This is a genomic window from Massilia sp. 01N417 (assembly GCF_056399645.1).
This window is the reverse complement of sequence record NZ_JBFTRS010000005.1, coordinates 1-226877: the sequence shown is the minus strand read 5'-3', so window position 1 is coordinate 226877 and position 226877 is coordinate 1. Positions and strand designations below refer to the sequence as shown.

The following is a 226877-nucleotide window of genomic DNA, read 5'->3' as shown; positions in this document are numbered from 1 at the left end:
GTGGGTCAGGCGGTCCAGCGCCGTCACGGTCGCTTTCAGGACCTTGGCCGGATGCAGGATGATTTCGTCCGGCTCGGGAATCTCGATGCCGCAGTCGCCGTTCACGACGCTGGTGCAGGCCAGCACGGTCTGCCCCGCTTCGGCGCCGTCGATGCGGCCGTCGACCACCTTGCAGCGACAGGTACCGCAACGGCCGGCGGTGCAGCTATAGGAAATCGGTACACCGTTCTCGCGCAGTGCCGCCAGCAGGTTGGTTCCCGGGGCGACGTCGATCGTCTGGTCGAGCGGCTGGATGTGCAGCTTCATGCGGTCTCCAAAAACTTATATCTCGTTCTTGGGTTTGATTATAGGAATGCCAGTAAAATAAAAATACAAAATCCCATGAATGCGCAAAATAGATTTGGTGAATATCGCATGCTCAATCTCCATGATGTCGATCTCAACCTGCTGGTGGTGTTCCAGCAGCTCTACAAGGAAAGGCGGGTATCGGTGGTGGCCGAGAACCTCGGCCTGACGCAGCCTGCGGTCAGCAACGCGCTGAGCCGGCTGCGCAAGATGATGGGAGACGAGCTATTCCTGCGGACCGCGCGCGGCATGGAGCCGACGCCCTATGCGGTGCAGCTGGCCGAGCCGATCGATTTCGCCCTGACGACGATCCGCGACACCTTGGAGCGCCAGCTGGAATTCGATCCCATGGCCAGCGTGCGCAAGTTCACGATCGCGATGACGGACCTGGGCGAGATCCACTTCCTGCCGCGCCTGATGCGCAAGCTGGCCGAGATCGCGCCCGGCGTGACCATCAGCACGGTGCGCAATGCCGCCGTCAACCTGAGCGACGAACTGGAATCGGGCCGGGTCGACATCGCGATCGGCCTGCTGCCGCAGCTGAAGGCGGGCTTCTTCACCCGCCACCTGTTCCGCCAGCGCTACGTGTGCATCTTCAGGGAGGGGCATGCGCTGGACAAGGACGCGCTGACCCTGCAGGATTTCGAGGAAGCCCAGCACATCGTCGTGGTGGCCGGCGGGACCGGCCACGCGATCGTCGACGAAGTGATCGAGAAGCGCGGCGTGAAGCGCAACGTGCGCCTGAGCGTGCCGCACTTCGTCGCGCTGGGCCACATTTTGTCGAATACCGACCTGATCGCCACCGTGCCCGAGCGTTACGTCCGCGAGGGGATGGCGCCTTTCAAGCTACGCTACCTGCCGCATCCGGTGCCCTTCCCCAACTTCGACGTCAACCTGTTCTGGCATGCGAAGTATCACAAGGAACCGGGGAACCAGTGGCTGCGGGGGGTGATTGCGGAGCTGTCGGTGGACCAGGGGGTGGCGCCAGTCTAGGTTGACTGTGCGTGCTCAAGTTCGCCCGCCGAGTTCAACTACGTCTAATCTGCAGCGCTATTCGACAATTCTTCCCTGTGCTCATTTTCTCATTTTCGGTTTAAGCAAATCTTTACAAGTTGCCATGTCATGCCGCGAGGCCAGACACGCCGTGTATTCGTCTTTGGAAGGTATTTTTGCAGGAGTAAGTACCTGGTAATTTTTTGCGAGACACCAAACTGCGTCTTTTCCGGATTCGCGGCAGAGCCTATACTCTTCTGAGCATTGTTTCAGCTTGTTACGATTCGGATCACGAAAACAGGGAATCCATTCCGCGTCCGCAAGCTCACCGCTGTTCGCATTCAGTGTATTAAAGTTAGGAATTTGATCGCAGCTAAGTGCCGGAGCTGTGCAAGACAAAACTCCGGCAATTAGCATTAGATGTAAATTATAAAAAACCATTGCACCGCGTAATATTTCCATTACGGAACGCCGACAAAAGTATTAGCCCTACGCCCAGCAACCAAATCGTGGATGGAATCGGAACTGCATTTGGTTCGATACCTGGGTCTGCCAGCCGCGTTGAGGTTACATTCATATATCTGTTAGGATCGAACGCGGATGAAAATATCAAATCTGATAGATCGCCTCCCGTTGAGTATCCATTTTCGAAAGTAAACGTTACAAGTGCTGAACGTAGCTCATCGGCTGTAGCTCCGAAACCGTCGATGTTACTGAAGAGATCCATGTCTAAACCGAACGAAAACGAGTCGCCTGAGGTGAATGAGTCGTTGGCGAAATTCAATGTTAAAACCGAGCTACCATCGGTCAAACCAGTGGTAGAGATGTCGCCAGCAGTTACGCCGTTTAAGCTTCCAAAAGCGAACGGTGAACCAGCAACTCCAGGGTCAGCATTCGTTACATCGAAAAAAGCATTAGCAGGCCTCAAGTCTATTGTCAGTGAACTCAATCCAAGATCTGTCGCAGATCCCTTGGCAAAATTTACATGAAAAAAATCGCTGCTCTGAAACGGTGTAGCACCAATCATATCAACCGTTACCTCGGGGAACTGCGCAAAGAAGCGGTCCAATTGCAGCCCGTCTGGAGCAACGTCTCCTATCGTAGTCGGAATAGTGCGTAGGTTGCCCGGAGCCATGAGATATCGATCCGAGTCCAAAAGCAGAGAAGGGGTATGATAGATTCCCGCGTTATGACCAATTTCATGTGCAAAAGTATCGATCGCAGCATTGGATGCAGAAATAACTAAACCATCACCGTTCTGCACTCCTCGCCCCCTTAATAGGGGATTGTCAGAAATAGAGTTCACGAACCACACGTCGTAACCTAAATTTGATCGACCGTTTCCGCTGGGAGAGAAAATTAGCTTCTGAGCTTCCGCGTCTGTAGGATTTAATAATTTTGTACTGTTGATCTGGGTCACTGAACCATAAGAAAAAGTATATCCTGCTTGCGCCCATATTTTATCGGTAAAAGACTTGTTCAGGTTGACCGCCGCACAATTTTTCCCGTTGTCATCGCAAACCTGAATAATATTCAAATTGATCGGCGCAGCTAAGCATGAAGCAAACGACGTGGTTAGAGCAACCGTAACTAAGATACGTTTCATATAGCACCTCAGAAATTGGAATGCGTAAAAGAAACAGCACCAAGTGATCGCGCTTGTTACCAGCAAGCTAGAATAAGTCACTGGCCAAAAGAATGACCTGCGTTAATTTAGGTCTCCCTACGAGCACTGCTTCGCGATCAACCTATCTGTCCAATCGTTCACTGCTCACTAATTTGTCCGATAGGCCAGGAACATTTGACATGCAAGGCTCATGCCACTAAAGTGCGCCTCGTAGAATCAACAACTTAGAAGTTTGATCAACTGAGAATGTAAAAAAGATCGACTTAAAGTAATTCAATTAGTCTCGACGAACTAGATGCCGTCGTCATTCTCATGTACTACGAAGGATAAGATCGAGCCAAAGGGCAAATAGTTAAGCAGCAGAAAGCCGACGGCATTTCGGCGACCGACCTCAGCCAAAACTCTCATGCATATTAGAATTTAAACTTGCATGAAAGCAACTGCGAGAGAATGCCACTGCAGTAGCGAAAGAAGGCCAACTATCGCATGCCATAGCCGCTGCAGCACCGGCAACTAGACATCGTCAAGCTTGAACATACTGGTGGCTTCGAGGTCCAGCACCGTCTCCCGGTCGCTATTCCGCATCACCCACTGCCAGCGCAGGATCCCCAGCTCCGGCCGAGAAGCCGAGCGCCGCGCCTCGATCACGGTCACCTCCAGCATCAGCCGGTCGCCGGGCCGCACCGGATGCGGCCAGCGCAGATAGCTCAGCCCGGGCGAAGCGAAGGACTCGGAACCGGCCAGCAGTTCGCGCGACACCAGGCGCATCGCCAGGCCGCAGGTATGCCAGCCGCTGGCGATCAAGCCGCCGAAGGGGCCATGGGCCGCAGCCTCGGGGTCGGTATGGAACCACTGGTCGTCGAAGCTGGACGCGAAGTCCACGACCTCGCTGCTGTCCAGGGTGACGGGGCCGAGGACGAAGCGGCCGGCGGCGGCGAGTTCGGCGAATTTCACTTCGTCTCCCCGCCGAACAGCGGCGCGCGTTTTTCCTTGATGGCGGCCACGCCCTCGCGCGCGTCGGCGCCGGCGAAGCCCATGAATTCCGCCGCCAGCGAAGCCTCGAAGGCCGGCCAGGCCGCCTGCAGCCAGCCGTTCAAGGCGCGCTTGGTGCCGGCCAGGGCCGAGGCGCTGCCCGCCGCCAGCTTGCGCGCGATCGCGAGGGCTTCTTCGTCGACCAGTTCCGGCTCGGTCGCGCGGCTGACCAGGCCGATCCGCTCGGCTTCCTCGCCGCTCAGGGTCTCGCACAGCAGCAGGTAGTACTTGGCCTTCGCCAGGCCGCACAGCAGGGGCCAGATCAGCACCGCATGGTCGCCGGCGGCGACGCCCAGCTTGGTGTGCCCGTCGATCAGCTTGGCCTTGCGCGAGGCGACCGAGATATCGGCCAGCAGCGCCACCGCCAGCCCGGCGCCGACCGCCGCGCCGCCGATCGCCGAGACGATGGGCTTGCCGCATTCGATCATGCCGCGCACCAGCTCGCGCGCCTCCTGCATCACGCGCGCGCGCACCGCTTCCGATGCCAGCATCTCTTCCACCATCGCCAGCTCGCCGCCGGCGCAGAAGCCCTTGCCTTCGCTGCGCACCAGGATGGCCTTCACGGCCGGATCGGCGTCGAGCCCGGCCCAGATGGTGGCCAGGGCCGCGTGGCCGGTGGCGTCCACGACCGGCATCGCGCCTTCGGGGCCGAAGACGAGGTGGGCGACGCCGTCGGGGTCGAGCGTGACGCGGAAGTTGCGGGTGCCGGTGTCCCGGTTCATGCGGGGATCCTTTGGGTCCAGTAGCGCTGCCGCAGCAGGGGGCTCACCCGGTAGCGCTCGCTGCGATAGGCCTCGAACAGATGGTCGAGCAGGGTCACGACGTGATCGGCGCCAAGGCGCTCCAACCATTCGAAGGGTCCGGCCGGGTAGTTGGTGCCCAGCTTCATGGCCAGGTCGGCGGAGGCGGCGTCGCAGACGCCTTGCCAGACCGCGTCCGCGCCCTCGTTGACCAGCATGGCGATGGTGCGCGCCACCAGCAGGCCGGGCACGTCGCGCATGGCGATCGCCTGCCAGCCGCAGGCGCCCAGCACGCGGGCGACGTCGGCGCGCGCCGCCGGTCCGACGCCTGGGGCGAAGGCCAGCGCCAGCGCGCCCTCGCCTTCTCCCGGCATCCAGTCGATCACGCCGGTCTGCCGCTCGCCGCGCTCGGCCGCCACCCGGGCGGCGCTGCGGCCGTCGGTGAGGTGCATGGCGAGGCCGCCGATGCGCAGGCCGTTCCAGCCGCAGTCCGGCGTACGCGCGAAGGCGAGGCCGGCCCGGTCCAGCCGCGCCGCCAGGCTCTCCACCTGGCCGCCCCTGCCCGCCAGCGCCACCGACGGCGCCGGCTGCGCCGGGGCGGCGGTCTCGCGAGGCGCGTGCGGGGCATGATCCGGTACGCCATCGTAGAAGCCCTTGCCGGTCTTGCGTCCCAGCCGCCCGCCATCGACCAGCGCCTTCTGCACCAGCGAAGGCACATAGCGCCGGTCGCCGTAGTTGGCGTCGAATACCGACAGCGTCACCGCGTAATTGATGTCGTGGCCGATCAGATCCATCAGCTCGCAGGGCCCCATCCGGAAGCCGGCGCCGCGGGCCAGCAGGTCGATCTCGGCCGGCGTGGCCGCATGTTCCTGCAGCAGTGCCAGCGCCTCCGCATAGTAGGGACGCGCGATGCGGTTGACGATGAAGCCGGGCGTGGACTTCGCGTGCACCGGTATCTTGCCCCAGCGCCGGGCGGTCTCGAACACGGTGGCGGCCACGCCGGCGGCGGTTTCCGCGCCGGAGACGACTTCCACCAGTTTCATGGCCGGTACGGGATTGAAGAAATGCATGCCGACCAGGCGCGTGGGATGGCGCATGCCGTTGGCGAGCGCGGTGATCGACAGCGAAGAGGTGTTCGTGGCGAGGATGGCGTCCGGAGCGACCCGCTGCTCCAGCTCCCGCAACAGCGCCTGTTTCGCGCCCAGGTCTTCGGCAATCGCTTCGATCACCAGTACGGCGCCATCCAGTTCGGCGCTGGTGCTGACCGGCACGATGCGCGCCAGCAGCATCGTGCGTTCGGCTTCGGTCATGCGGCCCTTCGCCACCTGGCCAGCAAGGGAGGCGCCGATCCGCGCCACCGCCTCGGCCGCGGCGCCGGCGCGCAGGTCCAGCAGGCGCACCGGGTGGCCGGCGCTTGCCGCCACCTGGGCGATGCCGGCGCCCATGGTGCCGGCGCCGATCACGCCGACCGCGCCGCTTGCCGGCGTCGCCTCAATAGGTCTCGACATGGAAGCGCCCTTCGTTGACCATGCGCGCCTGCAGGCCCGGCCAATCCATGCCGGCCACCGTGCAGACCTCGCCCAGGGCTTCCAGCACCCCGGTCTCCATGCCCTTCAGGCCGCAGATGTAGAGATAGGTGTCGCCGGCCAGCAGGTCGGCCACCGCAGGGCCGGCGGCGCGGATCTTGTCCTGCACATAGGCTTTCGGCTGGTCCGGCAGGCGCGAGAAGGCCAGGTGCATGTCGATGAAGTCGGCCGGCAGTTTCAGCAGCGGGCCGAAATACGGCAGCTCGGCCGGATTGCGCGCGCCGAAGAACAGCATCAGCTTGCCGTCGTGCGGCTTGCCGGCCGCGACCATGCGGCGGCGGTGCTCGGTCATCGCCCGCATCGGCGCGGAGCCGGTGCCGGTGCAGATCATCAGCACGTTGGAGCCCGCATGGTTCGGCATCAGGTAGTTGACGCCGAAGGGACCGGCCACCTGCACCGTGGCGCCCTTCGGCAGGTCGCACAGGTAGTTGGAGGCGACGCCGCGCACCGGCTGCCCGGCATGGTCTTCGACCACCCGCTTCACCGTCAGCGCCAGGTTGTTGTAGCCGTCACGCTCGCCGCCGCGCGGGCTGGCTACCGAATACATGCGCATGTAGTGCGGCTTGCCGTTCTCGTCGAGGCCGGGCGGGATGATGCCGATCGACTGGCCCTCGAGGACGGGAAAAGCCTGGGTGCCGAAGTCGAGCACGATGTGGTGCACGTCGCTGGCCGCGTCCGGCGCCGTCAGCCGGTAGTTGCCGGCCACCGTGGCCTGTACCGGGTTCTTCGCCGTGTACAGGTGGGCATAGGGATGGGCGGCCGACCACGGCGGCATCGGCGACGACACCGACAGCGCCGCATTGGTCTGCACCGTGTCGCCCTCGGCTTCGATTGATGCGGCCACCTCCTCGAGCGCGGCCTCGGGATGCTCCTGCTGCGGCGGCAGCTCGTCCCAGCCGAACTGCTCGCTCAGCGGATAGACGGCGCCGCGCGGCACCATGTGCCAGTGGTCGATCGCGCCGGTCGGGCATGGCGAGACGCAGTTGCCGCAATGGTTGCAGATGTCGGCATCGACCACGTAGTTGCGGCTGTCGTGGGTGATGGCGTCGACCGGACAGGTCTCTTCGCAGGTATTGCAGCGAATGCAGACCTCGGGGTCGATCAGGTGCTGGCGCACCAGGAAGATCGGTTCTGGAGCATTCATGGCGGCGGCTTGGTTCACTTAGTTGAAACGCACGTACTCGAAGTCGATCGGCTGCTTGTTGATGCCGACCGGCGGCGGCGCGATCCAGTTGGCCATCTTGCCCGGCTCGATCACGCGGCCCATCAGCGAGGCCACATAGGCGCGGTCTTCCTCGCTCGGCAGCCAGTTGCGTTCGTTGGCGGCCCATTCCACTTCCGACAGCAGGCGCCCGTCCGGCGACACGCGATGGCCGGCAAAGCCGCCGATGTGGCGGTTGAAGGCCTTGTTCGGCGCGCTCAGGCGGAACGGCAGGCCGGCCTTCTCGATGATGCGGTTCCAGCGGCCGATGCCGGCGATCGAATCGCGGATGAAGTCGTCGCGCAGCACTTCGTTGAGGGAATTCAGCATCGGGACCTCGCGTTCCGCCAGCGCGCCGTTCGCCACTTCGAGGATGCGGTACTGCCGGTTCTTCAGCAGGTGGTCGTCGTCGCGCTTGGTCTCTTCGTAGCGGCCCTTCAGGCCCGAGCTGTAGAAGGTGGCTGCGTTCGAGGACTGGTCGGCGCCAAACAGGTCGACCGTCACGCTGAAGTGGAAGTTCAGGTAACGCTGGATGGTCTGCAGGTCGATCACGCCCAGTGCGCGCACCTGCTCCGGGTCTTCCACGCCGTGCTGGCGCATCAGGTCCACGGTGCGCTGGATCACGCGGGCGACGCCGGATTCACCGACGAACATGTGGTGGGCCTCTTCCGTCAGCATGAAGCGGCAGGTGCGCGACAGCGGATCGAAGCCGGATTCGGCCAGCGCGTTCAGCTGGAACTTGCCGTCGCGGTCGGTGAAGTAGGTGAACATGTAGAAGGCCAGCCAGTCCGGGGTCTCCTCGTTGAAGGCTTCGAGGATGCGCGGGTTGTCCTGGTCGCCGGAGTTGCGCTGCAGGAGGGCTTCGGCTTCCTCGCGGCCGTCGCGGCCGAAATACTTGTGCAGCAGGTAGACCATGGCCCACAGGTGGCGGCCCTCTTCCACGTTAATCTGGAACAGGTTGCGCATGTCGTACTGCGAGGGCGCGGTCAGGCCCAGGTGGCGCTGCTGCTCGACCGAGGCCGGCTCGGTGTCGCCCTGGGTGACGATGATGCGGCGCAGGTTGGCGCGGTGCTCGCCCGGCACGTCCTGCCAGGCGGCGCGGCCCTTCTCTTCGCCGAAGTTGATCTTGCGGTCGTTCTCGGCCTGGGCCAGGAAGATGCCCCAGCGGTAGTCCGGCATCTTGACGTGGCCGAAATGGGCCCAGCCGTCCGGCGTGGTGCTGACCGCGGTGCGCAGGTAGACGTCCATATTGGTCGAGCCGTCCGGGCCCATGTCGTTCCACCACTGCAGGTAGTTGGGTTGCCAGTGTTCGAGCGCGCGCTGCAGCGTCTTGTCTTCGGAGAGGTTGACGTTGTTCGGGATCTTGTCGTTGTAGTTAATCGAGCTCACGGTGGTTTCCTTGATAGTGTGGAGAACTGCGTCAGACGCGCTTGAAATCGAACTGGGCCTTGTTGCCCGTGCCGTAGACCTTGAGGGCGCCCAGCTCGCCGACGGCGTTGGGACGGATGAAGATCCAGTTCTGCCACGCGCTCAGGCGCCCGAACACGCGGGTCTCCATGGTCTCGCGGCCGTTGAAGCGCAGGTTGGCTTCCATGCCGGTCAGGGCATCCGGCGACATGCTGGCGCGCTCTTCCAGCGCCAGGCGGGTCTCGTCCGGCCAGTCGATATCGTCGGTGTCGAAGGTCACCAGGCCGAGTGCCGCGGCCTCGCCGGCATCCAGCAGGCGGCCGGCGGTGGCGCGCACGGCGTCGATGGCGGCCGCATCTTCATAGAAACGGCGGGCGACGCGCGATTGCGCCGTGACCATCGGCAGGCGGCCGAAATTCATCTCGCTGACGGCGATCTTCGGCGCGCGTTCGGGATCGTCGGGCAGCGCCAGCATGTAGATGCGGTCGGCCGCCAGCGCCAGCTCCAGCAGCGAGCCGGCAAAGCAGGAGCCTTCCTCGATGAAGGCGAACAGGGAACGCGAGGACACGTCCAGGCGGGCGAAGGTGCGGCGCATCAGGCCGACCGTCTCGCGCACCAGCCAGTGGCCGGCATGCGCGGCCAGGGTGGCGTCGATCGACAGCACCGTCCGGGCGTCGCCGGCGGTCTTGAGGATCCAGGTGCCGACCTCCAGTTCATTGGTGCGCAGGTGCAGGATGGCGTCGTCGAGTTCGCGCGCCATGCGCAGCGGCCACCAGTTGACACCCGCGGCCTCGATGCCGGCGGCATCCTGGGGCTGGGCGGCCTGGGGCGCGCGCACCGTCAAGGTGGCGTTGCGGGCCGCGCGGTCGATTTTGATGCTCACGTAGGCGTAGTCGATCGTGTCCGGGCCGGCCGTCTTCTCGAGCGGGACCAGCTTGACGCCGGTGGCCTGGGCCGGACGCAGGCTGCCCTCGGCCAGCGCCAGCGCGCGGCGGCGCACGGTGTCGGCGAACTGCGCCGGCTTGGCCACTTCGTCGACCAGCTTCCAGTCCTTGGCCTTCTGGCCGCGCACGCCTTCCGAGGTGGTGCAGAAGATGTCGGCCAGGTCGTGCCTCACCTTGCGCTTGTCGGTCAGGCGGGTCAGGCCGCCGGTACCGGGCAGCACGCCGAGCAGCGGCACTTCCGGCAGGCTCACCGAGGACGAGCGGTCGTCCACCAGGATGATCTCGTCGCAGGCCGCCGCCAGTTCGTAGCCCCCGCCCGCGCAGGCGCCGTTCACGGCCGCCACGAACTTCAGGCCGTCGTGGCGGCTGGAGTCTTCGAGGCCGTTGCGGGTCTCGTTGGTGAATTTGCAGAAGTTGACCTTCCAGGGGTGGCTCGATTTGCCGAGCATGAAGATGTTGGCGCCCGAGCAGAAGATGCGGTCGCGGCCGCTCGTCACCACCACCGTGCGCACCGTCGGGTGTTCGAAGCGGATCCGCTGCACCGCGTCGTGCAATTCGATGTCGACCCCGAGGTCATAGGAATTGAGCTTGAGTTTATAGCCTTCCTTCAGGCCGCCGTCCTCGTCGATGAGCATGGTCAGCGTGGCGATCTCGCCATCGACTGCCAGGCTCCAGTGCTTGTAGCGGTCCGGCGAGGTTGAGTAATCGATCTGCGGTGCGGTGCTCATGAGATGGGTCCCCTGGTGAAATATGGTGCATTCATCTTCCGTTGAAAGCACTATATTGCAGCTAGATTGAGGCGTCAAGAAAAAAACTGCATCCGGAAGCGCAAAAAAAAGCGCCGGCATCGTGCCGGCGCTCCTGTCGGGGAGAGAACCGCTCTACAGGGCCACGTTGTCGCGCAGCTGCTCCAGCAGCCCCACGTAGGCGGTCTCCAGGGTCATGTCGCTGGTGTCGAAGCTGAAGTCGGCCTTGGAATAGAAGGCGGCGCGGCTCTCGAGGATGCTTTTGAGGTCCTCCATGGCTTCGCGGTTGCCGCTCATCGGCCGGGTGTCGCCCTGGGCCAGCACGCGCGCCATGTGGTCCTTCGGCGCCGCCTGCACCCACACCGTATAGCAGTGCGACAGCAGCAGCTTGTAGGTGGCCGGATCGGACACGATGCCGCCCGGGGTGGCGATCACGGCGCGCGGGTGGCGCTGGATGATGTCTTCGAGGGCGCGGCGCTCGTAGCGGCGGTAGGCGCTGGGGCCGTACAGCGCATGGATCTCGGCGATGCCGCAGCCGGCCAGCACCTCGACTTCGCGCCCCAGTTCCACGAAGGGCACCATCCAGTAATCGGCCAGCATGCGGCCCAGGCTGGACTTGCCCGCCCCGCGCAGGCCGATCAGGGCGATCCGCTGGCGGCGCACCGTTTCGCTGGTGGGCGCATCGAACAGGCCGGCCAGCGCGGCGCGCGCCCTGGCCAGCTCCTCGTCGGAACGGCCACGCAGGATCTCGCGGATCATCAGCCATTCGGGCGAAGTGGCGGTCTCGTCGCCGATCATTTCGGCCAGCGTGCAATTGAGGACAGAGGTGATCTGGCGCAGGAACTGGATCGAGGCATTGCCGACGCCCGACTCGACGTTCGCCAGGTGGCGCTCGGAGACGTCGGCCAGCCGGGCCAGCGCCTTGCGCGTGAGGCCGCGGCGCGAACGCAGGGCGCGCACCCGCTCGCCGAGCGCGATCAGGAATGGGTCTTTTTCTTCTTGGGATAAACCGTCTGTGCTGAGCTGCGGTGCTGTCATTCTGAATTCCATCGAAAGTACTGCCCCTTCGGGACCATGCGCCATTATCTCACCACTGCATACGGCAAGACGGCACATGAAATATAACTCAAACAAGGCTTGACTCATGCAACATAATACACCTACACTCTTTTCGAACGCACTATAAATCCGATCTTTCCCGCATGATCAGCAACATCAGCTCAGGGGTCTTGAATGGACGTTTCCGCTTTCCAGCAATTGATCGCCCGGGTGACCGAGGAAATCGACGGTATCCCACTCGGTTCCGCACTCGAATCCCATCTCAACGCCCAGCACGGCGCCGGCAGCGAGCTCTATGAAAAGATCGTCGACGCCTGCATGACCGGCGTGCGCGAAGGCTGGCTGTGCAATCGCGAAGGCGGCGGCATCCGCTACGGCCGCGTGCTGAAGGCGACGCCGGCCACCCACGGTTTCAGCGTCGACGTGGTCGACATGCAGGACATCGCCGGTCCGCATCACCTGCATCCGCACGGCGAGATCGACCTGATCATGCCGCTTACCCCGGACGCCTGCTTCGACGGCCGCCCCGCCGGCTGGTGCGTGTACGAAGCCGGCAGCGCCCACGCACCGACGGTCACGCAGGGCCGCGCCCTGGTCCTCTACCTGCTGCCGCAGGGCGCGATCGAATTCACGCCCGCCACTGCCACTGCTTAAAAACACGATATGACGATCTTCCTGCACAACTACCTGGGCGGCGTACGCCAGGATGCGGCCGACGCCGTCCACCTGCTGCGCGATCCGGTCACCGGCGAAGCGCTGGCCGCTACCGGCGGCCGCGCCGAAGGACTCGAACAGGGCTTCGCCTTCGCCCGCGACAGCGGACGCGCGGCGCTGCAGGCGATGAGCTACGGCCAGCGCGCCGCCATGCTGGGTGAGGTGCTCAAGGTGCTGCAGGCGAACCGCGACGAGTATTATGCGATCGCCCAGGCCAATTCCGGCACCACCCAGGCCGATTCGGCGGTCGACATCGAAGGCGCGGCCTTCACCCTGAACTACTACGCCAAGCTGGGCGCCTCGCTGGGCGAAGCCCGCCTGCTGCTCGACGGCTCGGCCGCCGCCCTCGCCCGCGACGGCTCCTTCCAGTCCCAGCACATCCTCGCGCCCGTGCGCGGCCTGGCCCTGTTCATCAATGCTTTCAACTTCCCGGCCTGGGGCCTGTGGGAAAAGGCGGCGCCGGCCCTGCTGTCCGGCGTGCCGGTGGTGATCAAGCCGGCCACCGTCACCGCCTGGCTGACCCAGCGCATGGTGGCCGACGTGATCGAGGCCGGCGTGCTGCCGCCGGGCGCGCTGTCGATCGTGTGCGGCTCATCGAGCGGCCTGCTGGACGCCCTCGAGCCCTTCGACGTGCTGTCCTTCACGGGCTCCGCCGACACCGCCGCCAAAATCCGTTCCCACGCCGGCGTGGTGCGCCACTCGATACGCCTGAACATCGAGGCCGACAGCCTGAATTCCTCCATCCTGGCCGAGAGCGCCCAGCCAGGCTCGCCCGCGTTCGAACTCTACGTCAAGGAACTGGTGCGCGAGATGACGACCAAGAGCGGCCAGCGCTGCACCGCGATCCGCCGCGCCCTGGTGCCGGCCCGCCTGTTCGACGCCGTGGCCGAGGCGGTGGGCGCGCGCCTGGCCCAGGTCAGCGTCGGCAATCCGCGCCATCCCGAGGTGAGGATGGGTTCCCTGGTCAGCCGCGAGCAGTTCGACAGCGTCCAGGACGGCATCGCCACCCTGGCCGGCGAGGCGCGGGTGCTGCACGACGGCCGCAAGCAGGCCCTGGTCGACGCCGATCCGGCGGTGGCCGCCTGCGTGGCCCCGACCCTGCTCGGCCTGGCGGACGGCGATGCGGCGCGGCTGGTGCACGAACACGAAGTCTTCGGCCCGGTCTCGACCCTGCTGGGCTACCGCGATGCCGCGCATGCGCTGGCGCTCAGCCACCGCGGCCTGGGCTCGCTGGTGACTTCCGTATTCGGCGACGACGAATCCTGGCTGGCCGCCGCCGCCCCGCTGCTGGCGGCTTCCCACGGCCGGGTGCACCTGGTGACGCCGGACGTGGGCAAGAGCCAGACCGGCCACGGCAACGTGATGCCGGCCTCGATCCACGGCGGCCCCGGCCGCGCCGGCGGCGGCGAGGAACTGGGCGGCTTGCGCGGCCTGGCCTTCTACCACCGCCGCAGCGCCGTGCAGGGTTCGCCCGCGGCCCTGGCGCTCATGACGCGCGAGGCGGTCCAGCTTCGACTCGACTAGGCAGAGCACACATAAAAACGGGACGCGCGGACGGCGCGATCCCGGCAAAGGAGACATGATGAACCATCACAGCATCACCTTGCCGCAGCAGTTCAACTTCGCCAGCCACATCCTGGCCCTCAACGCGGAGCGCGCCGGCAAGACCGCCTTCATCGACGACCGCGGCAGCCTCAGTTATGGAGAACTCGACCGCCGCGTAAGGAGCTTCGCAGCGGCCCTGCTGGCGCGCGGCATCCAGCCGGAGCAGCGCGTGCTGCTGGTGATGCAGGACACGGTGGACCTGCCGGTGGCCCTGCTGGGCGCCATGTTCGCCGGCGTGATCCCGGTGCCGGTGAACACCCTGCTGCCGGCCGCCGACTACGCGTATATGATCGATCACAGCCGCGCCAAGGCCATCGTCGCCAGCGCGGCCCTGCTGCCCTGCGTGCGCGAAGGCCTCGCCGCGGCCCGCGGCAAGCCGGAGCTGATCGCCGCCGGCGAGGTCGTCGACGCCTCCCTGCCGCACATGGACGCCCTGCTCGACACCGCCCCGCTGGCGGCCGACGCCCACGCCGACACCTGCGCCGACGACTTCGCCTTCTGGCTGTACTCGTCCGGTTCGACCGGCCGCCCGAAAGGCGCGGTGCATTCGCACGCCAACCTGTTCTGGACCGCGGAGCTGTACGCCAAGCCCATCCTCGGCATCACCAGCGAGGACATCGTCTTTTCCGCCGCCAAGCTGTTCTTCGCCTATGGCCTCGGCAACGCCCTGACCTTCCCGCTCAGCGTCGGCGCCACCGTGGTGCTGATGGCGGAGCGCCCGACCCCGCAGGCCGTGTTCGCGCGCCTGACCCGCCACCGCGCGACCATCTTCGGCGGCGTGCCGACCCTTTACGTGGCGATGCTGGCCTCGGCCGAGCTGCCGCCGCGCGAGCAGGTGGCGCTGCGGGTCTGCGCCTCGGCCGGCGAAGCGCTGCCGCGCGAAGTCGGCCAGGCCTTCCGCGACCACTTCGGCTGCGACATCCTGGATGGCCTGGGCTCGACCGAGATGCTGCACATCTTCGTCTCGAACCGCGCCGGCGACGTCCGCTACGGCAGCTCCGGCTTCCCGGTGCCCGGCTACGAGGTCGAGCTGCGCGGCGACGACGAGCGCCCGGTGGCGCCGGGCGAGATCGGCGACCTCTACGTGCGCGGTCCCAGCGCCGCCCTGCTCTACTGGTCGAACCGCGAAAAGAGCCGCGCCACCTTCCAGGGCGAATGGCTGAAAAGCGGCGACAAGTACATCATGGACACCGACGGCCGCCTGGTGTATGCGGGCCGCAGCGACGACATGCTGAAGGTCAGCGGCCAGTACGTGTCGCCGATCGAGGTCGAGGCCGCGCTCACGGCCCACCCGGCGGTGCTCGAGTGCGCCGTGGTCGGCAAGCAGGATGCCGACGGCCTGACCAAGACCGCCGCCTACGTCGTGCTGGGCAAGGACCGCCAGCCCGACGAGCTGCTGGCCGACGAGCTGAAGGCCTTCGTCAAGGGCAGGCTGGCGCCGCACAAGTATCCGCGCGAGCTGGTGTTCGTGGCCGACCTGCCGAAAACGGCGACCGGCAAGATCCAGCGCTTCCGCCTGCGCAACGCGGTCTGAGGCAGCCATGTCCGCTTTCGCCAGGCTGGACCTGGACGGCATGCCGCTGAGCCTCGAATACCGGTGGGTCGGCGTGGCCGAATCGACGCACCCGACGGTCGTGTTCCTGCACGAGGGCCTGGGCTCGATCGCGCTGTGGAAGGATTTTCCCGAGCGCTTCTGCCATGCCGGCGGCCTGCGCGGCCTGGTCTACTCGCGCAATGGCTACGGCCGCTCGACGCCGCGCCCGCACGAGGAGCGCTGGCCGGTCGACTTCATGCACCGCCAGGCCTGGCGGGTGCTGCCCGCGCTGCTGGCCGGACTCGGCATCGAACGCCCATGGCTGATCGGCCACAGCGACGGCGGCTCGATCGCCCTGCTGCACGCGGCGCGCTTCCCGGTCAGCGGCCTGGTGGTGGCCGCGCCCCACATCATGGTCGAGGAGCTGTCGGTGGCATCCATCGCCGAGGCCCGCACCGCCTACCTGCAGGGCGGCCTGCGCGAGCGCCTGGCGCGCTACCACGACGACATCGACTCGGCCTTCTGGGGCTGGAACGACATCTGGCTGGACCCGGCCTTCCGCGCCTGGGACATCCGCGAACACCTGGCTGCCATCGACGCGCCCATCCTTGCGGTCCAGGGCGAGGACGACGAATACGGCACGCTGGAACAGATCCACGGCATCGCGAGACTGGCGCCGCAGACGCGCCTGCTCGTGCTGCCGGATTGCGGTCACTCGCCTCATCGTGACCAACCCGGGAAGCTCATCGACGAAGCCACCCGGTTCATGATCGGCACCGCCTGATCGCCCCATAACAACGAGGAGACACTTCATGCACCTTCCAGCCACTCTGCGCACCACCGCCGCCGCGGTCGCCCTGTTCGCCGCCGGTCTTGCCGGCGCCCAGAACAATGCCCCGATCAAGGTCGGCTTCATGCTGCCGGCCACCGGCACCTACGCCAATCTCGGCACCATGATCGAGAACGGATTCAAGCTGCACGTCGCCGAACAGGGCGGCAAGCTGGGAGGCCGCGAAGTCCAGTACTTCAAGGTCGACGACGAGTCGGATCCGGCCAAGGCCAGCGACAACGTCAACAAGCTGATCAAGCGCGACAAGGTCGACGTGCTGGTCGGCACCGTGCACTCGGGCGTGGCGGCGACGATGGCCAAGGCGGCCAAGGAAAGCAAGACCATCCTGATCGTGCCGAACGCCGGCGCCGACGTGATCACCGGGCCGATGTGCGGTCCGAACATCTTCCGCACCTCCTTCAGCAACTGGCAGCCGGCTTTCGCGATGGGCAAGGTGGCGGCCGAGCGCGGGCACAAGAAGGTCGTCACCGTCACCTGGAACTACGCGGCCGGCCAGGAATCCGTGAAGGGCTTCACCGAAGCCTTCGAAAAAGGCGGCGGCAAGGTGACCGGCAACCTGACCCTGCCCTTCCCGAACGTCGAGTTCCAGGCCCTGCTGACCCAGATCGCCGCCGACAAGCCGGACGCCGTCTATGTGTTCTTCGCCGGCGGCGGCGCCGTGAAATTCGTGAAGGACTACGTGGCCGCGGGCCTGAACAAGACCATTCCGCTGTACGGCGCCGGCTTCCTGACCGACGGCACCCTCGAAGCCCAGGGCGCCGCCGCCCAGGGCCTGTACACCACCCTGCACTATGCGGACAAGCTGAACACGCCGCGCGACAACGCCTTCCGCGCCGCCTTCAGCAAGGCCTATAACCTCGACGCCGACGTCTACGCTGTGCAGGGCTACGACGCCGCCCAGCTGCTGGCGACGGGCCTGAAGAGCGTCGGCGGCGACATCGACGGCAAGCGCGATGCCCTGCTGAAGGCCATGCACACCGCCACGATCGACAGCCCGCGCGGCAAGTTCACGCTGTCGGCGGCCAACAACCCGGTCCAGGACATCTACCTGCGCCAGGTGGTCGGCGGCGACAACGTGGTCAAGGGCGTGGCCATCAAGGCCTTGGCCGATCCGGCGCGCGGCTGCCGTCCGTTCTGATGGATTTCCCGACCTTCCTGGTCCAGTGCCTGAACGCGATCCAGTACGGCTTGCTGCTGTTCCTGGTCGCGAGCGGGCTGACCCTGATCTTCGGCATCATGGGCGTGATCAATCTCGCCCATGGCAGCTTCTACATGATCGGGGCCTACCTGGCCTACCTGCTGGCGCCGATGTTCGGCGACCATTTCATCACCATGCTGGTGGCGGGCATGCTGATGGCGGCCGTCTTCGGCTTCGTGCTCGAATGGGTCTTCTTCAGCTTCCTGTACGGGCGCGACCACCTGCAGCAGGTGCTGATGACCTATGCGCTCATCCTCGTGTTCGAAGAGCTGCGCAGCATCCTGGTCGGCAACGAGGTGCACGGGGTGCAGGCGCCATCCTGGCTGGCCGGCGGCATCTCGCTGGGCGGCATGATGACGTATCCGGCCTATAACCTGTTCGCCTCGGCGGCCTGCCTGGTGGTCGCCTTCGCGCTGTACTGGGTGGTCAACCGCACGCGCCTGGGCATGATGGTGCGCGCCGGCGCCAGCAACCGCGACATGACCCGCGGCCTGGGCATCAATATCCGCCTGCTGTACCGCGCGGTGTTCGCCGGCGGCGTGGCGCTGGCGGCCCTGGCCGGCATGATCGCCGCGCCCGCCGCCTCGGTCTACCCGGGCATGGGCGGCGGCGTGCTGATCATGTGCTTCGTGGTGGTGGTCATCGGCGGCATCGGCTCGATTTCCGGCGCCCTGCTGGCGGCGCTGCTGGTCGGCTTCGTCGACACCTTCGGCAAGGTCTTCTTCGCGCAACTGTCGGGCATCGGCGTCTACGTGCTGATGGCGGTCATCCTGGTCTGGCGCCCCCAGGGCTTGAGAAACAAAGGATTTTGAGATGCATTCTTCCGTCCCCCTCGCCGCAGCAACCGGCGTCCCGCGTGGACGCTGGGGCGGCGACTGGCTGGCACCGGCCGCGGTCGCCGTCGTCCTGGCCTTCGCGCCGCTGGTGCTCGAGACCTATTACCAGGAACTGGTGATGAAGATCGTCATCTACGCGATCTTCGCCCTCAGCCTCGAACTGCTGGCCGGGACCACCGGCCTGGTCAGCCTCGGCCACGCGGCCTTCTTCGGCATCGGCGCCTACGCCACCGCGCTGGCCGCGCCCCAGTACGAGGCCGGCTCGCCGCTGCTGCTGCTCGGGCTGTCGATGCTGGCGGCGGGCGCGTATGCGCTGCTGGTCGGCGCGCTCAGCCTGCGCACGCGCGAAGTGTATTTCATCATGGTGACCCTGGCCTTCGCCCAGATGGCCTACTTCGTGTTCCACGACACCCCGATCGGCGGCGGCAGCGACGGCATGTACCTGATGATGCGCCCGGTGCTGAAGGTGGGCGACACCGTGCTGGCCGACTTCGAGCAGCCGCTCCACCTCTACTTCGCCGCCCTCGGCCTGCTGGTGCTGTGCTACGCCTTGCTGGCGCTGGTGCTGCGCTCGCGCTTCGGCCATGCGCTGGCGGGCATCCGCATCAACGAGCAGCGCATGCGCGCGGCCGGCTTCCAGACCTACCGCTACAAGCTGGCCGCCTTCGTGCTGGCGGGCGCACTGGCCGGCATGGCGGGTTTCCTCTACGTTTCGAAGAATGGCGTGGTCAACCCGGAACTGCTGTCCTGGCATGAATCCGGCGCGGTGCTGATGATGATCATCCTCGGCGGCCTGGGCTCGCTGCGCGGAGCCGTGATCGGCGCGGCGGCCTTCGTGCTGCTCAAGGAATTCTATTCGTCGGAAGCGCTGCTCGGCCCGGCCATCGCCGGACGCTGGCAGCTGACGCTGGGCCTGACCATGATCGCCTTCGTCGCCCTGCTGCCGAAGGGCCTGATCGGCATCGGCCGGCGCTTTTCCTTCAAGCGGAGCCGCCCATGAATGACCAGCCACCCCTGATGCAGGCCAGCGGCCTGACGCGCCGCTTCGGCGGCCTGGTCGCCGTCGACGGCGTCTCGATCGACCTGCACCGCGGCCAGGTACACGCGGTGATCGGCACCAACGGCGCCGGCAAGTCGACCCTGATCAACCTGCTGTCCGGCGAAATCCCGCTGTCCTCCGGCCAGATCCGCCTGGACGGCAAGGACATCACCGGACTGTCGCAGCCGCGCCGCGCGCGCTCGGGCGTGGGCCGCAGCTACCAGCGCACCACGATCTTCCCGGCCCTGTCGGTGCTGGAGAACTGCCGGCTCGCGGCCCAGGCTGCGCACCAGAAGCCCTGGCGCCTGTGGCAGGGCGCCCAATCCTGCCGCGCCAGCCTCGAGGCGGCGCGCGCCGCGCTGGATGCCACCGGCCTGGCCGACGCCCTCCACCTGAACGCCGGCAGCATGAGCCATGGGAAGAAGCGCCAGCTCGAAATCGCCATGTGCCTGGCCACCGCGCCCCAGGTGCTGCTGCTCGACGAGCCGCTGGCCGGCATGGGCGCCGAGGAGAGCGAACGCATGCTGGCCATGCTGGAGGGCCTGCGCCCCGGCCACGCCATCCTGCTGGTCGAGCACGACATGGATGCCGTGTTCCGCGTGGCCGACCGCATCACGGTGATGGTCAACGGCGCCGTGATCGCCAGCGGCACGCCCGCCGACGTGCGCTCCAGCCCCGAGGTGCAGCGGGCCTACCTGGGCGACGCCCATGCCTGAACCATCCACGCCCCCGACGACACGAGGTTTACCTTGCTCCAGATTCGCGCACTGAACACCTATTATGGCGACAGCCACATCCTGCAGGGGGTCGATCTCGAGATCGCGCCGGGCACCGCGGTCGGCCTGCTCGGCCGCAACGGCATGGGCAAGACCACACTGATCCGCTCGCTGATGGGCTATGTGCCGGCGGCTTCCGGCACGGTGAGCTGGGGCGGGCGCGAAGTCACCGGCCATGCGCCCGAGCGCATGGCGCGGCTCGGCATCGGCTACGTGCCCGAAGGGCGCGGCATCTTCCCCAACCTGTCGGTGCGCGAGAACCTGGTGATGACGGCGCGCCGCGGCCCGGGCGGGCGCAATGACTGGACCTACGAGCGCGTGCTGGACACCTTCCCGCGCCTGGCCGAACGCCTCGGCCACGGCGGCCACCAGCTGTCCGGCGGCGAGCAGCAGATGCTGTCGATCGGCCGCGCGCTGATGACGAATCCGGACCTGATGATCCTAGACGAGGCGACCGAGGGCCTGGCCCCGCTGATCGTGGCCGAGATCTGGCGCGTGATCGCGGAGATCGGCAAGACCGGCATCGCCACCTTGATCGTCGACCGCAACTACCATGCGGTGCTGTCGCATACCGATTCCGCGGTGGTGCTGGAAAAGGGCCAGGTGGTGGCGCGCGGCAGTTCGGCCGGGCTGCTGGCGGCACCGGAGACGCTGGCGCGCTACCTCGGGGTGTGACCCCGGCGGGATGGCGCAAGGCTTGTCCGCAAGGCCGGCGGTATGCGACACTGAAGCATGAAAGTCGATCTGAACCTGTTGCGCCTGCTGCTCGCGGTGCACGACACCGGCAGCGTCACCGCCGCCGCCGCCCAGCTGAACCTGAGCCAGCCGACCGCCAGCGCCGCCCTTGCCCGCCTGCGCCATTCCTTCGGCGATCCGCTGTTCATCCGCCATGGCGGCATCATGATGCCGACCCCGCGCGCCTCCAGCCTGATCGGCAAGACGCGCGAGATGCTCGACCTGGTCGACTCCGAAATCCTGCGCAGCCCCGAATTCGATCCGGCCCAGGCCACCGACGAACTGGTGTTCTGCCTGAGCGCGATCGGCGAAACCGTGTTTCTGCCCAAGCTCTTCCACTACCTGAAGCAGGCGGCGCCGAGGGCGCGCATCCGCTCCCTGACCCTGCCGCCGGGCCGGCTCGAGGAAGCGCTGCTGTCCGGCGATGTGGACCTGATACTCGGCTACTACCCCGACATCAAGGAAAGCGCGATCTACCAGCAGCGCCTGTTCTCGCACGACCTGGCCTGCATGGTAAGGGCGGGCCACCCGATCGCGGGCCCGCGTATGACGCTGGAGGAATTCACCCAGGCCGAGCACGCCTTTGTGAAGGACGGCAGCCGCAGCCAGGAAATGTTCGAGGCGGAGCTGGGTGCGCGCCGCATCGAACGCAAGATTGTGCTGCGTACCTCGCACTACATGAGCATCCATGCGATCATCGCCGGCTCGGATCTGGTCGTGGTGCTGCCGCGGCCGGTGGCCAACGCCTTCGCCCGCCAGCAGGACGTCAGGATCCTGATGCCGCCGGTGGAGATCCCGAAGTACGACCTCAAGATGTACTGGCACCAGCGCTACCACAAGGACCCGAAGACCACCTGGCTGCGCGGCGTCGTCACCCAGCTGTTCAACGACGAGGCGGACGGCGGAGCGCGGGCCGCCTGAACGGCCGCGCGCCCCGCCATTCAGAAGATGTGGCGAATCCCGGTCATGAAGCCGTTCTGGCGCATGCCGGCGCCCACGGTGCCGCCGGCATCGAGGGCGATCGCCGCCGTTCCGCTGTTGTCCATGCTGCCGACCGCCGCATACACGGCGCTGCGGCGCGACAGGGAGTAGACCAGGCGCGCGACCAGCATGGTGCTGTCGTTCGGGCTGTCCTTCTGGTCGCGCCGGGCGCCCTGGACGTCGAGCTGGAGGGCCGCCGACAGGGGGCTGCTGAAGCCCAGGTAGTAGAGGTTCGAATCGACGTCGCCGCCGGCGGCGTGGGTCGAACGCACCATCACGCCGCCGCCGACCTTGGTCGCGCCCAGCATCACGTAGCCGTTGCCCATCAGGCGGCGGTCATGGTAGCGGGAAGCGTTCAGGCCGAAAGCGGCACCCGGGCCGCCGTTCATGCGGTCGTAAGCGACATTGAAACCATAGCGGGCCCGTTCCAGCCCCGCCAGCGCCGTCACCTGGCGGCAGGCGCGGGCGTCGCCGGCCACCTCGCCGCCGCAGGACGTGGCCGCCGGACCGCCGCTGGTGGCGGCATCGCGGCCGGTGCTCCAGGTCGCACCCAGCACCACGCCGTCGATATTCCCCAGGTAGCCGATCGCGTTGTCGCTGCGCGCATTCGGGATGTAGAGGTCGATGCTGCTGATCGAGAACAGGTTCGGCCCCAGCACATCACTCTTCTGGGTGGCGTAGAAGGTCATGTTCTGCTGGCGCCCCAGCATGAAGGTGCCGTAGGGCGTCTGCAGGCCGACCCAGGCCTGGCGGCCGAACAGGCGCCCGCCCTGGCTGGGCTGGCCGGTATCGACCTGGATCCCGTCTTCGAGGGCAAACACCGCCTTCAAGCCATTGCCCAGGTCTTCACTGCCGCGGAAGCCCAGCCGCGACGGCAGGCTGCCGGTCAAGCCCGGCATCTTGGTCATGTTGGCGCCGGCCGCATTCACGTTGGTGGTGTAGGCCAGGGCGCTGTCGACGATGCCGTAGACCGTCACCGAGGTCTGGGCCATGGCCGCCGTGCACAGCAGCGGCGAGACGGCCAGTGTCAGGAATACTCGTTTCAATTCTTGTCTCCTTGCGATCTCGAGGGTCAATGCGCGTCGACCACGACGGGCTGCACCGGCGCCCCGCCGCGGTGCAGCGAATTCACGACGAACAGGGCGATGGCGCCGAAGGCCATCGGGATGGCGATCACCTGGAACAGCGGAACCGCGTCGCCCAGCGCCATCATCAGCGCGCCGCCGATCATCGAACCGACGATCGAGCCGATGCGTCCCACCGCCAGTGCCCAAGCGATGCCGGTGGCGCGCGCCGTGGTCGGATACAGGCCGGCGACGAAGGCGTTCATGCCCGTCTGCGCGCCCACCACGCCGAAGCCGATCCAGAAGGCCATGAAGGCCAGCCAGCCCTGGTCGTGGATGACGTGGCCGAGGCAGCTCAGGGCAATGCCGGCCAGGAAGTAGGAACCGGCCAGCACGGCGCAGGGATTGAAACGGTCCATCAGACGCGCCAGCACCACGGCGCCGATCGTGCCGCCGAGCGGCACCATGGCGCCGATGCGGGCCGCCGACGGGATCGAATAGCCGGCATCCTTCATGATGGTCGGCAGCCAGCTGGACAGCAGGTAGAACACGAACAGCGAGCAGAAATAGGCCACCCAGATCAGCAGGGTGCGCGCCGCGAAGCCGCCGCTGAACAGCTGCGAAACCGGGGACTTCTGCTTGGCGCCGACGTCGCCGGCGACGATGGTGTGACCGCGCCAGCGCTTGTCGCCGACGATTTTTTCGACGACCTGGTGCAGGGCCTCGGCACGTTCCGGACGGCTGGCCAGGTAGCGTACCGATTCCGGCAGCAGGCGCCACAGGAAGGGCACCAGCACCAGCGGCGCCACGCCGCCGGCGACCAGCACGCCGCGCCAGCCGTAGCTGGCAATGATCTGCGCCGACAGTTCGCCGCCCAGCGCGAAGCCGGCGGTGAAGCCGCAGAAGCTCAGGCTCACCAGGAATACGCGCTGCTTCTGCGGCGAGAATTCCGAAGTCAGCGCGATACAGATCGGCATCGCCCCGCCCAGGCCGATGCCGATCAGGAAGCGCATCACGGTCAGCATGCCGATCGAGCCGGAAAACGCCGACACCAGGGTGCCGGTGCCGAATACCAGCATCGACATCAGGATGGCGGCCTTGCGGCCGATGCGGTCGGCGATCGGCCCCATCAGGAAGGCGCCGATCATCAGGCCAAACAGGCCGGCGCCGAAGGCCGGCGCCAGCTGCGGCGGCGTGAGCCCCCATTCCTGCTTCAGCGCCGGAGCGATGTAGCCGATCGACGCGGTATCGAAGCCGTCGATGGCGACCACGATGAAGCACAGCACCAGGACCGCGATCTGGTAGCCCGACAGCTTCGTGCCGCCGATGATGTCGTCGATTGTTACGGTGTTCTTGTTTTGCATGTCCGTCTCCTCCATTCGTTGTATTTTTCGGATCAGCGGTTCGCCAGGTCCAGGGCGACATCGACGATCATGTCCTCCTGTCCGCCCACCATCCGCCGTTTGCCCAGCTCCACCAGGATGTCCACGGTCTTGACGCCGTATTTTGCGGAGGCCGTCTCTGCATGCCGCAGGAAGCTCGAGTACACGCCGGCATAGCCGAGCGCCAGCGTCTCGCGGTCGACCCGCACCGGGCGGTCCTGCAGCGGCCGCACGATGTCGTCGGCCGCATCCATCAGCGCGTACAGGTCGCAGCCATGGTTCCAGCCCATGCGCTCGGCCGCCGCGACGAAGACTTCGAGCGGCGCATTGCCCGCCCCCGCGCCCATGCCGGCCAGGCTGGCGTCGACGCGGTCGCAGCCCTCCTCCACCGCGACGATGCTGTTGGCGACGCCGAGGCTGAGGTTGTGGTGGGCGTGCATGCCGGTTTCGGTCTCGGGACGCAGCACGTCCTTCAGGGCGCGGAAGCGGTCGCGCACGTCGTTCATGGTCAGTGCGCCGCCCGAGTCGACCACGTAGATGCAGGTCGCGCCATAGCTTTCCATCAGCCTGGCCTGCTCGGCCAGCCCGGCCGGCGTGGTCATGTGGCTCATCATCAGGAAGCCGACCGTGTCCATGCCGAGCGCACGCGCATATTCGATGTGCTGGCGCGAGATGTTGGCCTCGGTGCAGTGGGTCGCCACCCGCACCACGCGGGCGCCGGCGTGGTAGGCGTTCTTCAGGTCGTGGGTGGTGCCGATGCCGGGCAGCAGCAGGGTCGCGATCTTCGCGTGCCTGACCGTGTCGGCCACCGCCTCGATCCATTCGAGGTCGCTGTGGGCACCGAAGCCGTAGTTGAAGCTCGATCCCTGCAGGCCGTCGCCGTGGGCGACTTCGATGCTGTCGACGCGGGCAGCGTCCAGCGCGGCGGCGATGCGGCGCGCCTGCTCGACCGAGTACTGGTGGCGCACGGCGTGGCTGCCGTCGCGCAGGGTGACGTCGGAGATGTAGATTTTCTTGGATGCGGTCATGTCAGTTCTCCAGGGCCAGCGCGTTCAGCGCGTGCTCGGCGAAACGCTCGGCGCAGGCCAGGGCCGCGCTGGTCATGATGTCGAGGTTGCCGGCATAGGCAGGCAGGTAGTGGGCCGCGCCCTCGACTTCGAGGAACACGGAGGTCTTCAGGCCGCTCATCCTGCCGACGCCGGGGATGTTCAGCGGCTGCTCGGGAGAGATCAGGTCGAACTGGACCTTTTGCTTCAGGCGGTAGCCGGGCACGTATTTTTGCACCTCGGCCACCATCTTCGCGATCGAGGCTTCGATGGCGGCCTGGTCGGCCACCTCGGACAGGCAGAACACCGAATCGCGCATCATGATCGGCGGCTCGGCGGGATTCAGCACGATGATGGCCTTGCCGCGGGCGGCACCGCCGACGCTCTCGATGGCGCGCGAGGTGGTTTCGGTGAACTCGTCGATGTTGGCACGGGTGCCGGGGCCGGCCGAGCGGCTCGAGATCGAGGCGACGATCTCGCCGTAATGGACCGTGGCCACGCGCGAGACCGCGGCGACGATCGGGATGGTCGCCTGGCCGCCGCAGGTCACCATGTTGACGTTGGCGCTCTCGAGGTGGTCTTCGAGGTTCACCACCGGTACCAGGTAGGGACCGATGGCGGCCGGAGTCAGGTCGATCACCTTGATTCCGTGCGGCCGCAGCCGCGCATCGTGCTTCGGATGGTCGGCCGCGCTGGTGGCGTCGAACACCACCTTGATGTCGCCGAAGCCCGGCAGCGCCAGCAGACCGTCGATGCCTTCGTGGGTGGTCGGCACGCCCAGCCGGGCGGCGCGCGCCAGGCCGTCGGAGGCCGGATCGATGCCGACCATCGCGCCCATCTCCAGGTGCCGGCTGTTACGCATCACCTTGATCATCAGGTCGGTGCCGATATTCCCGGAACCGATGATCGCGACCTTCATTCTTTCCTTGTTCATTGCGTCTTTCCTTTGCTTGTCAGCGCCCGAGCGCCTTCGCGCTCTTGCCGCCGATGCCCCAGTGGGTCTTCGGCATCTCGTTCAGCAGTACGCGCACGCTGTCGCGCGGCGCTCCCAGGCTCTGCACCGTGGCGTCCGTCAGCGCCGCGATCAGCGCCTCCTTCTGCTCGTCGCTGCGGCCTTCCATCAAATTCACCTGGATGATGGGCATGATCAGGTGAACTCCATGCTCACCGAACCGAGCCACTGGAAGTCGACCGACACGCGGTCGCCCTTCTCCACGGCCACCGCCTCGGTGGCGCCGCCGGTCATGATCAGCACGCCGGCCGGGATCTCGCGGCCGCGCGCGCCCAGCATGTTCGCCAACATCGCGACGCTGGCGGCCGGATGGCCCAGCACCGCCGCGCCGGAGGCCACGGTCGCCACCGCGCCGTTCTTGCGCAGGACGATGCCGAGGTTGCGCAAGTCCAGCCCGGCCACCTGGCGGTAGGTATCGCCGACCACGTAGCGCGCCGCCGAAGTGTTGTCGGCAATGACGCTCTTGAGGTCGAACTTGAAGTTCTCATAGCGCGAGTCGATCACCTCGACGGTGCCGACCACGTAGTCGGTGGCGGCCAGCACCTCGCCGACGTGGCAGCCCGGTCCCTTCAGGGGACGCTTCAGCACGAAGCCGATCTCGGCCTCGACCTTCGGGTGGATCAGCGATGCGGTATCGATTCCGGCGCCGGTCCGGTAGGCGTGCAGGCCGTTGAGGAAGCCGTAGATCGGCTCCTTGACGCCCATCTGCTTGATCTTGGCCGGCGAGGTCAGGCCCATCTTGAGACCGCAAATGGGCGTGCCGCGCGCTTCCTTGCGGGCGCGGATGGCGTCCTGGATGGCATAGGCGTCTTCCCAGTCCATGTCCGGGTAGCGATCGGTGATCTTGCCGACGGCGCGGGCATTGAGCTCGGCGTCTTCGAGGTGTTCGGCCAGCGCCGCGATGGTGGATTGATCCAGTTGCATGGTGATTTCCCGAGTCAGATGAAACGAACCGTGGCCGAGCCGATGCCGCCCAGGCTCATGCGCAGGCTGTCGCCCGCCTGCACCGGCAGCATGGCGGCCAGGGAGCCGGACAAGATGACTTCGCCCGCCTTCAGCGACATGCCCAGTTCACCCAGGGTGTTGGCCAGCCAGGCCACGGCCGTGAGCGGATTGCCCAGCGCCGCGGCGCCGGCGCCGGTGGCGGCGATCTCGCCGTTCTTCTCGAGCGTCATGCCGACCGTCCTGAGGTCGATGCTGCGTGGGTCGACTGCCGTGTCGCCCAGCACGAACACGCCGGACGAAGCGTTGTCGGCCACCGTGTCCTCGATGCGGATCTGCCAATCGCGGATGCGTGAATCGACGATCTCGAAACAGGGCAGCACGTAGTCGGTGGCGCTCAGCACATCGGCCTCGGTCACGCCCGGGCCGCCCAGGTCGCGGCCGAGCACGAAGGCGATCTCGCCCTCGGCCTTCGGCGCGATCAGGCTGGACGCCTCGATGGCGTCGCCGTCGTTGTAGACCATGCCGGACGTCAGGTGGCCGAAGTCGGGCTGGCCGACCTTCAGCATGTCCATCACGACCTTGCTGGTCACGCCGATCTTCTTGCCGATGACGCGCTCGCCGGCCTGCAGGCGGCGCGCGATCATGTGCAGCTGGATCTGGTAGGCGTCCTGGATGGTCAGGCCTTCGACGCGCGCCGTCAGCGGCTCGACCGCCTTGCGTTCGACCAGCGCCCGGTACAGCTCGTTGCCGTACTGTTCAAGGTCGCCGCGGTTCATCTTGTTCACAGTGTTCATCCTTCCCTCACAGTTTGACGCAGACGTTTTTCAGCTCGGTGTAGAACTCGAGCGAGTGGATGCCGCCCTCGCGGCCGATGCCGGAATGCCTGGATCCGCCGAAAGCCGTGCGCAGGTCGCGCAGGAACCAGGAATTGATCCAGCAGATGCCGACCTTGAGGGCTTTGCCCATGCGGTGGGCGGTGCCGAGATCGCCGGTCCACACGGTGGCGGCCAGGCCGTAGCGGGTGTCGTTCGCCAGCGCAATCGCTTCTTCCTCGGTGTCGAAGGGCGCGATGTGGCAGCAGGGGCCGAAGATCTCTTCCTTGATCACCGCCGAGGATTCCGGCAGGCCGGTCCAGATGGTCGGCTCGACCCAGGCGCCGTCCTGCAGCGCGGCGCCGACGTCGGGTACGCCGCCGCCCGTGACGACGGTGGCGCCTTCCTCGGCCGCCTTGCGGTAGTAGGACAGCACCTTGCGGCGGTGTTCCTGCGAAACCAGGGGGCCGAAGTTCGTGCCTTCGGCCAGCGGGTGGCCCAGCGTGAAGCCCTCGGCCTTTTCCTTCAGGGCGGCGACGAATTGGTCGAAGATCGGGCGCTGCACGTAGACGCGCTCGGTGCCGAGGCAGACCTGGCCGGCGTTGTCGAAGGCCGAACGGGCGATGCCGGCGACGGCCTTGTCGAAGTCGGCGTCGGCGAACACGATGCCGGGGTTCTTGCCGCCCAATTCCATCGACACCGCGCGCATGCCCCTGGCGGCGGCGGCCATGATGGCTTCGCCGGTGCCGGTTTCGCCGGTGAAGGTGATCGCATCGACGCCCTGGTGGCGGGTCAGGAATTCGCCGGCCGAGTCCTTGCCGAAGCCGTGCACCACGTTGTACACGCCGGGCGGCACGCCGACCTCGTTCATCACTTCGGCCAGCAGGGTCGCGGTGGCCGGCGTCTCTTCGGACGGCTTGACGATCACCGCGTTGCCGCAGGCCAGGGCCGGGCCGACCTTCCAGGTCATCAGCAGCAGCGGCAGATTCCACGGGCAGATCACGGCGATCACGCCCTTCGGGCCACGCACGCCATAGTTCAGCGCCTGGCCGCCGTCCGGCGTGACCATGTCGAAGCTTTCGGTGGGCACGTTCTTGACCACGTCGGCGAAGATCTTGAAGTTGGCCGCGCCGCGCGGGATGTCGAGGTGGCTGGCCAGGTGCCAGGGCTTGCCGGTGTCGGCGACTTCCGCCGCCACGAACTCGTCGAAGCGGGCCATGATGCGGTCCGCCACCGCGTGCATCAGCTCGGCGCGCTTCGCCAGGGGCATCTTGCCCCAGGGACCTTCCATGGCCGCGCGCGCAGCCTGCACGGCGGCGTCGACCTCAAGCTGGCCGGCTTCGCTGACGCTGCCGATCAGGCTGTTGTCGGCCGGGTTGCGGTTCTCGAAGCAGCGCTCGCTCTGCACCCATTTCCCGTTGATGAAGTTCGGGAACATGTCTCGATCGGTCCTGTTCATGCGTTTTCCATTGGTGATTGATTGAATGAGGATTCGTGGTCGCCTGCCGTCAGGTAGTCCCACATGCGTTCGAAGATCCGGCCGGCGTCGGTGGCGCGCAGCGCCGCTTCGCGCTCGTCGAGCACCGCGCCCTGCGGCGCCAGCCCGGCGCTGCGCACCTGCAGCTCGACCCGGGCCGCGTCTTCCAGATACCAGGTCAGCACCAGTGCCTTCTCGAGCGTCGGCGCGGCGACCACGGCGCCGTTGCCGCGCATGACAACCGCATTGCCCTGCCCCAGTTCGCGCGCCACGCCGGCGGCCTGCTCTTCGGTGCGGATCAGCTGCGGGTCGTCCCACAGCGGCACCGGCGCCGGGAAGTAGGCGCCCATGCCATGCCGGCGCTGCGGCGTGCAGCGCGCGGTCGACAGCGACATCACGGTCGGCGGCATGCTGCGGATGACGGCGCCCAGCTCGGGACGGTTGCGGTAGATGTGCTGGTGGATGCGCACCTCGCCCAACACGCCCGCGGGCAGCGGGCCGTCCACCGGCACCACCACGCCGTCGTCGTGCTGCGTGATCAGCGCCATCGGCTTCGGCGCGCACACCAGGAAGTGGGCGGCGTCGAGCCGCAGGCTGCAGTGGCCATAGGCGTGCACCAGGTTGGCCCGCGCCAGTGCACGCGCGGCGATCCGCAGCCGGCGCTGCTGCCCGACGGTGGCGATGACTTCGGCGCCCATCATTTGAACTCCGGGATATCGGGTTTGGCGCCCCACTGGCAGAAGGAATCGCTGCGGAAGGGGAACTGGCGCGGCTGGTAGCTCGCCTCATCTTCCTTGCCGATCAGGCGCACGCCGGTCGAGTATTCGTAGGTCATGCCGTCCGGGCCTTCGAAGTAGAGAAACATGGCGCCGGAGGTCGGGTGCCGTCCCGGGCCGAAGCGGATCGGGATCCCGTGCTCTTGCAGCAGGTACCAGGCGCGCATCAGGTCGTCGATGCTCTCGACCTGGTGGTTGATGTGCTGGATGCCGGCGAAGGTCGAGGGGAACAGCGCGATCTTGTGGTGGACCTCGTCGATCCGCAGCAGCGGCGCGTCGCCGATCCAGTCGCTGACCTTTGCGCTGGCGAGTCCGGTCCAGAAGGCTTCGTCGCGCTTCGGATCGGTGGTGCGCAGGCCGACGTGGCTGAAGCCCGTGATGCCGGCGTCGCGGGTCGGGAAATACCGCCGGCCGTTGTGGTGCGGCGCCAGCACCAGTTCGATATTGTTGCCGCTCGGGTCCCTGAACTTCAGGAAGCCGCGCACGCGCCGCGCCTCGCATTCGGTGGCGCTGCCGAGGTGGACCTCGAAGCGCCGGCTCTCCAGGGTCGCGGCGGCGGCATCGAAGGCGGCGCTGTCGGCGACTTCGAAGGCGGTGGTGTGGTCGCGCGGGTCGCCCTCGAAGTAGCAGAGCGTGTGGTCGCGGCTGTCGGAGCGAAAATACACCGCCTTCGGCTCGCGTGCCGCGACCTGCAGCCCAAGGATGGTGGTGGCGTACTTTTCGGCGCTGGCCAGGTCTTGCGTGCCAAGCCGGACATAGCGGATGTCGTGCAGGTTGATCATGTCCCTTCCTTTGCAATCGGCTGTGCGAGCCGGCCGCGGTGCGGCGGGGAGGAGACGTGACGGCCCCCGGCGGTCCTGTTGCCAGGCCCACCATGGCGTCAATCCTGACGACGATGATCGATTGTTGTCTCCACCGGCCGCGCCGCCCGTCCTGCGCTGTGGCGGACGGTGCTGGTTCGCGAACTCTTGTTGAATGAGAATGTACGCAAGGCGCGCCTATTCCCATAGCAAATGTTTTCTATAGCCGGTATGTGATTTTTTTATACAGTATGGGCAGGGCCGAACAGCGACGCCAGCAACTGCCGCAGCCAGCGGTTCGACACATCCGCGTGATAGCGCTCGTGCCAGTGCTGCTTGACCTGGTAGCTGGGCAGCTCGACCGGCACCGGCAGCAGGCGCACCGCCTCGGTGCTCGCCAGTTCGGCCGCGTAGCGCTGCGGAACGATGGCCAGCAGCTCGGTCTGGGCCACGATCCGCGCCACGCCGAGGAAGCTGGGCAGGTTCAGCACCACGTTGCGCTCGATGCCCTCGCGCGCCAGCATGCGGTCGACGATGGCGTGGCCGGTGCCCGAGGTACGTACCCGCAGGTGGGCTTCGCTGCGCAGCGCTTCCAGGCTGAGGGTGTCGCCCACGCGCGGATGATCGTGCGCGACCAGGCACACGAAGTGCTGGTCGAATAGCTTCTGCTGGTAGAAGCCGGCCTCCAGGTGGGGCATGAAGCCGACTGCCAGGTCGACCGCACCGCTGGCCAGGTCGGCCGGACTGTCCGGCGAGATCTTCGAGATCTCGAGATGGATGCCGGGCCCGGTCTCGCGCAGGTGGTTCAGGAGGCGCGGCAGCAGCACGATCTCGCTGATGTCCGTCATGCAGATGCGGAACTCGCGCTTGCTGGCGGCCGGGTCGAACACCGGCTGGTCGGCCAGCGCGTGCTGCAGGGCCTGGAGCGAGCGGCGCACGTCCTCGATGGCGTTCTGGGCGCGCGGGGTCGGCACCATGCCGCGCGCGGTGCGGGTGAAGAGCTGGTCGTTGAAATGGCCGCGCAGCTTGCCCAGGCCGAGGCTGACCGTGGATTGCGGCAGGCCGAGGTTGTCGGCGGCGCGGGTCACGTTGCCGGTCTTGTAGATCTCGTCGAAGATCAGCAGCAGTTCGAGGTCGAAGCGCTTCATCCATCCACCATTATTTAAAATCCTGATTTAATGAATCATAAACGATCCGTTTCCGAGATAGTGCTGTTTCGTCACACTGGCTCCATTCAGAAAACGCATGGAGACCATCATGACTTCTTCTAACTCCGTCATCGTCGCCGGCGCCGGCATCGGCGGCATCGCAGCGGCGCTGGCCCTCGCGCGCCAGGGCATCCCGGTCACGGTGCTGGAGCAGGCCGCCACCCTCGGCGAGATCGGCGCCGGCCTGCAGCTCGGCCCGAACGCCTTCGCCGCCCTCGACGCCCTGGGCGTCGGCCAGCATGTACGCGAACGCGCCGTGTTCACCGACCGCCTGGTGATGATGGACGCGGTCGATTGCGGCAAGGTCGCGGAGGTCGAGGTCGGCGACGCCTTCCGCGCCCGCTTCGGCAATCCCTATGCCGTGATCCACCGCGCCGACATCCACACCGCCATCCTCGAACACGTACGCACCACGCCCGGCATCGAGCTGATCACTTCCTGCCACGTCGACGCCGTCGAGCAGGACGAGAGCCGCGTCACCGTGCAGTGCAAGGATGGCCGCCGCTTCGTCGCCGATTGGCTGATCGGCTGCGACGGCGTGAAGTCGGTGGTGCGCGAGGCGGTGATCGGCGACCAGGCCCGCGTGTCGGGCCACGTGGTCTACCGCGCCGTGGTGCCGGTGGACCAGATGCCCGAGGAGCTGCGCTGGAACGCCCCGGTGGTCTGGGCCGGCCCCAACTGCCACCTGGTGCACTACCCGCTGCGCGGCGGCCACCAGTACAACCTGGTCGTCACCTTCCACAGCCGCGAGCAGGAAACCTGGGGCGTGAGCGACGGCAGCAAGGAGGAAGTGCTGTCCTACTTCACCGGCATCGACGAGCTGCCGCGCCGCCTGCTGCACACGCCCTCCAGCTGGCGCCGCTGGAGCACCGCCGACCGCGACCCGGTCGACAACTGGACCAAGGGGCGCATCACGCTGCTGGGCGACGCCGCCCACCCGATGATGCAGTACCTGGCCCAGGGCGCCTGCATGGCCCTGGAAGACGCCGTGACCCTGGGCGAAGCGGTGCGCCGCTGCCGCCACGACATGCAAGCCGCCTTCGCCCTGTACCAGAAGTCGCGCATCACCCGCACCGCCCGCGTGGTGCTGTCGGTGCGCGAGATGGGCCGCCTGTACCACGCCAGCGGCGTCGAGCGCCTGGTGCGCAACCAGCTGTGGAAGGGCCGCAGCGCATCCGGCTTCCACGACGCCCTCGCCTGGCTGTACGACTGGAAGCTGGACAACTGCCTGGCCGAGACCTGATCCCTATCATCCGCTGGCGCTGGCGCCGGCTGCCGTCAGCGCGGCGCCCGCTCCCTGACAATGCCGCGGTAGACCAGGAAGGTGGCGACCAGGCTGATCGCGCCGGCGAGCGCCATCCAGTAGCCGGGTGCCGCCTTGTCGCCGGTGGCTTCGATCAGCCAGGTCGACACCAGCGGCGTCAGGCCGCCGAACAGCGCCGTCGCCAGGCTGTAGGCCAGCGAAAAGCCGGTGGTGCGCACCTGGACCGGGATGATCTCGGTGAGCGCGGCAATGGTGGCGCCGTTATAGCTGCCGTACAGGAAGGACAGCCACAGCTCGACCATCACCATGTTGCCGAAGCTCGGATGGGCGATCAGCCAGGACAGCGCCGGATAGGCCGTCAGCGCCGCCAGCGCCGAGCAGACCGCCATCACCGGCCAGCGGCCGATACGGTCCGAGAGCGCGCCCATGACCGGCAGCCAGATGAAGTTCGACAGGCCGACGCACAGGGTCACCAGCAGGCTGTCCGCGGTGCTCAGGTGGAGCACGCTCTTGCCGAAGGTCGGCGTGTACACGGTGATCAGGTAGAAGGCGACGGTCGTCATCACCACCAGCATGGTGCCGGCGGCGACCAGCGGCCAGTTCCAGGCGATGGTGCGCATCATCTGGCGGAAGGTCGGGTGCGACTTTTGCGCCAGGTAGGCTTCGGTCTCCTGCAGCGAGCGGCGGATATAGAAGACCACCGGGATGATCGAGCAGCCGATGAAGAAGGGAATGCGCCAGCCCCAGTCGGCGATGACGTCCTTCGGCATGGCGTTGTTGAGGCCATAGCCCAGCGCGGCGGCGAAGATCACGGCCACCTGCTGGCTGGCCGACTGCCAGCTGACGTAGAAGCCCTTGTTGCCGGGCGTCGCCATCTCGGACAGGTAGACCGACACGCCGCCCAGTTCCACGCCCGCCGAGAAGCCCTGCAGCAGGCGGCCGATCAGCACCAGCAGCGGCGCCAGCAGGCCAATCGTGGCATAGCCGGGCACGAAGGCGATCAGCGCCGTGCCGGATGCCATGATCCCCAGCGTCAGCACCAGTCCCTTGCGGCGGCCGATGCGGTCGATATAGCTGCCCAGGACGATGGCGCCCAGCGGACGCATGAAGAAGCCGGCGCCGAAGGTGGCGAAGGTCATCATCAGCGCGGCGTAATCGCTGGTGCTCGGGAAGAAGGCCTTGGCGATCTGGTGCGCGTAGAAGCCGAACAGGAAGAAATCATACATTTCGATGAAGTTCCCGCTCGTGACCCGGATGACGGCGCCCAGCCTGGACGGGGCGCGCGCCGGCGGGGACACGGCCGGCGCCGCATGGTTCGCGTTGACGGTGGATTCGATGGACATGATGAGCTCCGCAGAAGATTGATCAGTGGGCCGCGGCGGCCGGTTCCAGCCCGGTCGCCTCGATGGCGCCGGCGTTCGACGGCGCGGCGAGGAAACGCAGCAGGGTCCGGGCGGCGTCCGGATGGCGGCTGCCGCGCACCACGGCGCCGGAGAACTCCGTCTTCAGCTGCACGTCCTGCGGCAGCAGGCCGACGATGTCGATGCCCTGCACGGGCTTCAGTTCGCTGCGCTGCTGGCAGCCGAAATCGGCCTCGCCGTGGGCGATGATCTCGCCGACCGGGGTCGCCGGAATCTGGGCCGCCCTGCCCTCCATCTGCTTGCGGATGCCGAGCTTGTCCAGCAACTGGCGCCGGATGTATTCGCCGCTCGCGCTGTCCGAATAGGCCACGCGCGGCGCGGCCAGGAAGGCGGCGCGCAGGCCGTCGACGGTGCCGATGTCCGGCCTGGCGGCGCCGTGTCGGACCGCGCAGGCGATCGGCGAATTGGCGAGGACCACTTTGCTGCCCGGTTCGAGGCGGCCTTCGGCCATCAGCTTGTCGAGGGCGTCGCCGACCATGATGACGACGTCGATCGGCTCGCCGCGCTCCAGCCGCGCCGGGATCGCGTTCTTCGTCGCGCCCATCGAAGGCCCCCATGCCGAGACCAGGTGGTCGCCGCTGGCGCGCTCGTAAGGCGCGGCCAGGTCCTTGTAGGCCTGGGCGAAACCGCCCGAGCTGACGACGTGGAGATCGGTGGCGTGGGCGGCATGGGTGGAAGCGGTGGCCAGTGCAAGCGCGGCCAGCGCCGTCATCGCGGTGTTTTTCAGGTGGTGTGAACGCATGGCGGTCTCCTTGTATCGGTTAGAACTTCTGCATGAGGCCCAGCGTCAGGCCGGTGCCGTGGCGGTCGTTGGGACGGGAAGCGGTCAGGCCCGCGGCGTCGCCGCGCCAGACCGTGTAATCGGCTTCGAGGTAGGCGGTGGTGCGCGGCGCCAGCGTCTCTTCGACGAACAGGAAGCCGCGATCGAAGCCGTCGTCGGGCAGGCCGGTGGCTTCGCGCCGCACCGCGTACCAGGCGGTGGTCACGAGCAGGCTCTGTCCCAGGGCGCGGCTCAGGCCCGCGGACAGCACGCGCTGGTGCACGCTTTTATCCGTTCCCGTCACGGCCACGTTGCGCGCGGCGTTGGCCTTGAACTGCCAGGCGCCCTGCTTGAGCGCCGCGCCGATGGTCCAGGCGTCGAGCGGCATGCCTTCGCGGCTGCGGAATTGCGTGGTGGCCCCGGAGACCACCCAGTCCGGGCGCTGGTAGGCCAGGGCCACGCCGTGGCTGGAAGATGCCGCCGCGTCGCCCGGCACCTCGCCGAAGGAATAGGCGGCGCGCGCCTGCCAGGGGCCGAGATTGCCGGTGTACTTGACCGTGTTGTCGAGGCGGTAGAAGTTGTCCGCGTAGCCGCTGGGACCATACTGGCGCCCGAAGGCGTGGGTACCGAAGGCGGTATTGCTCAGGCCCGCGATGTTGATGTTCGGGTTGAAGGAAGCGTCGCGCTTGCCGAGCGGATCGACGGGGATGAGCGCATCGGACAGGAGGTTGGTCTGGCGTCCCAGTGCCAGCGTGCCGTAGGGGGAATCGAGGCCGGCCCAGGCCAGGCGGTCGAACATGCGGTCGCTCTTGGCCGAGGTGCCGGTATCGGCATTGATGCCGCCTTCGAGCCGGAACAGGGCCTTCCAGCCGCCGCCCAGCGATTCCTGACCCTTGAAGCCCCAGCGGCTGGTGTTGTCGACGCCGCTGCCGACGGCGGTCGTCGTGCCCGGCGTGGCGGGCGTGTTCCTGGCGCTCAGGCCGCTGGTGGCGCGCAGGCCGAGGTCGGCGATGCCGTACAGCTCGACGCTGCTCTGGGCCAGGCAGGGGCCGCTCGACACGAGCAGGGCCGTCAGGATGCATGAATGACGCACGTTGTCTCCGTATGAAATGCCTTCTTGGCGAGGCGATTGCTTATTGCGCCAATCATGCTTCATACGGGTTCATTTGATAATTGCAATTTTCCCGCGTATTCTTGCGCCATGCGCATCAATTACGACCTTCACGACTTGCAGGCCTTCGTCGCCGTGGCCGAACGCGGCAGCTTCCGCCAGGCTGCGGACGATCTCTTCCTCTCGCAATCGGCGCTCAGCCGCCGCATCGACAAGCTGGAGGAAAGCCTGGGCGTGAAGCTGTTCGAGCGCACCACCCGCCGCGTGCGCCTGACCAATGTGGGCCAGACCTTCCTGGTGAACGTGCGCACCGCGCTCGACGGCCTCGAGGACGCGGTGCTGGGCGTCGCCGACCTCGCGGCCCACCGCACCGGCACCGTCACCCTCGCCTGCGTGCCGACCGCCGTCTGGCATTTCCTGCCGGAGGTGCTGAAGCGCTTCAGCGCGCGCTTCCCGCGCATCCGCGTGCGCGTGCATGACGAAAGCGCGCAGGACGTGCTGAACCTGGTGCTGAACGGCGAAGCCGACTTCGGCATCAACTTCGCCGGTGCCGAAAATCCGGAGATCGTGTTCGACCCGATCTACGTGGAGAGCTATGTGCTGGCGATGCGGCGCGACCATCCGCTGGCGAAGCGCAAGGTGCTGAGCTGGAAGGAGACGGTCGACGAACGCTATATCTCGGTCGCCAAGTCCAGCGGCAACCGCAGCGTGATCGACGCCGCGCTGGCCGGCGTGGAAAAGCATCCCCTCATCTTTTGCGAGGTCAACCACGTGTCCGGCGTGCTGGCGCTGGTCGAGGCGGGCATGGGCGTGGCCGCGGTGCCCGGCCTGTCCGTGCTGCCGGGGCGGCCCGATGGCATTGTCGGCGTGCCGCTGGCGAATCCGGAAATCAAGCGCACGCTGGGCCTGATCAGCAAGCGCAACCACAGCATGGCGCCGGCGGCGCGCACCCTGTTCGAGATGCTGTCCGAAGCGCTGCTGAAGCGCCCGGCCGCGCGTTGATTCAGCCCGCCGCCAGCGGCGCCGAAGCGGCCAGCGGATCGAGGGTGGAACCGTCCGCCGCCCGCACATCGACCACCTCCACCGTGTACTCGCCGGGCGCGAGGTCGACCGCGAGGGCGACCGCCGCCGGACGCCGCGGATGGACCTGCACCGCCCGTACCGCCGCCGCCGGATGGATCCGGTAGTTGTGCGGATTGCCGGCGCTGTGCGGATGCACCGCATCGCTGAAGGAGATGTTCAGCTGCCCGCCGGCGGCGTCGTAGCTGGCTGACACCACTTGCAGGCCGCCCGGTGTCGGCCCGCCGACGCAGCGCGGCAGCTCCTCGCCCTCGACGGCGGCGCGCATCGCCTCCAGCAGGCATTCCAGTGACTCGACGTCGGCCGACCGGTCCTGCTTGCCGATCAGCGCCGCGATCAACTCGCCCAATTGGCGCGTCCCCGCCTGCATGGTCTCGCGCCACGCATTGCCGCCCTGGAGCGCGCTGCCGGCGACCATGGCGATGCCCTCGTACAGTGCGCGCCCGGTTCCCGGCGGCTTATCGAACGGCCGCGAGCCGCCCTGGTCCGCCAGGCAGGCGGCGCCGAAGGCCAGCGCCACCGCCATCGCGCCGTCGTACAGGGCTTCCAGGCGCAGCAAGCCGCCGCCGATGACGACGGTCTTCTGGCCGTACTCGGTGAACGCGAACACGTTCGGACGCTGGCTGGTCCAATCGACGTGGAAGCGGATGCCGGGACAGAAGGTCGCGTAAAGACGCGAGTAGTAGGCCGCCATCCAGCGGTTGGTGGCGTCCGACATCGGCCGCGCCGGCACGTCCGGCTCGAGCAGCCGGGCCTCCTGCCTGGGCGTGAACAGCGTCGCCGCGCGCGGCGGGATGACGGTGGCCGACTCGATGTCGGGCACGAACTCCGGATGCACGACCGGACCGGCGTCGAGGTCGACGGCGGCGCCGAAAGCCGAGCGGCAGACCGTCGCGTGGCGGGATCGGTAGGCCGCGGTGCCGACCGCCGGATGGTCGGCGCCGGCCGCCAGGTGAGGCTGCATCGAGTCGGCATGCTGGTAGCGCTGGAGCGCGAAGTCGCCGCAGACGACGCCGTTGACGATGATGCAGTGCTTGTCCAGGCTGCCGCGGAATTCGCCGTAGTCCGGCACCTCGGTCGCGATATGGTGCACGGCGCCGAAATAGCTGCCGCTGTGGATGCGCGCGACCGGCACCGCCCGCCCTTGCGGATCGACCAGGCAGTCGGTCCCCGGCACCAGCTGGTCGGCTCGCTTCAGGATGCCGCCGCCGGCCAGCAGGAACAGCTGGTTGGGCGACGCCACCATGGCCTGGCGGCGCTCGCCCGGCTGCCGGCCGCCGTACTCGATGTAGAACATCACGTTGCCGACGCCGGTGGTGTTCGGCGGCGAGCCGGCGCTGAACTGCACTTCGCGCGCTAACCATTCCCATTCCACGCCATGCCGGACGGCGGTCAGCACCTGGTTGCCGATCGCGATCTCGTCCATCGGCCGGTTGCCGCCCGGGACCGCGACCAGTGCGGTGGACGCGAAGTAAGGCCAGCCGCCCTCGGCGGATTTCAGGCTCCAGGCCTGGCGCTGGCGCTTGCGCTCGTCCCCGCTGTGCGGCGGGCGATCGGTGGTCGATGTCATGCTGTTTCCCCTTGCTTGATTGACGGCGGACGAACTGTAGGGGAATTGCCGTGCAGATACCTTCCGGTTTCCTTCCGGATGTTAAGCTTTTGATTTCAAAGGATAAAAAGACACGGGCCGCGACGATGCGCGGCCCGTATTTCATGCCGGATAGCCCGAAGGCCCGTGCATCACGGCGGGACCGGGGTGTTGTCTTCCTGCGGATCGAAGCGGACCACGGCGCCCGTCAGGGTGTTCGTGTACACGATGAAGAACTTGAAGGTCTCGGCGACGGGCAGCTGCGGGAACAGCGTCATCACCGACTGCCCGGCCGGGCCGGGGATGGTTTCCAGGGCCGGTGCGCCGGCCGGATTCGGCTCGACGCCGGTGATCGTCCAGCCGTTCAGGCTGGACTGGTAATCCAGCAGGAACAGGGTATTGGTCGCGCGCGTCTGATCCAGGTGGCACCTGGGCGTGGCGGTGCGGGTGACGCCGTCGACCGGCGACCAGTAGCTGTACCTGACCTGGGCGTCGTCCGCGCCGCGGCCGCAGATCGCGATCGTGACGCTGCGTTGTGGTGTAGCCGTCTTCATGACTTCCCTTTCGTTTTGCTTTGTAAAGACAGGAATTGCAGATAGTCGCGGTCGGCGAAGCCGAAGCCCTTCAGGCGCCCTGCCGCCTGCCCGGCGGGACCGTCCTCACCGAGGCAGTAGTTGGCCCTGACCCAGGGCTCGAGCACATAGTAGTCGCGCGAGGACGGCACGTCCGGTCCCAGCATGTCGACGACGCCACGGCAGGCCGTGCGCGCCGCGGCACGATCGCCCGCGGCATGATCGACGTCGGCCGACACCAGCAAGGCCCGGATCAGGGCCTGCCCCAGGGTCTTGTTGGCCTTGTTGGCGGCGTGGAGTTCACGCAGCCGCGCCACCGCGGCCTGGACTTCTTCGCGTGCGGGCCCGGCCCGGCCGTCCTGCAGCAGCAGTTCCGCCAGCCAGGCCTGGGTCAGGCTCGCCGTGCGCGCCCAGGTGACGTTTTTCGGATCCCTGGCCGCCAGGCCGGCCATGCGGGCATGCAGGTCCCGCATCCCGGCGAGGGCGCTGCCTTCGGTGCGCGCCAGGATGACCAGCTCCTGCAGTTCCAGACCCATGGCTTCGGCCTGCCAGCCGAGGTTCTTCTCGTCCGCTTTGGCAAGGCCGGCCATCAGCATGCGCGCGGCCCGGTAGTCCTGCAGCGCCGTCGCGTCCTGGCCCCGTGCCAGGCGGTTGGCGGCCCGGTGCTGGAGTGCCCAGGCCTCGCTCCTGGCCCACAGCGCCTCGCCCGGTGCCATTGCCCGCAGCCGCTGGACGATCGCCATCTCCTCTTCGTACAGCGCGCCGGCGGCATCCAGTTCGCCCAGCGCCTGCCTCGCGGCGCCCAGCCATGAAACGCTTCCCGCCAGTTCCTTCAGCAGCGGCCGGTCGTTCGGCTGGCGCTCGAGCACGCGGCGCTTGAGGGCGATCGACTGTTCGAATTCACGCGCCGCGGTCTGGGGATAGCCTCGCGACACGGCCAGCGAGCCGAGGTTGTTGTGGGCATAGGACTGCTCCATCCACCACGTCACATTGCCGGGCTCGAGGCGATTCAGGTCGTCGCTGAACCTGAGGTAATCCCGCCAGTGCGCGTCCGCCTTGCCGAAGTCGCTACCGTCCTTCGCCAGCTGCCCAAGCCAATACGCATTCACACCCAGGTTCTTGAGCACCTCGACGTTCGCCGGCGCGCGGGCATGCTGTTCCATGAGAATGCGCTGGCCGGCATCCAGCGCCTGCACCGCGCCCTTGGAGTCGCCGCGCGCGCGGCGCACTTCGGCGATCACCTGCAGCGCCTGCGCGCGCTGCGCCAGCGCGGTCATGCTCGATTCCTGTTCGCCCTTGGCGCCGAGGTAGTCGAGGGCCTTGGTGCTGACGCCGTCGAGCAGGTCGAGGCGGCCGAGGGGACGCAGCTTGTCGGCGAAATCGCCCAGCATATAGCCCATCAGGCCTTCGGCCTCGAGGCGGCGCTGCTCGGCCAGCTTGCGCGAGGCGGTGGCGCTGATGCCCAGCGCCAGCGCCAGCAGCGCGAGCACGACGATGCTGCCCATGGCAATCCGGCGCAGGCGCTCGCCGCTGCGCGCGCGGTGCAGCGACAGGCGGATCAGCTGCGCCTGGTCTTCGCTCAGGGCGAACTGGCCGGAGTCCTGCAGCGCCCGCGCCGCTTCCAGCTGTTTACCGCGCGGCAGCAGCAGCTCGGCGCTGCGCCCTTCGCGCACCCAGCGCGCGGTCTGGTTGGCCAGGCGCGCATGCTCCAGCAAGGCGCTCTTGTGGACGTCGATCCATTCGCGCATGCGCGGCCAGCGCCGCAGGATGGCTTCGTGGGCGATGCCGAACCCGGGCACCTCGCCCAGCAGCTCGCTGACGAACAGGCGCGATTCGACCAGGGCGTCGACCACCCGGCGCTCGGCCTCGCCGCGCAGCGCCGACCACGGCGCCCGGCGGCTGGTCACGGTCTCCTCGTTGGCGGCGATGACCACCACCAGCGACATGACGCGCTCCAGCGCGGCCTTCTGCGCCTCGTCGAAGCGGGCGACGACCTGCTCGGCGCGCTGCGCGATCGCACCTTCGACGCCACCCAGCTGGCGGAAGGCGTCGAAACCCAGCTCGCCGCTGTCGYTGCGCAGGGCATACAGCTCCTGCAGGCAGTATTGCAGCAGCGGCAAGGCATCCGGGCTGGCGGCGGCGCTTTCGCACAGCACGTCGTCCAGGCGCGCCTGGCTCTGCGGATCGGTGCCGAAGGAGAGCCCGGCGGCGGCCACCGGCAGGCGGATGATCTGGGCGATCTCGGCGAAAGTCGGCGGCGCCAGGTCGAAGTGGGCGCCATGCGGCTTCCCGTCCATCAGCAAAGGATGGCGGGCGATGTGCGGATAAAAATCGTTGCGGCAGCCGATCACCAGCAGGGCCGCGCCGCTGCGGGCCAGGGCTTCGATGGTGCCCAGCAGCGCGTCGCGTTCCGCGTCGGTACAGCGGCCCGGTGCGAACAGGGCCTCGGCATGGTCGATGAAGATGCCGAAGCGCAGCTGGCCGTAGTCTCCCTGCCCCGCGGCCAGGGCTTCCGTCATCTGGCGCAGCACGCCTTCACGGTCCTGTTCGAGGCGCGCCGCGAGGGACACCGCGCTGTCGCCGGGGAAGACGCCGTCAGCGCCGGCCTGCAGGTCGAGCATGGCACCGGCCAGGGAAACCAGCAGGCTTTGCTCGCCCTGCTCGGCGAGATCGAAGACGGTGGTGGACAGCAGGGCCGGTTCGCCGCCGCGCAGCGCCGGCGCCAGCGCCGGGAACAGGCCGGCGCGGACCAGCGAGGACTTGCCGGAGCCGCTGGGCCCGAGCACCAGCTGCAGCGCCAGCCCCGTCCCGATCTGGGCGTCCACCGACTTCAGCAGCCGGCGGATCGCCTCGTCGCGTCCGAAGAAGACCTGGGCATGCGCTTCATTGAAGGCGGCCAGCCCGCGGAACGGGGTCCGGTCCGCCCACCTGCCGGCCGTGCCCTGCCCCGACTTGCCGAAGCTGACCTGGGCCAGGGTGCGGTAGCCGCGCTTGCGCACGGTTTCGATGTAGCTGGGCGCGCTGGCGGTATCGCCGAGCAGGCGCCGCAGCTGGGCGAGGATCTTGTGGACGGGATTGTCGCCGTAGACGTCGGTGCGCCAGCATTGCGTCAGCAGCTCGTCGGCGCTGACGATCCGGCCGGCCGCCTTGCACAGGACCACGAGCACTTCCATGGCCCGCGGCTCCATCTGCCTGCGTTCCCCCGATTGGTGAATGCTGTTGGTCGAGGGGTCGACCAGCCATTCGCCAAATAGAAATTGCTGTGATTCCATTACGGGGGGATAGATGCCGAAAAGAAAATAGTGATTTCAAGCATCATATCATCCCAACATGCAAAATGGGAAAGCCTCGCCGCGCCATTTCACACCCGGCTATAATGGCGGCTGGGTGATCGTACCGCTCGGTACGACAGGATTCGCGCTGGTCGGGCCGCCACGCGGTTGAATCGCGCCCATATGAATAGCTTCCTCTCGAACACCTTCAAGGAATTTGCCGCATCCGGAAAAGCTGGCGGCACCGTCCTCATTCTCTGCACCCTGGTCTCCCTCCTGCTTGCGAACTCGCCGCTGGGCGGGCAATACCTGCATTTCTGGCACCAGCCCTTCGCCGGCCTGACGGTGGAAAACTGGGTCAACGACGCCCTGATGGCGGTGTTCTTCCTGCTGATCGGGCTCGAGCTGGAACGCGAACTGTACAACGGCGAACTGTCCGACCCGAAGAACGCCCTGCTCCCGATCGTGGCGGCGGCCGGCGGGATCGTCGTCCCGGCCCTCGTCCATTTCGGCCTGAACCACGGCACGCCGACCCAGGCGGGACTGGGCATCCCGATGGCCACCGACATCGCCTTCGCCCTCGGCGTGCTGGCCTTGCTGGGCAGCCGGGTGCCGGCCTCGCTGAAGATCTTCCTCACCGCCCTGGCGGTCATGGACGACCTCGGGGCCATCATCGTGATCGCCCTCTTCTATACGGCGGAGGTCTCGATCGGCTGGCTGGCCGCGGCGCTGGCGGTGTTCGTCCTGCTGGTGCTGCTGAACCGGATGGGGCGCGTGATGGCCCTGGCGCCCTATCTGCTGGGCGGCGTCCTGATGTGGTTCTTCATGCTGAAGTCCGGCGTGCACGCGACCATCGCCGGCGTGCTGCTGGCCTTCGCGATTCCGTATTCCGCCAGGCTGGAACAGCTGCTGCACAAGCCGGTGGCCTTCCTGATCCTGCCGGTCTTCGCGCTGGCGAATACCGGCGTCGTGATCGGCGCGGACTGGGCGCAGGCGCTGCTGACGTCCAACAGCCTGGGCATCGTGCTCGGCCTGGGCGCCGGGAAACCGGTCGGGATCGTGCTGGCGACTTTCGCCGCCGTCGCGCTCGGCCTGTGCCGCCTGCCATCAAGCCTGGCCTGGCGCCACGTGCTCGGCGCCGGCCTGCTCGGCGGGATCGGCTTCACCATGTCGATCTTCATCACCAACCTCGCCTTCGCGGGCGAGGCCGGCCTCGTCAACGGGTCGAAGATGGCGATCCTGGTCGCCTCGCTGGTAGCCGGCGTGGCCGGCTTTACATGGTTAAGGCTGGCCGGGGGAGCGGCCGATGACCCAGGGACGCCGCGTGCAGCTTGAACACGCCCACGGCATCCGACAGCTGATGCGCCTGCTCTTCCAGGCTCGCCGCCGCGGCGGCGGCCTCCTCGACCAGCGCGGCGTTCTGCTGGGTGGATTGATCCATCTCGACGATGGCAATGTTGACCTGCTCGATGCCGGCGCTCTGCTCCGCGCTGGCGGCGGCAAATTCGTTCATCAGCGCCGCGACCTTGTTCACCGAGCCGACGATGTCGCTCATCGTGCTGCCGGCCTGGTCGACCAGGCGGCCGCCGGCGTCGACCTTGGCGACCGAATCCTCGATCAGCGCCTTGATCTCCTTGGCCGCGCCGGCCGAGCGCTGCGCCAGGTTGCGCACCTCGGCCGCCACCACGGCGAAGCCGCGGCCCTGTTCGCCGGCCCGCGCCGCCTCCACCGCGGCGTTGAGCGCGAGGATATTGGTCTGGAAGGCGATGCTGTCGATCACGCCGATAATCTCGGCGATCTTGCCCGAGCTTTGCTTGATCGCTCCCATGGTCGAGACGACCTCGGTGACCACCTCGCCGCCACGGCTGGCATGGTCGGCGGCCGACACGACGAACTGCCTTGCCTGGCGCGCGTTGTCGGCATTGGTCTTGACGATCGAGGTCAATTCTTCCATCGACGAGGCGGTTTCTTCCAGGCTGCCGGCCTGCGCTTCGGTACGCGAGGACAGGTTCAGGTTGCCGGCGGCGATCTGCGCCGAAGCGGTGGCGATGGTGTCGGTGCTCGAACGGACCGCGCTCACGGTGTGGGTAAGGCTGGCCACCATGGTCTTGAGCGCCTCCATCAGGCGTCCGGTTTCATCGCCGCGCGTGACCTCGATCCGCATCGTCAGATCGCCCTGGGCGACGGTTTCGGCGAGCGCCACCGCTTCGCCGATCGGCCGGGTGACCGACTTCGTGATCAGGTAGCCGGCAAGGGCCGAGACGACGGTCGCCAGGGCCAGCAGCGCCAGCAGGAGAACGGTGGCGTCGTGCGAGGCTTCGGCGGCCTCCTCGCCCAGCCGGTCGACGCGCTCGGTTTCGTGCTTGAGCAGGGCGTCGAGACGGCCAAAGTAGGCGTTTTGCAGCGGCACCACGGTGGCGAACAGGAAGTCGACGGCGGCCGCGCGATCGCCCTTGTTGAACTGCTCGACGGCTTGTGCGCGCTTGGCGGTGAAGGCCGCGTAAGCACTGCCCTGGTCGCCGAGCAGCTTCCTTTCCTCGTCCGAGCTCATCAGCTGACCGAGATTGGCGGCGGCTTCGCTGCCGATGCGGTCGGCATCGAGCACGGCCTCGAAGAACTTGGCCGATTGCGCCGGGTCGGTCGCCAGCATGGCGTTGCGCAAGGCTTGCGCGCCGCGGTTGGCGTAGCTGCGCATGACGTTGGTCTGCTCCACCGCCACATAGCGCTGCTTGACGATCTGGTCGGTGAGCGCGCTGGTGTGACGGATGCGGTTAATGCCGATCAGCGACATCAGCAACATGATGGCGATCGTGATGCTGAAGCCGATCGCCAGGCGCGAACCGATACGGAAATTCGAAAGCATAGGGTCTTTCTCGAGAAGAGAGGCTGGGCGCTTTTATGCTAGCTCAAAATTTCCCGACGGAAATCAGCAATGGCGCGGTTCGGGACAAAATGCAACACTTGCCCCGCCATCGATGCGCGCGGATTTGTCATGATGCTCACATTTTTGCATCGCGCGTATCATGTTGTCATGGCGTCGACTTCCATGAGAGGCCCAATGAACAGTTTGCTGGTCTTCGATTACGAAACGACAGGCCTGGATCCGAGCCGCGACCGGCCGATGCAGTTCGCCTGCGTGCGCACGGATATGGAACTGAACCTCATCGGCAAGCCGATGACCTTGTACTGCAAGCCTTATCCTGACCTCCTGCCCGACCCCGATGCCTGCGTCATCACCGGCATCACGCCGCAGCTGTGCGAGGAAGCGGGTCTCCCGGAACTGCAGTTCGTTGCGGAAGTCCGGCGCCAGATGACGATGCCGGGCACGATTTCATTCGGCTACAACTCGATCGCCTTCGACGACGAGATCACGCGCTTCATGTTCTGGCGAAACCTGATCGATCCCTATGCCCGCGAATGGAAGGATGGCTGCGGCCGATGGGACCTGATCGGGCTGGTGCGCGCCGTCCACGCCCTGCGCCCCGGGACGCTGGCGTGGCCGCGCGACGGCCAGGGCAATCCCTCGTTCAAGCTGGCCAGCCTCAGCAAGGCGAACGGCCTGCCGCACGGACTGGCGCACGATGCCCTGTCGGACGTGGGCGCCACCATCTCGCTCGCACGGCTGATCAGGCAGCGGCAGCCGGCGCTGTACGCGCATTGCTTCGCGATGCGCGACAAGGCCCTGGCGCTACACGAAATGGACCCGGAACAGCAGGCGCCCTTCCTCCATATCGGACGCGGATCGCCGGAGACGGCCGGGATCCGGATCATGATGCCGGTCGCCGCCCACCCCACCAACAGGAACGAAGTGATCGCCTGGGACCTGGCCGCGGATCCGCGCCAGCTGCTCGACATCGATGCCGAGACCCTGCGCAGGCGCCTGTTCACCAGGCCGGAAGACCAGCCCGAAGGCTTCAGCCGGATGCCCATCCACTGCATCGCCGCGAACAAGTCGCCGATCGTGTTCCGGAAGCTGGACGTCCTGCCGCCGGAGCGGGCGGCCGAACTGGGCCTCGACCTCGATGCGGCGCTCGCGAACGTCGCCGACATGCGGGACGTGCTGCGGGCGGTCGACCTGCCCCGGCTGCTGCAGGCGGCGTTTACCCGGCCGTCCTTCGACGGCGATCCCGAGGAGGCCCTGTACGCGGGCTTCATCGGCAACGACCGCCGCACCCTCGACCAGCTGTTGACCCTGGACCCGGCCAACCTGGCGTCGGTCAGGCCGGAATTCAGCGATCCCAGGCTGACCGCCCTCTTCCTGCGCTACAAGGCGCGCCACTATCCCGGATTCCTGTCCCAGCGGGAGCAGGACAAGTGGGAAGAGCACCGCTTCGACAAGCTGATCTCGGGCTATCCCGGCAGCCGCACGGTCTCCATGGTGCGCGCCGCGGTCGCCGATTGCCGGCGCAGGCTGGGCCAGTCGGCGGATCCCCTCGATGCCGCGAAATATGACATCCTCGACCAGGTGCTGGCGTATGCGAACGGGCTGGCGGCCGAGATCGATCCTTTCGATACCGCCGGGCCGGCCGAGCTTCCGCCCCCTGCTCCGCCGGTGCCCGCCGCGCCTGCCCCGTCCGCGACGCCGGTCCAGCCCGACCTGTTCGGCGGCGCGGATGTGACGCCGTCCACGGGCCGGACCAGAAGACGCCGATAGGCGGATGGCGGCGGCTACGGTCAATTCGGTCGGGCATTGCGCAAGCGGGCAAGGTCCTGGCTGGCGGCGTAGGCCGATGCGAGTTTTTCGGTCAGCCGCCGGACGTCGAAGCGGCCCGCGTAGCGGCTGCCCTCCCGCAGCTGGTAGCGGATGGTGAGGCGGCCCTGGTCGTCAGCCTCGAGCAGGTAATGGTCGGCCAGCCCTTCGGGTGCAGACGGCGGCGGCATGCCGATGCGCTCCATGAACCCCGTCAGCTCGCCCGTCGCCCGTACGCGCACGGAGAAGGCTTTCGCGCGCACCATGGGATCGTCGGGATCGAGTCCGGCAAGGGCAAGCGCTTGCGCGCGCACTGCCGCGCCGAGGCGCAGCGTCAGTTCGTCGTGGGCGTGCGCCGGCAGTCCGGTGGCGTATCGGACCGCGCCGGGGCCTGCGTTGCCTGGTAGTGCGATGGTGTCGAATAGTGCGGCGACATCTTCGTCCTTCAAGACTTCGCGATAGCCTGGATGGAGCGCAAATATGCCAGGCTCGGCGTCGGGGTCGTCGGCCAGGCAACGCTCGCGCAGTGCCTGGTAGGCGGGGTCGGCTTCGAGTGCCGGGCCGGGAAAGCGCAGCTCCCGTTCGAGTCGCTGGCCATCGTAGTCCGCGATGCGCGCGGCGCGGAACTCTTCGCGGAGCGACTCGGGGGTGGGCCAGCGCTTGTGGTAGGCGGCGAAGACGTTGCAGATGCCGAGGTAGTAGGCCAGGTCGCGCAGGGTGTCCGGCTGGACGAAGGGCAGGTCCAGCTGCGATGTTGAGGCGGCGGCTTTGCTACGCTTTTTTTGAGGGCTCATGGCTGCGCGTCTTCGAGGCTTGATGGAATATTACAGGTCATCTTCTCGATTGAGCACGCGGCACAGCTGCGCGGGCTTCTCGCCTGTTCTACCGCGGAAAACAAAAAAGCGACCTTGCGGTCGCTTTTTCGTTTGAATCTCTGGCGGAGGCGGTGGGATTCGCCTACATCCCGCAGGCCGCCCGCGCGCAAGCATGCGCGCGGCTTCGAATCCCACCCGCAGGGCGCGCAGGCGCCCTGCTCGCCTGTTCTGCCGCGGAAAACAAAAAAGCGACCTTGCGGTCGCTTTTTTGTTTGAATCTCTGGCGGAGGCGGTGGGATTCGCCTACATCCCGCAGGCCGCCCACGCGCAAGCATGCGCGCGGCTTCGAATCCCACCCGCAGGGCGCGCAGGCGCCCTGCTCGCCTGTTCTACCGCGGAAAACAAAAAAGCGACCTTGCGGTCGCTTTTTTGTTTGAATCTCTGGCGGAGGCGGTGGGATTCGAACCCACGATACAGGTTTAAGCCCGTATGCTTCCTTAGCAGGGAAGTGCCTTCGGCCACTCGGCCACGCCTCCAGTCAGCTCTTAACAGTGTTGCTCGTTGTCGCTGAGTGCACGCATATTAATGGCCACACTTCATTTGGTCAAGGAAGCACGGCCAATTTTTTTGAAAAAGTTAAGCTTTCTCCAAGTCAAAAGCTTTATGCAGGGCGCGTACGGCCAGCTCCATATATTTTTCGTCGATCAGGACCGAAATCTTGATCTCGGAGGTCGAGATCATCATGATGTTGATGCCCTCTTCCGCCAGGGTGCGGAACATCTGCGAGGCGACGCCGACGTGGCTGCGCATGCCGACGCCGACCGCCGAGACCTTCGATACCTTCGCATCGCCCACCAGGCGGGTGAAGCCGAGTTCTTCCTTGTTCGCTTCGAGGACGCCCAGGGCGCGCTGGTAGTCGTTGCGCGAGACCGTGAAGGTGAAGTCCGTTTTACCGTCTACCGACACGTTCTGTATGATCATGTCGACCTCGATGTTCGCGTCCGAGACGGGGCCGAGGATGTGGTAAGCGACGCCCGGCTTGTCCGGAACGCCCAGGACGGTGATTTTGGCTTCATCGCGGTGGAAGGCGATGCCGGAGATGACGGCTTGTTCCATGTTGTTTTCTTCCTCAAACGAAATCAGGGTGCCCGAGTTGGCTTCTTCCTCGAGCGGCATCAGGGGATCGGTCAGCGACGACAGCACGCGGGTCGGGACGCGGTAGTTGCCTGCGAATTCCACGGAGCGGGTCTGCAGCACTTTCGAGCCCAGCGAGGCCAGTTCCAGCATTTCCTCGAAGGTGATCTTGTGCAGGCGGCGCGCCTCGTCGACCACGCGCGGGTCGGTGGTGTAGACGCCATCGACGTCGGTATAGATCAGGCACTCGTCGGCCTTCATCGCGGCCGCGATCGCCACCGCCGAGGTGTCCGAGCCGCCGCGGCCCAGGGTCGAGATATTGCCTTCGTCGTCCACACCCTGGAAGCCGGTGATGATCACGATCTTGCCGGCCTCGAGGTCGCCGCGCACGCGCGAGTCGTCGATCGACTGGATGCGCGCCTTGGTAAAGGCGGAGTCGGTCTTGATACCCACCTGCCAGCCAGTGTAGGAGACCGCATCCTTGCCGCGTGCCAGCAGCGCCATCGCCAGCAGGCCGACGGACACCTGCTCGCCGGTCGAGGCGATCATGTCCAGCTCGCGCGGATCCGGCTGCGCCATGATCTCTTTTGCCAGGCCAATCAGGCGATTGGTTTCGCCCGACATGGCGGAAGGGACGACGACGATCTGGTGGCCGGCGTCGTGCCATTTGGCGACGCGCGCAGCGACGTTCTTGATGCGGTCCGTCGATCCCATCGACGTGCCGCCGTATTTGTGGACTATTAAAGCCATGACAGTGGGGATTTCCGCTTGTAAAAGATAGAAGGGGTCTTCAACTCTACATGCTGCGGTGCAGAATCACAATACGTGGTAATGCGAAATCTATACCTAATTGGAATAAGGTAATGCAGAAAGTGCATATTAGCGCTTTCCGCCCACCTTTACAGGGCTTGCCAGCGCAGGGCGATGCGCCCTTCCCCTTGTTTGACGTGTCGGCAATCCATTCCCAGGCCGGCGGCGAACAGCAGGTCGAAACCGGCGCAGACGATCGGCAGGCGCGAACGTTCCCATACCGGCACATTGGCCGCCTGGAACAGCTGTTTCAGGCCGCGGGTCGGACGGTTCGGCGCCAGCTTCAGGCGCTCGCCGCCCTTGCGGAAGTCGATTTCCAGCGGGCGGCCGCGCAGCCAGTCCGCCTCCAGCCCGCTATCGGCCACATCGAAATGCAGCACCCCGCCGTAGTCCGGGAAGGCGATGCTGGGCTCGCCGTTCCAGCGGAAGGCCTGGGCATGTTTGACGATGATGCCTTCGTCGTCGGGGTCGCGCAGGCCGGCCAGGTCCTTCTGCTTCGGCACCAGGTAGAGGCGGTCGCGGTAGCGGCGTGCATCGACTTCCGGATGCGAGACCAGCGGTTGCGCATCCTCGCGCGCCGACAGCAGTTGCGCCACCATCTGCTCCAGCCAGGCGGTCGAGGGCATGCCCAGGTGGCGTACCGAGAACCAGTGGCGCAGCAGGTTGTTGACGCGGTCGCGGCTGAAGTTGCGCAGGCGTGCCAGGTCGAGGCCCTCGTCCACCAGGCAGGCTGCCAGATCCTGTTCGGCCAGCTCGTCCAGCAGGCGCTGGGCCGAAGACGCATGGGCGCCGCTGCGCGCGATGCGGCGCTGGAAGCCCGGGAAGGCCTGGGCCAGCACCGGCATCACCTGGTGGCGCAGCGCGTTGCGGGCGTAGCGGGGATCGCTGTTGGATTCATCCTCGACCCAGGCGATCTGCTGCGCCGCGGCGAACGCTTCCAGTTCGGCGCGCGCCACCGCCAGCAGCGGACGCGCCATCACCAGCCGCTCGTCGCCGAGCAGGGTCGGTGCGCGGTTGGATGCATCCATGCCGGACAGGCCGGCCGGACCGGAGCCGCGCATCAGTTGCAGCAGCACGGTCTCGGCCTGGTCGTCGAGGTGGTGGGCGGTCAGCAGCAGGTCGACGCCATGGGCGCGGCACATCTCGCCCAGCGCCGCGTAGCGCTGCTTGCGGGCCGCCGCCTCGACGCCGCTCTTGCCCTTCTCCACCGTGACGTCCCGATGGTCGAAGGTCACGCCCAGCGCGGCCGCCGCATCCGCGCAATGCGCGCGCCAGGCATCGGCATTCGGGCTCAGGCCGTGGTGGACGTGGAAGGCGAACAGCGGCAGGCCGGCGGCACTGGCGGCCTGGTGCGCCAGATGCAGCAGGACCATGGAATCGAGGCCGCCGCTGAGGGCGACCGCGATGGAGGACGGGGAATGTTCTGCGCGCAGGCTGTCGACCGCCTGCGCAAAGGACGCCGCGGCAAGGGCGGCCGGACCGGCGTCGTCGTCCGGTCCGTTCTTACGGGAACTCACTCTTCGCGCGGCAGGGTTTCCTTGAATTTACCGTAAGCCATCAGCTTCGCGTGACGGGCTTCCAGCAGATCCTTGGTCTTCATGCCCTGGAACTGGCGCAGGGTGTCGGCCAGCGCGCGCTTCAGGCCCTGGGCCATGGCGGCCGGGTCGCGGTGGGCGCCGCCCAGCGGTTCGCTGACGATCTTGTCGATCAGGCCGATGGCCTTCAGGCGGTGGGCGGTCAGGCCGAGGGCGTCGGCGGCGTCGGCCGCGCGCTCCGAGGTCTTCCACAGGATCGAGGCGCAGCCTTCCGGCGAGATCACCGAGTAGGTCGCGTACTGCAGCATCAGCACGGCGTCGCCGACGGCGATCGCCAGCGCGCCGCCCGAACCGCCTTCGCCGATGATGGTGGCGATCAGCGGCACTTTCAGTTCGGCCATGACGTACAGGTTATGGCCGATCGCTTCGGACTGGCCGCGCTCTTCGGCGTCGATGCCCGGGAAAGCGCCCGGCGTGTCGACGAAAGTGAAGATCGGCAGGTTGAACTTCTCGGCCAGCTTCATCAGGCGCATCGCCTTGCGATAGCCTTCCGGACGCGGCATGCCGAAGTTGCGCATCGCGCGTTCCTTGGTGTCGCGGCCCTTCTGGTGGCCGATCACCATGCAGGCCTGGCCGTTGAAACGGGCCAGGCCGCCGATGATGGACTGGTCGTCCGCGAAGGTACGGTCGCCGTGCAGCTCATGGAAATCGGTGAAGATCGCGTTCACGTAGTCCATCGTATACGGACGTTGCGGGTGGCGCGCGATCTGGGAAACCTGCCATGGCGTCAGCTTGGCGTAGATGTCTTTCGTCAGTTGCTGGCTCTTCTTGGCCAGGCGGTCGATCTCTTCCGAGATGTCGACAGCCGAATCGTCCTGCACGAAGCGCAGCTCTTCAATTTTGGAATCGAGCTCGGCGATCGGCTGTTCAAAACTGAGGAAAGTTGTTTTACTCATTGTACCTCCGGGTTGTTCGTGGCCGCGACCGGGATCGACCGGTCCTGCGGCGGCAAGGGCGCTATTCTAACCGGAAATTATCCGGAAATCGGGTCCAAACTGCGCCATAAATACCAAGTGGCAACGGTCCGCCAGGGTTCCCAGTTGGCCGCCACTTCGCGCGCATCGCTGCGCGATACGGGTTCGCCCGAAAAATAATTCTGGCTGATGCCCTGGATCAGGCCGGCGTCGTCGAGCGGGAGGACGTTCGGCCTGAGCAGATTAAATATCAAAAACATCTCCGCTGTCCAGCGGGTGATGCCGCGGATGCGGACCAGCTCGGCGATCACCGCCTCGTCATCCATCTGCGACCACAGGTCGGCATGGACCCGCTTGGCCTTGAAGTGGTCGGCCAGGTCGAGGATGTATTCGGTCTTGCGTTTCGAGAGTCCGCAAGCGGACAATTGCTCCGCGCCGGCCTTGATCACCTGGGCGGGCGTCATCTTCGGACACAGTTCGCGCAGCTTGAGCCAGGCGCCTTCCGCGGCCTTGACCGTGACCTGCTGGCCGACGATCGAGCGGGCCAGGGTCGTGAACGGGTCCGGATGGCCGCGCAGGTGCATGTCGCCGAACTGCGGGATCAGCTTGTTCATGATGCGGTCCCGCTGCATGAGCTCGGCCTTCGCCTCCGCCCAGTAAGGCGGGACGTCGGGCAATGTCGGGGCCGAGCCCATGAGGTCCTTGGAAAGTGCCATGCCGGATCGTGCCGCTCAGGCGCGGCGCCAGTTGGTCGTGCCGTCGGGCTTGTCTTCGAGCACGATGCCGGCGGCCGTCAGCTGGGCGCGGATGGCGTCGGCCTCGGCGAAGTTGCGCGCCTTCTTGGCGGCGGCGCGGCGCGCGATGGCGTCATCGATCGCGGCCTCGTCCATGCCTCCTTCGCCCGGGGTACCGGCGCGCAGGAATTCCTGGGGCGAGCGCTCGAGCAGGCCCAGCACGCCAGCCAGGGCCTTCAGCTGGCGCGCATCCTTGACGGATTTGCTGCGATTCACTTCGGACGCCAGGTCGAACAGCTCGGCCACCGCCAGCGGGGTGTTGAAATCGTCGTCCATCGCTTCGCGGAAACGGAGCGCATGCGCCTCTTCCCAGTCGACTTCGGCCTTCTCGCCGCCAAGGTCCACGTCCGCCAGGGCCGTGTACAGGCGGGTCAGCGCGCTCCTGGCATCGTCGATGTGGACGTCCGAGTAATTCAGCGGGCTGCGGTAGTGGGCGCGCAGGATGAAGAAGCGGATCACTTCGGCATCGTATTTCTTCAGCACGTCGCGAATCGTGAAGAAATTGCCCAGCGACTTGGACATCTTTTCGTTATCGACGCGCACGAAGCCGTTGTGGACCCAGTAATTTGCCATCGGCGGGCCGAAAGCGCCTTCCGACTGGGCGATCTCGTTCTCGTGGTGGGGGAATTGCAGGTCGGCGCCGCCGCCGTGGATGTCGAAGTGCTCGCCCAGCAGCGCGCAGGACATGGCCGAGCACTCGATGTGCCAGCCCGGGCGGCCGACGCCCCATTTCGAATCCCACTTGGCTTCCGCCGGCTCGGATTCCTTGCCGGCCTTCCACAGCACGAAGTCGAGCGGATCGCGCTTGCCGGTATTGACGTCGACGCGCTCGCCGGCGCGCAGGTCGTCCAGCGACTTGCCGGACAGCTTGCCGTAGCCGGAGAATTCGCGCACGGCGTAGTTGACGTCGCCGTCCTCGCCCTGGTAGGCCAGGCCTTTTTCTTCCAGCTTCTCGATGATGGACAGCATGTGCGGCACGTGCTCGGTGGCACGCGGCGCGAAGTCCGGCTGCAGGATGCCGAGGGCGGCGGTGTCCTCGTCCATCGCCTTGATGAAGCGGGTGGTCAGCTGGGACATGGTTTCGCCGTTGTCGACGGCACGCTTGATGATCTTGTCGTCGATGTCGGTGATGTTGCGGACATACTTGACCTCGTAGCCCGAGGCCTTGAACCAGCGGTAGATCACGTCGAACGCCATCATCATCCGGGCGTGACCGACGTGGCAGTAATCGTAGACCGTCATCCCGCACACGTACATGCTGATCTTGCCGGGTTGCTTGGGAACGAATACCTGCTTGTCACGCGCGAGCGTGTTGTAAATCTTTAGTTGGCTCATCGGATGGTGTTCTGGATGGTTGGAGCTTGACGCTCGGACGCACGGCTGCGGGGCAGCGTGCCGGGATGTAACCCTGTCGCGACCGTCAGGACTTGATTCCGCTGTAACTTTGATAAAATCAACAGTCCATCGCAAAGTATAGCATTGATAAAATCCTGACTGGCCGCATATGCCTCAGGTTTATTTTTCTGCAAAAGTCTTGACATCACTTTGCGTTTGCCCACAGAGAGGAAGCCACGATGCACATCACGAAACCGTCCCCTACCCGCCTGCTGGCCCGCGTGGCGGCCGCCGCTGCCGGCGCCCTGCTGCTGTCGACGGCGGCCTGGGCAGCCGATCCGCAGGTCTCGCTGAAAACCACGATGGGCGAGATCGTGCTGGAGCTGAACCCGGAAAAAGCGCCGAAGACGGTCGACAACTTCCTCAAGTACGTCAAGGCGGGATTCTACAAGGACCTGATCTTCCACCGCGTGATCGACGGCTTCATGATCCAGACCGGCGGCATGGACGCCAAGCTGAACGGCCGCAAGACCCGTCCACCGATCAAGAACGAATCGGACAACGGCTTGTCGAACGCTGCCTATACCGTCGCGATGGCGCGCGAATCGAACCCGGACACCGCCACCTCGCAGTTCTTCATCAACGTGGTCGACAACCCCGGCCTCGACTATCCGAACATGAACGGCTCCGGCTATACGGTGTTCGGCAAGGTCGTCAAGGGACAGGAGGTGGTCGACAAGATCAAGGGCGTGCTGGTCGACGACGTGCGCGGCATGGAGAACGTGCCGGTGACACCGGTCGTGATCAAGTCCGCGACCATCCTCAAAGCGCAGTAAAATACGGAACTCTTAACAATAAGGCACAGGACAAACCATGACCACCGTACTCATGACCACCAACAAGGGCAACATCAAGATCGAACTCGACGACGCCAAGGCGCCGAAGACCGTTGCCAACTTCGTTGAATACGTCAACCAGGGTCACTTCACCAACACGATCTTCCACCGCGTGATCAAGGACTTCATGATCCAGGGCGGCGGTTTCGAGCCGAACATGAGCCAGAAGCCGGCCGACAAGACCGTCGAGAACGAAGCCAAGAACGGCCTGAAGAACGACAAGTACACCATCGCGATGGCGCGCACCATGGCCCCGCACTCGGCCTCGGCCCAGTTCTTCATCAACACCAAGAACAACGACTTCCTGAACTACCCGGGCCAGGACGGCTGGGGCTATGCCGTGTTCGGCAAGGTCGTCGAAGGCCAGGACGTGGTCGACCAGATCAACACCGTCAAGACCGGCCGCTCGGGCATGCACTCGGACGTGCCGACCGAAGCGGTGATCATCGAAAAAGCCGAAGTCGTCTAATCCAGTAGTTTAAGCAGTTTATTCAAGCAAGGCGCGTGGGACCCGTCCACCGTTAATCCGATGAACAGTCCCGCGCGCACGCTTGCGCTTTTCATTTCCGACCTGCACCTGCAGGAATCGCATCCGCACACGGCCGAAGCCTTTTTCCGCTTCCTGGCCGAGCACGCCTCCCACGCCGAATCGCTTTACCTGCTCGGCGACATTTTCGAATACTGGGCCGGCGACGACGACATCGCCACGCCCTTCCACCAGCGCGTCGCCGACGCCCTGCGCGCCCTGTCCAACGCCGGCGTGGCGATTTACTGGATGGCCGGCAACCGCGACTTCCTGGTCGGCCGGGACTTCGCCCGCGCCGCCGGCCTGAGCCTGCTGGCCGAACCCCACGTGGCCAGCTTCAAGGGCATGAAAGTTGCCCTGGTCCACGGCGACGCCGAGTGCACCGGCGACCTCAAGTACATGGCCTTCCGCGCCCAGGTACGCGACCCGGCCTGGCAGCAGCAGTTCCTGGCCATGCCGCTGGCGCAGCGCAAGGCCATCATCGCCGGCCTACGCGAAGGCAGCCGCCAAGCCCATGGCGAGAAATCCTACGAGACCATGGACGTCACGCCGGATGCGGTGGCGGCCCTGCACGAAGCCACCGGCGCCGACATCATCATCCACGGCCATACCCACCGCCCCGCCCTGCATGCCGACCCGGCGACCGGCCGGCGCCGCTACGTGCTGCCCGACTGGGAAGTGGATGCCGAACCGGCGCGCGGCGGCTGGATCGCGATCGATGCGGACGGCCGCATCACCCGTTACGGCCTCGACGGCCAGCCGATCTGACACCTGCCTGACAAAAATCCCAGCTTGCATCGAGGGCAACAGTATTCGTACACTGGGCCTTTCGGACTAACTCCTGCCGCGTGCCCGCGCAGCGCGCTACCTCCCCTGAACGAGAACGTTCAACAACTGTGTTGACAGGGTGCGAACTGGTGTTATACTTCACTACAACACCACTTCAATACATCACCGAAGTAGTGCCCCATCAACGAGGAGGCAGACATGGATGTCCAGGCTGCATCGCAAGAACAAGGAGCCGGCAATGACAATCGGCTGGAATGACAATGCGCCGATTTATCGGCAATTGAAGGACCGGGTGATCGGGATGATGCTCGACGGCGTGCTCAAGGCCGGCGATCCGCTGCCCTCGGTACGGCAGATCGCCGCCGAGTACCAGCTGAACCCGATCACGGTCTCGAAGGCTTACCAGGAACTGGTCGACGATAACTTAGTAGAAAAAAGAAGGGGGATCGGCATGTATGTCACTGAAGGCGCCAGCGAAAAACTGCTGGCAAGCGAAAGGGAGCGCTTCCTGCGCGAGGAATGGCCGGCGATGCTGGAGCGCATCCGCCTGCTCGGCCTGGACGTCGACCAGCTGCTCAGCAGCGAGCACGGAGGCCAGGCATGAACGCCGTCCTCTCCGCCCGCGGCCTGTCCAAGCGCTACGGCAAGCGCGTCGCCGTCGACGGCATCGACTTCGAGATCCCCGCCGGCCGCATCGTCGGCCTGATCGGCCCGAACGGTTCGGGCAAGACCACCACCCTCAAGGCCGCCCTCGGCCTGATCCCCTTCGACGGCGAGCTGTCGGTGCTGGGCTTCGACCCGCGCACCCAGCGCGACGACCTGATGCAGGACGTCTGCTTCATCGCCGACGTCGCCATCCTGCCGCGCTGGATGCGCGTAAAGGATGCGATCGACTTCGTGCAGGGCGTACACCCGCGCTTCAACCGCGCCAAGGCCGAGCGCTACATCGCCGCGACCTCGCTGAAGCCGACGATGAAGGTCAAGGAGATGTCGAAGGGCATGATCGTGCAGCTGCACCTGGCCCTGGTGATGGCGATCGAGGCCAAGCTGCTGGTACTGGACGAGCCGACCCTGGGCCTGGACATCCTCTACCGCAAGCAGTTCTACCAGAACCTGCTGGAAGACTATTTTGACGAGCACAAGACCATCGTCATCACCACCCACCAGGTCGAGGAGGTCGAGCACATCCTGACCGACCTGATGTTCATCCGCGAAGGCAAGATCGTGCTGGCCGCCTCGATGGAAGAGATCGGCGAGCGTTACGTCGAGGTGATGGTCTCGCACGACAAGATCAGCGCCGCCAACGCCCTCTCGCCGATCGACCGCCGCACCGTGTTCGGCAAGGCCGTGATGCTGTTCGATTCGGCCGCGCCGGGCAGCGCCTCGCGCCAGCAGCTCGCCGCCCTCGGCGAAACCCGCAATCCCAGCGTCGCCGACCTGTTCGTCGCGACCATGAAAGGAAGCTACGCATGAACACCATGACCATGAAATGGCTGCTCCGCCGCGAGTTCTGGGAGCACAAGGGCTCGATGTTCTGGGCGCCCGCGATCGTCTCCGCGCTGCTGGTGCTGCTGGTCGGCGGCACCATGATCTACGGGATGGCCGTGCACGGCGCGCCCGGCATCGTCCACGTCAACGGCCAGGCCGTGAGCAGCGGCGCCTTCGCCGCGGCGATGCCGGCCGAGTCGCGCGCAATGGTGGCGAAAGTCGCGAGCGGCATGTACATCGCCGCCGGTTCGCCGCTGTTCCTGATCCTGACCTTCGTCGTGTTCTTCTACTGCCTGGGCGCGCTGTACGACGAGCGCCGCGACCGCAGCATCCTGTTCTGGAAATCGCTGCCGGTATCGGACGCCATGACGGTGCTGTCGAAGGCCGTCACCGCGCTGTGCGTGGCGCCGGTGATCTCGATCGCCTTCGCCGTGGTCGCCTCGCTGGCCCTGCTGCTGGTCGGCTGCGTCGCCATGGCGATCGGCGGCGTCCACCTGGGCGGCACCATCCTGACCCAGCCGGACCTCTACCTGCAGCCGCTGCGCCTGGCCGCCCTGCTGCCGGTCTACGTGGTGTGGGCGCTGCCGACCATCGGCTGGTTGCTGCTGGTGTCGTGCTGGGCCAGGACCAAGCCCTTCCTGTGGGCGGTCGGCGTGCCGCTGATCACCCTGCTGCTGGTGAAGTGGATCAGCTACACGCTGGAGAACTTCTCGGGCTCGCCGCTGAACATCATGCCGCTGGCCCAGGAAATCGTCGCCCGCCTGCTGACCGGCATCGTGCCCGGCATCTGGTTCAGCTTCACCGGCGGCATCCCGCCCGGCATGCACCAGAACGCCCAGGGTCCGGACGTGCAGGTCCTGTTCGAAGCCTCGTGGATGACCCTCGCCACCGCCCAGGCCTGGATCGGCGCGCTGTGCGGCGCCGCCATGATCTTCGCTGCGATCCGCCTGCGCCGCTGGCGCGACGAGGGCTGAGGCGATGCTGCGCCCTGCCATCTTCCTGCTGCCCGCCGTGCTGGGCTGCGCCGCCGTCCCCGCCGGGGCGGCGGAACCCGAGAAGGACGACACGCGCACCGTCCACGTCAACGCCATCAGGAACCCCGAGCTGCACAGCTATCGCGCGGTGGTGGCCGGACTGGACAAGTTCGACGAGCTGCATGCGCTGGCGCCGGATGTGCCGCAGCTGCGCTTCCAGGTTGAAGCGCGCAGCGGCAAGGCGCTGGGCGACGAGCCGCTGGTGGCGCGCATCGCCGCCGACGAGTTCTCGATTCCGCTGAGCCTCGACCAGGACCTGCGCTTTACGGTGCCGCGCAACGAGGCGGCCTACGACGCCAAGGCCGAGATGGTCCTCAACCGCAAGAAGCGCCAGGCCCGTTTCCAGACCTATGTGCGCAGCCCGGGGCTGGCCGACAACCGCTACCGGATGGGCGACGTCCGCCTCGATTGCCAGGTCAAGATCGCGATTGCCAAGGAAGAGATCCCGTTCTGGGTCAATGGCCTGATCAACGGCTTCCTGCTGACCACCGACTGGTGCTCGTGGTTCAAGGGCGAGACGCCGAAGGGCGGCGACCGGACCTGGTCGCACGATGCGTCGGCAAAGCTGAGCGCGGCCACCCTGCGCGACGGCGAGCGCAGCATGGCGCTGAAGACCGAGGGCAAGCGCTTCAAGCTGCCGATCGGCGATACCAGCTGGAGCAATGACGCGATCGTCGAGCTGGAATTCGCGCCGCCGGCCGCGAAGGATACGGCGCCGTAAGGTCCGGACTTATTCGAACTGCTGGCGGAAGGCAGCGAACTGCGCCTTGAGTTCGTCGATCTCGCTGCGCAGCGCGGCCACTTCCTGCTCCAGCGGGCCGATACGGCCGCCGGACGCCGCACCCGATCCAGCGGAAGCGCCGCCCGCATCCGCGCGCGCGACGTCGATCTCGCCGCCCAGCAGCTGGCCGTAGCGCGGCTCCTTGGTGCCGGGCGCACGCTCCAGGCGCACCACCAGGGGCGGGTATTTATCGATCAGGAACTGCAGCGCGCTCTCGGCCTCGGCCACCGACTTGAACTCGTGCAGGCGGCCGCTGCGGGTGCGGATCTCGCCGGCGGTCTGCAGGCCGCGCAGCATCAGCACGGTCAGCACCGCCACCTTGTCCTGCTCCAGCGACCACTTGATGCGCATGCGGTGTTCGTACTTGATCACGCGCGCGCCGGCCTGGGACATGCTGCCCACCAGCTTGCGCTGCATGAGGCGCTGCAGGGTGTCGTGGACCACGTCCTCGGACAGCTGCATGACCGGATCGCGGCTGGACAGCTGGTTACAGCCGTTCATCACCGCGTTCAGCGACATCGGGTAGTTGTCCGGCGTGAGCGCTTCTTTCTCGGCAAGCACGGCCAGTACGCGGATTTCGTTGGGATCCAGATCCGATGCGGGGTCGAAGCTGCCGGGGATATCGCTGTTTTCGCTCATCTGCTCATCTGCTCATTCGAGTAGTTTCAGTTACTCATTCGACCAGGCGATTCAACTGCGCCTGGTCGAGCTTGTCGTTTTCTGCGATGCCGGCGCAGGAGATGCCGGCCGCCTTGATGGTCGAGCACAGGCGCTCGATCTGTTCGTCCTGCTGGGCCACGTGGTTGATCAGGTTGCGCAGGGCCTTCGACAGCGGATCGTCGCCGTTCGGCGTGACGCCGTAGGCCGCGAACATCTGCGCGCTCCTTGCCTGGTCTTCCTTGCGCACGATGTGGGCCGGGTTGCCGACCGCAGTGGCGCCGCCGGGCACCGGCTTGACCACCACCGCGTTCGAACCGATCTTCGCGTACTCGCCGACCGTGAAAGCGCCCAGCACCTGGGCGCCGGCGCCGACGATCACGCCGCTCTCGAGCGTCGGATGGCGCTTGGTGCCGGCCACCAGGGTGGTGCCGCCGAGCGTGACCCCTTGGTAGATGGTGCAGTCGTCGCCGACCACGGCGGTTTCGCCGATCACCACGCCGAAGCCGTGGTCGATGAAGACCCGGCGACCGATGGTGGCGCCGGGGTGGATCTCGATACCGGTAATGATGCGGGCGATGTAGGAGATGAAACGGCCCAGCCATTTCAGGCCGGCCTGCCAGCAGGCATGCGCCCAGCCATGCATGACGACCGCATGCAGGCCGGGGTAGCAGGTGAGCACCTCCCAGCCGTTGCGGGCGGCCGGGTCACGTTCGATGATGCTCTGGATATCTTCGCGCAGCTTGGAAAAAAACATAGGCCGAATGGTAGCTTATTCAGCCGGTATTTGCTTATGCCGCCGATGATTTGCCGTCGTTCCTGGCATTGCCCGGCACGACGAGTGTTCTTATTGCTTCGGCTCCAGCGCCAGGCGCTGGCGGCGTGCCTCGTACAGGCAGACGCCCGAGGCGACCGAGACGTTCAGGCTCTCGACCGAGCCGAACATCGGGATGCTGACCAGCATGTCGCAGGTTTCGCGCGTCAGGCGGCGCATGCCCTCGCCTTCCGACCCCATGACCAGCGCGGTCGGGCCGGTGAAGTCGCCTTCGTACAGGCCCTTGTCGGCGTCGTCCGAGGTGCCGATCAGCCAGATGCCGCGGTCCTTCAGGTCGCGCATGGTGCGCGCCAGGTTGGTCACGGTGATGTAAGGCACGGTTTCGGCCGCGCCGCTGGCGACCTTGGCCGCGGTGGCATTCAGGCCGACCGAACGGTCCTTCGGCGCGATCACGGCATGCGCGCCGACGCCGTCGGCCACGCGCAGGCAGGCGCCCAGGTTGTGCGGATCGGTGATGCCGTCCAGGATCAGCAGCAGCGGCGGACCGTCCACCGCATCCAGCAGCTCGTCCAGGTTGCGCGCCAGCGAGAGCTGGCTGGCGAAGGCGATCACGCCCTGGTGGCGGCGGGTGCCGACGATCTTGTCGAGGCGCTCTGCATCGACCGGCATCACGCGCACGCCGTGCTGCTTGGCGTGGGCGATCAGGTCGGTCATGCGGCGATCGTTGCGGCCGGCGTCGACAAAGATCTCTTCCACCGATTGGGCTTCGTGGCGCAGCCGCGAAGTGACCGCGTGGAAGCCGAAAATCATTTTATTTTTCATTGATGCTTACTTCTTTTTACTGGTTTTGGACGTGGCCCTGGGGGCCTTGGCGGCGCTCTTGCGGGGAGCGCTCTGTTTTGCTGCGGCCTTCGTTGCGGCCGGCTTCGTTGCCGGCTTCGCAGCCGGCTTGTCGGCCGCTTTCTTCGGCGCGCGCTTGGCGTTCCGGCGCGTCGGCGGCACGAAGACGATGTCGTCCTCGCTCTCGTCGCTGGCGCTGAAATCCGGCGGCACCGGCGGATCGCCTTTCATGCCGTGCACCTGCTGCGGCGAGGCCGGCACGGCGCCGGCGGCGTTCGCGGCCTGCCTTGCCTTGCGGCGGCGCGGCGGCTTCGGCTCCATCGCGTCGAGCGCGGCGCTGCGGGCCCGCTCCAGCGGCGCCGGCGTGCCTTTCTCGGCCTTGGTTTCGGCCAGCACCAGGTCGATCTTGCGCGCTTCGAGGTCGACGCGCGCCACCTGCACGGTCACCTGGCCGGTCAGCGCGTACACCTGGCCGCTGTTCTTGCCGCGCAGCTCGTGGCGGGCTTCGTCGTACTCGAAATAATCCTGGCCCAGGCCGGTCACGTGGACCAGGCCCTCGACGAACAGCTCGTCGAGCTGGACGAAGATGCCGAACGGGGTCACGCCCGAGATCACGCCGGTGAATTCCTCGCCCAGGCGGTCCTTCATGTAGTAGCACTTGAGCCAGTTCTCGACGTCGCGCGAGGCTTCGTCGGCGCGGCGCTCGTTGGCCGAACAGTGCACGCCCAGCGCGTCCCAGACCGTCAGGTCCTTCGGATCCTTCTGCGTGCCGGCGGCCTTGTCCTTGGCCTGCTGCTTGCGGGTCGCGTTCGACACCGTGGTGTTCAGCCTGGACAGGTCGATATTCGTGGGCTCGTACTTCTTGCCCAGCAGGACAGCCTTGATCGCGCGGTGGGTCAGCAGGTCGGGATAGCGGCGGATCGGGCTGGTGAAGTGAGCGTAGTGCTCATAGGCCAGGCCGAAGTGGCCGACGTTGTCCGGGCTGTAGACCGCCTGCTGCATCGAGCGCAGCAGCATGGTCTGCAGCAGGGTCGCGTCCGGACGCTCCTTGATCTTCTGCATCAGTTCGGCATAGTCGCGGGCTTCCGGCTTGTTGCCGCCGCCCAGGTTCAGGCCGACCTGCTTCAGGAAGGTGCGCAGCTGGTTCAGCTTTTCCTCGGTCGGCACCGCGTGGATACGGAAGGTGCTCGGCTGGTCGTGGCGGATCAGGAAGTCGGCCGCGCAGACGTTCGCCGCCAGCATGCATTCCTCGATCAGGCGGTGCGCGTCGTTGCGGGTGCGCGGGATGATCTTTTCGATCTTGCCCATCGCATTGCAGACGATATAGGTCTCGGTGGTCTCGAAGTCGATCGCGCCGCGGGACTGGCGGGCCTGCAGCAGCGAACGGAATGCTTCGTTCAGGTTCAGCAGGTGCGGCACGATGCCGGGACGGCGCCCTGCTTCCGGACCGCTGGTATTGCCGAGGATGGCGGCCACTTCGTTATAGGTCAGGCGCGCCGCCGAGTGCATCACGGCCGGATAGAACTGGTAGGCCGTGACTTCGCCGGCGGCGGTGACGACCATGTCGCACACGAGGCAGAGGCGGTCGACGGCCGGGTTCAGCGAGCACAGGCCGTTCGACAGCTTCTCCGGCAGCATCGGGATCACGCGGCGCGGGAAGTAGACCGAGGTCGAGCGCTCGATCGCGTCGCCGTCGAGACCGTCGCCCGGCCTCACGTAGTGGCTGACGTCGGCGATCGCCACCAGCAGGCGGTAGCCTTTGGCGCGGCCGATCTTGACCGGTTCGCAGTAGACCGCATCGTCGAAGTCGCGCGCGTCTTCGCCGTCGATGGTCACCAGCGGCACGTCGCGCAGGTCGACACGGTCGGCCAGGTCGCTGTCGCGCACTTCGTTCGGCAGCTTGTTGGCCTGCTTCAGCGCGGCCGGCGAGAACACGTGCGGCACGCCGAATTTGCGGACCGCGATCTCGATCTCCATGCCTGGGTCGTCGAGCTCGCCGAGCACCTCGACCACCTTGCCGATCGGCTGGCGGAAGCGCGAAGGCTGCTCGAGCAGTTCGACGCTGACCACCTGACCCGATTTCGCCTTGCCCGGCGAGCCCTCCACCAGAATATCCTGGGAGATGCGCTTGTCTTCGGGGGCGACGATCCATACGCCGTTTTCCTGCAGCAGGCGGCCGATGATGTGGGTATTCGCGCGCTCGGTGACTTCGACGATCGTGCCTTCGGGACGGCCGCGGCGGTCGGTGCCGACCACGCGCGCCAGCACCTTGTCGCCGTGCAGGACCTTCTGCATTTCCTTATCGGGCAGGAAGAGGTCGTCGCCGGGTTCGTCGGGAATCACGAAGCCGAAGCCGTCGCGGTGGGCGCTGACGCGGCCCGAGATGAAGCTCGAATGGTCCGTCAGTGCGAACTGGCCGGCGGGATTCGAGCGGATCTGGCCGTCGCGCTCCATCGCATTCAAGCGGCGCGTGAGTACGCCTTCCGCTTCGGGATCGACTTGCAGGGCACGTGCCAGCGCGCCGCTGTCGAGCGGCCCCTTGGCATCGCGGAAAACGCCGAGAATCTCCTCGCGGCTTGGAATGGTATAGGTTGGGTGCTTCAAATCGTCTTCTATTCTTGTTGAGCCTGTGGCGCGCCGGTGCATTGCAAGCGGCGCAATATTGGTTGGATTGACACCTTGACAGGCGTAGTGTAACGGAGGACCGGGGTATTCGCCTAACGCCGCCCTTCCAAGCGTGCTGCGGGATCCTGCCGAGGGGACTTTGACTTTTGCCATTCATCCGCTATACTTTCGCTCTCTTCGCAAACGGCACAGCCAAAAGCGAGGATGCTGCGAAGGATGCGGCCGGCGCAAAAACCAAACGAAAGTTGGTCTAGCGCAAATCGGCAAAGCCTGATATCGTAGCGGAATTCGACGGCAACGTCGAGCGATGATTGCAAGACCCGGCCCACGTGGCGGAATTGGTAGACGCGCATGGTTCAGGTCCATGTGCCGCGAGGTGTGGGGGTTCGAGTCCCTCCGTGGGCACCAAAGCCGGTCTTGCAGGATTCATGGTGGTTGATATGCCCACGTGGCGGAATTGGTAGACGCGCATGGTTCAGGTCCATGTGCCGCGAGGTGTGGGGGTTCGAGTCCCTCCGTGGGCACCAAAAGCTACCTTGTTGTAGGCTGTACTGTTGTACCGGTTGTTTGTTATGCCCACGTGGCGGAATTGGTAGACGCGCATGGTTCAGGTCCATGTGCCGCGAGGTGTGGGGGTTCGAGTCCCTCCGTGGGCACCAAATGCTACCGTCGTTGTTCGTTGTACCCTGTTGTTTGATATGCCCACGTGGCGGAATTGGTAGACGCGCATGGTTCAGGTCCATGTGCCGCGAGGTGTGGGGGTTCGAGTCCCTCCGTGGGCACCAAATGCTACCGGCTTGTAAAAGCCTCCGGCTCATCGCAAGATGATCCCCGGCGCAAAACGCCGCAATCTTTGCAAAAGGATTGCGGCGTTTTGCGTTTCTGCGTTCTGCGCATCCGCGGCCGCTCAGTGGGTCGCCAGGTCGTCCAGGATCGGGCAGTCCGAGCGCTGGTCGCCGTGGCAGGAATGGGCCAGCGTCTCGAGGGTGCGCTTCATGGCCTGCAGTTCCTCGATCTTGCGATTCAGTTCGGCGATGTGCTGCTGGGCCAGGACGCGCACGTCGGCGCTGGCGCGTCCCTGGTCGCGCCACAGGGCGAGCAGGTCGGCGATCTTCTCCAGCGGGAAGCCGAGTTCGCGTCCGCGGTGGATGAACTGCAGCATGCGGACTTCCTGCTCGCCGTAGACGCGGTAGCCGGAGGCCGTGCGCTTTGCCGCCGGCAGCAGGCCGATCGATTCATAATGACGGATCATCTTGGCCGATACGCCCGATGCCTGCGCCGCTTCGCCGATATTCAACATCTCGCCTCCTTCCATGTTTGCCACAGAATACACCTTCCCATCGTGGGAAGGTCAAGCCCCGCTTCCATGCTTGACTTGGGGCGCCGGGCAGGTCAAGCTCGGCATATGTCGAAGACGCTTCTTATTACCCTGCTTGGCCTGGCCCTGGCCAGCCCCGCCGTCCTGAACGCCGCGCCCGCGCCCTGGTACCAGTGGCGCAGCAAGAGTACCGGCGCCCTGGCCTGTTCGCAGACACCGCTCGGCCCGGGCTGGGAGAAATTCGCCGGGCCCTACCGCGACGCACGTTGCGAAATACGCAAGACCGAGAAATAATGTAAAAAGCAAAACATTGAGTACGCCGCAGGAAAACCAACCGAGGAGATACCGATGTTCACAAACCCAGAACAATTCGCCAACGCCACCAAGACCCTGTTCGACCTGCAGGTGCAGACCTTCAATGCCCTGGCCAGCAAGGCCGTGCAGGGCGTCGAACAGGTGGTGGCGCTGAACATGGCCACCGCCAAGAATTCGATGGACAACGCGCTGGCCGCCAGCCGCCAGATGAGCCAGGCGAACGATCCGAAGGCGGCGATCGACAGCCTGCAGGCGCGCCTGCAGCCGGGCGTGCAGGATGCCCAGGCCTACGGCGAACAGCTGCGCCAGATCGTCGCCGACATCCAGAACGACTTCCAGCAGGCCGCCGACACCCATCTGGTCGAAGCGAAGAATACCCTGTCGGCGCTGATCTACGACGTCACCCAGAACGTCAAGCCGGGCCAGGAAAACGCGGTCGAGATCATCAAGGCGGCGATCGACAACGCCTTCCAGGGCTATGAACAGGTGACCATGTCGACCCGCGAAGCCATGCGCCGGGTCGAGGAGCAGGTTGCGCGCGCCACCTCGCAACTGGCCGCCGCCTCCGGCCAGGCGCCGAAGACCTGAGTCCCGCCTTTCGCGCCGTCAGCCCTTCGGCTGCGGCGCGACGCCCAGCATCTCCTCGATGTGGGCGAACGAGGCATCGTCCTTCACCACCGACCGCAGCCACACGTGCAGGGGCTGTTCGCCCCAGTGCGCGGCCTTGTCCGCCAGATAGGCGACAGGGCTGTGCGGCTCGGTGCGTCGGAAGAACTCGGCGACCTCGCGCAATTGGGCCAGGGCCTGGGCGCGCGATTGCAGCGGCCCGCCCGCGACTTCCACGCCGGCCATCGGCGCCGGTAACGCGACTGCGCCCGCGGCCGGCGCAGCGGATGCCGCCCGGCTGGCCGCGGACGGCGCCGCCCCACCCTCCTTCGCCATCGGCTTCACGAACAGCATCACGCTTTGCAGGCCGGACTTGGCGGCGCTGAAGCTCGGCCCGTCCACGCCCAGGCGCGCATCGACGCTGTGCTCGATCCGCTCGAGTACACCGGCGCAGTGCTCGCAGTCGCGCAGCAGGGCTTCGTAGAAGGCGGGGCTGGTGCGCGCTTTTGCGGTCTCCAGCCTGGCCAGTTCGTCGCCGCCGTGCATGCGAGCGACGTCGAAATCGCGCAGCGCATGGCCGGGCTGGCCGCCCTGGCCTTCCGTCAGCGGGATCTCGCGCAGCAGCGGTGCGACGCGCGCTGCCACCCAGGCCAGGTTGCCGATGCGCCGCTCGTGGCCGTCCTCGTCCGGCAGCGGATACAGGCCGTCCCAGTAGCGGTCGCACAGGGCCGCGATCAGGACCAGGCTGTCGGCCAGGCCGCCCAGGCCGCTGGTGCGGGCCTCGGCCTCGGCAAGCCAGACCGCCAGTTGCAGGTCCTTGCTGCGCCGTTCGATCAGCTGGGCGCACTGCTTCGCCACGAACTTCCAGTCGGCCTCCTTGAGGTCCATGACCCAGGCGCCCTGCTCGATCGACGGGTCGTCGGCCTGGCGCGCACGCACGATGTCGTCGATCTCGCGCGAAAAGGCCAGGTCCTCGCCGCAGGGCCGGCCTTCGCTCACCGGCGCCAGCAGCTTTTCCATGTTCAGCATGCTTCCCTCCTCAAGCCGGTTCGACGGCGTACTTGATCTTGCCGCCCCTGGTGGCGCCGACCTTGATCGCCCTGACCCCGCCGCCGGCCGCCATCGCCGCCAGCACGTTGTCGGCGATCTCCGGCAGCAGCGTGCCGTTCAGGATGGTGTCGACGTTGCGCGCGCCCGAATCGACCTCGGTGCAGCGCGCCAGCACGGCGGCCACCAGCGCGTCGTCGTACTGGAAGCTGGCGTTGTGGTTGGCGGCTACCCGCGCCTTGATGCGCTCCAGCTTGAGGTGGATGATGCCGGCCAGGACCTCGCCGTCGATCGGATAGAACGGCACCACCGTCAAGCGCCCGAGGAAGGCCGGCTTGAAGTGCTTCATCAGGGCGGGCCGGATCAGTTCCGACAACTGCGCCGGCGTCGGGCGCTCCGCCGCCGGCTTGTTCAGGCAGGCCTGCATGATCTGCGCGGAGGCCGCGTTCGAGGTCAGGATGATGATGGTGTTGCGGAAGTCGATCTGGCGCCCTTCGGCATCGTCCAGCACGCCCTTGTCGAAGACCTGGAAGAACAGTTCGAGCACGTCGCCGTGGGCCTTCTCCACTTCGTCGAGCAGCACCACGCTGTAGGGATTGCGGCGCACCGCCTCGGTCAGCACCCCGCCCTCGCCATAGCCGACATAGCCCGGCGGCGAGCCCTTCAGGCCGGACACGCTGTGCGCTTCCTGGTATTCGCTCATATTGATGCTGACCAGCTTGCGCTCGCCGCCATACAGCAGGTCGGCCAGGGCCAGTGCGGTCTCGGTCTTGCCGACGCCCGAGCTGCCGACGAACAGGAACACGCCCTTCGGCTTGTTCGGGTCTTCGAGGTTGGCGCGCGCGGTGCGCACGCGCTGGGCGACGATGCCGCTGGCGTGACCCTGGCCGAGGATGCGCTCGTCCAGCATGCCCTGCAGGTTCATCACGGTGCGGATCTCGTCCTTCACCATGCGGCCCAGCGGGATGCCGGTCCAGCCGGCGACGATGCCGGCCACCGTGTGGCCATCCACCTGCAGCGGCACCAGCGGCGTCTCGCCCTGCAGGGTGCGCAGCTGCTTGACCAGCGCCTGCAGCGCCGGGCTGTCGCTGGACTGCCCGGCTTCCAGGCGCGCGCGCATGGCGTGGATGTCGGCCGACAATGCCTGCTCGCGGTCCCACTGGCTGCGCAGGCGTTCCTGCTCCTTCAGGCCGGCCTCGCGTTCGGCGCGCAGTTCCTTCAGCAGGGCCGCGTGATCGGCGCCGCCGCTTTCCTCGCGCACCAGCGCTTTGACGCGGGCATCCAGGCGCTCGACGCCGCGGGTCGCTTCCTCCAGCGCCGCCGGCGTCGCCTTCTGGCCGAGAGCCACCTTGGCGCAGGCGGTATCGAGTACGCTGATCGCCTTGTCCGGCAGCTGGCGACCGCTGATGTAGCGGTGCGACAGCCGTACCGCTTCGCGGATCGCCTCGTCGAAGATGCGCACGCCGAAGTGGCGCTCCATCAACGGCGCCATCGCGCGCAGCATGGCGCAGGCGGTGTCTTCGTCCGGCTCCTCGACCTTCACCACCTGGAAGCGGCGCGCCAGTGCGGCGTCCTTCTCGAAATACTTCTTGTACTCGCTCCAGGTGGTGGCGGCGATGGTGCGCAGTTCGCCGCGCGCCAGCGCGGGTTTGAGCAGGTTGGCCGCGTCGTTCTGGCCGGCCGCGCCGCCCGCCCCGATCATGGTGTGGGCCTCGTCGATGAACAGGATGACCGGATGCAGGCTTTTGCCGACCTCCTCGATCACGTTCTTCAGGCGGTTCTCGAATTCGCCCTTGACGCTGGCGCCGGCCTGCAGCAGGCCCATGTCGAGGGTGTGGATCTCCACGCCGCGCAGCACGTCGGGCACCTCGCCTTCGGCGATGCGCAGGGCCAGGCCTTCGACCACGGCGGTCTTGCCGACGCCGGCCTCGCCGGTCAGGATCGGGTTGTTCTGGCGCCGCCGCATCAGGATGTCGATCACTTGCCGGATCTCGGCATCGCGCCCGATCACCGGATCGACCTTGCCGTCGCGCGCACGCGCCGTCAGGCAGGTCGTGTACTGGTCGAGCGCCGGCGTGCGGCCCGGCGCACCCGATTGCAATTCGCCGACCGGATCGCCGCCGCCCGCGGCCTGCGGGGCCGGCGCCTGGAACAGCGCCGGCGCCTCGCAGGAAGCGCGCGTGAGCTCGTCGAAATCATGCTTCAGGCGGTCCAGCGGGAACGCCATGAAGCAGCCGGACGCACGCTGCGCGAGCTGGGCCAGGCCCGGTTCGGCCAGCAGCGCCAGCAGCAGGTGGCCGCTGCGGATGCGCTGTTCCTGGCCGGGCGCCGGCTGGCCCAGCGAGGCGATCAGCCAGGCGTGTTCGAACAGGACCGGCAGATGACGCGAGAACACCGGCGTGCGGCCGCTGCCGCCGGGCAGGCGCTCGACTTCCTTGCGCAGGTCGGTTTCCAGGGCCGTCAGGCTGATGCCGGCGGCGCGCGCGGCCACCACGAAGTCGCTGGCCGGCTGCTCCAGCAAGGCCAGGAACAGGTGCTCGATGTCGACCTCGTACTGGCCGAAGCCGACGCAGATGCCGGCCGCACGCGTGGCCGCCGCCCGGGTGGTGTCGTTCAGCTTGCCGATCAGGGTCTTCAGATTGATGTCCATCGTCTTTTCCTTTCGTTCGCGATTTCGTAGCGCAGGCTCGAAGGCTGGAGTACGGCGTTGAAGTTGACGGGCTCGATGCCGTCCGCCACCTGCAGCGTGGCGTGGATGACGAAGTTGAGGCGGTTCACGCCGCCGGCGTCGCGCTCGAGCGTGGCGCTGACGTTCTTCAGGCGCGGCTCGTGGCGTTCGATCGCGTCCTTCAGGCTGGCGCAGATGGCGGCACGGTCCTCGCTGCTGGACAGGCAGAAGCCGGCAAAGTCGACCAGGCCGTAATTCAGGATCGAGGAACGGGTCTCGGGGAAGGCGTCGAAACGCCCCGGCGGGAAGCCGAGGCGGGTGTTGAGCAGGGCTTCGATGTCGCGCGCCAGGCTGTCCTTGAGCTGTTCGATGCCGAGGCGGGACGCGCCGCCGGCATCGGGCATCAGGCGGTCCAGCAGGCCGGGGACGAAGGCGGTCATGACTCCTCCAAAAAAGACCGCGGCACGAGGCCGCGGCAAGCGCGCTGGCAACGGAGCGCGGCAATCACGTGGGTGTCAGGCCACCTTGTTCGAGGACAGGTCCCAGCCGCCGGAGGTATTGCCGCCGGCGCCGCCGCCGATCTTCTGCTGGGTGTACTTCCACTTCACCTTCGAGAACTTCAGGCCGACGTTCTCGTGCATGAAATCGCCTTCCGACACGCCCGGCTGGATCGAGCCGATCAACACGTTCTCGAGTTCGATCTCGAAGTACTTGACCCGTTCGCCCTGGCCGTCCGCGCGCATGAACTCGATCTTGGCCTTGGGGATGGTCTTGCCGGACGAGCAGGTCTGCAGCAGCACCGGCGAGGCCAGGTCGGCAAGCTTGGTGATCGCGATCTCGGAATGCTCGCAGCGCTCGGCGGTGTGGCCGCCGCCGGTCGACGAGGTCGCCGATTTCGGCTGGATCACGCCCCAGTTCACCGATTTGCACTCGATCCAGTCCTTGTGCTTGTCGTCCGCCGATTCGCCCTTGATGCCGTCAATTTGCAGGTACACGTCAATTGCCATCTTTTACTCCATTTTCTGGTTGGTGGATGAATCAGGATTTGGTCGATTGCGGTAACTCCGCGACCAGTCGGAGCGAAACGGACAGCTCGTCGAGCTGGAAATGGGGACGCAGGAAGGACACCGCGCGGTAGACGCCCGGCCGGCCCGGCACCTCCGCCACCTGCACGCTGGCTTCGCGCAGCGGGAACTGGGCCTTCTGCTCCTGGCTGGCGTTATCGTCCAGCAGCACGTACTGGGTCAGCCAGCGGTTCAGGTAATCCTCGACGTTGGAGGCGGCCGCGAAGCTGCCGATCTTGTCTCGCATCATGGCCTTCATGTAGTGGGCGATGCGCGAGACCGCGAAGATGTACTGCAGCTGCGAGGACAGCAGCGCGTTGGCGTTGGCGGCGTCGTTGGCGTACTTGCGCGGTTTCTGGGCCGACTGGGCGCCGAAGAAGGCAGCGTAGGAAGTGTTCTTGCAGTGGACCAGCGAGATGAAGCCGAGGTCCGACAGCTCCTTTTCGCGGCGGTCGGTGATCGCCAGCTCGGTCGGGCACTTCAGCGCGACCTCGCCCTCGTCGGTCTTGAAGGTATGGGTCGGCAGGTTCTCGACCAGGCCGCCGCCCTCGACGCCGCGGATCGCCGCGCACCAGCCAAAGTCCTCGAAGGCCTTGGTCAGCTTGGTGGCGAAGGCGTAGGCGGCGTTACACCACAGGTATTTCTGGTGGTCGCTGCCGTCCACGTCCTCGACGAAGTTGAAGCCTTCGGTGGCCATGCCGTCCATCGGGTTGTACGGCAGGCGGCCGAGGAAGCGCGGCAGGGTCAGGCCGACGTAGCGCGAATCCTCGGACTCGCGGAAGGCCTTCCACTTCGCGTATTCGACGGTGTCGAAGATCTTGGCCAGGTCGCGCGGCCTGCCGAGATCGCCGAAGCTCTCGATGCCGAACAGTTCCGGCGCGCTGGAGGTGATGAAGGGCGCGTGGCTGGCCGCGGCCACGTGCGACATCTGCTCCAGGAAGTAGATGTCTTCGGGCTGGCGGCTGATCTCGAAATCGCCGATCAGGGCGCCGTAGGGCGCGCCGCCGAAGGTGCCGAATTCCTCTTCGTAGATCTTCTTGAACAGGCTGCTCTGGTCGAACTCCAGGGCCGACTGGAAGTCCTTCACCAGTTCGCGCTTGGTCGCGTTCAGCATGCGGATCTGCAGGTTGGTACTGGTCGAGGTGTTTCGGACCAGGTAGTTCAGGCCGGTCCAGCTGCGCTCGAGCTTCTGGAACTCGGGCGCGTGCATGATGGCGGACAGCTGGCTCGAGATCATGCGGTCCAGCTCCGCCAGGCGGGCGTCGATGGTCGCCGACAGGTTGCTGGAGATGACCATGGTGCCCTCCATTACCTGGGTCACCAGTTCCGAGATGATGTCGCGCGCGCGTTCGTGCTCGCTGCTGGACTTCGCCACCCGGCTCTGCTCGACGATCTGGTCGAGCAGGCCGGTGTCCAGTTCGAGTGCGCCGGCTGCCTCGGCGCCGGCCGCCGTTTCCAGGATCGCTGCCATTATTTCTCCTCCCTGGTCTTGCGCAGGCTGTCCAGCTTTTCGGTGTTGGTCAGCACGTCGTTCAGGATGTCTTCCAGCTTGTCGTTCCCGGCCAGCTTGTTGCGCAGGTCGGCCAGCTTGCTGCGCGCGTCCAGCAGGCCCTTGAGCGGCGCCACCTGCTGCACCACCGACTCCGGCCGGAAATCGGCCATCTCGCGGAATTGCAGGCTGACCGCGAACTCGCCGCCTTCCGGCGACAGGTGGTTCTCGACGCGGAAGTTGGCGACCGGGGCGACCGCGTTCAGCACTTCATCGAAGTTGTCGGCGTCGACGTTGACGAAGTTGCGGTCCTTCAGGCGCTTCTTGGCCGCGTCCGGGTCGCTGCCGAAGTCGCCCAGCACGCCGACCACGAAGGGCAACTCCTTGTTCTCGATGGCGTCGCCGATCTCGACGTCGTAGGTCATCTGCACGCGCGGCGCGCGCACTTTCTGCAGGCGTTTCTGCACGCTTTCGTTCTTGGGCATGTGGGCTCCAGGCAGGTGAAGGATGTGCGGGCGGGCGGCTACTTGAGCGCGCCGAACGGGTCGTTGCTGGCGGGGCGCGGCGAGGACGGGGACGCGATCACCTTCCTGCCCGGCGCATCCTTGGGCCGCGCCGCGGCGGGACGGCCGCCGTTCGCCACCAGCACTTCCTCGCCCAGGCTGGTGCGCAGCAGCTTGGCCAGTTCCTGGGCCTCGGTGCGCACGTTGCCGCTCAGGTTGTTCTTCTGGCTCAGGTCGGCCAACGCCTTGCTGGTCACGCGCAGGCCGCTGACGGCGACGATGCTGTTGGCCAGGGTGTCGTCCGGATCGCGTTCCAGCGCTTCCAGGGCGTTGACGATGGCTTCGCCGTAGTCGGTGCTGTCGAAGCGCATCTGGGCCATCCTGACCCACGGCGTCTTGTCCGTCGGGAAGGCGCTGCCGGCGCTCTTCAGCAATGCATAGGCCTTGTCGTTCTGGCCGGCCATCACGGCGGCATCGACTTCGGCCATCGCGGCCGTCATGGTCGGCGCCGCTTTCGGGGTGCTGGCTACCTGGCCGGTGCCGGCGCAAGCGGACAGGATCGCAACACAGACTAGACTCGGCATCAAGCGTTGGAACTTCATCTGGCTCTCCCTAGGTGAAATCAAGCGCCATTATTGGCGCGAGGTTTCGTCAAAGAATTGCGTGACGTCAACTCCAGCTTTCCCGGCCCTTGCGCCTGGTCGAAGCTACGCTTGCGCCCGCTCAGCGCATGCGGATGGCGTTCCCGTTAAATGTCGCTGTCGGTCCATTTACCAAAGGCAAGCTCACGCCATGGCTCCTGTTCGCATCCCTTCTTCTGCCTCTGGATTGCTCGCTTGCCTGCTGTTGGCAGGCTGCGCCGGCGGCCCCGGGCCGCTGCCGGCCGGCCTGCTCGAAACGGCCGGCCTTCGCAAGCCGCCGCCCCTGCCCGAGGCCCAGCTCCCGCCGCGCAAGGTGGCGCTGCGGCTGCATGCCGCCAAACGCCTGAACCTCGACCCGCGCGGCCAGCCGCTGGCCCTGTTGGTGCGGATCTACAAGCTGCGCCAGCGCACTGCCTTCGATCAGGCGCCCTATTCCGCCTTCCTGTCACCGCAGGCCGAGCGCGAGGCCCTGGGCGCCGACCTGCTCGACGTGCGCGAACTGACCCTGGTGCCGGGCCAGCAGCTCGAGCTCGACGACAAGCTGGCGCGCGAGGCCGGCTGGCTCGGCGTGGTGGCGCTCTTCCATTCGCCGCAACCGCAGGGCTGGCGCCTGGCCTTCGCTGCGGCCGAGGCGGAACAGGGCGGCGTGACGATCGGCCTGCATGCCTGCGCGATGAGCGCCAGCGCGGCCGGCGCGGCCAAGCCCTTGCAGCTTGTCCGATGTCAATGAAGTCTGTGTGGTTTCCCCCAAGCTAGAGATTTGTGACATACCCGCAGGAGGCATCCGTGAAACTACCGTCGAAGGTCTTGTGGGGCGAGGGGCTGTTCCTGCGCCCCCAGCATTTCCAGCAGCAGGACCGCTACCACGAAGCGCGCCTAAACGACACCGCCAACGCCCTGCATCCCTACTGCTGGGGCGTACGCAAGCTGGTGATCGACCTCGATGCACTCAAGGCCGACACCCTGCGCATCACCGAGCTGTCGCTGATCTTCCCCGACGGCGAAATCCTGCACGCGCCCGACCGCGACGCCCTGCCGCCCCAGGTGCGCCTTGGCGAATTGGCGGGGTCGAACCAGACCCTTGCCTTCCACGCCGCCCTGCCGGCCCTGAAGGACCACGGCGAAAACTGCGCGGCGCGCGGCGAATCGCGCGCCGATACCCGCTTCGGCCAGCACGAACACGACACCTTCGACCTGTTCACCGACGCCGCCAGCGCGCCGGTCGCCTACCTGAGCCGCAGCCTGCGCGTGGTGTCGGAGCTGGAGCCGCTCGAAGCCTACGAGACCATCCCGCTGGTGCGCCTTCGCCGCCTCGCCACCGGCGGCTTCGAGATCGACCATGCCTTCGTGCCGCCCAGCCTGTCGATCGAAGGCGCGCCCGGGCTGCACGGCATGCTGACGCGCCTGATGGAGAAATTGCTGGCCAAGGTGAATGCGCTGTACGGCCACTATCGCGAGCCGAGCAAGAACGTGGTCGAACTGCGCGGCGGCGATGTCGCCTCGTTCTGGCTGCTGCACACGGTGAGCAGCGGCTATGCCTCGCTGACCCACTTCCTGGCGCACCGCGACCTGCATCCCGAACGCCTGTTCCAGGAGCTGCTGACCCTGGCCGGTGGCCTGATGACCTTCTCGCGCAGCAGCAGGCTGGAAGACCTGCCGGCCTATGTGCACCAGGATCCGGGACCGGCCTTCGCGCGCCTGGACGCCGTCCTGCGCGAGCTGCTGGATACCGTGATCTCGTCGAAGTACTTCTCGATCGCGCTGAGCAACGAGCGCCCGTCCTACCACCTGGGCGCCCTCGACTCCGGCAAGATCAACGCCCAGACCACCTTGTTCCTGGGTGTGGCGGCCGACATGGCGGCCCTGCAGCTGGTCGAGATCGTACCGCTGCGCTTCAAGATCGGCGCGCCGGAAGACGTCGACAAGCTGGTGCTGTCGGCCATGCCCGGCGTGCGCCTGGTGCATGCGCCGCAGGTGCCGAGCGCGCTGCCGGTGCGTCCCGACACCTGCTACTTCGTGCTGGAAAACCGCGGCGTGCTGTACAAGAGCATGCTCAAAGCCCAGGCGATCTCGATCTATGTGCCGAACGGGATCCGCGACCTCAAACTCGAACTCATCGGAATCGCAGCATGAGCCAACACGTCGAACGGCGCGCCGCGCCATCCCAGGCCGGCGGCCGCAATGCCGCCGGCAGCACCCCGACCTCCCTGGTCGACCTCATGTACGAGGGCTTCTACGCCCTGTTCCTGCTGAAGAACGGCTGCGGCCCGCACGACAAGACCGCCTTCGCCGACCACATGACGCGCTTCCTCGGCGACGTCGACCGCAACGCCAAGGCGCTCGGCGTGCCGGCCGACGACGTCACCGCGGCCAAGTATGCCTTCTGCGCGGCGGTCGACGAGATCATCCTGCGCTCCGACTACGAGATCCGCGAAGCCTGGGAGACCCGCCCTCTGCAGCTGCGCCTGTTCGGCGACCAGCTCGCCGGCGAACACTTCTTCCAGCGCCTCGAGGACCTGCGCGCCAAGGGCGCCGTCCACCTGCAGGCGCTGGAGGTCTTCCACGTCTGCCTGCTGCTCGGCTTCGAAGGACGCTTCGCGCTGGATGGCCGCGACAAGCTGAACTACCTGACCGCCCGCCTGGGCGACGAGATCGCCCGCATGCGCGGAAAAAGCCGCGGCTTCGCCCCGCACGCCGAGCGCCCCGACCAGATCGTCCACAAGCTGGGCAGCGATTTGTCGCTGTGGGCCCTGTCGATGGTGTTCGCGCTGGTGACGCTGGGCGGCTACCTCGGCTTCCGCACGGCGCTGGCGCACGAGACCGACCAGGCGCTGGCCAGCTACAACGACCTGGTGAAGCTGCCGCCAAGGTCGGCGAATGTGACGATCACCTTGCCCTGAAATTCTGAAATTCGGGGTCAGAGCACATTTTCGATCAATTGATCTACAAGCAAACTGCGGCAATGCGCGCCCTCAGATAGCGCTCTGTTACGCGAGCGCTTTCTCGGGAGCTATTGCCAGGAAAAGTGCTCTGACCCCGAATTTGAGTTCGGGATTACTGCGCGACCTTGAACTCGATCCGCCGGTTGCGGGCCCGTCCCTCGGGCGTGCGGTTGTCCGCCACCGGCCGGTCCGGGCCTTCGCCGGATACCGAGACCATCTCCGGATTCACGCCGCGGCCGGCCACGTAAGCCTTCACCGCTTCGGCGCGGGCCTGGCTGAGGGAGAGGTTGCCGGCGCGCGAGCCGGCGTTGTCGGTGTGGCCGATCACCTCGACCTTCTTGTCCTTCAGGCGCAGCAGGGCCACGCTCATCTGGTCGAGGATGTTCTTGCCGCTGTCGGTCAGCGCCGCCTTGCCCGACTCAAATTCGATGATGCGGTCGGCCAGGGCAGCGTCCAGCATGCCCTGCTCCGACACCGCCACCCGCAGGCCGTTGTTGACGGTGTAGCCGGGATCGAGGTTCAGCGCCAGCTCGCTGGCGATCTGCTGCTTCTGCGCCTCGCTGGCGACGTCGCCGCGCAGGCTGACGCTGGTGCCGTCGATCTGCAGCTGGCCGCGCGTGACCAGCTTCAGGTTCGGGCCGATCAGGCGGGCGACGTGCTCGTCCCAGTTCGGCGGCGCCGCGACCCGGCCCACCGCCAGCTGGTCGACCACGCGCTCGGCGCCGTAGACGGCACGCAGGCGCGCCAGCAGCGCGGCCTTGCTGGTATCGTCGGCGACCATGCCGGATACCACGATCGGCGCAGCGGCGGCAGCAGAGGCAGCGGTGCCATCGGCGAGGACAGGCGCCGCGGCCAGGCCGGCGGCGGCAATCAGCAATGTCGGTAAGAGCTTCACGTGGCGGCTCCGATGAACGTCTTGAGGAACAGTTCGCGCGCCAGGCGCAGCGGCAGCATCGGCTGCTCGAGGTAGCTGGCCAGCGCGCGCACGTCGATGTCGATGCCCAGTTGCTCGTCGATCCAGCCGTTGTCGGTCAGCTGGACCTGCTGCTCGCGGCCGGCGAGCGGATCGATGATGCCGTGCAGGGTCTCGGCGGCGGCGCCACCGAAGCCGATCACCAGCGCCGGCCGCTCGGCCACCGTGGTGACGAACAGCACCAGGTCGAAGGCGGTGCGGCGAATGAAGGGCGTCACCAGCTCCAGCCAGAAGGCCGCGATCCGGTAGCGGGCCTCGAGGCGCGAAGGCAGCGGCAGCACCAGGCATTTTTGCAGGGCCGCCGGCCGGCTGTGCATGACCGGCTGCAGCAGCAGGCCGAGGCCGAGGATCAGGCGGCTGGCGCCGAGTTCCAGCTCCCCGGACAGCGAACTGACCGTCGCCGTGGCCAGGAAGTCGGTCAGCTGCGCCTCGTATTCGCCGAGGCCGACCGCGGCATCGGCGATCGCATGCAGGTGCGGGCCGGGGTCCCCGCTGCCGACCACCCGCGGCGCCATCGATCCCAGGAAGTCCCACAGCGGCCCGAAGGCCAGCGGGCAGCGCGCGACGAAGGCGGCCGGATCGGGCACCTCGACGGTGCGCATGGTCAGAAAGGGAAAGCGGCGCCCGGAGCGGTCGTGGCTGGCCACCAGGTGGCCGGCGATCGCGTGACGCCGGCTCGGCCCGACGAAAGCGAAGCTGACCGGCGGCGAAGCGTCGTAGTACAGCTTCCAGCGCGCGTCGTCGGGCAGGCGGGTCATGACCTGGGCCAGCCAGTCGTCGAGCATGCCCAGCACCGGCTGGTCGTCGGCGACCTTGACAAAGTCGCTGCGCGCCGGGATCTTGCCGAAGTAGCCGATCCGCGCCGAAGCCGCCGTGCGCGTCATTGCGCCGCTCCGGCCAGTTGCGGAGCACCCGCCGCGGCGGTGGCGGCGGCCCGGCCGACCACGCTTTCGGGCAGGCGCAGGCCGTTGAAGCCGCGGCTGGCCTGGGCGTCGCCGCTGCTGGCGGGGCTGCTGACCAACTTGAGCGTGACTCCCACCGTCGTATTGCCAGAGGTCCAGCGCAGCTCGCCCACGCCGCGCTCCAGCTTCTTCGTGACGGCAGCGGCCATCAGCTTGTTCAGACCTTGCTCGCCCGGCTCGTTGAATAGTTCGACCGTACGCCCATCGAAGGTCACGGCGGTGACCCTGGCCCCGCTCGCCCCCTGCGGCCCCGGATGCACCATATTCACCCAGGCCGGCGGCGTGTTCCGATAGCGCAGCTGTTGCCCGTCGATCTCGATGGTGTACTCGGTCACGCCCGGCGCCGTCATCGGCAGCAACTGGAACACGGTCTGCGGACCGCCGCCGGTGGCCACGCCGTTGGCGGACAGCGGCGCCACCCAGCCGGGAAAGCCGCTCACCACCTGCGGCGCGAGGGTCACGCCGATGTCGGCCCAGGTGCGGCTGGAGAGAACGTCGCCGCGCCGCACCACCAGCGGCCCCATGGTCGTGGCCACGAACTTGGCCACCGCGCCTTCGGGCCCGAACACCTGGCCGATCTCGCCCGCCCCGGCCTGCATCTGGGCGCCCGGCGAGAACGGGGATTTGCCGGCCAGGTTCTTCTGGAAGGGTTCGAGGACCTGGGCCTGCCAGGTCTTGTTGATCTCGGATTCGGACGGCAGCACGATCATCGCGAAGGTCTGCACCAGCGGCCGCACCAGCAGCGGACGCAGCATCTGCTTTTGCGCATCCGTCATCCCGGTCAGCATCTGCTCGTCGACGTACTTGAGGGCGTCGGCCAGTTCGGAGCCGTTGCCTTCCAGGGTCTGCTGCATCAGCTGCTTGGCGCCGGGACCGGGATCGCCCTGGTTCTTCAGCTGGTTCAGGCGCGAGCGCAGCTTCGACAGCGCGTCCAGGTAGCCGGTCATCAGCGACGCGTCCTTCTCCTTCACGCCGACCAGGCGGGCGACGCCGGCGAACTCGCGCCCGACCGCTCCGGCGGCAGGCGTCGCACCGACCTGCAGCGGGCCGGCAGCGTCGGCCAGCTGGCGCGCCTCGCTCGGCGCCTGGCGCAGGATCACCTCACGGAACCAGGCCGCCAGGCCGCGTTTGAGCTTGGCCTGGTTGACGCGCGCCTGGTTGGGATCGTCCCAGGAGGTCTCGTCGTAGACCGTCTTGAGGACCTTGGCCAGCGGCGAGGTCTGCGGATCGCCGAGGCGATTCATGGCCTGCACGCTGGCCTCGAAGCCATTCAGGTCGGCGATCGTCACGCCCTGCACGAACTTGCTCCACTCGCGCGCATAGTCGGCCTTGTACAGGTCGATCAGGGTCTTCTGGATCTGCTCCGGGCTGCCTTCCAGCGTGAGGTCGTCCTTGGCGACGCTCTTGAGCACCCAGTCGGTGCTCTGCAGCTCGCGATTGGACGCTTCGCGGATCGCGCCGATCACGAATTTTTCCCAGGCGTCGCGGGTAAAGGCGCCGGGTACCGCATGGCTGCCGACCACCAGCGCCTGGTCCTGCTCGCCGACGATGCGCGCCACCGTCACCGCCGGGAACCTCGTCGCGGCGCGGGTGCGGATGTCGGCGTAGACGCGCTCGCGCGCCGGGGAGCCGCGCACCACGCGGCGCAGGTTCTCGCGCGCGCTGTCCAGCAGGCTGAGCTTGGGCGTGATCTGCGGCCAGGCCGGGTCGCCGATATGCGAAAGGTGGAAGGTCATCAGGCGCTCGGCGCTGCGGATCATCTGCTCCTTCGGCATGGCGCCGCGGTTGGCTTGCAGCCACACGCGCCAGTAGCGGGTCAACTGGTCGTTCAGGTGGCCGGGCTCGGCGCGGCTTTTGTCAAGCAGCATCAGGTAGGTCTTCAAGGCGTTGTAGGCATCGCCGACATTGGTGGCCGAGACGTCCTGGTAGGGCTGGCCGGGTTTCGCCGCGGGCGCCGCCTGCGCGTTCGGATCGAGCTGGGAAGCGTTGGCATTCATCTCGGCCAGCAGCGACTCCAGCGCCCCGGCCACCGGCTGCACCATCACTTCGCGCACGCCGGCAAAGTATTCGTCGCGCAGCTTGCGTTCCAGGGTCGCGCCCTGGAACAGGCCGAAGGACAGCGCCCAGGGCTGGTCCTCGCGGTATTTTTCCAGCTGCTCGATGCGGTCCTGCAGGATGTCCAGCGCCTCCAGGCGCGACTGCAGGTCGCCGCGGCGGGCCTGCAGCTTGCCGACCTTGTCGAGATCGGCCTGGACATTGGCCACCAGCTGTCGGTTGCCCATGTACGACCAGCTCCAGCCGCCCAGCGCGCAGCCCAGCAGCACGGTGGCGGCGAAGAAGGCCGCGTATTTCAGGCGCGCGGAGGCCGGGCTGGTATAGCGCTTGACCAGGTCCTTGTCGGCGAAGATCACCTTGCGGAACAGCTCGAGCAGGAAGAAGCCCGACTGCTCCTCCTGCTGCGCGCCCTTCTGCTCGCCGGGCTTCAGTTGCAGGTCGAAACGGCTGGCGACGCGGCGCGAAGACAGGTTCTCGACCACACCCTCCTGCAGCGCGCTGGTGAAGTAGAAACCGCGCATCACCGGCTTGAACTGCCAGGTGTTCTCTTCGAACAGGGTGGCGAGGAAGGCGCGCAGGTGGGGCTTGAGCGAGGCGAATTCGAGCGGGAAGGTGAAGACGCCGGGGCGCATGGCGGCGCTGCGGTTGCCGGCCATGGTGGCCAGGCTCATTTCCTTCAGGCCGTCGTACAGCTCGTCGAAGTGCGCATCGAAGAAGGCCAGCACGTCCTGCGGCGTGGCGCGCCGGTTGTAGCGCTGGGTCGCGCCCCATGCGCGGTCGCGCTCGGCGCGGTCGGCCTCGTGGAAGAAGTCGCCGAAACCGGCGATCAGGTCGGCCTTGGTGAACACCACGTAGACAGGCGCGTGCACGCCCAGGTGCTCGGTCAATTCCTGGACCCGCGTGCGCAGGCTCTTGGCCAGCTCGATCGAGGCTTCGGACGAACCGCCGGCCAGCTCGGCGACGCTGACGGCGATGATGATGCCGTTGATCGGCGCGCGCCGGCGGTGACGCCGCAACAGGTCGAGGAAGCTGAACCACTCGGCGCGGTCGGCTTCGTAGACGGAATAGCGGCCGGCGGTATCGAGCAGGATGCCGTCGGTGGTGAAGAACCAGTCGCAGTTGCGGGTGCCGCCCACGCCCTGCACCGCCTTGCTGCCGGGGATGGGGAAGGTCAGGCCGGAATGCTTGATGGCGCTGCTCTTGCCCGCCGCCGGGTTCCCGATGATCATGTACCAGGGCAGCTCGTAGAGGGCCTGGGCGCCGCGCGTCAGACCCAGCTTCGAGGTCTTGATGGTGTTGATCGCCTCCAGCATGCCCTTGCGCAGCACCTGGGCATCGTCGCGCCGGGGCTTGTCGCCCTCCGCGACGATGGCCTCGCTCAGGCGGGCGGCGGCGCGCTTGCGCAGCCAGCTGCGCACCAGCCACCAGATGCCCCAGGCGGCCAGCAGGAGCAGGCCGGCCAGCACGGCCCAGATGGCCGCCACTTCGAGGGATTCCGCGCCGAGCAGGAGGAAACCGGCGAGCGCTGCGATGCCGATCACGGCCATTACGCGGCGGTTGGTAAGAAACTGCCAGAGTCGGGCCATAGTGGGTTCGGTTCAGAGTTTGAAAGAATGCCACAGGGAATGTTGGCACTATTTCCGCGCCGATCTTTGAGTTGAAACAATGGCGCGAGAGCCCGTGTCCTCAGCGCCGCATCACCCCGCGCAGGCGTAGCTCGGTATGGCCGAGGTCCATCATGGCCCAGCGCCCGCCCCAGGTCAGGCCCAGGGATTCCGCCACTTCCCCGTACAGCTGGTAGCCGCGCATCGCCCACGGATCCTTTTCCGAGATCACCAGCTTGCCGTCGCGCCAGAACGCGCAATCGGCGGCCAGGCCGTACTGGTGCCAGCTCTGGAAGGCGCGCGCATTCGTCACCGTCGACCCCATCTTCGCCAGCATGTCCTGGCGCGCCGGGCTGCGGTAGCCCTCCAGCAGCGCCATCTCGTAGCCATGTTTTTCCTTCATGATGCGGAAGGCCAGCAGCAGGCGCTGGCTAAAGTCGGGATGCAGCAGGCCCCAGTTGCGGCTGGCGTCGACCAGCATCGGGCGCAGCAGTTCGACTTCGCGGGTGGTGAAGGCGACCGGCGGCAGCGCAGCCGGCGGCACCAGCTGCTCGCCCTTGAGGAGGGCCGCGACCTGGGCATCGACCACGGTATCCAGCGGCTCGTAGCCCGGCAGCATGTCGGGCCGCCGCATCAGCAAGGCCACCAAAGGCGGCACCAGCACCAGCGGAACGCCCACGGCGACGAAGGCGCGGTGCTTGCGGATCCAGCCACGCACGTCACGCCAGCGCCAGCGCAGGCCCGGCCCGGCGCCGCGCAGGCGGGCAGCGCCCTCCTCCCGCCAACTGCGGCCGCGCAGCTGCAGGCGGCGCTGCAGGCCGCCCAGCAACTGGAGCACGGCGGCGCGGCCGGACGGGAAACAGGCCAGCCAGATGAGGCTGCAAGCCAGACAAAAATACAAAAGGGCGAGGAAGATCAGCATCCGCTACTCCAGTTTGTTTCTAATTGTCATTGGTGTCCAATCTTAGGAGGTACACGGTGCGCCCTACAGATGAAGATCAATCCGGCTCGCGGCGTCCGAACCTGATGTCCTCGACGCGGCGCTCGGCGAACGAGATCAATATCCTCGCCATGCTCGACCGCCACGAGTCCGCCGGACCGGCGCAGCGCATGCTGCGCGGCCTGCGGCGCATGCCGGCCCTGTTCTGGTACGGGACCGCCGGCGTGCTGGTGGTCGGCCTGGTCGGCACGCTGGCCTGGCTGGCAGGGGACGGCGGCGCATCCTCCCCTGCCGCTGCCGCGCTGGCCGGCGCCGCCGAACCCGCTGCGCGGATCCTGCCGGCGGCCGGTGCGAGCATCGTCGAGCTCGCGCCCCCGCCCGTGCCCGCGTCCGCGGCCGAAGCGCCGGCCCCGGCCCCGGTCCCGGCACGTACGCTGCCGCCGCAGCAGCATGCGGGACGCATCGCCCCGCGCGACGCCCAGCGCGACCCGCCACGTTTGACCGGGCATGCTGCCGCCGCCAAACCGGCGCCGCGGGCCGTAGCGGCCAGGGCGCCTGCCCACGCGGAGACGCGCCGCGGCCGCCAGGCAGCGTCCGCGAAGCCGGCCCAGGACGCGCTCGATACCGACGTCGCCCTGATCTCGGCCATCATCCAGCACGCCAGCAAGCGCCAGGAAGCCGAGGACGCCGCCAGCAAGCCTTGACAAAATGGTACGCCGCAGTAAAAAAGCCACACAATGGCTGGGTAAAGTCATGCCGCGTCGCTATACTGTACAAAGCTACAGTATGGTGCGACATGAACAGGGTTCTGGAAAACGAGTTTTATTATCTGGATAATTTCCAGCGCGTCCTCGACTGGATCGCCCAGCGCTACGCCGATCTGCTCGACGACGGCGAGCAAGCCTTCATCCAGGCCTTCACCCAACTGCCCCGCCCGTCCCAGGCCCTGTTCGTGCGCATGGTGATGCGCAAGGGCAGCCTGTTCCGCGCCTCGAAGATGAACTATCCGGAAATCGGCTGTCCGCTCGCGGCCGCCGAGGCGCTGCTGCCGACCGGCTGGATCGCTACCGACCCGGTGCTGGACATCGCCGAGCTGTTCGAGCTGCTGGTCAAGCCCGAGATCGTCGAGGCCTTCGGCCTGACGGCGCCGCTGAAGGCCGCGCGCAAGGACGAGCAGCTGGAAGCGCTGCGCGACGGGCACGCCGAGGCGCGCCCCTTCTCGCAGTGGTATCCCGGTTCCGGGGACACCGTGTTTTCGATCGCCGTGAAGCCGCTGTGCGACCGCCTGCGCCTGCTCTTCTTCGGCAACCTGCACCAGGACTGGACCGAATTCGTGCTGTCCGACCTCGGCCTGTTCCGCTACGAGCAGGTCGAGTTCTCGGCAGCCTCGCGCGGCTTCCGTTCGCGCCGGGACATCGAACACTACCTGCAGCTGCACGCCTGCCGCGAACGCTTCGAGACGCTGGAGCCGGGCTCCCCGGAACTGCGCGAGCTGGTCAAGGAAGTGCCGCGCCACAGCTTCGGCAACGACTGGCTGGACAGCCGCCGCGAAAAACTTCTGTACCGCCTCGGCCAGCAACTCGAGAAGGACAAGGACTGGGAAGCCGCCCACGCCGTGTATGCCGGCTGCCGCTTCCCCGGCGCCCGTTCGCGCGCCATGCGGGTGCTGGAGAAGGACGAGAAGTTCGACCAGGCTTATGCCCTGTTCTGCCAGGCGAACGAGGCGCCGGAAAGCGAAGCCGAGCGCCAGCACCTGCTGCGCATCGGCCCGCGCCTGGCGCGCAAGCTCGGCCACGTCACGCCGAAGGCGCGGCGCAGCACCAGGGCCGCGCGGCTGGACCTGAACCTGCCCGTCCCGGGTGGAGAGTGGCGGGTCGAAGGCGTGGTGCTGGGCCACCTGCACCGCGAGGAAGCGCCGGTCTACTACGTCGAAAACACGCTGGCGAATACCCTGTTCGGCCTCTTGTGCTGGCCGGCTGTGTTCGCGGCGATTCCCGGGGCCTTCTTCCACCCCTTCCACCGCGGTCCGGCCGACCTGTACAGCCCCGACTTCCACCAGCGCCGCGCGCGCGAGTTCGAGGCCTGCCTGGCGCGCCTGGACGACGGCAGCCACGTCGACGCCATCCTCGCCACCTGGGAAGACAAGGCCGGCATCCAGTCGCCCTTCGTGGCCTGGGACTGGCTCGACCGCGGGATCATCGAACTGGCGCTGCGCTGCATCCCGGCCGCCCACCTGAAGCTGTGGTTCCGCCGCATCCTGCAGGACGTGAAGGACAACCGCACCGGCTTCCCCGACCTGATCCAGTTCTGGCCGGATGAAGGCCGCTACGACATGATCGAGGTGAAGGGTCCGGGCGACCGCCTGCAGGACAACCAGCTGCGCTGGATCGACTACTGCGCCGAACACGGCATGCCGGTCACGGTGTGCTACCTGCAGTGGCAGGAGGCGGCTTGAGCGGTGCCGCGAACGGCTACACGGTGGCGGTGCGGGCACTGTGCGAGTTCACCGCCAAGCAGGGCGACCTCGACCTGCGCTTCACACCGTCGCCGACCGCCCTCGAAGGCATCGCCGGCCACGCCGTGGTGGCCTCGCGCCGCGGCGAGCATTACCGCGCCGAAGTCAGCCTGGAAGGCGACTACGGCCTGCTGCACGTGCGCGGCCGCGCCGACGGCTACGACCCCGAGCAGAACCTGATCGAGGAAGTGAAGACCTTCCGCGGCCGCTTCGACAGCATCCCCGACAACCACCGCCACCTGCACTGGGCCCAGCTGCGCATCTACGGCCACCTGATGTGCGGGCAGCTCGGCATGGAGGCGGTGAACCTGGCCCTGGTCTACTTCGACATCGGCAACCAGCAGGAGACCGTGCTGCGCGAGACCCGTACGCGCGCCGAGCTGAAAGCCATCTTCGACGACCATTGCGGCCGCTTCATCGCCTGGGCCGAACAGGAGATGCGCCACCGCGAAGGACGCAACGCGGCCCTCGCGGCCATGCGCTTCCCGCACGCGGATTTCCGCCCGGGCCAGCGCCAGCTTGCCGAAGCCGTGTTCCGCGCCAACGCCGGCAAGCGCTGCCTGCTGGCCCAGGCCCCGACCGGCATCGGCAAGACCCTCGGCACCATGTTCCCGGCCCTGAAGGCGGCGCCGAAGGAGAATATCGACAAGCTGGTCTTCCTGGCCGCGAAGACGCCGGGACGCCGCCTGGCGCTGGACGCCGCGGCGACCCTGACAGCCGGCGGCACGTTTCCCTTGCGGGTGCTGGAACTGACCGCGCGCGACAAGGCCTGCGAGCATCCCGACAAAGCCTGCCACGGCGAATCCTGCCCGCTGGCGCGCGGCTTCTACGACCGCCTCCCGGGCGCGCGCGCGGCATGCCTGGACGCGCCGCTGCTCGACCGCGACAGCCTGCGCGCGATCGGCCTCGAACACGAGGTCTGCCCCTACTACCTGGGCAGCGAGATGGCGCGCTGGAGCGACATGATCGTCGGCGACTACAACTACTGGTTCGACGGCGGCGCCATGCTGTACGCGCTGGCGCTGGAGCGCGGCTGGCGGGTCAGCGTGCTGGCCGACGAGGCCCACAACCTGGTCTCGCGTGCGCGCGGCATGTACAGCGCCTCGCTGGCACGCGCCAGCCTGCGCGCGGCCCGCGCGGTGGCCCCGCCGGCCGTGCAGAAGCCGCTGGAAAAGGTCGGGCGTGCCTGGACCGAAGCCGGAAAATCCGCGCCCCTTCCCTACCAGGTATTGGAGGCGATCCCGCAAAAGCTGCTCGACGGCCTGCAGAGCGCCACCAGTGCCATCACCGAGCACGTGGCCGCCTTCCCCGAGGCGCTCGATCCGGCGCTGCAGGAGTTCTACTTCGGCGCCCTGCAGTTCCTGCGCCTGGCGGAATCCTTCGGCGACCACTCCATGTTCGACCTCACGCGCGCGGACGAAAGGGACACCGTGCTCGCCATCCGCAACCTGGTGCCGGCGCCCTTCCTGAAGCCGCGCTTCGAACTGGCCCATTCGACCACCCTGTTCTCGGCCACCCTGAGTCCCTGGCATTATTTCGCCGACCTGCTCGGCATGCCCGAGGACACGGCCTGGATCGACGTCGATTCGCCCTTCGTCGCCAGCCAGCTGAAGGTCGAGGTGGCGCGCGGCATCTCGACGCGCTACCAGCATCGCAAGGCCTCCCTCGCGCCGATCGCCGACCTGATGGCGCAGCAGTACGCCCAAAAGCCCGGTAACTACCTGGCCTTCTTCAGCAGCTTCGACTACCTCGAACAGGCCGCCGACATGCTGGCCCGGCGCCATCCGGAGATCCCGGCCTGGCAGCAGTCGCGCCGCATGAGCGAGCTGGAACGCACTGCGTTTCTGGACCGTTTTACCTCCGAAAGCAGAGGCATCGGTTTTGCGGTGCTGGGCGGGGCTTTCGGCGAAGGCATCGACCTGCCGGGCGCGCGCCTGATCGGCGCCTTCGTCGCCACCCTCGGCCTGCCGCAGGTGAATCCGGTCAACGAGCAGCTGCGCGAACGCCTGCAGGCGATGTTCGGCGCCGGCTACGACTACGCCTATCTCTATCCCGGCCTGCAGAAGGTGGTGCAGGCGGCCGGCCGCGTGATCCGCACCGAGCAGGACCAGGGCACGGTCTGGCTGATCGACGACCGCTTCGCGCGGCCCGAGGTGCTCGAGCTGCTGCCGCGCTGGTGGCACGTCCACACCACGAACTAACGCATCAACTCCCTGAGTTTTTGATAGCCGCTGCGGCTGACCGGGATCCGCGCCCCGCCGCGCAGCACCGCGCAATGACTATCCCTGCCCACCGCATCGATGCGTTCGATGGCGGCCAGGCTGACGATGTAGGAACGGTGCACGCGCAGGAAGGCGCCGGGGTCGAGCTGCTCTTCGAGCTCCGACAGGCGCTGGCTCTTCAGCCAGGGCTTGCCGCCGGCGACCACCTGCACGTAGTCGTCCTGGGCCTCGATATAGTCGATGCTGGCGGCCGGGATCACCTGCACGCGGGCGCCGTCGCGGATCAGGATGCGTTCCAACGGCACGCGGCGCTGCGCCGCCTCGGAAGCGGCGACGACGGCTTCGCGCGCCGCGGCGCCGGCCCGCGGGCTGCCGAGGCGTTCGCGCGCATGCGCCAGCGCCTGCCCGAGGCGCTCGCGTGTAAAAGGCTTGAGCAGGTAGTCGAGCGCATGCACCTCGAAGGCGCGCAGGGCGAACTGGTCGTAGGCGGTGACGAACACGTACTGGCTCTTCGCGCCCGCCAGCTCGACCACTTCGAAGCCGTCCAGCTTGGGCATCTGGATGTCGAGGAAGACCAGGTCCGGCGCCAGTTCGGCGATCGCCTTGACGGCCTCGAAACCGTTGGCGCATTCGCCGACGATCTCGAGGTCCGCTTCCGTCTCCAGGTACTCGCGCAGCACCGCCCGCGCCAGCAGCTCGTCGTCCACGATGATCACCCGCATGCTTCTATGCCTCCTGTTCCACGTTCGCCACGTCGGCCGGTTCGGCCGGCAGCGCCAGCTCGACCCTGAATGTATTCCCTTCCCTGCCCCAATGCACGCTGGCTTCGATGCCATAGGCCGCCGCCAGGCGCCGCCGCACGTTCTCCAGGCCGGTGCCGGTGCCCGTGTCGATTCCTTTCCTGCAGGGCGAGTCCGGATCGACGTCGTTCTCGACGACGATGCGCAACAGCGAGCCGGCGCGCACCGCCCCGATACGCACCAGGCCGGGGTCGATCATCTGGCCGATGCCGTGCTTGACCGCGTTCTCCACCAGCGGTTGCAGCAGCATCGGCGGCACCAGGCAGGCCTCGGCCTCGGGGCTCACCTCGGCCTCGAAGCGCAGGCGCTCGCCGAAGCGCACCTGCTCGATCGCCAGGAAGTCTCGCACCAGCGCCAGCTCCCTGTCCAGCGCCACCTTGCGGTCGGCGTGCAGGCCCAGGCTGAGGCGGAAGAAAGCGGCCAGGCGCAAGGTCATCGCGCGCGCCGCGGCGGGGTCGATCGAGGTCAGCGCGCTGATCGAATTCAGGCTGTTGAACAGGAAGTGGGGATCGACCTGGGTACGCAGCATGCGCAGCTCGGCGTCCTGGGCCGTCAAGCGGATTTGCAGCTCGCGGGTCTCGAGCTGGCGCACGCGTTCGGCTTCGATCAGCAGGTAGTTGACGGCGGCCGCCAGCCCGTACAGGATCACGCCCAGCGCGAACATGGTCGCCAGGCGCGCGGCATCCAGTTCGATCGCCATCCCCGCCGGCGCCAGCGCGCGCATCAGCGCCGACCAGGCCGAGCCGATCGCGCACCACAACAGGGCCGCGCAGCTTGCCGTGGCGCCGATGCCGCCGACGATCGCAGCCGGGTGCTTCTGCCTGATCGGGTAGGCGCGGCACACGTAGTAGGCCGAGAACGCGGTGGCGTTCGCATACACGATTGCCATCGGCACCGCGAACATCAGGCTGGCGCCCCACCCCGCCCCGCCGGCGGCCAGCAAGGCGCTGGTCGCCAGGCCCAGCATCAGCCAGGCCAGCAGGTAGAGCAGCGCCGCATACCAGCGCGAGATCACCCCGTGCATGCCGCGTGCGCCTTCAGTTACGGACCTCGACGCCGCCCATGATGGCGTAGCCGGTCACCACCAGGCGCTTGCTGTTGTCGGGCGGACGCGCGGTCTTTTCCGTGAAGCCGCCCATCACCGGCGTGCCGTGCAGGATCACCGTCCAGTCCGGCGGAACCTTGATCGTGATCCCGCCCCAGACCGCGAAGACGTTGATCACGGCTTCGGTGACGAGGGTCGCTTCGCGCAGGTCGAGCTCGCAGCCGCCCATGATCGCGGTGATCTCGCCGCCGCGGAAGTCCGGCGCGCTGACGCGGCGTTCGAAGCCGCCGAGGATGGCGGTGATGTCGACCACGTTGTCGCTCCTGGCGTCGTCCTTGGTGTAGGGCGTGGTATTGATGTGCACGACGCGGCCGCCGCCAAGCGTGCGGTAGACGATCAATCCGCCCATGGCGATCATCACCAGCGGCCAGAAGGTGCGCCAGCTGATGAACTCGTAGCCGAGGCGGTTGCCCAGCATCGCCACGCCGATCGCGACCAGGACGATGCCGGTCACGCGTCCGCTGCGCGGTCCGTCGCTGCACAGGGCCACCAGGCCCGAGGCGATGAAGGCCAGCGGCCAGAAGAAGATCACGTGGCGCAGGTAAATGATGTTCAGGTTATCGAGCAGGAACAGCACGCCGAAGGCCGCGACCAGCAGGCCGATCACGACCTGGGCCGAGACGCGCGAGCCGGAGCGGGTGGTTTCATTGGCCATGGCGGTCTCCCTGCTTCTCGAGGCAGCCGTGGCGGCCGCGGTCCGGATTGGCGCCGAAGCGGCGCTCGGCGATCGGCTTCACGGCCATGCCGATGCCGCCGACGATGATGAACAGCGGCCAGCTGTTGAACCAGTTCAGTCCGAACAGTCCTTCGAACACGGCGAACAGCCACAGGCCGATGAAGACGGTCCACAGGCCGTTGACGAATTCGCGCGCGCTCGGATAGCCGATGGTCTGGTTGATGCCGACCACGACCAGCAGCAGCGGCGCGTAATGCCACAGGTGGTCGATCTCGTAGATGTCGAACTGGTCGAGCAGGAAGGCCACGCCGAGGCCGATCAGCAGCAGGCCCCACAAGACCTGGCGCCGCAGTTGATAGGATGCTTCGCTGTTCATATGTCCTCCAGGTTGGAATGAGGACAAGATAACCGGGACGGCGCGGACAGCGGAAGGGCTTTTCGGCGAATGGCGGGGAAACGGCGGCGAACGGCGAAAAAAAACCCGCCGCGTTGCCGGGGCGGGCATGGCGACGGAGCGCCGGCTTCAGCGTTCCGTCACGGTGTGGGCGAAGCCATGACCATGGTCGGCTGGCCCTTCTGCTGGTTGCGGTACTTGGCCCTGGCGATGGCCTGCTTGATCGCTTCGCGGGCGATATTGGTCTTGCGGATCTCCGCACGTTCCTTCTTGCCGCGGTGCTGGGCCACGTGCTTGCTGCCGATTTTCTTGGTCATGCTGTTCTCCTGTGATGTTTCATGAACGGGACGAGCCCATCTTGTCGTCGTCGCGCGCGTCCATCAGCATGCCCCAGCCGAGCTGGCGCCGGATCTCTTCCGGCGTCGGCGGCGGTGCGCTTTCCTTCGTGCGGCGCTCTAGGTACTCGCGCACGAGGTGCTTCGGTGGATGGCTCATCGTTGGCGTTGACATGGGCTACCTCGCTCCCGGTTGGCGTGGAATCTGGTGCCGATCCTCGAGGCGACCGGCTGACCTGTTGAGGTGGTTGGAGTCCTGCGGAAGATCGCTGGCGTCCTCACTCAACGCCTTCATCTTATCGAAACGGCCGCGCCTTCACCGTTAGGTGACGCACACTGTGCATGGGGCGTACTCCTACACGAAAAAAAGGGGAGCCGGAGCTCCCCTTTTCCACTGCGTTGAAACCCCGGACCTTAGAACTTGTACTTCAGGTTCAGGTAGTACTGGCGGCCGATCACGTCAAGCTTGCTCTGCTCCTGGTCGCTGTAGCGATAGTAGGCGCGGCGCACGTTCGTCAGGTTGGTCGCGTCGAAGGTAAGGGTCAGGTTCGGCATGATGTTGTAGCTGGCGTTGAAGGCCAGCGTGGTGACCGGCGCCGCCATGGTCGGGGCGGTCGGCATCAGGATGCCGGCCACGGTCGACAGGCCCTGGCTGTTCGCGGTCGGCGCCGGCGCGGTGCTGCCGCTGACGTACTCGCTGCGGTAGTTCGCCACCAGGCGCAGCGACACCTTGTCGTTCTCGTAGTAGCCGCCCAGGTTGGCTGCCCACTCCGAAGCGCCGACCATCGGCCGGCCGTCGTCGACCTTGGTCTTCGCGCGGCTGACGTTGCTGGTGAAGCCGAAGCCCGTGCTGCCGAACGGCTGCTCGTAGGACAGCTCGATGCCCTTGATGCGGGCGCCCTGCTGCGACGAGGTGTTGACCGCATAGGTCTTGAGCGACTGCGAAGCCGAATCCCACAGGTCGATCGTCGTGCCGCCGCTGGTGCCGGTCTTGGCGTAGCCGTCGATGCGCGAATAGAACACGTTGGCCGCCACCAGCGAGCGGTTGGCGAAGTACCAGGCCCAGGACAGGTCCAGGTTGTCGGCGGTGAGCGGCTTCAGGTCCGGGTTCGGACCGGTGACGCGGCAGCCCTGGGCATCGCAGCCCGGGGTGCCGAAGCCGGCGCCGACGATATTGTAGTTCTGGCGCCCGATGGTGCGGCTGGCGCCGAAGCGCACCAGCATGTCCTTGGTGACCTCGTAGCGCACGTTCAGGCTCGGCAGCCAGTTGTTGAAGCGGCGGTCGCTCTTGGTGAAGTAGTAGGTATTGCCGGCCAGCGGATCGAACTTGGTCGCAGCCGAGGTCTGGTCGTCATAGTAGGGCTGCAGGTCGCCCGCGGTGCTGATCACGCCTGGATAGGCCGCGCACGGGATGGCCGGCTGGTTCGGCGCCGCGCGCTGGCAGGCACCGGCCGGGATCGGGGTCGGAATATCCGCATTCACGCGGGTCTGCACGAAACGCAGGCCGAGGTTGCCCGACCACTTGTCATGCTCGTAGTTGGCCTGCGCGTAGATCGCGGTCTGGCGCTCGCGCACATGCAGCTCGGAGGCGATGCGGCGCTCGAACTGGTCGCTGGTCTCCTTGGTGTTGGTGGCAAAATACGCCTTCAGGACCTCGGGGCTGAAGGTATAGCCGGTGTTGTCCCAGCCGGCCGGGCCGTTCAGGTCGGCGCCGAAATCCGAAGGCCAGGGAATGGTGCTGGTCGGCGCGCCGTTTTTCAGGTCCGGGGTGTGGAACGCGGGATAGCGGCGCTCGCTGTCGCGGTGGTGGTCGGAGAAACGCACGCCGCCTTCGATCGACTGGATCCAGCCCTTCTCGAGACGGTATTCGCCGTCCAGTTGGGCGCTGTGCTCCCTGTCGACCGACTTCAGGCCGGAGATGGTGCGCACCACCAGTTCGTCCGGCTTGATGCCGGTGCCATAGTATTTGACGTAGGGCGCGTTGTAGACCGAACCCAGCGAATACGAGACACCGGTGCCGAAGCTGGCATAGGTCAGGCCCTGGTCGGCCTCGGTCTTACCGACGCCGCGCGTGGTCGACAGCAGGCCTTTCAGCGTCAGGTCCTGGTTGACGCGCCATTTGCCGTCCAGGTCGAGGAAGGAGACGGTGGCGTTGGCGCCGTCGCGGTAGAAGCCTTCGTTGTTGCCGATGTACTGGGGCGTGGTGCCGTCCGGGAACACGATGTCGGCGCTCTTCAGCACGCGCAGGGTGTCGCCGTACATGGTGGTCTCGTTGACGATGACCGGGTTGCGGATCGAGGCGAACACCTGCTGGCCGTTCGAGTTCGTGTTCGCCGCGGCAGCACCGGTGGCGCCGTCTTTCAGCGATGCCTTACCCAGCAACATGCTGTAGATGGCGCCGGCCTTCAGGCGGCCGTAGTTGTTGGTGTCCATCGACGAATGGAAACCGGTCATGGTGACGTCGATGTCCTGGTTCGGCTTGAACTGCAACGACACCATGCCGCCCTTGCGGTCGCGCACGCCTTCCACGAATTCGCTCGCCATCGAGCCAGGCATGCGCACGCCGTTCAGGTCGGCGGCCTTATAGCCGCTGCCGGCCAGCGACTCGTCGGTGATGCCCTTCATGGTGCTGGTATTGATCGTGTCATAGCCGCTGCTGGTGCCGTAGGCCAGGCGGGAGACCGAATCGCGGCGGATGTAGCGCTTGTTGGCGAAGCCCTGCACGAAGAAGCCGAAGGTGTTCGCATCGTTCTTCCAGTTGACCAGCGCGTCCAGGTCGGGAGCGGTCTTGCCGGGCAGGGTCACGTAGGAAGCGCCGACGCTGGCCACACCCGAGATCTTCTCCTTGGCGGACAGCGGCTTGCGGGTGGTGACGTTGATGGTGCCGGCCAGGCCGCCGTCGACGATGTCGGCCACCGACGTCTTGTACACCTGTGCCTGGTTGATGACCGTGGACGGCAGCAGCGACAGGCTGGTCGAGCGGCTGGCGGAGGGCTGGTCGCCGACGTACCAGTCGGCGCCCGCGATCGCATGGCCGTTAAACAGGATCATGGTCATGTCCGGGTTGGTGCCGCGCAGCGCCACCTTCTCCGCTTCGTCGTAGTCGGTACGCACCGCCACGCCGGCTAGTCGCTGCAGCGAGTCGGCCAGGTTCTTGTCCGGCATCTTGCCGACGTCTTCCGCCGTGATGACCTCGACGTTCGCCACCGAATTCTTTTTCACATTCAGCGATTTCGCCATCGAGGCACGGATACCGGTCACCTCGACGGTCTGGATGGTCGACGTACCGGCGGCATCCTGGGCCAGCGCGGGCAGCGCGGCAAGACCCAGCGATACCGCTACGGCGGCCGCGAGCGGCTTCTGTTTCAACATTCTCACTCTCCTGAATAGTTTTCCTAGGGCAGGTGTATCCCTGCCGCGCGCACAGTATTGACGAGGGAGAAACTTTTGAATAATGATTAGTGTTGGAGAATCCATAACCCTAAGGAATGATTGGTGCCGATTAAGAACAGCGGGTTATACTTGCCCGCATAATTTTCATTTCGCAAACACACGCCCTCCACGGTAGCGTGGCGCTTTGCATCCGCTACCGGAGACTCCATGCGTTACGCCTGCCTGCTGTTCGCCGCCGCCCTCGCCGGCTGCGCCACCCCGTCCGCGCCGCCCTCGACCGCGGCGAAATCCGCCACGCTCCAGCCGCAGGCCACGGCGCCGATCGAGACCATCCTGCAGAAGCAGCTCTACCAGATGAGCCCGGTCGAAGCGGGCCGCTATGTGGCCTGGGTGCACCAGGCCGAGCCCGACCTGCGCAAGCGCATCGCGGCGATCGGCCGCAAGAACATCGGCCAGCCCTACGACCTGAACCTGCTCGGCGAATTCCCGTTTGAGGTGCACGACAACCTGCCGATGTTCAGCCTCGATCACAGCGACTGTGTGGTGTTCGCGGAACACACTTACGCGATGGCGCTGTCGCAGTCGTGGGAAGAATTTTTCTGGATGCTGCAGCGGATCCGCTACCGCGACGGCGTGATCGGGGTTGCCACGCGCAACCACTACACCGAGATGGACTGGAACGTGGCCAACCGCTGGCTGGTCACCGATATCAGCGCCGAGCTGGCCGGCCCCGCCGGACCGGCGTATTCGATGACGGTCGACCGTGCGCGCTTCCTGAAGACCCGCCACCATACCGAGCGCAATATCCCGGTCGAGACCAGCCGCCAGGCCTATGTGGCGAAAGACCAGGTGGCGGCCATCGCCGGCCAGCTGCAGGAAGGCGATTTCGTGAACGTGATCTCGACCCGCAACGGCGAGTACTGGGCGTCCCACGTCGGCCTGGTGGTACTCGGACCGAACGGCGAGCGCCACTTCCTGCACTCCTCCGCACCGCAGGTGCGCGAAGAGACCTTCGAGTCCTTCATCGCCCGCGCCGCGGCGCGCGAGGAACGCAACCGCAAGGAAGGCAAGAACGGCCAGGTGCTGGCCGGCTTCAAGTTCCTGCGCCTGAACGACAACATCGTGGTGCCGCCGATGGCGCCGCAGCCGCGGCCCGGCTCGGGCGCCTGATCCATCGCCCGCCGCCGCGGGCCGCTCATCCCCTTCACGGGCCGCTTCATGCGGCCCGTTATCTTTTCCGCTTCCGCATTTCCTTCGTATTTGTGCAATTGAGAAATTAATTTAATCGAAGAATTAATTCCCCATTTCCACAATAACGGGTAAAGATTTAATTCCCTTATGCCGGTTGAGCATGGTCAAACCCATCAATCTTTGTGAACCGGATAATAAACTTACTCGGCAATAAGCAATCTAAACAACGGCATATTTTATTCTTTCCTAAATCATTTCCGCGCAATAAGAAATTAAATCCAAAATACAGCGCCTTTTTAGCCTGGCGATATCCCCGAGAAAAAGATAACCCGCAACCACGCAGCCTTTCCGAGATCATGCCCAAGCTAAATCAAGGCCTTGCCAGCCAGTTTTGCGCCCGGATGGTGTCCCTGCACCGCAGGACGAAAATCGCCATGATGGTCAGCGCCGACCTGATCGCGCTGCCATTCTGCTTTCTGGTCGCAATGCTGTTACGCGGCGGCGATCTGAAACTCGCCTCCCATTTCGGCCCGGCTTCCTATGTATTGGTTGCCGTGGTGACGATTGCGGCATTTTCCGTCTCCGATCTTTATCGCGCCGTTATTCGCTTTATTGATCAGCGTCTATTGAGCGTTACGGGACTCGCACTCGCGATCGCCATTTTATGCGCCTATATCGTGATGTTCGCGATTAACGAGGAACGCTTTCCGCGCAGCGCATTGGCGATTTACTGGTTTATCGTGTTTTCCTATGTCGTCGCATCCCGGGTCGGCATGCGCAATTTCCTGCGCAAGCTGGATGCCCGCCAGCGCTGCGCCGCCGAAGTGGTCGCCATCTACGGCGCCAGCGAAGCGGGCGCCCGCCTGGCCCAGGCCATGCGCGGCAGCGACGAATACCGCCCGGTCTGCTTCTTCGACGACAAGCATGCGCTGAGCGAGCGCAACGTCGCCGGCCTGCGCGTCTTCCATACGGACCGCCTGGCCGAGATCGTGCAGACGATGGCGATCCGCTCGATCGTGCTGGCCCTGCCCTCGGTATCGCCGGAGCGCCTGCGCGACATCATGCAGCGCCTGGCCCAGGCCGGCGTCAGCACCAAGATCCTGAGCCGCCTGGTCGACCTTGCCGACGACAAGGTCAGCCCGCGCGAGACCATCCGCGAGCTGAAGTTCGAAGACCTGCTCGGCCGGCCGCCGGTGCCGCCGCGCGTCGACCTCTTCGCCCGCTGCGTGCGCGGCAAGACCGTGCTCGTGACCGGCGCCGGCGGCTCCATCGGCAGCGAGCTGTGCCGCCAGATCGTGACCATCGCGCCGAGCCGCCTGCACCTGCTGGACCACTCCGAGTTCGCGCTCTACACGATCCGCCAGGAGCTGGCCACCCGCTTTCCCGACATCCCCATCGAGGCCCACCTCGGCTCGGTGTGCAATGCCGACCTGGTCGAGCGCGTCCTGCGCGACGGCAAGGTCGACACCATCTACCACGCCGCCGCCTACAAGCACGTGCCCCTGGTCGAGACCAATATCGTCGAGGGCCTCCGCAACAACGTGGTCGGCGCCCAGGTGATCGCTTCCCAGGCCGCCCGGCAGCGGATCGAGACCTGCGTGCTGATTTCCAGCGACAAGGCGGTGCGCCCGACCAACATCATGGGCGCCAGCAAGCGCATCGCCGAACTCATCTTCCAGGCCGCGGCGGCCCGCCACGGCGCCCACACCACCTTCTGCATGGTCCGCTTCGGCAACGTGCTCGGCTCGTCCGGCTCGGTGATCCCGCTGTTCCAGCGCCAGATCGCACGCGGCGGCCCGCTGACCATCACCCACCCGGAAGTCTCGCGCTACTTCATGCTGATTCCCGAGGCGGCGCAGCTGGTGATCCAGGCCGGCGCGATGGCCAAGGGCGGCGACGTGTTCGTGCTCGACATGGGCGAACCGGTGCGCATCGTCGACCTGGCGCGCACCATGATCGCCCTGCACGGCCTGACCGAGAAGAGCGCCCAGAACCCGGCCGGCGACATCGAGATCCGCTACGTCGGCCTGTTCCCGGGCGAGAAGCTGCACGAGGAGCTGCTGACCGACGGCGTGGTCTTCCCCAGCGACCACCCGCGCATCATGCGCATGAAGGAAAACGCCCTCCACCCCAGCGTGCTCGAGACCTTCATCACCTGCCTGATGATGGCCTGCGAGACCCACGAACGCGCCATGATCGAGTCGATGGTCAAGGCCATCGTCACCGAATACACGCCGCAACTGGCCCCGGCCGCGCCGGCGCCCGCCCCCGTGCCCGCCGCACCGCGCCTGGGCCTGATCCGAAAATTCGTGCCGTTCCGTATTTAATTCAACATTTGGCGAGGACACTCATGCGTGATGAAAGCAAACCGGCATATCTCGAACAGCTGACCGGGCGGCTGGGCAAGCGCGCGGCCGTGATCGGCGTCATCGGACTCGGCTACGTCGGGCTGCCGCTGGCACTGCGTTATTCCGAGGCGGGCTTCCGCGTCCTCGGCATCGACATCGACGGCGCCAAGATCGAACGCCTGAACCGCGGGGAAAGCTATATCAACCACATCAAGCCGGCTGCCATCGCCCGCGCCCGCGAAAACGGCTTCCAGGCCACCACCGACTTCACCCGCGCCGGCGAGCCCGACGCCCTCATCATCTGCGTGCCGACCCCGCTGAACGCCTACCGCGAACCGGACCTGTCCTTCGTACTCGACACCGCCGACGCCCTGCTGCCCTTCATGCGGCCCGGCCAGGTACTGTCGCTGGAAAGCACCACCTACCCCGGCACCACCGACGAGGAACTCAAGCCGCGTCTGGAATCGCGCGGCTTCACGGTCGGGCGCGACGTCTTCCTGGTGTTCTCGCCGGAGCGCGAAGACCCGGGCAATCCGGACTTCCACACCCGCACCATCCCCAAGGTCTGCGGCGGCGTCACCCCGGCCTGCCTGGAGGCCGGCATCGCCCTCTACGGCCCGGCGATCGACAGGGTGGTGCCGGTCAGCTCGACCCGCGCCGCCGAACTCACCAAGCTGCTGGAGAACATCCACCGCGCCGTCAACATCGGCCTGGTCAACGAGATGAAGATCATCGCTGACCGCATGGACATCGACATCCACGAGGTGATCCGGGCAGCCGCCACCAAGCCCTTCGGCTTCACGCCCTACTACCCGGGGCCGGGGCTGGGCGGCCACTGCATTCCGATCGACCCCTTCTACCTGACCTGGAAGGCGCGCGAGTACGGCCTGCACACCCGCTTCATCGAACTGGCAGGGGAAATCAACAGCGACATGCCGCACTGGGTGGTCGGCAAGGTGACCGACGCCCTGAACCGGCGCGGCAAATCGGTGATGGGCAGCCGCGTGCTGGTGCTGGGCATCGCCTACAAGAAGGACGTCGAGGACATGCGCGAGTCGCCCTCGGTCGAGCTGATGGAGATCCTGCGCGAGAAAGGCGCCGCTGTCGACTATTCCGACCCGCACGTGCCGGTCTTTCCGCGCATGCGCGAGCACTGGTTCGATCTCAGGAGCGTCGAGCTGAGCCCGCCTTCCATCGCCTCCTACGACGTCGTCCTGCTGGCGACCGCCCACAGCGGCTTCGACTATGAACTGGTCCGGCAGTACGCCGCCCTGATCGTCGACACCCGCGGTGTCTATCCGGCCCTGCCGAACGTCGTGAAAGCCTGAGGAGCCGCCACCATGCGCCACTACCCTGCGCCCATACTGGACCGCAAGATCCGCTTCGCCCTGATCGGCTGCGGCCGCATCGCCAACAACCACTTCGAGGCCCTGCGCAAGCACCAGGACCGGGCCGAGCTGGTCGGCGTCTGCGACGTCGATCCGCGCGCGCTCGACCGCGCGGTCGGGGCCACCGGCGCCGAGGGCTATGCCAGCCTGGAGGCGATGCTGCGCCAGGCCGACGCCGACATCGTCGTGGTCACCACCCCGTCCGGCCTGCATCCCGAACAGGCCATCCAGATCGCCGCCGGCCGCCGTCACGTGATGACCGAAAAGCCGATGGCGACCCGCTGGGAGGACGGCAAGCGCATGGTGGCCGCAGCCGACGCCGCCGGCGTGCGGCTGTTCGTGGTCAAGCAGAACCGCCGCAACGCCACCCTGCAGTTGCTCAAGCGCGCGGTGGACAAGAAGCGCTTCGGCCGCATCTACATGGTCAACCTGAACGTGTTCTGGACCCGCCCGGAAGCGTATTACCGCAGCGCGAAATGGCGCGGCACCTGGGAATTCGACGGCGGCGCCTTCATGAACCAGGCCAGCCACTACGTCGACCTGATCGACTGGATCGTCGGCCCGGTCGAGAGCCTGCAAGCCTATACCGCCACCCTGGCGCGCGACATCGAGGTCGAGGACACCGGCGTGATCAGCCTGCGCTGGCGCAACGGCGCCCTCGGTTCGATGAACGTGACCATGCTGACCTATCCGCGCAATATGGAAGGCTCGATCACCGTGCTGGGCGAACACGGCACCGTGCGCATCGGCGGCGTGGCGGTCAACGAGATCCAGCAGTGGGAATTCGCCACGCCCGATCCCGACGACGGAAAGGTGGGCGACGCCAGCTACCAGACCAGCTCGGTGTACGGCTTCGGCCACCCGCTCTACTACGACAACGTGATCAAGGTGCTGCGCGGCGAAGCCGAGCCCGAGACCGACGGCCGCGAAGGCCTGAAGTCGCTCGAAGTGCTGGTCGCGGCCTATATGTCGGCGCGCGACGGCAAGCGCGTCGCCCTGCCGCTGGAGTACTGAATGAGCGCCACCGTCCACCCCAGCGCCATCGTCGACGCCGGCGCCGTGCTCGGCGATGCCACCCGGGTCTGGCACTTCGCCCACGTGTGCGCGGGCGCCCGCGTCGGCGCCGGCTGCTCGCTCGGCCAGAACGTCTTCGTCGGCGACGACGTCGTCATCGGCAACCACGTCAAGGTCCAGAACAATGTTTCCGTCTACGACGCCGTGACCCTCGAGGACGAGGTGTTCTGCGGCCCGAGCATGGTGTTCACCAATGTCTACAACCCGCGCGCAGCGGTGGTGCGCAAGCACGAATACCGCCGCACACTGGTCAGGCGCGGCGCCACCATCGGCGCCAACGCCACCATCGTCTGCGGTGTGACGATCGGCGAACACGCCTTCATCGCTGCCGGCGCGGTGGTGAACCGCGACGTCCCCGCATTCGCGCTGATGACCGGCGTGCCGGCGCGCCAGACCGGCTGGATGAGCCGCTTCGGCGAGCGCCTGCCGCTGCCGCTGACAGGCAGCGGCGACGCCCGCTGCTCCCACACCGGCGATGTCTACGTGCTGAAAGACGGCGTCTGCGCCCTGCTCCCGGCGGCGCCTGCCCATCTGCCCCATCCCTGACCCACCGAAGCGAACAGAACATGGAATTCATCGACCTCAAGTCCCAATACCAACGCGGACGCGCGCAGATCGACGAACGCATCCAGGCGGTCCTCGACCACGGGCAATACATCATGGGGCCGGAAGTGGCCGAGCTGGAGGCCAGGCTGGCCGACTATACGGGCGCGCGCCACTGCATCACGGTGGCGTCCGGTACCGAGGCCCTGGTCATCTCCCTGATGGCCCTCGGCATCGGCCCCGGAGACGAGGTCATTACGACGCCCTTTTCCTTCATCGCCACCGCCGAGGCGATCGTGCTGGTCGGCGCCACGCCGATATTCGTCGACATCGACCGCGCCACCTGCAACATCGCGGCGAGCCTGATCGAGCCCGCCATCACCGCGCGCACCCGGGCGATCATGCCGGTGTCGCTGTACGGCCAGCCGGCCGACATGGACGAGATCAATGCCGTCGCACGGCGCCACGGGCTGGCGGTGATCGAAGACGCGGCCCAGAGCTTTGGCGCGACCTACCGCAACCGGAAGAGCTGCAACCTGTCGACGATCGCCTGCACCAGCTTCTTCCCGAGCAAACCGCTCGGCTGTTACGGCGACGGCGGCGCCCTCTTCACCAGCGACGATGCGCTTGCCGCCGCGGCGCGCGAAATCCGCGTGCATGGCCAGTCGCGCCGCTATGTGCATACGCGGGTCGGGGTCGGCGGCCGCATGGACACCCTGCAGTGCGCGGTCGTGCTGGCCAAGCTCGATCACTTCGAGTGGGAACTGGTCGAGCGCGCCAAAGTGGCGGCGCGCTACAACGCCCTGCTTTCGGGCCGCCTGGGCCTGGTGGGCTGCAACCCCAACCGCAGCAGCGTGTTCGCGCAATATACGGTGGTGCTCGAGGAACGCGAGCGGGTCCAGGCGGCGCTGCAGGCGGCGGGCATCCCGACCGCGGTCCACTATCCGGTGCCGATCCACGTGCAGCCGGCCTACGGCCACCTGGCCGGCGCCGACAGCTGCCCGGTCGCACTCGAGATGGCGAACAAGGTGATGAGCCTGCCCTTCGGGCCGTATATGCCGGCCGCGGACACCGAGCGCGTGGCCGCCACCCTGCTGGCCGCCGCCGGCGTGACGCTCCCGGACGCCGCATCATGCGCTTAGCCACCGTCCCCCGCGCGGCCGGCGCACGCGGCCGGGTCGCCCATCTGACCTCGGTCCACCCGCGCCACGACACGCGCATCTTCATGAAGCAGTGCCGGACTCTGGCGGCGCGCGGCTACGACGTGACCCTAGTGGTGGCCGACGGCAAGGGCGACGAGCGCAAGGACGGCGTCGCGATCGCCGACGTCGGCCGGCTGCCGGGCCGTATCAAGCGCATCCTGCGCAGCACCCGCCGCGTATTCCTGAAGGCGGCCGCACTGGATGCGCAGATCTACCACCTGCACGACCCGGAGCTGATCCCGGTCGGGCTGAGCCTGAAGCGCATGGGCAAGAAGGTCATCTTCGACTCGCACGAAGACGTCCCGCAGCAACTGCTGGACAAGCCCTATCTCAACCCGGCGGCGCTGCGCCTGCTGTCCAGGGTGTTCGCCGCCTACGAGCGCTACGCCTGCGCCAGGCTCGACGGCATCGTCGGCGCGACGCCCTTCATCCGCGACAAGTTCCTGCGCATGAACCCGCATTCCATCGACGTCAGCAATTTTCCGCTTGCGGGCGAGCTGGACGCCCCGGCCGGCTGGAGCGGCAAGCGGGACGAGGTCTGCTTCGTCGGCGGCGTCGACACCATCCGCGGCGCGCGTGAAATCGTGCGCGCATGCGCGCTGCTGCGCTCGCCGACGCGCCTGAACCTGGCGGGGCAATTCGCCGAGGCCGCGCTGGAAGCGAGCGTCAAGGCCGAACCGGGCTGGCAGCGGGTCAACGAACTGGGCTTCCTCGACCGCGCGGGCGTGCGCGCGGTGCTGGGACGTTCGGTTGCCGGGCTGGTGACATCCCACCCGATCGGCAATTTCCTTTACGGGCAGCCGATCAAGATGTTCGAGTATATGGCCGCGGGTATTCCCGTCATTGCATCGAATATTCCTTCCTGGCGCAGCATCGTCGAGGGAAATCAATGCGGCATTTGCGTCGATCCTTTCGATCCTGCCGCAATTGCTGCCGCAATTGATTATCTGGTGGCAAATCGCGATCTCGCCGAACGTATGGGAGAAAACGGAAAAAAGGCGGTGCGCGAGAAATTCAATTGGGACGCCGAAGCGGAAAAATTGACGGCCTTTTACGGCGAAATCCTGCGCGGCGTTCCCGTTGCGGACACTCAAGGCTGCACCAATACTTTGCCTTCATGCTAACAACATTTGAATTACAGGCCCGGGCGATAAGGATAAGCGCCGCTTAATTCCGCGGTGTGCCTGGTAATAAACTTATTGGCTCACATACGTCCCATCATGAAAATTACCGTGGTTGGAACTGGCTATGTCGGTTTGGTGACTGGCGCCTGCCTGGCCGAAGTCGGCAATCAGGTTTATTGTCTCGATATCGATCAGAAAAAGATCGACATGCTGAATGCCTCGCGCATTCCGATTTACGAACCGGGACTCGAAAATATCGTCCGGCGCAATATGGCGGCAGGCCGGCTGCAATTCGGAAGCGATATTGCCGCCGCGGTCGCTTTCGGCGATATCCAGTTCATCGCGGTCGGCACGCCGCCGGACGAAGACGGCTCGGCGGACCTGCAGCACGTGCTGGCCGCGGCGCGCAACATCGGCGCCCACATGGACGGCTACAAGGTGATCGTCAACAAATCGACGGTCCCGGTCGGCACCGCCGCGAAGGTCAGGAAGGCGGTCTGCCAGGAACTCCGCAAGCGCGAGCTCGACGTCGCCTTCGGCGTCGTATCGAATCCGGAGTTTCTCAAGGAAGGCACGGCGATCGGGGACTTCATGCGCCCGGACCGCATCGTCATCGGCGTCGACGACGAACATGCGGCCAGGACCATGCGCCAGTTGTACCAGCCCTTCCAGCGCAACCACGAGCGCATGATCGTGATGGACGTCCAGGCCGCCGAACTGACCAAGTACGCGGCGAACGCCATGCTGGCGACCCGCATCTCGTTCATGAACGAACTGGCGAACCTGGCCGAAAAACTCGACGTCGACATCGAACAGGTGCGCCTGGGGATGGGCTCGGACCCGCGCATCGGCCACCATTTCCTCTACCCCGGCTGCGGCTACGGCGGCTCCTGCTTCCCGAAGGATGTGCGCGCATTGCGCAGGACGGCGGCCGAGCACGACAGTCCGATGCTGGTCATCGATGCCGTCCAGGCCGCCAACGCCGCGCAAAAGCGTCTGCTGGTCGACAAGGTCCGCGCCCATTTCGGCCGCAGCCTGGCCGGCATGAACCTGGCGATGTGGGGACTGTCGTTCAAGCCGAATACCGACGATATGCGCGAAGCGCCCAGCATCGCCGTCATCAATGGCTTGCTGGCGGAGGGCGCGAATATCCAGGCATTCGATCCGATCGCGATCGACGAGGCGCGCAAGGTCTTTCCGCATTCGTCCGGCGTCCAGTTCGGCAGCAATATGTACGACGTGCTGGAAGGCGCCGATGCCCTCCTCATCGTCACCGAATGGAAGGAATTCCGCAGTCCCGATTTCGACCTGATGAAGCACAAGCTGAAAGCGCCGGTGGTCTTCGATGGACGCAATCTCTACGAGTCCGCCTGGCTGCTCGACAATGGATTCGACTACTACTCGGTCGGCCGTCCCCACGTCGCCGGTGCGTCCTCCGGCAACGCGTCGTCGACTTCGGGAGCCATGTGATGATCAACGTCGGAATACTCGGTTGCGGACGCATCGCCAAACGCCATATCGAATTGCTCGGCAACGGCAAGGTGGCGAATCTGCGCCTCGGCGCCGTCTGCGACATCGTGCCCGAACGCGCCGGGCTCTATGGCCAGCAGTTCGACGTGCCGGCCTACCGGCACATGGACGAACTCCTGAACGCCCCCGGCATCGACGTCGTCGCGGTGCTCACGCCCAGCGGCATGCATGCCCCGCATGCGATCGCCGCTGCCCGCGCCGGCAAGCATGTGGTCGTCGAAAAGCCGATGGCCCTGCGCCTGGACGACGCCGACGCCATGATCCACGCCTGCGACGATGCCGGCGTCAAGCTCTTCGTCGTCAAGCAGAACCGCTTCAACCTGCCCGTCGTCAAACTCAGGGAAGCGCTCGACGCCGGCCGCTTCGGCCGCCTGATCCTCGGCACCGTGCGGGTGCGCTGGTGCCGCGAGCAGGCCTATTACGATCACGACGCATGGCGCGGGACCTGGGAATTCGATGGCGGCGTGCTGACCAACCAGGCCAGCCACCACATCGACCTGCTGGAATGGATGATGGGCGACGTCGATGCCGTCCATGCGCGCTCGGCGACGGCGCTGGCCCACATCGAGACCGAGGACACGGCCGTCGCGACGCTCAAGTTCTGCAACGGCTCGCTGGGCATCATCGAAGCGACCACCGCCGCCCGGCCGCGCGACCTCGAAGGCTCGCTGTCGGTGCTTGGCGAACATGGCTCGGTCGAGATCGCCGGCTTCTCGGTCAACAAGATCCGCTCCTGGCAATTCGCCCGGCCGACCCTGGAAGATGCCGACGTCGTCGAGAACTTTTCGGTCAATCCGCCGAACGTGTATGGCTTCGGCCACCAGGCCTATTACGAACACGTGGCCGCCTGCCTGCTCGACGGCAGTCCGGCGCTGGTCGACGGCCTGGTCGGACGGCGCAGCCTGGAACTGATCAGCGCGCTCTACGAGTCGATCGAAACCGGCCGCGAAGTGCAGCTGCGTTTCCGTCCCAAGCGCTGCCGCCTCGGAGAAGTCGCATGAAGCCGGTCGATACGGCCGCCGCAGCGGGGACGCATGCGCCCACCCTGCTGCAGGCCGGCGTCCGGGACGTGTCCTTCGGCAACGGCGTCAAGGTCGTCGCCCCCGTCAACCTCTACGAATGCGAGATCGGCGACGGCTGCTTCATCGGCCCCTTCGTCGAGATCCAGTCGAATGTCCACATCGGCGCGCGCACCAGGGTGCAGTCGCATGCCTTCATCTGCTCCCTGGTGAGCATCGGCGAAGACTGCTTCATCGGCCACGGCGTCATGTTCATCAACGACACCTTCGCCGGCGGCGGACCGGCCGGCGGGAAACAGGACTTGTGGCGCGCCACCAGGATCGGCCGCGCGGTGTCGATCGGCTCGAACGCCACCATCATGCCGGTACGGATCTGCGACGGTGCCGTCATCGGTGCCGGTGCGGTCGTCACCAGGGACATCCTGGAACCCGGCATCTACGCCGGCAATCCGGCGCGCCGGATCCGCGCCCTCGCGGCGCCCGCAGCATCGCATCATCCTTCCAACCACTGACCTGCCGACACTATGCCTACCGTTCCCATCGCCGATCTGTATGCGCAGTACCTGTCGATCAAGGATGACATCGACGCGGCCATCGCCACCGTGATTGCCGAATCGGCCTTCATCCGCGGCCCGCACGTCGAACGTTTCGAACGCGAGTTCGCCAGCCTGCTCGACATCCCGCACTGCGTCTCCTGCGCCAACGGCACCGACGCGCTGTACATCGCCCTGCATGCGCTCGGGGTCGAGCCTGGCATGGAAGTCATCACTTCGGCGCATTCCTGGATTTCGACCTCGGAGTCGATCACCCAGGCCGGCGGCACGGTGGTGTTCTGCGACACCGACAGCGACACCTTCACGATCGATCCGGCCCAAATCGAAGCGAAGATCACGCCGCGCACCGTCGGCATCATCCCGGTACATCTGTATGGGCAGCCGGCCGACATGGACGCGATCATGGCGATCGCGCGCAAGCATGGCCTGTGGGTCATCGAGGACTGCGCCCAGGCCCACCTGGCCAGGTACAAAGGCCGACCCGTCGGCACCTTCGGCAACGCCGCGACCTTCTCCTTCTACCCTGGGAAGAACCTCGGCGCGATGGGCGATGCCGGCGCCATCGTGACCGCCGACGCCCGGCTCGCCGAGCGGATGGCGATGTATGCGCGGCACGGCGGCCTGTTCAAGGGCGACCACCAGATGGAAGGGATCAACAGCCGCCTCGACGGCCTGCAGGCCGCGATTCTCTCGGTCAAACTGCCCCATCTTCCCGCCTGGACACGCGCGCGCCAGCAATGGGCCGCGGCCTATGCCGAAACGCTCGGCGAGGTCGAGGGGCTGGGCTTGCCGACAGTGGCCGAGGGACGCGAACACGTCTATCACCTCTACGTCGTGCGCCATCCGGAGCGTGCCGCCCTGGCCACCCACCTGCATGAAGCGGATATACAAACCGTGGTGAATTATCCGCTTGCGCTGCCCTTCCTGCCCGCGTATCGCCGTTTCAGGCATGCGAGCCACGAGTTCCCGAATGCCCATGCCAACCAGTCGACCATCCTGTCGCTGCCGCTCTATCCCGAAATGCGCTACGAACAGCAGCAGCACGTCGTCGACACCATCAAGCGCTTCAGCCCAAGCCATGCATGAACAAGCTCATCCCGGCCAGTGCGCCGGTCCGGAAAAAGCCCGTGCCAACCGCAGCGGCCTGACGACCATGAAGAAGATCTTCGGCAGAATCTACAGCGATTACATGATGCCGTCGCGTCTGGAGCACCACGAGAAAATCCTGGTGGCGGCGTCGAATGCCGGCTATACCCATACCTCCTTGCGCGACTTCTTCGAGTCGATGAAAGCCGGCGCAACGCCGTCCGACAATGTCATCTTGCACCGGCACGACATCGATACCGATGTGCGTACCGCGCGCCGGCTGTTCCAGATCGAAAAGAAGTACAAGGTCAAGTCGAGCTACTATTTCAGGCTGTGCACCCTCGACGTCGACTTGATGAACGAGATCGAGGAATATGGCAGCGAGGCGAGTTACCACTACGAGGAACTCGCGACCTTCGCAAAGAAGCACAATATCAAGGACCCGGCCGTATTGCACGAACGGCTTCCGGAAATCCGCGATGATTTTCTCAAGAACTTCCAGCTGCTGGAACGCCGGCTTGGCCGCAAGATGGTCACGGTCGCCAGCCACGGCGACTTTGCCAACCGCCGCCTGAAACTGTCGAACACGGAAATCCTCCGCTGCCCGATGCTGCGCAATGCCTGCGGCATCGAATGCGAAGCCTACGACGAGGAGCTGCTCGGGCACTTCGGCGTCTACATTTCGGACCGCCCGCCGCCGCAGTACTACTACCCGATCTCGCCGCTCGACGCGATCCGCAACCATAGCCGGGTCTATCTGCTGACCCATCCCCGGCAATTCGACACCAACTGGAAGGAAAACACCAAGAGCAACCTCGTGCGCTTTTACGAGGGCCTGACCTGGTGAACGCCTGCCGTCCGGACCTGAACATCTTGAGCATTGGTGATCCATGACCTCCAGAAAAATCCTGACCATCATCGGAGCGCGTCCGCAATTCATCAAGGCCAGCGCCGTATCGGCCGCCATCGCCGAGTGCTCCCGGCTGCGCGAAATCGTGGTCCACACAGGGCAGCATTTCGACGCCAATATGTCCGATGTGTTCTTTCCCGAACTCGGCATGAACAAGCCCGCTTATCAGCTCGCGATCAATGGCTGCGGCCACGGCGAAATGACCGGACGCATGCTGATCGAGATCGAGAAGCTGATGCTGGCGGAACGGCCGGACGCGGTGCTGGTGTATGGCGACACCAACTCGACGCTGGCAGGCGCGCTGGCAGCCGCCAAGCTGCACGTCCCGGTGGCCCACGTCGAAGCTGGATTACGGTCTTTCAACATGAAGATGCCCGAGGAGGTCAACCGGATACTGACCGACCGGGTCTCGGAATGGCTGTTCACGCCGACAGGGGCCGCCGACCGGCATTTGTTGCACGAAGGCGTTGCGGCGTCGCGGATACACCAGGTCGGCGATGTCATGTTCGATGTCGCCCTGCGCCATGGCGCCCGGGCCGACGCCTCCAGCGGGCAGCTACGCAGTCTCGCCCCCATGCTGGCGTCGCGCCCATACTGCCTGGTCACGGCCCACCGCGCCGAGAACACCGACGCGCCGGACCGCCTGGGCGTCATCGTCGAGGCCCTCGCAGCCTTTGCCGACCATGTGTCCGTGATCTGGCCGCTGCACCCGCGTACCCGCGCCGTACTTGCCAGACAGGGAATGCTGGACCGGCTGGCCGGCTCGGTGACCCTGCTCGATCCTCTGGGCTACCTGGACATGGTCTACCTCGAGAAGCGGGCCGCCCTGATTGCGACCGACTCGGGCGGCATCCAGAAAGAAGCCTTCTTCCATCAGGTGCCCTGCGTCACCCTGCGCGACCAGACCGAATGGACGGAACTGCTGGAGGGCGGATGGAATCGCCTCGCGCCGCCGACCGACGCGGCAACGGTACTCGCCGCCTTGAAGGCGGGCCTCGGCAGCCGCGGCGATGACATGACGCCTTACGGCCGCGGCGACGCCGCCGCGCGCATCGTCGAACGGCTCGTCGCGGACCTGGATTGAGCGAGGCCAGCCATCATGGAATCACTCGCCCGCCACTTCGCCACCGCCGTCGAGATCATCCGGCTGCCGGTCGCCGCGCTGAACTTTCATTCGCGGATCGATCCGGCCGGCATCCAGGAGGCCTATCGCTACTTCACCAAGCCCCACCCCAGGTACCGCATCATCCAGAACAAGAGCGTGGGCGCGGCGCTCGTCGACCTGCGCGCCAGCGCGAACCGCGACGCCTACCTGGAACAGATCAAGGGCAAGAACCGCGGCGCCTACCATGCGAAGCGCGCGCGCTCGCGCGGCTATGTCCTCCGCGAGATCGAACGCAACAGCCACGTCGACGAGATCCATGCCATCAATACCTCGGTGGACCTCCGCCAGGGCCGCCCGATGGAGCAGCACTATCTGCAGAAAGTGGCGCGCTTCGAAAAGCTGCCCTACTTCAGGTATTTCGGCGTGTTCGATGCCAGGGGCACGCTCATGGCTTATGCCAACCTCGGCATCTACGGCGATTTCTGCGCCTTTTCCCACGTCATCGGCCATCGCAACAACGATGGCGCCATGCATTTGATGGTGGCCGACATCGTTTGCGGGCTGATCGAGGAAGGCACCCTGAATTACGTCATGTATGACACCTTCTTCGGCGCTCAGCCTGGTTTGCGCCAGTTCAAGCTGTCGCTCGGATTCAAACCCTACCGTGCCAGGTACCGCCTGAAATGACACAGGAATTATTTTTCATGGCCTTTTGCTACCTGTCGCGAAATTCTCCCGACCTCTACGTCTGGCAGCGCATCGCAATGGTGGTCTCATGAGCGCCTTGCGGCCCGATTTCTGGCGTAACGTCGTTACCGTGCTGACCGGGGCAACGGGCGCACAAGTCCTGCCCCTGCTTGCAGCACCTCTTCTCACGCGCATGTGCACACCGGCCGACATGGGTGCTTTCAGTATCTGGCTCAGCGTGATCACGGTGGCCGCGATCGGCGCCACCTTGCGCATCGATGTCACCATGGTCCTCGAGCGCGACCCGGCACAGCAACGGGTCTGCTTCGAAGTGGTGGCCTATTCCGCAGGCATGCTGGCGCTGGTGCTCACGCTGCTCGCGGTCCTGGTGCGCGCCCTCGGCCTGCCGGCCCTGCAGGACATCACCTGGTTCGAACTGCTCACCATCGGCGTCGGCACCTGGCTTACCGCCTATATCCAGACCACCTATGCCTACGCGACCTCGCACAACGAGTTCGGCAAGGCGGCAAAGGCCAGGATGGTGGGCGCCGGCACCATTGCCGCGACCCAGTTGGTCTTGCTCGCACTGGGGTTGGGTGCGGCGGCGCTGCCCGGAGGCCAGCTGATCGGTCTGGCAACCGGGCTGTGGGTGGCGCGGGCGCTGCTGTCGCCACCTTTCGCACGGGTCGGGCTGAAGCTCGACACCGGACAACGCAAGTATCTCGTGAAGCACCAGGCCTTCTGGCGCTTTTCCCTGCCATCGAGCCTGCTCAACGCGCTCGTGGGTCAGCTGCCGCTGTTCATCATCGGATTCAAGCACGGCGCGCTGGCGGCAGGCCTGTTTGCGCTCACCCAGCGCGTGGTCGCCGCGCCGATTTCCCTGCTCGCGGCCTCGGTGCTCGAAGTATTCAAGCGCCAGTCCGTGCAGGACTTCCAGACCGTCGGCAATTGCGAGGAAGCCTACCTCGCGACCTTCAAGGCCCTGGCCCTGCTGGCCCTGGGGCCCTCGCTGGTCCTGTTCCTGTTTGCGCCCGAGCTGTTTGCCATCGTCTTCGGCCAGGCCTGGCGACCGGCGGGAGAACTGGCGCGCATCCTGGCCCCACTGTGCTTCCTGAACTTCATTGCCAGCCCGCTCAGCTATGTCTTCTTCGTCGCCGGCAAGCAGAAGGTGGAACTGGTCTGGCAGGTGGCGCTGTTTCTGATGACGGCCACGGTGTTCGTGGTGGCGCCCTCGCTGCACCAGAGTGTGCTCTGGTATGTGATCGGTTATTCGCTGCTCTACCTGGTCTACCTGTACATGTCCTACCAGTGCTCCCAGAACCGGACGGCGGTCGCATGACGACATTTCCCATTCCCGGATCCCGCCTGGAACGCGTCACGCTGACCGCGGCCTTCCTGGCGCTGTTTCCCGGTTTCTTCTTCTATCACTTCCTGCTGGGGACAGGACAGATACACGCATTTCTTGGCGGGTATTTCGCTCCCGTTTCGCTGGCCTTTGCATTTCCCATTACGGTGTTCTACATCAGGCAGCTTCGCCAGAACGGCAGCCGACTCCTGCCCAACGAGCTGTACTACGGCGGCTTCCTGGCCTTTCTCTGCGTCGTGGCCATCGTCAACGGCGCGAATGGCAAGAACCCGGTCATCGTCATCGCCCATCTGCTGGGGGCGCTCTACATGGCGAATACCTTCATCATGTTCAAGATGATCGATTTCGCGCACCCGGAAGTCCGTTATCCTTCCTTATTGTGCCTGATGGGGATGTCCGTCATCATCTTCTCGTATTCCGTCGACGGCGTGTTCCGCATGGATGCGATGGGCCTTGCCCTGGATCCCAGCGCCCTGTCGACCTATCAGGGACTGGCGCGCTCCTACCTGGTCAATTGCCTGTGCGTCGTGGCATATACCCGCAGCCTGCCATTGCGCGCCTTTCTCTATGTCGTCGGTGCCATTTCCCTGTTTCTCAACACGGCACGCAGCGAATTCGTCGCGCTGCTGTTCGCCATCCCCTTCATCGAGTTTTATTTCGCCCGGCATAAAACCGTGTTTGCGATCGTGCTCGCATTGATTGCGTCGCTGATCACCATGAACCTGGACCATTTGCTGTCGATGATGCCGGATAACCGGATCATGGAATTGCTCGACCTGTCGCACTCCACTTCGGCGATCGCGCGACGTCACCTGGCCGAACTGGCGATGCGCACCATTTCCACTTATCCCATATTCGGCGATTACGCGAGTTACGCCCCCGGACATTATGCGCACAACATCATGTCGGCCTGGGTCGATCTCGGCTTATTCGGCTTCATTTACCTGGTCGCCTTGCTGGCTTTCCCAACCGTCTCGATGCTTGTCAGGGGATATTTTTCGAGGGAGGATAGCGGCGACCTCGTACTGGGCTTTTCGATGGCATGCGCCACTATCTTATTGCTCATCAAATCGCATTTTTTCACGGACATGCTCATCGGCGGGATGCTCGGCGCCTATTCGCGATACCGACTCAAAGGGAGGTATCCAAAAGGACGTAGCACCGAATCCGGGCCCTCCGCGCCAGCCCCGCTGCACGAGGCGGTGGCGCACCGATCGGGTTGAAGCCTTGTACAAGTCCATCGGCATGAGCGTACTGATTGCCGCCGGCGGGTTTGCCTGCGCGGGCAGGATCATGCCGGAATCCAGACCCGCCGAAACCATGCTGTATGTGGCGACGACGGGCGCCGACTCGAATCCGGGCAGCGAAGAAGAGCCCCTGCGCACCATCCAGCACGCCGCCAGCCTGGCCAGGCCAGGCACTTCCGTGCACGTCGCCGCCGGCACCTATCACGAAAACGTCGCGACCAGGGTACACGGCACCCCGGCTGCGCGTATCCGCTTCCTGTCGGATACCAAGTGGGGGGCGCAGGTCGTCGGCGGCGGCACCGAAAGCGTGTGGACCAACCAGGCCGACTACACGGACATCGTCGGCTTCGATATTTCCGGCACCGGCCGCCTCGGCATCCTCAACCTCGCCTCGCACACGCTCATACAGGGCAACCACGTGCACGACCTGGGCGTGTCGGGGGGCTGCACCGGCGCTGGCGGCGCCGGCATCCATAACGCCAACTACCGCGCCTCGGACAGCGAGATCATCGGCAACGTGGTCCATGATATCGGGGTGCCGGGTGCGTGCATCGGCATCCACGGCATCTATGTGACGAATCTGCGCAGCAGGATCGTCAACAATATCGTGTACCGCGCGTCGTCCTGGGGCATCCATTTGTGGCATGCCGCCGGCCATGTAACGATCGCAAACAATACCGTCTTCGAGAATGGTTCCGCGGAGATGGGCGGCGGCATCGTGGTCGGCGTCGGCGACAGCCCGGGCGGCAAGATCCTGACCGACACCAAGGTCGTCAACAACATCGTCTACAACAATCCCGCCAAAGGCATCGCCCAGTTCTGCTATCCGGGCCAGAACTGCATCGGCCACGGCAACGAGGTGGCCAACAACCTCGTGTACGGCAGCACCGCGGCGGTGCTCATGAAGGTAGGCAAGGCAATCGGCACCATCATGGAAGACCCGCAGTTCGTCGATTACCGGGCCAGGGGCGGCGGAGACTATCGACTGAAACCTAGCTCGCCAGCCCGCAGGAAAGGGCTCGAGAGCTTCGCCCCATCCACCGATATCGAACATGTCACCCGTCCACGCGGGGCGGCTCCCGATATCGGCGCCTACGAAAGCCGCTAGCAATCCATCCGCCGGGCGCCAGCCCTTCTCCCTCGTTCCTCTCTCCCAAGAACATTTCTTGGGAATTTGATACGCCGCGGAATTTTTTCCGCAAATCCATTGAACTTAGGAAGTTTCCGTCGCTCAAAGCTTACTCATTTGGGCGTCATCGAGGAACACGGAAACAGCTTTTGCCAATTTGATACTTCAAGAAAATTTTTCCGCGAATCCATTGAACTAAAGAATTTTCCGCCGCTCAAAGCTTACTCTTCCACACATTGTTGTTAGGATTTTTTAGATGAAAAACGTCATTACCTCTGCTTCGAACGCCCGTATCCACGCCCTGCTGTGCTGCAGCGCCACCGTCCTGCTGAGCGCAGGCGTCGCGCAAACCGCTGCTGCCGCAGTCGTCTCGTCGAATACCAACCAAGCGCTCGTCGCACCGGCCGACGCCACCAGCCAGCTGGCCGCTTCCTACGCGGTCACGGCTGCCGCAGCCACTTCGATCTACAACCTGTACGTTGCACCGACCGGTTCCGACTCGAACCCGGGCACCGCAGCAAAGCCGTTCAAGACCATCCAGCGCGCCGCCAACATGGCCAAGCCGTCGACCACCGTCCACGTCGCTCCGGGCACCTACCGCGAAAACGTCACGACCAAGGTGCATGGCACCTCGAGCGCGCGCATCCGTTACGTGTCCGACACCAAGTGGGGTGCCAAGATCATCGGCAGCGGCACCCAGGGCATGTGGACCAACAACGCCAACTACACCGATATCGTCGGCTTCGACATCAGCGGTCCAGGCCGCCTGGGCATCCTGAACCAGGGCTCCTATACCCTGGTACAGGGTAACCACGTGCACAACCTGACCATCTCCGGCGGCTGCACCGGCGCCGGCGGTGCCGGCATCATGAATGCGGTCTACACCGCTTCGGACGGCGACATCATCGGCAACGTCGTGCACGATATCGGCGTTCCGGGCTCGTGCAATGCAGTGCATGGCATCTATCACGCCAACCTGCGCGGCCACATCTACAACAATATCGTCTACCGCAGCTCGGCCTGGGGCATCCACCTGTGGCACGCGGCCGACAAGGTTGTCGTCGCCAACAACACGTCCTTCGCCAACGGCGCCGGCAGCATGGGTGGCGGCATCGTCGAAGGCACCGGCGACGCTCCGGGCGGCAAGATCCTGACCAATACCCTGGTCATCAACAATATCGTCTACAAGAACCCGGCCAACGGCATCCTGCAGTACTGCGCTTCGGGCCAGAACTGCATCGGCAGCGGCAACGTCGTCGCCAACAATGTGGTGTACGGCAACGGCGGTAAAGGCGTCTCGATGAAGGTCGGCAGCGCGACCGGCACCATCTCGGCCGATCCGCAATTCGTCAGCTACCAGGCCAGCGGCACCGCAGGCAACTACCGCCTGAAGAGCAGCTCGCCGGCAGTCAACAAAGGTACGGCGAACTCGGCCCCGACCACCGACATCGACGGCATCGCCCGTCCGCGCGGCGGCGCGTTCGATATCGGCGCCTACGAAAGCTTCTAAGCCTTCAGCGGAACAGCCTGGACCAAGTCCAGGCCTCGCCCAACCCACGCGGAGCCCTGCTTCGCGTGGGTTTTTTATTTGTGGTGCTTCAAAGCGCGGGCTTACTAAGTTGATATCGTCCATGCATAGCATCGGCAGGCACGAACCGAATCGACTGGCTCAGCGTGAACATTCTACTAATCAATCATTACGCAGGCTCGCTGCGGCATGGCATGGAGTACCGGCCCTATTACCTGGCGCGCGAATGGCGGCGGCTGGGGCACCGGGTCCGGATCCTCGCATCGGCCCGCTCCCATGTGCGGACCCACGATCCCGATCTGCAGGGACGATCGCGGCTCGACGAAGTCATCGACGACATCGAATACACCTGGTTCGATACGCCGGCCTACACCGGCAACGGCGTCGGCCGCGCCCTCAACATGGCCGCCTTCGTCACGCGCCTGTACCGTGAAGGACGCGCGCTGGCACGCGAGTTCCGCCCCGATGCCGTTATCGCCTCCAGCACCTATCCACTCGACATCTGGCCCGCGCACAGGATCGCCCGCCTGGCTGGCGCGCGCCTGCTGTTCGAAGTGCACGACCTGTGGCCGCTGTCGCCGATGGAGCTGGGCGGCTATTCGAACCGCCACCCCTTCATCATGCTGCTGCAGGCGGCAGAGAACTACGCCTGCCGCCATGCCGACGCCGTGGTCTCGATCCTGCCCAAAGTGCGCGAGCACCTGGAGGCGCACGGCATGGCGCCGCACAAGCTGCATCTCATCCCCAACGGCACCGACCCGGCCGAGTGGCTGCGCGAACCCCAGCCCCTGCCGGCGGCGGCCGAGGACACGCTGGCGGAGCTGCGCCGGCGCGGCCAATTCATCGTCGGTTTTGCCGGAAGCCACGGCGTTGCCAATGCACTCGAAACCCTGCTCGGCGCGGCCGCCCTGGTGCGCGACGATCCCGTCACCTTCGTACTGGCCGGCGCCGGCCCTGAAAAGGAAAGACTGCGGCAACGCGCCCGCGACGAAGGCCTCGACAAGGTCCGTTTCCTCGACCCGGTCGCCAAGCAATACGTGCCCGCGCTGCTCGCTTCCTTCGACCTGGCCTACATCGGCCTGCAACGCCAGCCCTTGTTCCGCTTCGGCGTCGCACCCAACAAACTGATCGACTACATGATGGCCGCCCGGCCGATCCTCTACGCGATCGAGGCAGGCAACGACCTCGTGGCGGAGGCAGGCTGCGGCATCTCCGTCACGGCCGAAGACGCGGCTTCCGTGGTGGAGGGCATCCGCACCATGCGCGCGATGGATCCGGAGCGGCGCAAGGCCATGGGGCTCCAGGGCCGCAGGTTCGTCCTCGAGAACCTCACCTACCCGGTACTGGGACAACGCTTCCTGCAAGCCTGCGCCTGAACTTCCAGTCTGACTTTTCACACTGAGGACAATATGATCGAACCGACCGTGGCACCCACCGACGTCTCCCCTTTTCTCCCCTTCGCATTACCGGACATCGGTGAAGAAGAAATTACCGAAGTGGTGGCCTGCCTGCGTTCCGGCTGGGTGACGACCGGCCCCAAGACCCGCCAGTTCGAACAGGACTTCGCCGCCTACCTGGACGCCGGCGTCGAGACGGTGTCGGTCAATTCGGCCACCGCCGGCCTGCACCTGGCGCTCGAAGCGCTCGGCATCGGCCCGGGCGACGAAGTGATCCTGCCGACCATGACCTTCACCGCCACCGCCGAAGTCGTGCGTTACCTGGGCGCGCAGCCGGTGCTCGTCGACGTCGAACCGGACACCCTGAACCTGGGTGCCGCGGCGATCGACGCCGCGATCACGCCGCGCACCAAGGCTGTCATCGTCGTGCACTATGCCGGCCTGGCCTGCGACATGGACCCGATCCTCGCGCTCGCGGCGGCACACGGCCTGCGCGTGATCGAAGACGCCGCGCATGCCCTGCCCACGCTCTACAAAGGCCGCCTGATCGGCACCCTGGACAGCGACGTCACGGTCTTCAGCTTCTATGCCAACAAGACCATGACGACGGGCGAAGGCGGCATGGTGGTCACGCGCGACGCCGCGCTCGCGGCACGGGTAAGGATGATGCGCATCCACGGCATCAAGCAGGACGCCTTCGCTCGTTACACCTCGACCACGCCGGCCTGGTTCTACGAAGTCGTTGCTGCCGGGTTTAAGTACAACCTGACCGATATCGCCGCGGCCATCGGCGTCCAGCAGTTGCGCAAGCTCGACCACTTCCTGCTGCGCCGCCGGCAGCTCGCGCGCGGCTACGCCGAGGGGCTGGCCGGCTTGCCCCTCCAGCTGCCACCGGATGCGCCGCCGGGCTCGAGCCATGCCTGGCATCTCTATCCGGTACGGCTGACCGGGGCCGCGCCGCTGGACCGCGACGAGCTGATCGCCGCACTGTCCCGGCAGCGGATCGGTACCAGCGTGCATTTCATTCCCCTGCATCGCCATCCCTACTGGAGCGAAACCTGCCGCCTGTCGCCGGCCCAGTTTCCCGTCGCCGAAGCGAGCTATCACGCCATGCTGACGCTGCCCTTGTACACAAAGATGAGCGATGCCGACCAGGCCCGCGTCATCGCGGCCGTGCGCGCGACCTTGTCATGATCAAGCGCCTGTTCGACATCCTTGCCTCCCTGGCCGGCCTGGCCCTGCTGGCGCCGCTGTTCGTGCTGATCGCCCTGGCCATCAAGATCGACTCGGCGGGACCGGTGTTCTTCCGGCAGCAGCGCGTCGGCCGATGGGGCAAGCCCTTCAGGATATTCAAGTTCCGCACCATGAGCGCGCAGAGCGAGGAGGCGCGCCAGCTGACCGTCGGCGACGACTGCCGCATCACCAGGGTCGGCCACTTCCTGCGCCACTACAAGATCGACGAGTTGCCGCAGCTCATCAATGTCATTTACGGAACGATGAGCCTGGTGGGGCCACGGCCCGAAGTGCCGCGCTACGTGGCCTGCTATCCCCCGGATGCGCGCAGGATCGTCCTGTCGGTGGCGCCGGGAATCACCGACTGGGCCTCGATCCTCTACCGCGACGAGAACCGGATACTGGGCCAGGCAAGCGATCCCGAAAAAGCCTACGTCGACACCATCCTTCCCATCAAGCTCCGCTACTACATGCGTTATGTCCAGGAGCGCAGCTTCTGGACCGACCTGCAGATCATCTGCAAGACGCTGGTCGCCATCGTGCACTGACGAGGACAGAGCATGTTCTGGCGCGAACTCGTGCATATCGGTGACGTTCCGCTGACACTGGCGGCGGCGGCGGCCGTGACGGTGTGGCTGCTGCTTGCCCGCGCCTGGCGCCCGGCACTCCTGTGGAGCCTGCTGTTCGCGCTCGGGATCGGCCTGGTCGCCACGACCAAGGTGGCCTTCCTGGCTTGGGGCGCCCCGCTCCCGGGCACCAGCTTCAAGGCCGTCAGCGGCCATGCCGCCGGCGTCACCGCGGTGCTGCCGACCCTCATGTTCCTGCTGCTGCAGCGCGCGCCGCGTCTTCAGGGAGCCGGTGTGGCAGCCGGACTGACGGCCGGTGCGCTGATGGGCGTGCTCCTGGTCGTGCAGGGCTATCACGGCGTGGCCGAGGTGATCGCCGGCTGGGCCATTGGTGCCGCCGTCAGCCTGGGCGGGATCTGGCTGCTGCGCCCGATGCCGCGTCCTCCCGGCTACACATTGTGGTGCACAGGGGCGGTATTCGCAGCGACCGTGTATGCCATGCATTCCTTCCCGTTTGGTTACGTCATGCATCGCGTCGCGCTCGCCGTGTCGGGCAATCCCACGACTTTTCCATTCACGCAGCCCGCCAAAGAATGCAGGATTCGACCGAAGAAGGAGGCATCATGTCTACCAAAGAAATGCGTGGTTCCGCGCTCCCGCGACTGGCATTCCAGCGAAAGAGCCAGTTAGGGGACGATTACTGGCACTCCGTCCTGATATCGCTGCTGCGCGGCGCCGCCGCAATCATCGTGGCCGCCGCCCATGTTCGCGCGGCCATGTACCCGGGCCTTCGCACGATCTCCGATCCCCCGCTGTGGTTTCAGGGGTTTGCGTTCATTACCGGCTTCGCTCACCAGGCGGTGCTGGTATTTTTCATCATCAGCGGTTGGCTGGTGGGGGGCAGCCTGCTCAACAAACTCGACAAGCCCGGCGCCTTCACGGACTATGCGATCGACCGCATGACGCGCCTGTGGACCGTGCTGATCCCGACCTTCATCCTGACACTGCTGTTCGCCGCCGCCATCGGCGCCGTCGATACGGGCAGGATCGATTACGCCGTCACCAACGAGTACTCGGCGCTCGTATTTTTCGGCAACCTGGTCGGCTTGCAGCGTGTCTTCCTGCCCGATTTCGGCGGTAACTTCCCTCTGTGGAGCCTGGCGAACGAAACCTGGTATTACGTGCTGTTTCCGCTGCTGGCGCTGCTGTTTGCCGCGCGCACCTACATGGCACGGTTGGCGGCCACCGCCGCCGTGCTGCTGATCGTCGCCATGCTGCCTTTCTCCATCACCGCATACTTCCTGATCTGGCTGCTCGGGGTTGCCTTTTCGCGCGTCCGGATCGAGTCCGGCCCCGCCCTGCGCCTCGTCTGGCTGGTGCTGCTGCTCGCGGTGGCCGGGTATTTCCGCCTTACCGGCACGCTCGACGCCTTCACGACGGATACCCTGTGGCAGGACCTGGCCTGCAGCCTGATGTTCCTGGTCTTCCTGTCAAGCTTGCAGTTCCGCGCCGCGCCGAGCTCGAAACTCGTGCGCCCGCTCGCGAATGGCGGACGCTTCTTTGCCGATTTCTCCTTCAGCCTGTATGTGCTGCACGTGCCGCTGATCGCCCTGCTGGCGCACTGGCTGGCGACGTCTTTCGGCCTGCGCCGGCTGTCCCCCTACCTGCCCATGCACTTCGCGATCTGCATCGGCATCGTCGCGACCTGCCTGGTGTCGGCCTACCTGTCATACCGGCTGTTCGAATCGCAGACCTATCGCATCCGGCGCCTCGTCAAGCAATGGGTGACGAGCGCCCGGCGCTCCAGCCAGTATCGCACCGGCTGAATACCAAGCGCCATCACGCCCGGGCGCCGCGATCGATACGAGCTGTCTTCGCATCGATCGCGGCACTGGCTTATTCGGATGAGTTTTTGGACAGGAAGGCGCGGCCTCGAGCGAGGCCGGCGGCGGGTGGATTTCCTGCGCGGGATTCAGGTGCCCAGCTGACCGATAGGGCCTGCCAGGAACTGCATGTGGTAGCCGCCGATCCCATGGGTCATATTGTTGAACAGGACCCCTTGCGGCGACAAACCCGCATGGTTCAGCCGCTTCACCGATTCGGTGACCTCGGCGTTGGTCGTGACACTCGCCCGCGCCAGCAGGAAGATCGCGCCGGCGCGGTTGCCGATCACGAGCGCATCCGCGGCCTGCAGCAGCGGCGGCGTGTCGATCAGCACCAGATCGTAGTTGGCGCTGACGGTGTCGATCAGGTTGCCCAGGTTGACTTGCTGCAGGAAGTCCGAGCAGTTCTGCGGCACAGCCCCGGTCGGGATGAAGTCCAGGTTTTCGATCACGTCGTGATGGATGACCTCCTCCACCGGGGCGGCCCCATTGATCGCCTTGGACAGCCCCTGGTCGCGGCTGACCCCGAAATAGCGGTGCAGCTGGCCGCTGCGGAAGTCGGCATCGATCAGCAGGACGCGCTTGCCGCTGCCCGCCATCACAGCGGCGAAATTCGCGGTGACGAAGGTTTTCCCGATGCCGCGCGTCGGCCCGACGAACATCACGATATTGTTTCTGAAATGGGGCATCGAGAACTGCAGCGTCGCCCGGAAGCCGCGCAGGCTCTCGACGGCCGGATCTTCGGCAATGATGGTCGCCAGCAGCGGCAGCACGCCACCGTCGCCCTTCGCCTTGCGCATCAGCTTGTCCTGGTTGCTGCTGTGCGGGATGGTGGCGTAGACCACACGCGCGCGCAGCAGGCGTTCGATCTTCTGCGGATCGTCGATTCCGCCCATCATGGCCTTGCGCGTGAAGGCGACCAGGCTGCCGAGGAAGAGCCCCGTCACCACGGCCAGCGCCACGATGAGCGGACGGTTCGGCTTGATCGGCTTTTCGGGCGCGATCGGCGCGTCCACCATGCGCACGTTGCTGACCCGTCCGACCGAGATCAGGCGCAGCTGCTGGGCCGTGTTCGACAGTGCCGTGTAGAGATCGGTGCTGACCTTGATGTCGCGCGTCAGCCGCGCCTCGTCCTGCTCCAGCACGGGCATGGCCTTGATGCGGGCATTGACTTCCTCGATCTCGGCGTCGACTTCCTTGCGCTGGCGGTTGATGGCCGCCACGACGGGATGGTCTTCGGTGAAGCGCGACAGCATTTCGGTCTTCTTCTGGATCAACTCGATCCGTCGTGCGCGTGCGGCCGCGGCTTGCGCCAGGCTCATGCGGGCCTCTTCCTGCAGGTCCACCGTGCCGTGCACGTTGCGGAACTGGTTGTAGCGGTCCTCGGCCTGCTCGAGCTGGCGCTTGATGATCGGCAGCTGCTGGTTCAGGAAGGCCAGGGACTTTTCCGCTTCCTCGGTCTTGCGCGCCAGGTTCTGGCGCATGTATTCGCGGCCGATCTCGCTCAGCACGCTGTGGGTACGGCGTGCGTTTTCGCCCTGCAGCTTGACCTCGATGATGCCGGACTGCTTGCCCTCCTCGGTGATCACCAGCGTGTTCTGGATGGCCTCGATCATCGCCAGGCGCGACATGCGGCGCAGCTCGAAGCGGGCGCCGGGATTGGCGGCCATGCGGTCGACCTTCAGCTCGATCACGCCCTCGGGCGTCGGCACCCGGTAGCGCAGCCCGACATTGCCGTCGAAGACGATGCGCTGGCCACCGCCGGAAAAGCGAAAGCGCTGGTTGCCCAGCGCCGTCAGGGTGAACTCGCGCCCGAGCCAGACATCCGGTACCTCGAACAGCGACACCTCGGCCTTCTCGGCGCCCCAGACGTAGCCGCCATAGCCGAACAGCCCGGGTTCCGACAAGCCGCCGCCTTTCTGGTTGGCGAACCAGAAGCCCGCGATCGGGAAGTATTTCGGGCGGACATCAATGTACAGCTGGAGGTTGTCGACCGCGCGCGACACCACCATGCGCGAACGCAGCAGCTCCATCTCGGCGATCGCCGCCTTCTTGGTCTCGAACAGCGACGAGGCTTCGCTCAGGATGTTCTTGGATGCGTTCGGGCTCTCCTCCTCCACGTGGATCATCATATTGGTCTCGAACACCGGCTTGGCGACCAGTGCGTACAGCACCGCCCCGAGGGTGATGACGGCGGTGATCCCGCCGATCAGCCCGCGGTTCTCGTACAGCGTGCGCAAATAGCTCTTGAGATCGATGGAGGATTCATCATGCGGCCCCTCGACCGCGCGCGGGTCGAAAGGCACCCCGACGATCGGCGGACGAGGGGCGGCATGGGTCAGGGCGTGCTGCTCGCTTGCATTACTCATGATCGTGCTCCATGCATTGACGGGCTGCCGGATCAGGGGCGGTTGGTCGCGCTCACGGCGGAAGTCAGCGCGCCGGGGATCAGCAGGCTGAGGTTGCGGTTCCAGTTGGCCAGCGGCGTGGCGGCCACGTAGACGATGTCCTTCGGCTGCAGCTCGAAGGATTCGGCCATCGCCAGCGAGCCGGCCACGCGGGCGTCGAGCTGGAACACGCGCGTGCGTTCGGGCGTCTTGCGGACCACGTAGACCTGGCGCGCGTCGCCGCTCAGCGGGCTGATGCCGCCGCTCTCGCCGAGCGCTTCGTTGAGGGTGAGGCGGCCGTCGTGCATCGTCAGCGCCTTCGGGGTCAGGACTTCGCCGGAGACGAAGACCTTGCTCTCGTCGCGCGAATGCACGCGCACGACGTCGCCCGGGGCCAGCATCACGCTGCCGGGATTGATGCCTTTCTGTACCAGGTCGCGCAGGTTGATCCGGTAGCGCTGCTCGCCGCGCTCCAGCACGATGCGGCTCTGGTCGGCGCTGGGCAGCAGGCCGCCGGAACGGTTGATCGCCTCGACCAGGGTCATCGGAATATCGTTGATGGCCTGCAGGCCCGGCGACTTGACTTCGCCATCGATGTACACGCGCTTGCTGCGGAAGGACTGGACCCGCAGCGTGACGTTCGGATTGGCGAGGTATTTCGCCAGCCTGGCGGTCAAGAGTGCGCGCGCCTGTTCCTCGGTCAGCCCCTCGACGCCGACCATGCCGATCAGCGGATACTGGATGCGGCCCTGGTGATCGACGACGAAGCCCGGCGGCGAGGAATTGGCGCCGCTGGCATCGGGCAGGATGTTGCCGGGGTTCATGGCATTGCCGGCCAGCTCGGGGTGGTCCCATACCACGATGGAGAGCACGTCCCCGCTGCCGATGGCATACGGCGGCGGATTGGGCACCAGGAGCTTCTCGAGGTCGGCATTGGCTTCCTCCCGATGCTGCTGGCGCTCGGTGGCGATCAGCTTTTCGGTGATCATTTCCGTCGGTGGCGCGGGCTCGTCCGTACCGGCCTGCTCCTGCGAGCGGAAATGGATGGTGGGTGCACAGCCCGCAAGGACAAGAACGAAAGCGAGAACAAAGGCGGACGCCAGCACGAAGTTGAGGACTCGTGCCAAAAATTGCGTATTGGAAGCGTTCATGTGTTGCCTGTCGAAATGTGCTGCCAGCCTCTGGCGATCAGAATCAGGGTAAGCCCCTTACCCGGAATGGCTTTGGCGCACGTCAAACGGCAGGCTTAGGTCAACAGTGTCCCCACAACGGGCTCAGCGCACCTCCTCGACCAGGCGCAGCACGTCGGCAAAGGTCCAGATCCGGCGCAATTCGATCACGTCGTAGTTCGCCGCCACGTTGGCCGGGAAGGCCGAGTAGCGCGCGTTCAGGCTGACGATGCGGCGGACCACGTCGTCGATGTCCGGACGCCCGCTGGAGCGGAGGATGGTAACGTCTTCGACGCTGCCGTCGCTGCGGATCGCGATGCTCACCACCGGATCCGTGTGCACGGTTCCGCTGGACAGCTGGATCTGGCTGACGATGGCGTTGCGCTCGATCTTCTGGCGCACGCTGTCGAGGTAGAGACGCAGCGGCACGTCACGCCGTGCGGCATCGGCCAGGGCGCGCCGCATGGTCTGCCGGGCCTGTTCGGCGGCGCGCATGGCCGGCGGAACGGCTTTCGCGACGTCGATGCCGCGCAGCAGCTCGCGGGCGCGCGAACCGAAATCCTTGCCCGGCAGCCCGCGCGATCCCGTGCTGGCGCCCTGCCCGGCGCCCAGGTCGAGACCGTCACCGCTACCGCGCTCGCCACGCGCAAGTGCATTGCCCGGATTGGCGGCCGCCTGGCCGGGCAGCGCGTCTTGACGGGCCAGCCGGCGCGCGGCTTCGGCTTCGGCCGCCTGCTGGCGCGCCAGCTCCTCGGCATGCTGGCGCGCGGCCGCCTGCTGGGCGCGCTCCTCGGCCTGGCGCTGTTCGGCCAGTTGCCGGGCGCGCTGCTGCTCGGCCAATTGCTGCCGCGCCATTTCCTCAGCCCGGCGTTGTTCGGCCAGCTGCTGGGTGCGCTGCTGTTCCGCCAGCTGCTGACGTGCGAGTTCCTCGGCACGCTGGCGCGCGGCGGCCTGCTGGGCGCGATCCTCGGCCTGGCGCTGTTCGGCCAGTTGCTGGGTGCGCTGCTGCTCGGCCAATTGCTGCCGCGCCATTTCTTCGGCGCGAGCTTGCTCGGCTAGCTGCTGGGCACGCTGCCGCTCGGCCAATTGTTGACGTGCGAGCTCCTCGACGCGGCGTTGCTCTTCCAGCTGCTGGGCGCGCTGCTGTTCAGCCACCTGTTGACGCGAGAGTTCATCTGCACGGCGCTGTTCGGCCAATTGCTGCGCACGCTGCTGCTCGGCCAATTGCTGCCGCGCCAATTCCTCGACACGCTCCCGCTCGGCCATCTGCTGCCGCGCGAGCTCCTCGGCGCGCTGCTGCTCAGCCCGCTGCTGCTCGGCCACCCGCACCGCCTCCTCGGCCTCACGCTGCTGCGCCAGCTCGCGCTCCGCCGCGGCGCGAGCCCGCACGGCCTCCTCTTCATCCGCCTGCCGTGCAAGCTGGGGCGCCGGCGGCGTGCTGTCTTCAGGCGCTTTCGGCACCTCCGCCAATGCGGGCAGTTCGGGCTGCGGCAGGACGAAGCTGGGATCTTCGCTGATCTCACGCGCGATCACTTCGGTGTGCAGGGTCTCCTTCGGCGGCTGGATGCGCGGACGGCTGCGCCGGCGCAGGCTGCGTCGCGGAGGTGGCGCCGGCTTCGGCGCGGGCGGGGCCGGCAAGGCTGGCGCCGGGTCGCGCAAGGTGAAGCCGCGGTGCCGCGAGGGCGACGGCGACGACGCAGGCTGACTGGGCAGGGGCTTGGACGCGACCTCGGTCGTGGCGGGCAGGACCGGGGCCGGCGGCGGCATGGGCACGCTGGGCAATGGCGGTGGTGGCGGTGTCTCGACAGGCGGCGTCACCGGCACGGACGGCAATGGCTGCACCGGCTGCACCGCCGCCGGCAAAGGCGCCAACACGATGCTCAAGGGCCTGCCCTCACCCGCCCTCAGCCCGGGGATGCCGAACTGCAGCGACAACAGCAGCGCATGCAGCAGCAGCGACACCAGCAAGCCTCCGGCCAGCCGCCGGTTCGACGCCGCCAGGTTGGCGGGGACGCGCGGAACGGTCGCCGGAATCGCGATGGGCATGGACATGCTGATGGCGGTTGGAAATATTGTCTAAGTGTTACATAGCTTATCACTCAGCAGTGCAATACGCGCGCACGGTTCGGAACGGCAAATTCGATCCCGGCTACAATGAAATGCCGCGTTCCGGATGAAAGGGGGTTGAATGTCTCCAGGATTTATCTTTGCCACGGGTATCGAAAACAGCAATCCAACCATCCAGAATGGTCGGGTACGGATGGACGAACTCGAAAAATGCGGCCACTACAAACACTGGCGCACCGATTTCGACCTGGTCCAGGAACTCGGCCTGAAGGTGCTGCGCTATGGTCCGCCGCTGCACAAGACCTGGCTCGGCCCCAGGCGCTACGACTGGGAATTCGCCGACCTGGCCTTCAACGACCTGCGCCAGCGCAATATCGCTTCCATCGTCGACCTCTGTCACTTCGGCGTACCGGACTGGATCGGCAACTTCCAGAACCCGGATTTTCCGGAACTCTTCGCCGAGTATGCCGGCGCCTTCGCACGGCGCTATCCCTGGCTGCAGCTGTACACGCCGATCAACGAGATGTCGATCTGCGCCCTGTTCTCCGCCCTGTACGGCTGGTGGAACGAGCAGATGACGACCGACCGCAGCTTCATCACGGCGATGAAGCACCTGGTCAAGGCGAATATCCTGGCCATGCGTGCGATCTTGCAGGTGCGTCCGGACGCCCTGTTCATACAGAGCGAATCGACCGAATATTTCCACGCCGAGAGCCCGGCGGCCATCGGTCCGGCCGAACTCTACAATGCCCGGCGCTTCCTCTCCCTCGACCTCAACTATGGCCGGCGCGTCGATTCCGAGATGTACGAGTACATGCTCGACAACGGCATGACCCGCGACGAGTACCACTTCTTCCTGAATAATAATCTGAAGCACCACTGCATCATGGGCAACGATTATTACCAGACCAACGAGCACTACGTCTCGGCCGACGGCCTGACGCGCTCGGCCGGCGAGATCTTCGGCTACGCCGTCATCACCCACCAGTACTACAACCGCTATCGCCTGCCGGTGATGCATACCGAGACCAACCTGTCCCAGGGGCCGCGCGGCGACGAAGCCGTGCAGTGGCTGCGCAAGGAATGGGCCAATGTGCTTCGCGTGCGCAACAACGGCGTGCCGCTGGTGGGCTTCACCTGGTATTCCCTCACCGACCAGGTCGACTGGGACACGGCCCTGCGCGAGAACAACGGCAATGTAAACGAGCTGGGCCTGTTCGACCTGGACCGCAAGATCCGCCCGGTCGGCATCGCCTACAAGGAACTGGTGCGCGACTGGATGGAAGTGCTGCCGACCCAGAGCGTGTGCCTGCAGGTGCCGATCGTGATGCCGCACGAGTTCCAGCGCGTCGTGCCGCCCTACACTGGCTGGCCCTTCGACGACGACGCCACCATGGCGCCGCGTACCGAAGAGCGGGAATAAAACCGCCTAGCGCTTGCGAGGAGTAAACGTGTAGGTCTCGCCGTGCGCCAGATAGGTCACCTGCTGGTCCAGTCCGGCCGCCTTGACCTCGCGCGCGAAATCCGCCAGTGGCGACTTGAACACGTCGTAATCGTCGTAATGAATGGGGATGACCCGTTGCGGCCGGATGATCTGCATCAGATCGACGCCATCCTTGCCATCCATCGTCACCTTGAACACGCCCAGGATGCGGGTGCCGCCCAGGTGCAGCAGGGCCAGGTCGATGCCGGGGAAGCGCTGCGGGATGTTCTTCAGGTCGTCGTACACCAGGGTGTCGCCGCTGATGTACATGCGGTAGCTCGGCGCGGCGGGATTCGGCCCGAAGTCGAGCACGGAACCCATCACCGAGGGCAGCAGGACCTGCATGCCGGCCTTGCCATGGCGTCCCGGCACGGCCGTGAGACGCAGGCGCGCTTCGCCCTTCTCGACCTCGAGCTGATCCCATGTTCCGAGGCCGATGGTGCGCTTGAAACCGAGTTTTTCGAGCGCCGCCGCAGCTTCCTTGGTGCTGACGATGGGCGTGTCCTTGGCCAGCTTCTCCTGCACCAGCTTGTCGAAATGGTCTTCGTGCATGTGGGACAGCAGCACGAAATCGATCGGCGGCAGCTTGTCGAGTTCGATCGCCGGATTGGTCAGGCGTTCGGCGGTCAGGCCATATCCCAGGTGCACGTGGTCGCCCTTGTGCAGGAAGTTCGGATCGGTGAGGATGGTGAAGCCCTGGTAGCGGATCAGGACGGTGGCCGTGCCGATGAATTGCACGCTGCCGCTTGCTTCGGTGACTGGCGTGCTGCTTGGCGGCAGCTTGAGCGACAGTACCTCGCCGCCTGGTGCGGCCGCGGGCGCCTGCCGGGCCTGCACAGGAACGGCGATCGAGATGGCCAGCGCCGCGATCAGGGCGGCGGTGCGTCCCGCAGTGGCGCACCAGGGCCAGGGCAACCGGCAAAACGGCATGTTTCCTCCTGTCATTCGACGGATATGTTGTCGAAATTGACGTTAACACGAACGCTACGGTGGCGTCGTTCGCTAGCAGAGAGGAAATCTTGGCCTGCCCAGCTGGGTTCGAACCAGCGACCCTCAGCTTAGAAGGCTGATGCTCTATCCAACTGAGCTATGGGCAGTGAGATGAAAATCTCGATGAAAAGAAAACGGGCCGTCGACGACAGCCCGCATTCGAAACGGTGGTCGGAGTACAAGGATTCGAACCTTGGACCCCCTGCTCCCAAAGCAGGTGCGCTACCGGGCTGCGCTACACTCCGATGGGAACGATCATACCCCGCCGGCCTTGAAGCGTCAATGTAAGACACTTTGCCTGCAAGCAGGCAAAACTTCCTGCCGGCCTTACACTTCGAAACGCGCGGCGATGCGCTTGGCCATGCTCTCGGCCAGTTCGGCGCTCTTGGCCTCGACCATCACGCGCACCAGCGGTTCGGTGCCGGACGGGCGGATCAGCACGCGGCCGCGGTCGCCCAGTTCGCGTTCGACCGCTTCCTTCTCGCCGACGATCGCATCGTGCCGGGTCCAGTCGAAGCCCGGCTGCACGCGCACATTGATCAGGGTCTGCGGGAACAGCACCAGCTCCTTGCAGCAATCGGCCAGGCTCTGGTTGCCGCGCTTGAGGGCCGACAGCACCTGCAGTGCCGAGACGATGCCGTCGCCGGTCGAGTGCTTGTCGAGGGCCAGCAGGTGGCCGGAGCCTTCGCCGCCGAACAGCCAGCCCTTCTCCTTCATCATTTCCAGGACGTAGCGGTCGCCGACCTTGGCGCGCGCGAAGCCCACGCCCATTTCCTTGAAGGCGACTTCGAGCGCCATATTCGTCATTAGGGTGCCGACCGCGCCCTCGACCTTGCCGGTCGCCATGCGCGCGCGCACCATCACGTACAGCAGCTCGTCGCCGTTGTACAGGCGGCCGTTGGCGTCGCACATGATCAGGCGGTCGGCGTCGCCGTCCAGCGCGATGCCGAGGTCGGCCTTGTGCTCGACGACGGCCTGGGCCATCGCCTTGGGCGCGGTGGCGCCGACGCCGTCATTGATGTTGAAGCCGTCCGGCTTGGTGCCCAGTTCGATCACCTCGGCGCCCAGTTCGTGGAAGACGTGCGGGGCGATGGCGTAGGCGGCGCCGTGGGCGCAGTCGACCACGATCTTCAGGCCGCGCAGGTCCAGCTCGCTTGGGAAGGTGCCCTTGCAGAATTCGATGTAGCGGCCCTGGGCGTCGCGCAGGCGGGTCGCGCGGCCCAGCTTCTCGGACGAGACGCAGCCCATCGGCTGGTCGATCGCTTCCTCGATCTCGAGTTCGACGGCGTCCGGCAGCTTGGTGCCGTGTTCCGAGAAGAACTTGATGCCGTTGTCCTGGAAGGGGTTGTGCGAGGCCGAGATCACGACGCCGGCCTGCAGGCGCAGTGCGCGGGTCAGGTAGGCGATCGCCGGAGTCGGCATCGGGCCGGCCAGCATCACGTCGACGCCGGCGGCCGAGAAGCCTGCTTCCAGCGCGGCTTCCAGCAGATAGCCGGAAATGCGGGTGTCCTTGCCGATCAGCACAGTCGGACGTCCGCTGGCGCCGGTGCTGCCCTTGGCCAGCACCTTGCCCGCGGCATAGCCGAGCCGCATCACGAAATCGGGCGTGATGGGCGCGACGCCCACGAGGCCGCGTACACCGTCGGTACCAAAATATTTACGTGCCATTTTTATTCTCTTCTATTCGGTTGGCAGTTCAGTGGCCGGCGAAGGTGGCGTTCCACACCCTGATCGCATCCACCGTCTCTGCCACATCATGGACCCGCACGATGCGGGCGCCCTGTGCTACCGCAGCCAACGCACCACCGAGGCTGCCCGCCAGGCGCTGCTCGACGGGGCGCCCGGTCAGCGCACCGATCATCGACTTGCGCGACAGGCCGGCCAAAACGGGAAGGCCCAGTTCGCTCTCCATGCGGTTGATACTACGAAGCAATGCGACATTATGCTCGACAGTCTTCCCAAAGCCAAATCCGGGATCAATCGTGACGCGCTCCCGCGCAACACCTGCGGCCTCCAGGGCCTCGATCCGCTCGCGCAGGAAGGCGATCACCTCCCCCACCACATCCTGGTACACCGGCTGGGCCTGCATGTCCTGCGGCGTGCCCTGCATATGCATGATGCATAAACCGCAATCGCTGTCGGCCACCGCCTCGATCGCGCCCGGCGCCCGGAAGGCATTGATGTCGTTGATCATGTCGGCGCCGGCGATGATGGCTTCGCGCATCACTTCTGGCTTGCAGGTGTCGATCGACAGCGCATAGCCGAGTTCGCGCAGCGCAAAGATGGCCGGCATCACGCGCGCCAGTTCTTCGTGCACCGGGACGCTGGGCGAGCCGGGGCGGGTCGATTCGCCGCCGATATCGATGATGTCGACGCCGTCCTTGATCATCTGCTCGGCCCGTTCCATGGCGAATTCGAGGGACTGGTAGCGGCCGCCATCGGAGAAGGAATCGGGGGTGACGTTGAGGATGCCCATCACCAGCGGACGCTGGGCGAGATCGAAGCCGAAACGGCCGCATTGGAGATACTTACGCATGATAAAAAAGATAATCGTGAACAGAAAAAAAGACACCCCGCGGGGTGTCTTTTATGAGATCGGCTGGCGCTCAGGCCGGGGCCGGGGCGTTGGTTGCCACGCCGCCGGAATCGCCGCCGCTCGACGGACGCTTGGTCAGCTGGACCGACTTCGGCGGGGTCGGCTCGCGGCCGGCCATGATTTCATTGATTTGCTCGGCATCAATGGTTTCCCACTCGAGCAGGGCCTTGGTCATCATTTCGACCTTGTCACGGTTCTCTTCCAGCAGGCGGCGGGCCAGCGTGTACTGCGTATCGAGGATGGCGCGGATCTCGGCGTCCACCTTCTGCTGGGTTGCTTCGGAGATGGTCTTGACTGAGCCGCCGAAGAAGCCTTCGTTTGGATCGTCTTCGTAGACCATCACGCCCATGCTTTCCGACATGCCGAAGCGGGTGACCATCGAGCGGGCCAGCTTGGTGGCGCGGGCGAAGTCGTTCGAGGCGCCAGTCGACATCTGGCCGACGAAGATCTCCTCGGCGATACGGCCGCCGAACAGGATCGAGATTTCTTCCAGCATCTTGTCCTTGTAACCTGACAGGCTGTCGTGTTCCGGCAGTTGCCAGGTCAGGCCGAGGGCATAGCCGCGCGGCATGATCGTGACCTTGTGCACCGGATCGGCCTTCGGCAGCAGCTTGGCGATCACCGCGTGGCCCGACTCGTGGTAGGCCGTATTGCGGCGCTCTTCCTCGCGCATGACCATGGACTTGCGTTCCGGGCCCATGAAGATCTTGTCCTTGGCGTCCTCGAAGTCGCTCATCTCCACCAGGCGCTTGCTGCGGCGCGCGGCGAACAGCGCGGCTTCGTTGACCAGATTGGCCAGGTCGGCGCCGGAGAAGCCCGGGGTGCCGCGGGCCAGGATGTCGGCCTTCACGTCGGTGCCGATCGGCACTTTACGCATGTGGACGTTCAGGATCTGCTCGCGGCCGCGGATGTCCGGCAGGCCCACCATCACCTGGCGGTCGAAACGGCCCGGACGCAGCAGCGCCTTGTCCAGCACGTCGGCGCGGTTGGTCGCGGCGATCACGATCACACCGGAGGAGGCTTCGAAGCCGTCCATCTCGACCAGCAGCTGGTTCAGGGTCTGTTCGCGTTCGTCGTTGCCGCCGCCCATGCCGGCGCCGCGATGGCGGCCGACGGCGTCGATCTCGTCGATGAAGATGATGCAGGGCGAGTGCTTCTTGGCGTTCTCGAACATGTCGCGGACGCGGCTCGCACCGACGCCGACGAACATCTCGACGAAGTCGGAACCCGAGATCGAGAAGAACGGCACTTTCGCTTCGCCGGCGATGGCGCGCGCCAGCAGGGTCTTGCCGGTACCCGGGGGGCCGACCATCAGCACGCCGCGCGGGATGCGGCCGCCCAGTTTCTGGAACTTGGTCGGGTCCTTCAGGAAGTCGACGATCTCGGCGACTTCTTCCTTGGCTTCGTCGCAGCCGGCGACGTCGGCGAAGGTGACGGTGTTATTCGTTTCATCCATCATGCGGGCCTTCGACTTGCCGAACGAGAAAGCCCCGCCCTTGCCGCCGCCCTGCATCTGACGCATGAAGAAGACCCAGACGCCGATCAGCAGCAGCATCGGGAACCAGGAAATGAAGACTTGTTGCAGGAAAGACGGCTCTTCCGGCGGTTTGACGTCGAAGTGCACGTTATTGTCGCGCAGGTCGCCGATCAGGCCGCGGTCCAGCATGGTCGCGGTGGTGCGGACCTTGCTGTCGTCCTGGCGGGTGGCGGTGATGCTCGATCCCTCGATCGTGACATCCTTGATCTTTTTCGCCTTCACGTCATCGAGCAGCTCGGAATAAGCGATCGTCTTGCTGCCGCCCGCGACGCTGTGGTTGTCGAACTGCTTGAACAGCATGAACAACAGCAGCGCGACCACCACCCAGATGGCGGATTTGGAAAACATATTATTCACGAAAACTCCTCTGATGCGGACGCATCTTTTCCCATTGTTTCAAACGCGGATTTTACCGCAATAAGCGGGCGGTGCCACGCACGCCCGCCCGTGAAGCCCGCTTTGAAGCTTTATCCCGTCACTATAACGGTTTTTTATTTCCGACGCGCACGAATAAGCATATCTCCGCCCGTCATGATGGCGTCAGCGGCTTCACCAAGCTCACCATCCGTGGCTGATGTGCGGCGTCAATCCCGAAAATCAAGGGTGAAATCGGGAATTAATTCTTGAGACCGCGCCCCAGCAGGAAGATTTCCGAGGATTTGTCGCGGCTGGCCTTTGGCTTGATCTGTTTGACCACCTTGAATTCCTTGCGGAAGAGTTCGAGGATTTGCGTGAACCCCATGTCCTTGAAACATTTTACTAACAATGCGCCGGACGGTTTGAGGTGCGCTTGAGAAAACTCAATTGCGATCTCGATCAAATGCTCCATACGCGCCGCATCCGCCGATGGAATCCCGGACAGGTTCGGCGCCATGTCGGACAGCACCAGGTCGACCTGGCGGCCATCCAGCACCGCGGCCAGCTGGTCGAGCACCTCTTCCTCGCGGAAGTCGCCCTGGATGAAGTGCATGTCGGCGATCGGCTCCATCGGCAGCATGTCCAGGCCGATCATGGTGCCCTTGATGCCGCCGTCCTCGCCGCCGGACAGCTTGCGCCGCGTGTACTGGCCCCAGCTGCCGGGCGTGCAGCCGAGGTCGACGATCACCTGGCCGGGCTTGATCAGCTTTTCAGCCTCGTCGATCTCTTTCAGCTTGTAGGCTGCACGCGCACGGTAACCCTCTTTCTGTGCCAATTTGACATATGGGTCGTTAATGTGGTCGTGAATCCAGTTTTTATTGAATTTGTTCTTGGCCATTGGCGTAAAATACTGCTTTTATCAGGTACATCAAAAAAGAACCATTATGATCAAACTTACACCGGCCGAGCGCTCAGCCCTTCGTGCTGAAGCCCACGGGCTCAATCCCGTCGTCATGATCGGCGAAGCCGGCCTGACCGAGGCCGTCATGAAAGAAATCTCGTCCAGCCTGGACGCACACGGCCTGATCAAGGTACGTGTGTTCGGCGACGACCGCGAGGAACGCGTCGCCATCTACGAACGTATCAGCGAAGAACTGGACGCGGCGCCCGTGCAGCATATCGGCAAGCTGCTGGTCCTGTATCGTCCGAAGAAGGAAGCGGTCAAGGAACGTTCGGCCAAGGCCGGCAAGGGCATGCGCGAAGTCACCATCGTCAAGCCGAGCCCGAGCGGCACCAAGAAGCCCAGCGTCACCAAGGTCCTGCTCAAGGGTAACGAACGCGTGACCCAGGGCGGCAACATCAAGCGCGTCAAGCCGCGCCAGGCCAGCACCAAGAAAACCGCACTGAAGTAAAACGAACCGGGCCCGCCCCGGTTTTTTTATCGGCTCTTCACCACCAGGATCGCACCCAGTACGCTCTCGACCAGGTAGCACAGCTGCGACACCCCATGCAGCGCCGCGAAGGTGCTCCACTGCGGCGAGGCCCTCACCCCGGCCGGGCCGGCCGACGCGCGGATCGCCGCCATCACCGGCTGCAGGCCGAGATAGACGACCAGGCTGCAGGCCAGCATCCCGCCGATGCACCAGAACAGCCAGCGGCGCCGCTTCGCATCGAGGTCGGCGGAGCGCCAGGCCAGCACGGCCAGCAGCAGCGCCAGCACGATCGAGAGCCAGGCTTCGCGCGTCAGCATCATGCCCACCACCGAACCCGCCTGCGTGCTGTCCAGCACCGCGAAGGCGCTCGGCGCGGCCAGGTAGCTGACGCCCCACACGCTGCCGGCCCACAGGGCGGCGAGCAGCAGGCGGACGTTGGCGAGGGCGATTTTCACGTCAGACGTAGCGGACTTCGAGGATCTCGTATTCGCGCGGACCGGACGGGGCCTGCACTTCGACCACGTCGCCGGCGTACTTGCCGATCAGGGCGCGCGCGATCGGCGAGGTCACCGACACCTTGTTCAGCTTGAGGTCGGCTTCATCGATGCCGACGATCTGGTAGGTCACTTTCTGGCCTTCCTCGAGGTCTTCGAGGTCGACCGTCGAGGCGAACACCACGCGGCCTTCGGCGTCGAGGGTGGCCGGGTCGATGACCTGGGCGGTGGACAGCTTCGCCTCCAGCTCCGCGATGCGGCCCTCGACGAAGGCCTGGCGCTCCTTGGCGGCATCGTATTCGGCGTTTTCGGACAGGTCACCATGCGAACGCGCTTCGGCGATCGCATCGATCACATTGCGGCGCTCCTTGGTCTTGAGCTGGTGCAGCTCTTCCTTCAGGAGTTCGGCGCCGTGTTTGGTCAATGGAGTATTCATGATTATCCGTCGAAAGACAAAAGTAAAACCACAGAGTCACACGGCGCCAGCCGCGCGAACTCTGTGGTTATCGGTACTGCTCTTGATGCTTAGTTTAAGGTTTTATGCAGGCCTTGTAAATCGTAGACCCGCAGTTCGTCCAGCTGGCGCATGCCCTGCACCGCCGCTTCGGCGCCGGCGATGGTCGTGTAGGTCACGACGCGCGCCTGCAGGGCCGAGGTGCGGATGGTGCGCGAATCGTTGATCGCGCTGCGCTTTTCCTCGACCGTGTTCACCACCATCGCGATCTCGTGGTTCTTGATCATGTCGACGATGTGCGGACGGCCTTCCAGCACCTTGTTGACCGGGGTGACCGGGATGCCGGCGGCGGAGATGACCGCCGCGGTGCCCTTGGTCGCCACCAGCGAGAAGCCCAGCGCCACCAGGTCGCGCGCCACCGCCACGGTGCGCGGCTTGTCGGAACCCTTCACCGACAGGAACACGCGGCCCGAAGACGGCAGGCTGATGCCGGCCGCCAGCTGCGACTTGACGAAGGCTTCGCCGAAGGTCATGCCGACGCCCATCACTTCGCCGGTCGACTTCATTTCCGGGCCGAGGATGGTGTCCACGCCCGGGAATTTCACGAACGGGAACACGGCTTCCTTGACGCTGTAGAACGGCGGGACGATTTCCTTCGTCACACCCTGCTGGGCCAGGGTCTGGCCGACCATGCAGCGCGCCGCGATCTTGGCCAGCTGCAGGCCGGTCGCCTTCGAGACGAACGGCACGGTACGCGAAGCGCGCGGGTTCACTTCCAGCACATACACGGTGTCCTGGACCTTGCCGTCCACTTCGGTGCGCTGGATCGCGAACTGCACGTTCATCAGGCCGACCACGTTCAGGGCCTTGGCCATCAGCGAGGTCTGGCGCTTCAGTTCGTCGATGGTCTCCTGCGACAGCGAGTACGGCGGCAGCGAGCAGGCCGAGTCGCCCGAGTGCACGCCGGCCTGTTCGATGTGTTCCATCACGCCGCCGATGAAGGTGGTCTCGCCGTCCGAGATGCAGTCGACGTCGCACTCGATGGCATCGTTCAGGAAGCGGTCCAGCAGCACCGGCGAATCGTTCGACACCTTGACCGCTTCGCGCATGTAGCGCTCGAGGTCGCGCTGCTCGTGGACGATCTCCATCGCGCGGCCGCCCAGCACGTAGGACGGGCGCACCACCAGCGGGTAGCCGATCTCGGTGGCCAGCTTCAGCGCCTCTTCTTCGGTGCGCGCGGTGCGGTTCGGCGGCTGGCGCAGGCCCAGCTTCTGCAGCAGTTGCTGGAAGCGCTCGCGGTCTTCCGCGGCGTCGATCATGTCCGGCGAGGTGCCGATGATGGGCACGCCGTTGGCTTCGAGGTCCAGCGCCAGCTTCAGCGGGGTCTGGCCGCCGTACTGCACGATCACGCCTTCCGGCTTCTCGAGGTCGACGATTTCCAGCACGTCTTCCAGGGTCAGCGATTCGAAGTACAGGCGGTCCGAGGTATCGTAGTCGGTCGACACGGTCTCCGGATTGCAGTTGACCATGATGGTCTCGTAGCCGTCTTCGCGCATGGCGAGGGCGGCGTGCACGCAGCAGTAGTCGAATTCGATGCCCTGGCCGATCCGGTTCGGGCCGCCGCCCAGCACCATGATCTTCTTCTTGTCGGTCGGGTTCGACTCGCACTCCTCGTCATAGGTCGAGTACATGTAGGCGGTGTTGGTCGCGAACTCGCCGGCGCAGGTGTCGACGCGCTTGTAGACCGGGCGGATGCCCAGCGCGTGACGGCGCTCGCGCACGGCTTGCGGCGTGGTCTGCATCAGGAAGGCCAGGCGGCGGTCCGAGAAGCCTTTCTGCTTCAGCTTGTACAGCACGTTCTTGTCCAGGCTTTCCAGCTTCTGGTGATCCAGCCACAGTTCGATGTCGACGATTTCCTTGATCTGGATGAGGAACCACGGATCGATCTTGGTCAGCGCATGCACTTCTTCCAGGGTGAAGCCCTGGGCGAAGGCGTCGCCCACGTACCAGATGCGTTCCGGACCCGGCTCGCCCAGTTCTTCCTCGATCTTCTCGCGGTCGCGGGTCTTTTCGTTCAGGCCGTCGACGCCGACTTCCAGGCCGCGCAGGGCCTTCTGGAAGGATTCCTGGAAGGTGCGGCCGATCGCCATGACTTCACCCACCGATTTCATCTGGGTGGTCAGGTGCTTGTCGGCCGCCGGGAATTTTTCGAAGGTGAAGCGCGGGATCTTGGTGACCACGTAGTCGATCGAAGGCTCGAACGAGGCCGGGGTCGCGCCGCCGGTGATGTCGTTGCGCAGCTCATCAAGAGTAAAACCAACAGCCAGCTTGGCCGCGATTTTTGCAATCGGGAAGCCGGTGGCTTTCGACGCCAGCGCCGAGGAACGCGACACGCGCGGGTTCATCTCGATCACGATCATGCGGCCATCAAGCGGGTTGATCGAGAACTGCACGTTCGAGCCGCCGGTGTCGACGCCGATCTCGCGCAGCACGTTGATCGACGCGTTGCGCATGATCTGGTATTCCTTGTCGGTCAGCGTCTGCGCCGGCGCGACGGTGATGGAATCGCCGGTGTGGACGCCCATCGGATCCAGGTTCTCGATCGAGCAGACGATGATGCAGTTGTCGGCCTTGTCGCGCACGACTTCCATCTCGTACTCTTTCCAGCCCAGCAGCGATTCCTCGATCAGCAGTTCGCTGGTCGGCGAGGCTTCCAGGCCGCGCTTGCAGATCGCCTCGAATTCTTCTTCGTTGTAGGCGATGCCGCCGCCCGAGCCGCCCATGGTGAAGGATGGACGGATGATGACCGGGAAACCCAGCTCGCGCTGTGCGTTGCGCGATTCTTCCATCGAGTGGGCGATGTAGGAACGGGCGGAACCCAGGCCGATCTTGGTCATCGCATCCTTGAACTTGGCGCGGTCCTCGGCCTTGTCGATCGCTTCCGGCGAGGCGCCGATCAGCTCGACCTTGTACTTGTCCAGCACGCCGTTGCGGTGCAGGTCGAGCGCGCAGTTCAGCGCGGTCTGGCCGCCCATGGTCGGCAGGATCGCATCCGGACGCTCTTTCTCGATGATGCGCTCGACCGCCTTCCAGGTGATCGGCTCGATGTAGGTGACGTCGGCCGTTTCCGGGTCGGTCATGATGGTCGCCGGGTTCGAGTTGACCAGGATGACCTTGTAGCCTTCTTCACGCAGGGCCTTGCAGGCCTGGGCGCCGGAGTAGTCGAACTCCACTGCCTGGCCGATCACGATCGGACCGGCGCCAATGATCAGGATAGATTTAATGTCGGAACGCTTTGGCATTTATTTCTTCTCCTGGACTTGAGCTTGAGCTTGCATGAGGCTGATGAAACGGTCGAACAGATACGAAACGTCGGTCGGGCCGGGCGAGGCTTCCGGGTGGCCCTGGAAGCAGAAGGCCGGCTTGTCGGTGCGCTCGAAGCCCTGCAGCGAGCCGTCGAACAGCGAGACGTGGGTCACGCGGCAGTTGGCCGGCAGCGTGGCGGCATCCACCGCGAAGCCGTGGTTCTGCGAGGTGATCAGGACCTTCTTCGAATCGAGGTCCTGCACCGGGTGGTTGGCGCCGTGGTGGCCGAACTTCATCTTGACGGTCTTGGCGCCCGAGGCCAGGGCCATGATCTGGTGGCCGAGGCAGATGCCGAAGGTCGGGATGCCGGAATCGATCACCTGCTTGGTCGCTTCGATCGCGTAGTCGCAGGCGGCCGGGTCGCCGGGGCCGTTGGCCAGGAAGATGCCGTCCGGGTTCAGGGCCAGCGCCTCGGCGGCGGTGGCTTGCGCCGGCAGCACGGTGATCTTGCAGCCGCGTTCGGCCAGCATGCGCAGGATGTTGCGCTTGACGCCGTAGTCGAAGGCGACCACGTGGAATTGCGGCTTGTCCTGCTTGCCGAAGCCCTGGCCCAGCTTCCACTCGGTCTCGGTGAATTCATACGGCTCTTTCACCGACACGACCTTGGCCAGGTCCATGCCGTTCAGGCCCGGGAACGAGCGCGCCAGTTCGAGCGCCTGGGCTTCCGACGGTTCCACGCCCTGCTGGGCGGTCAGGATGGCGCCGTTCTGGGCGCCCTTCTCGCGCAGGATGCGGGTCAGCTTGCGCGTGTCGATGCCGGCGATGGCAACCACGTTTTCCTGCTTCAGGTAGTCCGACAGCGACTGGGTCGAGCGGAAGTTCGACGCCAGCAGCGGCAGGTCGCGGATGATGAGGCCGGCGGCGTGCACTTTGGAAGCTTCCACGTCGGCCGGGTTCACGCCCTGGTTGCCGATGTGCGGGTACGTCAGGGTGACGATCTGACGCGAGTAGCTGGGGTCGGTAAGGATCTCCTGGTAGCCCGTGATCGCGGTGTTGAACACCACTTCACCGGTCGTGTGACCGATGGCTCCGATCGAATATCCTTTGAAAATGGTTCCGTCTGCGAGGGCCAGGATGGCTGGAACGGCTGGGCCAGAAAAAAATGGCGGCAAGGGCAACTCTCCAAGAAGGTTGCCGTAGCTGCGCCACGTCAGACTGACCTTCGGGTACGCCGCGACGATAGATCTACCGTGGGCGCGAGGTCTACAGAATGATGATGTAAGTGGGTATGCGCTACGGCAGGTGAGTGATGGATAAACTTCCGAATTATAGCGCGAATCCGCCTGTCCGGCAATCGTCCATCCTTGCACTCGCCTGCCGTTCCCCTTAGGAAATTACAGACCCAGGGCGGCGATGCCGGCCTTGGCGATCTGCGCATCCTCGGTCGATTTCACGCCCGAGACGCCGACCGCGCCGACGGTGCGGCCGTCGACCACGATCGGCACGCCGCCTTCCAGCATGCCCTGCAGTTCCGGTGCGCTCAGGAAGGATACGCGGCCGTTGTTGATCATGTCTTCGTAGATCTTCGATTCGCGGCAGCCGAGGGCGGCGGTCTTGGCCTTCTGCGGTGCGATATAGGACGAGATCGGGGCGGTACCGTCCATGCGCTGCAGCCACAGCAGGTGGCCGCCGTCGTCGACGATCGAGATCACGACATTCCACTTGTTGGCGACGGCTTCCTGCTCGGCGGCTGCGGCGATCTTCTTGGCGTCTTCGAGGGTCAGTACGGGCTTGGTTTGCATCGTTGTCTTCCTTGTTGTCGTGGTGATGAATTCTTCAGGGGGCCGGGGTCAGCTGCATCGCCTTGAGCCTGGCCTTCAGCTGCGGCATGGCGGCGGCTGCGGCTTGCTCGCCGGCCAGCACCGCCAGGTTGCGGCCGTTGAAGTCGGCGCTGCCCATCGCGCCCAGCGCCGGCGTGATGACGACGTCGGCGTCCTTCAGCTCGTGCTGGTTGAGGCGCTGGCCCATGATGGTAAAGGTCTGCATCAGGACGTCAAGCGAGCTGGCCGTGGCCTGGGCCTCGGTCGCGCTCGAGATGTTGACGGCGATGATGAACTCGGCGCCCATCTCCTTGGCGAAGCGCACCGGCACCGGCGCCACCAGGCCGCCGTCGACATAGGTCTTGCCGGCGATGCTGACGGGCTGGAACACGCTCGGCACGGCCGAGGAGGCACGCACGGCCATGCCGGTATTCCCGCGCCGGAACAGGATGGGCTGGCCGGTCTTCAGATCGGTGGCGACCGCGCCGAAGGGGATCTTGAGCTTTTCGATCGGCAGGTTGTGCACCGCCTTGTTCACATAGGACTGCAGCGCCTCCCCTTTCAGCACGCCCGGCGACTTGCTGAAGAAAGGCAGGGCCCAGTCCGAGATCGACGCCTCGTCCATCTCCATCGCCATCTTCTGCAGGGTGAAGCCGTTGTAGCCGTAGGCGTACATCGAGCCGACCACCGAGCCGGCGCTGGTGCCGACCACGATGTCGGGCACGATGCCCTGGGCTTCCAGCGCCTTGATCACGCCGATATGGGCAAAGCCGCGCGCGGCGCCGCCGCCGAGGGCGAGGCCGATCTTCACATGGCGCGGCTGCGGCGCCGGCGTGGCGGCGACCGGTGCGGATGGCTGGGTGGGAGCGCTGCCGCAGCCGGCGAGCAGCAGGGCCGCGGCCGCGGTGGACAGGAGGGAGCGTCGAGACAGCATGGATCCGGAGCTTGGGGTAAAGCTGGGATTGTAACCCGACTCTGCCGGCTGCTGACGTAGACGAGGCTTAAGCCGCCCCACTCACCCCGGCAAGGAAGTATTGGGCAACACCGCCGTAAACACACTCCCCTGCCCCGCCTGCGAGGAAATGCTCAGCTTCCCGCCATGCCGCAGCAGCACGTGCTTGACGATCGCCAGTCCCAGGCCCGTGCCCTGGGTTTCGCGCGAGCGGCTCTTGTCGACGCGGTAGAAGCGCTCGGTCAGGCGCGAGATGTGCTGCTCGTCGATGCCGATGCCGGTGTCCGTCACCGAGAATCTCAGGTCGTTCGCACCGCGCTCCCAGGCCAGCTTGATCGTCCCGCCTTCCGGCGTGTAGCGCACCGCATTGGTCGCCAGGTTGCCGAAGGCGCTGCGCAGTTCGTCCAGGCTGCCCATCACGTCCGGACCGTCGACCGTGAAGTCGATGGTGTGCCGCCCGCTCGACAGCGCGCGCGCATCCAGCGCCACCTGCTCGACCAGGGCCTTGACATCGACCCGCTCGCGCTTGAGCGGGTACTCGGTCGATTCCAGGCGCGACAGGGTCAGCATGTCCTCGATCAGGCGCTGCATGCGCTGGGCCTGTTCGGTCATCAGCTTCAGGTGGGCCACGCGGGTGCGCTCGTCCATTCCCGGGTCGGCCATGGCGATCTCGAGGAAGCCGACCACCACCGTCAGCGGCGTGCGCAGCTCGTGCGAGGCGTTGGCGATGAAGTCGCGGCGCATCGCCTCGATGCGTTCGGTCTCGGTGGCGTCGTGGGTCACCAGGATCTGGCGCCGGTTCTCGAAGGGGATGATCTGCACCACCAGCTTGCGGCCGCGGAAGGACAGGGTCAGCGGCTGTTCGTAGCGGCCGAGGATGATGTAGTCGATGAATTCCGGATGGCGGATCAGGTTGGTGACGCGGCGGCCCTTGTCCTTGTCCAGGGTCAGGCCCAGGTGGCGCTCGGCGGCCGGATTGCACCACTCCAGGAACAGCACGTCGTCCATGATCGCCACCCCTTCCGGCAGCAGGTGCATGGCCTGGCGGAAGCGCGCCAGCCATTCGGCCAGCTCGTTCTGGTTGCGCTCGTCGTCGCGCCGCAGCCTATACAGGCGGGCGAAGACGTCGGTCCACGAACCCCAGCCGTCGGGCAGGCGGCTGCTGTGCGGATGATCGAGCCATTCGCCCAGCTGGTGCAAGTAGGCCAGCTGCACCACCAGCAGGCTCATGGTGATGAGCAGCGCCAGCGACAGCCCGGCCACCAGGCCGAACAGCCACCAGGCGACGCCGGCGGCCAGGAACACGAGGCCCAGGCGCAGCAGCGCGGGCACCCAGAACAGCAGGCGCGGATGGATGCCGGAGGGCGCGGACGACGGCACGGGCGCGGCGACGCTGGCGTCCGGCGCGGGCTCCTGGGCGGATTCGGGAGAGGATTCTGGAGCGGCTTGCACGGCTTACAGTTCTTTCTCAGTCAGCATGTAGCCGACGCTGCGGACGGTCTTGATCAGCTTTTCGGCTTCCTTCAGGGCCTTGCGCAGGCGCAGCACGTGGACGTCGACGGTGCGCTCTTCGACCGCCGAGGCATCGCCCCATACTTTATCGAGCAACTGGCTGCGCGAGAACACGCGCTCGCGGTGGGCCATCAGGAACTTCAGCAGGCGGTACTCCGCATTGCCCATGTCGAGCTGGCGTCCGTCGAGGGTGACGGTGCAGCTGCCCGGATCCAGGGTCACCCGGCCGGCCGACAGCGGCGCCTCGGCCAGGTGCGGGCTCTTGCGTCGCAACAGGGCCTTGACCCGCGCCAGCAGCTCGCGCGGCGAGAAGGGTTTGGTGACGTAGTCGTCGGCGCCCGTGTTCAGGCCGGCGATCTTGTCCTCTTCCATGCTCTTCGCGGTCAGCATGATCACCGGGATATCCTGGAAATCGCGGTCGCCGCGCAGGCGCGACAGCAGCCGCAGCCCGCTCTGGTCGGGCAGCATCCAGTCCAGCAGCAGCAGGTCCGGCCGTGCCTGCACGATCGAGTCCCAGGCCGACGCCACGTTGGCGGCCGTGCGGATCTCCCAGCCGGTCTCGCGCAGCGAGTAGCTCACCAGCTCGACGATCGCCGGTTCATCCTCGACGATCAGGACACTCGTGTTGGCCGCCATCCGCTCAGCCTTCCGCCTGGCTGACCAGCGCCGGTTTCGAGTGGCGGATGTCGCGCCCCTCGACCACGTAGATCACGTATTCCGCGATGTTCTTGGCGTGGTCGCCGATGCGTTCGATCGCCTTGGCCACCCACAGGGTGTCGAGGGCCGAGGAGATGGTGCGCGGGTCTTCCATCATGAAGGTGATCATGTTGCGCAGGATGGTGCGGAATTCGTAGTCGATCTCGTCGTCCTGGGCGATGATCTGCAATGCCTGCTTGCCGTCGAGGCGGGCGAAGGCGTCGAGGGCGTCGTGCAGCATGTCGGCGGTGTTGCGCGAGATGGTGCGCACGATGTCGTAGTGGTTGAAGCCGATCATGCCGCGCTCGTGCAGGCTCTTGGCGGTACGCGCGATCTTGCTGGCCTCGTCGCCGATGCGCTCGAGGTCGGTGATCACCTTGATGGTCGCCATCACGGTGCGCAGGTCGTTCGCGGCCGGCTGGCGGCGCACGATCAGGTGGCTGCAGGCGTCGTCCAGCTGTACTTCGAGCTGGTTCACGGCCTGGTCGTCGCCGATCACCTTGTCGGCCTGGTCGGCGTTACCGACGCGGAAGGCCTCGATCGCCTCGTCGAACTGGGTTTCGACCATGCCGCCCATGAGCAGTACCTTGGAACGGATGGCTTCCAGTTCCTGGTCGTACTGCTTGGAAGAGTGTTCGCCTACCATGTCTGTGTTTCCTGTTCTATATGGTTATCTTACCGTATCCGCCCGTATTAACCGAATCGGCCGGTGATGTAATCCTGGGTTTCTTTCTTCGACGGGTTCATGAACAGCTGGTCCGTCTCGCCGAACTCGACCAGCTCGCCCAGGTACATATAGGCCGTGTAGTCCGAGCAGCGCGCCGCCTGCTGCATGTTGTGGGTCACGATGGCGATCGTGTAGTCGCCCTTCAGCTCGCTGATCAGTTCCTCGATCTTCGCGGTCGAGATCGGGTCCAGCGCCGACGTCGGCTCATCCAGCAGCAGCACGTCCGGCTTCACCGCCACGCCGCGCGCGATGCACAGGCGCTGCTGCTGGCCGCCCGACAGCGACAGGCCGCTCTTGTTCAGCTTGTCCTCGACCTCGGTCCACAGGGCCGCCTTCTTCAGCGCCCATTCGACGCGCTCATCCATCTCGCCCTTCGACAGGTTTTCGTACAGGCGCACCCCGAAGGCGATATTGTCGTAGACCGACATCGGGAACGGGGTCGGCTTCTGGAACACCATGCCGACTTTCGCGCGCAGCATGTTGACGTCCACGCCCGGCTCCAGGATGTTGCGGCCGCGGTAGAGGATCTGGCCTTCGGCGCGCTGGCCCGGATAGAGATCGTACATGCGGTTCAAGGTGCGCAGCAGGGTCGACTTGCCGCAGCCCGAGGGGCCGATGAAGGCCGTCACCTGCTTGTCGTGGATGTCGAGGCTGACGTTCTTCAGGCTCTGGGTCTTCCCGTAGTAGAAATCCAGGCCCTGGACTTCGATGGTCTTGGCTTTCGGCTTGTTCACGGTCGCCTTGGCGTTCGCGGTGGAGATGGCGGCTTGGGTCATCATGATCATGTTATTGCGGGTTCTTTTGGCGGAACAGGGTCCGCGACAGGATATTCAGGAGCAGCACGCTGAAGGTCACCAGCAGGGCCGCGCCCCAGGCGATCGACTGCCAGTCTTCATACGGGCTCATGGCGAAGCGGTAGATGACCACCGGCAGGTTGGCCATCGGCTGGTTCATGTCGGCCGTGAAGAACTGGTTGTTCAGGGCGGTGAACAGCAGCGGCGCGGTTTCGCCGGAGATGCGGGCCACGGCCAGCAGCACGCCGGTCACGACACCCGCCTTCACCGCGCGCAGGCGCACCGTGGTCGCCACCTTCCAGCGCGGCGCGCCGAGGGCGAAAGCCGCTTCGAGCAGGCTGTTCGGCACCAGGTGCAGCATGTTGTCGGTGGTACGCACCACCACCGGAATCGCGATCAGCGACAGCGCCAGGGTGCCGGCATAGCCCGAGAAGTGGCCCATGCGCGGCACCAGCATCGCGTAGACGAACAGGCCGACCACGATCGAGGGCGCCGACAGCATGATGTCGGTGACGAAGCGGGTGACGGCGGCGAACTTGTTGTTCTGGCCGTACTCGGCCAGGTAGATGCCGGCCAGGATCCCGATCGGGGTGCTGACCAGGGCGGACAGGCCGACCATCAGCAGGCTGCCGACGATGGCGTTGCGGATGCCGCCCTCGCTGCCGGGGGCCGGCGTATCCAGCGAAAACAGGGTGTGCGACAGTGCACCAAAACCGTGCACCAGCAGGGTGAACAGGATCCAGGCCAGGAAGCCCAGGCCGACGGCCATCGCCAGCACCGACAGCGCGATGCCGATGCGGTGGCCCAGCAGGCGGCGGCGGTAGACCGGATTCATGACGCCTTCCATTTATTTTGCTCCTTCTTTGCGGGACATACCCAGCAACATCAGTTTGGCGGCCGACAGCACGATGAAGGTGATCGCGAACAGGATCAGGCCCAGCGCGAACAGCGAGGACACGTGCAGCGGCGAGCTGGCTTCGGCGAACTCGTTCGCCAGGGTCGACGAGATCGAGTTACCGGCGGCGAACAGCGACCAGGAGATCTCGTTGGCGTTGCCGATCACGAAGGTGACGGCCATGGTCTCGCCGAGCGCACGGCCGAGGCCCAGCATGACGCCGCCGACCACGCCGGTACGGGTATAGGGCAGCACGATCTTGCGCACCACTTCCCACTTGGTGCAGCCGAGGCCGTACGCCGATTCCTTCAGCACCGCGGGGACGATCTCGAACACGTCGCGCATCACGGAAGCGATGAAGGGGATGATCATGACGGCCAGGATGATGCCGGCGGTGAGGATGCCCAGGCCCATGGTCGGGCCCTGGAACATCTTGCCGACGAAAGGCAGCAGGCCGAGGGTCTTTTTCAGCAGCGGCTGGATGTGGTCGCCGAAGAAAGGCGCGAACACGAACAGGCCCCACATGCCGTAGATGATGGAGGGGACGCCGGCCAGCAGCTCGACCGCGGTACCCATCGGGCGGCGCAGCCAGGCCGGGCAGATCTCGGTCAGGAACAGGGCGATGCCGAAGCTGATCGGCACCGCCACCAGCAGCGCGATGACCGAGGTGGCCAGGGTGCCGGTGATGGCGATCAGGGCGCCGAACTGGTCGTTGACCGGATCCCACTCGTTGGTGACGATGAAACGCGCGCCGAATTCGCGGAAGGCCGGCGCCGCGCCGATCGCCAGCGAGACGATGATCCCGACCAGCACCAGCAGCACGGAAGCCGCGAACAGCAGGGTGACTTTATGGAAGAAGAAGTCCTGGATGCGCTGGTTGCGCATGGTGTTGCGCAGGCGGGCAGCGCTGGCGTCGTCCAGGGCTGCCTGATCTGCTGCGATCGCGGTTTGTGCGCTCATGTGTTTATTCAAGTTTTTGAACCGTTTGCACGTCGCCCCCGCGAAAGCGGGAACGACGTGGTCAATCCTTACCAGATCGCCTTGCCCGAAGCATCCTTCAGATTGGCTTTCCAGGCGTCCTGCACCAGCTTGTTCACGCTGTCCGGCATCGGCACGTAGTCCAGGTCGGCCGCTGCGGCGCCGCCGTGCTTGAAGGCGTAGTCGAAGAACTTCAGCACTTCCTTGCCCTTGGCGGCATCTTCCTGGGTCTTGTGCACCAGGATGTAGGACACGCCGGTGATCGGCCAGGCTGCCTTGCCCGGCTGGTCGGTCAGGACCACAGAGAAGCCCGGGGTCTTGGCCCATTCGGCGTTGGCGGCGGCGGCCTTGAAGGCGTCGTCGTCCGGCTGCAGGAACACGCCGTCGCGGTTCTTCAGCTGGGTATGGCTCATCTTGTTCTTCTTCGAGTAGGCCCACTCGACGTAGCCGATCGAGCCCTTGATGCGCTGGACGTTGGCGGCGACGCCGTCATTGCCCTTGCCGCCCACGCCGGTGGCCCACTTCACCGCGGTGCCGGCGCCGATCTTGGCCTTGAATTCCGGGTTGGTCTTCGACAGGTAGTCGGTGAACAGGAAGGAGGTGCCCGAGCTGTCGGCGCGGTGCACGACGGTGATGTCTTCGGCCGGCAGCTTGACGCCCGGGTTCAGGGCGGCGATGGCCTGGTCGTTCCACTTGGTGATCTTGCCGAGGAAGATGTCGGCGACGACCGGGCCGGTCAGCTTCAGCTGGCCCGGGGCGATGCCGTCCAGGTTCACCACGGTCACCACGCCGCCCATGATGGCCGGGAACTGGAACAGGCCGGCCTGGTTCAGCTCGTCGGCTGCCAGCGGCATGTCGGATGCGCCGAAATCGACGGTCTTGGCCTTGATCTGCTTGATGCCGGCGCCCGAGCCGACGGATTGGTAGTTGAGGCCGTTGCCGGAGGCCTTCTTGTACATCTCCGCCCACTTGGCGTAGATCGGGTACGGGAAGGTAGCGCCCGCACCGGTGATGTCCGCTGCCAGGGTCGCGGTGCTCGCGAAGGCGGCCGAGGTGCCGATGATCAGGGTTGCCAGCATTTGCTTCATGCGCATATCAAGTCCTTGGTTACTTGGTTAAGGGTGGTGACGCCGTGCTAATGCTGCGCAGTGTATTCGGCGAATATGACGGCTTTATGACATGGCCGTCACGGATGTCATACAAGGCGGACCTCACTATGCGGAACACCGGAAATCGCCCCTTGAAAATGCCCTATTCTCTGCTACCGTGAAGGTGTAGGTATTGCATGGAGGGTTTGGTCAGCGTGTGTACGCCACGCCAGCCGAGCGTGCGGAATCATCGGGGAGGACTCGCCAAACGGCGTTTATGTCCATGTTGGCGTTGATTGCAGTCGGAGCAGTATTGGCAGGGATCGCCGGACTGGTGCTCTACGAAGCCATCTGCGAAGGCCAGGGATGTTCAGGGAAGTTGACGGACCGCTATCACGAATAGCAGCGAAGGCTAGATAGCCTGAAAAACAAAGCGGCGAGGCCCGATGGGCGCTCGCCGCTTTTATTCTTGCTGGAGGAAGCCTCAGCGCAGGAAGCGCGAGAGCTGGGTCATGGCGTTCAGATCCAGGTTCAGGAACTGGAACCCGACCTTGAAATCGCCGCCGCTGAAGATGCAATAGATGACTTTGGCGCGCGCCGCGATCGGCGCCAGCTTGCCGTCGACCAGCAGGTCGAAGCTGACCTGCCCCGCCTGCCCGACCTGCAGCGGATGGTCCACCGCGATGCTGACGCCGTTGGCGCCGACGTCCGAGGTCCGTCCCGGGATCGGCCCCATGCCCTCCATCGCGACGACCGCCTTCACCTTCACGATCTTGCGTCCCGACTGCCTTTGATCTTTCATTACCTTTACCTTGACTGCGCATATCAAACAAGCCAGGCATTATAAAGGTTCAGTCCAGTTCGCGGAGCTTGCTGAAGGCCTCGTCGATGCGTTCGACCGCGACGATGGTCATGCCTTCGATCTTCTGCTTCGGCACGTTCGATTTCGGGATCACGGCAATCGAGAAGCCCAGCTTGGCGGCTTCGCGCAGGCGTTCCTGGCCGCGCGGGGCCGGACGGATTTCGCCCGCCAGGCCGACTTCGCCGAACACCACCAGGCCGCGCGGCAGCGGTTTGTTACGCATCGATGAATTAATGGCAAGCAGCACCGCGAGGTCGGCCGCCGGTTCGGCGATCTTCACGCCGCCGACCGCGTTGATGAACACGTCCTGGTCGAAGGCGGCGATGCCGGCATGCCGGTGCAGCACCGCCAGCAGCATCGCCAGGCGGTTCTGTTCGAGGCCAACCGACAGCCGGCGCGCATTCGGCAGGTGGCTGGCGTCCACCAGGGCCTGGATCTCGACCAGCAGCGGCCGCGTGCCTTCCTGGGTCACCATCACGCAGGATCCCGGCACCTGGCTGTCGTGCTGGGACAGGAACAGCGCCGAGGGATTCGACACGCCCTTCAGGCCCTTTTCCGTCATCGCGAACACGCCCAGCTCGTTGACGGCGCCGAAGCGGTTCTTGATCGCCCGCACCAGGCGGAAGCTGCTTTGCGTGTCGCCCTCGAAGTACAGCACGGTGTCGACGATGTGCTCGAGCACGCGCGGGCCGGCCAGCGCGCCCTCTTTCGTGACGTGGCCGACCAGGATGATGGTGATGCCGGTCTGCTTGGCCACCCGGGTCAGCTGGGCCGCGCATTCGCGCACCTGGGAGACCGAACCCGGCGCCGAGGTCAGCGCGTCCGAGTACAAGGTCTGGATCGAGTCGATCACGGCCACTTCCGGCTTGACGTCGGCCAGGGTGCCGAGGATCTTCTCGAGCTGGATCTCGGCCTGCAGCTTCAGGTCCTTGGCCTCGACCTGCAGGCGCTTGGCGCGCAGGGCGATCTGGGCGCCGGATTCCTCGCCCGATACATACAGGGTGTTGCGGCTCGCGGCCAGGTTGGACAAGGCCTGCAGCAGCAGGGTCGACTTGCCGATGCCGGGATCGCCGCCGATCAGCACCACGCCGCCGGCCACCAGGCCGCCGCCCAGCACGCGGTCGAATTCCTCGATGCCGGTGCCGAAGCGCGGCACGTCGATCGCCTCGATGTCCTTGAGCGACAGCACCGGCGCGGTCTGCGCCAGGCTCTTGTGCATCTGGGGCGTCTGCGACATCCGGTTCAGGCCGGCGGTCTCGACCTGCTCGGTCATGGTATTCCAGGCCTTGCAGTCCGTGCACTGGCCGGTCCAGCGGCTCGCCACGGAGCCGCAATCGCTGCAGACGAAACTGGTACGGGATTTTGCCATTGCTTGTTCTATATATGGTTAATCGGTGCCGAGGCGGCCTTCGGCCACGCGTACGCGCGGCGCCAGGGCGCACATCAATTCATAGCCGATCGTCCCGGCGCTGGCCGCGACTTCGTCGATGGGCAGGCCGTCGCCCCACAGGACGACCCTGCTGCCGACCCGCGCGTTGGCGACCGGGGTCAGGTCGACCGTCATCATGTCCATCGACACCCGGCCCACGAGACGGGTGCGGACGCCGCCCACCAGCACCGGGGTGCCGTGCTCGGCGTGGCGCGGATAGCCGTCCGCGTAGCCGCAGGCGACCACCCCGATCGTCATCGGCGCTTCCGCCACGAAGCGGCTGCCGTAGCCGACCGTGTCGCCGGCCTCGATCCGCTGGATCGCGATCAGCTCCGATTTCAGGGTCATGGTCGGCAGCAGGCCGTAGTCGCGCGCCGAAGCGCCGCCCGGGGTGCCGCCGTACAGCATCACGCCGGGACGGACCCAGTCGTTGTGCAATTCCTTGGCCAGTTCCGCCTGGTGCAGCACGCCGCCGGAATTCGACAGGCTGCGCTGCCCTTCCAGGCCGGCCGCCCCTTCGCGGAAGCGGCGCACCTGCTCGGTCATCGACAGGCGCGGGTGTTCCAGCTCGTCGGCGTTGGCGAAATGGGTCATCAGGGTAATGTTGCGGATGCCGGGAATCGCCCGCAGGCGTTTATAGGCGGCCGCGTACTCGTCCGGGCGGAAGCCGAGCCGGTTCATCCCCGTGTTCATCTTGAGGTGGACGTCGATTGGGCGGTAGAGCTGGGTATATTCCAGCATCTGGATCTGTTCCAGGCAGTGCACCGCGCTATTGATATTGTGCTCGGCCAGCAGCGGCACGTCGGAGGCGTCAAAAATCCCCTCCAGCAGCAGGATCGGCTTGACCCAGCCCATTTCGCGCAGGCGCAGGGCATTCTCGGTCTCGATCAGGGCCAGGCCGTCGGCCTGGGCGAAACCGCGCATGCCGCGCTCCAGGCCGTGACCGTAGGCATTTGCCTTGACCACCGCCCAGACCCTGGCGGTCGGTGCGCAGGCGCGGGCGCGGGCCAGGTTGTGCTGCATGGAATCGAGATGAATGAGGGCGTGAATCGGACGTGGCATAGGGCGGAAATGGGGTCGAAACCGGCGAACGGAAGGGCTATTTTAGCGCCAACCGGCACCCCTGCTGTTGAAATGGCCTGTTGTCGATTTCTTTGGCCCGGCGGTCTTTCATGGTATAAAGCAACCCACACTAGTTTTTAGAACGTCTCGAATGAATCGTGGTTTTTATACCATCATGGCGGCGCAGTTTTTTTCGTCGCTCGCAGATAGTGCGCTGTTGTTCGTCGCCATCGATCTGCTTGCAGCGATGCACGCACCGCCGTCGCTGATTCCGCTGCTCAAACTCTCATTCGTGCTGTTCTACGTCCTGCTGGCTCCTTTCGTCGGTGCATTTGCCGATTCGATGCTCAAGGGCCGGGTGATGTTCATCGCCAATCTCATCAAGATTTTCGGCTGTGCCCTCGTGTTCACCGGCATTCATCCGCTGCTCGCTTATGCCGTGGTCGGCTTCGGCGCGGCCGTGTACTCGCCTGCCAAATACGGCATCCTGACCGAACTGCTGCCGCCGGAAAGACTCGTCGTCGCGAACGGCTGGATCGAAGGCTTGACGGTGCTGTCGATCATCCTCGGCACCGCGTTCGGCGGCGCCCTCGTCAGCCCGATGGGCGGCGCCTGGCTCGTGGGCCTGCACCTGCCGGTCGTCCAGAGCATCGTCACGACGCCGAGCCAGGCCTCGCTGGCCGTGCTGATCGGCGTGTACATCCTGGCGGCCATTTTCAACCTCGGCGTTCCGGACACCGGCGCGCGCTACGATCACCAGGAGCGCAACCCGACCAGGCTGATTGCGGACTTCGCCAACTGCTCGGCCACGCTGTGGAAGGACAAGCTGGGCCAGATCTCGCTGGCGGTGACCACGCTGTTCTGGGGCGCCGGCGCGACGCTGCAGCTGATCGTCATCAAGTGGGCCGAACGCTCGCTGAAAATGCCGCTGGATAAGTCGACCTTCCTGATCGGCACCTTCGCACTGGGCGTCGCCGCCGGTGCCGCGGCCGCGGCCAAGATCATCCCGCTGAAGAAATCGCTGACCGTGATTCCGCTGGGCGTCGTCATGGGCCTGGTCGTCACCAGCATGACCCTGGTGCATTCGGTGACGGTCGCCGTGCCCCTGCTGATGATCATCGGCCTGCTGTCCGGCTTCTTCGTGGTGCCGATGAACGCCCTGCTGCAGCACCGCGGCCACGTGCTGATGAGCGCCGGCCACTCGATCGCGGTACAGAACTTCAACGAGAACCTGTCGATCCTGACCATGCTGGCGGTGTACGCGATCATGCTGACGCTGAACCTGGACCTGAACATCATCATCGTCCTGTTCGGCTGCATGCTCGCCGGCCTGATGTACATCATCGGCCGCCGCCACGCCGCCAACCAGCGCGAGCATGACTCGCTGGCGCTGATCGGCGAGCACAAGCACTAAAAATTCGGGGTCAGAGCACTTTTCCGCTTTAATTCGGGGTCAGAGCACTTTTTTGGACAATTGCTCCAAAGAGTGACGCTGCCCCGCCATATGAAATATTCTTTCAATTTTTTTTTAAAAATGAAAGAATATTTCATCCTCACCCCACACCCCTTGCGTGCGCGTTCCGCGCAGCCATGTTCCCAAAAATCGCTCTGACCCCGAATTTACAAAAATCGCTCTGACCCCGAATTTAGGGACGGGTGATGGCGCGTTCGCGCCAGTCGTCGGGGACGATGAAGCCGCGCCCGGTTTCGATGATGGCGCCCTGGCCATTGGTGCGGTCGTCGCGGACCAGCGCCACCAGCACCGGCGTGCCCGAGCTGGCGAAGTGGTCGGCGAGTTCGGCGACCAGCTGGGCGCGGTCCAGCATCCAGGTGGCGGACGAGGCGCGGAACGGCGGCAGCCATTGCAGGCGCGGCAGGATCAGGAAGCGGTCGGCGTCCATCCGCTCGAGCTCGGACAGCGCGCACCAGAAGCCGCGGCAGTGGCCGGCGCTGATGCCGTCCATGGCGAAATAGGTCCCGGCCGGATAGAACAGCCAGCCTTTCACCAGCGCCTTGGCGCTGGTCACAGGGCGCGGCAGCACTTCCTGGGCGGCCGGATGGCTTCCAAGCTGCAGCTGGCGATCGAAGACCTTGCGCATCTTGCGGCCCAGGCTGTCGGCCAGGTTGGGGCCGACGAAGTCGTCGAAGCTGGCCGCGAGGCCCTCGTGCGTCTCGCCCTGCAGCAGATAGAACTTGGTGGCGAACTCGATGTGCTCGACGCCATCCGGGCCGGCATCGAGCAGGAAGTCGAATTCGCCGATGGTGGCGTCGCGCCCGGCGCGCACCTGCACGCCATGGGCCACCAGCCTGCCCTGCTGCGCGAAATAGAAGGCCATCAGCTTTTCGGCGTACAGGCCGAGCCGGGTGGTCATCTTGGCGCCGAGCGCTTCGTCGAGCGCGGACGGATCCTGGTCCAGGGCGGCCAGCCAGCGCTCGGTGTCCAGCGTCATCGGGCCCAGGGTGGCGATCCGGCCTCCCCAGTGCGGGTCGTGGATGTCGAGCAGGTCGGGCGCGTCCAGCAGCCAGGCCAGGGCCCTTACCCTGGCGCGCCGCAGATGGCCCCAGCGGCGCTCGAAATACGCCTGGTAGTTGTCAGCCGCGCCGCGCACGGGTTGCCCTTGCCGTGCACAGGTCGGCCCAGGCCAGCGCCTTGTCGCCGCCGCGCCGCAGCAGCTCGCCCGGATGCAGGGTCGCGACCAGGGTCGCCTCGCCATCCCGCAGCGGGTAGGGCTTGCCGCGCACGCCGGCCAGCGGCTCCGCCAGCGGACGCCCGAGCAGGGTATTGGCGGCGATCTGGCCCAGGGTCAGCACAGTGCCGGCGCCGCTCAAGGCCAACTCGCGTTCCAGGTAGGGACGGCAGGCCGCCGCCTCCTCGGACGTCGGCGCGCGATCGCCGCCGGCGGAGGTGGTCGGGCGGCACTTGATCAGGTTGGTGATGTAGACATCGCGCTCGCGCGTCAGCTCGACCGCGGCCAGCATATTGTCGAGCAGCTTGCCCGGATCGCCGGCCAGCGGCAGGCGGGCCTTTTCGTCGGCCGCCGTGGTCGCCCCGGCCGCCACCAGCCAGCGCGCCTTCTTCGATCCCGTGCCCGGCACCGGCGCACGGCCGTCGCGGCAGGCGCTGCAGCGGCGGCAGGCGGCGATCGCCAGCTGCAGCTGGTCCCAGTCCATCTGCGCGATTTCTTCGGGTGTGGCGTCAAGCGGCAGCGCGGCATCGTCCCAGGCCAGGTCTTCGGGCGCGACCGGCGCCAGCGCCGACACCGACTGCGCGACCGGCTGCAGCGGACGCGGGCCCCGCTCCGCCGGCCGCGCCGACGGTGCAGGCGCTGGCGCCGCCACTGGCGCAGGAGCAGGAGCAGGCGCGGCAAACGCATCCTCGGCCGCATCCGGCGGCGCAGGCGGCGCAGGCGGCGCAACCGCCACCACCGGCACAGCTTCCGCCACCACCGCCTCCGCGGCCGGCTCCAAGGCAGCCGCCTCCTCAACCGGCGCCGCCGGCGCATCCCGCAGATGCCACAGCGGCGTGATTCCCATCTCCGCCAGGAAGACGGCGTCGCGCTCGGCGAATCCGTTCATAGTACATACCTCATCACGATCGCATCCTCGCGGCGTCCCTCATGGGCGGGATAATACCCCTTGCGGCGCCCGATCTGCGTGTAGCCGTAGCGTTCGTAGACCTGCAGCGCGCGTTCGTTCGACGGCCTCACCTCGAGCAGGATCGAGGCCATGCCCATCTCCCGCGAACGCGCCGCGATCCGGTCCAGCAGATGGCGGCCCAGGCCGGTGCCATGGCGCGCGCCGCACACGGCGACGTCCAGCAGGTGGGCTTCGTCCACCGCATACATCAGCAGGAAGTAGCCGGCCAGCGGACCGTCGTCCGGTTCGTGCAGCACCCAGGCATCGTAGCCGCTGGCCAGCGAATCGGCGAAGTTGGCGCGGCTCCAGGGATGCGGGAACACGCTCTGTTCGAGGGCGAGGACCTCGTCGATGTCCGCCGCCGTCATCGGCCGCAATGCCAGGGTCTGCTGCGCGCGAAGATCCATCAGCCGCCCGCCTTGGCCGCGTTGATCGCCTGGCGCTCGGCGCTGGTATAGGCGACCTTGTTGCGCAGGTAGAGGGGCTGGGCCTGGTCGGCCGGCACCGCCAGGCCGGCGGCCAGCGCGCCCACGCCCAGCACGGCCATCTCGCGCGCATGCGGCAGCATGTCGCCGATGGCGTTCGCGGCGAAGTCCTTACCGGCGAAAGCGTCCGGATAGGCCGCGAAGCCGTTGCCGCAGGCGGCCAGGCCGGCGGCCGGCAGCGGCGCGACGTCCTGGGGCGCGCACAGGGCCGGCGCCGACACTTCGCTCCAGCCGCCATCCCGATAACGGTACTGGGCCCAGTAGACTTCGCCCATGCGCGCATCCAGCACCGCCAGCACCTCGGTGGCGCCGGTGCGGGCGCGGCAGGCTTCGGCCATCGCTTCCAGGGTCACCAGCGGCAGCACCGGCAGGCCGGCGCCGAAAGCCAGGCCCTGGGCGACGCCGCAGGCGGTACGCACGCCGGTGAAGGAGCCGGGGCCGGCGCCGAAAGCGACGGCGTCGCAGTCCGCCAGCGCCACGCCGGCTTCGCGCAGCAGTTCCTGCACCATCGGCAGCACGGATTGCGAGTGGGTGCGGACCCCGGAGGATTCGCGGGCGAGGACGGTGTGCGGCAGCGCGTCGCTATTGAACAGCGCGCAGGAAGCCAGTTCGGACGAGGTTTCGATGGCAAGGATGATAGGCATGCCGTATTTTAACCCGTGGCGCCTGTCGGCCAAAAGCCGTAAAATCCGGCCCATGCATAGCCTGACTCTCGAGCCCGACAATCGCGACCAGCTCGCCGCCGCCCTCGACGGCGAAGGCTGGGTCGTCGCCTGCCTGTGCGCCGCCTGGTGCGGCACCTGCTCGTCCTACCGCGCCGCCTTCGATGGCCTGGCCGCGCGCCACCCGGACAAGACCTTCGTCTGGATCGACATCGAAGACCAGGCCGACGTGGTCGGCGACCTCGACGTCGAGAACTTCCCTACCCTGTTGCTGCAACGCCGCGGCATGGTCGCCTTCTTCGGCACCATGCTGCCGGATGCGAACGTGGCCGACCGCCTGGTGCAGTCCCAGGCCGAACTGCCCGACGAGGAGCTGGCGCGCCTGGCAAGCTCGAGCGAGGAGCGGCGCGTGTGGCAGCGGGATGCCAATTTGCGCGTCTTATTGAACAACGCTGAATAAATCACATCGTGGGCTCGGGGAGCCCACCCTACGGTCGTCGCACATGCAGGGTGGGCTCCCCGTGCCCACGTTCGTCCGCCGATCCGTCACGCCAAACGCAAGGGCAGACTCCGCAAACGCTGCCCCGTCAATTTGAACACCGCAGCCGCCACCGCCGGCGCCACCGGCGGCGTGGCCGGCTCGCCCATCCCCTCGGGCGGCTCCGCGCTCGGCACGATCACGGTCTCGACCAGCGGCGCATCCATCATCCTCAGCACCGGATAATCGCCGAAATTGCCCTGCTGGACGCGGCCGTCCTTCAGCGTGATCTCGCCGCCGAGCGCCGCCGACAGGCCGAACACCACCGCCGACTCGACCTGCTGGGCCAGGATGTTCGGATTCACCACGATGCCGCAATCGACCGCGCACACCACGCGGTGCACGCGGATCCGCTTGTCCAGCACCGACACCTCGGCCACCTGGGCCACGATGCTGCCGAAGGACTGGTGCACCGCCACGCCGTGCGCGCGCCCTTCCGGCGCGGTGCCGGCCTTCGCCAGCGCCGCCTCCAGCACCGCCAGGTGGCGCGGATGCCCGCGCAGCAGTTCCCGCCGCAGCTGCACGGGATCCTTGCCGGCCGCATGCGCGACTTCGTCCAGGAAGCCCTCCTTGAAGAAGGCATTGTGGGAGTGGCCGACCGAGCGCCAGTAGCCGATCGGCACCGCGCTGTCGGCGATCACGTGGGCGATGCGGCGGTTCGGGATCGCGTACTGCATGTCGTACTCACCCTCGGCCGTGGTCTTGTCCGGGCCGATGCCCGGCAAACCCAGGTTGCGCGGGAAGTACTGGTGGCCGATCGCGCCGCTGACCGACTTGTTATCCCAGGCCAGCACCTTGCCCTCCGCATCCAGCCTGGCCGAGAAGCGCGCCAGCGCCTGCGGCCGGTAGACGTCGTGGGTGATGTCGTCCTCGCGGGTCCAGATCAGCTGCACCGGCTGGCCTTTCGTTACTTTGGCGATCGCCGCCGCCTGCGCCACCATGTCGGTTTCCAGGCGCCGCCCGAAGCCGCCGCCCAGCAGCATCAGGTCGAGCGAGACGTCGGCGCGGTCGACGCCGGCCACCCTGGCCGCGACCTCGACCGCCACGCTCGGCACCTGGGTCGAGCTCCACAGTTTGAGCTTGCCGTCCTTGAGCTGGGCCGTGCAGTTGATCGGCTCCATGGTGGCGTGGGCCAGGAAGGGCGCACGGTATTCGGCCTCGATCGTCTTCGCCGATCCCTGCACCTCCTGGCTGCCGCTCTCGAAATAGGTGAAGCCGGCTTCGCTGTCGAGCAGCTTCGCGAAATCCGCGAAGATCGCCTCGCTGGACAGGCCCGCGTGCGGGCTGGCGCTCCATTCCACCGGCAGGCTTGCCGCAGCCTGCCTGGCCTGCCACCAGGTCTTCGCCACCACCGCCACGCCGGCGCCGGCGCCGGAGAACGCCGGCAGCGCGGACGAGACGTCGACCACGCTCACCACGCCCGGCATCGCCATCGCCTTGGCGGCATCGAAGGAAGCGACGCCGGCGCCGACCACCGGCGCCATGCGCACGGCCGCGTACAGCATGCCGGGCACGCGGGCGTCGATGCCGAACAGCGCGCTTCCGTTCACCTTGGCCGGGCTGTCGCGGCGCGGCACGGGCTGGCCGATCAGGCGGAACTCCGCAGGGGTCCTCAGGCGCACGTCGCCCGCTTCGATGCCGGCGCCGACCACCGCTGCGCGCGCCGCCAGTTCGCCGTAGCCTAGGCGCCGGCCGTCCGGGTGCAGGACGTAGCCGTCGCGGGTCGACAGGCGCGCCGCATCGAGCTTCCATTGCTCGGCCGCCGCCCGCAGCAGCATCGCGCGCGCCACGGCACCGGCCTCGCGCATCGGCATCCAGGCATCCTTCACGCTGGTCGAGCCGCCGGTGAACATCAGGCCCAGCTCGCGGCCGACCTTCCCCATCACCCACTGCACGCCCTGCCTGATGCTGCCGCGGTCGTCGGGGTGGAAAGGCAGGTTCTCGCGCAGGACGGTGAGGTTGCCGAAGATCTTGTCGATCGGCGCCTGCGAGATCCGCACCCTGGACAGCGGCGCATCGAGCTCCTCGGCCAGCAGCATCGGCAGCGCGGTGTTCACGCCCTGTCCCATCTCGCTGCGCGGGACGACCACCGAGACGGTGCCGTCGGCCGCGATCGCGACCCAGCCGTTGAGGGCCACCGCGCCCGCCTCCACCGCCAGCGGGCCGGCCGTGCGCAGGCGCTGGCGCGGCGGCGTGAAGCCCCAGCCGACCAGCAGCGCGCCGCCGGCCGCCAGTCCGCCCAGCAGGAAACGGCGCCTGCCGCGCGCAGGCCCGCCTGTTTCAGTCCGGTCCTGCTCCTGCGTATTCGAGTCTCGCATTCGTGTTCTGTCCCCATTGTGCCAGCAGCTGCTCCGGCGGCAAGGGCCGGGCATACAGGTATCCTTGCGCGCGCCGGCAGCCGTGCCGCAGCAGGAAGGCGGCCTGCTCGACGGTTTCGACGCCCTCGGCGATCACCGCCAGGTTCATGCTCTTGCCGAGCTGGATGATGGCGATCGCGATCGCCTCCTCATTTTCCTTGTTAGTGGAATCGGTCGAGATGTCCCGGATGAAGCTGCGGTCGATCTTCAGGGTCTGCACCGGCAGCTGCTTCAGGTAGGCCAGCGACGAGTAGCCGGTGCCGAAATCGTCGATCGCCAGCTCGACGCCGATCGCATGCAGCTCATTAATATACTGCATCGCGTCGCCGGTGTTCATGATCACCGATTCGGTCACCTCCAGCTGCAGGCGCTGCGCAGGCAGGCCGGTCTCGCGCAGGACCCGCTCGACACTGGCGGCCAGGCCGCCGCGGTCGAACTGGCGCGCCGACAGGTTGACCGCGATCTTCGGCACCACCAGGCCGGCCTGGTCCCAGCGCCGCATCTGGCGGCAGGCCTGTTCCAGCACCCAGCCGCCGAGCTGGTTGATGAAGCCGATGTCCTCGGCCAGCGGGATGAAGCGGTCCGGCCCCAGCTGGCCCAGCTCCGGGCTGCTCCAGCGCACCAGGGCCTCGACCCCGATCAGGCGCCCGCTGTCGATCTCGACCTGGGGCTGGTAGGCCAGCCAGATCTCGTTCTTCTCGATCGCGCGGCGCAGCAGGGCTTCCAGGCGCAGGCGCTCGACGCCCTCGCCATCCATCGACGGCGCATAGAAGGCATAGCCGTTGCGGCCGCGCGCCTTGGCCTGGTACATGGCGACGTCGGCGTTGCGGATCAGGACATTCAGGTCGCCGGCATCCTGGGGGAACAGGCTGATGCCGACGCTGCCGGTGACGAACAGCTCGTAATCCGACACCAGCACCGGCTGCTCGAACAGGCGCATCAGCTTTTCCGCCACCATGCGCGCGCCGCGCTCGCCGTCGACATCCTCGAGCAGCACGATGAATTCGTCGCCGCCCAGGCGCGCCAGGGTGTCGCCGTCGCGCAGGCAGCCGGACAGGGTCGCCGCGACCTGCTTGAGCAGCTCGTCGCCGATGTGGTGGCCGAGGGTGTCGTTGACGTTCTTGAAGCGGTCCAGGTCGATGAAGATCACGGCCAGCTGCTCGTCCCCGCGCGCCGCGCGCGCCATCGCGTGCTGCAGGCGGTCGTGGAACAGCAGGCGGTTCGGCAGGCCGGTGAGCGGATCGTGGTGGGCCAGGTGGTCGAGCTTTTCCTGCGATTCCTTCAGCTTGGTGATGTCGCTGAACACGCAGACGTAATGGCTCACCGTATCGCAGTCGTCGCGCACCGCCGACACCGTCAGCCACTCGAGATAGACTTCGCCGTTCTTGCGGGTGCTCCAGATCTCGCCGCGCCAGAAGCCGGTCTCGGCGAGGTCGCGCCACAGGGCATCGTAGAATTCCGGCGCATGGCCCGCGCTGCTGGCCAGGCTGGCGCGGATCAGGCCCGATTCCCTGCCCAGCGCCTCGCTTTCGGTGTAGCCGGTGATCTGGGTATAGGCCGGGTTGACGGCCACGATCCGCCCGTGCATGTCGATCACCATCACACCGTCGGCGATGTGCTCGAGCACGGTGGCGGCCAGGCGCAGCTTTTCCTCGGCCTGGCGGCGCTCGGTGACGTCGGCATAGACCCAGATGCTGTCGCCCTGCGGACGCTCGGGATCGACCGCGCGGCCGCTGACCTGGCACATGAACAGGCTGCCGTCGCGGCGGCGGTACAGGTGCTCGGTGCTGAACTCCTTGCCGCTGGCGAGGACGGTCTCGCTGGCGGCGATGCCGCGCTCGTAGGCCTCGATATCCTGGAACAGCACCGCGATCGATTCGCCGACCAGCTCCCCCTCCTCGTAGCCGAACAGCTCGTCGAAGCGGCGGTTGGTCGAGACGATGCGCAGGTCGCGCTCCTGGACGATGCCGAACACCACGTTGTCGAGCACCGCTTCCTGCTCCGCCAGCAGGGCTTCGATGCGCATCTCGTTGTGTTTGCGCTCGCTGATGTCGGAGATGATGCCGTCGATCCAGAAGGCGGCGTCGCCGTTCTGGCCCACCGGCTGGCCGCTCTCCAGTACCCAGCGCTCGACGCCGTGGGCATCGACGATCCGGTATTCGATCTCGTAGGGCAGCGCGGCCAGCACCGCTTCCTTGGCCAGGCGGCGCCGCATGCGCCGGTCTTCGGGCGCGACGATGTCGGACCAGCGGTCGGTGTTGGCGCTCATGAACAGGCGCGCCGGATAACCGGAGATATCCTTGATGGCGTCGCTGACGAAATCGATGCTGCCGCCCGGACGGGCGCGGAACACGGCGCCCGGCACCTGGGTCACGATGGTGCGGAAGCGCTCCTCGCGGCGGCCGATGTCGGCGAACAGTTCGCGGATCGCGAGCCGCATGGTGTCCATCTGCGCACCCAGGCGTCCCAGCTCGTCGCGCGAGGCCGGCACCAGCGGGGTGTCGAAGTCGCCGCGCGCGAGGCGGTCGGAAAAACCGGTCAGGCTGCGCAGCGGCGCCAGCAGGCGGCGCTTGAGCAGCATGACGATCAGCAGCAGCGAAAGGGCCAGCTGCACCGCCAGCACGCCGGCATAGCGCCACTGCTTGAGGCGCAGCTCGTGCTGGCTGCGGCTGTCGTCCATCTCGACCAGCACATGGCCGATCGGCTGGCCGTGCACGATCACGGTCCGCTCGGTGCGGAACACATGGCCCTCGGCCGCGGCGGCGGCGCGCTGGTCGATGAAATCCTCGTCGGCCTGGGCCCGCACCTGCACGTGCAGCACGGCCGGATCGCGCATTACCGATTCGACCAGCGAACCGGCGGCGTCGGCGTTCATGTTCCACAGCGATTCCTGCATGCCGAGGGCGAGGATGTCGGCATTGCGCTGCAGGGTCTCGTCCAGCAGGGTGCGCGCGGCCTGGCGCTCCTGCACCACGACCAGGAAATAGCTGCCCACCAGGGCCGGCACCACCAGCCCGCCGAGCACCATCAGCAGCAGCGCGCCGTACAGCGAACGCCCATACAGCTGCAGCGGCCGCAGGGGCAGCACGCGCTTGGCGACTCTGGACATGAACCTGGAAGCAAACATGGCAGACAGGACGGCAGCGCCCGGAGGCGCCGGCGGATAAGTGTGGATTTGCTTGTTTAGTGTTGGCAGATTATGCACACAAAGTTGCCACAAGTCAGCAAATTGTCACGGCCGCAAGATGTATGGACGCGAAGCGTGACCGTGCAGCCACGTTTCGGTATTGCTATGATGCGTCACCACACTATATATAGAAGGAGATGAACGATGAGCTTGTCGATGTATTCCGCATCGGTGCCGGTGTTCCGGCAGGTGCTGGGCAGCCTGTCGGCGATCCTGGACAAGGCCGAATCCCATGCCGACCTGAAGAAGATCGAGCCGCAGGCCCTGCTGCAGGCGCGCCTGTTCCCGGACATGTTCCCGCTGCTGCGCCAGGTGCAGGTGGCGGCCGATTTCGCCAAGGGCACGGTGGCACGCCTGGGCGGCGTCGAGGTGCCGCGCTACGAGGACGTCGAAACCGACTTCGCCGGCCTGCGCGAGCGCATCGAGAAGACCCTGGCCTTCATCGACAGCGTGCCGCGCGAAGCAATCGATGCCGGCGAAGGCCGCGAGATCACGGTGGGCACGGGCACCAACCAGCGCCAGTTCAGCAGCGGCCAGCCCTACCTGGTGCACTACGCCCTGCCGAACTTCTACTTCCACGCGACGACCGCGTACGACATCCTGCGCCATAACGGGCTGGAGATCGGGAAGCGGGATTTTATTGGGAGCTTTTGAAGCCGAGTTGGCTTTAGCCCGTCGTCCCCGCGCAGGCGGGGACCCAAGTTCTGTTTGAGCAGGGACGCAAGAAACCTTGGGTCCCCGCCTTCGCGGGGACGACGTTTACGAGTGCGTGCTTTGTACTATATTGCTCAGGTATTCCTGCGCGGATAACCCTGCGACAGGATCCGCTGCCACACGATTTCCTTCTGCTCCGCCGTCATCGACACCCAGTGCGCCACCTCGACCACGGTACGGCCGCAACCGCGGCAGATTTCGTCGAAAGTGGTCGAGCAGACCGCCACGCACGGTGTGTCCGGACGTTCCGGCAGTGCGGCGCCCATCGGATCAGCGGGCCGGGCCGACATCGAGCTTGTCCCAGCCCTCATGGCCCAGCGCTTCCATGGTCTCGATATTCTTCTCGAAGATCGCTTCGGCCTCCGGGAAGGCTTCCACCGCGCGGTCGATGCTTTCCTCGCGCAGCAGCTGCAGGATCGGGTAAGGCGCGCGGTTGGTGTAGTTCGAGATGTCGTTCTGGTCGGTGTCCGCGAACTGGTAGTCCGGGTGGAAGCTCGCGACCTGCAGCTCGCCATCCAGGTGCATGTCCTCGACCGCGGCATCGGCCACGTCCAGGAATTCGTTGAAGTCCAGGAAGTCGTCCAGCACGAAGGGGTGGATCAGCAGGGTCGTGTCGATCTTTTCCGGATCGGTATCGGACAGTTCCTGCAGCTCGTTCATCAGGGTTTCGAGCAGCTCTTCGGGCGTGCGCGCCGGCGACACCACGTAGCGCACCTGCTCCTTCACGTACACCGCCTTGGCGAAGGGACACAGGTTCAGGCCGATGACGGCGCGTTCCAGCCAGCGGCGGGTGGCGGCGATGATCTCGTCATCGTCCGCGTTGAGGTTGGCAGTACTCATGATCTTTCTCAAATTGCAAAAAGCGCGGCGCGCAGAGACCGCATTGTACGCGCACTTTGCGTGCCCTCATAGATGGACTGGCAAGCCGGGGTACCTTGGCAGGCACGGCAAACGGCTCTGGTATTAGCCTCCGGCACCGATTTTTTCCTTGTTCATATGATCATAGAAACTCTCGACAGGAAAATTATTTGCCTGGATATTTCCAGGATACACCCCGGGGTATTACTTTATTGCCGGAAAATTTCCTGCGAAAACACTTCCAAATAGGCACATACTCCCAAGCAAATTGCAAGAATACAAGTACTTGTTATCAAATTTAATAGCCAAAAAATTTTGTAACCGAGAAGACTTAATTCTTGACTGCCGCGCGGACTGGTCCGTACACTCCCCGTTTACTCGTCAGTCCTAACCGTTCCTGGACGCAACACTGGAAAGCTATGTACGAAACGACTCGCACCACCCAAGCCCTGGCCTTCGCGATCCTGCTGGCTCCCGCGATCAGCCAAGCCGCCGACAGTGCCCCGAGCACGATCACGCAAAGCCCCTCCGGCATCAGCAGCGCCGCGATTGCCAGGACGGCCCTGCCCGCCTCCCTGACGGCCGTCAAGGCCGACGACTATAAAGACCCCGACCTCTGGGCGCGCATCCGCAGCGGCTACGCGATTCCGGACGTCGACAACGCCCTGGTCGCCAAGCACGTCCAGTGGTACGCCAGCCGCCCGGACTACCTGGCACGCACCTCGGGCCGCGCCTCGCTCTACCTCTACCACGTGGTGCAGGAGCTGGAAAAGCGCGGCATGCCGACCGAACTGGCGCTGCTGCCGGTGATCGAATCCGCCTTCAATCCGCAAGCCCTGTCGACCGCCGACGCGTCCGGCCTGTGGCAGTTCGTGCCGGGCACGGGCAAGGATTTCAACCTCAAGCAGAACATGTTCAAGGACGAGCGCCGCGGCGTGCTGGCCTCGACCGACGCCGCCCTCACCTACCTGCAGCGCCTGTACACCATGTTCGGCGACTGGCAACTGGCCCTGGCTGCGTATAACTGGGGCGAAGGCAATGTTCAGAAGGCGATCCAGAAGAACCGCGCGGCCGGCAAGCCGACCGACTTCGAGAGCCTGGCCGAGCTGATGCCGGCCGAGACCCGCAACTACGTGCCGAAACTGCAGGCGGTCAAGAACATCATCGCGAATCCGGGCCAGTACGGCGTGAGCCTGCCGGTGATCGACAACCAGCCCTATTTCACCACCGTCGACAAGACCTCGGACATCGACCTGGCCGTGGCCGCCCAGCTGGCCGAGATGTCGATCGACGAGTTCAAGGCCCTGAATCCGCAGTTCAAGAAACCGGTCATCACCGGCGAATCGACCAAGATCCTGCTGCCGAAGGAAAACGCCGAGAAGTTCCACCTGAACCTGGCCCAGTGGGGCCACGCGCTGTCGTCCTGGACTACCCACAAGATCACCGGCGCCCGCGAAACGATCGCCTCGCTGGCCTCGAAGTTCGGCACCACGCCGGAAGTCATCCGCCAGGCCAACAACATCCCGCCGCAGATGCGCCTGAAGGCCGGTTCGACCATCCTGGTGCCGAAGACCAGCGCCTCGACCGGGTCGGACATCGCCGAGAACATCATCGACAACGCCCAGATCGCCCTCGAGGCCGACCGCGGCGACAGCAAGCGCAAGGGCCAGAAGCTCAGCGGCGCCCAGCGCATCAAGGCCAGCGCGGCGAATGCCGTGGCCGAGATCAAGGCCCGCGTCTCGCGCGGCAACAAGCCGGCGGTCAACTCGCACGGCCGCAAGCACCGCTAAGCCCCCACGCCGCCTTCCAGCGCACCGCTGCACTGCGGCATGAACCTCTCCGCAAGCCGGCCTGCACGATACGCGCAGGCCGTGCACTCTTTGTGAAAATACGGTATAGTGTCGTTTGTGCGTTGCAAAACGCGTTCGCGTACATTCCGCCGCGGCGATGCACCGGTAATACCGTAGTAAGACAACTAGCAAGCTTCGCAAGCCCAGGTATCGTAGAAAGATACCTTTCCATAAAGCCCCCCCGCCCTGTGTGCCGTTTGTTAAAAAGGCACCGCTCCGGCGCAAAGCTTTTGTGCCGAAATTTCTTTCGTTTCTGAGTCATTTCGTATTGTTGGCTCGCGTTGCTATTTCGCGTTCCGCTGTTGAATAGCGTAGCGCTCACCGATTTATACCGAGAGTAAAGAACACATGAGTTTTGAAGCACTAGGCTTACACACGTCCATCGTCAAAGCAGTGTCGGTTGCCGGCTATGAAAAGCCGACCCCGGTGCAGGAGCAGGCTGTGCCCGCCGGCATCGCCGGCCGCGACCTGCTGGTCTCGTCGCAGACCGGTTCGGGCAAGACCGCGGCATTCATGCTGCCGGCCCTGAACAAATTCGCCAACCAGGAAGCGGCCCCGATCGGCCGTACCCCGGCCCAGGAAGCGCAAGCGGCCAAGGCACGTGGCGAGCGCGTCCGTTTCAAGCCGGCCCAGCCGAAGATGCTGGTCCTGACCCCGACCCGCGAACTGGCCCTGCAGGTCACCAGCGCCACCGAGCAGTACACGGCCTTCATGCGCCGCATCCGCGCCGTTTCGATCCTGGGCGGCATGCCCTACCCGAAACAGATGCAGCTGCTGTCGAAGAATCCTGAAATCCTGGTCGCGACCCCGGGCCGCCTGATCGACCACATGGAGTCCGGCAAGATCGACTTCTCCCAGCTCGAGATCCTGGTGCTGGACGAAGCCGACCGCATGCTCGACATGGGCTTCATCGAAGACATCGAGAAGATCGTCGCCGCGACCCCGGAATCGCGCCAGACCATGCTGTTCTCGGCCACCCTGGATGGCGTGGTCGGCAACATGGCCCGCCGCATCACCAAGGACCCGATGGTGATCCAGATCGCCAGCGGCACCAAGCGCCACGAGAACATCGTGCAGAAGGTGCACTTCGTCGACGACCTGTCGCACAAGAACCGCCTGCTCGACCACCTGCTGCGCGACGAAACGCTCGACCAGGCCGTGGTGTTCACCGCCACCAAGCGTGACGCCGACATGATCGCCGACCGCCTGAACATCGCCGGTTTCGCGGCCGCCGCCCTGCACGGCGACATGCACCAGGGCGCGCGCAACCGCACCCTGGACGGCATGCGCCGCGGCCAGGTGAAGGTGCTGGTCGCCACCGACGTCGCCGCCCGCGGCATCGACGTGCCGACGATCACCCACGTGGTGAACTACGACCTGCCGAAGTTCCCGGAAGACTACGTGCACCGCATCGGCCGTACCGGCCGTGCCGGCCGCAACGGTATCGCGGTCTCGCTGGTGAACCACGCGGAAGGCGTCAACGTCAAGCGCATCGAACGCTTCACCAAGCAGACCATCCCGGTCGACGTGGTCGAAGGCTTCGAGCCGAAGCGTTCGGCACCGGCACGTTCGGGCAACCGTCCGGGCTGGAAACCGGGCGACGGCCGCAACAGTTCGGGCAAACCAGGCCAGCGCAGCTTCCACAAGCCGGGCTCCGGTCCGCGTGAAGGCGGCTTCCGCAGCGAAGGCGGCGGCTTCCGCAGCGAAGGCGGCGGCTTCCGCGCCGAGGGCGAAGGCCAGCGCCGCGAAGGCGGCTACAACCGCGAAAGCCGCCCGGCCGGCGCCTACAACCGTGAAGGCGGCCCGCGCCGCGAAAGCGCCCCGCGCGAAGGCGGCTTCCGCTCCTCGCACCCGCGTTCGGCGGACAACGCCCGCCGCACCTTCGGCGATCGCTGATCGTTTGTAGGACGTGCACAAGAGGGCTGCTTCGGCAGCCCTTCGGGAAAAGCTGCTTCGGCAGCTTTTTTTTCGTCCCTGGCTACAGCGCGCAGGTACGGAAGCCTGCGAAGATATCGTCGCGCTCAGGGGTATAGAAATTGCGGAAATGCGGACTGCGCAGCCGCGCCGGCGTAGCGAAGGATGCGCCGCGCAGCACCTGTCGGCTGCCGAACCAGGGTGCCGAATAGTCGAGGTAGCGGTCCGGCGTAAAGCCCGGAAAAGGCAGGAAGGGAGACGCCGTCCATTCCCACACGCTGCCCCAGGCGAACTGCGGATGGCCCGACAGCGCCGCGAACTCCCATTCGTCCTCGGTCGGCAGGCGCCGCCCGCTCCAGCGGCAAAAGGCCTGGGCTTCGTACAGGTTCAGGTGGCGCACCGCGGCCTCCGGGGCGAGCGCCACGCGACGGCCGAAGCGCAGCTGCTGCCAGCCGCCGTCACCGCCACTCTCGCGCCGCCAGTAGCGCGGCGCCGAACGCGCCGACTCCGCCAGCCACGCGCGGCCCGCCTCGCTCCAGTGCCGCCCGTCCCGGTAGCCGCCATCCTCGACGAAAACCAGGTAGCGGGCGTTCGTCACCGGTGCGGCGTCGATCGCGAACGGAGCCACGCGGCATCGCGCGGCCGCCCTCTCGTTGTCGAACACGAAGCCGCGCGACTGGTCGCCGCCACGCAGAAAAATGCCGCCCCCGAAGCCGATCTCGCCGGCCGGCGGCGGCGCCGGCATGGTCCCGCTCATCTCGCTGCGCAGGCCCAGGCCGAGGGTCTGCATCGTGTACAGCAGGGCTTCGCCGTGCATGTCCTCGTGCGCCAGCGCCAGGCGATAGGGATAGAGCGCGGCATCGTCGACCGGCTCGCCGGCCAGGCCTTCCAGGATCCGCTCCAGCACTTCGGCGCAATAGGTCTGGATCGCGCCCGTGCCCGGCAGGTCGAGCGCCCAGCGCGTGCGGTGGGCCACCAGGCTGGAATCGAACCAGTCGTCGCCGCGCGCCAGCAGGCTGTGGCCGTCGGCATCCCCTGGGCGGCTGCTGGCGGCGCGGCGCAGCACGAACCATTCGGCAAACCAGGCCGTATGGCCCAGTTCCCACAGGGGTGGATTGATGATGCCGAGGCGCGGCACGCGGGCGCTGTCGGCATAGCCGGCGTCCGCCAGGGTATCGAACAGCGCGAGCGTATAATGCCGGGCATCCCGCAGCATGCTGGCCAGGCGGTCGGGTCCGGCGTGCCGGAACGATGGGTCGTGTTGGTCCATGCGGCATTCTACGATCGTTTTGCAGAATTTATCCTGAGCCGATGGCGCGTCCCCACCTCCTGATCGTCAGCCCCGCCTCCGCCCGCGAGAACAACGGCAACTGGCAGACCGCCAGCCGCTGGATGCGCTTCCTCGGCGCTCGCGGCAAGGTGACGGTGGCGCGCGGCTGGGACAGCGGCCAGCGGGCCCCCGACCTGTTGGTGGCACTGCATGCACGCCGCTCCGCCGGCGCCCTGGCCGCGTTCGCCGAGGCGCATCCGGACCGCCCAAGCCTGCTGGTCCTGACCGGCACCGACCTCTATCGCGACATCCACCAGGACGCCGCCGCGCGCGCCTCGCTCGCGCGCGCCGACGCCCTGGTGGTGCTGCAGCCGCGCGGCCTCGACGAACTGGACGCTTCCTCCCGCGCCAAGGCCCATGTGATCTATCAGTCGGCGCCGGCGCTGCACCCGGCACGCTTGCACAGGGGCACCGCCGACATCGCCATGATCGGCCACCTGCGCGAAGAAAAAGACCCGCTCACCTTCATGCGCGCGGCCGCACTGGTGCGCAGCCCCGGCGTGCGCCTGCTGCACGTGGGCGGCGCCCTCGATCCGCAGCTTGCCGACGCCGCCCTCGCGGCGCAGGCGGACACGCCGCGCTACCGCTGGCTGGGCGCCCTGCCCCACATGCCGGCGCGGCGCGTACTGCGACGCTGCCGCGCGATGGCGATCTGCTCGCGCATGGAGGGCGGCGCCAACGTGATCATCGAAGCGGTGACCAGCGGCGTGCCGGTGCTGGCCTCCAATATCCCGGGCAACCGCGGCATGCTGGGCGAAGACTACGCCGGCTTGTTCCCGCTCGGGGACGCCGCCGCGCTGGCCGGCCTGATCGACCGCGTCAGCCTCGACCAGCGCTTCCATGCGAGACTGCTGCGCCAGTGCGCGGCGCGGCGCCGGCTGTTTGCCCCGGCCAGGGAACGAGCGGCGCTGCTCGACCTGGTGGATAATCTCCTTTTACGCAATCCTTGACGAGCCATCCATGACTACTCCTGACCAAGCCATCAAACTGACCTCCTTCTCGCACGGCGGCGGCTGCGGCTGCAAGATCGCCCCCGGCGTGCTGTCCGAGATCCTGAAGAAGTCGAGCGGTTTCCCGGTGCCGAAAGAACTGATGGTCGGGATCGAGACGGCCGACGACGCCGCCGTCTACAAGCTGAACGACGAGCAGGCCCTGATCGCCACCACCGACTTCTTCATGCCGATCGTCGACGATCCCTTCGACTTCGGCCGCATCGCCGCCACCAACGCGATCTCCGACGTGTATGCGATGGGCGGCACGCCGATCATGGCCCTGGCCCTGGTCGGCATGCCGGTCAACAAGCTGCCGCTGGAGACGATCGGCAAGATCATCCAGGGCGGCGAATCGATCTGCGCCGAAGCCGGCATCCCGATCGCCGGCGGCCACACGATCGACTCGGTCGAGCCGATCTACGGCCTGGTGGTGATGGGCCTGGTGCATCCGTCGAAGGTCAAGCGCAACGCCGATGCGCGCGCGGGCGACGTCCTCGTGCTCGGCAAGCCGTTGGGCGTGGGCGTGCTGTCGGCGGCGCTGAAGAAGGACAAGCTGGATGCCGAAGGCTATGCGGCCATGATCGCCAACACCACCAAACTCAACAAGCCGGGCAAGGCGCTGGCGGACCTGCCGGGCGTGCACGCGCTGACTGACGTCACCGGCTTCGGCCTGCTGGGGCACCTGCTGGAACTGGCGCGCGGCGCCAACTTGAGCGCGCAGCTGGACATGGCGAAGATCCCGCTGCTGCCTGGTGTCGAGCAGCTGGCCCACGACGGCTACTTCACGGGCGCCTCCGGCCGCAACTGGGACGCCTACGGCATGGACGTCGAGCTCGGCGCAGGCGTCGGCGACACCCAGCGCGTGCTGCTGACCGACCCGCAGACCTCGGGCGGCCTGCTGGTGTCCTGCGACCCGGACAGCGTCGACGAAGTGCTGGCCCTGTTCGCGCGCGAAGGCTTCGGCCATGCCGCCGTGATCGGCCGCATGGAAGCGGGTGCTGCGCGCGTGAAGGTGGCTTGAGCGGCCAGACGCTCGACAGCCCGGCGCCGCGCTCCGCTGAGCGGCGCCGGGATCAATGCCCTCGGTTCCTTCGGGCCCATTTTGGCGTCCAAAGACTTTGAGTGTTCTCAACAATCTTTTGAGAAACTTTTGCGTGGTAGCCAAACGACAAGCCAATAAACGCTTGACAGACCAAACAATATTCACATAGAGTGAAGAAATGTTCTCCCAACTGCCTCTGTCGACCCTCCTACCGCTGACCGGCTCCCTACTGCCGGCTGGCCTGCTACTACGCGCCTGAAAAGCCGCCGTACCCGTACCCGGCCACCCTCCGCCGGAACCCGTAGCCCCAAGGAAGTCGTACCGATGCACTCCGAAACCACGTTCACCTCTCACCCGATCCGCACCAGCCATGTGCCGTTCCGCTCGCGCTCGAAGCGTAGAGCGGCGCTAAAGCTAGCGATCGGTTGCCGGGCCTCGCGTCATGTGGCCCGTCCGGCAGCCAGCGCCACACCGCCGACCCAGGCACCCCGCTTCAGCTGAACAATTCGCGATAGATCCAGGAGTATGACCATGTTGACCAATCCCGCCGCCAAATACCGTCCCTTCCCCGCCGTCCAGCTGGCCGACCGCCAGTGGCCCAGCCGCGTCATCACCCAGCCGCCGGTCTGGATGAGCACCGACCTGCGCGACGGCAACCAGGCGCTGATCGAACCCATGAGCCCCGAGAAGAAGCTGCGTTTCTTCGAAAAGCTGGTGGCGATCGGGATCAAGGAGATCGAAGTCGGCTTTCCCTCGGCTTCCCAGACCGATTTCGACTTCGTGCGCATGCTGGTCGAAGAGAAGCGCATTCCGGACGACGTCAGCATCATCGTGCTCACCCAGGCCCGCGATGAGCTGATCCGCCGCACCGTGGAATCCTGCATCGGCGCCAAGCGCGCCATCGTCCACGTCTACAACTCGGTGGCGCCGGTGTTCCGCCGCGTGGTGTTCGGCATGGACCAGGACGAGATCGTGCAGATCGCCGTCAACGGCACCCGCCTGATCAAGGAGCTGGTGTCCCAGCATCCGGAAACCCGGTGGGGCTTCGAGTATTCGCCGGAATCCTTCTCGACCACCGAGCTGGATTTCGCCAAGCGCATCGTCGACGCCGTCAGCGCAACCTGGCAGCCGACGCCGGACGCTCCGATGATCGTCAACCTGCCCTCGACCGTCGAGGCCAGCACCCCGAACGTCTACGCCGACCAGATCGAATGGATGTCGCGCCACCTCGAGCGCCGCGACAGCCTGGTCATCAGCGTGCACCCGCATAACGACCGCGGCACCGCCGTCGCTGCCGCCGAGCTGGCCGTGATGGCCGGCGCCGACCGCGTCGAAGGCTGCCTGTTCGGCAACGGCGAACGCACCGGCAACGTCGACCTGGTGACCCTGGCGCTGAACCTCTACACCCAGGGCGTGCACCCTGGCCTGGACTTCTCGGACATCGATTCGGTGCGCCAGCTGGTCGAGGAATGCAACCAGATCCCGGTCCATCCGCGCCACCCGTATGTGGGCGACCTCGTGTTCACCGCCTTCTCCGGCTCGCACCAGGACGCGATCAAGAAGGGCTTCGCGGTGCAGAAGAGCGACGCGGTCTGGGAAGTGCCCTACCTGCCGATCGACCCGGCGGATCTCGGCCGCAGCTACGATGCCGTCATCCGCGTCAACAGCCAGTCCGGCAAGGGCGGCATGGCCTACCTGCTCGAGCAGGAATACGGCCTCGAGCTGCCGCGCCGCCTGCAGATCGAATTCTCGCGCGTGGTCCAGCGCCATGCCGACGCCACCGGCACCGAGGTCGCGGCATCCAGCATCCACGCCCTGTTCGCACGCGAATACTTCGACCAGGAGAATCCGGCCTACCGCTACGTCTCGCACCGCATGGCCGAGGACAGCGAAGGCGAACACCGCGTCGACATCGATGTCTCGGTCGAGCACGACCGCGTGACCGCCAGCCACCACGGCCAGGGCAACGGCCCGATCGACGCCTTCGTGGCAGCGCTCGGCCTCGACATCCGCCTGATGGACTACCACGAGCACGCGATCGGCTCGGGCGCCGATGCGAAGGCGGCCTGCTACGTCGAGCTGCGCGTCGGCAACGGCCCGACCCTGTTCGGCGCCGCCATCGACAGCAATATCGTGACCGCCTCCTTCAAGGCCGTGCTGTCGGCCGTGAACCGCCACATCGCTTCGGCCGGCGAGCAGCCGGTGGCCCGCGCGGCCTGATGGCTTCGGAGGCGACTGCCAGACGCCTGCCGCCGCGGCTGGATCTGCAGCCGGCGGCGGTGCGCGTGCAGAAGGCCGCGCAGGTGCGCGGCGTAGCGTCGATCCAGGCGATGCGCGAAGCGATCCGCGCGGCCTCGCGCGCCCTGCCTGTCATCCGTGAAGCGCCGCGCGTCGGCAGGCTCGATAACGCGGGCTTCCGCGCCCGCGCCGCCGAGGGCCTGCCCTTCCTGATCGCCGGCGCCGTCAAGCGCTGGCCCCTGTGCGCCCTGGGCCCGGATGCGCTGCGCGAGCGCTTCGGCGACGTGCCGGTGCGTGCAAGAGTCGGCGACTACGTGGCCACCGCCTTTGCACCAGACCGGGCGATGCGGGACATGTCCTTGCGCGACTACCTCGACCTCGGTGCGGCGCCCGACGGCGAGCTGCCGCCCTACGTCGGCAACCTGGAACTGCGCGAACTGAACGCCATGTGCCACTGGCCGTCCTGGTTCGAGCGCATGGGACCGCCGCGCTTCTGGCTCGGCCCGGCGCGCACCGTGACGCCGCTGCACTGCGACTACGACGACAATATCTTCGCCCAGGTCTGGGGCAGCAAGCGCATCTTCCTGGCGCCGCCGCACCACGACGAATTCCTCTACACCCGGGAAGCCAACCCGGTGCTGTTCGGCTCCCCCTTCGATCCGGAAGCGCCGGATTTCGACGCCTTCCCGCTGGCGCGCCAGGCCGCCATCATCGAGGTGGTGGTCGAGCCAGGCGACATGCTGTACGTGCCGGCCGGCTGGTACCACCAGGTGCGGGCGCTGAGCTTCTCCTTGTCGTCGAACCGCTGGGCGCGCGGCGTGCCGCTGGTCCTCAAGGAAGGCGCCTGAGGACACGGCCTCCGGCAAGGCCTGAGCGGCGCGGGAGCGCCGACGGTCAGCCGGGGCTGCCCGGCCTGCCGGCGAAGCGCAGCCGGTACCAGGCGATGCCCAGCAGCTCATACGCCGCATACCAGGAGCGCCGCATGCCCTCGGCGCTGGGCACCCATGAACCGAGCGAGCGTGCCTGGTCGCCGAAGAACATGGTCGGTGCGCTGACCACTTCCAGGCCTTCGCGCTCGAAGGCGGCGCGGGAACGCGGCATGTGCATCGCATCGGTCACGAGGAGGATGCGCTTGACGCCGCCCTCGCGCAGCATCGCGGCGCTGTAGGCCGCGTTCTCGAAGGTGTCGCGCGAGCGCGGCTCGATCCACCTGACCGGCACGCCGAAATCCTCGCGCAGCGCGATCGCCATGGCATCCGCCAGCGCCTCCGCGCCGGCCTTGCCCTCGGGCTGGACCGCCTTGGCGCCGAGGCCGCCGCTGACGAGCAGCGGCAATCCGGTACGCCGCTGCAGGTGGGCCGCATAGCGCAGGCGCGCCAGGGCCAGGTAGTCGGGGATGTCGCGGCCGCCGTATTCGGGCGCATCCTGCAGGCGGCCGGCCGCCAGCACGACGATCGCCTGGGCGCCGGCGCGCTCGGGCGCCTGCAGCGGCGCCGTCATCCCTTCCAGCGGCCTGACCAGCAGCGAAGCGCCGGCGGTGGTCGACAGGAAGGCCAGCAGCGCCAGGCCGGTGCCGGCGACGATGCGTCCGGCGCGCGGCCAGCGGTGCCAGATCGCCAGTCCGGTCAGGATCAGCAGGAACAGGTTGGCCGGCGGCAGGATCAGGTCGCGCGGAACTTGATTGATCAGGTCGAAGACCGGCTGAAACGTCATGAAGTTGAATCCGTATGTGACGAACGCTGGATGATAACCGGATTCAGACGGCTGAACTCAAGCACTGCCGCCGTGAGACGATCGTACACATCCTCGTCGACACAAGGGAGCAAGGCATCTTGGCTGCGATCCTGGAGCTGGTCTGGCGTAATGAAATGACGCAGGCGGCCGAGGTCGAGGAGCACATCGGCCTTTATGCCCTCCGCTAGTGCCGACTGCTCGATCAGCTGTCCGTACAGGAAATCGATCAGGCATTCGTAGCGCTCGTCCCAATTGATGTTGCCGTTATGGATGGCCTCCCACCGCAGCTTCTCGACAGCCCTGAGCAACTCGCCCTGGACGGTCGAGGACTCTCCCTCGCGCGGCACCAGGTTCTTCCAGATCCAGGATGCCATCGCATGGTCATCGTCCTGACATGGTATGGTCTGGCCGCCTGCAGGTCGGCTTGCGACCTGCGCCGACAGGTCGGCGGGGGCCGGCGGATTCATGGCCTTTGCCTCCTTCAGCAAGCGAAGCAAAAGCAGCAAGATCGCGGCGACACACAAGATGATCGCTGATATGCCTGTCATCGCGACAGTCTAGCCGGTCCGGCGTGCGGAAAACGCGCGCATTCTCACGCTGCCGGACGAGTCTCCATGTCCTTCGGCTCGCCCCTCGCCCCGCCCTGCTGTCCGACCCGCTCGTACTCGGCAATCACCTGCGCCCCGAACAGCAGCAGCGCGGCCCCGATCTCGAGGCTGAACATGACTACGATGGCGGTGCTCATCGACCCGTACACCACGTTCACCTTGGACAGCGTGGTGAAGTACCAGACCAGCACATGGCGCGCGATCTCCCACAGCAGGGCCGCGGTCACGCCGCCCACCAGCGCGTGCGACAGCGACAGCCGTCCCACCGGCATCACCATGTAGATCGAGGTCAGCACGAGGATTTCGCCGGCAAGTCCCAGCAGGTAGAGCAAGGCGCCCGACACGCCGTGCAGCGACCAGCTGTAGCCGAACAGGTTGACGCTTTCGGTACCGATCACCTGCAGGGTGCCGGCGACCAGGGTCACGATCATCACGCCGAAACCCAGCGCCAGGATGTAGCAGTAAGGGAGCAGCGCCGATATCAGGAAGTGGCGACGCCGCACAGCCACGCGGTGCACGAAGATCACGCTCATGGCGTTTTCCAGCACCGTGAAGGCGAAGGAGCTGAAGAACAGCATGGTGGCGACCAGCACCCAGGTGATCAGGTCGCGCTCGTCGAGGAAGTGGGCGACCTCGGTGACGATCGCACCCGACTGGCCGGGAATCAGCAGCTCGAGGTAGCGGCGCATGGTCAGCAGCAGTTCGGCCTCGTTCAGGAAGTGCGAGAGCACCACCACCACCAGCATCAGGAAGGGCACGATCGACAGCAGCGCGTAATAGGCGACGGCGCCGGCCAGCAGCAGGCCCTGGTTGGCGCGGAAGCATTTCAGGACACCGAGGGCGAATTCCAGCGGATGGCCCAGGATGTAGAGGTTCGCGCGCCGGTTCAGGAGCCGCAGGCGCAGGCCGCGCGTCACCTTCATCGGGCCAGCCTGATCCCGGTGAACTGCCAGCGCGCGCCCGCCGGGAAGAAGTTGCGGTAGCTGGCGCGCGCGTGGCCGTGCGGGGTGGCGCAGGACGAACCGCGCAGCACGTACTGGTTGACCATGAACTTGCCGTTGTACTCGCCCAGCGCGCCGGCCGCCGGCGCATAGCCCGGATACGGCGCGTAGCTGCTGGCGGTCCACTGCCAGCATTCGCCGAACATCTGCGCCAGGCCATCGCTGCCGGCCGCGCGCGGATGCAGGTCGCCGCAGGCGATGGCGACGTCGCGCGCCGCGAATTCCCATTCGGCCTCAAGCGGCAGGCGGGCGCCGCGCCAGCGCGCGTAGGCGTCGGCCTCGTACAGCGAGACGTGGGTGACCGGACGCGCCAGATCGAGCGGTTGCATGCCATGCAGCGTAAACTCCATCCAGCCACCCTCTTCCCGGCGCCAGTAGAGCGGCTGTTCGATCTCGCCGCCGCAGACCCGGTCCCAGCCATCCGACAGCCACAGAGCCGGGTCGCGGTAGCCGCCGGCCTCGACGAACTCGAGGTATTCGCCGTTGGTCGCCAGGCGCGAGGCCAGCTGGAAGGGCGCCAGGTACTGGCGGTGGCGCGGCAGTTCGTTGTCGAAGCTGAAGCCGGCGCCGCGGTGGCCGATCTCGGCCAGGCCGCCGTCGAAGTCCAGCCAGGAGAGCGGTCCCGCCGGACAGGATTCCGGCAGCGGCGAGGCCAGGTAGGCCGGCGCCAGCGGGTTCTGGGCCAGCAGGTGCTTGACGTCGGTGAGCATCAGTTCCTGGTGCTGCTGCTCGTGCTGCATGCCCAGTTCCACCAGCGCCGCGAGCTTGCGGGCCGGCTCGCCGTCCTGCGGCGCGGCCTGCAGCAGGCAGGCGATGCGGGCGTCGACGTCACTCCTCCATGCCAGCACCTCGTCGTAGGCGGGACGCGTCAGCAGGCCGCGCTGCGCCCGCGGGTGGCGGGCGCCGACGCCGTTGTAATACGAATTGAACAGCACCCGGAAGGCCGGGTGGAAGGGGCGGAAGCCCGGCTCGTGCGGCTCCAGGATGAAGGTCTCGAAAAACCAGGTGGTATGGGCCAGATGCCATTTGATCGGGCTGGCGTCCGGCATCGACTGCGCACAGCAGTCTTCGCCCGACAAGGGTTCGGCCAGGTGCAGCGAGCGTTGGCGCACCTGTTCGAATTCGCGGGCCTGGCGGTGTTCGTTGGCTCCCATGATTTCCTCCGTCTCCGGGGATCAGTGCATGGCGCCCGGGCGGATCGCGCGCGCGTGGATCACGGCAAACCAGGCGCGCGCATCGGTCCAGATGCCGGAGGCGGCAAAGCCGGCCTGCTCCAGCAGTTCGACCGCGGCGGCCGGGCGGTACTTGTAGCTGTTCTCGGTGTGGATGCATTCGCCGGCTTCGAAGCGGCGGCAGGCGCCCTGCCAGCTCACCAGCTGGGTAGACCTGGCTTCCAGGTGCATCTCGACCCTGCCCATGCGTTCGTTGTAGAAGCCCTGGTGGCGCCAGGCGCGGATGTCGAAGTCGGCGCCCAGCAGGCGGTTCGCGTGGCGCAGCACGTTCAGGTTGAAGGCGGCGGTCACGCCGAGGGCGTCGTCGTAGGCGGCATCCAGCACCGCGCGGTCCTTGGCGAGGTCGATCCCGATCAGGATGCCGCCGTCCGGCCCGCACTGGGCGCGCACGCGGCGCAGGAAGGCCAGTGCCTCGTGCGGGGTGAAATTGCCGATCGAGGACCCGGGATAGAAGAACAGGCGGCGCTCGCGGCGCACGCTGTCCGGCAGCTGCCAGTCGCCGCCCGAGAAATCCATGCCGAGGGCGCTCATCTCGATGTGGCGGAAGCGCTGGCGCAGGCGCTCGACGGCGTCCTGCAGGAAGTCGGCCGAGATATCGACCGGCACGTACTGGGCCGGATGCAGCAGCGGGAACAGGCGCGCGGCCTTGGCGCAGTTGCCGGCGCCGAGGTCGATCAGGGTGCTGCTCTGGCCGATTGCGCGCGCGATCTCGGCGCCGTGGCGCTCGAAGATCAGGGCCTCGGTGCGGGTCGGGTAGTACTCGGGCAGTTCGCAGATCGCCTCGAACAGCTTGGAACCGAGTGCGTCATACAGGAACTTGGGCGAGATGCAGGCTTCGCGGGCGCGCAGCCCGGCGTCCAGTTCGGCGCGCAGGCGCAGGGCCCCGGCCGAGGTGTCGGAAGCGGTATCCGCGGCCGGCGTGGGCGCGTCGTCCGCATGGTCCAGCGTCGGGTGGTTCGACATCGGTGAGCCCCTGAAATGTTGACGATTTTCCATCATACGCGAATTACGTCATTCCCCGCGCATGCTACAGTAGCAGTCTATGCTCGAACTCGTCGACCTTAACAAATCCTACGGCGGCCGCACCGTGCTGGCCAATCTCTCTTACCGCTTCGCAGCCGGCGAGTTCGTCGCCGTGATGGGGGAATCCGGGGTCGGCAAGTCCACCCTGCTGAACCTGATCGCCGGCCTCGATGCGCCCGACAGCGGCCAGGTCGTGGTCGACGGCATGCCGATGTCGGCGCTCGACGACGATGCCGCCACCAGATTGCGCCGCAGCCGCATGGGCTTCATCTTCCAGGCCTTCCACGTGCTGCCGCATTTGACCCTGGAACAGAACGTGGCCCTGCCGCTGCTGCTGAACGGGAGCGCCGACACCACCCGCGCACGGGCCATGCTGGACGCCGTCGGGCTGAAGGGACGCGGCGCCGATTTCCCGCGCCAGCTGTCCGGCGGCGAGCTGCAGCGGGTGGCGATCGCACGCGCCCTGGTGCACCGCCCCGCCCTGCTGCTGGCCGACGAACCGACCGGCAACCTCGACCCGGAGACGGCGGACGGCATCCTGCACCTGCTGCGCGCCGAGATCCGCGAAAGCGGTGCCGGCGCCATCATGGTCACCCACTCGCACGCCGCCGCCGCGATGGCCGATCGCATCCTCGTTTTGACACGTTCCGGGCTGAAATTAATGTAAGTTCCGAGCAGAAAGCCAGAAGTTATGGGCTTTTATTCATGAACAGTGCGTCAAGATTGACAAAATCGTAGTAGCATTCCAACAAACCCACCCAGCATAAGCCAGCACAATACGGTCGGGCAGGAGCGTTCAACAACGGGCTCAGGGCCAAGGCCGTCATGAGCCTGTTGTTCATCGCTCCACTCCAAAACAGTCGGTGAGTCTTGAATGTTCATCCATCACGGAGGAGTTCATGAGCGTACGACAGAAAAAACAGGAGCTGCTCGAGGCGATGCATCGTGCCCGGGCAATGGAGCCGTCGAGTTTTGTTCCGAATCCCCTGCTCGACACCCTGATTCAACGCATGCAGCTGAAGAACGACGCGGAACTGTGCCGCGTCCTCGAAGTGCAGCCGCCCATCATCAGCAAGATCCGGCACCGCAAGCTGAACGTCGGCGCCACCATCCTGCTGAGGATGCACGAGAAGTCGAATATCCCGATCCGCGAGCTGAAGGAACTGACGGCCGAGGCGCGGGAGCAGACGCCGGGGCGGACCACGCACTGAGCGGATGGGGGAGCGGCGTTGCCGGTCCATGCAGCAGGACGCTGCCGGGCCGGTGCGGCACTCTCTTATTCGCCGGGCGGGCGCCCGGTCTTGAGCTGAGGCAGGCCGGAGAGGACGGCGCGCAGGCTCGTCACGTCGAGCTGGCCCAGCAGGGCCACGCCGATGCGCAGCAGTTCGCTCTTCTTGACCTCGAAGCCGGCCTTCAGGCAGGCCTGCTTGACGGCACCGAGCACGGCGTATTCCTGCTCGGGCATGGTGAAGCTGTCGCGCACCAGGGTCGGACGCGCCTGCCTGGCCGCTTCCGGGCGGACCACCTCGGCGCCGCGGCCGGCGCGCGCCTTGGCGGCCGGCTTTGCGGCCGGCTTTGCGGCGGGCTTTGCGGCGGGCTTTGCGGCCGGTTTGGCGACCGCTTTCGCCGCCGCCCTGGCCGCCTTTGCGGCCGGCGTGGCGGCGCTCCTTGCGGCTGCCGGCTTCCTGGCCGCCGTGGCGTCCGTCTTCGGCGCGGCCGTCTTGCGCGCGCCCGCGACGGGCTTCACGGCCGCGGCCCTGGCGGTGCCGGCGGTCTTCGCGGCAGTCTTCGCCGTCGCCCTGGCCGGCGCCTTGACCGCCTTCGATGCTGTCGCGCGCGCCGTTTTCGCGGCGGCGCCGGCGGCTGTTGTCCTCGCCATCCCCTACTCCATCGTCAAACAAACCAAACAATATAGTCGATTTGCTGCCGATCCGGAAGGGCGGCACGCACGCCGTCCGTGCCGGCTCAAGCCTGGTCGGCGAAGGCGTCGGCGATCGGGATGGTCGGCCGCACGTCCTGGTTGTTCTGGCTGGTGGTGACGGTCATGAAGTTTCCGCTGTGTCGGGAGGCGACGCCGCCGGCTGCGGCAGCAGTTGGTGCGCCTCCTCGAATTCGTAACGCGACAGATGCTGCTCCAGGCGCGCCAGCACCTGGGGATCCAGCACGGCCGCCAGTTGCGCGCGTACCGATTCGAAGTAATCGGTGGCCTCGCCCGAGAACTCGGCCAGCAGGCGGCCCAGCTGGGCCACGGCTTCCTGCGCATCGGCCGGCGCCGCGCCGTTCTCCTGCTGCGCGCCCGGGGCCGGCGGGTTGAGCACATGCACGGCGTGGGAGGCGAAATAAGCGTCCAGCGAGTGCATGGTGGCGTCCACGCCGGCCTCGAGGGCGCGCACGCCGGCCGCCAGGCGCGTACGGTCGCTTGATGCCATGGACAGGCCCTCCTCCACCGCCTGGGCCAGGGTCTGCAGCTCGCGCGCGCCGATATTGCCGGCCACCCCGCGCAGGGTATGGGCGCGGCTGGCCGCTTCCATCCGGCGTCCGGCTTCGAAGTCGGCGCGGATCGCGGCGCCGGCGTCGCGCTGGGTGGCGCGGAAGCGGTCCAGCAGCTGCACGTAGAGCGCGAGATTGCCGGCCACGTGGCGCAGGCCGAAAGCCGAGTCGATCCCGGACAGGCTGGACAGGCCCGGCAGCGAGGGCCCGTCGGCCACCTCCGGCGCGAGCGTGCGCGGCAGCGGCGGCGGCAACTGCGAACCGATCCAGCGCGCCAGGGTCGCGTACAGCTTCTCCGGCTCCACCGGCTTGCACACATAATCCTGCATGCCTTCGCGCAGGCAGCGCTCGCGGATCTCGGCCAGCGCGTGGGCGGTCATGGCGATCACGGGCAGCTTGTCGAAGCGCGCATCCTTGCGCAGTTCGACGGTGGCGGCATGGCCGTCCAGCTGCGGCATCTCGAGGTCCATCAGCACCAGGTCGTAGGCCTCCGGACCGCCCCTCATCAGCAGGTCGAGCGCCTCGTGGCCGGTGCAGGCGACGTCCACCGCGATGTTCTGGACCTGCAGCAGTTCCAGCGCGATCTGCTGGTTGACCAGGTTGTCCTCCACCAGCAGCACGCGCGCCACGCAGTCGCCGGTCTCTTCGCAACGGTTGTGCGCATTCGCCGCGTGAGGCGGCGCGAACAGCGCCACCAGGGTATCGACCAGGGCCGACTGCCCGATCGGCTTGGTCAGGAAGCCGCGGATGCCGGCGCTTTCCGCCTCCAGCTGCACCTCTTCGCGGCCGAAGGCGGTCACCAGCACCGTCGACGGCGGATGCCGCAAGGCCGGATTACCGGCGATGCGGCGCGCCAGGGTGATGCCGTCCATGCCCGGCATCTGCCAGTCGGTCAGCACCACGCGGTAAGGGTCGCCGGCGGCGTCGGCCGCCAGCAGCGCGGCCTCGGCTTCCAGCCCGCTGGCGGCGGTGACGACCCGCAGCGGCAGGGCCTGCAGGGCCTCGCACATGACGTCGCGCGCGACCTCGCTGTCGTCCACCAGCAACAGGCGCGCGCCGTCCAGTTCGGGCGGCGCCACCGCCACCCGTTCAGGCTCGCCGGACAGCGGGAATTCGAGGTCGAAGTGGAAGGTGGCGCCCTTGCCCGGGCTGCTCCTGACCACGATCCGGCCGCCCATCAGGCCCACCAGCTGCTGCGAGATCGACAGCCCGAGACCGGTGCCGCCGAATTCGCGGGTGGTCGAGCCGTTGGCCTGGTGGAAGGCGCGGAACAGCTTGCCCTGCTGCTGCTCGCTCATGCCGATGCCGGTATCGCGCACCGCGAAGCGCAGCTTCACGCGGTCCGCCCGGGCCGCGATCGGCTGCATCGCGTTCGACACCGGGTCGAGCCGCATGCAGGACAATTCCAGCTCGCCGGCCGGGGTAAACTTGACGGCGTTGTTGACCAGGTTGATCAGCACCTGGCCCAAACGCAGCGGGTCGCCGACCAGCATGCGCGGGATCGAGTGCGGCACGTGGAACAGGTATTCGAGCTGCTTGTCGGCGGCCTTCTGGCCGGTCACGCTGGCGACGTTGGCCAACACGTCGTCGAGGCAGAACGGGATCCGCTCGACGTCCAGCTTGCCGGCCTCGATCTTGGAGAAATCGAGGATGTCGTTGATGATCCCCAGCAGCGACAGCGCGGCGCGGTGGATCTTGCCCACGTAATCCTGCTGCTTGGGCGAGAGTTCGGTGCGCAGCGCCAGGTAGGCCATGCCGATGATGGCGCTCATCGGGGTGCGGATCTCGTGGCTCATGTTCGCCAGGAACTCGGACTTGGCCACATTGGCCGCCTCGGCGCGCACGTTGGCCGCCACCAGCGATTGCTCGCGCTCGCGGCGTTCCGAGATGTCGCGGATGAAGGAACAGAATTCGTAGTCCTCGCTATCGGCCAGCTGCACCCGCGTGATCGCCAGCTCGATCGGGAATTCCATGCCGTCGCGGCGCAGCGCATAGGTCTCGATGCGGGTGTCGAGCACCCCGCCGACCCCGCTGCGCTCGTAGCGCGCCAGGCCGTTGCGGTGGGCCTCGCGGTGGCGCTCGGGCACGATGCACTGGTCGAGGTCCAGGCCCAGCACCTCGTCGCGCCGCCAGCCGAAGATCTTCTCGGCCTGGGTGTTCCAGCCGACGATGCGACCCTGGCGGTCCATCCGCACCACCGCGTCGAGGGCGGTGTCGACGATGGCCTGCAGCTTTTCCTGGCTGTCGCGCGCGATCCGGATCGAGTTCAGCAGCTCGCGCGTGCGCGCCGCGATCTTCTGCTCGAGGTCTTCGTTCAGTTCGCGCAGCTGCTGCTCGATGACGCTCTTCTCGCGCAGCAGGCCGTTGGTCACCTGCTCGGCGCGGCGCAGCCGGTTGAGCGTATCGCGGAAGCTGCGCACCGCCGAGGACAGGCGGCCGATCTGGTCGCGCCGGCCGATGCCGGACAGGTAGATGTCGGTCTCGCCGCGCGCCAGCTTCTCCAGCGCTTGCTGGATGTCGGTGAAGGGCTGGGTCATGCGCCTACCGACCAGCAGCACGCAGACGACGATGGCCAGGGTGAGCAGGAAGGCCGCGGTAATGGTCTGCACCGTCTGGCGGCGCAGGTCTTCGTCGATCTGGCGCCGCGAGAATGCCAGGTCGATGCTGCCGACGTGGTAGTCGCGGGCGCCGTCGCGGTAGACGATCTTGCGGGCCACGCGGATCGTTCCCGGCGCCTCCTCGTTGCCGCCGAGGGCAGCCAGCACGGCGCCGTTGGGCGCCAGCACGTGCAGCATCGCGATCTCGGGGGTGGCGCCGAGCGAATCGACGACCGAGGAAACTGCCGCGCTGTTGATGTCGAACAGCGGCCTCGCCAGCGCCTGCGACAGCACCGCGGCCTGGCGCTCGACGCGCTCCTGCAGGCGCGCATCGGCTTCCTCGCGCTGGGTCTGCATCACATAGGTGGTGTAGACCCCGGTCGACAGCGCGACCGCCAGCACGATGCCGGCGCCCAGCCGGAACACGACGTTCTGGCGCCAGCTTTCGCCGAGCCGGCGCGCCAGCGCACCCAGGCCACGTGCGCGGTGCAGGCGGCGGTCCATGCCGTCGTTGCTGCGCTCGATGCCGGGGTCCGCCATGCGCGTGTCACCTTCCGGATTGCGGGACGACGCTCAGCTCGCGCTCGCGCTTGCGGTAGGCCGGGCTGTTGCGCACCTCGGCGACCGCCTTCCAGATCCGCTCCGCGAGCGCCGGCTGGCGGGCCACGAAATCGTGCGACAGCATCAGGTAATATGGTTTCTCGACCAGCGGCACCGGCCTCACCTCGAGCTGTTCTGCCATCGGGCCGCGCACCAGGCGCGCCGCATCGGCACCGCCCAGCGCCGCCGCAGGGATGCGGCCGGAAACCAGTTTCTGCAGCAGCTCGTCGGCACGCTGGCTGCCCTCGTCCACCTGCACGCCCTGGGCGCGCAGGAAGTCGCCCACCGAATAGCCGAGCTGGAAGCCGATCCGCCCGTCGAGGTTCCGGAAGCTTTTGCCATCCCAGTCGACGCGGCTGCCCTTGCGCCGCACCAGCAGGTAGCGGTCGACATGCATGCGGCGTTCCTTGTCGGCCTGTTGCCCGCCCGGAAAGGCGCCCAGCGCCAGCCGCTCCTGCGAGAAGCTGACCGCGAAGGCGCCGCCGACCTGGTTGGCCTTGAGCTGGGCCAGGCAGCGCTTCCAGGGCATGCTCTGGTAATCGAATTCGACCCCGGTGCGGCGCGCCACCTCGTTCAGCAGTTCGATATTCAGGCCGCCGCCGTCGAGGGTCCGCCAGGGCAGCACTTCCTGGCGCTCGAAGCAGAGCGGAATGCTGGGCTTGCCCGCAGCCGCCGCCGGACCGCCGGCCAGCAGGCTGGAAACGAGGAATCCGATGGTGAACAAACGCTGCATGGCGGTGGTGCCGGCACTGATGTCGTTGGAAACAGAACGGCAAGTATGCCAGAGCTTGTTGAAATTTAGGAAATTTTTGACCGCAAACCCCCGGCAGTCGTCGCCGCGCCGCCACGACCGGCGTAGATGCCATGCTCAGGCCCGCGCCTATGCTTGAGTGCCCACAAGATTGCCCTCCTGGCCCCTGTCTACATTTGCTGGATCGGTCAGTCCTGACCGAACGGACAAGTAAAGGATGCGATGATCAAGCGATACCACATCACCCTGGGAGCCACCACGAACGCGGGCGGCACCGTCACTTCGGCAAGTTCCCCGATTTCCGTCGACGGAGCGAAGATCGCACTCGAAGGCGACACCGTGTCTTGCACGGCGTGCGGCTCGGACGGCGTGATCAGGCCCGATGGGCCGCGCCTGGACGAGCGTTTCGACAACCGCCAGGTGGCGCTCCACGATGACTTGTGCATCTGCAAGTGCGCTACGCCGCCGAGGCTGGTGAACAGTCAGCTGTGCAGGGCCCAGTCGATCGACGTCGGCTGACACGCCAGCCAGGCAAGCGCGGCCAGGCCCGACACCCCGGGACTCAAGCCGCCTGCACCTGCCGCTGCCGGTGCAAGTCATGCAGCAGCCCGCAGCGCAGGCCGGCATCGGTTTCCAGCAGCGCGCGGATTTCCAGCTCCTCCATCAGCGCCAGCAGGATCGCCAGCGCGGCGGCGACGTCGCGCAGCAGCAGGCGGCCGAGTCCGGCCAGCGGGCGTCCGCCGCCGGCATGCTCCAGAACCCGTGCGCCGAGCTGCTCGAGGTCGGCGCGGCTGACACCCTCGGCGCCGGCGTGGTCGCCGTGGTCGCCATGCGTGCCGTTTTCGCGCGCCAGCCGGGCCAGGGTGCGGACCGTGCCGGAGGCGCCATACACGCAGTCGCGGGTGCCGGGTGCGTAGTCGGCGGCATGGTCGGCCATGCGCACGCGCGCCGAGGCCACCGCGGCCGCGAAGGACACGGCGTCGATGCGGCCGTTGCCGAAGAAGGTCAGGGCCTGGCGCACCGTGCCCAGCGCCACCGAGCCGGCGCGCCGCACGCGCATGCCCTGCCCCAGCGCGAACTGGGTCGAGCCGCCGCCGATGCCCAGCACCAGCGTACGTGCGCCGGCCGGGGCGGCGCCGGCCACGCCCATCCAGGTGAAGATGGCTTCTTCCTCGCCGGACAGGACCCGCACTTCATGGCCGAGGGCCTGCTGGGCCGCCGGCAGGAACAGATGGGCATTGCGCGCCATCCGCAAGGTGGAGGTGGCGACCGCGCGTACGGCTTCGAGCGGACGCGCGCGCAGGCGTTCGCGCAGGCGCGCCACGCACTCGAGGGCGTCGCGCATCGCGTCCTGGCTCAGGCAGCCGCTGGCATCGAGGCCTGCCGCCAGGCGCAGCGGCACGTGCGCGCTCTCCAGTTCCAGCGGGACGCCGTCGCGGTAGCTGGCCACCAGCAGGCGGAAACTGTCGGAGCCGAGCACCAGGGCGGCATAGCTTGGCGCGGATGGGTCGGGATAATGGTCGTTCATGGCTGCTCCGGCGAATTGTTCGGCGAGACGATAGCGGGCCTGGATGACGGTTCGATGACAGGCCCGGTCCGCATCGCCTTACACCTCGGCGGGAACGGCGGACGCCGGCGGCGCCAGCTCGACGCGGTTGCGTCCCGCCGCCTTGGCGGTGCGCAGGGCTTCGTCGGCGCGCGCGAGCAGGGTCACGCTGCTGTCGTCGGCACGGATCGTGGTCACGCCGAAGCTCGCGCTCAGGGTGATCATGGCCCGCTCGGTCTTGACCGGGGTGGCGGCGATCGCGGCGCGCATGCGCTCGGCGACCATGGCGGCGTCCTGCTCGCTGGTGCGCGGCAGCAGGATCGCGAATTCGACGCCGACCAGGCGCGCCAGCTGGTCGCTGTCGCGCAGCTGGCGCTTGCAGACGTCGAGCAGGCTGCGCAGGACGACATCGCCGGCCGGGTGGCCATAGCTGTCGTTGACGCGCTTGAACTGGTCGAAGTCGAACAGCACCAGCGCGGTCGGGGCGCCGGGCCGGCGCGCCAGCGACATCCACGGCGCCAGCACCTGGAAGAAGCCGCGCCGGTTGGTGACGTCGGTCAGCGGATCGACCACTTCCAGGCGCGCCAGCCGGTCCTCCAGGCGTTCGCGGCCCAGCAGCAGCCAGCCGAAGCCGCCCAGCAGCATCAGCAGGTACAACGCGGCCGAGTACAGCTGGCGCAGCAGCTCGTTGCTCATCCAGCCCCAGCCGGACGGCGCCAGCAGCACCAGGGCGCCGCGCAGGCCCACCACCAGGGCCAGCAGCGCGGTCGCCAGCGCCAGGAAGCGGCGCAGCATCGAGGCCCCGGCCCAGCCGCGCGCCAGGGCGGCGGCCGCGGACAGGTAAAACCCGCCGAGGATCAGAGAGGACGCCAGTGCGCGCAGGCCGATCTCGTCGATCCAGTAGCACAGCAGGAAGACCACCAGCGCCAGTCCCAGCGCCGGGGTGGTGAAGCTGCGCCAGCGCCGCCCGCCGGCGCGCTCCCACAGCGCCCCCGCCTCCCAGGCCACGCCGGCGATCACCAGGGCGTAGGCCACCGGCATGGCCAGCCGCTCGGGCACCACGTTGGCGCCGCCGATCGCCAGCAGCAGCCAGCCGGCCGCCTGCATCTGGCGCGACCAGCCCCAGGCCGACAAGGCCGCCGGACGGCCATTCCCATGTTCGAAGAAAAACAGGGCGGCGCAGATGGCCAGGTTGCCGAGGGCCAGGGCGAGGACGATGGTGGTCGGATCCATGGCCGCCTCAGAACTCGTGGACCACGGCGGTGGTGCCGTCGCCGACCTTGCTGGTCCAGGCCCGCGCCCAGTACTGCATCTGGGTTTCGCTCGGGGCCTCGTGCCAGAACACGATCAGGGTGCCCTTGTGGTCATGCAGCTGGTTCAGCTTCTCGACGAAGCCGCCGTCGCCATCGACATCGGCCAGCGCCATCGCATAGCCATAGACGCGGTCGAGCCGCTCGATGCGGTCGAGCTCGGTCTGGCTGTTGGTGGCGGTGATGGTGGGATGGTCCAGGAACATGAGGTCTCCGTGAGGCTGCGGCGGCCAGCTTATCAGAAACTTATCCTCTGCAACAAGCCGGACCGGACTCGCCGCGATCCGCATCGTATACTGCCGGCCATGCCGAATCATTCGAAGCCGCTGGTCCGCACCGAGGGCGACCGCCGTACGCTGGAGTTCACGCCGGGCGACATCCAGAGCGCGATGCGGCTGTCGCGCCCGCACGCGCTGGTGCTCTCGTATGCGCGCGCCATGATGTGCTTTCCGCTGTTCGTGCCCCACCCCGGCCACATCCTGATGGTCGGCCTGGGCGGCGGTTCGATGGCCAAGTTCTGCCGGCGCCGGTTTCCGGCCTGCCGCATCAGCGTGCTCGAACTGCGCGCCGACGTGATCGCCCTGCGCGAACAGTTCCTGGTGCCGCCCGACGACGAGCGCTTCCGCGTGATCCATGCCGATGCCGCCGAATGGATGGCCGCCGCGGCCCGCGCCGGCGGCGCGATCGCCGACGTGATCGTGGTCGACGGCTTCGACGCCGCCGGGCTGCCGCCGGCCCTGTCCAGCCGCGCGTTCTACGAGGATTGCCGGCGCCTCCTGCGCCCGGACGGGGTACTGGTGGCGAACGTCTTCAGCTACGACCCGCGCCGCGCCGACGTGCTGGACGCGTTGGACCGGGCCTTCGACGAGCGCACCTGCCGGTTCGACAAGGTGGCCGGCAACAACCACATCCTGTTCGCCGCCGCCGGCGCCGCCGGATATGCGGCGCGGGTGCTGCGGCGCCCGCCATTATTGAACCGGCTATGCATACGCCTGAACCTTATCCGGATGGCATGGCGCAGTGTTTTGGGCTAGCCACATCCGGGTCCGCTACTTGCTTCTGAGAGACAATTTGTTTGCGGAAACAAGCCTTTCTGTGACAAACTTGGCCCCGCCCACATGCCTTTGAGCAAGTAATTTCACTATAGGATTCTGGATGCCGCGTCGACGACTGCAGCTTTCGCTTACGCTTGCGGCGGCCCTCACGCTTGGGGGAGGCCTCGTCACGACCGCCGTGCTGACGGCCGCGGTCAACCAGCTCGAGATCGATAACCAGACCCTCGCCTTCGAACAGGGCGCGGCCGTGCGCGTGGCCGCCCTGCGCCAGGGCATGGACGAAGCGGTCGAAGTGCTGAACGTCACCAACCAGCTGTTCGCCACGGTGCAGCCGGTAACGCGCTCGCAGTTCCGCGATTTCACCAATCCGCTGTTGCTGCGCAATCCCTACATCAAGGCCTTCAACTTCCACCGCGCGCTCGAGGACAGCGAACGCGCCGCCTTCGAAGCCGAGCTGCAGCGGGTGCGCCCCGGCACCGTCCTGCACGAGATGCAGGACGGCCGCCTGGTGCCGGCGCCGCGCCGGCTGCGCTACAACGTGGTCGACTACCTCGAGCCGATGCGCGGCAACGAGCCCGCCTTCGGCCTGAACGTGGGCGTGAACAACGAAGTGGCGCGGGCCCTGGCGCGCGCCCATGCCAGCGGGCACGCGGCGGCCACCGGCCTGCTGAACCTGGCCCAGGACCCGGGCGGCAAGCCCAGCTTCGAGGTCGTGATGCCGGTCTTCGGCCCGGCCGGCCGCCTGCTGGGCGACACCGCCGCCGTGGTCGACGTGCAGACCCTGGCGCGCTCCACCCTGGCGCGCGCCGGCCTGCTGGAAGACCGCAGCATGCTGCTCAAGCTGTATATCGGCACCCGCACCGCCCCCGCCGCGATGGTGTACGCCAACCACGACGAGCGCGAGGCCGCCGCGCCCGAGCTGCCGCCGATGCGCTGGCTGGCGCGCGCCGGCGCGCGCTCGCTCGACCACTTCGTGGCCGCCGGCCAGACCTGGACCGTGGAAGCCGCCGCCGCGCCCAAGCCCTACCTGACCGACCACCTGGCCTCGTCGCTGCTGCTGGCCGGCGGGCTGCTGTCGACCCTGTTGCTGACCGCCTTCGTGCAGGCCGCCGGCCAGCGCGCGCGCAAGGTGCAGGAACTGGTGCGCGAGCGCACCGCCGACCTCAAGCTGACCAACCAGCGCCTGATCGACGACGTGCTGGCCAGGAAGCGCACCGAAAAGGCGCTGCAGGAGAGCGAGCAGCGTTTCCGCCAGCTGGTGGCGATGTCCTCCGACTGGTACTGGGAACAGGACGAGCAGCTGCGCTTCGTCGCCATGACCGGGCACTTCACGGAAAAATCCGGCATCGCCGTCGATCGCATCCTGGGCAAGACCCGCTGGGAATTCGTCGGCAACATGGGCGACAGCGAGGCGGGACGCGAGCACCTCGCCGCCGTGCAGGCGCGCGAGCCCTTCAAGAACCTGGAATACCGCGCCTACGACGACAACGGCGAGGAGCGCTGGTTCTGCGTCAGCGGCCAGCCGATGTTCGACGACAGCGGCCGCTTCACGGGCTACCGCGGCACCGGCAGCGACATCACGGCGCGCAAGATCACCGAGCAGCGCGTGCACCACGTGGCCCAGCACGACGTGCTGACCGGCCTGCCCAACCGCTCGCTGCTGCAGGACCGCCTGAGCCAGGCGGTGGCCTATGCGACCCGCAGCGGCCATCCTGTCTGGGTGATGCTGATCGACCTGGACCGCTTCAAGTTCGTCAACGACAGCATGGGCCACAAGGCCGGCGACGTGCTCCTGATGACGGTGGCGGCGCGCCTGCGCGGCTCGCTGCGCGACACCGACACCGTGGCCCGCCTGTCGGGCGACGAATTCGTCGTGATCCTGTCGCAGCACGAAGACCAGCCGCTGACCAGCGACATCGTGCAGCGGGTGATGGATTCGGTGGCCCAGCCGGTGATGCTGGGGCCGAAGGAATTCTTCGTCACCTGCAGCATCGGGGTGGCCGCCTATCCGAGCGACGGCACCCCGGCCGAGAACCTGATCGAGCACGCCGACATCGCGATGTACCGCGCCAAGAAGCTGGGCCGCAACAACTTCCAGTTCTATACGCCGGCGATGAACGAGGAATCACTGGAACGGGTACGCATCGAGAGCGCGCTGCGCAATGCGCTGGAGCGCAACGAATTCGTGCTGCACTACCAGCCGCAGGTGGACCTGAAGACCGGCCAGATCGTCGGCATGGAGGCACTGATCCGCTGGAAGCATCCGGAGCTGGGCATGGTGCCGCCGTCGCGCTTCGTCGGCGTGGCCGAGGACACCGGCCTGATCGTGCCGATCGGCGCCTGGGTGATGCGCACCGCGGCTGCCCAGAACAAGATCTGGCAGGACGCGAGCCTGGGCAAGCTGAGGGTGGCGGTCAACCTGTCGGCGCGCCAGTTCAGTGCCACCGACCTGGTGCCGGGCATCGAACAGGTGCTGATCGATACCGGACTGGATCCCGCCTGCCTCGAGCTGGAGCTGACCGAAAGCCTGTTCATGAGCGACGTCACGCCGGCGGTGGAACTGCTGCACCGCATGAAGGCGCTGGGCGTGAAGCTCTCCATCGACGACTTCGGCACCGGCTATTCGAGCTTCTCCTACCTGTCGCGCTTCCCGATCGACGTGCTGAAGATCGACCGCTCCTTCGTGAACGACATCAGCCACGACGCCAACGACGCCGCGATCGTCGCCTCCATCATCACGCTGGCGCACAACCTGCGCCTGTCGGTGATCGCCGAGGGTGTGGAGACGGCCGAGCAGCTCGACTACCTGCGCCACCAGGGCTGCGACGAAATGCAGGGGTATTATTTCTCGCGTCCGCTGCCGGCCCACGAATTCGAACAATTGCTGCGCCAGCGCCGCGGCCTGGCGTCCTTCGAAGACGAGCCGCAAGCCGCGGTGGCCTGACGATTACATCACGATTGCATGGTTTTGCATGAACAAAGGCCGCTAAGGCCTTGTATTCTTTGTTTTATCTGAAATATTTTGTGGCAGAAATAATATCGTTCCCCTACAATACAATTTGAACATAAGGCAATAATGCCGTTCGCATAATAACGAGGGATGATATGAACTACGAGACTGGTGGACTGGGTACCATCGAGAGCGTGGCCGACCGCAGGCCGCGTACCGACATGCGTACCCGCGACCTGGTCAACCAGGCGGTAGCATCGATCCCGACCCTGGGCCTGCAGCGCGCCGCCGAATTCCTGGCGGCGATGAACGTGCCGGCGGAAGTTGCGGTGCGCACCCTGGTGTATCCGCACCGCCGCCGTTCGAACTGATTCGCCGCGCTTATTTGCGCGCTTATTTGCGTGGATCCTGGGCGCTGATGTCGGCCAGCGATTCGCGGCCGCGTTCGGTGAGTTCGTAGCCGCCGCCTTCCAGTGCGGCGATGTGCGATTTGCGGCTCAGGAACTGCACCACATCCTCATCCAGTGCGCTCGCGGGATTCTGCTGCAGCGCACGCAGCGCTTCGATACAGCGCTTCAGAAACAGCACTTCCTGCCCCTTCGGGCTCAAGGAAAGGCTGCCGTTCTTCCCATACTGCACCAGTTTCAGGCCGGACAGGCGTTTGGCGTTGCGGCCGACGCAAGCGTTCACCCGGTCGTTGCGGGCGCCGCGCCGGATGAATTCGAGGGCGTCGTATTCGTCGCCCGTCAGTTTCTCATTCTTCATTCAGACTTTCATTGGAAGCAAAGGTCGCCATGGTAAGGCGCCCCGGGTTCTCCCGCAACTTCCGCTTGGTTTACCCGAGCACGCGCACGGCCGCCCACACCAGGCCGGCCCCGGCCAGCGCCACCAGCGCCAGCGCCGCCTGCATGCGCCGCGAGCCCAGCAGCGAGCTTCGTCCGAGATAGATCTTGTTGTACAAGGTGCTGCCCATGCTGTCCTCCCCGAGAGTGGTCGACCGATGGACCATTATAGAAAGTTTCCTCAGGGCACTATGTGCGCCCGCGTACACAGTGTTGATTTTGTATCGATAAAGCAACACGTCATGGGCGCCTATCGGGCGCCGGAAGGTGCGGCTGGCTGTTAGGATCATCTCGACATGACAACCGCCAACACAAGGAGAGCACCATGAATACGTCCATCCCCAAGCCGGATCCAGCCGCAAAAGGACCGCCGATGATGCACGAAGGCGATATCGGCAGCGGCGAAATCTCGCCGGGCCAGCACGAAACCAATGAGATGATCAAGGAGATCCCGCCGCTGCCGCAGCGCGGCAGCCGGCAGGATGCCGGCGAGGCCGGCAATCAGCAGGGCAAGCCGGGCAAGCCCTGATACGGGACGCCTTAGTCCGCCTTGATCGGCGGCTGGGGCATCCCGGGTTCTTCGACCGGCGCGCGGGACGGCGCCGGCACGTCGTCAGGATCCGGACTCGGCTGCGGAGGCGGCTGTTCCGGGTCGGTCGGATCCGGCGTGGTGTGGGCGCGCAGGTCCGGCATCAGCTCGCGTTCCACCATGGTTATCTACCTTCCTTTTGCTTCGCACCGCCGCCGGCGCCCTTCCCTTTGCCGGCCTTGACGGTGGTTTTCTCGTTATGGCTGCTCTTGTCCGGATTCACGCCGGCACGGCGCTTGGCCAGATCCTCTTCCGAATCATTGGCCGACTGCTTGTTCTGGTTGCCGCTGGATTTCGATTGGGTCATAGCAATTCTCCTCGAGTGAAAACGTGATGAACGGTTGACGTTTTCGCGCAGCCTAGCACGTTGGAACGGGACCGGCTTTCAATCGTGCGCGGTGTTGGTATGATGGCGTTCTTGCCGTTTTTACACTGGATGACCGCTCCCATGCTGCGCCTGCTTCCCGCCGCCTTCGCCCTCGTCTGCGCCGCCGCCGGCGCGGCGCCGCCGAAACCGATGACCCTGGCCGACTACATGGCCCTGACGGGTCCGGTCCCCAACGCCACCTTCGCCTACGGCAGCGCGCCTTCGCAGTATGCCGAACTCTACGTGCCCGGCGGACCCGGCCCCTTCCCGGTGGCGGTGCTGGTACACGGCGGCTGCTGGACCAAGGAATTCGGCGGCATCAAGCAGCTGCGCAACCTGGCGGCGGCGCTGGCCGAGCGCGGCATCGCTTCCTGGAACGTGGAGTACCGGCGCGTCGACGAGGCCGGCGGCGGCTATCCGGGCACCTACCAGGACATGAACGCGGCCCTGGCCATGCTGGCCCAGCAGGCGCGCCGCTATCCGCTCGACCTGAACCGCCTGGTCGCGGTCGGCCACTCGGCCGGCGGCCAGCTGGTGCAATGGATGGCGGGCCGGCCGCGCATCCCCGACACCAGCCCCCTCTACCAGCCCGATCCGCTGCCGGTGAAGCAGGTGGTGAGCCTGGGCGGCCTGGCCGACCTGCGCCGCGAGCAGGCCCTGATCAAGTCGAGCTGCGACCGCGAGATCGGCCAGCTGACCGGCGCGCCCAGCGACAAGCGGCCCGACGTCTTCGCCGACACCAATGCCGGCGACCTGCTGCCCAACGGCAGCCGCACCATCCTCGTGACGGGCGAGCTGGACCGCATATCGCCGCCGCGCGTGGCGAAGGACTTCGCGGCCCGCGCCCGCGCCGCCGGCGACGCCGCCGAGGTCGTCATCCTGCCCGGCGCCAGCCACTACGACGAGGTCGCGGCCAGCTCGCATGCCTGGCCGCTGGTGCTGCGGGCGATCGAGTCGGCGCTGGGGCGCTAGTCCCTGAGCAGTCGTTTGGCCAGGCGCTGGTCGACTGTGACGTCGCCCACCGGCACGGCGACGCACGGCAGGATGTAGCCTTCCCTCTTCTCGTCGAAAGACAGGCCCGGCCATTCGACCAGGTAGCGCACGCTGCCGCTCGCCAGGCGGCAGATGCAGGTGCGGCAGGTGCCGTTGCGGCAGGAGCTGGGCAAGTCGATGCCGGCCTGTTCGGCGGCGTGCAGGATGGTCGTGTCTTCCGGTGCGGGGACGGTCCAGCCGGCTGGCTGGAAGGTGATCGTGGCGTCGCTCATGATGCTGCCGATTGTACCCGCCCGCAAGGCGGCTTACTCGGCCGCACGATGAGTTCGTTCGCGCACAGACCCTTGCCCTGAGCGGCACTACGCTGAGGTTTCCATATGCAAGTAATGCAGGAAGCCAATGAAATACTTTACCGCCCCCGTCCTGGCCGCCCTCCTTGGCAGCGTCTGCGCTGCCGCCGGCGCCCAGCAGGCCTATCTCGTCAAGAACAAGCCGGCTGTCCCTCAACAGACCGCGCAGCCGGCACAAACGTCCTCACAAACGCCTGCGCAGGCGCCCGCACAAACACCGGTGCAAACGCCCGTGCAGGCGCCTGCGCCGCAAGCCCCCGTCGGCGCCGCCGAAGGCGCGGCGCCGGCCGGCGTGACCACCGAATTCGAGCGCCTGCTGCGCGCCCAGGTCCTGCTCGACCGCGTCCACTTCTCGCCGGGCGAGATCGACGGCGCCTTCGGTTCCAACATGAAGCAGGCGCTGTCCGGCTTCCAGAAGGCGCGCAACCTGCCGGTGACGGGCAAGCTAGACGATGCCACCTGGCAGGCCCTGAACGCCGACACCGCGCCCACCGTGGTCGCCTACACGCTGGCGGACGCCGACGTCGCCGGCCCTTTCCGTCCGGTCCCCGAAGACATGATGGAAAAGGCCAAGCTGCCCACCCTCGGCTACGCCAGCGTGCAGGAAGAGCTGGGCGAGAAATTCCACGCCAGCCCGGCCCTGATCGAAAAGCTGAACAAGGGCAGGAACCTCAGCCGCGCCGGCGAACAGATCATGGTGCCGAACGTGATGGGCACCCCGGCCCTGCCGCCGGCGGCGCGGGTCGTGGTCTCGCGCGACGCCCGCATCCTGACCCTCCAAGACGCCAGCGGCCAGCCGATCGCCCAGTATCCGGCGTCGACCGGCAGCGAGCACGACCCGCTCCCGATCGGCGACTGGAAGATCACGGGCGTGGCGCGCAACCCGGTCTACAACTACAACCCCAAGCTGTTCTGGGACGCCAAGCCCGGCGACGGCAAGGCGAAGGTCGCGGCCGGCCCCAACAATCCGGTGGGCGTGGTCTGGATCGACCTGTCGATTCCCCACTACGGCATCCACGGCACGCCGGTACCCGGCCTGGTCGGCAAGACCGAATCGCACGGCTGCATCCGCCTGACCAACTGGAGCGCGGCCGAGGTCGCCGGACTGGTGCAGAAGGGGACGGAAGTCGTATTAACCGAATAAATACTTAACTGAAGCAGTATCACGGCGGAAAATACCAACAACAAGGAGATCGCGATGAGATGGCTGTTGACCTTCCTGCTCGGCGTGGTGGTGGGCGCGGGCGGCCTGTTTGCCTGGCTGCGCCAGGTGCCGCACGAAGCGCCGGCGACGACGCAGGCGCAAGCCCAGGCAAACACGGGCTCCCTGCCCGCCCCGGCCGGGCCGGACATCGAGAGCAGGCTGCCGCCGGCGCCCAAGGTCACGCCCGACCTCACCGAACTCGACCTGCCGCTGCGTCCCTCGGTCACCGCACTGCCTGCCGATACCGGCGTCTCCTCCACGGCCGCCCCTGCCGGCAAGCTGATGGTGCCGGTCGAGGGCATGAGCCTGGCCAGCATCAAGGACAACTTCGACCAGCCGCGTGGCACAGAGCGTCACCACGAAGCGCTCGACATCATGGCGCCCAAGGGCACGAAGGTGCTGGCCACGGCCGACGGCAAGATCGCCAAGCTGTTCACCAGCAAGCCGGGCGGCCTGACCGTCTACGAGTTCGATCCCACCGAAAAGTACGCCTATTACTACGCCCACCTGGACCGCTACGCCGAGGGGCTGAAGGAAGGCATGGACGTCAAGCGCGGCGACCTGATCGGCTATGTGGGCAGCACCGGCAATGCGGATCCGAACGCGCCCCACCTGCACTTTGCCGTGTTCGAGCTGACGCCGGAGAAGCAGTGGTGGAAAGGGACCCCGGTGAATCCCTATCCGCTGCTGGGCGAGTGAGCGAAGGTCCCCTTACTCGTCCACGTCCGCCCCGACGTTGATCGCCGCATAGGCCCGCTGCACGGCGATGGCCTCGCGGCTGCCCTTGCCGTACAACTCCTCGGCCGACTCGATCATCTTGGCGCGCGCATCGGCGTAATTGGTGCTCGAGGTGAACTTGGTGGTGTTCGCCTTGAACCAGATCCGGTAGGCCTTGTCGAGGCCGATGCCGGTCATTGCCGCCGGGTTCTTGAGCAGGTATTTGCTGTAGTAGTCGCGGGCCTTGTCCGCGTTCGAACCTTGCGAGAGGAAGTAGAACATGCGGTTGTTCGGGCCGCTGCTGTAATGCACGTCGATGCGCCTGAGCGAGGTGCTCCAGGCGTCCGGGCTGCTGCCGTCCTTGCTCGGCTTGTACATCCAGCGCAGCGGCGTGCCGCTCTTGCTGATCTCCTTGCCCAGCACCCAGTCGTTGCCCTCGCCCGGTATCGTCTCGCCCTTGCCGCCGGCGCGCGCATAGGCTTCGACCACTTCGCCGTTGATGTCGGAGGCCGACTCGTTCAGGCCGCCCGATTCGCCCGAGTAGATCAGGTTCGAGGTGGCGGCGGTGACGCCGTGGCCCATCTCGTGGCCGATCACGTCGATCGAACCGAGGCTGTAGAAGCTGGCGCCGTCGCCGATGAACATGCAGCGGCAGGTGTCGCTGTAATAGGCGTTGTCGTAGGCGGTGTTGACGTGGGCGGCGATATAGGTGGCCGTGTTGTGGCCGTCCAGCGACTGCCAGCCGAACACGTTTTTCAGCGTGTCGTAGGTGTTCATCAGGCCCCACATGGCGTTCACCGCCGCGGTCTGGCCGTTGGCATTCGTGGTCGAGCCGCCGCTGATGTAGTTCTTGCCGTCGCCCCAGGTATTGCTGTCGTTGACGTAGACCTCGCCGGCCTTGGTGCCGTGGTTGGCGTTGGTGATCGCCATCGCGCCGAACATGCCGCCGGTGCCGCGCGTATCGTCGATCATCCTGTACTTGCCGTCGACCAGGGTGGTGTTGATCGGCACCTCGCCGTTGTACTGGCTCTTGCCGACGCCGACCACGGTCTGTAGCATGTTCCACTGGTCGAGGATGCTGCCGTCGCGCGCGCTGACCACGGTGTCGTGGTAGACCGGCTTCTCGCCGACGTGCATGCGGGTGTGGACCAGGTAGGCCAGCTCGTAGTGGTCGACGACATCCTCGACGTCGAGGGCGTTCAGCTCGTATTCCGGCTTGTCGCGCGCGGCGGCGGTGCGCTCGGTGCGCAGCACCGGATAGATGATCAGTTCGGCGCTCGGCGGCGCCACATGGCTGGCGTTGGCGCCGAGCGAGCCGAGGGCGGCATCGATCGCCTGCTTCGGCGAGATCGCCGGCACCACGCTGAAGTCGCTGCCCGGACCGCTGCCCGCCGCGGCGCCCGGAGCGCTCTTGCCGAGACCGGCCCGGCGCTCGGACGCCGACTCGGACTGGATCTTCCCGTTCGGGCCGAGCACCACCACAGATTCCGAGCCGAAGATGGGCACGCCCTTCCAGGTGTGGGCGACGCGCGCGACCTGGGTGCCCTGCATGCCCGGATGCTGGCTCAGCACCACGAAGCCGTGGCGCGCGTCCAGGCCGCGCTGGGCCCGGCGCGTCTCGAGCTGGGCGACGATGCCGGCGCTGGCCTGCGGCGTGGCCTTGACCGGCGCGCTCATCATCGTCAGCGGAAGCGGCGCTGCCGCCAGCGGCAGGCAGGCCAGGCAGATCACACAAGAAACGGCGCCGATCGACGCCGCCAGCAGTTTGCGGGAAGGGTATTTCATCTCGCCTCCATTCGGTTGGACAGCCCGTAAGCAAGCTCTGCTTTGGGCACCATCAGAGTGTGGACGAGGTTCCGTTCAAGGATTTGCTCGAACGCAAAAAGCCCCACGGCGCGCGGGGGCGCTGTGGGGCGTATCGTTGGGCGGTACTTTGGGTACTTGTGCGTCGCCCCCGCGAAGGCGGGGACGACGGTTCAACGATCCCGACGCCGCATCAAATACATCGCCGTACCAACAACGGCGGTAGCAATCGCCGCCTTCTTCACCAGGCCAGCCTTGTTGTGCTGCCATTCGGCCTTGATGCCCATCTCCGCCAGCACGTTCGGCACCTTGCCCCTGGCCAGGTCTTCGCCGACCCCTTCGACCACGTTGACGCGGTCGGCGGCCAGCAGGATCAGCCAGTGGCGCATGTCGTTCTCGGACCAGCGGAAGGCCAGGCGGCGCAGCATGCCGGACAGGCCCTTCGGCGGCTGGGCGGTGCCGAAGATCGGGGTGATGCCGGGGCGCTCGGTCGAGACCAGGATCTCGACGTTTTCCGGCTGCTGCGGCAGCTTGCCCTCATGGGCGTGGATGAAGCGCGGCGGGGTGCGCTCCATCGGCACCGCCGGGCGGTTCTTGCGGTCCAGGTCGGCGCCCCAGCCGTGGATGTGGGACAGCTGTTCGCGGGTCGGCCGCTGCGGCACCATCGGGTAGTCGTTCTGGTGCTCGTCGGCGTGGCCGTTGTGGTGGTGCTGGTGCGAATGCGGATCGACTTGATCGGAAGTTTGCATGGGGGCTCCTTAATGCAGTGCGCTGGCCTGGACGGCGCGGACCTCGTGGGCGCGCGGCGGGATCAGGACGGTCTTGATACAGTCGTCGAGCTTGCTCGAGAAGATGTGGTAGGCATCCGCCACCTCTTCCAGCGGCACCCGGTGCGTGATGATGTCCTTCGGGCTCAGGCGGCCTTCGCGGATGTGCTCGATCAGGCGCGGCAGGTGGCGCTTCACGCTGGCCTGGTTGGCGCGGATCGTCAGGCCCTTGTTCAGCACGTTGCCCATCGGGACCATGTTGAAGGTCGGCCCATACACGCCGACGATCGAGACGTTGCCGCCCTTGCGCACCGAGTTGATGGCCCAGTGCAGCACGGTCGAGGAGCCGGCCTGCATCTTCATCAGGCGGCCGGTCAGGGTCTGGGCGATCGAGCCGGCGGCGTCGCCGCCCACGCAGTCGATGCAGACGTCGGCGCCCATCCAGTCCGTCATCTTCTTGATGTGCTCGGCCATGTCGTTGACTTCGCGGAAGTTCACCACTTCGCACTGGGCCCAGCGCTTGGCGAATTCGAGGCGGTACTCGAGCTCGTCGACCACGATCACGCGCCCCGCCCCCATCAGCCAGGACGACTTGGCGGCCAGCAGGCCGATCGGGCCGGCGCCGAAGATGACCACGGTGTCGCCTTCGCTGATGTCGCCCATCTCGGCGGCCTGGTAGCCGGTCGGCGTGACGTCGGTCAGCAGCACCGCGTCATCGTCGTGGATGTCGTCCGGGATCAGCATCGGGCCGACGTCGGCCATCGGCACCCGCACGTACTCGGCCTGGCCGCCGTCGTAGCCGCCGGCGGTGTGCGAGTAACCATAGATGGCGCCGACCGCGGTGGCTTCCGGGTTCGTGTTGTGGCAGTTGCCGAACAATTCGTGCTGGCAGTAGAAGCAGGAGCCGCAGAACAGGTTAAACGGCACCATCACGCGGTCACCGGGCTTCAGCGTCTGCACTTCCGAACCGACGTCCTCGACCACGCCGATGAACTCGTGGCCGAAGGTATGGCCGACGCGGGTATCGGGCACCATGCCATGGTACAGGTGCAGGTCGGAACCGCAGATACAGGTACGCGTCACGCGCACGATGGCGTCGCCAGGATGCTCGATGACGGGATCGGGCTTGTGGTCGGCACGGACGCGATAGGGCCCCCGGTAATTCATTGCCAGCATATGTCCTCCTCGGGATTGGTTGACGGCCCACAGCTCAAGCATGGGCACTTGGACAAGAAGTTATGTCAAAACGCCAAGGAAGGCGATACGCGCACGGAAACGAACGCGGGTTTCTGGACAATTTTTTTGTTTCAGCTAGTTCTTTGTTTTTAAAAGGAAATTTCTTTGTTTCCTAAAGAAAACGGCCGCGCTTGGCGGCCGTCACGACGTCAGGACCTTCGGTTCAAAGCTGTCTGGCGTCGAAGGTATTGCATTGATTGACCGAGCCGGTCTCCAGGCCGCGCTTGAACCAGCGCACCCGCTGCGCCGAGGTGCCGTGGGTGAAGGAATCCGGCACGACCTCGCCGCGCGACTGGCGCTGCAGGGCGTCGTCGCCGATCGCGCTGGCCGCGGCCAGGGCCGACTCGACGTCGCCCTGCTCGATGATCTGCTTGGCTTCGTTGGTGTGGTAGGCCCACACGCCGGCGAAGCAGTCGGCCTGCAGCTCGACCCGCACCGACAGCGCGTTCGCCTCGGTCTCGGACAGGCGCTGGCGCATGCCGTCGACCTTGCCCGAGATGCCCAGCAGGTTCTGCACGTGGTGGCCAACCTCGTGCGCGATCACGTAGGCCTGGGTGAATTCGCCGCCCACGTGGAAGCGCTGCTGCATCATGCGGAAGAAGGTCAGGTCGATATAGACCTTGCGGTCCGCCGGGCAGTAGAAGGGGCCGACCGCGGCCTGGCCGGTGCCGCAGCCTCCGGTCGTCGTGCGCTCGTCGTACAGCACGAGTACCGGCGGCGTGTAGGTGGCGCCGTTGGCCTTGAAGATCTGGGTCCAGGTGGTTTCGGTGTAGCGCAGCACCGTGCGGACGAACTGGGTCTCGCGGTCGGTGGCGGGCGGATGGGATGGCGCCTGCTGCACCTGCGCGGGCGAGCCGCCGCCGGACAGCAGGCTCAGGATGGTGCCCGGCGACACCCCGAAGAACCAGGAACCGAGCAGCGCGATGACGATCGTGCCGATCCCCAGCGTGCCGCCGCCGATGCCGAAACCGCCGCCGCCACTGCCGCGGCGATCTTCCACATTACTGCTCTGTTCGTCGCCTTCCCAACGCATATCGTTCTCCTTGCTTTACTTTCCGATGGGCCGCCTCTGGCCCACCACGCCCGCCTGTTCGCGGACATCCTTGTTCCGGAATTCCTCGTCGACCGCCAGCCCGGCACGCCGCTCGTCGTGCAGATGGCGCTCATGGCGCTCGCGTTCGACTTCGCGCTCGATGCGGTCGCGGGTGGAGGCATTCGGCAGTTTCGTACTCATGGCTATCCTTGGTGGAGTCGGCCGGCGCCATCGCCCAGCCCGTTGCCGCAGTATGCGCGGAGGTGCCGGCCGGGTATGTACGAGCCTTCACATAGTGCATCGAGTTTTCCCTGGTTCAGGATTTTAGCCGATGGCGCCACTATGTACGCTAACGCACGGAGACGCGTGTGCGCCGACGCCATGCTGACGCAATGAACTTGCATCTGCGCTCCCCGTCCGCCCTCGTCGCCCTCGGCCGCCAGCTGCGCGCCCGGGATTACCGCTTCGTCACCGTCACCCCGGCCACCCACAGGCGCGTCAACCGCCGCGCGGAGAATGCCTGGGCCCACGACCTGCGTGGCGTGCTCGGCTGGAGCCGGCCCTGGCGGGCCGGTGCCGTGCCCGACGAGATCGAGTCCCGGCTGGTCGAGGCCGGCCTGTGCGAACAGATCGAAAAGGACGGCGAGCCCGGCCGTCGTGCGCGGGTGCGCGCCTCGACCATCGGCCGCCAGCTGGTCTTCCATTCCGCCTGGCCGACCGACGACGAGGACGCCGTCTTCTTCGGCCCCGACACCTACCGCTACGTGGCCGCGCTGCGGCGCTCGCTGACGTCGGAACTGCTGCGGCGGCCGGTGCGCCGCGCGGTCGACGTCGGCTGCGGGGCCGGCCCCGGCGCCATCGAACTGGCCTTGTGCTGCCCCGACGCCACCGTCTACGGCACCGACATCAACGACGACGCGCTGGCCCTCACCGCCGTCAACGCCGAGCTCAACGGGGCCGCAAAGCTCATTCCCTGCCGCAGCAACCTGCTGGACGGCGTCGACGGCCACTTCGACGTGGTGATGTCGAACCCGCCCTACATCCTCGACGCCGACGAGCTTCCCTACCGCCACGGCGGCGGCGAACATGGCGCCGAACTGTCGATCCGGATCGTGAAGGCCGGCCTGGCGCGCCTGCATCCGGGCGGCAGCCTGCTGCTCTACACCGGCGTCGCGATCGTGGACGGCGAGGACCGCTTCCTGTCCGCGATCCGTCCGCTGCTGGAGGCGTCCTGCGAGGAGTGGCGCTATGAGGAACTGGATCCGGACATCTTCGGCGGCCAGCTGGAGTGCGACGGGTATGAGCGGGTGGAGCGGATTGCGGCGGTGTGGCTGCATGCGGTGAAGCGTCGGGAAAGCGCCACGGAATGATTATTCAATTTTAACTTTTGCCTGGGCCGGATCGTCGACAGCCGCGCCGCCGCGGTCGACGTGGTGACGAAGATGACGGCGCTGGTCAAGGCCGGCGAGCGCGAGCAGTCGAACCGCGTGCTGCTGAATGAACTGCAGCCGCTGCAGACCAGAACCATCGTCGCAATGGACGAGATGGTCCTGCACCTCGAACAACAGCTGAACGCCGCCGCCGCCGAGGCCGCGGACGCACACCAGGCGGCGCGGCGCCACACCCTGCTGATCACCCTCGCCGCGATCCTGATCGGCGGCGCCATGGCCTGGGCGATCACACGCAGCCTGCTGCGCCAGCTGGGCGGCGAACCCGGCTACGCAGCCGAGATCGCCGGCCGCATCGCCAAGGGCAAACTGGATGTGCAGGTCGACCTGCGCGACGGCGACCGCGACAGCCTGCTGTTCGCGATGGAAACCATGCGTGCAAGGCTGGCCGACCTGGTCGGCCACGTGCGTGAAGCGACCCACCACATCGCCCACGCCTCCAGCGACATCGCGAGCGGCAACGCCGACCTCTCGGCCCGCACCGAAGTACAGGCCGGCTCGCTGGAAGAGACCGCGTCGACGATGGAAGAACTGACCTCGACCGTGAAGCAGAATGCCGCCCACGCCCGCACGGCCAACGAACTGGCGCGCACCGCGTCCGGCGTCGCCGCGCGCGGCGGCGAGGTGGTGGCCCAGGTGGTGGACACCATGGGTTCGATCCACGACGCCTCGAAGAAGATCGTCGACATCATCGCGGTCATCGACGGCATCGCATTCCAGACCAACATCCTGGCGCTGAACGCGGCGGTGGAAGCGGCGCGCGCCGGCGAACAGGGCCGCGGCTTCGCGGTCGTGGCGGGCGAGGTCCGCACCCTGGCCCAGCGTTCGGCCGCGGCGGCCAAGGAAATCAAGGAGCTGATCGACGATTCGGTCGGCAAGGTCGAGAACGGCAGCAGGCTGGTCGACCAGGCCGGTAAGACCATGAGCGAGGTCGTCGACAGCATCGGCAAGGTGAGCGGCATCATGGCCGAGATCAGCGCCGCCACCACCGAGCAGACCCACGGCATCGAGCAGGCCAGCCGCGCGATCATCGACATGGATGGCGTGACCCAGCAGAATGCGGCCCTGGTCGAGGAAGCGGCAGCGGCGGCGCAGGCGATGCAGGAACAGGCGGCGGAGCTCGCCAAGCTGGTCAGCGTGTTCCGGACCGGGAAGCGGGCGCCGGCCGCGGCGGTGGCGCCTGCGCGGCGGGTAGCGCTGGCGGGATGACCGGCACCCGGAATGAAAAAAGGCTCCCCGAAGGGAGCCTTTTTCGTTCTGGCGGAGAGGGTGGGATTCGAACCCACGGTACGGTCACCCGTACGCCTGATTTCGAGTCAGGTACATTCGACCACTCTGCCACCTCTCCTGGTAACCGGTCGCTGTATTCGCGAGAGCACGCATTATAGGGGGTGCCGGAGCTTACCGCAAGTCATGACTAAAGAAACGTTCAGCAAGCCTCAAAAATAGTTGCTACTATGTAATTTTCTCGCTATTTTAAACGCGTTAGTTAAGACCTCTACTACAGCAATCATTTCTCAACGGCGTTTTCATGCTCGACTTGGACACAATCACGAAGATAGGTGCGCTCATCGGCGTCGTCACCGGCGTAAAGACTGCCGCAGAAAATCTTTCTGCAATGCGGCATAAAAAACTTAAGGAAGACTACGAACTTGCAAAAGCATTCTTGAGCGAAGGCTTTGATGAGATGAATAAAGAATTCGTGGCTGAGCGAGGGTTTCAAGCTCTCGCAGGGACCTCCGGAATAAAAGGCGCCGAAGCCCGGCAACTTATTGCACTCGACAGTAGCGGAACACTTCTTCGCGCCTACAAACAGGCAAGAGATTTTATTGAAGTGGACCAGCAAGACTCTAATCTGATATTCAAGTACCGATCGAAATACCTAAAAAAGCAGAGTCGCCGCTTACACCAGCTCTTTTGGGCGATGATATTCATCACAGGTGCAATTGGTGTGATTGGTTCTATCCTCTTGCCAGTGCTGCTGATCAATCAGGGACCAGATCCAAACACTTCGACCTTCATTATAGGTTTGCTCGGCTATACGACCTTGGCGCTATTTGCGATACGAAAAGGCGAAGGAATGACAAAAGCCGCAGAAATCGTAAACTCGCAAGCTGAAGTGCAACGATAAAATATTCGAGCTGAAGTAGGCTTACAGTCTACGAAATGCGAAAAGTCAGAATGACGAACGCGCGCCCTCGGCGCGCGGCGCAGTTTCTTGCGCGCGCAGCGCGCAAGAAACTGCAGATGGGCGATTCGGGCGGGCTGGGCTTGCAAGCCCAGCCCTTCGAATCCCAACGGGAAGCGCGCAGGCGCTTCCCTCCCTCTTCGCCAAAAGAAAAAGGCTCCCGGTGGGAGCCTTTTTCTTTGTTTTGGCGGAGAGGGTGGGATTCGAACCCACGGTACGGTCACCCGTACGCCTGATTTCGAGTCAGGTACATTCGACCACTCTGCCACCTCTCCTGGTAACCGGTCGCTGTATTCGCGAGAGGCCACATTATAGCAGCCCCATGCGAAAACGGAAGAGCTATTTATGCAGTGAAACTCAAGCAGCCGGGATCAGGCGCTCGATGCCGCCCATGTACGGACGCAGCACTTCCGGGATCACCACGCTGCCGTCGGCCTGCTGGTAGTTTTCCAGCACGGCGACCAGGGTGCGGCCGACTGCCAGGCCGGAGCCGTTCAGGGTGTGCAGCAGTTCCGGCTTGCCCTGGGCATTGCGGAAGCGGGCGTGCATGCGGCGGGCCTGGAAGGCTTCGGTGTTCGACAGCGACGAGATCTCGCGGTAGGTGTTCTGGGCCGGCAGCCACACTTCGAGGTCGTAGGTCTTGGCGGCGCCGAAGCCCATGTCGCCGGTGCACAGGGACATGACGCGGTAAGGCAGGCCCAGGCTCTTCAGGATGAACTCGGCCTGGCCGACCATCTCTTCCAGCGCTTCGTACGATTTTTCCGGGTGCACGGCCTGCACGAGCTCGACCTTGTCGAACTGGTGCTGGCGGATCATGCCGCGGGTGTCGCGGCCGTAGCTGCCGGCTTCCGAACGGAAGCACGGGGTGTGGGCGGTGACCTTGAACGGGAGCGAGTCCAGCGCCACGATCTCGTCACGCACCATATTGGTCAGCGAGACTTCCGAGGTCGGGATCAGGTAGAAGTTCTCGCCCTCGCCTTCCGCGCCGCCCTTCTTCACGGCGAACAGGTCTTCCTCGAACTTCGGCAGCTGGCCGGTGCCGCGCAGCGAATCCGCGTTGACCATGTAGGGGGTGTAGCACTCGGTATAGCCGTGCTGGCCGGTGTGGGTGTCCAGCATGAACTGGGCCAGCGCGCGGTGCAATCTGGCGATGCCGCCCTTCATGACCGAGAAGCGCGAGCCGGTCAGCTTGGTCGCGGTGTCGAAGTCCAGGCCCAGCGCGGCGCCGACGTCGACGTGGTCCTTCACTTCGAAATCGAAGGTGCGCGGCGTGCCGACCTTGCGCACTTCGACGTTGCCCGACTCGTCCTGGCCGACCGGCACGGACTCGTGCGGCAGGTTCGGGATCGCTTCCATGAAGCGCGCCACCTTCTCCTGCACCTGGGCCAGGGCCACTTCGTTGGCCTTCAGTTCGTCGCCGATGCCGGCCACTTCCGCCATCACGGCGCTGGTGTCTTCGCCTTTGCCCTTCAGCATGCCGATCTGCTTGGACAGGCTGTTGCGCTTGCCTTGCAGTTCTTCGGTGCGCGTCTGGATCGCCTTGCGCTCGGCTTCGAGGGCATTGAAGCCGGCGACGTCGAGCTGGAATTTGCGGGTCGCGAGGCGCGCTGCAACGTTGTCGATGTCTTTGCGGAGAAGTTGGATGTCAATCATGTCGGGGTTTGCGTTGCGATTGGTTTTATCGAATGCGCAATTGTACCAAGCCGACAGCTCCAGGTCCGCGTGTTTCGTCGATCGATTCCCCGATCGGCCCAGCGTTTGCTCTGGTGCGGCTTAGTTGAGTGCCGCTTTTTCGGCGGCGCTCAGGCGCTGGGCCTTGACCACGACCACCGGCACCTTCGGATTGACTTCGGCCTTGACGGCCTGGCTGACCACGGCGGCGGCCGGGGCGGCGCGCAACGCTTCCGGTGCCTGTGCCGAGGCGACGGCGTAGCTGGCGAAGTTGGTCACGACGGCGGCGACGAGGAAGGTGGCTTCGAGGTTTTTGAGCAGTTTCATGATGGTGTCCTTCGGGTTTTGTTCGGTTGAGAATTGCTTTGGTATGGTGGTACTGTAGCCATTCCCTTCCCCCGACTCCATCGAGATGCGACGAAGCGCACGAAATGCGGGATGAAACGCGAAAAAGCAGCTCTTTCGGGATTCGGCGCCTCCCGGCGCCTGCCGTTCAGCTCGCCTCGCCGCCGCCGTCGCGCGCCTCGTCGTCCAGGCTGCGCAGCCAGGCCATCTTCTCGGCGATCTTGGCCTCGATCCCGCGCGGCACCGGCTGGTACCAGCCCGGTTCCGGCATGCCGTCCGGCAGATAGGTTTCGCCGGCCGCGTAGGCATGCGGCTCGTCGTGGGCATAGCGGTAGGCGTGGCCGTAGCCGAGTTCCTTCATCAGCTTGGTCGGCGCATTGCGCAGGTGGACCGGCACCTCGCGCGACTTGTCCTTCCTGACGAAGGCCATGGCGGCGTTGAAGGCGTTGTAGCCGGCATTGCTCTTGGCCGCGATCGCCAGGTAGATCACGGCCTGGCCCAGCGCCAGTTCGCCCTCGGGCGAGCCGAGGCGCTCGAAGGTCTCGGCGGCGTCGTTGGCGAGCTGGATCGCGCGCGGGTCGGCGATGCCGATGTCTTCCCAGGCCATGCGCACGATGCGGCGCGACAGGTACTTGGGATCGGCGCCGCCGTCCAGCATGCGGCACAGCCAGTACAGGGCGGCGTCCGGATGCGAGCCGCGCACCGATTTATGCAAGGCGGATATCTGGTCGTAGAAGTTGTCGCCGCCCTTGTCGAAGCGGCGCGCGTTCAGGGTCAGCGCGTTCTCGACGAACTCGCGCGTGATCTGCGTGACGCCGGCGGTGTCGGCCGAGGTCTTGGTCTGCTCCAGCAGGTTGAGGAAGCGGCGGGCGTCGCCGTCCGCGTAGCCGACCAGCGTGTCGACCGCCACCTCGTCGAACTGCAGGTTCTGCAGCACCCGCTCCCGGGCGCGCGCCAGCAGCTGGCGCATCTCGTCGTCGTTCAGCGCCTTCAGCACATACACCTGGGAGCGCGACAGCAGCGCCGAATTGACTTCGAAGGACGGGTTCTCGGTGGTGGCGCCGATCAGCGTCACGAGACCGCTCTCGACGAACGGCAGCAAGGCGTCCTGCTGCGACTTGTTGAAGCGATGGATCTCGTCGATGAAGAGGATGGTGTGCTTGCCGCCGGCCAGGTAGTGCTCGGCCTGTTCGATGGACGCGCGGATGTCCTTCACGCCGGACAGCACCGCCGACAGCGCGATGAATTCGCAGTCGAAGGCGTTCGCGGTCAGGCGCGCCAGGGTGGTCTTGCCGACGCCCGGCGGCCCCCACAGGATCATGGAGTGCGGGCGGCCCGACTGGAACACCAGGTTCAGCGGCTTGCCCGGCCCCAGCAGATGGCTTTGACCGATGACCTCGGCAATGGTTTTGGGCCGCAGGGCTTCGGCCAGCGGGGGCGAAGGTTCGGCCTTGAATAAATCGTGGTTGTCCATTTGCTTAGTGTAGCCGATGGACGCGCGGCCGGTAGCCGCTGCGGCGGCTCAGCGGAACAGGACCCGGCCGTAGGCGGTATCGGTGCGCTCGCCCTTGAGCGCCGGATCGAAGCCGAAGCGGCAGCTTTCGACATAGCCGGCCAGCGCGGCGGTGGTCTCCGGCGGCAGGCTGGCGCCTTCCGGCTTCACGCCGCGCGCGTGGCCGGCGCCGTCGACGAGGAAGCGCACCTTGACCCCGTCCGCGCCGCTGGACGCGTTCTCGTAGGGCTGGAAGGCGGCGAAGCGGCCGCTGGCCGGGCAACTGCCGGGCACCAGGTGGGGACGCAGGACGCCGCCGCCGTTCAGGCGCCAGACGTACTGCACCGGCAACGCCGCGCCTTGCGCGCGTGCGGTGTCCGCGGGCGCGAACCTGCAGGAGCGGATGCTGCGGATGGCGGCATCGTCGAGCAGCGCCCAGCCGCTCGACCTGGCGATCCGGACTTCGCTCACGCGGCCGTCCGCGGCCAGCTGGTAGCGCAGGGTCGTGATGCCTTCGAGTTCGTAGCGCACCGCTTCGCGCGGGTATTCGGCGGCGGCGCAGGCCTTGGGCGGCGGCGGTATCTGGGCGGCGGCCGGCGCTGCGTGGACGGCAGCCAGCGCCGCCGTCAGCAGCGCAAGGCCGGGTTTCACTGGTTCACCACGTCGGCGCCCTTCGGCACCTCGAACTTGAACTGCTGGGCGCCCAGCTGCGGGTTGCGCTGGAAGTTCGTGAACTTCAGCACCGAGGTCTGGCCGAAGGAATCCTTCAGCTCCATCGCCTGCGGCACGCCGTCCTTCAGGCCGATGCCGATCTGCTCGAAGGTGGTGTCCTTGGCTTTCGGCGTCGCCGTCATCCATTCCAGGCCGTCGCGGGTGCCGGCTTCGACCAGGGTGAAGTTCTTTTCCAGGTCGTTGCTGCCGAACAGGATCGCGGCCGGCGAGCTGCCCAGGGCGTTGCCGAGCTTGCGGGTGGTGACCTGGTTCAGGTCCTTGTCGTAGACGTAGAGGGTCTCGCCGTCGGCCTGCAGCACCTGCTCGTAGGGCTTCTGGTAAGTCCAGATGAACTTGCCGGGGCGGGCGAACACGAAGCTCCCGCTTGAAGGCGGCTGGGCCTTGCCGCTGGCGGCCTTGCTGCGGACCTGGGTCTGGACGAAGTCGCCGCGGGCCGACTTGGTGCCGGAGACGAAGCTCTTGAACTGTTCGAGGGCGCTGGCGGAGGCGGTGGCGCTCAGGGCCAGGGAGCTTGCGGCCAGCAGGGTGGCCAGGGAAAATTTCAGCGTCATATTCTTCATCGATATGTTCCTTGCAAACGCGACGTACATTATTCGGCGCTGGTCGCAGGCACCAGGATGTCGCGGTTGCCGTTCGACTGCATCGGCGACACCAGGCCGCTCTGCTCCATCTGCTCGATCAGGCGCGCCGCGCGGTTGTAGCCGATCCGCAGGTGGCGCTGCACCAGCGAGATCGAGGCCTTGCGGTTCTTCAGCACGACCTGCACGGCCTGGTCGTAGAGGGCGTCGGATTCGCCGCCGCCCTCGCCCGCCGCGACGCCGTCGGCGCCGCCTTCCTCGGCCACGCCGCCTTCGAGGATGCCTTCAATGTAATTCGGTTCGCCCGTCGATTGCAGATGTTTTACAACTCGATGCACTTCGTCGTCGGAGACGAAGGCGCCGTGCACGCGGACCGGCAGGCCGGTACCCGGCGGCATGTAGAGCATGTCGCCCATGCCCAGCAGGGTCTCGGCGCCCATCTGGTCGAGAATGGTGCGCGAGTCGATTTTCGACGACACCTGGAACGCGATGCGGGTCGGGATGTTCGCCTTGATCAGGCCCGTGATCACGTCCACCGACGGCCGCTGGGTGGCCAGGATCAGGTGGATACCGGCGGCACGCGCCTTCTGCGCGATACGGGCGATCAGTTCCTCGACCTTCTTGCCGACCACCATCATGAGGTCGGCCAGCTCGTCGATGATGATGACGATGGTCGGCAGCTTGTCGAGCGGTTCCGGCGCGTCCGGCGTCAGCGAGAACGGGTTCGGGATGTGCTCTTCGCGCTTGGCCGCTTCCAGGATCTTGCCGTTGTAGCCGGCCAGGTTACGCACGCCCAGCTTGGACATCAATTTGTAGCGGCGTTCCATCTCGTTCACCGCCCAGTTCAGGGCGTGGCCGGCCTGGCGCATGTCGGTCACGACCGGCGCCAGCAGGTGCGGAATGCCTTCGTAGACCGACATCTCCAGCATCTTCGGGTCGATGAGAATCAAGCGCACATCGTCCGGGTCGGCTTTATATAACAGCGAGAGGATCGTCGCGTTGATGCCGACCGACTTGCCGGAACCGGTGGTGCCCGCCACCAGCAGGTGGGGCATCTTGGCCAGGTCGGCGATCACCGGCTTGCCGGCGATGTCCTTGCCCAGCGCGACGGTGAGGCTCGAAGCGCTGTCGCCGTAGACCTTGGAGCCGAGGATCTCGGTCAGGCGCACGATCTGGCGTTTCGGGTTCGGCAGCTCCAGCGCCATGTAGTTCTTGCCGGGGATGGTCTCGACCACGCGGATGGAGGTCAGCGACAGCGAACGCGCCAGGTCGCGCGCCAGGTTGACGATCTGGCTGCCCTTGACGCCGGTGGCCGGCTCGATCTCGTAGCGGGTCACGACCGGCCCCGGATAGGCGGCCACCACCTTGGCTTCGACGCCGAAGTCGGACAGCTTTTTCTCAATTAAGCGGCTGGTGAATTCCAGGGTTTCGATGGCCACCGATTCCTGGGCCGGCGGCGCATCGTCCAGCAGGCCGAGCGGCGGCAGGGTCGAATCGCCCGGCATGCCTTCGAACAGCTTGTTCTGCCTTTCCTTCTCGGCGCGTTCGGAGCGCGGCACGCTGGTCACCTGGGGCTCGATCTTGATCGGCGCCGGCGCGGCGGCCGATGCGGACGCCGGGGCGCGCGGCGCAGGCTCGGCGGCCAGCGTCGCGGGCGGCGCGAACGCGGGTTCGCGCGGCGCCGGGGCCCGCGGCGTCACCACGCCATCCTCGTCGACCTCGTCTTCCAGCATCGGCTCGGCGCGCGGCTCGAGCTTGGCGTCGCCCTTGGTCTCCGCCTTCTCGGCCTTGCCCTTGCCGACCTTGGACATCATCTTGGCCAGGAAGCCCGGCGCCGGGGCGTTCCCGGACTCGTCGTCCGGCTCCGGCAAGGCCTTCGGGGCCGGCGGCGGCGCATGCTTCTCGACGTACTTGGCGCGCTCGTTCACCACCACTTCGTCGCGGCGGCTGGCCGCAACCTCGCCCTGGCGACGGTCTTCGCGGTCTTCGTAGCGCAGGCGGAACCATGCGAGGCTGGTCTCGACCGATTCGCCGATGCGCTCGGCCACCCCCAGCCAGGACACCTGGAAGTACCAGGAAAAGCCGAGGCCGAACAGCAGCAGCAGGAGCAGGGTCGCGCCGGTGAAGCCGAAGGCGGTGTGGGCCGAATGGCCGATCAGCTGGCCCAGCACGCCGCCGGGGGAGCGCGGCAGCTCCACCTTGAGCGACCACATACGCAGGTATTCGAGGCCGACACTGCCGGCGAACATCAGGGCAAAGCCGATCCAGCGGATCACCGTCTCGCCCTGGTGCTCCGGCTCCGGCTCGGCGGCTTCGATCACGAAGCGGTTGTGCAGGCGCCGGTAACCCTTCCACACGGCGCGCGCGAAGCAGACGCACAGCCACCAGGCGGAAAAGCCGAAGATGAACAGCAGCAGGTCGGCCAGCCAGGCGCCGGCGCGGCCGCCCAGGTTGACCACGTGGGGCACCGCATTCTCGTGCGACCAGCCCGGGTCCGCCTTGTTATAGCTGAGCAGGATGAGGACGAAATACAGCAGTGCCACGGCGGTGGCCAGCCAGCGCGCTTCCGACAGCAAGCGCACCAGCCGGTTGGGCATCGGCTGCCGGGGCGGCGCAGGCTTGCGGGTATAGGTCGAAGTTGTCGATTGACTATTCTTACTCATGCTGATTGAAACCGATGCTGCTGGGAACTTACAAAGATCGACCATTCTAAGCGATATATTGCCGGGCGGGCCCACGATTCATGCTCGTGTGCATCATCGACTATAATGTGAGCCACATATCCCCTTGATAAAGTGGCTTTTCAGCCCCAGTTCCCTTCCCTTACCAATAAGACGAATTCCTGCAATGACCACTCGCAAACACGCCAAAGTCCTGATTCTCGGTTCCGGCCCCGCCGGCTACAGCGCCGCCGTCTACGCCGCACGCGCCAACCTGAGCCCGATGCTGGTGACCGGCGTCGAGCAGGGTGGCCAGCTGATGACCACGACCGACGTCGAGAACTGGCCGGGCGATCCGCTGGGCGTCCAGGGTCCGGAACTGATGCAGCGCCTGCTGCAGCACGCCGAGCGCTTCAATACCGAGATCGTGTTCGACCACATCCACACGACTTTCCTGAACGAGAAGCCGATCCGCCTGGTGGGCGATTCGCATGAGTTCACCTGCGACGCCCTGATCATCGCGACCGGCGCCTCGGCCCAGTACCTCGGCCTGCCGAGCGAGCAGGAATTCATGGGCAAGGGCGTGTCCGCCTGCGCCACCTGCGACGGTTTCTTCTACCGCAACCAGGAAGTGGCGGTGATTGGCGGCGGCAATACCGCGGTCGAGGAAGCGCTGTACCTGTCCAACATCGCCAGCAAGGTGACCCTGATCCACCGCCGCGACAAGTTCCGCGCCGAGCCGATCCTGGTCGACCGCCTGATGCACAAGGTCGAGGAAGGCAAGATCGTGCTGGAGCTGAACCAGACCCTGGACGAGGTGCTGGGCGACGCCAGCGGCGTGACCGGCCTGCGCCTGAAGTCGAGCGCCGGCGACGCCACCAAGGACATCAAGGTGCACGGCCTGTTCGTGGCGATCGGCCACAAGCCGAACACCGGCATCTTCGACGGCCAGCTCGAGATGCACAACGGCTACATCAAGACCCGCAGCGGCACCGAGGGCATGGCCACGGCGACCAGCGTCGAAGGTGTGTTCGCGGCCGGCGACGTGCAGGATCACGTGTATCGCCAGGCGATCACCTCGTCGGGTACCGGCTGCATGGCGGCGCTGGATGCGCAGCGTTACCTGGAAGCGCTGGAGTAATTATTACTTGGGCCCCCGCCTGCGCGGGGGGTCATTTCCGGCAATGCCGGGAATGACATGTTTTTACGAGGGCGATGTGGCGGGCTTGAAAGACTTCTCGGACCTGAAATCCTTGCGCGAACAGCTCAAGGAAGATCAGCGCCAGCGCGCCATCGAAAAGGCCGCGCGCGAACGGCGCGAGCGCATCGACAAGGCGAACGCGGTCGAGTTCCGCGATGCCGTCAAGGACGTCAAGCCGATACCGGAATCGGACCGCTACGTCTGGCGCCCGGTGCTGGAAGCCGAGCGCCGCGCCGCCGGCCCGGGTCCGCAGCGCCCTCCCCTCCACGAAGAAGACATCGAAGCCGTGCTGCGCGAATCGATGCTGTCCGACCAGTTCGACGTCGACGGCCTGCTCGACGAAGATCCCACCCTCAGCTGGTCGGCGCCCGGCGTCGGCCCCGACGTCGTCAAGAAGCTGAGAAAACGCCACTGGCAGGTCGAGGACGAGCTGGACCTGCACGGCTATACCCGCGACCTGGCGCGGCGCCTGGTCGACGCCTTCCTGCGACGCTCGAACAAGAACGGGGTGCGCTGCGTGCGCATCATCCACGGCGTCGGCTATGGCTCCGCCGGCGGCGAGCCGGTGCTGCGCGGCATGGTGCACAGCTGGCTGGTGCAGACCGCCGAGGTGGTCGCCTTCTGCGTGGCCGGCCGCACCGACGGCGGCCATGGCGCCCTCATCGTCCTTCTGCGCCCTGCGCTAAATGACGACTAAGTCTTACATTTGTTCAAATTTTTGGTCTAATTCGGCTAAAAAGCCCTTCACTGTCGCGTTAAGTTGAAAAACGCACGGCATGCCTTCTTTGAAACCTGTAAGATGCACGCTAGGCAGAACCATCGTGGTTTTGCATGAGAAGGGATGATGCGAATTGAAGTCAAGATCACCGGTGCCGATGGGCGCCCCGATGCGTGTCGACCTGCTCAACTGTGCAGATGAACCGATCCACATCCCGGGTTCGATCCAGCCGCACGGAGCACTGATCTTCTTCACCGCCGCCGGCGCGGTCGAAGGCTGGAGCGAAAACGCCCCCGCCGCCCTCGCCGCCCATCTCGAACTCGCCAAGCCCTTCGGCGAACTCGGCCTGCCGGCCGAAGTCACCGAGCTGATCCAGGAATCGCTGGACAGCATGAGCGAGGGCGAGGCCATGCCGATGGTTGCCGCGATTACCGTCGGCGACACCGAATACGACTGCGTCGTGCATGCCCACGAGGGCCGCGTGATCGCCGAGTTCGAGGCGCGCGAGGTCGCCGCCGATACCGTCGCCCAGTTCGCCATCAAGGCCCACTCCTCGATCGACCGCCTGCGCCGCCAGAAGAACGTCGACGCCCTGCTGGACACCGCCGTGCGCCAGGTGCGCGAGTTCACCGGCTTCGACCGCGTGATGGCCTACCGCTTCCGTCCCGACGACAGCGGCGACGTGGTGGCCGAGGCGCGCCGCGACGACCTCACGCCCTACCTCGGCCAGCGCTATCCGGCCGGCGACATCCCGCCGCAGGCGCGCCGCCTGTATGTGCTGAACACCCTGCGCATGATCGCCGACGTCACCTATCACGCCGTGCCCCTGGTCGGCGCACCGGGCGCCGCGCCGCTGGACATGAGCTTCGCGCTGCTGCGCAGCGTCTCGCCGATCCACGTGGAGTACCTGCAGAACATGGGCGTGGGCGCCTCGATGAGCGTGTCGATCGTCATCAACGGCCGCCTGTGGGGCCTGCTCGCCTGCCACCACATGGGCCCGAAGCGCGTACCCTACTCGATCCGCATGGCGGCCGACGTGCTGGCCCAGGTGATCGCCTCGACGATCCAGGGCCTGGAATCGCGCGAGGAAGCCGAACTGGTCGAGCGCGCCGCCAAGGTCCGTACCAGCCTGGTCGAATCGCTGCTGCTGGAAGAAGATCCGCTCGAGGCCCTGATCGAGCACGCCGACGGCATGCTGGTCGCGGCGCGCGCCCAGGCCATGATCGCGACCCAGTTCGACCGCGTGGTCTGCCGCGGCATCGACCAGGCCAGCGGCGAGGCGATCGTCGCCACCCTGCCGGCCGATGCCCACGAATTGCTGGTGCGCCAGTGCGCCGCCGACTGGCCGGAGGCGGCGCACGCCGGCCTCGGCAAATGGGCCGGCATGCTGGGCCTGCCCTACGACCCGCCCAGCAAGGGCTGGTGCCTGCTGCTGCGCCACGAGCAGATCGAGGAAGTCGCCTGGGGCGGCAAGCCGGACAAGAGCGGCCAGGTCGGCCCGATGGGCGAACGCCTGACGCCGCGCGGCTCCTTCGACGCCTGGCACCAGACCGTGCGCGGCTGTGCCCACGAATGGGAAGAAGGCGTCCTGACCCATGCCCGCATGACCCTGGGCGAACTGGCACGCGTGTCGAACGCGCGCCGCGCCCAGCTTGAGACCACCCGCGCCCAGCTGCTGGCGATGCTGGGCCACGACCTGCGCGACCCGCTGCACTCCATCAACATGGCCGGCATCGTGCTGGAAAAGACCGACAGCGCCAGCAAGGGCGGCACCCTGGGACGCCGCATCCAGTCGTCAAGCAACCGCATGCAGCGCATGATCGGCCAGGTGCTGGACATGAGCCGCATCGACCGCGGCATGGGCCTCGGCGTGGCGCTGGAACGGGTCGACCTGGCGGCGCTGGTGGTGGACATGGTCGAGGAAGCCCGCCTGGCCTACCCGACCATCGTCTACGACCTGAAGATCGAAGGCCCGGCCGTGGTGATGGCGGACGGCGGCCGCCTCGGCCAGGTGCTGTCGAACCTGCTGAGCAATGCGCGCCACCACGGCGAGCCGAACCAGCCGATCGGTATCCTGCTGCGCAGCGAAGACGGCCAGGCCGTGGTCAGCGTCGCCAATGCCGGCGCGCCGATCCCGCACGAGATCGAATCCGGCCTGTTCAATGCCTTCAAGCGCAGCTCGCTGAACAATCCGCGCAACCGCACCGGCATGGGCCTGGGCCTCTACATCGCCCAGCAGATCGTGCGCGAGCACCAGGGCGAGATCGCCTACCGTCACCAGCCAGGCGGCCAGGGCGCGGGAACGGTGATATTCGCGGTGCACCTGCCGCTCGCAGCCCAGGAATAAGCCAATGTCGGGCTCGGCATGTTAGTCTAGCAACATCGCCATTTGCCCACATTGCATGAGACTGGTCACCATCATCGAAATCACGGCGGTCCTGGTTGCCGCCTTCTCCGGCTTCATCGAAGCCAGGCGCAAGCGCATGGACCTGGTCGGCGTATTCACGGTCGCCTTCATCGCCGCATTCGGCGGCGGCACCCTGCGCGACATCCTGCTCGACCGAAGACCGCTGTTCTGGGTCCAGCACCAGGAGTACGCGATCCTGATCTTCGTGCTGGCATTGGTGGCCTCGCCGCTGATGCGCACCCTGCGGCACATCGTCTCCGAGCGCCTGATCGTGATCGCCGACGCCTTCGGGCTGGGATTGTTCTCGGTGGCGGGCGCCTCGGCGGCAATGGAAGCGAACATGCCGCTGTTCATCGCCTCGATGATGGGGGTGATCACCGGGATCTTCGGCGGGGTGCTGCGCGACATCGTCTGCAACGAGGTGCCGATGGTCTTCCGCGACGGCAAACCCTATGCGATCTGCGCCTTCCTCGGCAGCTGGATGTTCCTGCTGATGGGGATGTACGGCGTGCCGCGCGAGTTCGCGCTGTGGTCGAGCGCCTTCTTCATCAGCGGCCTGCGCCTGCTGACCTGGAAGTTCGATGTGCAGGTGGGACGGTGAGGCGCCTCAGATGACCCTGCCGATATGCTCGGCCAGGGTCTCCAGCGACACCGGCTTGGGGAAGAACATGACGTGGTCCAGGGTCGGGCCGACTTCGATGGGATTTGCCGAAATCATGACCGCCGGCAAGGCCGGATCGATGGCGCGCAGGCGCAGCAGCAGATCGGCGCCGTTCATGCCGGGCATTTTATAGTCGGTGACGACCAGGTCGGGCTTGTCGGCCCGGTAGCATTCCAGCGCCTGCTCGCCGCTGTACGCCACCGACACCCGGTAACCCTTGATAGCCAGGTAGCGCTCGAACACGTACCCTACCGCTTCTTCATCGTCGACTACCAGGATATGCTTCACCGTACACTCATCCGCATGCTGAATGGCCGCACAGGCCAATGTGACATTTCAAAGGGGGAAATGTAACATAAGCCTGGTCTAAACGACAAGCGGATTTGCGCGAATTGAGTGTCATCGGCTCAGACCGCGTCGGCGCCGGTTTCGCCGGTACGGATCCGGATCACCTGCTCGACTTCCTGCACGAAGATCTTGCCGTCGCCGATCTTGCCGGTGCGCGCGGCCTTGATGATCGCATCCACCACCTGCTCGGTCATGGCATCGTCGACCACCACCTCGATTTTTACCTTTGGCAAAAAATCGACCACGTACTCGGCGCCGCGGTAGAGCTCGGTATGGCCTTTCTGGCGGCCGAAGCCCTTCACCTCGGTCACGGTCAGGCCGGTGACGTTCACTTCCGCCAGTGCCTCGCGCACTTCGTCCAGCTTGAAGGGTTTGATTACGCAGGTAATCTGTTTCATGGGGTTTTCTCCTTTCAGGTTTATTCTTGGTCCGGGATCCGCGCCAGCTGCTCCATCCACACCGTGGCTTCGGAATCGCTTGGTGCCCGCCAGTCGCCGCGCGGCGACAGCGAACCGCCGTTGCCGACCTTCGGCCCGTTCGGCACGCAGGAGCGCTTGAACTGACTGGTCTTGAAGAAGCGCCACAGGAAGATGCCCAGGTTCTTCTTGATCGCCGCCAGTCCATACTCGTTGCGCGCCGGGCTGCCGCCTTCCGGCCACGGACCGGCATCGCGGTCGTGCCAGGCGCTGTACGAGAGGAAGGCCACCTTGGTCGGCGCGAAGCCGTAGCGCAGCGTGTAGTACAGGTTGAAGTCCTGCAGCTCGTAGGGACCGATGAAGTTTTCCGTCACCTGGGCCGGCTTGCCGGCCGGCGCGATTCCGGCCTCTTTGCCGGTACCGGTTTTAGCGGGCACCAGTTCGGGGCTGATCTCGGTTTCCAGCACGTTTATCAGGACCTCGGCGCCGCTCTCGCCGATCTGCTTCGTGTCCGCCACCCAGCGCACCAGGTGGGAAATGAGCGTCTTCGGCACGCTGGCGTTCACGTTGTAGTGCGACATGTGGTCGCCCACGCCGTAGGTGCACCAGCCCAGCGCCAGCTCGGACAGGTCGCCGGTGCCGATCACGATCGCATGGTGGTGGTTCGCCAGCCGGAACAGGTGGCTGGTGCGTTCGCCCGCCTGCACGTTCTCGAAGGTGACGTCGTATTCTTCCTTGCCCTCGGCATAGGGATGGCCGAGGTCCTTCAGCATCTGGATGCAGCTCGGGCGGATGTCGATCTCGTGGGCGGTGGCGCCGACCACTTCCATCAGTTCGCGTGCCTGGCGCAGCGTACGTTCGCTGGTGGCGAAGCCCGGCATCGTATAGGCCAGGATGTTCGAGCGCGGCAGGCCGAGGCGGTCCATGGCCTTGGCGCAGACCAGCAGCGCATGGGTCGAATCCAGGCCGCCGGAAATACCGATCACGACCTTCTGGTGGCCAGACGACTGCAGGCGCTGCAGCAGGGCCTGGACCTGGATGTTGTAGACCTCGGTGCAGCGCTCGTCGCGGCGTTTGCCGTCCGCCGGCACATAGGGGAAGCGCTCGATGGTGCGCGCCAGCGGCAGGTCCTTGTCGAGCGGCAGCTCGAGGGCGAAGCGCGTGGTGCGGAAGCGTTCGACCTCCGCCGCATGCCGGCGCACCGACTGCGCGAAGGTGGTCGTGTGCATGCGGTCCAGCGACAGCCGCTCCAGGTCGACGTCGGCGAGGATCAGGTGCGAGTCCTGCAGGAAGCGCGGCGACTGGGCCAGCAGGTCGCCCTTTTCGTAGATCAGGGACTGGCCGTCCCAGGACATGTCGGTGGTCGACTCGCCCAGGCCGGCCGAGGTGTACAGATAGGCCGCCAGGCAGCGCGCCGACTGCTGGCTGACCAGCTGGTGGCGGTAGCCGCTCTTGCCCACCACCACGTTCGAGGCCGACAGGTTGACCAGCACGGTGGCGCCGGCCAGGGCCGCGAAGGAGGACGGCGGCACCGGCACCCAGACGTCTTCGCAGATCTCGACGTGGAAGCGGAACAGCGGCACCCCCTCGAGTTCGAAGATCTGCTCCGGACCGAAGGGCACGTCCTGGCCCAGCAAGCTAATGCGGTCGGTCGCCGCGTTGTCCGCCGCACTGAACTGCCGGCTTTCGTAAAATTCGCCATAATTGGGCAGGTAGCTTTTCGGCACCACGCCCAGGATGCGGCCGCCGGCCACCACCACCGCGCAATTGAACAGCACGTGGTTCAGGCGCAGTGGCGCACCGACCACCATCGCCAGCGGCAACTCGCGCGAGGCCTCGACCAGCTGCCGCAGGGCGTCGAGTACGGCGTCGAGCAGGGCGCGCTGGTGGAACAGGTCGTCGCAGGTGTAGGCGGACAGGCCCAGTTCCGGGAAGGCGGCCAGCACGGCGCCCTGATCCGCGGCGTCGCGCGCCAGGCGCAGCGTTTCCTGGACGTTGAAAGCGGGGTCGGCCACGCGGCAACGCGGACTGGCGACCGCCACGCGCGCGAAATCGTGCGAGTACAGGTTGAAGAATCGCTTATCCATCGAAGTCAGCTTTTCATATTCGGAAGTCATCTTGAATTATCGCACGCATATCGCTTCCTCTCTGTCCGAGATCGGCCAGCCGGCCTGGGACGGCCTGGTGGCCCGGCAAGACAAACCCAATCCCTTCCTCTCCTACGCCTTCCTGCACGCGCTGCACGAATCCGGCAGCGCCACGCCGGAAACCGGCTGGCAGCCGCAGTTCATCGCCCTCTACGACGATGACGAACTGGCCGCCGCCCTGCCCCTCTACGTGAAGGGACACTCCTACGGCGAATACGTGTTCGACTGGGCCTGGGCCGACGCCTACCAGCGCAACGGCCTGGACTACTATCCCAAGCTGCTGTCGGCGATTCCCTTCACACCGGTGACGGGACCGCGCCTGCTGGCCCGCGACGAGGCCGCCCGCGCGGCCCTGGTCGAGGTTTTACGCGCGACCCAGCAGGCCTCGGATGTGTCTTCGACCCATATCCTGTTCCCGCCGGACGAGCAGGCCAGGCAGCTGGCGGAAGCCGGCTACCTGCTGCGCAGCGGCGTGCAGTTCCACTGGATGAACGCCGGCTACGCGAACTTCGAGGAATTCCTGGCGACGCTGGAGCAGAAGAAGCGCAAGAACATCCGCGCCGAGCGGCGCAAGGTGCTCGAAGCCGGCGTCACGATGCGCCGGGTGCGCGGCGCCGACGCGCTTGACGAGGACTGGCGCTTCTTCACCCGCTGCTACCGCCACACCTATGCCGAGCACTTCTCGAAGCCCTACCTGAACCTGGATTTCTTCCGCCGCATCGGGCGCGAGATGCCGCAGAATTTGCTGCTGGTGATCGCCGAGCGCGACGGCAACCCGATCGCCGCCTCGCTGGTCGTGCACGACGAGACCACGCTGTACGGGCGCTACTGGGGCGCACTGGAACACGTGCCCTGCCTGCACTTCGAGACCGCCTATTACCAGCCGCTCGAATTCTGCATCGAGCAGGGCATCCAGGTATTCGAGGGCGGCGCCCAGGGCGAGCACAAGATGGCGCGCGGCTTCCTGCCGACCCGTACCTGGTCGGCGCACTGGCTGGCGCATCCCTCGTTTGCCGATGCGGTCGAGCGCTTCCTGGAACGGGAAAGCGGCGGGATCGACGACTATATCGATGAGTTGAACGACCGCAATCCCTTCAAGCCTGGAACATTTGCACAAACCTAACGGAGCGCAGCCCCAAAGCGCCCGGTGCTAAGCTTCTCCCTTTCCTGGCAAACGCAAGGAGAGGCAATGCCGGACCGAGCCGCAGAAGTGGTCGTGATCACCGGCGCCAGTGCGGGCATCGGCCGCGCGGCGGTACGGGAGTTTGCCCGCCATGGCGACCATCTTCGCGCCCTTCGCCGAGATCGCTCCCGAGGATTTCCGCCGCGTCAGCGACGTCACCTACCACGGCTTCGTGTGGGGCACGATGGTGGCCTGGCCCAGAAATTCCTGCCCCACCTGCTCGACCGCTACCTGGCCCGCACCGGCATCGCCGGCCAGCAGACCGATGACGCGATTTCGGCCAACCGGCCAAATAAGCTGTGGAAACCGGTGCCGGGACCTTCGCCGCATGGGCCTTTACGGATTGACCCAAAGGACAAAAGGAGGAAAGGATGAGCAAGACCGTCGGTGATTTCGTCGTCGAGCGCCTGTACGACTGGGGCGTGCGCACCATCTTCGGCTATCCCGGGGACGGCATCAACGGGGTGCTGGGCGCCCTCCAGCGGTCCAGGCACAAGATCAGCTTCATCCAGGTGCGGCACGAGGAGATGGCGGCCTTCATGGCGTCCGCCCACGCCAAGTTCACCGGCCAGCCCGGCGTCTGCCTGTCGACCGGCGGTCCCGGCGCGGCCCACATGGTGACCGGCCTGTACGACGCCAAGTGCGATCACATGCCGGTGCTGGCGATCTGCGGCCAGGCGCCGCGCACCGCGCGCGGCGCCCATTACACCCAGGAGCTGAACCTGGACCGGCTGTTCCAGGACGTCGCCGACTACGTGCAGGAAGCCGAGGTACCGTCGCAGGTGCGCCTGCTCGTGGACCGCGCGATGCGCACGGTGCTCGGGCGCAACGGCGTCGGCGTGCTGATCCTTCCCGGCGACCTGCAGGAACTGCCTTACGAAGATCCGCCCCATAAACACGGCTCGGTCCGGTCCGGCATCGGCTACAGCAAGCCGCGCGTGGTGCCGCATGAGGCCGACCTGCGGCGCGCGGCCGAGGTCTTGAACGCCGGCAAGAAGGTGGCGATCCTGGTCGGCGCCGGCGCCCTGGCCGCCACCGACGAAGTCATCGCCGTGGCCGACCGCCTGCAGGCCGGTGCCGCCAAGGCCTTGCTCGGCAAAGGCGTCCTGCCGGACGAATTGCCCTGGGTCACCGGCTCGATCGGCATCCTCGGCACCAAGGCCAGCTGGGACCTGATGACGCATTGCGACACCCTGCTCATGATCGGCAGCGGCTTTCCCTATGCCGAGTTCCTGCCCGAGGAAGGCAAGGCGCGCGCCGTGCAGATCGACATCGACCCGACCATGCTGAGCATCCGCTACCCGGCCGAGGTCAACCTGCACGGCGACAGCGCCGAGACCCTGCGGCTGCTGCTGCCGCTGCTGGAACAGAAGGCCGACGACTGGCGCCGCCACGTCGAGAGCTACGTGGCGGACTCCTGGAAGCTGCTCGAGAACCGCGCCCTGCAGCCGGCCAACCCGATCAATCCGCAGCGCGTGGCCTGGGACCTGTCGCCGCAGTTGCCGGTCGACGCCATCGTCACCTGCGACTCCGGCTCCTGCGCCAACTGGTATGCGCGCGACCTGAAGGTGAGGCGCGGCCAGATGTTCTCGCTGTCCGGCGGCCTGGCCTCGATGGGCGCGGCGGTGCCGTATGCGATCGCGGCCAAGTTCGCCCATCCGGAGCGGCCGGTGATCGCCATGGTCGGCGACGGCGCCATGCAGATGAATAACATGGCCGAGCTGATCACGGTGGCCAAGTACTGGCGCCTGTGGAAGGATCCGCGCTGGATCGTCTGCGTCTTCAATAACGGCGACCTGAACCAGGTGACCTGGGAACAGCGGGTGATGGAAGGCGATCCGAAATTCAACGCCACCCAGCAGATCCCCGACGTGCCCTACCACAAGTTCGGCGAGCTGATCGGCCTGAAGGGCATCTATTGCGACAATCCGGAAGAAGTCCGCACCGCCTGGCGCGAAGCCCTGCACGCCGACCGCCCGGTGGTGCTGGAGTTCCGGACCGATCCGGAAGTGCCGCCGCTGCCTTCCCACATCACGCTGGAACAGGCGAAGTCCTTCATGGAGACCGTCGTCAAGGGCGATCCGAAGGAAGGCTCGATGCTGGCCGGGGTGGCGCGCCAGGTGCTGAGCGGCATCCTGCCCAAGGAAAAGCCGTGACAGCGCTGGCGCCCGCGGAATCCGGTCCGGGGGCGCGCGCACTGGGCGCCCTCACCCTCGGGCTGACCCTGGCGGCGGTGCTGGCGGCGCGCGCGCGGCCGCGTCCCGTGCGCCCGGCGCGCCC

General features: G+C 66.2%; 204 protein-coding genes and 9 tRNA genes (1 of these 213 running past the window's edge). 89 read left to right on the top strand and 124 right to left on the bottom strand.

Annotated features, from left to right (window positions below; translation table 11 throughout):
• On the bottom strand, window positions 1-306 hold the 5' end (the start) of the coding sequence (locus tag AC1DOQ_RS07925) for a 2Fe-2S iron-sulfur cluster-binding protein (RefSeq protein ID WP_477361919.1). It extends 654 nt beyond the left edge of the window; 306 of the gene's 960 nt are visible here — the first part of the coding sequence; its start codon is at window positions 304-306; the stop codon falls past the left edge of the window.
• 108 nt (window positions 307-414) lie between these two features.
• On the opposite strand from AC1DOQ_RS07925, the gene AC1DOQ_RS07920 reads away from it, so the two are divergent.
• The gene (locus AC1DOQ_RS07920; RefSeq protein WP_477361917.1) at window positions 415-1338 is read left to right on the top strand and encodes a LysR family transcriptional regulator; all 924 of its coding nucleotides are present in this window, start codon (window positions 415-417) and stop codon (window positions 1336-1338) included.
• 427 nt (window positions 1339-1765) lie between these two features.
• Here AC1DOQ_RS07920 and AC1DOQ_RS07915 read toward each other — a convergent pair whose 3' ends face one another.
• The 8 genes from AC1DOQ_RS07915 to AC1DOQ_RS07880 all read right to left on the bottom strand — a co-directional run bounded on the left by AC1DOQ_RS07915 (window position 1766) and on the right by AC1DOQ_RS07880 (window position 11659).
• Window positions 1766-2944, bottom strand: a complete 1179-nt coding sequence (locus AC1DOQ_RS07915) for a hypothetical protein (protein WP_477361915.1) — start codon at window positions 2942-2944, stop codon at window positions 1766-1768.
• Window positions 2945-3478: 534 nt separating this feature from the next.
• Window positions 3479-3919: a MaoC family dehydratase gene (locus AC1DOQ_RS07910; RefSeq protein WP_477361913.1), complete on the bottom strand. Its 441-nt coding sequence runs from the start codon at window positions 3917-3919 to the stop codon at window positions 3479-3481.
• The gene (locus AC1DOQ_RS07905) at window positions 3916-4719 is read right to left on the bottom strand and encodes an enoyl-CoA hydratase/isomerase family protein (protein WP_477361911.1); all 804 of its coding nucleotides are present in this window, start codon (window positions 4717-4719) and stop codon (window positions 3916-3918) included. Before AC1DOQ_RS07905 ends, AC1DOQ_RS07910 begins: the two co-directional genes overlap by 4 nt.
• Window positions 4716-6245, bottom strand: coding sequence for a 3-hydroxyacyl-CoA dehydrogenase (locus AC1DOQ_RS07900; protein ID WP_477361909.1), 1530 nt, complete (start codon window positions 6243-6245; stop codon window positions 4716-4718). The genes AC1DOQ_RS07905 and AC1DOQ_RS07900 overlap by 4 nt, the downstream gene beginning before the upstream one ends.
• Window positions 6229-7467: a benzoyl-CoA 2,3-epoxidase subunit BoxA gene (gene boxA, locus AC1DOQ_RS07895; protein WP_477361907.1), complete on the bottom strand. Its 1239-nt coding sequence runs from the start codon at window positions 7465-7467 to the stop codon at window positions 6229-6231. Before boxA ends, AC1DOQ_RS07900 begins: the two co-directional genes overlap by 17 nt.
• Before the next feature lie 18 nt (window positions 7468-7485).
• Window positions 7486-8913: a benzoyl-CoA 2,3-epoxidase subunit BoxB gene (gene boxB, locus AC1DOQ_RS07890; RefSeq protein WP_477361905.1), complete on the bottom strand. Its 1428-nt coding sequence runs from the start codon at window positions 8911-8913 to the stop codon at window positions 7486-7488.
• A 31-nt stretch (window positions 8914-8944) separates the two neighbouring features.
• Entirely contained in the window at window positions 8945-10603 is a 1659-nt protein-coding gene (boxC, locus tag AC1DOQ_RS07885; RefSeq protein ID WP_477361903.1) for a 2,3-epoxybenzoyl-CoA dihydrolase, read from the bottom strand.
• A gap of 153 nt (window positions 10604-10756) precedes the next feature.
• Window positions 10757-11659, bottom strand: coding sequence for a helix-turn-helix transcriptional regulator (locus AC1DOQ_RS07880; RefSeq protein ID WP_477361901.1), 903 nt, complete (start codon window positions 11657-11659; stop codon window positions 10757-10759).
• A gap of 195 nt (window positions 11660-11854) precedes the next feature.
• Between AC1DOQ_RS07880 and AC1DOQ_RS07875 the strand changes: the two genes are divergently transcribed.
• From AC1DOQ_RS07875 to AC1DOQ_RS07830, 10 genes are read left to right on the top strand one after another with little or no spacing between them, the layout of a single operon-like run.
• Entirely contained in the window at window positions 11855-12334 is a 480-nt protein-coding gene (locus AC1DOQ_RS07875; RefSeq protein WP_477361899.1) for a DUF4863 family protein, read from the top strand.
• Window positions 12335-12343: 9 nt separating this feature from the next.
• Window positions 12344-13918 (top strand): 3,4-dehydroadipyl-CoA semialdehyde dehydrogenase, encoded by a 1575-nt coding sequence (locus AC1DOQ_RS07870; RefSeq protein WP_477361897.1) that lies wholly within the window; start codon window positions 12344-12346, stop codon window positions 13916-13918.
• Window positions 13919-13976: 58 nt separating this feature from the next.
• Window positions 13977-15533, top strand: coding sequence for a benzoate-CoA ligase family protein (locus AC1DOQ_RS07865; protein WP_477361895.1), 1557 nt, complete (start codon window positions 13977-13979; stop codon window positions 15531-15533).
• Between the two features lie 7 nt (window positions 15534-15540).
• Window positions 15541-16317: an alpha/beta fold hydrolase gene (locus AC1DOQ_RS07860; RefSeq protein WP_477361893.1), complete on the top strand. Its 777-nt coding sequence runs from the start codon at window positions 15541-15543 to the stop codon at window positions 16315-16317.
• A 28-nt stretch (window positions 16318-16345) separates the two neighbouring features.
• The gene (locus tag AC1DOQ_RS07855; RefSeq protein ID WP_477361891.1) at window positions 16346-17521 is read left to right on the top strand and encodes an ABC transporter substrate-binding protein; all 1176 of its coding nucleotides are present in this window, start codon (window positions 16346-16348) and stop codon (window positions 17519-17521) included.
• Window positions 17521-18393, top strand: a complete 873-nt coding sequence (locus tag AC1DOQ_RS07850) for a branched-chain amino acid ABC transporter permease (RefSeq protein WP_477361889.1) — start codon at window positions 17521-17523, stop codon at window positions 18391-18393. The genes AC1DOQ_RS07855 and AC1DOQ_RS07850 overlap by 1 nt, the downstream gene beginning before the upstream one ends.
• 1 nt (window position 18394) lies before the next feature.
• Window positions 18395-19417, top strand: a complete 1023-nt coding sequence (locus tag AC1DOQ_RS07845; RefSeq protein WP_477361887.1) for a branched-chain amino acid ABC transporter permease — start codon at window positions 18395-18397, stop codon at window positions 19415-19417.
• Window positions 19414-20172, top strand: coding sequence for an ABC transporter ATP-binding protein (locus tag AC1DOQ_RS07840; RefSeq protein WP_477361885.1), 759 nt, complete (start codon window positions 19414-19416; stop codon window positions 20170-20172). The genes AC1DOQ_RS07845 and AC1DOQ_RS07840 overlap by 4 nt, the downstream gene beginning before the upstream one ends.
• Before the next feature lie 33 nt (window positions 20173-20205).
• Window positions 20206-20907: an ABC transporter ATP-binding protein gene (locus tag AC1DOQ_RS07835; RefSeq protein WP_477361883.1), complete on the top strand. Its 702-nt coding sequence runs from the start codon at window positions 20206-20208 to the stop codon at window positions 20905-20907.
• A 57-nt stretch (window positions 20908-20964) separates the two neighbouring features.
• Window positions 20965-21888: a LysR family transcriptional regulator gene (locus tag AC1DOQ_RS07830; protein ID WP_477361881.1), complete on the top strand. Its 924-nt coding sequence runs from the start codon at window positions 20965-20967 to the stop codon at window positions 21886-21888.
• A 20-nt stretch (window positions 21889-21908) separates the two neighbouring features.
• On the opposite strand, the gene AC1DOQ_RS07825 is transcribed toward AC1DOQ_RS07830, so the two are convergent.
• The 11 genes from AC1DOQ_RS07825 to AC1DOQ_RS07775 all read right to left on the bottom strand — a co-directional run bounded on the left by AC1DOQ_RS07825 (window position 21909) and on the right by AC1DOQ_RS07775 (window position 32410).
• A complete protein-coding gene (locus AC1DOQ_RS07825) occupies window positions 21909-22994 on the bottom strand; it encodes a porin (protein ID WP_477361879.1) in 1086 nt (361 codons plus the stop codon).
• A gap of 26 nt (window positions 22995-23020) precedes the next feature.
• Window positions 23021-24376: an MFS transporter gene (locus tag AC1DOQ_RS07820; RefSeq protein ID WP_477361877.1), complete on the bottom strand. Its 1356-nt coding sequence runs from the start codon at window positions 24374-24376 to the stop codon at window positions 23021-23023.
• Window positions 24377-24408: 32 nt separating this feature from the next.
• The gene (gene dmpG / locus AC1DOQ_RS07815; protein WP_477361875.1) at window positions 24409-25422 is read right to left on the bottom strand and encodes a 4-hydroxy-2-oxovalerate aldolase; all 1014 of its coding nucleotides are present in this window, start codon (window positions 25420-25422) and stop codon (window positions 24409-24411) included.
• 1 nt (window position 25423) lies between these two features.
• The gene (locus tag AC1DOQ_RS07810) at window positions 25424-26374 is read right to left on the bottom strand and encodes an acetaldehyde dehydrogenase (acetylating) (protein WP_477361873.1); all 951 of its coding nucleotides are present in this window, start codon (window positions 26372-26374) and stop codon (window positions 25424-25426) included.
• A gap of 19 nt (window positions 26375-26393) precedes the next feature.
• Complete coding sequence (locus tag AC1DOQ_RS07805) at window positions 26394-26585, bottom strand: 4-oxalocrotonate tautomerase (protein WP_477361871.1); 192 nt, start codon at window positions 26583-26585, stop codon at window positions 26394-26396.
• Between the two features lie 2 nt (window positions 26586-26587).
• Window positions 26588-27376 carry a 2-oxo-3-hexenedioate decarboxylase gene (dmpH, locus tag AC1DOQ_RS07800; RefSeq protein WP_477361869.1) on the bottom strand — a complete coding sequence of 263 codons (789 nt, stop codon included), beginning with the start codon at window positions 27374-27376 and terminating at the stop codon, window positions 26588-26590.
• A gap of 14 nt (window positions 27377-27390) precedes the next feature.
• The gene (gene dmpE, locus AC1DOQ_RS07795; protein ID WP_477362043.1) at window positions 27391-28173 is read right to left on the bottom strand and encodes a 2-oxopent-4-enoate hydratase; all 783 of its coding nucleotides are present in this window, start codon (window positions 28171-28173) and stop codon (window positions 27391-27393) included.
• Between the two features lie 25 nt (window positions 28174-28198).
• Window positions 28199-29668, bottom strand: a complete 1470-nt coding sequence (locus tag AC1DOQ_RS07790; RefSeq protein ID WP_477361867.1) for a 2-hydroxymuconic semialdehyde dehydrogenase — start codon at window positions 29666-29668, stop codon at window positions 28199-28201.
• Window positions 29665-30387, bottom strand: coding sequence for a class II aldolase/adducin family protein (locus AC1DOQ_RS07785; protein WP_477361865.1), 723 nt, complete (start codon window positions 30385-30387; stop codon window positions 29665-29667). Before AC1DOQ_RS07785 ends, AC1DOQ_RS07790 begins: the two co-directional genes overlap by 4 nt.
• Window positions 30384-31244 (bottom strand): VOC family protein, encoded by an 861-nt coding sequence (locus AC1DOQ_RS07780; protein ID WP_477361863.1) that lies wholly within the window; start codon window positions 31242-31244, stop codon window positions 30384-30386. The genes AC1DOQ_RS07785 and AC1DOQ_RS07780 overlap by 4 nt, the downstream gene beginning before the upstream one ends.
• A gap of 260 nt (window positions 31245-31504) precedes the next feature.
• A complete protein-coding gene (locus AC1DOQ_RS07775; protein ID WP_477361861.1) occupies window positions 31505-32410 on the bottom strand; it encodes a LysR family transcriptional regulator in 906 nt (301 codons plus the stop codon).
• A gap of 109 nt (window positions 32411-32519) precedes the next feature.
• Here AC1DOQ_RS07775 and AC1DOQ_RS07770 point away from each other — a divergent pair, with 109 nt between their 5' ends.
• Window positions 32520-33713: a 3-hydroxybenzoate 6-monooxygenase gene (locus AC1DOQ_RS07770; protein ID WP_477361859.1), complete on the top strand. Its 1194-nt coding sequence runs from the start codon at window positions 32520-32522 to the stop codon at window positions 33711-33713.
• Between the two features lie 35 nt (window positions 33714-33748).
• On the opposite strand, the gene tcuC is transcribed toward AC1DOQ_RS07770, so the two are convergent.
• Genes tcuC through AC1DOQ_RS07755 form a run of 3 tightly spaced genes read right to left on the bottom strand, consistent with a single transcriptional unit; the run spans window position 33749 to window position 37008 of the window.
• Window positions 33749-35077, bottom strand: coding sequence for a tricarballylate/proton symporter TcuC (tcuC, locus tag AC1DOQ_RS07765; RefSeq protein ID WP_477361857.1), 1329 nt, complete (start codon window positions 35075-35077; stop codon window positions 33749-33751).
• A 22-nt stretch (window positions 35078-35099) separates the two neighbouring features.
• Window positions 35100-35897, bottom strand: coding sequence for a substrate-binding domain-containing protein (locus AC1DOQ_RS07760; protein ID WP_477361855.1), 798 nt, complete (start codon window positions 35895-35897; stop codon window positions 35100-35102).
• A gap of 19 nt (window positions 35898-35916) precedes the next feature.
• A complete protein-coding gene (locus tag AC1DOQ_RS07755) occupies window positions 35917-37008 on the bottom strand; it encodes a porin (protein ID WP_477361853.1) in 1092 nt (363 codons plus the stop codon).
• Window positions 37009-37116: 108 nt separating this feature from the next.
• Between AC1DOQ_RS07755 and AC1DOQ_RS07750 the strand changes: the two genes are divergently transcribed.
• Window positions 37117-38028 carry a LysR family transcriptional regulator gene (locus AC1DOQ_RS07750; RefSeq protein ID WP_477361851.1) on the top strand — a complete coding sequence of 304 codons (912 nt, stop codon included), beginning with the start codon at window positions 37117-37119 and terminating at the stop codon, window positions 38026-38028.
• Between the two features lies 1 nt (window position 38029).
• Here the strand turns inward: AC1DOQ_RS07750 and AC1DOQ_RS07745 are convergent, their stop codons facing one another.
• From AC1DOQ_RS07745 to AC1DOQ_RS07735, 3 genes are all read right to left on the bottom strand, one after another.
• Window positions 38030-39676 (bottom strand): hypothetical protein, encoded by a 1647-nt coding sequence (locus tag AC1DOQ_RS07745; protein WP_477361849.1) that lies wholly within the window; start codon window positions 39674-39676, stop codon window positions 38030-38032.
• 170 nt (window positions 39677-39846) lie between these two features.
• Window positions 39847-40248, bottom strand: a complete 402-nt coding sequence (locus AC1DOQ_RS07740; RefSeq protein ID WP_477361847.1) for a hypothetical protein — start codon at window positions 40246-40248, stop codon at window positions 39847-39849.
• Window positions 40245-43454, bottom strand: coding sequence for an nSTAND1 domain-containing NTPase (locus tag AC1DOQ_RS07735; RefSeq protein WP_477361845.1), 3210 nt, complete (start codon window positions 43452-43454; stop codon window positions 40245-40247). Before AC1DOQ_RS07735 ends, AC1DOQ_RS07740 begins: the two co-directional genes overlap by 4 nt.
• Before the next feature lie 267 nt (window positions 43455-43721).
• Between AC1DOQ_RS07735 and nhaA the strand changes: the two genes are divergently transcribed.
• Entirely contained in the window at window positions 43722-44873 is a 1152-nt protein-coding gene (gene nhaA, locus AC1DOQ_RS07730) for a Na+/H+ antiporter NhaA (RefSeq protein ID WP_477361843.1), read from the top strand.
• On the opposite strand, the gene AC1DOQ_RS07725 is transcribed toward nhaA, so the two are convergent.
• Window positions 44812-46401, bottom strand: a complete 1590-nt coding sequence (locus AC1DOQ_RS07725; protein WP_477361841.1) for a methyl-accepting chemotaxis protein — start codon at window positions 46399-46401, stop codon at window positions 44812-44814. The genes nhaA and AC1DOQ_RS07725 overlap by 62 nt on opposite strands.
• A 195-nt stretch (window positions 46402-46596) precedes the next feature.
• On the opposite strand from AC1DOQ_RS07725, the gene sbcB reads away from it, so the two are divergent.
• A complete protein-coding gene (gene sbcB, locus AC1DOQ_RS07720) occupies window positions 46597-48192 on the top strand; it encodes an exodeoxyribonuclease I (RefSeq protein ID WP_477361839.1) in 1596 nt (531 codons plus the stop codon).
• A 20-nt stretch (window positions 48193-48212) separates the two neighbouring features.
• Here sbcB and AC1DOQ_RS07715 read toward each other — a convergent pair whose 3' ends face one another.
• From AC1DOQ_RS07715 to cysS, 7 genes are all read right to left on the bottom strand, one after another.
• On the bottom strand, window positions 48213-49022 hold the full coding sequence (locus tag AC1DOQ_RS07715) for a hypothetical protein (protein WP_477361837.1): 810 nt from the start codon (window positions 49020-49022) through the stop codon (window positions 48213-48215).
• Window positions 49023-49485: 463 nt separating this feature from the next.
• A tRNA-Ser gene (locus tag AC1DOQ_RS07710) sits at window positions 49486-49579 on the bottom strand.
• A gap of 100 nt (window positions 49580-49679) precedes the next feature.
• On the bottom strand, window positions 49680-50927 hold the full coding sequence (locus AC1DOQ_RS07705) for an aspartate kinase (protein ID WP_477361835.1): 1248 nt from the start codon (window positions 50925-50927) through the stop codon (window positions 49680-49682).
• 149 nt (window positions 50928-51076) lie between these two features.
• Window positions 51077-52504 carry a tRNA lysidine(34) synthetase TilS gene (tilS, locus tag AC1DOQ_RS07700; protein ID WP_477361833.1) on the bottom strand — a complete coding sequence of 476 codons (1428 nt, stop codon included), beginning with the start codon at window positions 52502-52504 and terminating at the stop codon, window positions 51077-51079.
• Window positions 52501-53478: an acetyl-CoA carboxylase carboxyltransferase subunit alpha gene (locus AC1DOQ_RS07695; protein WP_441933827.1), complete on the bottom strand. Its 978-nt coding sequence runs from the start codon at window positions 53476-53478 to the stop codon at window positions 52501-52503. The genes tilS and AC1DOQ_RS07695 overlap by 4 nt, the downstream gene beginning before the upstream one ends.
• Before the next feature lie 77 nt (window positions 53479-53555).
• Window positions 53556-54212, bottom strand: a complete 657-nt coding sequence (locus AC1DOQ_RS07690) for a DNA-3-methyladenine glycosylase family protein (protein ID WP_477361831.1) — start codon at window positions 54210-54212, stop codon at window positions 53556-53558.
• Window positions 54213-54227: 15 nt separating this feature from the next.
• Window positions 54228-55625 carry a cysteine--tRNA ligase gene (cysS, locus tag AC1DOQ_RS07685; RefSeq protein WP_477361829.1) on the bottom strand — a complete coding sequence of 466 codons (1398 nt, stop codon included), beginning with the start codon at window positions 55623-55625 and terminating at the stop codon, window positions 54228-54230.
• Between the two features lie 239 nt (window positions 55626-55864).
• On the opposite strand from cysS, the gene AC1DOQ_RS07680 reads away from it, so the two are divergent.
• The 7 genes from AC1DOQ_RS07680 to AC1DOQ_RS07650 all read left to right on the top strand — a co-directional run bounded on the left by AC1DOQ_RS07680 (window position 55865) and on the right by AC1DOQ_RS07650 (window position 61079).
• A complete protein-coding gene (locus AC1DOQ_RS07680; RefSeq protein WP_477361827.1) occupies window positions 55865-56461 on the top strand; it encodes a peptidylprolyl isomerase in 597 nt (198 codons plus the stop codon).
• A 37-nt stretch (window positions 56462-56498) separates the two neighbouring features.
• Complete coding sequence (locus AC1DOQ_RS07675) at window positions 56499-56990, top strand: peptidylprolyl isomerase (RefSeq protein ID WP_477361825.1); 492 nt, start codon at window positions 56499-56501, stop codon at window positions 56988-56990.
• Between the two features lie 60 nt (window positions 56991-57050).
• Window positions 57051-57815 carry a UDP-2,3-diacylglucosamine diphosphatase gene (locus AC1DOQ_RS07670; protein ID WP_477361823.1) on the top strand — a complete coding sequence of 255 codons (765 nt, stop codon included), beginning with the start codon at window positions 57051-57053 and terminating at the stop codon, window positions 57813-57815.
• 259 nt (window positions 57816-58074) lie between these two features.
• Entirely contained in the window at window positions 58075-58440 is a 366-nt protein-coding gene (locus AC1DOQ_RS07665) for a GntR family transcriptional regulator (protein ID WP_477361821.1), read from the top strand.
• Entirely contained in the window at window positions 58437-59309 is an 873-nt protein-coding gene (locus tag AC1DOQ_RS07660) for an ABC transporter ATP-binding protein (RefSeq protein WP_477361819.1), read from the top strand. The genes AC1DOQ_RS07665 and AC1DOQ_RS07660 overlap by 4 nt, the downstream gene beginning before the upstream one ends.
• Window positions 59306-60298, top strand: coding sequence for a hypothetical protein (locus AC1DOQ_RS07655; RefSeq protein WP_477361817.1), 993 nt, complete (start codon window positions 59306-59308; stop codon window positions 60296-60298). Before AC1DOQ_RS07660 ends, AC1DOQ_RS07655 begins: the two co-directional genes overlap by 4 nt.
• Before the next feature lie 4 nt (window positions 60299-60302).
• Window positions 60303-61079 (top strand): hypothetical protein, encoded by a 777-nt coding sequence (locus tag AC1DOQ_RS07650; protein ID WP_477361815.1) that lies wholly within the window; start codon window positions 60303-60305, stop codon window positions 61077-61079.
• A 9-nt stretch (window positions 61080-61088) separates the two neighbouring features.
• Here AC1DOQ_RS07650 and AC1DOQ_RS07645 read toward each other — a convergent pair whose 3' ends face one another.
• The 4 genes from AC1DOQ_RS07645 to rnr all read right to left on the bottom strand — a co-directional run bounded on the left by AC1DOQ_RS07645 (window position 61089) and on the right by rnr (window position 66057).
• Entirely contained in the window at window positions 61089-61778 is a 690-nt protein-coding gene (locus tag AC1DOQ_RS07645; protein WP_477361813.1) for a YceH family protein, read from the bottom strand.
• 34 nt (window positions 61779-61812) lie between these two features.
• Window positions 61813-62553, bottom strand: a complete 741-nt coding sequence (gene cysE, locus AC1DOQ_RS07640) for a serine O-acetyltransferase (RefSeq protein ID WP_477361811.1) — start codon at window positions 62551-62553, stop codon at window positions 61813-61815.
• A 90-nt stretch (window positions 62554-62643) separates the two neighbouring features.
• Window positions 62644-63393, bottom strand: a complete 750-nt coding sequence (gene rlmB / locus AC1DOQ_RS07635) for a 23S rRNA (guanosine(2251)-2'-O)-methyltransferase RlmB (RefSeq protein WP_477361809.1) — start codon at window positions 63391-63393, stop codon at window positions 62644-62646.
• A 6-nt stretch (window positions 63394-63399) separates the two neighbouring features.
• On the bottom strand, window positions 63400-66057 hold the full coding sequence (rnr, locus tag AC1DOQ_RS07630; RefSeq protein ID WP_477361807.1) for a ribonuclease R: 2658 nt from the start codon (window positions 66055-66057) through the stop codon (window positions 63400-63402).
• Between the two features lie 302 nt (window positions 66058-66359).
• On the opposite strand from rnr, the gene AC1DOQ_RS07625 reads away from it, so the two are divergent.
• The 4 genes from AC1DOQ_RS07625 to AC1DOQ_RS07610 all read left to right on the top strand — a co-directional run bounded on the left by AC1DOQ_RS07625 (window position 66360) and on the right by AC1DOQ_RS07610 (window position 66821).
• A tRNA-Leu gene (locus AC1DOQ_RS07625) sits at window positions 66360-66444 on the top strand.
• Window positions 66445-66478: 34 nt separating this feature from the next.
• A tRNA-Leu gene (locus AC1DOQ_RS07620) sits at window positions 66479-66563 on the top strand.
• 47 nt (window positions 66564-66610) lie between these two features.
• Window positions 66611-66695, top strand: a tRNA-Leu gene (locus tag AC1DOQ_RS07615).
• A gap of 41 nt (window positions 66696-66736) precedes the next feature.
• Window positions 66737-66821, top strand: a tRNA-Leu gene (locus AC1DOQ_RS07610).
• A gap of 122 nt (window positions 66822-66943) precedes the next feature.
• Here AC1DOQ_RS07610 and cueR read toward each other — a convergent pair.
• Window positions 66944-67336, bottom strand: a complete 393-nt coding sequence (cueR, locus tag AC1DOQ_RS07605) for a Cu(I)-responsive transcriptional regulator (protein WP_477361805.1) — start codon at window positions 67334-67336, stop codon at window positions 66944-66946.
• 105 nt (window positions 67337-67441) lie between these two features.
• Here cueR and AC1DOQ_RS07600 point away from each other — a divergent pair, with 105 nt between their 5' ends.
• Complete coding sequence (locus tag AC1DOQ_RS07600) at window positions 67442-67648, top strand: hypothetical protein (RefSeq protein WP_477361803.1); 207 nt, start codon at window positions 67442-67444, stop codon at window positions 67646-67648.
• A 54-nt stretch (window positions 67649-67702) separates the two neighbouring features.
• Window positions 67703-68257: a phasin family protein gene (locus AC1DOQ_RS07595; RefSeq protein ID WP_477361801.1), complete on the top strand. Its 555-nt coding sequence runs from the start codon at window positions 67703-67705 to the stop codon at window positions 68255-68257.
• Between the two features lie 18 nt (window positions 68258-68275).
• Here the strand turns inward: AC1DOQ_RS07595 and tssA are convergent, their stop codons facing one another.
• The 7 genes from tssA to AC1DOQ_RS07560 all read right to left on the bottom strand — a co-directional run bounded on the left by tssA (window position 68276) and on the right by AC1DOQ_RS07560 (window position 75648).
• Entirely contained in the window at window positions 68276-69304 is a 1029-nt protein-coding gene (tssA, locus tag AC1DOQ_RS07590) for a type VI secretion system protein TssA (RefSeq protein ID WP_477361798.1), read from the bottom strand.
• Between the two features lie 10 nt (window positions 69305-69314).
• On the bottom strand, window positions 69315-71972 hold the full coding sequence (gene tssH / locus AC1DOQ_RS07585) for a type VI secretion system ATPase TssH (protein ID WP_477361796.1): 2658 nt from the start codon (window positions 71970-71972) through the stop codon (window positions 69315-69317).
• Complete coding sequence (gene tssE / locus AC1DOQ_RS07580; RefSeq protein ID WP_477361794.1) at window positions 71957-72430, bottom strand: type VI secretion system baseplate subunit TssE; 474 nt, start codon at window positions 72428-72430, stop codon at window positions 71957-71959. Before tssE ends, tssH begins: the two co-directional genes overlap by 16 nt.
• 75 nt (window positions 72431-72505) lie before the next feature.
• Window positions 72506-72997 (bottom strand): Hcp family type VI secretion system effector, encoded by a 492-nt coding sequence (locus tag AC1DOQ_RS07575; RefSeq protein WP_477361792.1) that lies wholly within the window; start codon window positions 72995-72997, stop codon window positions 72506-72508.
• Window positions 72998-73028: 31 nt separating this feature from the next.
• Window positions 73029-74525: a type VI secretion system contractile sheath large subunit gene (gene tssC, locus AC1DOQ_RS07570; protein ID WP_477361790.1), complete on the bottom strand. Its 1497-nt coding sequence runs from the start codon at window positions 74523-74525 to the stop codon at window positions 73029-73031.
• Window positions 74525-75028: a type VI secretion system contractile sheath small subunit gene (gene tssB / locus AC1DOQ_RS07565; RefSeq protein WP_477361788.1), complete on the bottom strand. Its 504-nt coding sequence runs from the start codon at window positions 75026-75028 to the stop codon at window positions 74525-74527. The genes tssC and tssB overlap by 1 nt, the downstream gene beginning before the upstream one ends.
• Before the next feature lie 38 nt (window positions 75029-75066).
• Entirely contained in the window at window positions 75067-75648 is a 582-nt protein-coding gene (locus tag AC1DOQ_RS07560; protein WP_477361786.1) for a tetratricopeptide repeat protein, read from the bottom strand.
• Window positions 75649-75838: 190 nt separating this feature from the next.
• On the opposite strand from AC1DOQ_RS07560, the gene tssJ reads away from it, so the two are divergent.
• The 3 genes from tssJ to icmH are packed head-to-tail and all read left to right on the top strand — an operon-like array spanning window position 75839 to window position 78587.
• Window positions 75839-76417, top strand: coding sequence for a type VI secretion system lipoprotein TssJ (tssJ, locus tag AC1DOQ_RS07555; protein ID WP_477361784.1), 579 nt, complete (start codon window positions 75839-75841; stop codon window positions 76415-76417).
• A gap of 56 nt (window positions 76418-76473) precedes the next feature.
• Window positions 76474-77820, top strand: coding sequence for a type VI secretion system baseplate subunit TssK (gene tssK / locus AC1DOQ_RS07550; protein ID WP_477361782.1), 1347 nt, complete (start codon window positions 76474-76476; stop codon window positions 77818-77820).
• Window positions 77817-78587: a type IVB secretion system protein IcmH/DotU gene (icmH, locus tag AC1DOQ_RS07545; RefSeq protein WP_477361780.1), complete on the top strand. Its 771-nt coding sequence runs from the start codon at window positions 77817-77819 to the stop codon at window positions 78585-78587. The genes tssK and icmH overlap by 4 nt, the downstream gene beginning before the upstream one ends.
• Window positions 78588-78741: 154 nt before the next feature.
• Here icmH and AC1DOQ_RS07540 read toward each other — a convergent pair whose 3' ends face one another.
• The 4 genes from AC1DOQ_RS07540 to AC1DOQ_RS07525 form a co-directional block, all read right to left on the bottom strand.
• Complete coding sequence (locus AC1DOQ_RS07540; protein ID WP_477361778.1) at window positions 78742-79524, bottom strand: OmpA family protein; 783 nt, start codon at window positions 79522-79524, stop codon at window positions 78742-78744.
• Window positions 79521-80486 (bottom strand): type VI secretion system-associated protein TagF, encoded by a 966-nt coding sequence (gene tagF / locus AC1DOQ_RS07535; RefSeq protein WP_477361776.1) that lies wholly within the window; start codon window positions 80484-80486, stop codon window positions 79521-79523. The genes AC1DOQ_RS07540 and tagF overlap by 4 nt, the downstream gene beginning before the upstream one ends.
• A complete protein-coding gene (tssM, locus tag AC1DOQ_RS07530) occupies window positions 80483-84205 on the bottom strand; it encodes a type VI secretion system membrane subunit TssM (protein WP_477361774.1) in 3723 nt (1240 codons plus the stop codon). The genes tagF and tssM overlap by 4 nt, the downstream gene beginning before the upstream one ends.
• A gap of 100 nt (window positions 84206-84305) precedes the next feature.
• Complete coding sequence (locus AC1DOQ_RS07525; protein WP_477361772.1) at window positions 84306-85145, bottom strand: M15 family metallopeptidase; 840 nt, start codon at window positions 85143-85145, stop codon at window positions 84306-84308.
• Window positions 85146-85201: 56 nt separating this feature from the next.
• Here AC1DOQ_RS07525 and AC1DOQ_RS07520 point away from each other — a divergent pair, with 56 nt between their 5' ends.
• From AC1DOQ_RS07520 to AC1DOQ_RS07510, 3 genes are all read left to right on the top strand, one after another.
• Window positions 85202-85867, top strand: coding sequence for a hypothetical protein (locus AC1DOQ_RS07520; protein ID WP_477361770.1), 666 nt, complete (start codon window positions 85202-85204; stop codon window positions 85865-85867).
• Between the two features lie 92 nt (window positions 85868-85959).
• Window positions 85960-87618, top strand: a complete 1659-nt coding sequence (locus AC1DOQ_RS07515) for a VRR-NUC domain-containing protein (RefSeq protein ID WP_477361768.1) — start codon at window positions 85960-85962, stop codon at window positions 87616-87618.
• Window positions 87615-89879 carry an ATP-dependent DNA helicase gene (locus AC1DOQ_RS07510; protein ID WP_477361766.1) on the top strand — a complete coding sequence of 755 codons (2265 nt, stop codon included), beginning with the start codon at window positions 87615-87617 and terminating at the stop codon, window positions 89877-89879. Before AC1DOQ_RS07515 ends, AC1DOQ_RS07510 begins: the two co-directional genes overlap by 4 nt.
• Here the strand turns inward: AC1DOQ_RS07510 and AC1DOQ_RS07505 are convergent.
• The 7 genes from AC1DOQ_RS07505 to AC1DOQ_RS07475 all read right to left on the bottom strand — a co-directional run bounded on the left by AC1DOQ_RS07505 (window position 89876) and on the right by AC1DOQ_RS07475 (window position 96582).
• Window positions 89876-90622, bottom strand: coding sequence for a LytR/AlgR family response regulator transcription factor (locus AC1DOQ_RS07505; protein WP_477361764.1), 747 nt, complete (start codon window positions 90620-90622; stop codon window positions 89876-89878). The genes AC1DOQ_RS07510 and AC1DOQ_RS07505 overlap by 4 nt on opposite strands.
• Before the next feature lie 4 nt (window positions 90623-90626).
• Window positions 90627-91724 (bottom strand): sensor histidine kinase, encoded by a 1098-nt coding sequence (locus tag AC1DOQ_RS07500; RefSeq protein WP_477361762.1) that lies wholly within the window; start codon window positions 91722-91724, stop codon window positions 90627-90629.
• A gap of 13 nt (window positions 91725-91737) precedes the next feature.
• On the bottom strand, window positions 91738-92460 hold the full coding sequence (locus AC1DOQ_RS07495) for a LiaI-LiaF-like domain-containing protein (protein WP_477361760.1): 723 nt from the start codon (window positions 92458-92460) through the stop codon (window positions 91738-91740).
• Entirely contained in the window at window positions 92450-92857 is a 408-nt protein-coding gene (locus AC1DOQ_RS07490; protein ID WP_477361758.1) for a LiaF transmembrane domain-containing protein, read from the bottom strand. The genes AC1DOQ_RS07495 and AC1DOQ_RS07490 overlap by 11 nt, the downstream gene beginning before the upstream one ends.
• A 158-nt stretch (window positions 92858-93015) precedes the next feature.
• On the bottom strand, window positions 93016-93192 hold the full coding sequence (locus AC1DOQ_RS07485) for a hypothetical protein (protein WP_477361756.1): 177 nt from the start codon (window positions 93190-93192) through the stop codon (window positions 93016-93018).
• A gap of 19 nt (window positions 93193-93211) precedes the next feature.
• Window positions 93212-93346 (bottom strand): hypothetical protein, encoded by a 135-nt coding sequence (locus AC1DOQ_RS07480; protein WP_477361755.1) that lies wholly within the window; start codon window positions 93344-93346, stop codon window positions 93212-93214.
• A gap of 278 nt (window positions 93347-93624) precedes the next feature.
• On the bottom strand, window positions 93625-96582 hold the full coding sequence (locus tag AC1DOQ_RS07475) for a TonB-dependent receptor (RefSeq protein WP_477361753.1): 2958 nt from the start codon (window positions 96580-96582) through the stop codon (window positions 93625-93627).
• A gap of 228 nt (window positions 96583-96810) precedes the next feature.
• Between AC1DOQ_RS07475 and AC1DOQ_RS07470 the strand changes: the two genes are divergently transcribed.
• The 23 genes from AC1DOQ_RS07470 to AC1DOQ_RS07360 all read left to right on the top strand — a co-directional run bounded on the left by AC1DOQ_RS07470 (window position 96811) and on the right by AC1DOQ_RS07360 (window position 122656).
• Entirely contained in the window at window positions 96811-97773 is a 963-nt protein-coding gene (locus AC1DOQ_RS07470) for an N-acetylmuramoyl-L-alanine amidase-like domain-containing protein (protein ID WP_477361751.1), read from the top strand.
• Window positions 97774-98195: 422 nt separating this feature from the next.
• Window positions 98196-100121: a polysaccharide biosynthesis protein gene (locus AC1DOQ_RS07465; protein WP_477362041.1), complete on the top strand. Its 1926-nt coding sequence runs from the start codon at window positions 98196-98198 to the stop codon at window positions 100119-100121.
• A 23-nt stretch (window positions 100122-100144) separates the two neighbouring features.
• Window positions 100145-101470 carry a nucleotide sugar dehydrogenase gene (locus AC1DOQ_RS07460; RefSeq protein WP_477361749.1) on the top strand — a complete coding sequence of 442 codons (1326 nt, stop codon included), beginning with the start codon at window positions 100145-100147 and terminating at the stop codon, window positions 101468-101470.
• A 12-nt stretch (window positions 101471-101482) separates the two neighbouring features.
• Entirely contained in the window at window positions 101483-102544 is a 1062-nt protein-coding gene (locus AC1DOQ_RS07455; RefSeq protein WP_477361747.1) for a Gfo/Idh/MocA family protein, read from the top strand.
• On the top strand, window positions 102545-103150 hold the full coding sequence (locus AC1DOQ_RS07450; RefSeq protein WP_477361745.1) for an acyltransferase: 606 nt from the start codon (window positions 102545-102547) through the stop codon (window positions 103148-103150).
• A gap of 20 nt (window positions 103151-103170) precedes the next feature.
• On the top strand, window positions 103171-104289 hold the full coding sequence (locus AC1DOQ_RS07445) for a DegT/DnrJ/EryC1/StrS family aminotransferase (protein ID WP_477361743.1): 1119 nt from the start codon (window positions 103171-103173) through the stop codon (window positions 104287-104289).
• Complete coding sequence (locus AC1DOQ_RS07440) at window positions 104280-105473, top strand: glycosyltransferase family 4 protein (RefSeq protein WP_477361741.1); 1194 nt, start codon at window positions 104280-104282, stop codon at window positions 105471-105473. Before AC1DOQ_RS07445 ends, AC1DOQ_RS07440 begins: the two co-directional genes overlap by 10 nt.
• A gap of 96 nt (window positions 105474-105569) precedes the next feature.
• On the top strand, window positions 105570-106943 hold the full coding sequence (locus tag AC1DOQ_RS07435) for a UDP-glucose dehydrogenase family protein (RefSeq protein ID WP_477361739.1): 1374 nt from the start codon (window positions 105570-105572) through the stop codon (window positions 106941-106943).
• Window positions 106943-108004: a Gfo/Idh/MocA family protein gene (locus tag AC1DOQ_RS07430; RefSeq protein WP_477361737.1), complete on the top strand. Its 1062-nt coding sequence runs from the start codon at window positions 106943-106945 to the stop codon at window positions 108002-108004. The genes AC1DOQ_RS07435 and AC1DOQ_RS07430 overlap by 1 nt, the downstream gene beginning before the upstream one ends.
• Window positions 108001-108534, top strand: a complete 534-nt coding sequence (locus AC1DOQ_RS07425) for an acyltransferase (RefSeq protein ID WP_477361735.1) — start codon at window positions 108001-108003, stop codon at window positions 108532-108534. The genes AC1DOQ_RS07430 and AC1DOQ_RS07425 overlap by 4 nt, the downstream gene beginning before the upstream one ends.
• A 12-nt stretch (window positions 108535-108546) precedes the next feature.
• Complete coding sequence (locus AC1DOQ_RS07420) at window positions 108547-109662, top strand: DegT/DnrJ/EryC1/StrS family aminotransferase (RefSeq protein WP_477361733.1); 1116 nt, start codon at window positions 108547-108549, stop codon at window positions 109660-109662.
• Window positions 109655-110509 (top strand): polysaccharide deacetylase family protein, encoded by an 855-nt coding sequence (locus tag AC1DOQ_RS07415; protein WP_477361731.1) that lies wholly within the window; start codon window positions 109655-109657, stop codon window positions 110507-110509. The genes AC1DOQ_RS07420 and AC1DOQ_RS07415 overlap by 8 nt, the downstream gene beginning before the upstream one ends.
• A 43-nt stretch (window positions 110510-110552) precedes the next feature.
• The gene (gene wecB / locus AC1DOQ_RS07410; protein ID WP_477361729.1) at window positions 110553-111656 is read left to right on the top strand and encodes a non-hydrolyzing UDP-N-acetylglucosamine 2-epimerase; all 1104 of its coding nucleotides are present in this window, start codon (window positions 110553-110555) and stop codon (window positions 111654-111656) included.
• A gap of 15 nt (window positions 111657-111671) precedes the next feature.
• On the top strand, window positions 111672-112364 hold the full coding sequence (locus tag AC1DOQ_RS07405; RefSeq protein ID WP_477361728.1) for a hypothetical protein: 693 nt from the start codon (window positions 111672-111674) through the stop codon (window positions 112362-112364).
• Between the two features lie 88 nt (window positions 112365-112452).
• On the top strand, window positions 112453-113703 hold the full coding sequence (locus tag AC1DOQ_RS07400) for a lipopolysaccharide biosynthesis protein (RefSeq protein ID WP_477361726.1): 1251 nt from the start codon (window positions 112453-112455) through the stop codon (window positions 113701-113703).
• Entirely contained in the window at window positions 113700-114953 is a 1254-nt protein-coding gene (locus AC1DOQ_RS07395) for a hypothetical protein (protein WP_477361724.1), read from the top strand. The genes AC1DOQ_RS07400 and AC1DOQ_RS07395 overlap by 4 nt, the downstream gene beginning before the upstream one ends.
• A 22-nt stretch (window positions 114954-114975) precedes the next feature.
• Window positions 114976-116085 (top strand): choice-of-anchor Q domain-containing protein, encoded by a 1110-nt coding sequence (locus tag AC1DOQ_RS07390; protein ID WP_477361722.1) that lies wholly within the window; start codon window positions 114976-114978, stop codon window positions 116083-116085.
• Window positions 116086-116362: 277 nt separating this feature from the next.
• A complete protein-coding gene (locus tag AC1DOQ_RS07385) occupies window positions 116363-117616 on the top strand; it encodes a choice-of-anchor Q domain-containing protein (RefSeq protein WP_477361720.1) in 1254 nt (417 codons plus the stop codon).
• 164 nt (window positions 117617-117780) lie between these two features.
• The gene (locus AC1DOQ_RS07380; RefSeq protein WP_477361718.1) at window positions 117781-119010 is read left to right on the top strand and encodes a glycosyltransferase family 4 protein; all 1230 of its coding nucleotides are present in this window, start codon (window positions 117781-117783) and stop codon (window positions 119008-119010) included.
• A 33-nt stretch (window positions 119011-119043) separates the two neighbouring features.
• Window positions 119044-120225 carry a DegT/DnrJ/EryC1/StrS family aminotransferase gene (locus tag AC1DOQ_RS07375; protein WP_477361716.1) on the top strand — a complete coding sequence of 394 codons (1182 nt, stop codon included), beginning with the start codon at window positions 119044-119046 and terminating at the stop codon, window positions 120223-120225.
• Window positions 120222-120812, top strand: a complete 591-nt coding sequence (locus tag AC1DOQ_RS07370; protein WP_477361714.1) for a sugar transferase — start codon at window positions 120222-120224, stop codon at window positions 120810-120812. The genes AC1DOQ_RS07375 and AC1DOQ_RS07370 overlap by 4 nt, the downstream gene beginning before the upstream one ends.
• 12 nt (window positions 120813-120824) lie before the next feature.
• Complete coding sequence (locus AC1DOQ_RS07365; protein WP_477361712.1) at window positions 120825-121520, top strand: phosphatase PAP2 family protein; 696 nt, start codon at window positions 120825-120827, stop codon at window positions 121518-121520.
• Complete coding sequence (locus AC1DOQ_RS07360) at window positions 121454-122656, top strand: acyltransferase family protein (protein ID WP_477361710.1); 1203 nt, start codon at window positions 121454-121456, stop codon at window positions 122654-122656. Before AC1DOQ_RS07365 ends, AC1DOQ_RS07360 begins: the two co-directional genes overlap by 67 nt.
• Window positions 122657-122802: 146 nt before the next feature.
• Here the strand turns inward: AC1DOQ_RS07360 and AC1DOQ_RS07355 are convergent, their stop codons facing one another.
• The 3 genes from AC1DOQ_RS07355 to AC1DOQ_RS07345 form a co-directional block, all read right to left on the bottom strand.
• Window positions 122803-125082 carry a polysaccharide biosynthesis tyrosine autokinase gene (locus AC1DOQ_RS07355; protein WP_477361708.1) on the bottom strand — a complete coding sequence of 760 codons (2280 nt, stop codon included), beginning with the start codon at window positions 125080-125082 and terminating at the stop codon, window positions 122803-122805.
• A gap of 32 nt (window positions 125083-125114) precedes the next feature.
• Window positions 125115-126251, bottom strand: a complete 1137-nt coding sequence (locus tag AC1DOQ_RS07350; RefSeq protein WP_477361706.1) for a polysaccharide biosynthesis/export family protein — start codon at window positions 126249-126251, stop codon at window positions 125115-125117.
• A 123-nt stretch (window positions 126252-126374) separates the two neighbouring features.
• Window positions 126375-127907, bottom strand: coding sequence for a TonB C-terminal domain-containing protein (locus tag AC1DOQ_RS07345; protein ID WP_477361704.1), 1533 nt, complete (start codon window positions 127905-127907; stop codon window positions 126375-126377).
• Between the two features lie 79 nt (window positions 127908-127986).
• Here AC1DOQ_RS07345 and AC1DOQ_RS07340 point away from each other — a divergent pair, with 79 nt between their 5' ends.
• Window positions 127987-128349 (top strand): hypothetical protein, encoded by a 363-nt coding sequence (locus tag AC1DOQ_RS07340; RefSeq protein WP_477361702.1) that lies wholly within the window; start codon window positions 127987-127989, stop codon window positions 128347-128349.
• Window positions 128350-128529: 180 nt separating this feature from the next.
• On the top strand, window positions 128530-129759 hold the full coding sequence (locus tag AC1DOQ_RS07335) for a family 1 glycosylhydrolase (protein WP_477361700.1): 1230 nt from the start codon (window positions 128530-128532) through the stop codon (window positions 129757-129759).
• A 6-nt stretch (window positions 129760-129765) separates the two neighbouring features.
• On the opposite strand, the gene AC1DOQ_RS07330 is transcribed toward AC1DOQ_RS07335, so the two are convergent.
• The 7 genes from AC1DOQ_RS07330 to AC1DOQ_RS07300 all read right to left on the bottom strand — a co-directional run bounded on the left by AC1DOQ_RS07330 (window position 129766) and on the right by AC1DOQ_RS07300 (window position 136197).
• Window positions 129766-130749, bottom strand: coding sequence for an MBL fold metallo-hydrolase (locus tag AC1DOQ_RS07330; RefSeq protein ID WP_477361698.1), 984 nt, complete (start codon window positions 130747-130749; stop codon window positions 129766-129768).
• A 90-nt stretch (window positions 130750-130839) separates the two neighbouring features.
• Window positions 130840-130916 (bottom strand) — tRNA-Arg (locus tag AC1DOQ_RS07325).
• 61 nt (window positions 130917-130977) lie between these two features.
• Window positions 130978-131054 (bottom strand) — tRNA-Pro (locus tag AC1DOQ_RS07320).
• 82 nt (window positions 131055-131136) lie between these two features.
• A complete protein-coding gene (glmM, locus tag AC1DOQ_RS07315; RefSeq protein WP_477361696.1) occupies window positions 131137-132477 on the bottom strand; it encodes a phosphoglucosamine mutase in 1341 nt (446 codons plus the stop codon).
• Between the two features lie 28 nt (window positions 132478-132505).
• A complete protein-coding gene (gene folP / locus AC1DOQ_RS07310; protein WP_477361694.1) occupies window positions 132506-133345 on the bottom strand; it encodes a dihydropteroate synthase in 840 nt (279 codons plus the stop codon).
• Between the two features lie 70 nt (window positions 133346-133415).
• Entirely contained in the window at window positions 133416-135299 is a 1884-nt protein-coding gene (ftsH, locus tag AC1DOQ_RS07305; protein WP_477361692.1) for an ATP-dependent zinc metalloprotease FtsH, read from the bottom strand.
• A 259-nt stretch (window positions 135300-135558) separates the two neighbouring features.
• Window positions 135559-136197 (bottom strand): RlmE family RNA methyltransferase, encoded by a 639-nt coding sequence (locus tag AC1DOQ_RS07300; protein ID WP_477361690.1) that lies wholly within the window; start codon window positions 136195-136197, stop codon window positions 135559-135561.
• 46 nt (window positions 136198-136243) lie between these two features.
• Between AC1DOQ_RS07300 and yhbY the strand changes: the two genes are divergently transcribed.
• Entirely contained in the window at window positions 136244-136711 is a 468-nt protein-coding gene (gene yhbY, locus AC1DOQ_RS07295; RefSeq protein WP_477361688.1) for a ribosome assembly RNA-binding protein YhbY, read from the top strand.
• A 26-nt stretch (window positions 136712-136737) separates the two neighbouring features.
• Here the strand turns inward: yhbY and AC1DOQ_RS07290 are convergent, their stop codons facing one another.
• The 16 genes from AC1DOQ_RS07290 to alr all read right to left on the bottom strand — a co-directional run bounded on the left by AC1DOQ_RS07290 (window position 136738) and on the right by alr (window position 153801).
• Window positions 136738-137187, bottom strand: coding sequence for a DUF4149 domain-containing protein (locus tag AC1DOQ_RS07290; protein WP_477361686.1), 450 nt, complete (start codon window positions 137185-137187; stop codon window positions 136738-136740).
• A gap of 1 nt (window position 137188) precedes the next feature.
• Window positions 137189-137662, bottom strand: coding sequence for a transcription elongation factor GreA (gene greA / locus AC1DOQ_RS07285; RefSeq protein ID WP_477361684.1), 474 nt, complete (start codon window positions 137660-137662; stop codon window positions 137189-137191).
• An 89-nt stretch (window positions 137663-137751) separates the two neighbouring features.
• Window positions 137752-140982, bottom strand: coding sequence for a carbamoyl-phosphate synthase large subunit (gene carB / locus AC1DOQ_RS07280; protein ID WP_477361682.1), 3231 nt, complete (start codon window positions 140980-140982; stop codon window positions 137752-137754).
• Window positions 140983-142158, bottom strand: a complete 1176-nt coding sequence (carA, locus tag AC1DOQ_RS07275) for a glutamine-hydrolyzing carbamoyl-phosphate synthase small subunit (RefSeq protein WP_477361680.1) — start codon at window positions 142156-142158, stop codon at window positions 140983-140985.
• A gap of 222 nt (window positions 142159-142380) precedes the next feature.
• Window positions 142381-142788, bottom strand: a complete 408-nt coding sequence (locus AC1DOQ_RS07270) for a GlcG/HbpS family heme-binding protein (protein WP_477361678.1) — start codon at window positions 142786-142788, stop codon at window positions 142381-142383.
• A 34-nt stretch (window positions 142789-142822) separates the two neighbouring features.
• Window positions 142823-143740: a patatin-like phospholipase family protein gene (locus AC1DOQ_RS07265; RefSeq protein ID WP_477361676.1), complete on the bottom strand. Its 918-nt coding sequence runs from the start codon at window positions 143738-143740 to the stop codon at window positions 142823-142825.
• Between the two features lie 81 nt (window positions 143741-143821).
• Window positions 143822-145114 (bottom strand): phosphate regulon sensor histidine kinase PhoR, encoded by a 1293-nt coding sequence (gene phoR, locus AC1DOQ_RS07260; protein ID WP_477362039.1) that lies wholly within the window; start codon window positions 145112-145114, stop codon window positions 143822-143824.
• A 99-nt stretch (window positions 145115-145213) separates the two neighbouring features.
• Window positions 145214-145906, bottom strand: coding sequence for a response regulator (locus AC1DOQ_RS07255; RefSeq protein ID WP_477361674.1), 693 nt, complete (start codon window positions 145904-145906; stop codon window positions 145214-145216).
• Between the two features lie 4 nt (window positions 145907-145910).
• Window positions 145911-146612: a phosphate signaling complex protein PhoU gene (gene phoU / locus AC1DOQ_RS07250; RefSeq protein WP_477361672.1), complete on the bottom strand. Its 702-nt coding sequence runs from the start codon at window positions 146610-146612 to the stop codon at window positions 145911-145913.
• Between the two features lie 47 nt (window positions 146613-146659).
• Window positions 146660-147469 carry a phosphate ABC transporter ATP-binding protein PstB gene (gene pstB / locus AC1DOQ_RS07245; protein WP_477362037.1) on the bottom strand — a complete coding sequence of 270 codons (810 nt, stop codon included), beginning with the start codon at window positions 147467-147469 and terminating at the stop codon, window positions 146660-146662.
• Window positions 147470-147479: 10 nt separating this feature from the next.
• Window positions 147480-148334, bottom strand: coding sequence for a phosphate ABC transporter permease PstA (gene pstA, locus AC1DOQ_RS07240; protein WP_477361670.1), 855 nt, complete (start codon window positions 148332-148334; stop codon window positions 147480-147482).
• Window positions 148335-149342, bottom strand: coding sequence for a phosphate ABC transporter permease subunit PstC (gene pstC, locus AC1DOQ_RS07235; protein WP_477361668.1), 1008 nt, complete (start codon window positions 149340-149342; stop codon window positions 148335-148337).
• Between the two features lie 68 nt (window positions 149343-149410).
• Complete coding sequence (gene pstS, locus AC1DOQ_RS07230; protein ID WP_477361666.1) at window positions 149411-150454, bottom strand: phosphate ABC transporter substrate-binding protein PstS; 1044 nt, start codon at window positions 150452-150454, stop codon at window positions 149411-149413.
• Window positions 150455-150932: 478 nt separating this feature from the next.
• Window positions 150933-151250: a PilZ domain-containing protein gene (locus tag AC1DOQ_RS07225; protein WP_477361664.1), complete on the bottom strand. Its 318-nt coding sequence runs from the start codon at window positions 151248-151250 to the stop codon at window positions 150933-150935.
• Between the two features lie 49 nt (window positions 151251-151299).
• Entirely contained in the window at window positions 151300-152679 is a 1380-nt protein-coding gene (gene radA / locus AC1DOQ_RS07220; RefSeq protein WP_477361662.1) for a DNA repair protein RadA, read from the bottom strand.
• Window positions 152680-152697: 18 nt separating this feature from the next.
• Window positions 152698-153801, bottom strand: coding sequence for an alanine racemase (gene alr, locus AC1DOQ_RS07215; protein ID WP_477361660.1), 1104 nt, complete (start codon window positions 153799-153801; stop codon window positions 152698-152700).
• Window positions 153802-153952: 151 nt separating this feature from the next.
• Between alr and lplT the strand changes: the two genes are divergently transcribed.
• Window positions 153953-155215, top strand: a complete 1263-nt coding sequence (lplT, locus tag AC1DOQ_RS07210; RefSeq protein ID WP_477361658.1) for a lysophospholipid transporter LplT — start codon at window positions 153953-153955, stop codon at window positions 155213-155215.
• Window positions 155216-155447: 232 nt separating this feature from the next.
• Here the strand turns inward: lplT and AC1DOQ_RS07205 are convergent, their stop codons facing one another.
• The 4 genes from AC1DOQ_RS07205 to tsaB are packed head-to-tail and all read right to left on the bottom strand — an operon-like array spanning window position 155448 to window position 158566.
• A complete protein-coding gene (locus tag AC1DOQ_RS07205) occupies window positions 155448-156410 on the bottom strand; it encodes a DUF1853 family protein (RefSeq protein WP_477361656.1) in 963 nt (320 codons plus the stop codon).
• Window positions 156394-157377 (bottom strand): uracil-DNA glycosylase, encoded by a 984-nt coding sequence (locus AC1DOQ_RS07200; protein WP_477361654.1) that lies wholly within the window; start codon window positions 157375-157377, stop codon window positions 156394-156396. Before AC1DOQ_RS07200 ends, AC1DOQ_RS07205 begins: the two co-directional genes overlap by 17 nt.
• Window positions 157374-157844 carry a ribosomal protein S18-alanine N-acetyltransferase gene (rimI, locus tag AC1DOQ_RS07195; protein WP_477361652.1) on the bottom strand — a complete coding sequence of 157 codons (471 nt, stop codon included), beginning with the start codon at window positions 157842-157844 and terminating at the stop codon, window positions 157374-157376. The genes AC1DOQ_RS07200 and rimI overlap by 4 nt, the downstream gene beginning before the upstream one ends.
• The gene (gene tsaB, locus AC1DOQ_RS07190) at window positions 157844-158566 is read right to left on the bottom strand and encodes a tRNA (adenosine(37)-N6)-threonylcarbamoyltransferase complex dimerization subunit type 1 TsaB (RefSeq protein ID WP_477361650.1); all 723 of its coding nucleotides are present in this window, start codon (window positions 158564-158566) and stop codon (window positions 157844-157846) included. Before tsaB ends, rimI begins: the two co-directional genes overlap by 1 nt.
• A gap of 52 nt (window positions 158567-158618) precedes the next feature.
• On the opposite strand from tsaB, the gene AC1DOQ_RS07185 reads away from it, so the two are divergent.
• Window positions 158619-159044: a thioredoxin family protein gene (locus AC1DOQ_RS07185; protein WP_477361647.1), complete on the top strand. Its 426-nt coding sequence runs from the start codon at window positions 158619-158621 to the stop codon at window positions 159042-159044.
• An 86-nt stretch (window positions 159045-159130) separates the two neighbouring features.
• Here AC1DOQ_RS07185 and AC1DOQ_RS07180 read toward each other — a convergent pair whose 3' ends face one another.
• Complete coding sequence (locus AC1DOQ_RS07180; protein ID WP_477361645.1) at window positions 159131-161440, bottom strand: xanthine dehydrogenase family protein molybdopterin-binding subunit; 2310 nt, start codon at window positions 161438-161440, stop codon at window positions 159131-159133.
• Window positions 161403-164588 (bottom strand): bifunctional diguanylate cyclase/phosphodiesterase, encoded by a 3186-nt coding sequence (locus tag AC1DOQ_RS07175; protein WP_477361643.1) that lies wholly within the window; start codon window positions 164586-164588, stop codon window positions 161403-161405. The genes AC1DOQ_RS07180 and AC1DOQ_RS07175 overlap by 38 nt, the downstream gene beginning before the upstream one ends.
• Before the next feature lie 222 nt (window positions 164589-164810).
• Here AC1DOQ_RS07175 and AC1DOQ_RS07170 point away from each other — a divergent pair, with 222 nt between their 5' ends.
• The gene (locus AC1DOQ_RS07170; protein WP_477361641.1) at window positions 164811-165320 is read left to right on the top strand and encodes a DUF1993 domain-containing protein; all 510 of its coding nucleotides are present in this window, start codon (window positions 164811-164813) and stop codon (window positions 165318-165320) included.
• A 134-nt stretch (window positions 165321-165454) separates the two neighbouring features.
• On the opposite strand, the gene AC1DOQ_RS07165 is transcribed toward AC1DOQ_RS07170, so the two are convergent.
• Together AC1DOQ_RS07165 and AC1DOQ_RS07160 are read right to left on the bottom strand one after the other, a co-directional pair.
• On the bottom strand, window positions 165455-165670 hold the full coding sequence (locus tag AC1DOQ_RS07165) for a DUF1289 domain-containing protein (RefSeq protein WP_477361639.1): 216 nt from the start codon (window positions 165668-165670) through the stop codon (window positions 165455-165457).
• Window positions 165651-166220 (bottom strand): DUF1415 domain-containing protein, encoded by a 570-nt coding sequence (locus tag AC1DOQ_RS07160; RefSeq protein ID WP_477361637.1) that lies wholly within the window; start codon window positions 166218-166220, stop codon window positions 165651-165653. The genes AC1DOQ_RS07165 and AC1DOQ_RS07160 overlap by 20 nt, the downstream gene beginning before the upstream one ends.
• A 437-nt stretch (window positions 166221-166657) precedes the next feature.
• Between AC1DOQ_RS07160 and AC1DOQ_RS07155 the strand changes: the two genes are divergently transcribed.
• Together AC1DOQ_RS07155 and AC1DOQ_RS07150 are read left to right on the top strand one after the other, a co-directional pair.
• Entirely contained in the window at window positions 166658-168028 is a 1371-nt protein-coding gene (locus AC1DOQ_RS07155; RefSeq protein ID WP_477361635.1) for a transglycosylase SLT domain-containing protein, read from the top strand.
• A 408-nt stretch (window positions 168029-168436) separates the two neighbouring features.
• Window positions 168437-169984, top strand: coding sequence for a DEAD/DEAH box helicase (locus AC1DOQ_RS07150; protein ID WP_477361633.1), 1548 nt, complete (start codon window positions 168437-168439; stop codon window positions 169982-169984).
• Between the two features lie 82 nt (window positions 169985-170066).
• Here AC1DOQ_RS07150 and senA read toward each other — a convergent pair whose 3' ends face one another.
• Complete coding sequence (gene senA, locus AC1DOQ_RS07145; protein ID WP_477361631.1) at window positions 170067-171272, bottom strand: selenoneine synthase SenA; 1206 nt, start codon at window positions 171270-171272, stop codon at window positions 170067-170069.
• Window positions 171273-171313: 41 nt separating this feature from the next.
• Between senA and senB the strand changes: the two genes are divergently transcribed.
• The 4 genes from senB to AC1DOQ_RS07125 all read left to right on the top strand — a co-directional run bounded on the left by senB (window position 171314) and on the right by AC1DOQ_RS07125 (window position 176452).
• The gene (gene senB, locus AC1DOQ_RS07140; RefSeq protein WP_477361629.1) at window positions 171314-172282 is read left to right on the top strand and encodes a selenoneine biosynthesis selenosugar synthase SenB; all 969 of its coding nucleotides are present in this window, start codon (window positions 171314-171316) and stop codon (window positions 172280-172282) included.
• A gap of 10 nt (window positions 172283-172292) precedes the next feature.
• Complete coding sequence (gene selD / locus AC1DOQ_RS07135) at window positions 172293-173345, top strand: selenide, water dikinase SelD (protein ID WP_477361627.1); 1053 nt, start codon at window positions 172293-172295, stop codon at window positions 173343-173345.
• A gap of 552 nt (window positions 173346-173897) precedes the next feature.
• Window positions 173898-175586 (top strand): 2-isopropylmalate synthase, encoded by a 1689-nt coding sequence (leuA, locus tag AC1DOQ_RS07130; RefSeq protein WP_477361625.1) that lies wholly within the window; start codon window positions 173898-173900, stop codon window positions 175584-175586.
• Window positions 175586-176452, top strand: a complete 867-nt coding sequence (locus tag AC1DOQ_RS07125; RefSeq protein WP_477361623.1) for a cupin-like domain-containing protein — start codon at window positions 175586-175588, stop codon at window positions 176450-176452. The genes leuA and AC1DOQ_RS07125 overlap by 1 nt, the downstream gene beginning before the upstream one ends.
• A 46-nt stretch (window positions 176453-176498) precedes the next feature.
• On the opposite strand, the gene AC1DOQ_RS07120 is transcribed toward AC1DOQ_RS07125, so the two are convergent.
• The 5 genes from AC1DOQ_RS07120 to egtD form a co-directional block, all read right to left on the bottom strand.
• Complete coding sequence (locus AC1DOQ_RS07120; RefSeq protein WP_477361621.1) at window positions 176499-177317, bottom strand: YdcF family protein; 819 nt, start codon at window positions 177315-177317, stop codon at window positions 176499-176501.
• Window positions 177314-177805 (bottom strand): hypothetical protein, encoded by a 492-nt coding sequence (locus tag AC1DOQ_RS07115; RefSeq protein WP_477361619.1) that lies wholly within the window; start codon window positions 177803-177805, stop codon window positions 177314-177316. The genes AC1DOQ_RS07120 and AC1DOQ_RS07115 overlap by 4 nt, the downstream gene beginning before the upstream one ends.
• Before the next feature lie 125 nt (window positions 177806-177930).
• The gene (locus AC1DOQ_RS07110; RefSeq protein WP_477361617.1) at window positions 177931-178869 is read right to left on the bottom strand and encodes a YihY/virulence factor BrkB family protein; all 939 of its coding nucleotides are present in this window, start codon (window positions 178867-178869) and stop codon (window positions 177931-177933) included.
• Complete coding sequence (egtB, locus tag AC1DOQ_RS07105; protein WP_477361615.1) at window positions 178866-180101, bottom strand: ergothioneine biosynthesis protein EgtB; 1236 nt, start codon at window positions 180099-180101, stop codon at window positions 178866-178868. Before egtB ends, AC1DOQ_RS07110 begins: the two co-directional genes overlap by 4 nt.
• 21 nt (window positions 180102-180122) lie before the next feature.
• Window positions 180123-181142: an L-histidine N(alpha)-methyltransferase gene (gene egtD / locus AC1DOQ_RS07100; RefSeq protein ID WP_477361614.1), complete on the bottom strand. Its 1020-nt coding sequence runs from the start codon at window positions 181140-181142 to the stop codon at window positions 180123-180125.
• A 79-nt stretch (window positions 181143-181221) separates the two neighbouring features.
• Between egtD and AC1DOQ_RS07095 the strand changes: the two genes are divergently transcribed.
• Together AC1DOQ_RS07095 and AC1DOQ_RS07090 are read left to right on the top strand one after the other, a co-directional pair.
• Window positions 181222-181869, top strand: a complete 648-nt coding sequence (locus tag AC1DOQ_RS07095; protein WP_477361612.1) for an ABC transporter ATP-binding protein — start codon at window positions 181222-181224, stop codon at window positions 181867-181869.
• A 232-nt stretch (window positions 181870-182101) separates the two neighbouring features.
• On the top strand, window positions 182102-182413 hold the full coding sequence (locus tag AC1DOQ_RS07090; RefSeq protein ID WP_477361610.1) for a hypothetical protein: 312 nt from the start codon (window positions 182102-182104) through the stop codon (window positions 182411-182413).
• A gap of 65 nt (window positions 182414-182478) precedes the next feature.
• Here AC1DOQ_RS07090 and AC1DOQ_RS07085 read toward each other — a convergent pair whose 3' ends face one another.
• The 3 genes from AC1DOQ_RS07085 to AC1DOQ_RS07075 form a co-directional block, all read right to left on the bottom strand.
• Complete coding sequence (locus AC1DOQ_RS07085; RefSeq protein WP_477361608.1) at window positions 182479-183081, bottom strand: hypothetical protein; 603 nt, start codon at window positions 183079-183081, stop codon at window positions 182479-182481.
• A 163-nt stretch (window positions 183082-183244) separates the two neighbouring features.
• Window positions 183245-186829: a hybrid sensor histidine kinase/response regulator gene (locus AC1DOQ_RS07080; RefSeq protein WP_477361606.1), complete on the bottom strand. Its 3585-nt coding sequence runs from the start codon at window positions 186827-186829 to the stop codon at window positions 183245-183247.
• 7 nt (window positions 186830-186836) lie between these two features.
• Window positions 186837-187622, bottom strand: coding sequence for a substrate-binding periplasmic protein (locus AC1DOQ_RS07075; protein ID WP_477361604.1), 786 nt, complete (start codon window positions 187620-187622; stop codon window positions 186837-186839).
• Between the two features lie 240 nt (window positions 187623-187862).
• Between AC1DOQ_RS07075 and AC1DOQ_RS07070 the strand changes: the two genes are divergently transcribed.
• Window positions 187863-188159, top strand: a complete 297-nt coding sequence (locus AC1DOQ_RS07070) for a PAAR domain-containing protein (RefSeq protein ID WP_477361602.1) — start codon at window positions 187863-187865, stop codon at window positions 188157-188159.
• Window positions 188160-188202: 43 nt separating this feature from the next.
• Here AC1DOQ_RS07070 and AC1DOQ_RS07065 read toward each other — a convergent pair whose 3' ends face one another.
• The 3 genes from AC1DOQ_RS07065 to AC1DOQ_RS07055 form a co-directional block, all read right to left on the bottom strand.
• Window positions 188203-189168, bottom strand: a complete 966-nt coding sequence (locus tag AC1DOQ_RS07065) for a Ppx/GppA phosphatase family protein (RefSeq protein WP_477361600.1) — start codon at window positions 189166-189168, stop codon at window positions 188203-188205.
• 78 nt (window positions 189169-189246) lie between these two features.
• Window positions 189247-190419, bottom strand: a complete 1173-nt coding sequence (locus tag AC1DOQ_RS07060; protein WP_477361598.1) for a GGDEF domain-containing protein — start codon at window positions 190417-190419, stop codon at window positions 189247-189249.
• Window positions 190420-190426: 7 nt separating this feature from the next.
• On the bottom strand, window positions 190427-190702 hold the full coding sequence (locus AC1DOQ_RS07055) for a hypothetical protein (protein WP_477361596.1): 276 nt from the start codon (window positions 190700-190702) through the stop codon (window positions 190427-190429).
• Between the two features lie 99 nt (window positions 190703-190801).
• Here AC1DOQ_RS07055 and AC1DOQ_RS07050 point away from each other — a divergent pair, with 99 nt between their 5' ends.
• From AC1DOQ_RS07050 to AC1DOQ_RS07040, 3 genes are all read left to right on the top strand, one after another.
• Window positions 190802-191530 carry a spermine/spermidine synthase domain-containing protein gene (locus AC1DOQ_RS07050; protein WP_477361594.1) on the top strand — a complete coding sequence of 243 codons (729 nt, stop codon included), beginning with the start codon at window positions 190802-190804 and terminating at the stop codon, window positions 191528-191530.
• 121 nt (window positions 191531-191651) lie between these two features.
• Complete coding sequence (locus tag AC1DOQ_RS07045; protein WP_477361592.1) at window positions 191652-194495, top strand: bifunctional diguanylate cyclase/phosphodiesterase; 2844 nt, start codon at window positions 191652-191654, stop codon at window positions 194493-194495.
• A 161-nt stretch (window positions 194496-194656) separates the two neighbouring features.
• On the top strand, window positions 194657-194872 hold the full coding sequence (locus tag AC1DOQ_RS07040) for a hypothetical protein (protein ID WP_477361590.1): 216 nt from the start codon (window positions 194657-194659) through the stop codon (window positions 194870-194872).
• Window positions 194873-194894: 22 nt separating this feature from the next.
• On the opposite strand, the gene AC1DOQ_RS07035 is transcribed toward AC1DOQ_RS07040, so the two are convergent.
• Together AC1DOQ_RS07035 and AC1DOQ_RS07030 are read right to left on the bottom strand one after the other, a co-directional pair.
• Entirely contained in the window at window positions 194895-195266 is a 372-nt protein-coding gene (locus AC1DOQ_RS07035) for a hypothetical protein (RefSeq protein ID WP_477361588.1), read from the bottom strand.
• A gap of 70 nt (window positions 195267-195336) precedes the next feature.
• Window positions 195337-195474 carry a hypothetical protein gene (locus tag AC1DOQ_RS07030; protein ID WP_477361586.1) on the bottom strand — a complete coding sequence of 46 codons (138 nt, stop codon included), beginning with the start codon at window positions 195472-195474 and terminating at the stop codon, window positions 195337-195339.
• 194 nt (window positions 195475-195668) lie between these two features.
• On the opposite strand from AC1DOQ_RS07030, the gene AC1DOQ_RS07025 reads away from it, so the two are divergent.
• Complete coding sequence (locus AC1DOQ_RS07025; protein WP_477361584.1) at window positions 195669-195872, top strand: hypothetical protein; 204 nt, start codon at window positions 195669-195671, stop codon at window positions 195870-195872.
• An 11-nt stretch (window positions 195873-195883) separates the two neighbouring features.
• Here the strand turns inward: AC1DOQ_RS07025 and AC1DOQ_RS07020 are convergent, their stop codons facing one another.
• Both AC1DOQ_RS07020 and AC1DOQ_RS07015 read right to left on the bottom strand, forming a co-directional pair.
• Window positions 195884-196054 (bottom strand): hypothetical protein, encoded by a 171-nt coding sequence (locus tag AC1DOQ_RS07020; RefSeq protein ID WP_477361582.1) that lies wholly within the window; start codon window positions 196052-196054, stop codon window positions 195884-195886.
• Between the two features lie 2 nt (window positions 196055-196056).
• Window positions 196057-196239 (bottom strand): hypothetical protein, encoded by a 183-nt coding sequence (locus tag AC1DOQ_RS07015; protein WP_047826474.1) that lies wholly within the window; start codon window positions 196237-196239, stop codon window positions 196057-196059.
• A gap of 141 nt (window positions 196240-196380) precedes the next feature.
• Between AC1DOQ_RS07015 and AC1DOQ_RS07010 the strand changes: the two genes are divergently transcribed.
• Window positions 196381-197271 (top strand): alpha/beta hydrolase, encoded by an 891-nt coding sequence (locus AC1DOQ_RS07010; RefSeq protein WP_477361580.1) that lies wholly within the window; start codon window positions 196381-196383, stop codon window positions 197269-197271.
• On the opposite strand, the gene AC1DOQ_RS07005 is transcribed toward AC1DOQ_RS07010, so the two are convergent.
• On the bottom strand, window positions 197268-197564 hold the full coding sequence (locus AC1DOQ_RS07005; RefSeq protein WP_477361578.1) for a 2Fe-2S iron-sulfur cluster-binding protein: 297 nt from the start codon (window positions 197562-197564) through the stop codon (window positions 197268-197270). The two genes, AC1DOQ_RS07010 and AC1DOQ_RS07005, sit on opposite strands and share 4 nt — an antisense overlap.
• Window positions 197565-197691: 127 nt before the next feature.
• Here AC1DOQ_RS07005 and AC1DOQ_RS07000 point away from each other — a divergent pair, with 127 nt between their 5' ends.
• The gene (locus tag AC1DOQ_RS07000; RefSeq protein WP_477361576.1) at window positions 197692-198786 is read left to right on the top strand and encodes a L,D-transpeptidase family protein; all 1095 of its coding nucleotides are present in this window, start codon (window positions 197692-197694) and stop codon (window positions 198784-198786) included.
• Window positions 198787-198840: 54 nt separating this feature from the next.
• The gene (locus tag AC1DOQ_RS06995) at window positions 198841-199545 is read left to right on the top strand and encodes a M23 family metallopeptidase (RefSeq protein WP_477361574.1); all 705 of its coding nucleotides are present in this window, start codon (window positions 198841-198843) and stop codon (window positions 199543-199545) included.
• A 12-nt stretch (window positions 199546-199557) separates the two neighbouring features.
• Here the strand turns inward: AC1DOQ_RS06995 and AC1DOQ_RS06990 are convergent, their stop codons facing one another.
• The 5 genes from AC1DOQ_RS06990 to AC1DOQ_RS06970 all read right to left on the bottom strand — a co-directional run bounded on the left by AC1DOQ_RS06990 (window position 199558) and on the right by AC1DOQ_RS06970 (window position 204603).
• Window positions 199558-201348 carry a M4 family metallopeptidase gene (locus AC1DOQ_RS06990; protein ID WP_477361571.1) on the bottom strand — a complete coding sequence of 597 codons (1791 nt, stop codon included), beginning with the start codon at window positions 201346-201348 and terminating at the stop codon, window positions 199558-199560.
• 191 nt (window positions 201349-201539) lie between these two features.
• Complete coding sequence (locus AC1DOQ_RS06985; protein WP_477361569.1) at window positions 201540-202115, bottom strand: hypothetical protein; 576 nt, start codon at window positions 202113-202115, stop codon at window positions 201540-201542.
• Between the two features lie 9 nt (window positions 202116-202124).
• Window positions 202125-203309, bottom strand: coding sequence for a zinc-dependent alcohol dehydrogenase (locus tag AC1DOQ_RS06980; RefSeq protein WP_477361567.1), 1185 nt, complete (start codon window positions 203307-203309; stop codon window positions 202125-202127).
• Between the two features lie 223 nt (window positions 203310-203532).
• Window positions 203533-204402, bottom strand: coding sequence for a KPN_02809 family neutral zinc metallopeptidase (ypfJ, locus tag AC1DOQ_RS06975; RefSeq protein ID WP_477361565.1), 870 nt, complete (start codon window positions 204400-204402; stop codon window positions 203533-203535).
• Window positions 204403-204417: 15 nt separating this feature from the next.
• Window positions 204418-204603 carry a hypothetical protein gene (locus AC1DOQ_RS06970; RefSeq protein WP_477361563.1) on the bottom strand — a complete coding sequence of 62 codons (186 nt, stop codon included), beginning with the start codon at window positions 204601-204603 and terminating at the stop codon, window positions 204418-204420.
• A 191-nt stretch (window positions 204604-204794) separates the two neighbouring features.
• Between AC1DOQ_RS06970 and AC1DOQ_RS06965 the strand changes: the two genes are divergently transcribed.
• Window positions 204795-205772: a methyltransferase gene (locus AC1DOQ_RS06965; protein WP_477361561.1), complete on the top strand. Its 978-nt coding sequence runs from the start codon at window positions 204795-204797 to the stop codon at window positions 205770-205772.
• A gap of 72 nt (window positions 205773-205844) precedes the next feature.
• On the top strand, window positions 205845-207059 hold the full coding sequence (locus AC1DOQ_RS06960; protein WP_477361559.1) for a methyl-accepting chemotaxis protein: 1215 nt from the start codon (window positions 205845-205847) through the stop codon (window positions 207057-207059).
• A 49-nt stretch (window positions 207060-207108) separates the two neighbouring features.
• Here AC1DOQ_RS06960 and AC1DOQ_RS06955 read toward each other — a convergent pair.
• Window positions 207109-207198: transfer RNA gene (locus AC1DOQ_RS06955), tRNA-Ser, on the bottom strand.
• Window positions 207199-207381: 183 nt separating this feature from the next.
• Here AC1DOQ_RS06955 and AC1DOQ_RS06950 point away from each other — a divergent pair.
• Window positions 207382-207981, top strand: a complete 600-nt coding sequence (locus AC1DOQ_RS06950; RefSeq protein ID WP_477361557.1) for a hypothetical protein — start codon at window positions 207382-207384, stop codon at window positions 207979-207981.
• A gap of 242 nt (window positions 207982-208223) precedes the next feature.
• Here AC1DOQ_RS06950 and AC1DOQ_RS06945 read toward each other — a convergent pair.
• The 7 genes from AC1DOQ_RS06945 to AC1DOQ_RS06915 form a co-directional block, all read right to left on the bottom strand.
• Window positions 208224-208313, bottom strand: a tRNA-Ser gene (locus AC1DOQ_RS06945).
• Window positions 208314-208395: 82 nt separating this feature from the next.
• Entirely contained in the window at window positions 208396-209691 is a 1296-nt protein-coding gene (gene serS / locus AC1DOQ_RS06940; protein ID WP_477361555.1) for a serine--tRNA ligase, read from the bottom strand.
• A gap of 120 nt (window positions 209692-209811) precedes the next feature.
• Window positions 209812-210036, bottom strand: coding sequence for a hypothetical protein (locus AC1DOQ_RS06935; RefSeq protein ID WP_477361554.1), 225 nt, complete (start codon window positions 210034-210036; stop codon window positions 209812-209814).
• Between the two features lie 166 nt (window positions 210037-210202).
• On the bottom strand, window positions 210203-211528 hold the full coding sequence (locus tag AC1DOQ_RS06930) for a replication-associated recombination protein A (protein WP_477361552.1): 1326 nt from the start codon (window positions 211526-211528) through the stop codon (window positions 210203-210205).
• Window positions 211529-211576: 48 nt separating this feature from the next.
• Complete coding sequence (locus AC1DOQ_RS06925; RefSeq protein WP_477361550.1) at window positions 211577-212197, bottom strand: energy transducer TonB; 621 nt, start codon at window positions 212195-212197, stop codon at window positions 211577-211579.
• Complete coding sequence (lolA, locus tag AC1DOQ_RS06920) at window positions 212194-212838, bottom strand: outer membrane lipoprotein chaperone LolA (RefSeq protein WP_477361548.1); 645 nt, start codon at window positions 212836-212838, stop codon at window positions 212194-212196. The genes AC1DOQ_RS06925 and lolA overlap by 4 nt, the downstream gene beginning before the upstream one ends.
• A gap of 29 nt (window positions 212839-212867) precedes the next feature.
• Window positions 212868-215519 (bottom strand): DNA translocase FtsK 4TM domain-containing protein, encoded by a 2652-nt coding sequence (locus AC1DOQ_RS06915; RefSeq protein WP_477361546.1) that lies wholly within the window; start codon window positions 215517-215519, stop codon window positions 212868-212870.
• A 184-nt stretch (window positions 215520-215703) separates the two neighbouring features.
• On the opposite strand from AC1DOQ_RS06915, the gene trxB reads away from it, so the two are divergent.
• The 4 genes from trxB to AC1DOQ_RS06895 all read left to right on the top strand — a co-directional run bounded on the left by trxB (window position 215704) and on the right by AC1DOQ_RS06895 (window position 220443).
• Window positions 215704-216657, top strand: coding sequence for a thioredoxin-disulfide reductase (trxB, locus tag AC1DOQ_RS06910; protein WP_442123222.1), 954 nt, complete (start codon window positions 215704-215706; stop codon window positions 216655-216657).
• Window positions 216658-216733: 76 nt separating this feature from the next.
• Window positions 216734-217414, top strand: a complete 681-nt coding sequence (locus AC1DOQ_RS06905) for a Smr/MutS family protein (RefSeq protein WP_477361544.1) — start codon at window positions 216734-216736, stop codon at window positions 217412-217414.
• A 154-nt stretch (window positions 217415-217568) separates the two neighbouring features.
• Window positions 217569-219782 (top strand): ATP-binding protein, encoded by a 2214-nt coding sequence (locus AC1DOQ_RS06900; RefSeq protein ID WP_477361542.1) that lies wholly within the window; start codon window positions 217569-217571, stop codon window positions 219780-219782.
• A 55-nt stretch (window positions 219783-219837) separates the two neighbouring features.
• On the top strand, window positions 219838-220443 hold the full coding sequence (locus AC1DOQ_RS06895; RefSeq protein WP_477361540.1) for a trimeric intracellular cation channel family protein: 606 nt from the start codon (window positions 219838-219840) through the stop codon (window positions 220441-220443).
• Between the two features lie 6 nt (window positions 220444-220449).
• Here AC1DOQ_RS06895 and AC1DOQ_RS06890 read toward each other — a convergent pair whose 3' ends face one another.
• From AC1DOQ_RS06890 to AC1DOQ_RS06880, 3 genes are all read right to left on the bottom strand, one after another.
• Complete coding sequence (locus tag AC1DOQ_RS06890) at window positions 220450-220791, bottom strand: response regulator (protein ID WP_477361538.1); 342 nt, start codon at window positions 220789-220791, stop codon at window positions 220450-220452.
• Between the two features lie 119 nt (window positions 220792-220910).
• Entirely contained in the window at window positions 220911-221249 is a 339-nt protein-coding gene (locus AC1DOQ_RS06885; protein WP_477361536.1) for a P-II family nitrogen regulator, read from the bottom strand.
• Window positions 221250-221269: 20 nt separating this feature from the next.
• Window positions 221270-223354 (bottom strand): NAD(+) synthase, encoded by a 2085-nt coding sequence (locus AC1DOQ_RS06880; protein ID WP_477361535.1) that lies wholly within the window; start codon window positions 223352-223354, stop codon window positions 221270-221272.
• Window positions 223355-223385: 31 nt separating this feature from the next.
• On the opposite strand from AC1DOQ_RS06880, the gene AC1DOQ_RS06875 reads away from it, so the two are divergent.
• The 3 genes from AC1DOQ_RS06875 (at window position 223386) to AC1DOQ_RS06865 (ending at window position 226753) form a co-directional block, all read left to right on the top strand.
• Window positions 223386-224537 (top strand): GNAT family N-acetyltransferase, encoded by a 1152-nt coding sequence (locus AC1DOQ_RS06875; RefSeq protein WP_477361533.1) that lies wholly within the window; start codon window positions 223386-223388, stop codon window positions 224535-224537.
• A 66-nt stretch (window positions 224538-224603) separates the two neighbouring features.
• On the top strand, window positions 224604-224972 hold the full coding sequence (locus AC1DOQ_RS06870) for a hypothetical protein (RefSeq protein WP_477361531.1): 369 nt from the start codon (window positions 224604-224606) through the stop codon (window positions 224970-224972).
• Window positions 224969-226753 carry a thiamine pyrophosphate-requiring protein gene (locus tag AC1DOQ_RS06865; protein ID WP_477361529.1) on the top strand — a complete coding sequence of 595 codons (1785 nt, stop codon included), beginning with the start codon at window positions 224969-224971 and terminating at the stop codon, window positions 226751-226753. Before AC1DOQ_RS06870 ends, AC1DOQ_RS06865 begins: the two co-directional genes overlap by 4 nt.
• The last annotated feature ends 124 nt before the right edge of the window (window positions 226754-226877 follow it).

Bases quoted from the DNA above. Each gene is read 5' to 3' on its own strand.
- AC1DOQ_RS07920 (WP_477361917.1), top strand. From the start codon at position 415: ATGCTCAATCTCCATGATGTCGATCTCAACCTGCTGGTGGTGTTCCAG.
- AC1DOQ_RS07915 (WP_477361915.1), bottom strand. From the start codon at position 2,944: ATGAAACGTATCTTAGTTACGGTTGCTCTAACCACGTCGTTTGCTTCA.
- AC1DOQ_RS07905 (WP_477361911.1), bottom strand. From the start codon at position 4,719: ATGAACCGGGACACCGGCACCCGCAACTTCCGCGTCACGCTCGACCCC.
- AC1DOQ_RS07900 (WP_477361909.1), bottom strand. From the start codon at position 6,245: ATGTCGAGACCTATTGAGGCGACGCCGGCAAGCGGCGCGGTCGGCGTG.
- boxA (WP_477361907.1), bottom strand. From the start codon at position 7,467: ATGAATGCTCCAGAACCGATCTTCCTGGTGCGCCAGCACCTGATCGAC.
- boxC (WP_477361903.1), bottom strand. From the start codon at position 10,603: ATGAGCACCGCACCGCAGATCGATTACTCAACCTCGCCGGACCGCTAC.
- AC1DOQ_RS07880 (WP_477361901.1), bottom strand. From the start codon at position 11,659: ATGACAGCACCGCAGCTCAGCACAGACGGTTTATCCCAAGAAGAAAAA.
- AC1DOQ_RS07875 (WP_477361899.1), top strand. From the start codon at position 11,855: ATGGACGTTTCCGCTTTCCAGCAATTGATCGCCCGGGTGACCGAGGAA.
- AC1DOQ_RS07870 (WP_477361897.1), top strand. From the start codon at position 12,344: ATGACGATCTTCCTGCACAACTACCTGGGCGGCGTACGCCAGGATGCG.
- AC1DOQ_RS07865 (WP_477361895.1), top strand. From the start codon at position 13,977: ATGAACCATCACAGCATCACCTTGCCGCAGCAGTTCAACTTCGCCAGC.
- AC1DOQ_RS07860 (WP_477361893.1), top strand. From the start codon at position 15,541: ATGTCCGCTTTCGCCAGGCTGGACCTGGACGGCATGCCGCTGAGCCTC.
- AC1DOQ_RS07855 (WP_477361891.1), top strand. From the start codon at position 16,346: ATGCACCTTCCAGCCACTCTGCGCACCACCGCCGCCGCGGTCGCCCTG.
- AC1DOQ_RS07850 (WP_477361889.1), top strand. From the start codon at position 17,521: ATGGATTTCCCGACCTTCCTGGTCCAGTGCCTGAACGCGATCCAGTAC.
- AC1DOQ_RS07845 (WP_477361887.1), top strand. From the start codon at position 18,395: ATGCATTCTTCCGTCCCCCTCGCCGCAGCAACCGGCGTCCCGCGTGGA.
- AC1DOQ_RS07840 (WP_477361885.1), top strand. From the start codon at position 19,414: ATGAATGACCAGCCACCCCTGATGCAGGCCAGCGGCCTGACGCGCCGC.
- AC1DOQ_RS07830 (WP_477361881.1), top strand. From the start codon at position 20,965: ATGAAAGTCGATCTGAACCTGTTGCGCCTGCTGCTCGCGGTGCACGAC.
- AC1DOQ_RS07820 (WP_477361877.1), bottom strand. From the start codon at position 24,376: ATGCAAAACAAGAACACCGTAACAATCGACGACATCATCGGCGGCACG.
- dmpG (WP_477361875.1), bottom strand. From the start codon at position 25,422: ATGACCGCATCCAAGAAAATCTACATCTCCGACGTCACCCTGCGCGAC.
- AC1DOQ_RS07810 (WP_477361873.1), bottom strand. From the start codon at position 26,374: ATGAACAAGGAAAGAATGAAGGTCGCGATCATCGGTTCCGGGAATATC.
- AC1DOQ_RS07805 (WP_477361871.1), bottom strand. From the start codon at position 26,585: ATGCCCATCATCCAGGTGAATTTGATGGAAGGCCGCAGCGACGAGCAG.
- dmpH (WP_477361869.1), bottom strand. From the start codon at position 27,376: ATGCAACTGGATCAATCCACCATCGCGGCGCTGGCCGAACACCTCGAA.
- dmpE (WP_477362043.1), bottom strand. From the start codon at position 28,173: ATGAACCGCGGCGACCTTGAACAGTACGGCAACGAGCTGTACCGGGCG.
- AC1DOQ_RS07790 (WP_477361867.1), bottom strand. From the start codon at position 29,668: ATGAACAGGACCGATCGAGACATGTTCCCGAACTTCATCAACGGGAAA.
- AC1DOQ_RS07785 (WP_477361865.1), bottom strand. From the start codon at position 30,387: ATGATGGGCGCCGAAGTCATCGCCACCGTCGGGCAGCAGCGCCGGCTG.
- AC1DOQ_RS07780 (WP_477361863.1), bottom strand. From the start codon at position 31,244: ATGATCAACCTGCACGACATCCGCTATGTCCGGCTTGGCACGCAAGAC.
- AC1DOQ_RS07775 (WP_477361861.1), bottom strand. From the start codon at position 32,410: ATGAAGCGCTTCGACCTCGAACTGCTGCTGATCTTCGACGAGATCTAC.
- AC1DOQ_RS07770 (WP_477361859.1), top strand. From the start codon at position 32,520: ATGACTTCTTCTAACTCCGTCATCGTCGCCGGCGCCGGCATCGGCGGC.
- tcuC (WP_477361857.1), bottom strand. From the start codon at position 35,077: ATGTCCATCGAATCCACCGTCAACGCGAACCATGCGGCGCCGGCCGTG.
- AC1DOQ_RS07760 (WP_477361855.1), bottom strand. From the start codon at position 35,897: ATGCGTTCACACCACCTGAAAAACACCGCGATGACGGCGCTGGCCGCG.
- AC1DOQ_RS07750 (WP_477361851.1), top strand. From the start codon at position 37,117: ATGCGCATCAATTACGACCTTCACGACTTGCAGGCCTTCGTCGCCGTG.
- AC1DOQ_RS07745 (WP_477361849.1), bottom strand. From the start codon at position 39,676: ATGACATCGACCACCGATCGCCCGCCGCACAGCGGGGACGAGCGCAAG.
- AC1DOQ_RS07740 (WP_477361847.1), bottom strand. From the start codon at position 40,248: ATGAAGACGGCTACACCACAACGCAGCGTCACGATCGCGATCTGCGGC.
- nhaA (WP_477361843.1), top strand. From the start codon at position 43,722: ATGAATAGCTTCCTCTCGAACACCTTCAAGGAATTTGCCGCATCCGGA.
- AC1DOQ_RS07725 (WP_477361841.1), bottom strand. From the start codon at position 46,401: ATGCTTTCGAATTTCCGTATCGGTTCGCGCCTGGCGATCGGCTTCAGC.
- sbcB (WP_477361839.1), top strand. From the start codon at position 46,597: ATGAACAGTTTGCTGGTCTTCGATTACGAAACGACAGGCCTGGATCCG.
- AC1DOQ_RS07715 (WP_477361837.1), bottom strand. From the start codon at position 49,022: ATGAGCCCTCAAAAAAAGCGTAGCAAAGCCGCCGCCTCAACATCGCAG.
- AC1DOQ_RS07705 (WP_477361835.1), bottom strand. From the start codon at position 50,927: ATGGCTTTAATAGTCCACAAATACGGCGGCACGTCGATGGGATCGACG.
- AC1DOQ_RS07695 (WP_441933827.1), bottom strand. From the start codon at position 53,478: ATGAGTAAAACAACTTTCCTCAGTTTTGAACAGCCGATCGCCGAGCTC.
- AC1DOQ_RS07690 (WP_477361831.1), bottom strand. From the start codon at position 54,212: ATGGCACTTTCCAAGGACCTCATGGGCTCGGCCCCGACATTGCCCGAC.
- cysS (WP_477361829.1), bottom strand. From the start codon at position 55,625: ATGAGCCAACTAAAGATTTACAACACGCTCGCGCGTGACAAGCAGGTA.
- AC1DOQ_RS07680 (WP_477361827.1), top strand. From the start codon at position 55,865: ATGCACATCACGAAACCGTCCCCTACCCGCCTGCTGGCCCGCGTGGCG.
- AC1DOQ_RS07675 (WP_477361825.1), top strand. From the start codon at position 56,499: ATGACCACCGTACTCATGACCACCAACAAGGGCAACATCAAGATCGAA.
- AC1DOQ_RS07670 (WP_477361823.1), top strand. From the start codon at position 57,051: ATGAACAGTCCCGCGCGCACGCTTGCGCTTTTCATTTCCGACCTGCAC.
- AC1DOQ_RS07665 (WP_477361821.1), top strand. From the start codon at position 58,075: ATGACAATCGGCTGGAATGACAATGCGCCGATTTATCGGCAATTGAAG.
- AC1DOQ_RS07660 (WP_477361819.1), top strand. From the start codon at position 58,437: ATGAACGCCGTCCTCTCCGCCCGCGGCCTGTCCAAGCGCTACGGCAAG.
- AC1DOQ_RS07655 (WP_477361817.1), top strand. From the start codon at position 59,306: ATGAACACCATGACCATGAAATGGCTGCTCCGCCGCGAGTTCTGGGAG.
- AC1DOQ_RS07650 (WP_477361815.1), top strand. From the start codon at position 60,303: ATGCTGCGCCCTGCCATCTTCCTGCTGCCCGCCGTGCTGGGCTGCGCC.
- AC1DOQ_RS07645 (WP_477361813.1), bottom strand. From the start codon at position 61,778: ATGAGCGAAAACAGCGATATCCCCGGCAGCTTCGACCCCGCATCGGAT.
- cysE (WP_477361811.1), bottom strand. From the start codon at position 62,553: ATGTTTTTTTCCAAGCTGCGCGAAGATATCCAGAGCATCATCGAACGT.
- rlmB (WP_477361809.1), bottom strand. From the start codon at position 63,393: ATGAAAAATAAAATGATTTTCGGCTTCCACGCGGTCACTTCGCGGCTG.
- rnr (WP_477361807.1), bottom strand. From the start codon at position 66,057: ATGCACCGGCGCGCCACAGGCTCAACAAGAATAGAAGACGATTTGAAG.
- cueR (WP_477361805.1), bottom strand. From the start codon at position 67,336: ATGTTGAATATCGGCGAAGCGGCGCAGGCATCGGGCGTATCGGCCAAG.
- AC1DOQ_RS07600 (WP_477361803.1), top strand. From the start codon at position 67,442: ATGTCGAAGACGCTTCTTATTACCCTGCTTGGCCTGGCCCTGGCCAGC.
- AC1DOQ_RS07595 (WP_477361801.1), top strand. From the start codon at position 67,703: ATGTTCACAAACCCAGAACAATTCGCCAACGCCACCAAGACCCTGTTC.
- tssA (WP_477361798.1), bottom strand. From the start codon at position 69,304: ATGCTGAACATGGAAAAGCTGCTGGCGCCGGTGAGCGAAGGCCGGCCC.
- tssH (WP_477361796.1), bottom strand. From the start codon at position 71,972: ATGGACATCAATCTGAAGACCCTGATCGGCAAGCTGAACGACACCACC.
- tssE (WP_477361794.1), bottom strand. From the start codon at position 72,430: ATGACCGCCTTCGTCCCCGGCCTGCTGGACCGCCTGATGCCCGATGCC.
- AC1DOQ_RS07575 (WP_477361792.1), bottom strand. From the start codon at position 72,997: ATGGCAATTGACGTGTACCTGCAAATTGACGGCATCAAGGGCGAATCG.
- tssC (WP_477361790.1), bottom strand. From the start codon at position 74,525: ATGGCAGCGATCCTGGAAACGGCGGCCGGCGCCGAGGCAGCCGGCGCA.
- tssB (WP_477361788.1), bottom strand. From the start codon at position 75,028: ATGCCCAAGAACGAAAGCGTGCAGAAACGCCTGCAGAAAGTGCGCGCG.
- AC1DOQ_RS07560 (WP_477361786.1), bottom strand. From the start codon at position 75,648: ATGAAGTTCCAACGCTTGATGCCGAGTCTAGTCTGTGTTGCGATCCTG.
- tssJ (WP_477361784.1), top strand. From the start codon at position 75,839: ATGGCTCCTGTTCGCATCCCTTCTTCTGCCTCTGGATTGCTCGCTTGC.
- icmH (WP_477361780.1), top strand. From the start codon at position 77,817: ATGAGCCAACACGTCGAACGGCGCGCCGCGCCATCCCAGGCCGGCGGC.
- tagF (WP_477361776.1), bottom strand. From the start codon at position 80,486: ATGACGCGCACGGCGGCTTCGGCGCGGATCGGCTACTTCGGCAAGATC.
- tssM (WP_477361774.1), bottom strand. From the start codon at position 84,205: ATGGCCCGACTCTGGCAGTTTCTTACCAACCGCCGCGTAATGGCCGTG.
- AC1DOQ_RS07525 (WP_477361772.1), bottom strand. From the start codon at position 85,145: ATGCTGATCTTCCTCGCCCTTTTGTATTTTTGTCTGGCTTGCAGCCTC.
- AC1DOQ_RS07515 (WP_477361768.1), top strand. From the start codon at position 85,960: ATGAACAGGGTTCTGGAAAACGAGTTTTATTATCTGGATAATTTCCAG.
- AC1DOQ_RS07505 (WP_477361764.1), bottom strand. From the start codon at position 90,622: ATGCGGGTGATCATCGTGGACGACGAGCTGCTGGCGCGGGCGGTGCTG.
- AC1DOQ_RS07500 (WP_477361762.1), bottom strand. From the start codon at position 91,724: ATGCACGGGGTGATCTCGCGCTGGTATGCGGCGCTGCTCTACCTGCTG.
- AC1DOQ_RS07495 (WP_477361760.1), bottom strand. From the start codon at position 92,460: ATGGCCAATGAAACCACCCGCTCCGGCTCGCGCGTCTCGGCCCAGGTC.
- AC1DOQ_RS07490 (WP_477361758.1), bottom strand. From the start codon at position 92,857: ATGAACAGCGAAGCATCCTATCAACTGCGGCGCCAGGTCTTGTGGGGC.
- AC1DOQ_RS07485 (WP_477361756.1), bottom strand. From the start codon at position 93,192: ATGACCAAGAAAATCGGCAGCAAGCACGTGGCCCAGCACCGCGGCAAG.
- AC1DOQ_RS07475 (WP_477361753.1), bottom strand. From the start codon at position 96,582: ATGTTGAAACAGAAGCCGCTCGCGGCCGCCGTAGCGGTATCGCTGGGT.
- AC1DOQ_RS07470 (WP_477361751.1), top strand. From the start codon at position 96,811: ATGCGTTACGCCTGCCTGCTGTTCGCCGCCGCCCTCGCCGGCTGCGCC.
- AC1DOQ_RS07465 (WP_477362041.1), top strand. From the start codon at position 98,196: ATGGTGTCCCTGCACCGCAGGACGAAAATCGCCATGATGGTCAGCGCC.
- AC1DOQ_RS07460 (WP_477361749.1), top strand. From the start codon at position 100,145: ATGCGTGATGAAAGCAAACCGGCATATCTCGAACAGCTGACCGGGCGG.
- AC1DOQ_RS07455 (WP_477361747.1), top strand. From the start codon at position 101,483: ATGCGCCACTACCCTGCGCCCATACTGGACCGCAAGATCCGCTTCGCC.
- AC1DOQ_RS07450 (WP_477361745.1), top strand. From the start codon at position 102,545: ATGAGCGCCACCGTCCACCCCAGCGCCATCGTCGACGCCGGCGCCGTG.
- AC1DOQ_RS07445 (WP_477361743.1), top strand. From the start codon at position 103,171: ATGGAATTCATCGACCTCAAGTCCCAATACCAACGCGGACGCGCGCAG.
- AC1DOQ_RS07440 (WP_477361741.1), top strand. From the start codon at position 104,280: ATGCGCTTAGCCACCGTCCCCCGCGCGGCCGGCGCACGCGGCCGGGTC.
- AC1DOQ_RS07435 (WP_477361739.1), top strand. From the start codon at position 105,570: ATGAAAATTACCGTGGTTGGAACTGGCTATGTCGGTTTGGTGACTGGC.
- AC1DOQ_RS07430 (WP_477361737.1), top strand. From the start codon at position 106,943: ATGATCAACGTCGGAATACTCGGTTGCGGACGCATCGCCAAACGCCAT.
- AC1DOQ_RS07425 (WP_477361735.1), top strand. From the start codon at position 108,001: ATGAAGCCGGTCGATACGGCCGCCGCAGCGGGGACGCATGCGCCCACC.
- AC1DOQ_RS07420 (WP_477361733.1), top strand. From the start codon at position 108,547: ATGCCTACCGTTCCCATCGCCGATCTGTATGCGCAGTACCTGTCGATC.
- AC1DOQ_RS07415 (WP_477361731.1), top strand. From the start codon at position 109,655: ATGCATGAACAAGCTCATCCCGGCCAGTGCGCCGGTCCGGAAAAAGCC.
- wecB (WP_477361729.1), top strand. From the start codon at position 110,553: ATGACCTCCAGAAAAATCCTGACCATCATCGGAGCGCGTCCGCAATTC.
- AC1DOQ_RS07405 (WP_477361728.1), top strand. From the start codon at position 111,672: ATGGAATCACTCGCCCGCCACTTCGCCACCGCCGTCGAGATCATCCGG.
- AC1DOQ_RS07400 (WP_477361726.1), top strand. From the start codon at position 112,453: ATGAGCGCCTTGCGGCCCGATTTCTGGCGTAACGTCGTTACCGTGCTG.
- AC1DOQ_RS07395 (WP_477361724.1), top strand. From the start codon at position 113,700: ATGACGACATTTCCCATTCCCGGATCCCGCCTGGAACGCGTCACGCTG.
- AC1DOQ_RS07390 (WP_477361722.1), top strand. From the start codon at position 114,976: ATGAGCGTACTGATTGCCGCCGGCGGGTTTGCCTGCGCGGGCAGGATC.
- AC1DOQ_RS07385 (WP_477361720.1), top strand. From the start codon at position 116,363: ATGAAAAACGTCATTACCTCTGCTTCGAACGCCCGTATCCACGCCCTG.
- AC1DOQ_RS07375 (WP_477361716.1), top strand. From the start codon at position 119,044: ATGATCGAACCGACCGTGGCACCCACCGACGTCTCCCCTTTTCTCCCC.
- AC1DOQ_RS07370 (WP_477361714.1), top strand. From the start codon at position 120,222: ATGATCAAGCGCCTGTTCGACATCCTTGCCTCCCTGGCCGGCCTGGCC.
- AC1DOQ_RS07365 (WP_477361712.1), top strand. From the start codon at position 120,825: ATGTTCTGGCGCGAACTCGTGCATATCGGTGACGTTCCGCTGACACTG.
- AC1DOQ_RS07360 (WP_477361710.1), top strand. From the start codon at position 121,454: ATGTCTACCAAAGAAATGCGTGGTTCCGCGCTCCCGCGACTGGCATTC.
- AC1DOQ_RS07355 (WP_477361708.1), bottom strand. From the start codon at position 125,082: ATGAGTAATGCAAGCGAGCAGCACGCCCTGACCCATGCCGCCCCTCGT.
- AC1DOQ_RS07350 (WP_477361706.1), bottom strand. From the start codon at position 126,251: ATGAACGCTTCCAATACGCAATTTTTGGCACGAGTCCTCAACTTCGTG.
- AC1DOQ_RS07335 (WP_477361700.1), top strand. From the start codon at position 128,530: ATGGACGAACTCGAAAAATGCGGCCACTACAAACACTGGCGCACCGAT.
- AC1DOQ_RS07330 (WP_477361698.1), bottom strand. From the start codon at position 130,749: ATGCCGTTTTGCCGGTTGCCCTGGCCCTGGTGCGCCACTGCGGGACGC.
- glmM (WP_477361696.1), bottom strand. From the start codon at position 132,477: ATGGCACGTAAATATTTTGGTACCGACGGTGTACGCGGCCTCGTGGGC.
- folP (WP_477361694.1), bottom strand. From the start codon at position 133,345: ATGCGTAAGTATCTCCAATGCGGCCGTTTCGGCTTCGATCTCGCCCAG.
- AC1DOQ_RS07300 (WP_477361690.1), bottom strand. From the start codon at position 136,197: ATGGCCAAGAACAAATTCAATAAAAACTGGATTCACGACCACATTAAC.
- yhbY (WP_477361688.1), top strand. From the start codon at position 136,244: ATGATCAAACTTACACCGGCCGAGCGCTCAGCCCTTCGTGCTGAAGCC.
- greA (WP_477361684.1), bottom strand. From the start codon at position 137,662: ATGAATACTCCATTGACCAAACACGGCGCCGAACTCCTGAAGGAAGAG.
- carB (WP_477361682.1), bottom strand. From the start codon at position 140,982: ATGCCAAAGCGTTCCGACATTAAATCTATCCTGATCATTGGCGCCGGT.
- AC1DOQ_RS07270 (WP_477361678.1), bottom strand. From the start codon at position 142,788: ATGCAAACCAAGCCCGTACTGACCCTCGAAGACGCCAAGAAGATCGCC.
- AC1DOQ_RS07265 (WP_477361676.1), bottom strand. From the start codon at position 143,740: ATGCTGTCTCGACGCTCCCTCCTGTCCACCGCGGCCGCGGCCCTGCTG.
- AC1DOQ_RS07255 (WP_477361674.1), bottom strand. From the start codon at position 145,906: ATGGCGGCCAACACGAGTGTCCTGATCGTCGAGGATGAACCGGCGATC.
- phoU (WP_477361672.1), bottom strand. From the start codon at position 146,612: ATGGTAGGCGAACACTCTTCCAAGCAGTACGACCAGGAACTGGAAGCC.
- pstB (WP_477362037.1), bottom strand. From the start codon at position 147,469: ATGACCCAAGCCGCCATCTCCACCGCGAACGCCAAGGCGACCGTGAAC.
- pstA (WP_477361670.1), bottom strand. From the start codon at position 148,334: ATGGAAGGCGTCATGAATCCGGTCTACCGCCGCCGCCTGCTGGGCCAC.
- pstC (WP_477361668.1), bottom strand. From the start codon at position 149,342: ATGAGCGCACAAACCGCGATCGCAGCAGATCAGGCAGCCCTGGACGAC.
- pstS (WP_477361666.1), bottom strand. From the start codon at position 150,454: ATGCGCATGAAGCAAATGCTGGCAACCCTGATCATCGGCACCTCGGCC.
- AC1DOQ_RS07225 (WP_477361664.1), bottom strand. From the start codon at position 151,250: ATGAAAGATCAAAGGCAGTCGGGACGCAAGATCGTGAAGGTGAAGGCG.
- radA (WP_477361662.1), bottom strand. From the start codon at position 152,679: ATGGCAAAATCCCGTACCAGTTTCGTCTGCAGCGATTGCGGCTCCGTG.
- alr (WP_477361660.1), bottom strand. From the start codon at position 153,801: ATGCCACGTCCGATTCACGCCCTCATTCATCTCGATTCCATGCAGCAC.
- lplT (WP_477361658.1), top strand. From the start codon at position 153,953: ATGAATCGTGGTTTTTATACCATCATGGCGGCGCAGTTTTTTTCGTCG.
- AC1DOQ_RS07200 (WP_477361654.1), bottom strand. From the start codon at position 157,377: ATGAACGGATTCGCCGAGCGCGACGCCGTCTTCCTGGCGGAGATGGGA.
- rimI (WP_477361652.1), bottom strand. From the start codon at position 157,844: ATGGATCTTCGCGCGCAGCAGACCCTGGCATTGCGGCCGATGACGGCG.
- tsaB (WP_477361650.1), bottom strand. From the start codon at position 158,566: ATGCCTATCATCCTTGCCATCGAAACCTCGTCCGAACTGGCTTCCTGC.
- AC1DOQ_RS07185 (WP_477361647.1), top strand. From the start codon at position 158,619: ATGCATAGCCTGACTCTCGAGCCCGACAATCGCGACCAGCTCGCCGCC.
- AC1DOQ_RS07180 (WP_477361645.1), bottom strand. From the start codon at position 161,440: ATGCGAGACTCGAATACGCAGGAGCAGGACCGGACTGAAACAGGCGGG.
- AC1DOQ_RS07175 (WP_477361643.1), bottom strand. From the start codon at position 164,588: ATGTCCAGAGTCGCCAAGCGCGTGCTGCCCCTGCGGCCGCTGCAGCTG.
- AC1DOQ_RS07170 (WP_477361641.1), top strand. From the start codon at position 164,811: ATGAGCTTGTCGATGTATTCCGCATCGGTGCCGGTGTTCCGGCAGGTG.
- AC1DOQ_RS07165 (WP_477361639.1), bottom strand. From the start codon at position 165,670: ATGTCGGCCCGGCCCGCTGATCCGATGGGCGCCGCACTGCCGGAACGT.
- AC1DOQ_RS07160 (WP_477361637.1), bottom strand. From the start codon at position 166,220: ATGAGTACTGCCAACCTCAACGCGGACGATGACGAGATCATCGCCGCC.
- AC1DOQ_RS07155 (WP_477361635.1), top strand. From the start codon at position 166,658: ATGTACGAAACGACTCGCACCACCCAAGCCCTGGCCTTCGCGATCCTG.
- AC1DOQ_RS07150 (WP_477361633.1), top strand. From the start codon at position 168,437: ATGAGTTTTGAAGCACTAGGCTTACACACGTCCATCGTCAAAGCAGTG.
- senA (WP_477361631.1), bottom strand. From the start codon at position 171,272: ATGGACCAACACGACCCATCGTTCCGGCACGCCGGACCCGACCGCCTG.
- senB (WP_477361629.1), top strand. From the start codon at position 171,314: ATGGCGCGTCCCCACCTCCTGATCGTCAGCCCCGCCTCCGCCCGCGAG.
- selD (WP_477361627.1), top strand. From the start codon at position 172,293: ATGACTACTCCTGACCAAGCCATCAAACTGACCTCCTTCTCGCACGGC.
- leuA (WP_477361625.1), top strand. From the start codon at position 173,898: ATGTTGACCAATCCCGCCGCCAAATACCGTCCCTTCCCCGCCGTCCAG.
- AC1DOQ_RS07125 (WP_477361623.1), top strand. From the start codon at position 175,586: ATGGCTTCGGAGGCGACTGCCAGACGCCTGCCGCCGCGGCTGGATCTG.
- AC1DOQ_RS07120 (WP_477361621.1), bottom strand. From the start codon at position 177,317: ATGACGTTTCAGCCGGTCTTCGACCTGATCAATCAAGTTCCGCGCGAC.
- AC1DOQ_RS07115 (WP_477361619.1), bottom strand. From the start codon at position 177,805: ATGAATCCGCCGGCCCCCGCCGACCTGTCGGCGCAGGTCGCAAGCCGA.
- AC1DOQ_RS07110 (WP_477361617.1), bottom strand. From the start codon at position 178,869: ATGAAGGTGACGCGCGGCCTGCGCCTGCGGCTCCTGAACCGGCGCGCG.
- egtB (WP_477361615.1), bottom strand. From the start codon at position 180,101: ATGGGAGCCAACGAACACCGCCAGGCCCGCGAATTCGAACAGGTGCGC.
- egtD (WP_477361614.1), bottom strand. From the start codon at position 181,142: ATGTCGAACCACCCGACGCTGGACCATGCGGACGACGCGCCCACGCCG.
- AC1DOQ_RS07095 (WP_477361612.1), top strand. From the start codon at position 181,222: ATGCTCGAACTCGTCGACCTTAACAAATCCTACGGCGGCCGCACCGTG.
- AC1DOQ_RS07090 (WP_477361610.1), top strand. From the start codon at position 182,102: ATGAGCGTACGACAGAAAAAACAGGAGCTGCTCGAGGCGATGCATCGT.
- AC1DOQ_RS07085 (WP_477361608.1), bottom strand. From the start codon at position 183,081: ATGGCGAGGACAACAGCCGCCGGCGCCGCCGCGAAAACGGCGCGCGCG.
- AC1DOQ_RS07080 (WP_477361606.1), bottom strand. From the start codon at position 186,829: ATGGCGGACCCCGGCATCGAGCGCAGCAACGACGGCATGGACCGCCGC.
- AC1DOQ_RS07075 (WP_477361604.1), bottom strand. From the start codon at position 187,622: ATGCAGCGTTTGTTCACCATCGGATTCCTCGTTTCCAGCCTGCTGGCC.
- AC1DOQ_RS07070 (WP_477361602.1), top strand. From the start codon at position 187,863: ATGATCAAGCGATACCACATCACCCTGGGAGCCACCACGAACGCGGGC.
- AC1DOQ_RS07065 (WP_477361600.1), bottom strand. From the start codon at position 189,168: ATGAACGACCATTATCCCGACCCATCCGCGCCAAGCTATGCCGCCCTG.
- AC1DOQ_RS07060 (WP_477361598.1), bottom strand. From the start codon at position 190,419: ATGGATCCGACCACCATCGTCCTCGCCCTGGCCCTCGGCAACCTGGCC.
- AC1DOQ_RS07055 (WP_477361596.1), bottom strand. From the start codon at position 190,702: ATGTTCCTGGACCATCCCACCATCACCGCCACCAACAGCCAGACCGAG.
- AC1DOQ_RS07050 (WP_477361594.1), top strand. From the start codon at position 190,802: ATGCCGAATCATTCGAAGCCGCTGGTCCGCACCGAGGGCGACCGCCGT.
- AC1DOQ_RS07045 (WP_477361592.1), top strand. From the start codon at position 191,652: ATGCCGCGTCGACGACTGCAGCTTTCGCTTACGCTTGCGGCGGCCCTC.
- AC1DOQ_RS07040 (WP_477361590.1), top strand. From the start codon at position 194,657: ATGAACTACGAGACTGGTGGACTGGGTACCATCGAGAGCGTGGCCGAC.
- AC1DOQ_RS07035 (WP_477361588.1), bottom strand. From the start codon at position 195,266: ATGAAGAATGAGAAACTGACGGGCGACGAATACGACGCCCTCGAATTC.
- AC1DOQ_RS07030 (WP_477361586.1), bottom strand. From the start codon at position 195,474: ATGGGCAGCACCTTGTACAACAAGATCTATCTCGGACGAAGCTCGCTG.
- AC1DOQ_RS07025 (WP_477361584.1), top strand. From the start codon at position 195,669: ATGAATACGTCCATCCCCAAGCCGGATCCAGCCGCAAAAGGACCGCCG.
- AC1DOQ_RS07020 (WP_477361582.1), bottom strand. From the start codon at position 196,054: ATGGTGGAACGCGAGCTGATGCCGGACCTGCGCGCCCACACCACGCCG.
- AC1DOQ_RS07015 (WP_047826474.1), bottom strand. From the start codon at position 196,239: ATGACCCAATCGAAATCCAGCGGCAACCAGAACAAGCAGTCGGCCAAT.
- AC1DOQ_RS07010 (WP_477361580.1), top strand. From the start codon at position 196,381: ATGCTGCGCCTGCTTCCCGCCGCCTTCGCCCTCGTCTGCGCCGCCGCC.
- AC1DOQ_RS07005 (WP_477361578.1), bottom strand. From the start codon at position 197,564: ATGAGCGACGCCACGATCACCTTCCAGCCAGCCGGCTGGACCGTCCCC.
- AC1DOQ_RS07000 (WP_477361576.1), top strand. From the start codon at position 197,692: ATGAAATACTTTACCGCCCCCGTCCTGGCCGCCCTCCTTGGCAGCGTC.
- AC1DOQ_RS06995 (WP_477361574.1), top strand. From the start codon at position 198,841: ATGAGATGGCTGTTGACCTTCCTGCTCGGCGTGGTGGTGGGCGCGGGC.
- AC1DOQ_RS06990 (WP_477361571.1), bottom strand. From the start codon at position 201,348: ATGAAATACCCTTCCCGCAAACTGCTGGCGGCGTCGATCGGCGCCGTT.
- AC1DOQ_RS06985 (WP_477361569.1), bottom strand. From the start codon at position 202,115: ATGCAAACTTCCGATCAAGTCGATCCGCATTCGCACCAGCACCACCAC.
- AC1DOQ_RS06980 (WP_477361567.1), bottom strand. From the start codon at position 203,309: ATGCTGGCAATGAATTACCGGGGGCCCTATCGCGTCCGTGCCGACCAC.
- ypfJ (WP_477361565.1), bottom strand. From the start codon at position 204,402: ATGCGTTGGGAAGGCGACGAACAGAGCAGTAATGTGGAAGATCGCCGC.
- AC1DOQ_RS06970 (WP_477361563.1), bottom strand. From the start codon at position 204,603: ATGAGTACGAAACTGCCGAATGCCTCCACCCGCGACCGCATCGAGCGC.
- AC1DOQ_RS06965 (WP_477361561.1), top strand. From the start codon at position 204,795: ATGAACTTGCATCTGCGCTCCCCGTCCGCCCTCGTCGCCCTCGGCCGC.
- AC1DOQ_RS06960 (WP_477361559.1), top strand. From the start codon at position 205,845: ATGACGGCGCTGGTCAAGGCCGGCGAGCGCGAGCAGTCGAACCGCGTG.
- AC1DOQ_RS06950 (WP_477361557.1), top strand. From the start codon at position 207,382: ATGCTCGACTTGGACACAATCACGAAGATAGGTGCGCTCATCGGCGTC.
- serS (WP_477361555.1), bottom strand. From the start codon at position 209,691: ATGATTGACATCCAACTTCTCCGCAAAGACATCGACAACGTTGCAGCG.
- AC1DOQ_RS06935 (WP_477361554.1), bottom strand. From the start codon at position 210,036: ATGAAACTGCTCAAAAACCTCGAAGCCACCTTCCTCGTCGCCGCCGTC.
- AC1DOQ_RS06930 (WP_477361552.1), bottom strand. From the start codon at position 211,528: ATGGACAACCACGATTTATTCAAGGCCGAACCTTCGCCCCCGCTGGCC.
- lolA (WP_477361548.1), bottom strand. From the start codon at position 212,838: ATGAAGAATATGACGCTGAAATTTTCCCTGGCCACCCTGCTGGCCGCA.
- AC1DOQ_RS06915 (WP_477361546.1), bottom strand. From the start codon at position 215,519: ATGAGTAAGAATAGTCAATCGACAACTTCGACCTATACCCGCAAGCCT.
- trxB (WP_442123222.1), top strand. From the start codon at position 215,704: ATGACCACTCGCAAACACGCCAAAGTCCTGATTCTCGGTTCCGGCCCC.
- AC1DOQ_RS06895 (WP_477361540.1), top strand. From the start codon at position 219,838: ATGAGACTGGTCACCATCATCGAAATCACGGCGGTCCTGGTTGCCGCC.
- AC1DOQ_RS06885 (WP_477361536.1), bottom strand. From the start codon at position 221,249: ATGAAACAGATTACCTGCGTAATCAAACCCTTCAAGCTGGACGAAGTG.
- AC1DOQ_RS06880 (WP_477361535.1), bottom strand. From the start codon at position 223,354: ATGGATAAGCGATTCTTCAACCTGTACTCGCACGATTTCGCGCGCGTG.
- AC1DOQ_RS06870 (WP_477361531.1), top strand. From the start codon at position 224,604: ATGCCGGACCGAGCCGCAGAAGTGGTCGTGATCACCGGCGCCAGTGCG.
- AC1DOQ_RS06865 (WP_477361529.1), top strand. From the start codon at position 224,969: ATGAGCAAGACCGTCGGTGATTTCGTCGTCGAGCGCCTGTACGACTGG.